The 228,330-nt window shown below is 72.2% G+C and carries 197 protein-coding genes, 1 tRNA gene, 1 pseudogene and 1 riboswitch (2 of these 200 running past the window's edge); of the genes and pseudogenes, 117 read left to right on the top strand and 82 right to left on the bottom strand.

Translation table 11 applies throughout. The features are described 5' to 3' along the window. The 7 genes in view from ACFC0G_RS10255 to ACFC0G_RS10225 are tightly spaced (at most 56 nt apart) and all read right to left on the bottom strand, a layout consistent with a single transcriptional unit that may run on beyond the window. Positions 1-532 carry the 5' portion of a hypothetical protein gene (locus tag ACFC0G_RS10255; protein ID WP_376400170.1) on the bottom strand. Its footprint begins 83 nt before the window's first position, so the window shows 532 of its 615 coding nt (coding positions 1-532); it begins with the start codon at positions 530-532; its stop codon lies beyond the left edge, outside the window. After that, a complete protein-coding gene (locus ACFC0G_RS10250) occupies positions 529-1,854 on the bottom strand; it encodes a hypothetical protein (protein ID WP_376400167.1) in 1,326 nt (441 codons plus the stop codon). The genes ACFC0G_RS10255 and ACFC0G_RS10250 overlap by 4 nt, the downstream gene beginning before the upstream one ends. After that, on the bottom strand, positions 1,851-2,660 hold the full coding sequence (locus ACFC0G_RS10245; RefSeq protein WP_376400164.1) for an ABC transporter ATP-binding protein: 810 nt from the start codon (positions 2,658-2,660) through the stop codon (positions 1,851-1,853). The genes ACFC0G_RS10250 and ACFC0G_RS10245 overlap by 4 nt, the downstream gene beginning before the upstream one ends. Further along, complete coding sequence (locus ACFC0G_RS10240) at positions 2,657-3,541, bottom strand: zf-HC2 domain-containing protein (RefSeq protein ID WP_376400161.1); 885 nt, start codon at positions 3,539-3,541, stop codon at positions 2,657-2,659. Before ACFC0G_RS10240 ends, ACFC0G_RS10245 begins: the two co-directional genes overlap by 4 nt. After that, a complete protein-coding gene (locus ACFC0G_RS10235) occupies positions 3,538-4,155 on the bottom strand; it encodes an RNA polymerase sigma factor (RefSeq protein WP_376400157.1) in 618 nt (205 codons plus the stop codon). The genes ACFC0G_RS10240 and ACFC0G_RS10235 overlap by 4 nt, the downstream gene beginning before the upstream one ends. A 56-nt stretch (positions 4,156-4,211) precedes the next feature. Next, positions 4,212-4,847 carry a hypothetical protein gene (locus ACFC0G_RS10230; protein ID WP_376400154.1) on the bottom strand — a complete coding sequence of 212 codons (636 nt, stop codon included), beginning with the start codon at positions 4,845-4,847 and terminating at the stop codon, positions 4,212-4,214. A gap of 44 nt (positions 4,848-4,891) precedes the next feature. Next, positions 4,892-5,530, bottom strand: coding sequence for a GNAT family N-acetyltransferase (locus ACFC0G_RS10225; RefSeq protein ID WP_376400151.1), 639 nt, complete (start codon positions 5,528-5,530; stop codon positions 4,892-4,894). A gap of 131 nt (positions 5,531-5,661) precedes the next feature. On the opposite strand from ACFC0G_RS10225, the gene lon reads away from it, so the two are divergent. After that, positions 5,662-8,073: an endopeptidase La gene (gene lon, locus ACFC0G_RS10220; protein WP_376400148.1), complete on the top strand. Its 2,412-nt coding sequence runs from the start codon at positions 5,662-5,664 to the stop codon at positions 8,071-8,073. Positions 8,074-8,174: 101 nt separating this feature from the next. Beyond that, positions 8,175-8,768 (top strand): DUF4240 domain-containing protein, encoded by a 594-nt coding sequence (locus ACFC0G_RS10215; protein WP_376400145.1) that lies wholly within the window; start codon positions 8,175-8,177, stop codon positions 8,766-8,768. Here the strand turns inward: ACFC0G_RS10215 and ACFC0G_RS10210 are convergent. Continuing rightward, positions 8,765-9,649, bottom strand: coding sequence for a lytic polysaccharide monooxygenase (locus ACFC0G_RS10210; protein WP_376400142.1), 885 nt, complete (start codon positions 9,647-9,649; stop codon positions 8,765-8,767). The two genes, ACFC0G_RS10215 and ACFC0G_RS10210, sit on opposite strands and share 4 nt — an antisense overlap. A gap of 222 nt (positions 9,650-9,871) precedes the next feature. Beyond that, positions 9,872-10,702 (bottom strand): lysozyme, encoded by an 831-nt coding sequence (locus tag ACFC0G_RS10205; protein WP_376400139.1) that lies wholly within the window; start codon positions 10,700-10,702, stop codon positions 9,872-9,874. A 259-nt stretch (positions 10,703-10,961) separates the two neighbouring features. Here ACFC0G_RS10205 and ACFC0G_RS10200 point away from each other — a divergent pair, with 259 nt between their 5' ends. After that, positions 10,962-11,444 (top strand): MarR family winged helix-turn-helix transcriptional regulator, encoded by a 483-nt coding sequence (locus ACFC0G_RS10200; protein ID WP_376400136.1) that lies wholly within the window; start codon positions 10,962-10,964, stop codon positions 11,442-11,444. A gap of 75 nt (positions 11,445-11,519) precedes the next feature. On the opposite strand, the gene ACFC0G_RS10195 is transcribed toward ACFC0G_RS10200, so the two are convergent. Then, positions 11,520-12,305, bottom strand: a complete 786-nt coding sequence (locus ACFC0G_RS10195; RefSeq protein ID WP_376400133.1) for a hypothetical protein — start codon at positions 12,303-12,305, stop codon at positions 11,520-11,522. A 359-nt stretch (positions 12,306-12,664) separates the two neighbouring features. Between ACFC0G_RS10195 and ACFC0G_RS10190 the strand changes: the two genes are divergently transcribed. From ACFC0G_RS10190 to ACFC0G_RS10165, 6 genes are all read left to right on the top strand, one after another. Beyond that, positions 12,665-15,781: a nitrate- and nitrite sensing domain-containing protein gene (locus tag ACFC0G_RS10190; RefSeq protein ID WP_376400131.1), complete on the top strand. Its 3,117-nt coding sequence runs from the start codon at positions 12,665-12,667 to the stop codon at positions 15,779-15,781. After that, positions 15,778-16,269, top strand: coding sequence for a roadblock/LC7 domain-containing protein (locus tag ACFC0G_RS10185; protein ID WP_376400128.1), 492 nt, complete (start codon positions 15,778-15,780; stop codon positions 16,267-16,269). The genes ACFC0G_RS10190 and ACFC0G_RS10185 overlap by 4 nt, the downstream gene beginning before the upstream one ends. A gap of 13 nt (positions 16,270-16,282) precedes the next feature. Beyond that, positions 16,283-16,711, top strand: coding sequence for a DUF742 domain-containing protein (locus ACFC0G_RS10180; protein WP_376400125.1), 429 nt, complete (start codon positions 16,283-16,285; stop codon positions 16,709-16,711). Beyond that, entirely contained in the window at positions 16,692-17,375 is a 684-nt protein-coding gene (locus ACFC0G_RS10175) for an ATP/GTP-binding protein (RefSeq protein WP_376400123.1), read from the top strand. Before ACFC0G_RS10180 ends, ACFC0G_RS10175 begins: the two co-directional genes overlap by 20 nt. Positions 17,376-17,415: 40 nt before the next feature. Next, positions 17,416-18,651: a styrene monooxygenase/indole monooxygenase family protein gene (locus ACFC0G_RS10170; RefSeq protein ID WP_376400120.1), complete on the top strand. Its 1,236-nt coding sequence runs from the start codon at positions 17,416-17,418 to the stop codon at positions 18,649-18,651. A gap of 86 nt (positions 18,652-18,737) precedes the next feature. After that, the gene (locus ACFC0G_RS10165) at positions 18,738-19,262 is read left to right on the top strand and encodes a DUF6584 family protein (protein ID WP_376400117.1); all 525 of its coding nucleotides are present in this window, start codon (positions 18,738-18,740) and stop codon (positions 19,260-19,262) included. Between the two features lie 8 nt (positions 19,263-19,270). Here ACFC0G_RS10165 and ACFC0G_RS10160 read toward each other — a convergent pair. The 5 genes and pseudogenes from ACFC0G_RS10160 to ACFC0G_RS10140 form a co-directional block, all read right to left on the bottom strand. Continuing rightward, positions 19,271-20,461: pseudogene (locus ACFC0G_RS10160) on the bottom strand (MFS transporter); the annotation flags it as partial. A 95-nt stretch (positions 20,462-20,556) separates the two neighbouring features. Continuing rightward, complete coding sequence (locus tag ACFC0G_RS10155; RefSeq protein WP_376400114.1) at positions 20,557-22,011, bottom strand: NlpC/P60 family protein; 1,455 nt, start codon at positions 22,009-22,011, stop codon at positions 20,557-20,559. Between the two features lie 74 nt (positions 22,012-22,085). Then, a complete protein-coding gene (locus ACFC0G_RS10150) occupies positions 22,086-22,412 on the bottom strand; it encodes a hypothetical protein (protein WP_376400112.1) in 327 nt (108 codons plus the stop codon). A gap of 42 nt (positions 22,413-22,454) precedes the next feature. Beyond that, complete coding sequence (locus ACFC0G_RS10145; RefSeq protein ID WP_376400109.1) at positions 22,455-23,177, bottom strand: TetR/AcrR family transcriptional regulator; 723 nt, start codon at positions 23,175-23,177, stop codon at positions 22,455-22,457. Between the two features lie 145 nt (positions 23,178-23,322). Then, positions 23,323-24,258, bottom strand: a complete 936-nt coding sequence (locus ACFC0G_RS10140) for a diiron oxygenase (protein WP_376400106.1) — start codon at positions 24,256-24,258, stop codon at positions 23,323-23,325. Positions 24,259-24,448: 190 nt separating this feature from the next. Here ACFC0G_RS10140 and ACFC0G_RS10135 point away from each other — a divergent pair, with 190 nt between their 5' ends. Continuing rightward, positions 24,449-25,558 carry a ferritin-like domain-containing protein gene (locus ACFC0G_RS10135; RefSeq protein WP_376400103.1) on the top strand — a complete coding sequence of 370 codons (1,110 nt, stop codon included), beginning with the start codon at positions 24,449-24,451 and terminating at the stop codon, positions 25,556-25,558. Between the two features lie 139 nt (positions 25,559-25,697). Here ACFC0G_RS10135 and ACFC0G_RS10130 read toward each other — a convergent pair whose 3' ends face one another. The 4 genes from ACFC0G_RS10130 to ACFC0G_RS10115 form a co-directional block, all read right to left on the bottom strand. Further along, complete coding sequence (locus tag ACFC0G_RS10130; protein WP_376400100.1) at positions 25,698-27,173, bottom strand: penicillin-binding transpeptidase domain-containing protein; 1,476 nt, start codon at positions 27,171-27,173, stop codon at positions 25,698-25,700. Continuing rightward, positions 27,170-28,549 (bottom strand): FtsW/RodA/SpoVE family cell cycle protein, encoded by a 1,380-nt coding sequence (locus ACFC0G_RS10125; RefSeq protein ID WP_376400098.1) that lies wholly within the window; start codon positions 28,547-28,549, stop codon positions 27,170-27,172. The genes ACFC0G_RS10130 and ACFC0G_RS10125 overlap by 4 nt, the downstream gene beginning before the upstream one ends. A 67-nt stretch (positions 28,550-28,616) precedes the next feature. After that, entirely contained in the window at positions 28,617-29,960 is a 1,344-nt protein-coding gene (locus ACFC0G_RS10120; protein ID WP_376400095.1) for an ATP-binding protein, read from the bottom strand. Further along, the gene (locus tag ACFC0G_RS10115) at positions 29,957-30,748 is read right to left on the bottom strand and encodes a hypothetical protein (RefSeq protein WP_376400092.1); all 792 of its coding nucleotides are present in this window, start codon (positions 30,746-30,748) and stop codon (positions 29,957-29,959) included. The genes ACFC0G_RS10120 and ACFC0G_RS10115 overlap by 4 nt, the downstream gene beginning before the upstream one ends. Before the next feature lie 286 nt (positions 30,749-31,034). Here ACFC0G_RS10115 and ACFC0G_RS10110 point away from each other — a divergent pair, with 286 nt between their 5' ends. Then, complete coding sequence (locus tag ACFC0G_RS10110; protein ID WP_376400090.1) at positions 31,035-31,880, top strand: CPBP family intramembrane glutamic endopeptidase; 846 nt, start codon at positions 31,035-31,037, stop codon at positions 31,878-31,880. A gap of 158 nt (positions 31,881-32,038) precedes the next feature. Here ACFC0G_RS10110 and ACFC0G_RS10105 read toward each other — a convergent pair whose 3' ends face one another. The 3 genes from ACFC0G_RS10105 to ligD form a co-directional block, all read right to left on the bottom strand. Further along, positions 32,039-34,180: a PBS lyase gene (locus ACFC0G_RS10105; protein ID WP_376400087.1), complete on the bottom strand. Its 2,142-nt coding sequence runs from the start codon at positions 34,178-34,180 to the stop codon at positions 32,039-32,041. Positions 34,181-34,501: 321 nt separating this feature from the next. Next, entirely contained in the window at positions 34,502-35,413 is a 912-nt protein-coding gene (locus ACFC0G_RS10100; protein ID WP_376400084.1) for a DNA ligase, read from the bottom strand. After that, the gene (gene ligD, locus ACFC0G_RS10095) at positions 35,410-36,306 is read right to left on the bottom strand and encodes a non-homologous end-joining DNA ligase (protein WP_376400081.1); all 897 of its coding nucleotides are present in this window, start codon (positions 36,304-36,306) and stop codon (positions 35,410-35,412) included. The genes ACFC0G_RS10100 and ligD overlap by 4 nt, the downstream gene beginning before the upstream one ends. Positions 36,307-36,368: 62 nt before the next feature. Between ligD and ACFC0G_RS10090 the strand changes: the two genes are divergently transcribed. From ACFC0G_RS10090 to ACFC0G_RS10080, 3 genes are all read left to right on the top strand, one after another. Then, positions 36,369-37,295 carry a Ku protein gene (locus tag ACFC0G_RS10090; RefSeq protein WP_376400078.1) on the top strand — a complete coding sequence of 309 codons (927 nt, stop codon included), beginning with the start codon at positions 36,369-36,371 and terminating at the stop codon, positions 37,293-37,295. A 353-nt stretch (positions 37,296-37,648) separates the two neighbouring features. Beyond that, on the top strand, positions 37,649-39,148 hold the full coding sequence (locus tag ACFC0G_RS10085) for a M4 family metallopeptidase (protein WP_376400513.1): 1,500 nt from the start codon (positions 37,649-37,651) through the stop codon (positions 39,146-39,148). A 223-nt stretch (positions 39,149-39,371) separates the two neighbouring features. After that, positions 39,372-40,421 (top strand): beta family protein, encoded by a 1,050-nt coding sequence (locus tag ACFC0G_RS10080; protein ID WP_376400075.1) that lies wholly within the window; start codon positions 39,372-39,374, stop codon positions 40,419-40,421. Between the two features lie 335 nt (positions 40,422-40,756). Here the strand turns inward: ACFC0G_RS10080 and ACFC0G_RS10075 are convergent. Next, positions 40,757-40,828, bottom strand: a tRNA-Arg gene (locus ACFC0G_RS10075). Positions 40,829-40,988: 160 nt separating this feature from the next. Here ACFC0G_RS10075 and ACFC0G_RS10070 point away from each other — a divergent pair. The 25 genes from ACFC0G_RS10070 to ACFC0G_RS09950 all read left to right on the top strand — a co-directional run bounded on the left by ACFC0G_RS10070 (position 40,989) and on the right by ACFC0G_RS09950 (position 66,805). Continuing rightward, a complete protein-coding gene (locus tag ACFC0G_RS10070; RefSeq protein WP_376400072.1) occupies positions 40,989-41,483 on the top strand; it encodes a response regulator in 495 nt (164 codons plus the stop codon). Positions 41,484-41,563: 80 nt separating this feature from the next. Beyond that, entirely contained in the window at positions 41,564-42,535 is a 972-nt protein-coding gene (nrtL, locus tag ACFC0G_RS10065; RefSeq protein ID WP_376400069.1) for an ArgS-related anticodon-binding protein NrtL, read from the top strand. An 18-nt stretch (positions 42,536-42,553) separates the two neighbouring features. After that, entirely contained in the window at positions 42,554-43,945 is a 1,392-nt protein-coding gene (gene lysA, locus ACFC0G_RS10060; protein WP_376400066.1) for a diaminopimelate decarboxylase, read from the top strand. A gap of 150 nt (positions 43,946-44,095) precedes the next feature. Beyond that, positions 44,096-45,394, top strand: coding sequence for a homoserine dehydrogenase (locus ACFC0G_RS10055; protein ID WP_376400510.1), 1,299 nt, complete (start codon positions 44,096-44,098; stop codon positions 45,392-45,394). 7 nt (positions 45,395-45,401) lie between these two features. Further along, positions 45,402-46,472 (top strand): threonine synthase, encoded by a 1,071-nt coding sequence (gene thrC, locus ACFC0G_RS10050; RefSeq protein ID WP_376400063.1) that lies wholly within the window; start codon positions 45,402-45,404, stop codon positions 46,470-46,472. Between the two features lie 296 nt (positions 46,473-46,768). Next, a complete protein-coding gene (gene thrB, locus ACFC0G_RS10045) occupies positions 46,769-47,686 on the top strand; it encodes a homoserine kinase (RefSeq protein ID WP_376400060.1) in 918 nt (305 codons plus the stop codon). Between the two features lie 429 nt (positions 47,687-48,115). Beyond that, complete coding sequence (gene rho, locus ACFC0G_RS10040; RefSeq protein WP_376400057.1) at positions 48,116-50,194, top strand: transcription termination factor Rho; 2,079 nt, start codon at positions 48,116-48,118, stop codon at positions 50,192-50,194. A 206-nt stretch (positions 50,195-50,400) separates the two neighbouring features. After that, positions 50,401-51,498, top strand: a complete 1,098-nt coding sequence (locus tag ACFC0G_RS10035; protein ID WP_376400054.1) for an LCP family protein — start codon at positions 50,401-50,403, stop codon at positions 51,496-51,498. A gap of 222 nt (positions 51,499-51,720) precedes the next feature. After that, positions 51,721-51,939, top strand: coding sequence for a 50S ribosomal protein L31 (gene rpmE / locus ACFC0G_RS10030; RefSeq protein WP_376400051.1), 219 nt, complete (start codon positions 51,721-51,723; stop codon positions 51,937-51,939). Positions 51,940-52,032: 93 nt separating this feature from the next. Further along, the gene (prfA, locus tag ACFC0G_RS10025; protein WP_376400048.1) at positions 52,033-53,109 is read left to right on the top strand and encodes a peptide chain release factor 1; all 1,077 of its coding nucleotides are present in this window, start codon (positions 52,033-52,035) and stop codon (positions 53,107-53,109) included. Between the two features lie 37 nt (positions 53,110-53,146). Beyond that, positions 53,147-53,992 (top strand): peptide chain release factor N(5)-glutamine methyltransferase, encoded by an 846-nt coding sequence (gene prmC / locus ACFC0G_RS10020; RefSeq protein ID WP_024761922.1) that lies wholly within the window; start codon positions 53,147-53,149, stop codon positions 53,990-53,992. A gap of 49 nt (positions 53,993-54,041) precedes the next feature. Continuing rightward, positions 54,042-54,689 (top strand): L-threonylcarbamoyladenylate synthase, encoded by a 648-nt coding sequence (locus ACFC0G_RS10015; RefSeq protein WP_024761921.1) that lies wholly within the window; start codon positions 54,042-54,044, stop codon positions 54,687-54,689. Beyond that, entirely contained in the window at positions 54,686-55,333 is a 648-nt protein-coding gene (locus tag ACFC0G_RS10010) for a protein-tyrosine-phosphatase (protein WP_376400044.1), read from the top strand. Before ACFC0G_RS10015 ends, ACFC0G_RS10010 begins: the two co-directional genes overlap by 4 nt. Positions 55,334-55,451: 118 nt before the next feature. Next, positions 55,452-56,699, top strand: a complete 1,248-nt coding sequence (gene glyA, locus ACFC0G_RS10005) for a serine hydroxymethyltransferase (RefSeq protein WP_376400041.1) — start codon at positions 55,452-55,454, stop codon at positions 56,697-56,699. 107 nt (positions 56,700-56,806) lie between these two features. After that, positions 56,807-58,141 (top strand): MraY family glycosyltransferase, encoded by a 1,335-nt coding sequence (locus ACFC0G_RS10000; protein WP_376400038.1) that lies wholly within the window; start codon positions 56,807-56,809, stop codon positions 58,139-58,141. A 262-nt stretch (positions 58,142-58,403) separates the two neighbouring features. Continuing rightward, positions 58,404-58,817 (top strand): hypothetical protein, encoded by a 414-nt coding sequence (locus tag ACFC0G_RS09995; RefSeq protein WP_024761917.1) that lies wholly within the window; start codon positions 58,404-58,406, stop codon positions 58,815-58,817. A 222-nt stretch (positions 58,818-59,039) separates the two neighbouring features. Beyond that, positions 59,040-59,849 carry a F0F1 ATP synthase subunit A gene (atpB, locus tag ACFC0G_RS09990; RefSeq protein ID WP_055641315.1) on the top strand — a complete coding sequence of 270 codons (810 nt, stop codon included), beginning with the start codon at positions 59,040-59,042 and terminating at the stop codon, positions 59,847-59,849. Positions 59,850-59,940: 91 nt separating this feature from the next. Then, complete coding sequence (atpE, locus tag ACFC0G_RS09985) at positions 59,941-60,207, top strand: ATP synthase F0 subunit C (protein ID WP_024761915.1); 267 nt, start codon at positions 59,941-59,943, stop codon at positions 60,205-60,207. A gap of 40 nt (positions 60,208-60,247) precedes the next feature. After that, positions 60,248-60,793 (top strand): F0F1 ATP synthase subunit B, encoded by a 546-nt coding sequence (locus ACFC0G_RS09980; RefSeq protein ID WP_024761914.1) that lies wholly within the window; start codon positions 60,248-60,250, stop codon positions 60,791-60,793. After that, positions 60,790-61,605, top strand: coding sequence for a F0F1 ATP synthase subunit delta (locus ACFC0G_RS09975; RefSeq protein ID WP_376400032.1), 816 nt, complete (start codon positions 60,790-60,792; stop codon positions 61,603-61,605). The genes ACFC0G_RS09980 and ACFC0G_RS09975 overlap by 4 nt, the downstream gene beginning before the upstream one ends. A 143-nt stretch (positions 61,606-61,748) precedes the next feature. Next, positions 61,749-63,347, top strand: coding sequence for a F0F1 ATP synthase subunit alpha (gene atpA / locus ACFC0G_RS09970; RefSeq protein WP_376400029.1), 1,599 nt, complete (start codon positions 61,749-61,751; stop codon positions 63,345-63,347). A gap of 20 nt (positions 63,348-63,367) precedes the next feature. Continuing rightward, entirely contained in the window at positions 63,368-64,285 is a 918-nt protein-coding gene (locus ACFC0G_RS09965; RefSeq protein WP_024761911.1) for a F0F1 ATP synthase subunit gamma, read from the top strand. After that, complete coding sequence (gene atpD, locus ACFC0G_RS09960) at positions 64,285-65,727, top strand: F0F1 ATP synthase subunit beta (protein ID WP_376400026.1); 1,443 nt, start codon at positions 64,285-64,287, stop codon at positions 65,725-65,727. Before ACFC0G_RS09965 ends, atpD begins: the two co-directional genes overlap by 1 nt. A 110-nt stretch (positions 65,728-65,837) precedes the next feature. Next, positions 65,838-66,212 carry a F0F1 ATP synthase subunit epsilon gene (locus tag ACFC0G_RS09955; protein ID WP_024761909.1) on the top strand — a complete coding sequence of 125 codons (375 nt, stop codon included), beginning with the start codon at positions 65,838-65,840 and terminating at the stop codon, positions 66,210-66,212. 146 nt (positions 66,213-66,358) lie between these two features. After that, positions 66,359-66,805 (top strand): DUF2550 domain-containing protein, encoded by a 447-nt coding sequence (locus ACFC0G_RS09950; RefSeq protein ID WP_267045872.1) that lies wholly within the window; start codon positions 66,359-66,361, stop codon positions 66,803-66,805. A 74-nt stretch (positions 66,806-66,879) separates the two neighbouring features. Here the strand turns inward: ACFC0G_RS09950 and ACFC0G_RS09945 are convergent, their stop codons facing one another. The 3 genes from ACFC0G_RS09945 to ACFC0G_RS09935 form a co-directional block, all read right to left on the bottom strand. Next, the gene (locus ACFC0G_RS09945) at positions 66,880-68,724 is read right to left on the bottom strand and encodes a glycosyl hydrolase family 18 protein (protein WP_376400022.1); all 1,845 of its coding nucleotides are present in this window, start codon (positions 68,722-68,724) and stop codon (positions 66,880-66,882) included. A gap of 122 nt (positions 68,725-68,846) precedes the next feature. Then, a complete protein-coding gene (locus ACFC0G_RS09940) occupies positions 68,847-69,500 on the bottom strand; it encodes a response regulator (RefSeq protein WP_376400019.1) in 654 nt (217 codons plus the stop codon). Next, positions 69,497-70,693, bottom strand: a complete 1,197-nt coding sequence (locus tag ACFC0G_RS09935; RefSeq protein WP_376400507.1) for a sensor histidine kinase — start codon at positions 70,691-70,693, stop codon at positions 69,497-69,499. The genes ACFC0G_RS09940 and ACFC0G_RS09935 overlap by 4 nt, the downstream gene beginning before the upstream one ends. A gap of 188 nt (positions 70,694-70,881) precedes the next feature. On the opposite strand from ACFC0G_RS09935, the gene ACFC0G_RS09930 reads away from it, so the two are divergent. Further along, positions 70,882-71,511: a hypothetical protein gene (locus tag ACFC0G_RS09930; RefSeq protein WP_376400016.1), complete on the top strand. Its 630-nt coding sequence runs from the start codon at positions 70,882-70,884 to the stop codon at positions 71,509-71,511. Here the strand turns inward: ACFC0G_RS09930 and ACFC0G_RS09925 are convergent. Genes ACFC0G_RS09925 through ACFC0G_RS09915 form a run of 3 tightly spaced genes read right to left on the bottom strand, consistent with a single transcriptional unit; the run spans position 71,428 to position 73,546 of the window. After that, on the bottom strand, positions 71,428-72,000 hold the full coding sequence (locus ACFC0G_RS09925; RefSeq protein WP_376400013.1) for a cob(I)yrinic acid a,c-diamide adenosyltransferase: 573 nt from the start codon (positions 71,998-72,000) through the stop codon (positions 71,428-71,430). The two genes, ACFC0G_RS09930 and ACFC0G_RS09925, sit on opposite strands and share 84 nt — an antisense overlap. Positions 72,001-72,014: 14 nt before the next feature. Further along, a complete protein-coding gene (locus tag ACFC0G_RS09920; RefSeq protein WP_376400011.1) occupies positions 72,015-72,764 on the bottom strand; it encodes an ABC transporter permease in 750 nt (249 codons plus the stop codon). Between the two features lie 8 nt (positions 72,765-72,772). Next, complete coding sequence (locus tag ACFC0G_RS09915; RefSeq protein WP_376400007.1) at positions 72,773-73,546, bottom strand: ABC transporter ATP-binding protein; 774 nt, start codon at positions 73,544-73,546, stop codon at positions 72,773-72,775. An 88-nt stretch (positions 73,547-73,634) separates the two neighbouring features. Here ACFC0G_RS09915 and ACFC0G_RS09910 point away from each other — a divergent pair, with 88 nt between their 5' ends. Next, positions 73,635-74,273 (top strand): TetR/AcrR family transcriptional regulator, encoded by a 639-nt coding sequence (locus tag ACFC0G_RS09910; protein WP_376400004.1) that lies wholly within the window; start codon positions 73,635-73,637, stop codon positions 74,271-74,273. Between the two features lie 47 nt (positions 74,274-74,320). Here ACFC0G_RS09910 and ACFC0G_RS09905 read toward each other — a convergent pair whose 3' ends face one another. Genes ACFC0G_RS09905 through ACFC0G_RS09895 form a run of 3 tightly spaced genes read right to left on the bottom strand, consistent with a single transcriptional unit; the run spans position 74,321 to position 77,215 of the window. After that, entirely contained in the window at positions 74,321-75,469 is a 1,149-nt protein-coding gene (locus tag ACFC0G_RS09905; protein WP_376400001.1) for a cysteine desulfurase family protein, read from the bottom strand. A 31-nt stretch (positions 75,470-75,500) separates the two neighbouring features. After that, positions 75,501-76,301 (bottom strand): hypothetical protein, encoded by an 801-nt coding sequence (locus tag ACFC0G_RS09900; protein ID WP_376399998.1) that lies wholly within the window; start codon positions 76,299-76,301, stop codon positions 75,501-75,503. Beyond that, positions 76,298-77,215, bottom strand: coding sequence for a DMT family transporter (locus ACFC0G_RS09895; protein WP_376399995.1), 918 nt, complete (start codon positions 77,213-77,215; stop codon positions 76,298-76,300). Before ACFC0G_RS09895 ends, ACFC0G_RS09900 begins: the two co-directional genes overlap by 4 nt. A gap of 235 nt (positions 77,216-77,450) precedes the next feature. On the opposite strand from ACFC0G_RS09895, the gene ACFC0G_RS09890 reads away from it, so the two are divergent. The 3 genes from ACFC0G_RS09890 to ACFC0G_RS09880 all read left to right on the top strand — a co-directional run bounded on the left by ACFC0G_RS09890 (position 77,451) and on the right by ACFC0G_RS09880 (position 81,801). Next, positions 77,451-78,299, top strand: coding sequence for a 3-hydroxyacyl-CoA dehydrogenase family protein (locus ACFC0G_RS09890; RefSeq protein ID WP_376399992.1), 849 nt, complete (start codon positions 77,451-77,453; stop codon positions 78,297-78,299). Between the two features lie 127 nt (positions 78,300-78,426). Continuing rightward, positions 78,427-78,750 (top strand): STAS domain-containing protein, encoded by a 324-nt coding sequence (locus ACFC0G_RS09885; protein ID WP_376399989.1) that lies wholly within the window; start codon positions 78,427-78,429, stop codon positions 78,748-78,750. 357 nt (positions 78,751-79,107) lie between these two features. Next, entirely contained in the window at positions 79,108-81,801 is a 2,694-nt protein-coding gene (locus ACFC0G_RS09880) for an ATP-binding protein (RefSeq protein ID WP_376399986.1), read from the top strand. 123 nt (positions 81,802-81,924) lie between these two features. Here the strand turns inward: ACFC0G_RS09880 and nucS are convergent, their stop codons facing one another. Beyond that, positions 81,925-82,596: an endonuclease NucS gene (nucS, locus tag ACFC0G_RS09875; RefSeq protein WP_024759240.1), complete on the bottom strand. Its 672-nt coding sequence runs from the start codon at positions 82,594-82,596 to the stop codon at positions 81,925-81,927. Between the two features lie 228 nt (positions 82,597-82,824). Here nucS and ACFC0G_RS09870 point away from each other — a divergent pair, with 228 nt between their 5' ends. Next, the gene (locus ACFC0G_RS09870; RefSeq protein ID WP_359669716.1) at positions 82,825-83,217 is read left to right on the top strand and encodes an SCO5389 family protein; all 393 of its coding nucleotides are present in this window, start codon (positions 82,825-82,827) and stop codon (positions 83,215-83,217) included. Between the two features lie 115 nt (positions 83,218-83,332). Here ACFC0G_RS09870 and ACFC0G_RS09865 read toward each other — a convergent pair whose 3' ends face one another. Then, positions 83,333-84,367: an LLM class flavin-dependent oxidoreductase gene (locus tag ACFC0G_RS09865; protein WP_376399981.1), complete on the bottom strand. Its 1,035-nt coding sequence runs from the start codon at positions 84,365-84,367 to the stop codon at positions 83,333-83,335. Positions 84,368-84,565: 198 nt separating this feature from the next. Here ACFC0G_RS09865 and ACFC0G_RS09860 point away from each other — a divergent pair, with 198 nt between their 5' ends. Beyond that, positions 84,566-84,898 (top strand): ATP/GTP-binding protein, encoded by a 333-nt coding sequence (locus ACFC0G_RS09860; RefSeq protein WP_376399978.1) that lies wholly within the window; start codon positions 84,566-84,568, stop codon positions 84,896-84,898. A 43-nt stretch (positions 84,899-84,941) separates the two neighbouring features. On the opposite strand, the gene ACFC0G_RS09855 is transcribed toward ACFC0G_RS09860, so the two are convergent. From ACFC0G_RS09855 to mce, 7 genes are all read right to left on the bottom strand, one after another. Continuing rightward, on the bottom strand, positions 84,942-85,778 hold the full coding sequence (locus tag ACFC0G_RS09855) for an ABC transporter permease subunit (protein WP_376399975.1): 837 nt from the start codon (positions 85,776-85,778) through the stop codon (positions 84,942-84,944). Continuing rightward, the gene (locus tag ACFC0G_RS09850) at positions 85,775-86,980 is read right to left on the bottom strand and encodes an ABC transporter ATP-binding protein (protein WP_376399972.1); all 1,206 of its coding nucleotides are present in this window, start codon (positions 86,978-86,980) and stop codon (positions 85,775-85,777) included. The genes ACFC0G_RS09855 and ACFC0G_RS09850 overlap by 4 nt, the downstream gene beginning before the upstream one ends. Before the next feature lie 165 nt (positions 86,981-87,145). Next, positions 87,146-87,925: an ABC transporter permease gene (locus ACFC0G_RS09845; RefSeq protein ID WP_376399968.1), complete on the bottom strand. Its 780-nt coding sequence runs from the start codon at positions 87,923-87,925 to the stop codon at positions 87,146-87,148. Positions 87,926-87,928: 3 nt separating this feature from the next. Then, the gene (locus tag ACFC0G_RS09840; protein WP_376399965.1) at positions 87,929-88,897 is read right to left on the bottom strand and encodes an ATP-binding cassette domain-containing protein; all 969 of its coding nucleotides are present in this window, start codon (positions 88,895-88,897) and stop codon (positions 87,929-87,931) included. Positions 88,898-89,007: 110 nt separating this feature from the next. Continuing rightward, positions 89,008-89,943, bottom strand: a complete 936-nt coding sequence (locus ACFC0G_RS09835) for a cellulose-binding protein (protein ID WP_317599205.1) — start codon at positions 89,941-89,943, stop codon at positions 89,008-89,010. 114 nt (positions 89,944-90,057) lie between these two features. Then, on the bottom strand, positions 90,058-94,590 hold the full coding sequence (gene scy, locus ACFC0G_RS09830) for a polarized growth protein Scy (protein ID WP_376400505.1): 4,533 nt from the start codon (positions 94,588-94,590) through the stop codon (positions 90,058-90,060). A gap of 213 nt (positions 94,591-94,803) precedes the next feature. Further along, positions 94,804-95,256 (bottom strand): methylmalonyl-CoA epimerase, encoded by a 453-nt coding sequence (gene mce / locus ACFC0G_RS09825; protein WP_376399961.1) that lies wholly within the window; start codon positions 95,254-95,256, stop codon positions 94,804-94,806. Between the two features lie 138 nt (positions 95,257-95,394). Between mce and ACFC0G_RS09820 the strand changes: the two genes are divergently transcribed. Beyond that, positions 95,395-96,597 (top strand): acetyl-CoA C-acetyltransferase, encoded by a 1,203-nt coding sequence (locus tag ACFC0G_RS09820; protein ID WP_376399958.1) that lies wholly within the window; start codon positions 95,395-95,397, stop codon positions 96,595-96,597. Positions 96,598-96,633: 36 nt separating this feature from the next. Then, positions 96,634-97,590, top strand: coding sequence for a methylmalonyl Co-A mutase-associated GTPase MeaB (gene meaB / locus ACFC0G_RS09815; RefSeq protein WP_376399954.1), 957 nt, complete (start codon positions 96,634-96,636; stop codon positions 97,588-97,590). A gap of 61 nt (positions 97,591-97,651) precedes the next feature. Here meaB and ACFC0G_RS09810 read toward each other — a convergent pair whose 3' ends face one another. From ACFC0G_RS09810 to ACFC0G_RS09795, 4 genes are all read right to left on the bottom strand, one after another. Then, the gene (locus tag ACFC0G_RS09810; protein WP_376399951.1) at positions 97,652-98,128 is read right to left on the bottom strand and encodes a MarR family winged helix-turn-helix transcriptional regulator; all 477 of its coding nucleotides are present in this window, start codon (positions 98,126-98,128) and stop codon (positions 97,652-97,654) included. 174 nt (positions 98,129-98,302) lie between these two features. Then, positions 98,303-99,088: an AIM24 family protein gene (locus ACFC0G_RS09805; protein WP_376399948.1), complete on the bottom strand. Its 786-nt coding sequence runs from the start codon at positions 99,086-99,088 to the stop codon at positions 98,303-98,305. Then, the gene (locus ACFC0G_RS09800) at positions 99,085-99,735 is read right to left on the bottom strand and encodes an AIM24 family protein (protein ID WP_376399945.1); all 651 of its coding nucleotides are present in this window, start codon (positions 99,733-99,735) and stop codon (positions 99,085-99,087) included. Before ACFC0G_RS09800 ends, ACFC0G_RS09805 begins: the two co-directional genes overlap by 4 nt. After that, positions 99,735-100,373, bottom strand: a complete 639-nt coding sequence (locus tag ACFC0G_RS09795; protein ID WP_376399942.1) for an AIM24 family protein — start codon at positions 100,371-100,373, stop codon at positions 99,735-99,737. The genes ACFC0G_RS09800 and ACFC0G_RS09795 overlap by 1 nt, the downstream gene beginning before the upstream one ends. A gap of 107 nt (positions 100,374-100,480) precedes the next feature. Between ACFC0G_RS09795 and ACFC0G_RS09790 the strand changes: the two genes are divergently transcribed. The 7 genes from ACFC0G_RS09790 (at position 100,481) to ACFC0G_RS09760 (ending at position 107,308) form a co-directional block, all read left to right on the top strand. Then, positions 100,481-100,834: a DUF3817 domain-containing protein gene (locus tag ACFC0G_RS09790; protein WP_376399939.1), complete on the top strand. Its 354-nt coding sequence runs from the start codon at positions 100,481-100,483 to the stop codon at positions 100,832-100,834. Continuing rightward, entirely contained in the window at positions 100,831-101,124 is a 294-nt protein-coding gene (locus ACFC0G_RS09785; protein ID WP_376399936.1) for an MTH1187 family thiamine-binding protein, read from the top strand. The genes ACFC0G_RS09790 and ACFC0G_RS09785 overlap by 4 nt, the downstream gene beginning before the upstream one ends. A gap of 153 nt (positions 101,125-101,277) precedes the next feature. Then, positions 101,278-102,000, top strand: a complete 723-nt coding sequence (locus tag ACFC0G_RS09780; protein ID WP_376399933.1) for a hypothetical protein — start codon at positions 101,278-101,280, stop codon at positions 101,998-102,000. Positions 102,001-102,035: 35 nt separating this feature from the next. Beyond that, on the top strand, positions 102,036-102,695 hold the full coding sequence (locus ACFC0G_RS09775) for a DUF4166 domain-containing protein (RefSeq protein ID WP_376400502.1): 660 nt from the start codon (positions 102,036-102,038) through the stop codon (positions 102,693-102,695). A 29-nt stretch (positions 102,696-102,724) separates the two neighbouring features. Next, positions 102,725-103,402, top strand: coding sequence for a TetR/AcrR family transcriptional regulator (locus tag ACFC0G_RS09770; RefSeq protein WP_376400499.1), 678 nt, complete (start codon positions 102,725-102,727; stop codon positions 103,400-103,402). A gap of 90 nt (positions 103,403-103,492) precedes the next feature. After that, complete coding sequence (locus ACFC0G_RS09765) at positions 103,493-105,343, top strand: glycosyltransferase family 2 protein (protein ID WP_376399931.1); 1,851 nt, start codon at positions 103,493-103,495, stop codon at positions 105,341-105,343. A gap of 3 nt (positions 105,344-105,346) precedes the next feature. After that, positions 105,347-107,308: a galactose oxidase-like domain-containing protein gene (locus ACFC0G_RS09760; protein WP_376399928.1), complete on the top strand. Its 1,962-nt coding sequence runs from the start codon at positions 105,347-105,349 to the stop codon at positions 107,306-107,308. 58 nt (positions 107,309-107,366) lie between these two features. On the opposite strand, the gene ACFC0G_RS09755 is transcribed toward ACFC0G_RS09760, so the two are convergent. Together ACFC0G_RS09755 and ACFC0G_RS09750 are read right to left on the bottom strand one after the other, a co-directional pair. Further along, positions 107,367-108,398 (bottom strand): glycoside hydrolase family 6 protein, encoded by a 1,032-nt coding sequence (locus ACFC0G_RS09755; protein WP_376400496.1) that lies wholly within the window; start codon positions 108,396-108,398, stop codon positions 107,367-107,369. 82 nt (positions 108,399-108,480) lie between these two features. Further along, positions 108,481-109,473 carry a DUF5937 family protein gene (locus tag ACFC0G_RS09750; RefSeq protein ID WP_376399925.1) on the bottom strand — a complete coding sequence of 331 codons (993 nt, stop codon included), beginning with the start codon at positions 109,471-109,473 and terminating at the stop codon, positions 108,481-108,483. Positions 109,474-109,637: 164 nt separating this feature from the next. On the opposite strand from ACFC0G_RS09750, the gene ACFC0G_RS09745 reads away from it, so the two are divergent. From ACFC0G_RS09745 to ACFC0G_RS09730, 4 genes are all read left to right on the top strand, one after another. Continuing rightward, a complete protein-coding gene (locus ACFC0G_RS09745) occupies positions 109,638-110,888 on the top strand; it encodes an MFS transporter (RefSeq protein ID WP_376399922.1) in 1,251 nt (416 codons plus the stop codon). Between the two features lie 42 nt (positions 110,889-110,930). Continuing rightward, positions 110,931-111,440 carry a MarR family winged helix-turn-helix transcriptional regulator gene (locus tag ACFC0G_RS09740; protein ID WP_376399919.1) on the top strand — a complete coding sequence of 170 codons (510 nt, stop codon included), beginning with the start codon at positions 110,931-110,933 and terminating at the stop codon, positions 111,438-111,440. A 43-nt stretch (positions 111,441-111,483) separates the two neighbouring features. Further along, complete coding sequence (locus tag ACFC0G_RS09735; RefSeq protein ID WP_351815410.1) at positions 111,484-111,816, top strand: DUF3817 domain-containing protein; 333 nt, start codon at positions 111,484-111,486, stop codon at positions 111,814-111,816. Positions 111,817-111,888: 72 nt separating this feature from the next. Beyond that, positions 111,889-113,589, top strand: coding sequence for a methylmalonyl-CoA mutase (locus ACFC0G_RS09730; protein WP_376399915.1), 1,701 nt, complete (start codon positions 111,889-111,891; stop codon positions 113,587-113,589). Between the two features lie 86 nt (positions 113,590-113,675). On the opposite strand, the gene ACFC0G_RS09725 is transcribed toward ACFC0G_RS09730, so the two are convergent. Further along, entirely contained in the window at positions 113,676-114,305 is a 630-nt protein-coding gene (locus ACFC0G_RS09725; RefSeq protein ID WP_376399912.1) for a TetR/AcrR family transcriptional regulator, read from the bottom strand. Positions 114,306-114,625: 320 nt separating this feature from the next. On the opposite strand from ACFC0G_RS09725, the gene ACFC0G_RS09720 reads away from it, so the two are divergent. From ACFC0G_RS09720 to ACFC0G_RS09705, 4 genes are all read left to right on the top strand, one after another. Further along, entirely contained in the window at positions 114,626-115,600 is a 975-nt protein-coding gene (locus ACFC0G_RS09720) for a tetratricopeptide repeat protein (RefSeq protein WP_376399909.1), read from the top strand. Positions 115,601-116,226: 626 nt separating this feature from the next. Next, entirely contained in the window at positions 116,227-116,901 is a 675-nt protein-coding gene (locus ACFC0G_RS09715) for a DUF6230 family protein (RefSeq protein ID WP_376399906.1), read from the top strand. 104 nt (positions 116,902-117,005) lie between these two features. Further along, the gene (locus ACFC0G_RS09710) at positions 117,006-117,575 is read left to right on the top strand and encodes a DUF6114 domain-containing protein (RefSeq protein WP_376399904.1); all 570 of its coding nucleotides are present in this window, start codon (positions 117,006-117,008) and stop codon (positions 117,573-117,575) included. Then, the gene (locus tag ACFC0G_RS09705) at positions 117,565-118,935 is read left to right on the top strand and encodes a hypothetical protein (protein ID WP_376399901.1); all 1,371 of its coding nucleotides are present in this window, start codon (positions 117,565-117,567) and stop codon (positions 118,933-118,935) included. The genes ACFC0G_RS09710 and ACFC0G_RS09705 overlap by 11 nt, the downstream gene beginning before the upstream one ends. A gap of 87 nt (positions 118,936-119,022) precedes the next feature. Here ACFC0G_RS09705 and pyk read toward each other — a convergent pair whose 3' ends face one another. The 3 genes from pyk to pta all read right to left on the bottom strand — a co-directional run bounded on the left by pyk (position 119,023) and on the right by pta (position 123,858). Then, the gene (pyk, locus tag ACFC0G_RS09700) at positions 119,023-120,453 is read right to left on the bottom strand and encodes a pyruvate kinase (RefSeq protein WP_376399898.1); all 1,431 of its coding nucleotides are present in this window, start codon (positions 120,451-120,453) and stop codon (positions 119,023-119,025) included. A gap of 82 nt (positions 120,454-120,535) precedes the next feature. Beyond that, entirely contained in the window at positions 120,536-121,768 is a 1,233-nt protein-coding gene (locus tag ACFC0G_RS09695) for an acetate kinase (protein WP_376399895.1), read from the bottom strand. Beyond that, positions 121,765-123,858, bottom strand: a complete 2,094-nt coding sequence (pta, locus tag ACFC0G_RS09690; protein ID WP_376399892.1) for a phosphate acetyltransferase — start codon at positions 123,856-123,858, stop codon at positions 121,765-121,767. The genes ACFC0G_RS09695 and pta overlap by 4 nt, the downstream gene beginning before the upstream one ends. A 379-nt stretch (positions 123,859-124,237) precedes the next feature. Between pta and ACFC0G_RS09685 the strand changes: the two genes are divergently transcribed. Then, the gene (locus tag ACFC0G_RS09685) at positions 124,238-125,263 is read left to right on the top strand and encodes an ATP-dependent 6-phosphofructokinase (RefSeq protein WP_376399889.1); all 1,026 of its coding nucleotides are present in this window, start codon (positions 124,238-124,240) and stop codon (positions 125,261-125,263) included. Between the two features lie 346 nt (positions 125,264-125,609). After that, a complete protein-coding gene (locus ACFC0G_RS09680) occupies positions 125,610-126,701 on the top strand; it encodes a helix-turn-helix domain-containing protein (protein WP_376399886.1) in 1,092 nt (363 codons plus the stop codon). Here ACFC0G_RS09680 and ACFC0G_RS09675 read toward each other — a convergent pair. The 4 genes from ACFC0G_RS09675 to ACFC0G_RS09660 form a co-directional block, all read right to left on the bottom strand. Continuing rightward, positions 126,698-127,438, bottom strand: a complete 741-nt coding sequence (locus ACFC0G_RS09675; RefSeq protein ID WP_376399882.1) for a tyrosine-protein phosphatase — start codon at positions 127,436-127,438, stop codon at positions 126,698-126,700. The genes ACFC0G_RS09680 and ACFC0G_RS09675 overlap by 4 nt on opposite strands. Before the next feature lie 71 nt (positions 127,439-127,509). Further along, complete coding sequence (locus tag ACFC0G_RS09670; protein WP_376400493.1) at positions 127,510-128,118, bottom strand: helix-turn-helix transcriptional regulator; 609 nt, start codon at positions 128,116-128,118, stop codon at positions 127,510-127,512. Positions 128,119-128,331: 213 nt separating this feature from the next. Continuing rightward, entirely contained in the window at positions 128,332-129,027 is a 696-nt protein-coding gene (locus tag ACFC0G_RS09665; RefSeq protein WP_376399879.1) for a response regulator, read from the bottom strand. Further along, entirely contained in the window at positions 129,024-130,703 is a 1,680-nt protein-coding gene (locus ACFC0G_RS09660) for an ATP-binding protein (RefSeq protein WP_376399876.1), read from the bottom strand. Before ACFC0G_RS09660 ends, ACFC0G_RS09665 begins: the two co-directional genes overlap by 4 nt. A gap of 188 nt (positions 130,704-130,891) precedes the next feature. On the opposite strand from ACFC0G_RS09660, the gene ACFC0G_RS09655 reads away from it, so the two are divergent. Further along, a complete protein-coding gene (locus ACFC0G_RS09655; RefSeq protein WP_376399873.1) occupies positions 130,892-132,301 on the top strand; it encodes a cation:dicarboxylate symporter family transporter in 1,410 nt (469 codons plus the stop codon). A gap of 179 nt (positions 132,302-132,480) precedes the next feature. Here ACFC0G_RS09655 and ACFC0G_RS09650 read toward each other — a convergent pair whose 3' ends face one another. The 4 genes from ACFC0G_RS09650 to ACFC0G_RS09635 form a co-directional block, all read right to left on the bottom strand. Then, complete coding sequence (locus tag ACFC0G_RS09650; protein WP_376399870.1) at positions 132,481-133,425, bottom strand: DUF1996 domain-containing protein; 945 nt, start codon at positions 133,423-133,425, stop codon at positions 132,481-132,483. Between the two features lie 14 nt (positions 133,426-133,439). Beyond that, complete coding sequence (locus ACFC0G_RS09645; protein ID WP_376399867.1) at positions 133,440-134,948, bottom strand: glycoside hydrolase family 16 protein; 1,509 nt, start codon at positions 134,946-134,948, stop codon at positions 133,440-133,442. Between the two features lie 124 nt (positions 134,949-135,072). Beyond that, a complete protein-coding gene (locus ACFC0G_RS09640) occupies positions 135,073-135,954 on the bottom strand; it encodes an aldo/keto reductase (protein WP_376399864.1) in 882 nt (293 codons plus the stop codon). Then, complete coding sequence (locus tag ACFC0G_RS09635; RefSeq protein WP_376400490.1) at positions 135,954-136,931, bottom strand: NAD-dependent epimerase/dehydratase family protein; 978 nt, start codon at positions 136,929-136,931, stop codon at positions 135,954-135,956. Before ACFC0G_RS09635 ends, ACFC0G_RS09640 begins: the two co-directional genes overlap by 1 nt. A gap of 67 nt (positions 136,932-136,998) precedes the next feature. Between ACFC0G_RS09635 and ACFC0G_RS09630 the strand changes: the two genes are divergently transcribed. From ACFC0G_RS09630 to ACFC0G_RS09620, 3 genes are all read left to right on the top strand, one after another. Continuing rightward, the gene (locus tag ACFC0G_RS09630; RefSeq protein ID WP_376399861.1) at positions 136,999-137,529 is read left to right on the top strand and encodes an Lrp/AsnC family transcriptional regulator; all 531 of its coding nucleotides are present in this window, start codon (positions 136,999-137,001) and stop codon (positions 137,527-137,529) included. A gap of 193 nt (positions 137,530-137,722) precedes the next feature. Beyond that, entirely contained in the window at positions 137,723-138,157 is a 435-nt protein-coding gene (locus tag ACFC0G_RS09625) for a MerR family transcriptional regulator (RefSeq protein ID WP_376399858.1), read from the top strand. A 5-nt stretch (positions 138,158-138,162) separates the two neighbouring features. Next, positions 138,163-138,504, top strand: coding sequence for a thioredoxin family protein (locus tag ACFC0G_RS09620; protein WP_376399856.1), 342 nt, complete (start codon positions 138,163-138,165; stop codon positions 138,502-138,504). On the opposite strand, the gene ACFC0G_RS09615 is transcribed toward ACFC0G_RS09620, so the two are convergent. Continuing rightward, positions 138,501-139,202, bottom strand: a complete 702-nt coding sequence (locus tag ACFC0G_RS09615; protein WP_376399853.1) for a TetR/AcrR family transcriptional regulator — start codon at positions 139,200-139,202, stop codon at positions 138,501-138,503. The genes ACFC0G_RS09620 and ACFC0G_RS09615 overlap by 4 nt on opposite strands. An 84-nt stretch (positions 139,203-139,286) precedes the next feature. Here ACFC0G_RS09615 and ACFC0G_RS09610 point away from each other — a divergent pair, with 84 nt between their 5' ends. Together ACFC0G_RS09610 and ACFC0G_RS09605 are read left to right on the top strand one after the other, a co-directional pair. Further along, positions 139,287-139,964 (top strand): DUF4386 domain-containing protein, encoded by a 678-nt coding sequence (locus tag ACFC0G_RS09610; protein WP_376399851.1) that lies wholly within the window; start codon positions 139,287-139,289, stop codon positions 139,962-139,964. A gap of 108 nt (positions 139,965-140,072) precedes the next feature. Then, positions 140,073-142,328, top strand: a complete 2,256-nt coding sequence (locus ACFC0G_RS09605; RefSeq protein ID WP_376399848.1) for a HelD family protein — start codon at positions 140,073-140,075, stop codon at positions 142,326-142,328. Here ACFC0G_RS09605 and glgB read toward each other — a convergent pair. The 5 genes from glgB to ACFC0G_RS09580 all read right to left on the bottom strand — a co-directional run bounded on the left by glgB (position 142,315) and on the right by ACFC0G_RS09580 (position 151,692). Beyond that, a complete protein-coding gene (glgB, locus tag ACFC0G_RS09600; RefSeq protein ID WP_376399845.1) occupies positions 142,315-144,582 on the bottom strand; it encodes a 1,4-alpha-glucan branching enzyme in 2,268 nt (755 codons plus the stop codon). The genes ACFC0G_RS09605 and glgB overlap by 14 nt on opposite strands. Positions 144,583-145,020: 438 nt before the next feature. Next, on the bottom strand, positions 145,021-146,370 hold the full coding sequence (locus ACFC0G_RS09595; protein WP_376399842.1) for a maltokinase: 1,350 nt from the start codon (positions 146,368-146,370) through the stop codon (positions 145,021-145,023). 233 nt (positions 146,371-146,603) lie between these two features. Further along, positions 146,604-148,298, bottom strand: coding sequence for a maltose alpha-D-glucosyltransferase (gene treS, locus ACFC0G_RS09590; protein WP_376399839.1), 1,695 nt, complete (start codon positions 148,296-148,298; stop codon positions 146,604-146,606). Further along, a complete protein-coding gene (locus tag ACFC0G_RS09585) occupies positions 148,295-150,280 on the bottom strand; it encodes an alpha-1,4-glucan--maltose-1-phosphate maltosyltransferase (protein WP_376399837.1) in 1,986 nt (661 codons plus the stop codon). Before ACFC0G_RS09585 ends, treS begins: the two co-directional genes overlap by 4 nt. Before the next feature lie 470 nt (positions 150,281-150,750). Then, positions 150,751-151,692 carry an SDR family oxidoreductase gene (locus ACFC0G_RS09580; RefSeq protein ID WP_376399834.1) on the bottom strand — a complete coding sequence of 314 codons (942 nt, stop codon included), beginning with the start codon at positions 151,690-151,692 and terminating at the stop codon, positions 150,751-150,753. Positions 151,693-151,809: 117 nt separating this feature from the next. On the opposite strand from ACFC0G_RS09580, the gene ACFC0G_RS09575 reads away from it, so the two are divergent. The 6 genes from ACFC0G_RS09575 to glgP all read left to right on the top strand — a co-directional run bounded on the left by ACFC0G_RS09575 (position 151,810) and on the right by glgP (position 161,280). Beyond that, a complete protein-coding gene (locus tag ACFC0G_RS09575) occupies positions 151,810-152,775 on the top strand; it encodes an AraC family transcriptional regulator (RefSeq protein ID WP_376399832.1) in 966 nt (321 codons plus the stop codon). Positions 152,776-152,928: 153 nt separating this feature from the next. After that, on the top strand, positions 152,929-154,359 hold the full coding sequence (locus ACFC0G_RS09570; protein WP_376399829.1) for a 4-hydroxyphenylacetate 3-hydroxylase family protein: 1,431 nt from the start codon (positions 152,929-152,931) through the stop codon (positions 154,357-154,359). A 68-nt stretch (positions 154,360-154,427) separates the two neighbouring features. Further along, on the top strand, positions 154,428-155,843 hold the full coding sequence (locus ACFC0G_RS09565; RefSeq protein WP_376400487.1) for an MFS transporter: 1,416 nt from the start codon (positions 154,428-154,430) through the stop codon (positions 155,841-155,843). A gap of 182 nt (positions 155,844-156,025) precedes the next feature. Further along, positions 156,026-157,132, top strand: a complete 1,107-nt coding sequence (locus ACFC0G_RS09560; RefSeq protein WP_376399826.1) for a monodechloroaminopyrrolnitrin synthase PrnB family protein — start codon at positions 156,026-156,028, stop codon at positions 157,130-157,132. Positions 157,133-157,151: 19 nt separating this feature from the next. Continuing rightward, positions 157,152-158,585, top strand: a complete 1,434-nt coding sequence (locus ACFC0G_RS09555; protein ID WP_376399823.1) for an FAD-dependent monooxygenase — start codon at positions 157,152-157,154, stop codon at positions 158,583-158,585. Positions 158,586-158,724: 139 nt separating this feature from the next. After that, positions 158,725-161,280, top strand: a complete 2,556-nt coding sequence (gene glgP / locus ACFC0G_RS09550; protein ID WP_376399821.1) for an alpha-glucan family phosphorylase — start codon at positions 158,725-158,727, stop codon at positions 161,278-161,280. A 54-nt stretch (positions 161,281-161,334) separates the two neighbouring features. Here glgP and ACFC0G_RS09545 read toward each other — a convergent pair whose 3' ends face one another. From ACFC0G_RS09545 to ACFC0G_RS09530, 4 genes are all read right to left on the bottom strand, one after another. Then, positions 161,335-162,861 (bottom strand): sensor histidine kinase, encoded by a 1,527-nt coding sequence (locus ACFC0G_RS09545; RefSeq protein ID WP_376399818.1) that lies wholly within the window; start codon positions 162,859-162,861, stop codon positions 161,335-161,337. Next, entirely contained in the window at positions 162,854-163,510 is a 657-nt protein-coding gene (locus ACFC0G_RS09540; protein WP_376399815.1) for a response regulator, read from the bottom strand. The genes ACFC0G_RS09545 and ACFC0G_RS09540 overlap by 8 nt, the downstream gene beginning before the upstream one ends. 92 nt (positions 163,511-163,602) lie before the next feature. Then, positions 163,603-165,633, bottom strand: coding sequence for a M4 family metallopeptidase (locus ACFC0G_RS09535; protein ID WP_376399812.1), 2,031 nt, complete (start codon positions 165,631-165,633; stop codon positions 163,603-163,605). 220 nt (positions 165,634-165,853) lie between these two features. Then, positions 165,854-166,786 carry a TetR/AcrR family transcriptional regulator C-terminal domain-containing protein gene (locus ACFC0G_RS09530; protein ID WP_376399809.1) on the bottom strand — a complete coding sequence of 311 codons (933 nt, stop codon included), beginning with the start codon at positions 166,784-166,786 and terminating at the stop codon, positions 165,854-165,856. Positions 166,787-166,911: 125 nt separating this feature from the next. Between ACFC0G_RS09530 and ACFC0G_RS09525 the strand changes: the two genes are divergently transcribed. After that, complete coding sequence (locus ACFC0G_RS09525) at positions 166,912-168,402, top strand: MFS transporter (RefSeq protein ID WP_376399806.1); 1,491 nt, start codon at positions 166,912-166,914, stop codon at positions 168,400-168,402. Between the two features lie 13 nt (positions 168,403-168,415). Here ACFC0G_RS09525 and ACFC0G_RS09520 read toward each other — a convergent pair whose 3' ends face one another. Together ACFC0G_RS09520 and ACFC0G_RS09515 are read right to left on the bottom strand one after the other, a co-directional pair. After that, positions 168,416-170,269 carry an ABC transporter ATP-binding protein gene (locus ACFC0G_RS09520; protein ID WP_376399804.1) on the bottom strand — a complete coding sequence of 618 codons (1,854 nt, stop codon included), beginning with the start codon at positions 170,267-170,269 and terminating at the stop codon, positions 168,416-168,418. Then, positions 170,266-172,068, bottom strand: coding sequence for an ABC transporter ATP-binding protein (locus tag ACFC0G_RS09515; protein ID WP_376399800.1), 1,803 nt, complete (start codon positions 172,066-172,068; stop codon positions 170,266-170,268). Before ACFC0G_RS09515 ends, ACFC0G_RS09520 begins: the two co-directional genes overlap by 4 nt. 192 nt (positions 172,069-172,260) lie before the next feature. Between ACFC0G_RS09515 and ACFC0G_RS09510 the strand changes: the two genes are divergently transcribed. From ACFC0G_RS09510 to ACFC0G_RS09495, 4 genes are read left to right on the top strand one after another with little or no spacing between them, the layout of a single operon-like run. Continuing rightward, positions 172,261-173,166, top strand: a complete 906-nt coding sequence (locus ACFC0G_RS09510; RefSeq protein WP_376399797.1) for an ABC transporter ATP-binding protein — start codon at positions 172,261-172,263, stop codon at positions 173,164-173,166. Continuing rightward, complete coding sequence (locus ACFC0G_RS09505) at positions 173,163-173,912, top strand: ABC transporter permease (protein WP_376399795.1); 750 nt, start codon at positions 173,163-173,165, stop codon at positions 173,910-173,912. Before ACFC0G_RS09510 ends, ACFC0G_RS09505 begins: the two co-directional genes overlap by 4 nt. A 47-nt stretch (positions 173,913-173,959) precedes the next feature. Next, positions 173,960-175,264, top strand: coding sequence for a sensor histidine kinase (locus ACFC0G_RS09500; RefSeq protein WP_376399793.1), 1,305 nt, complete (start codon positions 173,960-173,962; stop codon positions 175,262-175,264). Beyond that, positions 175,261-175,908: a response regulator gene (locus ACFC0G_RS09495; protein WP_376399790.1), complete on the top strand. Its 648-nt coding sequence runs from the start codon at positions 175,261-175,263 to the stop codon at positions 175,906-175,908. The genes ACFC0G_RS09500 and ACFC0G_RS09495 overlap by 4 nt, the downstream gene beginning before the upstream one ends. A 10-nt stretch (positions 175,909-175,918) precedes the next feature. On the opposite strand, the gene glgX is transcribed toward ACFC0G_RS09495, so the two are convergent. Next, positions 175,919-178,120, bottom strand: a complete 2,202-nt coding sequence (gene glgX / locus ACFC0G_RS09490; RefSeq protein WP_376399787.1) for a glycogen debranching protein GlgX — start codon at positions 178,118-178,120, stop codon at positions 175,919-175,921. A 234-nt stretch (positions 178,121-178,354) separates the two neighbouring features. Between glgX and ACFC0G_RS09485 the strand changes: the two genes are divergently transcribed. From ACFC0G_RS09485 to ACFC0G_RS09460, 6 genes are all read left to right on the top strand, one after another. Beyond that, positions 178,355-179,521, top strand: coding sequence for an Ig-like domain-containing protein (locus ACFC0G_RS09485; protein ID WP_376399785.1), 1,167 nt, complete (start codon positions 178,355-178,357; stop codon positions 179,519-179,521). Between the two features lie 250 nt (positions 179,522-179,771). Next, positions 179,772-181,040 carry an Ig-like domain-containing protein gene (locus tag ACFC0G_RS09480; RefSeq protein ID WP_376399782.1) on the top strand — a complete coding sequence of 423 codons (1,269 nt, stop codon included), beginning with the start codon at positions 179,772-179,774 and terminating at the stop codon, positions 181,038-181,040. 87 nt (positions 181,041-181,127) lie between these two features. After that, a complete protein-coding gene (locus ACFC0G_RS09475) occupies positions 181,128-181,895 on the top strand; it encodes an enoyl-CoA hydratase/isomerase family protein (protein ID WP_024755207.1) in 768 nt (255 codons plus the stop codon). 70 nt (positions 181,896-181,965) lie between these two features. Next, positions 181,966-182,472, top strand: coding sequence for an ATP-binding protein (locus ACFC0G_RS09470; RefSeq protein WP_376399779.1), 507 nt, complete (start codon positions 181,966-181,968; stop codon positions 182,470-182,472). 439 nt (positions 182,473-182,911) lie between these two features. Beyond that, the gene (locus ACFC0G_RS09465; protein WP_376399776.1) at positions 182,912-183,688 is read left to right on the top strand and encodes a polysaccharide deacetylase family protein; all 777 of its coding nucleotides are present in this window, start codon (positions 182,912-182,914) and stop codon (positions 183,686-183,688) included. After that, on the top strand, positions 183,688-184,872 hold the full coding sequence (locus ACFC0G_RS09460; RefSeq protein ID WP_376399772.1) for a YncE family protein: 1,185 nt from the start codon (positions 183,688-183,690) through the stop codon (positions 184,870-184,872). The genes ACFC0G_RS09465 and ACFC0G_RS09460 overlap by 1 nt, the downstream gene beginning before the upstream one ends. 45 nt (positions 184,873-184,917) lie before the next feature. Here ACFC0G_RS09460 and ACFC0G_RS09455 read toward each other — a convergent pair whose 3' ends face one another. Then, on the bottom strand, positions 184,918-185,556 hold the full coding sequence (locus tag ACFC0G_RS09455) for a GNAT family N-acetyltransferase (RefSeq protein WP_376399769.1): 639 nt from the start codon (positions 185,554-185,556) through the stop codon (positions 184,918-184,920). A gap of 75 nt (positions 185,557-185,631) precedes the next feature. On the opposite strand from ACFC0G_RS09455, the gene ACFC0G_RS09450 reads away from it, so the two are divergent. Both ACFC0G_RS09450 and ACFC0G_RS09445 read left to right on the top strand, forming a co-directional pair. Then, positions 185,632-185,847, top strand: a complete 216-nt coding sequence (locus tag ACFC0G_RS09450) for an EF-hand domain-containing protein (protein WP_376399766.1) — start codon at positions 185,632-185,634, stop codon at positions 185,845-185,847. 95 nt (positions 185,848-185,942) lie between these two features. Continuing rightward, on the top strand, positions 185,943-186,833 hold the full coding sequence (locus ACFC0G_RS09445) for a CopD family protein (RefSeq protein WP_376399763.1): 891 nt from the start codon (positions 185,943-185,945) through the stop codon (positions 186,831-186,833). 218 nt (positions 186,834-187,051) lie between these two features. Here the strand turns inward: ACFC0G_RS09445 and ACFC0G_RS09440 are convergent, their stop codons facing one another. From ACFC0G_RS09440 to gcvT, 4 genes are all read right to left on the bottom strand, one after another. After that, complete coding sequence (locus ACFC0G_RS09440) at positions 187,052-188,437, bottom strand: L-serine ammonia-lyase (protein WP_376399760.1); 1,386 nt, start codon at positions 188,435-188,437, stop codon at positions 187,052-187,054. A 158-nt stretch (positions 188,438-188,595) separates the two neighbouring features. Continuing rightward, on the bottom strand, positions 188,596-189,864 hold the full coding sequence (glyA, locus tag ACFC0G_RS09435) for a serine hydroxymethyltransferase (protein ID WP_376399757.1): 1,269 nt from the start codon (positions 189,862-189,864) through the stop codon (positions 188,596-188,598). 32 nt (positions 189,865-189,896) lie between these two features. Beyond that, positions 189,897-190,277, bottom strand: a complete 381-nt coding sequence (gcvH, locus tag ACFC0G_RS09430; protein ID WP_376399754.1) for a glycine cleavage system protein GcvH — start codon at positions 190,275-190,277, stop codon at positions 189,897-189,899. Positions 190,278-190,354: 77 nt separating this feature from the next. Continuing rightward, positions 190,355-191,479: a glycine cleavage system aminomethyltransferase GcvT gene (gcvT, locus tag ACFC0G_RS09425; protein ID WP_376399751.1), complete on the bottom strand. Its 1,125-nt coding sequence runs from the start codon at positions 191,477-191,479 to the stop codon at positions 190,355-190,357. Positions 191,480-191,665: 186 nt separating this feature from the next. Continuing rightward, positions 191,666-191,765, bottom strand: a riboswitch (glycine riboswitch). A 152-nt stretch (positions 191,766-191,917) separates the two neighbouring features. On the opposite strand from gcvT, the gene ACFC0G_RS09420 reads away from it, so the two are divergent. The 11 genes from ACFC0G_RS09420 to ACFC0G_RS09370 all read left to right on the top strand — a co-directional run bounded on the left by ACFC0G_RS09420 (position 191,918) and on the right by ACFC0G_RS09370 (position 204,346). After that, positions 191,918-192,598, top strand: a complete 681-nt coding sequence (locus ACFC0G_RS09420; RefSeq protein ID WP_376399748.1) for an AAA family ATPase — start codon at positions 191,918-191,920, stop codon at positions 192,596-192,598. A 115-nt stretch (positions 192,599-192,713) separates the two neighbouring features. Beyond that, positions 192,714-193,454, top strand: coding sequence for an enhanced serine sensitivity protein SseB (locus tag ACFC0G_RS09415; RefSeq protein ID WP_376399745.1), 741 nt, complete (start codon positions 192,714-192,716; stop codon positions 193,452-193,454). A gap of 89 nt (positions 193,455-193,543) precedes the next feature. Next, positions 193,544-194,335, top strand: a complete 792-nt coding sequence (locus ACFC0G_RS09410) for an enhanced serine sensitivity protein SseB C-terminal domain-containing protein (RefSeq protein ID WP_376399742.1) — start codon at positions 193,544-193,546, stop codon at positions 194,333-194,335. Between the two features lie 362 nt (positions 194,336-194,697). Next, positions 194,698-195,735 carry an ABC transporter permease gene (locus ACFC0G_RS09405; protein ID WP_376399739.1) on the top strand — a complete coding sequence of 346 codons (1,038 nt, stop codon included), beginning with the start codon at positions 194,698-194,700 and terminating at the stop codon, positions 195,733-195,735. A 113-nt stretch (positions 195,736-195,848) separates the two neighbouring features. Then, positions 195,849-197,621, top strand: a complete 1,773-nt coding sequence (locus ACFC0G_RS09400; RefSeq protein ID WP_376399736.1) for an ABC transporter substrate-binding protein — start codon at positions 195,849-195,851, stop codon at positions 197,619-197,621. Positions 197,622-197,735: 114 nt separating this feature from the next. Next, entirely contained in the window at positions 197,736-198,734 is a 999-nt protein-coding gene (locus tag ACFC0G_RS09395; protein ID WP_376399733.1) for an ABC transporter permease, read from the top strand. Beyond that, the gene (locus tag ACFC0G_RS09390) at positions 198,731-199,837 is read left to right on the top strand and encodes an ABC transporter ATP-binding protein (RefSeq protein ID WP_376399730.1); all 1,107 of its coding nucleotides are present in this window, start codon (positions 198,731-198,733) and stop codon (positions 199,835-199,837) included. Before ACFC0G_RS09395 ends, ACFC0G_RS09390 begins: the two co-directional genes overlap by 4 nt. An 8-nt stretch (positions 199,838-199,845) precedes the next feature. Then, complete coding sequence (locus ACFC0G_RS09385) at positions 199,846-201,099, top strand: ABC transporter ATP-binding protein (protein WP_376400485.1); 1,254 nt, start codon at positions 199,846-199,848, stop codon at positions 201,097-201,099. A 339-nt stretch (positions 201,100-201,438) separates the two neighbouring features. Continuing rightward, the gene (locus ACFC0G_RS09380) at positions 201,439-202,116 is read left to right on the top strand and encodes a trimeric intracellular cation channel family protein (protein ID WP_376399727.1); all 678 of its coding nucleotides are present in this window, start codon (positions 201,439-201,441) and stop codon (positions 202,114-202,116) included. Between the two features lie 23 nt (positions 202,117-202,139). Further along, the gene (locus ACFC0G_RS09375; RefSeq protein WP_376399724.1) at positions 202,140-203,009 is read left to right on the top strand and encodes a thioesterase family protein; all 870 of its coding nucleotides are present in this window, start codon (positions 202,140-202,142) and stop codon (positions 203,007-203,009) included. Positions 203,010-203,182: 173 nt separating this feature from the next. Beyond that, the gene (locus ACFC0G_RS09370; RefSeq protein WP_376399721.1) at positions 203,183-204,346 is read left to right on the top strand and encodes a cysteine desulfurase family protein; all 1,164 of its coding nucleotides are present in this window, start codon (positions 203,183-203,185) and stop codon (positions 204,344-204,346) included. An 80-nt stretch (positions 204,347-204,426) separates the two neighbouring features. Here ACFC0G_RS09370 and ACFC0G_RS09365 read toward each other — a convergent pair whose 3' ends face one another. Further along, positions 204,427-205,095, bottom strand: a complete 669-nt coding sequence (locus ACFC0G_RS09365; RefSeq protein ID WP_376399718.1) for an N-acetylmuramoyl-L-alanine amidase — start codon at positions 205,093-205,095, stop codon at positions 204,427-204,429. A gap of 60 nt (positions 205,096-205,155) precedes the next feature. Here ACFC0G_RS09365 and mnmA point away from each other — a divergent pair, with 60 nt between their 5' ends. Beyond that, complete coding sequence (mnmA, locus tag ACFC0G_RS09360) at positions 205,156-206,307, top strand: tRNA 2-thiouridine(34) synthase MnmA (protein ID WP_376399715.1); 1,152 nt, start codon at positions 205,156-205,158, stop codon at positions 206,305-206,307. Positions 206,308-206,326: 19 nt separating this feature from the next. Here the strand turns inward: mnmA and ACFC0G_RS09355 are convergent, their stop codons facing one another. Next, positions 206,327-207,121 (bottom strand): alpha/beta fold hydrolase, encoded by a 795-nt coding sequence (locus tag ACFC0G_RS09355; RefSeq protein ID WP_376399712.1) that lies wholly within the window; start codon positions 207,119-207,121, stop codon positions 206,327-206,329. Between the two features lie 108 nt (positions 207,122-207,229). On the opposite strand from ACFC0G_RS09355, the gene ACFC0G_RS09350 reads away from it, so the two are divergent. The 9 genes from ACFC0G_RS09350 (at position 207,230) to gatB (ending at position 217,884) form a co-directional block, all read left to right on the top strand. Next, the gene (locus tag ACFC0G_RS09350; protein ID WP_376399710.1) at positions 207,230-207,769 is read left to right on the top strand and encodes a TIGR00730 family Rossman fold protein; all 540 of its coding nucleotides are present in this window, start codon (positions 207,230-207,232) and stop codon (positions 207,767-207,769) included. Positions 207,770-207,776: 7 nt separating this feature from the next. Beyond that, positions 207,777-208,475 (top strand): SDR family oxidoreductase, encoded by a 699-nt coding sequence (locus tag ACFC0G_RS09345; protein ID WP_376399707.1) that lies wholly within the window; start codon positions 207,777-207,779, stop codon positions 208,473-208,475. Between the two features lie 10 nt (positions 208,476-208,485). Further along, positions 208,486-209,508: a methionine synthase gene (locus ACFC0G_RS09340; RefSeq protein ID WP_376399704.1), complete on the top strand. Its 1,023-nt coding sequence runs from the start codon at positions 208,486-208,488 to the stop codon at positions 209,506-209,508. A 32-nt stretch (positions 209,509-209,540) separates the two neighbouring features. Then, positions 209,541-211,760 (top strand): NAD-dependent DNA ligase LigA, encoded by a 2,220-nt coding sequence (gene ligA / locus ACFC0G_RS09335; RefSeq protein ID WP_376399702.1) that lies wholly within the window; start codon positions 209,541-209,543, stop codon positions 211,758-211,760. Positions 211,761-212,071: 311 nt separating this feature from the next. Continuing rightward, positions 212,072-214,198 (top strand): putative bifunctional diguanylate cyclase/phosphodiesterase, encoded by a 2,127-nt coding sequence (locus ACFC0G_RS09330; RefSeq protein ID WP_376399699.1) that lies wholly within the window; start codon positions 212,072-212,074, stop codon positions 214,196-214,198. 100 nt (positions 214,199-214,298) lie between these two features. Beyond that, on the top strand, positions 214,299-214,595 hold the full coding sequence (gene gatC / locus ACFC0G_RS09325; protein ID WP_015036350.1) for an Asp-tRNA(Asn)/Glu-tRNA(Gln) amidotransferase subunit GatC: 297 nt from the start codon (positions 214,299-214,301) through the stop codon (positions 214,593-214,595). 6 nt (positions 214,596-214,601) lie between these two features. Continuing rightward, positions 214,602-216,101, top strand: coding sequence for an Asp-tRNA(Asn)/Glu-tRNA(Gln) amidotransferase subunit GatA (gatA, locus tag ACFC0G_RS09320; protein ID WP_376399696.1), 1,500 nt, complete (start codon positions 214,602-214,604; stop codon positions 216,099-216,101). After that, positions 216,098-216,343, top strand: coding sequence for a hypothetical protein (locus ACFC0G_RS09315; protein WP_267045990.1), 246 nt, complete (start codon positions 216,098-216,100; stop codon positions 216,341-216,343). Before gatA ends, ACFC0G_RS09315 begins: the two co-directional genes overlap by 4 nt. Positions 216,344-216,372: 29 nt before the next feature. Then, positions 216,373-217,884, top strand: a complete 1,512-nt coding sequence (gene gatB, locus ACFC0G_RS09310; protein WP_376399693.1) for an Asp-tRNA(Asn)/Glu-tRNA(Gln) amidotransferase subunit GatB — start codon at positions 216,373-216,375, stop codon at positions 217,882-217,884. Positions 217,885-217,959: 75 nt separating this feature from the next. Here the strand turns inward: gatB and ACFC0G_RS09305 are convergent, their stop codons facing one another. Further along, positions 217,960-218,289 (bottom strand): hypothetical protein, encoded by a 330-nt coding sequence (locus ACFC0G_RS09305; RefSeq protein ID WP_376399691.1) that lies wholly within the window; start codon positions 218,287-218,289, stop codon positions 217,960-217,962. A gap of 282 nt (positions 218,290-218,571) precedes the next feature. Here ACFC0G_RS09305 and ACFC0G_RS09300 point away from each other — a divergent pair, with 282 nt between their 5' ends. From ACFC0G_RS09300 to ACFC0G_RS09275, 6 genes are all read left to right on the top strand, one after another. Then, positions 218,572-220,674, top strand: coding sequence for a phosphocholine-specific phospholipase C (locus ACFC0G_RS09300; protein ID WP_376399688.1), 2,103 nt, complete (start codon positions 218,572-218,574; stop codon positions 220,672-220,674). Positions 220,675-220,870: 196 nt separating this feature from the next. Further along, positions 220,871-223,135, top strand: a complete 2,265-nt coding sequence (locus ACFC0G_RS09295; protein WP_376399686.1) for an MMPL family transporter — start codon at positions 220,871-220,873, stop codon at positions 223,133-223,135. After that, entirely contained in the window at positions 223,113-223,718 is a 606-nt protein-coding gene (locus tag ACFC0G_RS09290; RefSeq protein ID WP_376399683.1) for a GNAT family N-acetyltransferase, read from the top strand. The genes ACFC0G_RS09295 and ACFC0G_RS09290 overlap by 23 nt, the downstream gene beginning before the upstream one ends. A 35-nt stretch (positions 223,719-223,753) precedes the next feature. Further along, a complete protein-coding gene (locus tag ACFC0G_RS09285; protein ID WP_376399680.1) occupies positions 223,754-224,317 on the top strand; it encodes a hypothetical protein in 564 nt (187 codons plus the stop codon). A gap of 160 nt (positions 224,318-224,477) precedes the next feature. Beyond that, complete coding sequence (locus ACFC0G_RS09280) at positions 224,478-224,675, top strand: hypothetical protein (protein ID WP_376399677.1); 198 nt, start codon at positions 224,478-224,480, stop codon at positions 224,673-224,675. A gap of 7 nt (positions 224,676-224,682) precedes the next feature. Beyond that, on the top strand, positions 224,683-227,739 hold the full coding sequence (locus ACFC0G_RS09275; RefSeq protein ID WP_376399675.1) for an AAA family ATPase: 3,057 nt from the start codon (positions 224,683-224,685) through the stop codon (positions 227,737-227,739). Here ACFC0G_RS09275 and ACFC0G_RS09270 read toward each other — a convergent pair. Together ACFC0G_RS09270 and ACFC0G_RS09265 are read right to left on the bottom strand one after the other, a co-directional pair. Next, a complete protein-coding gene (locus ACFC0G_RS09270; RefSeq protein WP_376400482.1) occupies positions 227,623-227,904 on the bottom strand; it encodes a DUF6191 domain-containing protein in 282 nt (93 codons plus the stop codon). The genes ACFC0G_RS09275 and ACFC0G_RS09270 overlap by 117 nt on opposite strands. Positions 227,905-227,918: 14 nt before the next feature. After that, a protein-coding gene (locus ACFC0G_RS09265; RefSeq protein ID WP_376399672.1) for a PQQ-dependent sugar dehydrogenase crosses the window boundary here: on the bottom strand, positions 227,919-228,330 show its 3' end. 734 nt of this gene lie beyond the right edge of the window; the window shows 412 of its 1,146 coding nt (coding positions 735-1,146); its start codon lies beyond the right edge, outside the window — the gene reads right to left on this strand; the stop codon is at positions 227,919-227,921.

Raw genomic sequence — 228,330 nt, 5'->3', positions numbered from 1 at the left:
AGGCCTCGCCCTCCGGGCCGGGGCGGGTCGCCCAGCCCCACCAGACCGCGCCGCCGGTCGCGTCCGAGGGGGCCGCGAGATAGGCCGCGCCCACGTAGAAGGTCGGCGGCAGCCAGCTCAGCCGGGCGCCGACGAGGGCCGCAGAAGCCGCCGTCATCCCCACCAGGCCCAGGGTGTTGCGTACGGCGGCGGGCGCGCCGAACACCTCCGCGTGACCCGGCACCGCGAGAGCGAGCAGGGCCACGGCCGGAGCGGTCGGGGCGAGGAGGTGCGCCAGGCGGCGCGGCCACCAGGCGCGTACCGCCGTGCGGTCCAGCTCGTCGCTCGGCGTGTGCAGACTGGTGCCGATCGCGCCCGCCGCGAGCAGCGGGCCGAGGAGCACGACCGGCAGCCGCGCGGTGTGGTCGAAGTCCGCCGCCGACACCAGCCGCTCGGCCGCCCAGGCAGCGGCCACCGCCGTGGCGAGCAGGGCGGCCAGCGCACCGGGCAGGCCGCGGGAGCGCAGATAGAGGCTCAGCGGGGGGAGCTTCACGGGATCGGCACCTCGTCCGGACGGCAGGTGTTCGCGGCCAGGTAGCGGGTCAGGTAATCGCGCTGTTCGGCCGGTGACTTGGCGTTCAGCCGGTCGATGTACGGCTGGGCGCCGGTGGTGGCGGGGCCGTAGTCGTCCGTTGTCGGCGCCAGCCATTCGATGACGGCGAGATTGACGAGGCTCGCCCGCTCGGCGTTCGGGCCCGTGCCGTCACCGGGGCGGCAGGTGTCCGAGAACAGCCAGGACACGGCCGAGTTGAGGTACAGCGCCGGTCGCGCGAGCCGGTCGCGCACCGCGTCCTGCCGGGCGTCCGGCAGCGCGACGTCCCCGGGGCCGGCGGGTCCGCCCGGGCCGCTCACCCAGCGGACCGGGGCGCCGGGCACCCCCTTGAGGCGCGCGTTCAGCGGGGCGAGCGCTGCCGAGACGTCGGGCAGCAGGTCCTCGTCCACCGCCGTCAGGCACACCTGCGGCGTGCCGGTGTCGCAGACCTGCCGGGACAGGGCCGGGTCAGGGCGCCACGGACCCTCGTCCGGCGGCAGGCGCAGGATCAGGGTCGCGGCGCCGATCGCGACCGCCAGCGGGACCAGGGCGAGCGGCCGGAGGCGCGCCGAGCGCAGCCCGTACGCGAGGACCGCGGCGAGTGCGAGACCCGCCGCCCAAGCCATCGCCGCCGGGCCGTACCACCACACCGGCCGGTCCCAGAAGAACTGGTGCTCGCCGGCCGGTCCGAGCCAGCGCGAGGGGCCCTGCCGGTACGCGGCGAGGCCCAGCACGACGTACCCGACGATCCCCAGGAGCGGGGCCGCCAGCCGCCACCGGACCGTTCGCCCGGCGAGATGGCCGAGCGCGCCGAGGGCGGCGACGGCCATCGCGTCGGCGGCGAGGAGTTCGAGGAAGGGGCGCCCGGCAGAGACGTACGGCCAGGTGGCGAGGGCACAGACGGCGTCGGCGAACAGCACGCCGGCGGCGGGCCAGAGCGCGGACGGGGCCACCGCGACCAGGAGGCGGCGCAGCGGGGAGCGCGGGACGGACTCCCACAGGTCGTTCGTCCCGCGCCGCCGGTCCCGGCCGCCCTGCCAGCAGCCCGCCGCGAGCGCGAGGGGCCCGCCGAGCAGACCGGCGGCGACGTGCAGCAGGTTCGTCACGTCGGCCCAACGGCCCTGCCACTCGGGCGCCTTGCCGTACATCGTCACCAGGACGGTGACGGCGACGGCGGCGCCGGTCCACGGCCCGAGGCCGCGGCGCAGCTCGGTGCGGAGGGGGGAGGGCGGGCGCGCGGGCGTCCGTTCCTCCGTGCCGGGCGGGGTGAGGGTCGCGGTCACCGCAGCGCCTCCTTCGTACGCACCGCGCCGGCTCCGGCGCTCGCGCGGTGGGCGCGCAGGGCGGCCGTGTAGCCGCGCTCGATCGCCTGCGTCGCCGAGTCGCCGGGTACGTCCGACTCGCCGCCGAGCGCGGCCAGTTCTGCGGTCGTCCCGCGAAACGCGAGCCGCCCCGACTCGATCAGGGTGACCTCCGTGCAGGCCGCGGCCACGTCCTCCACCAGATGCGTGGAGACCACCACCGTCGCTTCCGTGCCGAGCTCCCGCAGCAGCTCGCGGAAGTCGACCCGCTGCTCCGGGTCGAGGCCCGCCGTCGGCTCGTCGAGCAGCAGCAACTCCGGTTCGTTCACGATCGCCTGCGCGATGCCCGCCCGCCGGACCATGCCGCCCGACAGCGTCTTCATCCGCGCGTCGATCCGGCCGCCGAGCCCGACGCGCTCGACGGCCCGCTCCACGGCCGCCCCGGCCCGGTCCGCCGGCACCTCCTTCAGCCAGGCCACGTACGCGACGAACTCCCGGACCGTGAAGGCCGGGTAGAAGCCGAACTCCTGCGGCAGATAGCCGAGCCGGCGCCGGATCGCGGTGCGTTCACGGTGGCCCGCGACGTCCCCGCCGAGCAGCTCCACCCGCCCGGCGGCGGGCGCGGCGACCGTCGCGAGGACCCGGATGAGCGAGGTCTTCCCGGCGCCGTTGGGGCCGAGCAGGCCGTGGACGCCGGGGGAGAGGGACAGGTCGAGCGCGTCGAGGGCGACGGTGCGGCGGTGCCGGACGGTCAGTCCGGTCACCGCGACCGTGGCGGGCTGGTTCACCGGGTCTCCAGGTGGTCGAAGGAACGGCGCCGCAGCGCGAGGAGGGCCCCGCAGGCGAGTGCCGCCGCGGCCCAACTCCCTTGCGCTGCCGGGCCGGAGAAGTAGCGGGCGAGCGCGGCGGCACCGTCCGTGCCGGCCGCCGACGGCCCGAGGAGCGGGCCCGTCACGGCGAGCAGCCACCCGCAGGCGAGGGTCGCGGCCGCCGCCCGGCAGCCGACGAACGAGCCGAGCGCGAGGGCGGCCAGGGCCAGCGCGAGCCCCGGCAGCAGCCAGGCGGCCGCCCCCGGGAAGCCGGCCACCGGCGGCAGCAGCGCCCCGCCCGCCGTCAGCAGCGGCACGCAGACCGCGAGCACGGCGGCGGTACGGGTGAGGAGCAGCCGCAGCCCGCCGGAGGGGGTGGCGGCGGTGATCTCGTACAGGGGGTCGGCGTGGCGTCCGTACGAGACGGCGACCCCGCCCAGCGGGAGGACCGGGGAGAGCGCGAGCAGCCAGCTCCGCGCGCCCTGGAACCCGGCGCCGTAGGCCAGGGCGAAGGCCCCGCCCAGGACGAGCGCCACGGCCACGACCCAGGAACCGCGCAGGGCGGGCCCGGCGGCCCACCAGAGCCGCGCCCACCGCCCGAGGGGGCTCCCGGCGGCGACGGCGACGGCCGGAACGGGCCGGTGTCCCACGGACGTCAGGAGCTCCGCCCGTACGGCGGCCAGCGCCGGGCCCGCGGCTCCGGCGCGTACGGCGGCCGAGACGCGGCCCGCGCAGGGGGAGCAGGACTCGACGTGCTTCTCCAGGGACCAGGCGTCCGTCTCGGGGGCGGCGCCCTCCGCGTACCGGAGGGCCAGCGCGTCGGTGACGTGCCAGCCGGTGGCGTGCAGGGGGGACGTCATGCGGTGCCTCCCAAGGGGTACGGGCCGCCGCCGGCGCCGAGGGCGGCGCGCAGCTCGCGGCGGGCGCGCAGGGCGCGGGTCTTGACGGTGCCCTCGGGTATGCCGAGCAGCCGGGCGGTCTCGCGGGTCGTAAGACCGTCGACGACGGTCGCCCGCAGGACCTCGGCGAGCTCGGGCGAGATCCGGTCGAGGGCGGCGCCCACCTCGCCGTACTCCAGGCCCGCGAGGACCCGCTCCTCGGCGGAGGGCGCGGGCGCGGCGGGTTCCGGCGGCGCGGCCGCGGCCCGTTCGGTGCGTTCGGCGCGGGCCCGGGCGCGCTGGGCGTCGACGAGCCGCCGGGCGGCGATCACCCAGAGCCAGCCGCCGGCCTCGCCCCGGCCGCGGTGGCCGCCGGCCGAGCGCCAGACCGTGACGAAGGTGTCCTGGAGGACCTCCCGCACGGTCTCCTCGTCGGAACAGCGGCGGGCGAGCCGGGCGTGCAGCCAGCCCGCGTGCCGGTCGTAGAGGACGGCGAGCGCCTCGGTGTCCCCCCGGGCGACCGCGCGCAGCAGCGCCGCGTCGTCGTCCTCGTCTCCCCCTGCGGGGCCTCCCCCTGAGGGGCGCAACAGTCTCACGCCCTCTCTATCGCGCACGGACCCCTGTTCGGTTCACGGCGGGGGCCGTCCCCCGCTCAGGGGCTCGTCGGCGGGCCGCCCTCCGGGAGGGCGGCGAAGACGCGCTGGAGGGCCGGCGGGCGTTCGCCGTCGCCCGCGACGACGAGACGGCCGCGGTACGTGAGGGAGTACTGGAACCCGTCGGCGACCGGGCTGCCGGTGGGCCGGCTCGGGACCCGCGCGTACGCCGGGTCCTCCAGGGCGGCCCGCAGCTCGGCGACCTCGGCGGGCGTCTGCTGCCCGGTCCGGGGCGGCTTATGGCCGGAGCGGCTGGTCCAGCTGCCGTCGTCGTGGACGACGAGCTGATTGCGGACCCCGGCGAAGCCACCGCTGACGACGACCTCGACGAGGACCTCGGCGGGCCGTGGCTCGTCGCGAGGTGCGGTCGGCGTCGGGGTCGGGGTCGGAGCGGCTGTGCGGGTCGGCTCAGGCGTACCGCTCGGCCCCTGGGACTCCTGCGGCGCCTGGGACTGCTGCGGCTCCTGCGGCTCCGAGGACTGCTGCGGCTCCGGGGGCGCGCTCACCCCCGTCGCGGGCGGGCCGCCCGGTGTGGGCGGCACCCCGGGCCCGCAGGCGCTCGCGCCGCCGGCCAGGACCGCCGCAAGCAGCAGGGCCCCGCACCACTTCCCCCGTACGCCTCGGCCTCGCACCATGGATCGAGCATGCCCCGTACGGGGTCCCCCGCGCAGCCGGACGGTCAGGTTCCCGACCGGATGATCCCGGTGAGGGGCCCGCGGTAGCGCCAGTCGAGGGAGTCGTACAGCGCGAGGCCGTCCGTGGTCGCGGCCAGCACCCCGGTCTCGGCCCCGGCCTGCGCGGCGGCGGCCTCCAGGGTGCGCATGACGTTCGCGCCGAGGCCGCGCCGCCGGTGCGCGGGGTCGGTCTCGATCTGGTCGGCGACGGCGGTGGATCCCGTCGGGGCGATCTGGCCGCGCGCGGCGAGGGTGCCGTCCGGGGCGAGGACGCGGACCCGGATGACCCCGTCCCGGACCTCGGTGGTCCGCGCGTACCCCTCCGGCGGCGCGGGGCGGGCGCCCGGGTCCAGCGGCTTGACCATCATGAAGCCCGGGTCGTCGGGGACCGTCCACTCCGGGGTGATCCAGGGCGCCACCTCCTCAGGGGTGGCCATCACCTTGAGCCAGCTGTACGGCTCGGTGAGCGCCTCGCAGAGCGCGCCGACGGAGGCCGCGTCGGGGGCGGGCAGGACGTGCCGCACGACGTGCCGGGGCAGGCCGACGTCGATCCGGTAGCCCCAGGGCTCGACGACGGCGGGCGGGGTCTCCCGGGAGACGGTCCAGCCGGCCACCCAGGCGGAGGTAATAGCTGATATGTCCATAGGGTCATTACATCGGCAGTCGATGGTCCGGCGGAAGGGTGATCGCTCAGAGCGAACTGCCGCTGGGGAACATTCCTGGGCTCACGTGCATTGAGTCCGTACAGCTCAACTTGACTGCCGAAGGGGAGATCATGGCTTCTGCGTCCACGGCGTCCGCGCCGCTCACTCTGCCTGTGCTGCCGCTCGACGACGAGGTCGTGCTGCCCGGAATGGTGGTGCCGCTGGACCTGTCCGACACCGACGTACGGGCCGCCGTCGAGGCCGCCCAGGCCGCCGCCCGCCCGGAAAGCGGCAAACCGCGGGTGCTGCTCGTGCCCCGCGTCGACGGGACCTACGCCGGCACCGGCGTCCTCGGCACCGTCGAGCAGGTGGGACGCCTGTCCGACGGCGACCCCGGCGCGCTGATCCGCGCCCTCGGCCGCGTCCGCATCGGCGCCGGCACGACCGGACCCGGCGGCGCCCTCTGGGTCGAGGGCAGCGCCGTCGAGGAGACCCTGCCCGACCCGCTGCCCGGCTCCGTGACCGAGCTGGTCAGGGAGTACAAGGCGCTGGCCACCAGCTGGCTCAAGAAGCGCGGCGCCTGGCAGGTCGTCGACCGCGTCCAGCAGATCGACGGCGTCGGCGCCCTCGCCGACAACTCCGGCTACTCGCCCTTCCTCACCGTCGAGCAGAAGGTCGAGCTCCTGGAGACCGCCGACCCGGTCGCCCGCCTCAAGCTCGCCACCGCCCAGCTCCGCGAGCACCTCGCCGAGCAGGACGTCGCCGAGACCATCGCCAAGGACGTCCAGGAGGGCGTCGACAAGCAGCAGCGCGAGTTCCTCCTCCGCCGCCAGCTCGAAGCCGTCCGCAAGGAGCTCCGCGACCTCAACGGCGAGGCCGAGGGCGACGAGTCCGACGACTACCGCGCCCGCGTCGAGGCCGCCGACCTGCCCGAGAAGGTCCGCGAGGCGGCCCTCAAGGAGGTCGAGAAGCTGGAGCGGTCCAGCGACCAGTCCCCGGAGGGCTCCTGGATCCGCACCTGGCTCGACACCGTCCTCGAACTGCCCTGGAACGAGCGCACGGAGGATCAGTACGACATCCCCGGCGCCCAGGCGATCCTCGACGCCGAGCACGCGGGCCTGGAGGACGTGAAGGAGCGCATCACCGAGTACCTCGCCGTGCGCAAGCGCCGCGCCGAACGCGGCCTCGGCGTCGTCGGCGGCCGCCGCGGCGGAGCCGTCCTCGCCCTCGTCGGCCCGCCCGGCGTCGGCAAGACCTCGCTCGGCGAGTCCGTCGCCCACGCGATGGGCCGCAAGTTCGTCCGCGTCGCCCTCGGCGGCGTCCGCGACGAGGCCGAGATCCGCGGCCACCGGCGGACCTACGTCGGCGCCCTGCCCGGCCGGATCGTCCGGGCGATCAAGGAAGCCGGGTCCATGAACCCGGTGGTCCTGCTCGACGAGATCGACAAGGTCGGCTCCGACTTCCGGGGCGACCCGGCGGCAGCCCTCCTCGAAGTCCTGGACCCCGCCCAGAACCACACCTTCCGCGACCACTACCTGGAGGTCGAACTCGACCTCTCCGACGTCGTCTTCCTGGCCACGGCCAACGTGCTCGAAGCCATCCCTGAGGCCCTGCTCGACCGCATGGAGCTGGTCAGGCTCGACGGGTACACCGAGGACGAGAAGGTCGTCATCGCCCGCGACCACCTGCTCCCGCGCCAGCTGGAGCGGGCCGGCCTGGAGCCGGGCGAGGTCGTCCTGGAGGACGCCTCCCTGCGCAGGCTCGCCGGCGAGTACACCCGGGAGGCCGGCGTCCGCACCCTGGAGCGCGCCATCGCCCGGCTGCTCCGGAAGGTCACGGCCCAGCACGAACTGGGCGACCGCGAGCTGCCGTTCACGGTCACGCCGGACGACCTGCGGGACCTGATCGGCCGCCCGCACCACGTGCCCGAGTCCGCGCAGGACCCGGCGGAGCGCCGCACGGCGGTGCCGGGCGTCGCCACCGGACTCGCGGTGACCGGCGCGGGCGGTGACGTCCTCTTCGTGGAGGCGTCCCTCGCCGACCCGGAGACCGGTGCCGCCGGTCTGACCCTCACCGGCCAGCTGGGCGACGTGATGAAGGAGTCCGCGCAGATCGCGCTCTCCTTCCTCCGCTCGCACGGCGCGGAGCTGGAACTGCCCGTCACCGGCCTCAAGGACCGGGGCGTGCACATCCACTTCCCGGCGGGCGCGGTCCCCAAGGACGGGCCGAGCGCGGGCGTCACGATGACGACCGCCCTCGCGTCCCTGCTGAGCGGCCGCCAGGTCCGTACGGACGTGGCCATGACCGGCGAGGTCTCCCTCACCGGCCGGGTCCTCCCGATCGGCGGCGTGAAGCAGAAGCTGCTCGCGGCGCACCGCGCGGGCATCACGACGGTCGTGATCCCCAAGCGGAACGAGGCGGACCTGGACGACGTCCCCGCCGAGATCCTGGAGAAGCTGGAGGTCCACCCGGTGACGGACGTCCGGCAGGTCCTGGAGATCGCCCTCGCCCCGGCGGCGGTGCCGGTGGGCGTGGCCGCGTAACTCCCCGGCGGTGAGCGGGGTGTCCTGATCAGGGACACCCCGCTCCGGCGTCCCCGAATCCCCGTACCCGGATGTCAGTCGAGGCTGTCATGCTCGTACGCATGAACGACGACGCCTTCTGGGCTCTCATCGACGAGTTGAGCCGCCGTCCCGGTGACCGGGACGAGCGGCTGGAGTGGCTGCGGGCGGAGCTGGTGCGGCGCCCGGAGACCGAGAGCGTGGCGTTCCAGGTGCGGCTGGAGAGGGCGTGCGAGAGAGCCGACACCCGCGCGGTGTGGGCGGCGGCGAACCGCGTCGAGGGCGGCGGCTGCACGGACGACGGCTTCCACTACTTCACGCTCTGGCTCGTGGGGCAGGGGCGGAAGGTGTACGACTCGGTCGTCGCCGACCCGGACGCCCTGGCCGACGTGCCCGGGATCCGGGTCCTCGTCGGCCGGCACCGCGACGAGTGGGACGAGGACGAGTGGCCCGAGTGGGAGGAGCTCGACTACGTCGCCCAGGACGCGTACGACGAGCTGACCGGCCAGGAGGACGACGACGGCGAGGAGTTCCTCGACGCCGTCGAGGAGGCGGAGGACGCCGCCGAGGCGGCGGGAGAGTGGGAAGAGGGCGAGGACGTCCGGGGGGCTCGGCCGGAGGGGATGGCACTGCCCCGGCTCACCGCCCTCTTCCCGCTCGGTACCTCCGGCTCCTAGGAGGCGGAGGAGCTCCGGCGGCGGCCCAGGAGCAGGGTGCCTCCCGCGAAGGCGGCGAGGGCGCCCGCGCCCGCGAGGGCCAGGGGGAGCGGCGAGGCGGGGGCTCCGGCGGCCTCTGCGGAGAGCGCCGGGGCGTGCTCGTCGCCGCCGTGGCCGGCGTGGCTGACGGTGGAGAGGTCGGCGCCCGCCGCGATCTTCGCCTCGGTCGGGGCCTGCGCCTTCAGCTGGGTCTGCGCCGCCGCCGCACTGCCGAAGGTGACGTCCGAGCAGCTGTAGAAGGCCTCGGGGCTGTCGTTGCGCTGCCACACCTTGTAGACGATGTGGCGGCCGGTGCGGGCCGGGAGGTTGCCCGTGAAGTTGTAGTAGCCGTCCGTGGCCGTGCGGGTGGTGTTGTAGACGGCGACCGGGGTCGCGTCCAGGTCCGACCACTTCAGGGGCTGCGTCGGGTCGAAGCCCGCCTTGGTGATGTAGACCGTCATCGTGCCCGAGTGGGCGGCGGTCGCCCGGAACTTGAAGTCGAAGGAGCCCGCCTTGACGGCCGTCGCCGGCCAGTCGGTGCGCGCCCAGTCCAGCGCCCGGTACTTGGCGCGGTTCGCCGAGCAGAGCTTGCCGTCCGGGATGAGGGCCTGGTGCTGGCCGTCGGCGTTGGCGATGTTCACCTCGTTCCAGTCGTACAGCGGCTGGGTGCCGGAGTCGGCGACGAGGTCCTTGCACACCTGCGACTTGGGCGTCTCGGGGCCTTCGGCGTAACAGGCCGCCACGCGGCTCACGGGGTTGAAGACGGCGCCGTGGGCACCGGCCGTGGTGGGGGTGAGGCCGACGAGAGCGGCGGCGGACAGGGCGGAGACGGCGACGGCGGAGGTACGGCGGTAGGAGGCCATGCGGGGGCTCTCTCTCGTGCGTGGGGGAGAACGGGACGAGCAACGCGCGCTGGGTACGCAGAAGTTGAATTCCGGGCGACCGCCGTAGAGCGTCGCATTGGTCCATACCAATGGGCAAGGGGGCGGGCGGAAAAAGCCGAAGCGGCCCCCCGGGGTGCCGTGCACCCGGAGAGCCGCCGCGGAAGGGGGAGGGATCAGTCGCGAGGGATCGGCCGTGAGGGGTCAGCCGTTGGCGAGCGCCTGCACGCGCGAGTAGTCCCCGTTGAAGTGGTTGTGGTCGCCCACCGTGGGGCCGGAGGACGTGTACTGCCACATCGTGTAGTAGAGCCAGCCGGCCGGGAGTTCGCCGACCTCGGCGGCGTACCGCGCGATCCACAGCGGGTTGGTGGAGGCGAAGCCCCCGTAGTTGCCGGTGCACTGCTTCCACCAGCTCGTCGCCGTGTAGATGACGGCGTCCCGGCCGGTCCGGTACTTGTACCGGTTCACGAAGTCCTGGATCCAGGCGACCATCCCGGACGCGGTCTTGCCGTAGCAGGTCGCGCCGTACGGGTTCCACTCGATGTCGAGGACGCCCGGCAGGGTCCTGCCGTCCTTCGACCAGCCGCCGCCGTTGTTGACGAAGTAGTCGGCCTGGGCGGCGCCGGTCGTCGTGTCCGGGGTGGCGAAGTGGTACGTGCCCCGGATCATGCCGATGTTGTACGAGCCGTTGTACTGCTGCGCGAAGTACGTGTTCTTGTAGTACGTGCCTTCCGTGGCCTTGACGTAGGCCCACTTGACGCCGCTGTTCCACAGCGTGGACCAGGCGACGTTCCCCTGGTGCCCGGAGACGTCCACGCCTTCGGTCTGGACGGCCAGGGTCGAGCCGCCGCCGGGCGCGGCGCCGCGCCCGTCGTGCGCGAGGACGCCCATGCCCATGGAGGCGGAACCACGGGCGGGCACCTGCCGGGCACCCGGATCCTGGGCGGCGCCGGCGGGCCCGGCGAGGGGGAGGAGGAGGGCCAGGGCCGCGAGGGCGGCACCGGCGAGGGTCGTTCCGGATCTGTGCACACGCATGCGTGCCTCCGAAAGGCGGTGGGGGACCGATGTCGACACGTCCTGGTGTGGACATGTCATTGAGTCGGGAGAGACGCTACGCACGTAGACCCGCCCGGCGGAAGGGGGCCCGGATACCGCCGTTGGTCTACTCCTGCGAAATACTGAAGGAGCTGCGGCGATCGCCGTGACGGGAAGAAACTTTCAGCGGCCGGAAAACCATCGGGAAGCCGCAGAGGGCCGCCGGGAAGCCGCCGGAGAACGCGTGGGAGGTGCTGACGTGCACGGAAGCGGTACGGGAAGTGAAGGCCGGGCCGTCCCGCCCGCCGGGGTCGACCCGGAATTCCTCGCCCTCGAACGGGAACTGGCGGTCTTCCTGCGCCGCGCCCGCGCCCAGTCCGGCGAGATGGCCCGCGAGGTCCACCCCGAACTGGAGCCCGCCGCCTACGGACTCTTCGTACGGCTCGACGACGCCGGCCCCCAGCGGGCCACCGAACTCGCCGGGTACTTCGGGGTCGGCAAGGCGACCATGAGCCGCCAGCTGCGCGCGCTCGAAATGCTCGGGCTCGTCGTCCGCGACCCCGACCCCGCCGACGGGCGCGCCTCGCTGGTCCGCCTCACCGAGGAGGGCCGGGACCGCTTCCGGCACGTGCGGGACGCCCGGCGCGAGCGGTACGTCCGCAAGCTCGTCGACTGGGACCGCACCGAGGTCGCCGAACTGGCACGACTCCTCCACCACTTCAACGTCCGGTCCGAGGGCTGAGCCGAGGGGCTCGCTCGCCGGAGGGCCGGAGGGCCGGAGGGCCGGAGGGCCGGGGGCCGGATGGCCGGAGCGGCCTCAGGTCAGCTCCGCGTACACGGCCGTCGCGTCGTCGTGCGTCTTCCAGCGGCGCGCCCCGCCCGCCTCCGCGTCCGCCGTCTCCAGCGCCCGCACCCGCCGCAGCAGACCCGACGGGCCCTCCTCGCGCAGGACGCCGAAGCACTCCGCCCAGTCGCCCGCGCCGAACAGCTCCACCCAGCGGCTCGCCCCGTCGGTGAGCGCCGCCAGGGCCCGTACCTCCGCGCGCGGCGTCGTCCCCGTCACCGCCCGCTCCGCGACCGCCGGGTCGGCCGCCGCCGTGAAGAAGCCGCCCTCCCGGTTCCGCAGCCGGTCCGTCGCCTCCAGGGAGCGCAGGATCTCGTCCGGGACCCGGTCGAGCCGGTCGTCGAGCACCGCCCGGACCGATCCGTCCGGCGCCTCCAGGAGGAGAGCGGAGTCGGAGAGGACGAGATGTTCGACCGAGGACTCGTCCCAGCGGGCCAGCACCACGGTCGCCTGCGGCGTACGCACGTGAGAAAGGTCACAGGTGTCCCGGTGAGCGTCCGCGGTGCGCCGGATTGCCCGGGACAGGATCTCGGGCAAGGGCATGTCCGGGCGGGAAGCGGACAGTTCGGTCAAAGCCCCGCCAAGGCGAGCGGTGAACCACGGCACCGTGTGCACACAACCGTCATGACCGGCGGGTGGTGTGACGCCGTCGAGGACGACGACCGTCCCCCCGCCGCCCGAGGCGGGCAGAGCTGCGGCTGCCCAGTCCTCGTTGGGGCGTTCGGGGCTGCCGGGGAGGGTGGCGACGTCGCTGCGCATGATGTCCAGTGTGCCCGCCCCGCCACACTCCTTCACGGCACCTCCCAACGGCCGGAAAAGGCCTGTACCAAGCCGCCGGTGGCGCCGCGCGAGGCGGAACCGGGACCTCCGCGGAGCTGCGGGCGGGCATCCTGCCAAAGCCCGCGCGGAAGATCCAACCGGGGGCCCGTGGAGGCCCGTGGGACCCGCCCCGGGGAGTTGTTCGCCAACTCATGAGTGTTGTTCACTCGTTCGGGTGGCGGAGCGGCCGATGCGCGCCCCCTTCCCAGAAGCGCTGGAATGGTCGGAAGCCGTACCAGGGGTGGGGGCGCTCCACGTGACCGGTCGTCACCTCTGCTTTGTGGGCGGACGAGTCAAGAATGCGAGCACCGGTGGAGAAGAAGCGGCCTCGGAGCAAGAACGGCGCGCGGAGCCAGACCCCCGGTGTACCGCCGACCCCGGTCGGCACCGCCGCGGCGCCCGCCGGCGGCCACCCTTCGGAGCCCGCCGCGACGCTCCCCGCGCAGAAGCAGAAGCAGACGCCGACGCAGAAGCAGTCGCAGACGCAGCCCCCGGCCGGCCGCGCCAAGCGCGTCCGCAACCGCCTGGTCGCCGGTGTCGCCCTCGTGGGCGTGACCGTCCTCGCCGCCGGCGCCCCCGCGGTCCTCGCGGCCTCCGCCGACCTCAGCGACTCCCAGCGCCTGGTCACCCTCGCCGAGCTCGACCGGCAGGCCGTCACCCTCGCGCACTCCCTCGCCGACGAGCGCGACGAGGTCGTCGCCTACATCGCCGCGGGCCGCGACGCGCAGACCGGCGCCGCCAAGGACAAGCGCCAGGTCACCGACGTCCGGTCCGCCCGCGTCGACCGCCAGATCGACGAGATCAGGCCCGCGGCCGCCACCGAGCTCCGCCGCGACCTCGCCGGCGTCCCCTCCATCCGCCGCACCGCCCTCACCGGCAAGGGCACGGCCCTGGAGGCCCACAAGGCGTACTCGGACGTCATCACCAAACTCCAGGCCCTCTCCGACGAACTCGCCGAGAGGACCCCGCCCCGCGCCGCCGACACCGCGCTCACCGAGGCCACCCGCGCCCCCGCAGCCCTCGGCCGCGCCGTCGAACAGGCCTCCGCCGCCCGCGGCCTGCTCCTCGCCGCGCTCGCCGTGCCGCAGCCCGAGCCCACCGGGGACGTCCACTACGACGCCGAGACCGGCACCTACGTCCCCGACGTGCCCGAGGGCGCCGACGAGGCCGAGCGCGCCCGCGACGCCCTCACCGCCGCCGCCCAGCAGGCCCGCGTCCGGGAACTCGCCGCCCTCGGCGACTTCGACCAGGCCGCCGGCGCCACCGCCCGCGACGCGATCGCCGCGACCGTCGCCGGACCCGACGTCAAGAGCGCCGAACGCTCGCTCGCCACCCTCACCGACCAGCCCCGGCTGACCGAGTCCGAGCGCGAGACCGACCCGGCCGGCCTGGAGGCCGCGCTGTCCGCCCGTATCGAGCAGATGCGCGGCGTCGAGTCCCGTCTCGCCGCCGAGCGGGTCGAGTACCTCGCCGCGCTCCGGGACGACGACGTCACCGCCCTCGAACTGCGCATCGCCTTCCTCGGCGGCTGCCTCCTCGTCGCGATCGGCATTTCCACCTACGTCGCCCGCACCCTCACCCGGCCGCTCGCCGTGCTCCGCATCGGCGCCGCCCGGCTCGCCGGGGCTCCCGAGCCGCACGCGGAGGAGCCGGTCCGCTTCACCGGCCGCAACGACGAGTTCGCCCAGGTCGTCCGCTCCCTCAACACCCTGCACGGCAAGCTCTCCGGCCTCGCGGCCCACAGCGAGCGGCTCACCGGCGAGCACGCCGAACTCGCCGCCGCGAAGGAGACGCTCGGCGCGGAGATCGCCGCCCAGCGCGCCGACCTCCAGGGCCGGGTCGCCCTCCTCACCGCCGACCTGGAACGCCTCAAGGGCACCATCCACCACACCTTCGTCAACCTCTCGCTGCGCAGCCTCGGGCTCGTCGAGCGGCAGCTCGGCGTCATCGAGAAGCTGGAGGAGCGCGAGCAGGACCCGGACCGCCTCGCGACGCTCTTCAAGCTCGACCACCTGGCGACCGTCATGCGCCGCCACAGCGAGAACCTCCTCGTCCTCGCCGGCCACGAGCACGTCCACGGCCACGCCGGGCCCGTCCCGCTCGTCGACGTCCTGCGCGCCGCCGTCAGCGAGATCGAGCGGTACGAGCGGGTCACCATCCAGTCCCTGCCGCCGCACGCCCAGATCGCCGGCTTCGCCGCGGACGACCTGAGCCACCTGATCGCCGAGCTCCTGGAGAACGCCACGTCGTTCTCGCCGCCCGACGCCGAGGTCCAGCTCTCCGGCTGGCTCCTGGAGAGCGGCGAGGTCATGCTCTCCGTCCAGGACGCGGGCATCGGCATGACCGACTCCCGGCTCACCGAGCTCAACGCGCGCCTCGCCGAGGCCGACCCGGACCGCTTCGAGGGCGAGGGGCTCGGCATGCGGGTGACCGCCCTGCTCGCCGCCCGCCACGGCGTCCGCGTCCAGTTGCGCGAGCAGAAGCCCGGCGGCATCGCGGCCGTCGTGGTCCTGCCGCTGCCCCTGCTGCCCGCGGCCCTTCCCGCGGCCGTGTCGGAGCCGCCGGTACGGGTGGCGGGCGCGGCGCCCACGCTCCACCTGCCCGGCTCGGCGGCGGAGGCCAACTCCAACACCCTGCCGTCCCGGACCCGCGACCCGCTGGTGGAGGCCGCGGAGCGCGCGTTCCTGGCGGCGGAGGCGGCGGGCACGACCGAGCCCCGGACGCCGGACGGGGGCCAGGCGCCGGAACACGCGCAGGCCCAGGCCTCCGAGCCCCAGCAGCAGTACGCGCCCGAGCCGGAGCCGACGCAGGCGTACGAGCCCGCGCAGGCGTACGAGCCCGGGCCCGAGCAGGCATACGAGCCCGAGCAGGCTTACGAGCCCGCACCCGAGCCCGCCGGATACGTGGAGTCCGTCTCCGAGACCACGCTCCAGGTCCGGCTGCCCGACCCGCAGCCCGAGCCGGACGCCCACGAGCGCGCCGCCGACGGGGACGCCCCCGCCGCCGCCCGCGTCGAGCCCCCGGTCGCCCCGGTCGCCCCGGCCCCGCCTGTCACGGCCGCACCGACCGCCCCCTCGGCCCCCACCGCCCCGTCGGCCGCCCCGGCCCCCGAACCGGCCTCCGACCAGCCGATTCCGGGCCCCCGCGTCGCCCAGTGGGAGCGGGTCACCGACAAGGGCCTTCCCAAGCGCACCCCGCAGGTGGTCCGCAAGGCCGAAGCCCCCACCACCCCCCGTCAGGGAGGTGTGGACGCCGAGGCCCTGCGCCGCCGGCTCGGCGGCTTCCACCAGGGCGCCAACGCCGGACGCCGGGACGTCGAGGCGGAGATGGAGAGTGGCTCGGCGCGGATAGACGCCGCAAGGCCTGCACGTACAGAGGAGATGACGGGGGACACAGTCGAGGAGGCACGCAGTTGACTGCGACGGGAACGTTCGGACTGAGCACGGAGGCCCGCAACCTGCAATGGCTGCTGGGCAATCTCGTGGAGGAGGTACCGGGAGTCCGCTCGGTCACCGTCGTCTCCTCCGACGGGCTGATGCTGCTCTCGTCCGACCCGGCCACCCAGCAGGCCGCGACGGCCGCCGCCGAAGCCGGCCGTCCCGACGGGCCGCGCGGCTCCAGCGCCGACCTGGCCACGATCGTCTCGGGCATCGGCAGCCTCACCATCGGCGCGGCACGGCTGATGGACGGCGGCGGGGTCAAGCAGACCATGGTGGCGATGGAGGAGGGCAGCGTCTTCGTGATGTCGATCAGCGACGGCTCGCTGCTCGGCGTGCACGCCACCCCCGACTGCGACATGAGCGTCGTGGCGTACCACATGGCGCTCTTCGTGGGCCGCGCCGGACACGTACTCACCCCCGAAGTCCGCAGTGAGCTGCGCAAATCGATGGAGAGCACCCAGTGATGGAGAGCACCCAGTGACGTCTGCGTCCGCGTCCGCCGCCTTTCACGCCCACAAACTGCCGGTACGGGGAGACGGGCGGCGCCCCTCGCGCGTCCGCCCGTACTCGCTGACCGGCGGCCGGACCCGCTTCGGCCACGTCCTGCTCGTCGAGACCTTCGTGGCGGCGCTCGAAGCGGCCCCCGCGCGCAAGGTCCTGACGGACGGCGGGCCCGGCGCCCGCGGTCTGATGCCGGAGATGCGGGCCATCGTCGAGATCTGCCGTCGGATGCGTACGGTCGCGGAGATCTCGGCACTGCTGAAGATGCCGTTGGGGGTCGTCCGGGTGCTGCTCAGTGACCTGGCCGACCAGGGAAAGATCCGTGTGTACGGGACCGGTCACGGCACCGGCCAGCCCGACCGCGCGCTCCTCGAAAGGGTGCTGAGTGGACTCCGTCGTCTCTGACGCCACCGCCGTCTCCGAACCGCCGGCCGTCGCCGGCATCCCCGTCCAGCCGCGGGCCGGGGATCCCCTGCTCGATACCGAGGACGGCGCCCAGGACTGGCAGCTCGACCACACCAGGGCCCCGATCGCGACGAAGATCGTGGTCGCGGGCGGCTTCGGCGTGGGCAAGACCACTTTCGTCCGCGCGGTCTCGGAGATCACCCCGCTCCAGACCGAGGCGCTGATGACCCGGGCGAGCGAGGACACCGACGACCTCACGTCCACGCCGGACAAGCTCACCACCACGGTGGCGATGGACTTCGGCCGGATCACCCTCGACAACGACCTCGTGCTGTACGTCTTCGGTACGCCGGGACAGCAGCGCTTCTGGTTCATGTGGGACGACCTGGTGCGCGGGGCGATCGGGGCGATCGTGCTCGCCGACACGCGCCGGCTGACCGACTGCTTCCCGGCCCTGGACTACTTCGAGAGCTGCGGCCTCCCGTACATCGTGGCCGTCAACCACTTCGAGGGCACCGAGCGCTTCGAGCCGGAGGACGTCCGGGAGGCCCTGACGGTCTCCGCGGACGTGCCGGTGGTGATCATGGATGCGCGCAAGCGCTACAGCGTCGTCGAGACCCTGCTCTCCATGGTCGCGCACGCGCTCGAAGCCACCCCCGAATAGTTCTCACGAGCAGTTCTCACAGTCGCCAGGAGCACCACCCATGCGGAAGATACTCATAGTCGGCGCCGGCCAGTCCGGTCTGCAGCTCGCCCTCGGACTTCAGACGCAGGGGTACGAGGTCACCCTCATGTCGAACCGGACGGCGGACGAGATCCGCGCCGGGCGCGTCATGTCCACGCAGTGCATGTTCGACACGGCCCTCCAGCACGAGCGGGACCTCGGCCTCAACTTCTGGGAGTCGCAGGCCCCCAGGACCGAGGGCCTCGGCGTCTCCGTCGCCGCCCCCGACTCGGGCCGCGCGATCGACTGGGTCGGCAAGCTCGACGGTTACGCGCAATCCGTCGACCAGCGCGTGAAGATGGCCGGCTGGATGGAGACCTTCGCCCAGCGCGGCGGCCAGCTCGTCATACACGGCGCGGCCGTGAGCGACCTGGACTACTTCTCCCGCACCTACGACCTGGTGCTCGTCGCGGCGGGCAAGGGCGAGCTGGTCTCCATGTTCGGCCGGGACGAGTCCCGTTCCCCGTACGCGGAGCCGCAGCGGGCGCTGGCCGTGGCGTACGTCCACGGCCTCGGCCCGCGCCCCGAGCACCCGGACTTCGACGCGGTCCGCTGCAACCTGGTCCCGGGCGTCGGCGAGCTCTTCGTCATGCCGACCCTGACGACCGGCGGCCGCGCCGACATCCTCTTCTGGGAGGGCGTTCCCGGCGGCCCGATCGACGTCTTCCAGGGCGTCAAGGACCCCTCCGAGCACCTGGCGCTGACGCTGGAGCTGATGGAGAAGTTCACGCCCTGGGAGTACGCGCGGGCCACCAGGGTCGAGCTGACCGACGCGGGCGGCACCCTCGCCGGCCGGTACGCGCCGACCGTCCGGAACCCGATCGGCCGGCTGCCCGGCGGCGGCCTCGTCCTCGGTGTCGCCGACGTCGTCGTCGCCAACGACCCGATCACGGGCCAGGGCTCCAACTCGGCGTCCAAGTGCGCCGCCACGTACCTCGACGCGATCGTCGCGCACGGCGACAAGCCCTTCGACGAGACCTGGATGCAGGCCACGTTCGACCGCTACTGGGACACCGCGCGGCACGTCACCAAGTGGACGAACGCGATGCTGGGCGTCCCGCCGGAGCACGTCCTCAACCTGATCGGCGCGGCGGGCCGGCTCCAGCCGGTCGCCGACCGCTTCGCGAACGGCTTCAACGACCCGTCCGACTTCGAGAACTTCTTCTTCGACCCCGAGAAGACGAACGCGTACCTGGCCGAGGTCGCCGGCGCCTGACGGCGAGGGCCGGTCGGCGCTCCGGGCGGTGGTCCGGGCGGCGAAATCCGGTCGAGACGCGGTACCAGGGTGTTCGACAATGAGGCATGTCCCTTTCGAACACCCTGGCCCGTGTGGACGCGGACCTGGCCGCCGGCCGTGTGCCGATGGCGCGTCAGCGCCTGCGGGGCCTCGTCTCGTCCTTCCCGTACGACCTGACCCTCCGCCGGCGTCTGGCCGAGGTGTACCGGCTGTACGGCGACGCCGCGGAGGCGGGGCGCTGGATGTACCTCGAAGTGGACCGGGACGCGGACGAGACCGCCGCCTTCGAGGAGCGGTACGGGTCTCCCGGGTGGCGCATGAAGGCCCTCGCGTGGCGCGGCCCCGAAGCGCTGGCCGGTACCGCCTTCGCCGAGGAGCGGCTGGTGGCGGTGAGGACGGCCTGCGCCGAGGAGTTGGGGCACCCGGTCGACTGGGACGACCCCGACTCCTACGCGGAGCCCGACGAGGCGTACGAGGCCCCCGACGCGCCCTGGTCGGTCGGCGGGGTGCTCGCGGGCGCCGGGTGCGTCGTGGGGGCCGTCGCCTTCGCGACGGTCTGGGTGCTCGGCGTCATGTCCCTCTTCGACTGAGCCCCGGCACCGGCACGTGCGGCCTCCGCCCGGCGGACCGCGAGCGGGGTCAGGAGCCCGGCGACGGCGAAGAGCGCGCCGACGACGAACCAGCCGGGGCGCCCCCAGGTGATGCAGAGGGCGATCAGGAGCCCGGGGCCGAGAGCCTCGGAGAGGCCCGCGCCCAGCCCGAAGACGCCCAGGTACTGGCCGGTGGCGTGAGGCGGGGCGAGGGCGAAGGACACCTCGAAGCCGCCCGCCGCGTGCCAGAGTTCGCCGACCGTGTGGACGACCACGCCCGTCAGGAGCAGGGCGACGGCCGCCCACGCCGGGACGCCCGCGGAGAGCGAGACCAGGCCGCAGGAGGCGAGGAAGGCCGCTCCGGCGCGACGGTAGGCGCGGCCGCCGGCCCGGGGCGAGTCGATGCCGCGGCTCGCCCGGACCTGGAGTCCGACGACGAGGACGGTGTTGGCGAGCATCGCGCCCGACACCAGCCAGTGCGGGGCGGTCGTGGCCCCGACCAACCAGAGCGGGACGGCGACCGTGAGCACCTTGAACTGGATGGCCATGACGCCGTCGAGCGCGGTGAGCACGAGGTACGGCCGGTCCCGCAGGGCGATCCAGCGGGGCCCTTCGGCGGCGGGCGCGGGCGCGACGGGCGGCAGGAAGACGAGGACGGCCGCCGCCGCGGCGAACGCGAGGGCGTTGCCGGCGACCAGGATCCGGTACGCGTCGAGGGTGCCGACCTGGACGGCCCAGCCCGCGAGCAGCGCCCCGAGGGAGATGCCGACGTTGGTGACGGCCCGCAGATAGGAGCGGAACTCCTGGGGCCGGTCGCCGCCGTAGTGCCGGATCAGCGGCGCGCGGGCGGCGAGTCCGGCCGCCTTCGCCCCGGTGGCCGTCGAGACGGCGAGCACGAACGGCCAGAAGCCGTCCGCGAGGACGAAGCCCGCCGTGGCCACCGCCTGGACCAGCAGCGTCGCCGCGTAGACCGCGCGGGCGCCGTGCCGATCCGCGAGGTGGCCGACGGCGATGCCCACGGCCAGCGAGAGGAGCCCGGCGATGCCGAGCCCGAGTCCCACGGTGGCGGCGGGGAGGTGCACGGCCTGGGTGAAGTACAGGACCCCGGCGGTGAGGAAGAGGCCGCTGCCGACGGTGTAGACGAAGTTCGACGCGGCGAGGGTGCGTTGCGGTCCGGTGTCCGGCAGCAGCTTGGGCATGACGGGGCTCCCAGTCCGGGGCGGGCAACTGTAAGGACCCAGCAAGCTTGGCGCTTATTACCTGTGAGGGCAAGAGGCTTACGGCGAAGGGCAGTTCACGAGCGGTCGTACCCCTCGTCCCCGCCCTCCTCGGCCCCCGCCGGAAGCGTCGGCGGCGCATACGCCTCCAGGGCCTCCCCGCCCGGATCGGGGCGGACCGCGCCGAGCAGCGGGTTCGCCGCGACGGGGGAGACCTTCACCTTCCCGCCGGGCCGCGGCGCCTGCACCACCAGGCCCTCGCCCAGATAGAGCGCCACATGGGTGGCGCCCGGGAAGTAGACCACCAGGTCCCCCGGGCGGAGCTCGGACAGCGACACCCGGGGCAGCGTCGCCCACTGCTCCTGGCTCGTCCGCGGAATCTCCCGCCCCGCCGCCGCCCACGCCTGCTGCGTCAGCCCCGAGCAGTCGTACGACTCCGGGCCCTCGGCCCCCCACACGTACGGCTTGCCGATCTGGCCCACCGCGAAGCTCAGGGCCGCCGCGCCCGCCCGGGACGGGGTGCGGAGGCCGTCCAGGGCGCCTGAGTCGAGGAGTTCGCGCTGCGCGCCCGCGGTCTGGACGCGCTCCAGCTCGGTGAGCCGGGCGAGCTGCTCGGGTGAGAGGGAGGCGAGCAGCTTCTCGACCTCGCGCAGCTTCTTCGTCACCTCGTCGCGCCGGGTGCGCTGCGCGGCGGCGAGGGTCTGCTGCCGGTCGAGGGCCTTGCGGGAGGCGCTCGCGAGTGCGCCGGCCCGCCGCTCGGCCCCTTCGAGCCGCGAGACGGTGCCGGCCCGGTCGCGGGCCACGCGGGCCAGCAGGCGTCCCTGGTCCAGGGCGGACTGGGGGTCCCGCGCGAAGAGCGCCTGGAGGTACGAGGGGAACGCGTCGAACACGGCCCTGCCCTGGTACTGCTCCCTGGCGAGCCGTCCGGCCGCGGCCCGGCCCCGGGCGAGCTCGGTCCGGGCGGCGGTGAGCCGGGCCGTGACCTTCTTCGTGTCGGCGGCCTGGAGCTTGAGCGACTCCTCGGCGGCGTTGAACCGCTCGGTGGCCTCCTCGGCCTGCTGGTAGAGCGCCCGCAGACGGGTCAGGAGCCCGGTGGCGGAGTCCCCGCCGGGCGGCGGCAGCGCGGATGCGTCGTCGACGGGGGCGGGCGCGGGCGTGGGTGTGGGGGTGGGGGTGGCGGTGAGGTCGACGGGATCGGCGAGGGGGTCGACGGGATCGGCCTGCGCGGCCGAGTCGTCCGGCGCGTCCGGGGACACCGGAGGTACTTCCGCGGCAGGGTCCGCCGGGTCCACCCCGGGAGTCGGGCCCGCAGGGTCCACCCCGGTCGCGGGGTCCGCCGGGTGCACCCCGGCCGCCGGGTCCACCGGGTAGACCGGTTCCGCCGCCGGGTCCGCCCAGGCGATCGGGGCCTGCGCCGCCGGGTCCACGGGCGGGTCCGTCGGCCCCGCGCCCGCCGCCGGGACCACCCCAGTGAGGGCCGTCGCCGCGGCCAGCGCCCCCGTGCAGACCGTACGCAGCAGCCTTCGCGACACGTCACCACCTCCAGGGGGATGATGACGCGTCACTTCATCCGATTACCGTATGAATCGGGGCACGCTCGGCGTGCTCACCCGTTCGGCTCAGCATCCGTCGGCCGCGCGCCACCGCTCGCCCCGCCGCTCGCGCCGTCGCCCGGCTTGGACCACGGCCACTTCAGCTCGCGCCGCTCGCGGCCCTCGGGGGCGTACTCGTAGACCCAGCCGCGCTGGATCCCGAGCCGTTTGGTGTGCCCCGCGGGCTCGCGCCGGTACGCGTGCAGCATCGGCGGGCGTCCGTCATGGGCCGGGACCGGCACCTCGTACCACTTCGGCGGGTGGCCGGTCGGACCGACCAGGATCGGCAGGACCGTGCCGTCGAGGGGGCCGCCGCGGAAGGGCGTGTTCTCGCTTCTCACCCCTCCAGTCTCACCCCTCCGGGTCCTCCCGCCCCCACCGGCTCACAGCAGGTGGGCCGCCTCGCCCACCACCGGGATCACTTTGCGGGCGAGCGTCGCCACCGGCCCCTCGGGCGTCTCCTGCGCGAGGAGCCGCCCGACGACCGCCGCCGTCTCCTCGTCGCTCGCCGTGGTCGCCGCGAGGAGGGCGACGAGATGGTCGACCAGCCACTCCCGCAGCTCGCGCGCCGGGGGCTGCTTCTCCTCGTCGAGCCAGATGAGCGAGGCGGCCTCCACGGCCGCGATCCACGTCCGTACCAGCATGGAGAGCCGGGGGCCCGGCCGCTCCGCCCCGAGGTGGACGAGGATCTGCTCGGCGGCGGCCCGCCGCACCTCGTCCACGATCGCGGTGGTCCGGGAGGTCTCGGCGACGCTGCCGCCCCGCAGCAGGGCGCTGAACCCGGCGTCGTGCTCGTCGACGAAGGCCAGGTACCGGTCGAGCACCCGGCCGAGGCGCTCCGTCGGCGCCCCGACCGGCGGCTCGGTGAAGCAGCGGTTCAGGGCGTCGGCGGAGGAGCGCAGGGCGGCCTCGTACAGCTGCTGCTTGCCGCCGGGGAAGTAGCGGTAGACGAGGGGCCGCGAGACGCCGGCCGCCTCGGCGACGTCGTCGAGCGAGACGTCCTCGGGCGTCCGGTGGGCGAAGAGCCCCAGGGCGGCGTCGAGGAGCTGCCCGCGCCGCTCCTCGACAGTGAGCCTGCGGTACGCGGGTGTGGCGGCGCTCGTCATGCTCCGCAGCGTATCCGCGGAACGCCCCGCCCAGGCGTACGGTCCCGAACCGGCCCTGAACCGGACCCGAACCGCCCCGAAGCGCGCTCGTGCCGGGCGTACGGTTCCGGACCGGCCCCGGACCGGCCCCGGACCCGCTCTCCCGTCAGGCCAGCAGCCCCGAGGAGCGCCAGAGCCGGCGTCCCGCCCCGCGCAGCACGCCGATGTCGTCGAGGAAGTCCGTCAGCCGCTTGGCCCCGGACTGCATCACCTCGCGCCGGTGCCCGCTCGCCTTCACCTGGGCGACGGCCTCGCGCCGGTCCAGGCCGACGGCCTTGTACACCTGCGGGTTGACGAAGCAGGTGGAGAAGACGCGGGCCGCCTCGCCGCAGCTCAGCCGGGTGAACTCCTGCTCCCAGCGCGGGGCGGTCACCATCTGGCGGCGCAGTTCCTCGCGGGCGTACCGGACGTGACGGGCCTCCTCGACCACATGGATCCGGGTCACCCCGCGGACGAGGGTCTGCACCCGCTCGTCCGGGAAGGTCAGTCGCTGCATCCAGTCGAGGATCTCCTCCCCGAGCAGGGTGGAGGCGAAGGAGCCGGGGGTGGTGGAGACGGTCTTCAGGAGGCGCGCGAGGTTGTGGTAGAGCCGGGGGACCGGGTACGCGGGGGTGCCGCCCCGCTGGATGAGCCGGGCGAACATCATCGAGTGCCGGCACTCGTCGGCGATCTCGGTGAGGGCGTACCGGACGTGATGGCTGGTCAGGGACTTGTCGTAGATGTGCCGGACGAGCAGCTGCATCAGGATGATCTCGAACCAGATGCCGAGCGAGGCGAGCGAGGCCGCCTCGTGGCGCGAGAGCGCGATCCGCTGCTCCTCGGACATCCGGCGCCACAGCGGGGTGTCGTAGAGGGAGAGCAGCTCGGGCGGCCAGAACCACTTGCCGTCCTCGAAGGGGGCGTCCCAGTCGAGCTCGGTGTCCGGATCGTAGGAGTGCTTGCGGGAGGACTCCAGGAGCCGCTCGGCGACCTGCTCACGGTCGCGCAGCGGCCCCAGGGCGTCCCGGAGGAGACCGAAGTCGGGCTCGGTGAAGGGGGTCATGGGGGAGGCACCTCACTGCGCTCGCCGTCGCGTTGCCGGGGGCGTCACCGGAATCGTCGCCGGGGACGTTACCGGGGGTCACCTTTATGAGACTGCCCGTCAGTAACCCCGTCAATCCCTTGTGCGCGACTTGTTGACCATCCGTCTACCAACGTGTGAGCCTGCTGGAAACGGACGGAAGGAGTCGTCAGTGTCGACGCACGACCTTTACGTGAACACCCCCGCCGGACCCGTCTGGCAGGTACCGGCCGGTGGTGCGGCCCGCTTCTCGTGGGAGTACGAGGACGGCCGTGAGCGCCTCCTCGCCCTCTACCAGAAGGGCAAGGACAAGCAGTGGGACGGCGCCACCCGGATCGACTGGGACCTCGACGTCGACCCGTACGACCCGCTCGGCACCCCCGACGAGGTCCTCAACCTCTACGGCACCCGCCACTGGGCGAAGATGACCGAGAAGGACAAGGGCGACCTGCGCCGGCACTACTCCTCCTGGCAGTTCAGCCAGTTCCTCCACGGCGAGCAGGGCGCCATGATCTGCGCCGCCCGGATCGTCGAGTCCGTCCCCGACCTGGACGCCAAGTTCTACTCGGCCACCCAGACCATGGACGAGGCCCGGCACGCCGAGATCTACGCCCGCTTCCTCCACGACAAGATCGGCATGCTCTACCCGATCAACGACAATCTCCAGAGCCTGCTCGACGACACCCTGCGCGACTCCCGCTGGGACATGCCCTACCTCGGCATGCAGGTCCTCATCGAGGGGCTCGCCCTCGCCGCCTTCGGCATGATCCGCGACACCACCGACAAGCCGCTGCCCAAGCAGATCCTGGCGTACGTGATGCAGGACGAGGCCCGGCACGTGGCCTTCGGCCGGATGGCCCTGCGCGACTACTACCGGCAGCTGTCGGACGCGGAGCTCCGCGAGCGCGAGGAGTTCGTCATCGAGGGCTGCTACCTGATGCGCGACCGGCTGCGCGGCGTCGAGGTCCTGGAGAACTTCGGCATCCCGAAGGCGGAGGCCGAGGAGCTGAGCGAGCGCAGCGAGTTCCTCCAGCTCTTCCGGAAGCTCCTCTTCAGCCGGATCGTCCCCTGCGTGAAGGACATCGGCCTCTGGGGCGAGCGTCTCCAGAAGGCCTATCTGGACATGGGCGTCTTCGACCTAGGCGACTCCAACCTCGACCTGCTCATGACCCAGGACGAGGAGATCGCGGAGCGGCTCGACGCGGAGCGCTTCGCGGCGGAGGAGCGGGCACGGGTGGCGGAGGTGAAGGAGGCCATCGAGGAGGGGGCGGCCACGGAGTAGGGCCTGCCGCGGTTGGGCCTACCCTGCCGGTCCCGCGGCTCCCGCGGGTCTCACAGCTCCTGCCGGTTCCCGCTGGTCCTGCCGGTCCCGCAGCTCCCACCGGTCCCGCAGCCCCTGCCGGTCCCGCAGCCCGCGGGTCCTAGTCCCGGGCCTCCGCCTCCAGGCGCAGCGCCTCCTGCATCACGGCCCGGGCGATCGGGGCCGCGCTGCCGCCCCCGCTGATGTCGGTGCGGGCCGCCTCGGCGTCCTCGACGACGACCGCCACCGCGACGGCCGGCTGGGCCGTGCCCTCCGCCTGCGCCCAGGCGATGAACCAGGCGTACGGGGTGCCGGTGTTGCCGAGGCCGTGCTGCGCGGTGCCGGTCTTCCCGCCGACCCGGGCCCCCGGGATCGCCGCGTTCGTGCCCGTGCCCTCCTCGACCGCCCGCACCATCAGCCGCTGGAGCTGGATCGCCGTCGAGGGGTTCATGGCCTGCCGGTAGCTGCGGCGGCCCGTACGGTCCACCGTCGACCCTCCGGAGGTCGTGGTGCGGTCGACGAGGTACGGCTGGGCGATCTCCCCGTTGTTGGCCACGGCCGCCGCGACCATCGCCATCTGGAGCGGGGTCGCCGTCGTGTCGAACTGCCCGATCGAGGAGAGCGCCAGCTGGTCCGGGCTCATCGCCCGGTCGAAGTTGGACTTCGCGACCCAGGACGGCACCCGGAGGCCGGTGTCGTTGAAGCCGAAGCGTTCCACCGCGTCGACCATCCCGCCGAGCCCGACCTCCACCCCGATCCCGGCCATCACGGTGTTGCACGACCACTGGATCGCGTACGCGAGGGACGCGTCCCCGCATCCCCGCGCCTCGTTCGGCAGCACCTGCCGGGTGCCCGGCAGGACGAACGGGTCCGGGGTGTCGGTCGGCGCGTCCACGTCCCGCACCACCCCCGCGTCCAGGGCCGCCGCGGCCGTCACGATCTTGAAGGTGGAGCCGGGCGGGTACGTCTGGCGCAGCGCGCGGTTCAGCATCGGCTGGTTGGGCGAGGTGTTGAGCCGCTTCCACGCCGTCGCGACCTTCGCGCCCGTCCCCGAGAGGACCCCGGGGTCGTACGAGGGCGAGCTGACGAGCGCCAGGATCCGGCCGCTGGACGGCTCGACCGCGACGACCGCGCCCCGCTTCCCGTCGAGCCCCCGGTAGGCCGCCTCCTGCATCGGGGCGCGGATCGTCGTCACCACGTCGCCGCCCGGCTGCCGGCCCCGGGTGAGGTCGTTCCAGAGGGGCAGCGGCGCGAGCATCGGGTCCGTTCCGCCGAGGAGCGCGTCCTCGGCGTGCTCGACGAGCGTGGTGCCGTACGTCTGGGAGGCGTAGCCGGTGACCGGCGCGTACAACGGCCCCTGCCGGTAGGTCCGTTCCCAGCGGAGCTGCTGTCCACTGTCCCGGGAGCCGGTCACCGGCTTCCCGTCGACGACGATCTCGCCGCGCGGCTCCGCGTACCGGTCGATGGCGATCCGCCGGTTGGCCGGGTTGTCGTCGAGCTCCTCGGCCTCGAAGACCATCACGCGGGCCGCGTTGACGAGCAGCGCGACGAGGAGGACGAGGCAGAGGGCGGCGGCCCGCCGGATGTAACGGATCACGGGGCGTCCTCCCTGACCGGGGCGAGCGTCCCGGTGTCGGCGGAGTCCGGCTGGGGTGCGCGGGCCGAGTCGCTGACCCGGATGAGGAGCGCCACGATCACCCAGTTGGTGACCACCGACGAGCCTCCCTGGGCGAGGAAGGGCATCGCCATGCCGGTGAGCGGGATCAGCCCCATCACCCCGCCCGCGATGACGAAGACCTGGAGCGCCACGATCGACGCGAGCCCGATCGCGAGCAGCCGCCCGAAGGGGTCGCGCAGCGCGAGGCCGGCGCGGTAGCCGCGGGCGACGAGGAGCGCGTACAGGAGGAAGAGCGCGGTGAGGCCGACGAGTCCGAGCTCCTCGCCGGCCGTCGCCAGGATGAAGTCCGACTTCACGGCGAAGCCGATGAGGACCGAGTGTCCGAGCCCGAGTCCGGTCCCGAGCATGCCCCCGGCGGCGAACGCGAACAGCGACTGGGCCAGCTGCCCCGGCCCGTCGCCCGCCCGGATCGAGGCGAAGGGGTCGAGCCAGTCCGCCACCCTGCTGTGCACGTGCGGTTCGAGCGAGCCGACGAGGAAGGCCCCGGCGGAGGCCAGGACGAGTCCGACCGCGATCCAGCCGGTCCGGCCGGTCGCCACGTACAGCATGATCACGAAGAGGCCGAAGAAGAGCAGCGAGGTGCCGAGGTCCCGCTCCAGGACGAGGACGCCGACGCTCAGCAGCCAGATCGCCACGATGGGCCCGAGCACCCGGCCCGTGGGGAACTGGAACTTCCAGATCCGGCGGCCGGTGTACGCGAGGGCGTTGCGGTTCGCGGAGAGGTACGCGGCGAAGAAGACGGCGAGCAGGATCTTCGCGAACTCGCCGGGCTGGAAGGAGAGCCCGCCGATCCGGATCCAGATCTTGGCGCCGTTCACGGCGGGGAAGAAGATCGGCAGGATCATCAGGGCGAGCGCGGCGGCCACGGAGACGTACGCGTACCCCTGGAGCGTGCGGTGGTCGCGCAGCAGCAGGACGACCACGATGAAGAGCGCGACCCCGAGCGTCGACCAGACCAGCTGGGTCGCCGCCGCCTGGTCGTTCGGCGTCTCCAGGTCGAGGCGGTAGATCAGCACCAGGCCGAGGCCGTTGAGCAGCACCGCGATCGGCAGCAGCAGCGGATCGGCGTACGGGGCGCGGAAGCGGACCGCGAGATGGGCGACGAGCGCGAGCAGCCCGAGCCCGGCGCCGTAGCGGGCGGCGTCCGGCGGCACGGCGCCGCTGCGGGCGAGGCCGACGGCGGCGTAGCCGGAGACGGAGATGAAGACGGCGCAGACGAGGAGGGAGAGTTCCACGCCGCGGCGCTTCGGGATGCGGACCCCGGGAGGGGGAGCGTCCGTGCGCGGTGTGGTCATGGTCCGCAACGTAGCAAGCGGTATGCCCTATGTCCCTTTTGTGTGACGGTGTGCCGTGTGGTGCTGTTCAGTCCTCCGGTACGGGGCCGGGCTCGGGGTCCGGCTTGGGTCCGGGTCCGGGGTCCGGCTTGGGCTCGGGTGCCGGCTCGGGTTCGGGTTCGGCGAGGTGCACGTACTCGGGAAGGCGCAGTCGGGCGACGGCGCCGCGGCCCTCGGCGTTCGCGAACACGAGCTCGGCGCCGATCACCTCCGCCTGCCCCACGGCGATCGTCAGCCCGAGACCGTGCCCCTTGCCCCCGCTCTCGGTGCGGAACCGCTGCGGCCCCGACTCCAGCAGGTACCCGGGATAGCCGGGCCCGTGGTCCCGCACGGTCACCGCCGGGCCGTCCACCGTCAGCACCACCGGAGGGGCCCCGTGCTTGTGCGCGTTGGCGATCAGATTGCCCAGGACCCGCTCCAGACGCCGCCGGTCCGTCTCCACCGTGGCGTCCCGGACGATCCGCACCTCCGTCGGCGTGCCCGAGGCGCGGACCACCCGCGCGGCCAGCGGGCCGAGCTCGTGCACCGCCAGGTCCACGGTCTCGTTGCGGGCGTCGAGCCGCGAGATCTCCAGGAGGTCCTCGGTGAGGTCGCGCATCGCCCGCACCCGGTCCTGGACCAGCTCCGACGGCCGCCCTTCCGGCAGCAGCTCGGCGGCGGCCGACAGCCCGGTGAGCGGGGTCCGCAGCTCGTGCGCCACGTCGGCGGTGAACCGCTGCTCGCTCTGCAGCTTGCGCTGGAGCGAGGAGGCCATCGTGTCGAGCGCCCCGGAGACCGTCGCCACCTCGTCCTGGGGGCGCGAAGGGTCCGCGGTGCGGGGGTCGTTGACGCGCGCGTCCAGGTCACCGGCGCTGATCCGCCGGGCCACCTGGGCCGTGAGGTGCAGCCGGCGCGTGACCCGGGTGACGGCGAAGGCGCCGACGAGCAGCGTCGCCCCGATCGCGAGGACGGACGAGCCGACGATCGACCGGTCCAGCGCGTCGATCGTCTCGGCGCTCTGCGTGTAGTCGAAGCGGACGGCGAGCGCGCGGCCGTCCGCGGGGCCCGCCGCCCACATCGTCGGCCGGCCCTGGTGGTCCGCGACCATCGTGCCGTGCTCGCCCCGGGCCGCGAGCGCCCGCAGTGGGGCCGGGAGCCCCGGCGGGTCGATGCCGGAGAACCGGGGCAGCGGCTCGCCCGCCTCGTACAGGCGGCTGACCTCGGTGAGCCGCGTGAGCGCCTTCTCCCGGGCGTCGTGCGCGGTCTGGCCGGTCACCGAGACGTGGACGAGGATGCCGAGGAGCGCGGCGAGGGCGCAGCACATGACCGTGATGAAGACCGCGGCCTTCCAGGTGAGGGTCGCGGTCCAGCCGGGCAGCCGGGGCGCTCTCACGGGCCCGGCTCCACGGGCAGGGGGACGGGCACCGGGGTGGACGCGGGCGCCGGCAGCGCGGGGGTGGGCGTCGGGCTCACGAGCTGCGGCGCGGGCGGCACGGTCGACGCCCCGGCGCCCGGGGGCTTGACGCGGACGATCTCGTCCCGGGTGGGCAGCATGCTGCCCTGCTGCTCGTCCCAGGACCAGGCGGTGCGGTACTCGTACCCGGGGATGCCGGCCGAGCTCACCCGCATGATCAGGTCGCGGCCGGCCAGCTCCACGCTGATGACCTGGTCGACGGTGGACATGATCCGGGTGAGTCCGCCGTTCTCGGCGAGGTAGACCCGCACCCCGACCTGCTGGTCGGGCATCCGGATCCCGACGATCAGCTCGTCGCGGCCGTTGCCGGTGAGGTCGCGGTAGTACGGCCGCAGGACGGGGCACGCACCGGGCTTCGCGCCGCAGGCCTCGATGGCCCGGGCGGTCTCCTCGTACATGCCGTCCCCGCCGGAGTACGTGTCGGGGTGCGCGCGCACCTCGGCGAGGACGACCGCGACGGGAGCGACGTGGTGGACGTCGTTGTCCGGCACCTTCACGCCGGGGACGCGCTGGATGTCCGACTCGCCGTAGTCGATCGGGGGATCGGTGGCGGGCGGCAGATCGGGCCAGAGCCGTACGGGCCCGACGGCCGTCGGCGTGGGCCCGGCACTCCTCAGCCCGCCCTCCCCGCCGCCGCAGCCGGTCAGGGCGGCGAGGGCGCACAGGACCCCGGCGATGCCGAGGGCTGCTGTGCCGAGCGGTCTCATGCGTTCCTCTTCCTGGTTCTCCATTGCGGCGGCGGTCCGGTGTCCCGTCGACCTTCCGGTCGACCTTCCCGTCGACCTGCCTGTCGACCATCCAGTCGACCATATGCGGAGAGATATTCCTTTTGCTCCCCGATAGGGGAGTGCTGGCGTGATGTCCGTCCCGCGCCACGATTGGCCTATTGTGCGACTGGGCGGATTGACCGCCTTTGCTCGACAAACGACGGTCTTCCCGGTTCTGCGGGCAGGGACGGATGTACGGGCACGGATGGGCGGGGACCACATGAGCATGACGCAGCAGACCGGTGAGCGGCGGCCCGCATCCCGGGTGCGACGGTTCTTCGACCGGCCGACGACGGCGAAGGCGGTCCTGGTCGTCGCCGTCTACCTGGTCTTCTACCTGCTCGTCGGGCAGCTCGTCTCGGTGCTGTTCGGGGACGACATCGACACCGATGACGTGCTCGGGACGGGCGCGAGCATCTTCTTCGGGCTCGTCCTGCCGATCGCGATCGGCGCGGCGGCCCTGGTCGGCCTCACCGCCGCGGCTGGCTGGCTGCGGGACGTCTTCGGCCGTCAGCGCGTGCGCGGCCGGGGCTGGATGTGGATCGCGCCCGCACTCGTCCTCCTCGCCGTCGTCGGACACGTCGGCGCCACCGACTGGAGCACCTGGGACGCGGACCGGATCGCCCTGATCCTGCTGGTCGGCGTCTGCGTGGGCGTGGCGGAGGAGCTCGCGACGCGGGGCGTCGTGGTGCGGATGCTCCGGGGCGCGGGACACCCCGAGCGCTTCGTGATGGTGGTGTCGTCGGCGCTCTTCGCCCTGATGCACGTCGTCAACCTGCTGTCCGGCATGGCGGCGGCCACGGTACTGGCGACCGTCGTCTACACGTTCGCCTTCGGTACCTGCATGTACCTGTCGATGCGGGTGACCGGCACGATCTGGACCGCGATCGTGCTGCACGCGATCACCGACCCGACGACGTTCCTGGCGGCCGGCGGGGTCGGCGAGGGGGTCACGGGCGGGTCCGGCGGCTGGTCGCTCCTGACCGCGGCGGTCACCGTCCTCATGGTCGTCTTCGCGCTGGTCGCGGTCTTCCTGGTCCGCGACGACCGCCCGAAGGCACCCCGGGCCTGACGCCCGCCGAGCGGGCGCGGCAGGGTTCACGTGGCCGCTCGCTCCTCAGCGGGCTCGCCACTCCCCGCGCGGAACGCGCCCCGCCGGCTCCTCGTAACGCACCGCGCTCACTCCTCGTAACGCGCCCCGCGTGCCTCAGAACGCGCCGCGCTCGCTCCTCAGAACGCGCCCCGCTCCATCCGCGCCAGGGCCGCCCGGCACAAGGTCAGGAGCTTCTCGTCCTGGTGGATGTCGTGGCTGCCGGAGCCGCCCTCGCGGGCGTTGTGGCGACGTCTTCGGGTCAGCTCGGTGAGCATCGTGAGCTGGGCCTCCGACGCGGCCGGGCCCATCTCCGCCAGACACTCCGCGATGTCCACGCGCGCGTGCCGGTTCTCCTCCCAGGCCGCCAGCAGCACCGGAAGCGCCTCGTCGGCGCGCCCGGAGACCCGCCACAGGGCCGTCGCACTGCGTACCCGTACCCACAGGTCCCGCGAGGCGAGCCCGGGCCGGAGAGCGGCCGCCGAACCGGCCGCCGCCGGGCCGATCGCGGCCAGGGACAGGGCCGCGCAACACCAGTCGGGGGCCGAGGAACCGGGCCGCAGCCACCGCTCCAGGGTCGGCAGTACGTCCCCCCTGTCCCCCTCGGCGGCCCACAGGGCACGCGCGGCCATCGTGGAGACCGCGGCCGACTCCGCGGCCAGCAGGACGCGCAGCTCCGGTACGGCCTCCCGGGCCGCCGGGCCGAAGGCCGCCAGGGTCCGCAGGGCCGCCTCCCGCACCCAGTCGCGCCGGTGCTCCGGCGCACCGCGCAGCACCCGCAGCACCTCGGGGAGCGCCTGGCCGCCCCGTACGGCCGCCAGGGCGTACAGCAACGGCGCCGCCCGGTCGAACAGCCCCTCGTCGAGCTCGACCTCGGCGAGCCGGCGCCGCAGCAGCGGGGCGAGGCCCGCCGCGGCCGGCCCGAGACCGTCCATGGCGTACAGCAGCTCGCGCCGCACCTCGGGCTCCTCCAGGGCGCGCGCGAGCAGCGGGACCGCACGGGTGTCCCCGGCGCGGGCCAGCGCGAGGAGCGCCCCGTCCCGCCCGGACCGCCCGACGAGCCCGCCGGAGCCGTCCCGCAGGGCACCGGCCCCGCCCCGTCCGGCCGTCTCGGCCGTCAGCCGGATCACCAGCGCGTCCGCGGCGGGCCCGCCCAGCTCGAAGAGCCGTTCGAGGAACGAGGTGGCGGCCTCCCGGAGCCGCGGCTCCGGGTCGTGGAGCTGCGCGCCGACGAGCCGGACGATCTCCTCGTACCGCCCCCGCCACACCCGGATCAGCCCGCCGCACAGCCAGATCGCGTCCGACCGCTGCCACCGGTCGGGGCTGCGCAGCTGGGCGAGGATCAGCGCGATCCGGTCGTCGACGCGGTCGTCGAGCGCGGAGTGCAGGGTCCGGAGCAGCTCCTCTGTCCAGGGGGCGGGCCGTCCGGCCACCTGCTCCTCCAGGAGCTCCCGGACCTGTCCGATCAGCGTGGGCGTGGCGGGCCGCCCGCCGTCGGCCCCCGTACCGCCGCCACAGCCCTCGGCGCCCTGGGCGCCTTGGGCGACGGTCCTGATCTCCTCCAGGAGCTCCGTCACCCACCGCACGATGTCGTCCGGGATCTCGCTCGGCGCGCAGCGCGCGAGCTGGGCGAGGGCCGCGAGCCGGAGCCCGGGGTCCTGCGCGGCGCGCGCGAGCCAGTCGAGCCACTCGACGGTCTCGGCGCGCAGCGACGCGTGCCGCAGGGCGATCCGCCCGACCGCGGCCACCAGGGCGAGGCGCACCTCGGTGTCGCGCTCGACGGTGAGCCGCTCGCGCAGCAGGGTCAGGACGCGCGCGGGGTCGGGGTGCAGCGAGGCGAGCGCGCAGGGCGCGGCGAGCCGCACCTCGGGGTCGGGGTCCCCGACGAGCCCGAGGAACACGTCGGCCCCGGCGGCGATGGCGGCCGCGGCCATCGCGTAGTTGGCCGCCGGTATGAACTCCTCGTCTTCCGGGTCGAATTCGTCCAGTTCCTCGTCGTCGTCCAGCTCGATGCCGCCGATGCTGGTGAGCAACTCGACGATGCCGCCCCGGTCCTGGACGGCGGAGTCGGCGACGAGTTCGAGGAGGAAGGGGATGCAGGCGAGCGTCGAGTCGTAGACGTCGCCCTGGTGGTGCACCGCGCCGTACATGCCGTCGAGGGCGGTCTCCCGCTCGGCGGGATCGGCGGAGGCGAGTCCGCGGAGCAGTGCCGGCACGTCGTCCGCGGGGCCGTAGGCGTGCCCCAACGAGGCCCAGTCGACCTCCTCGATCCCCGTCAGCATTGCCAGGCCGCCTTCCCCGTGAGCGCTGTACCAGTGAGCAAGTGTGCACCACAGGAGGGGCAACAACGCCGTGCCGACGCCACCGGCCGCGCGCGGGAGCCCCGTTGCGCTCTGTTTGCGCCATGTACGGGGCGGAGCGGCCCGGTTGCTCTAGGTGTCCACACAGGCAGCTACGCCCACACGACACACGCCGCCCCCACCTCACCCCGCCACCGCACCCACCACCTCACCCCCTCACCTCACCCGCCCTTCACCTCGCCCACTCCCACCCCCACCCCACTCCCACTCCCTCACCCTCGTCCCCACCCGTCACCCCCCCGCTCATCCCTCGGACCGGACGCGGACGAACGCTGCGTTGTCGTGCCGCCCCGCGAGCCGGCGCAGCTCGACGGGAAGGGGTGGCTCCACCGACCGCACCGGCCCGTGCTCCGGGTCGGTGGCGAGGGCGCCGACGCGGTCGGCCACGAGGGCGCCGACCTGACGGGACTGCGCCGGGGTCAGCCGGGGCGAGGTCGTCACCGTACGGCCGTCGGGGAGCCGTACGAGCAGGTCCCGGGGCCGCTCGGGCGGGCCGATCACGCCGAGGAGGAGGCCGTCACTCGTATCGGCGTGCCGGATCTTGCGCCAGGCCCAGGTGCCGCCGGCCCGGTAGGCCGAGCTCAGGGACTTCGCGACGATGCCCTCGACGCCGGCGTCGCGCAGGTCGCGGAACCAGCCCCGGGCGGTCGCCTCGTCCTGGGTGGCGAGGACGCGCTGGAGGGGCGGTTCCGCCTCCCGCAGGGCCGCCCCGAGCAGCTCCCACCGGTCACGGAGGGGCAGCGCGCGCACGTCGCGCCCCGGTACGGCGAGCAGGTCGAAGGCGATGTACGAGACGGGGACCCCGGCCCGTACGCGGTCGCCGTGCGAGCGGAGCAGGTCGGTGAAGCTGAGCCGCCCGTCCCGGTAGGCGCACAGCTCGCCGTCGAGCACGATCCCGGGCGGCAGCTGCGCGCGCAGGTGGGCGGTGATCTCGGGGAACTCGGGCGCGAGGTCCCGGCCGGAGCGGGACTGGAGGACCACCTTCCGGTCGTCGAGGACGAAGGCGAGGGCGCGGAAGCCGTCCAGCTTGAGGGAGTACTGGAGCTCCCGCGGCGGCTCCGCCTGGGCGGGGATCTCGTCGGCGGACCGGGGCCGCATGACGTCGACGGGCGGCGGCAGCGCGACGGCCCCGGCCTCCCCGCGGTCCGCGTTCACGGCACGCTTCCGGCGCGCGCGGGCGCGAAAAGAGGCGCCAGGAGCTCTCCGTACCGCTCCAGACGTGGCGTGATGTCGTCCATCGACAGAACGAGCTCCTCCGGATCGGCGGCGGGCTCGGCACAGCCGGCGACCTCCTCCCAGGTGACGGGTGCCGAGACGGTGGGCCGGGCGCGGGCGCGCAGGGTGTAGGGGGTGGCGGTGGTCTTGGCGGCGGCGTTCTGGCTGTGGTCGACGAAGACCTTGCCGGGCCGCAGGGCGCGGGCCATCCGGTGCACGACGAGCCGGGGCAGCGCGGCCTCCGCCTCGACGGCGAGCTGCTTCGCGTACGCCGAGACCCGCTCGGAGGGCGTCGGTACGAGCGGGACCAGCAGGTGCAGCCCCTTGGCGCCGGAGGTCTTGGCGAAGGCCTCCAGGCCGTCCGCGGCGAGCCGCTCGCGCAGGTGGAGCGCGACCCGGCAGCAGTCGACGACGGTGGCGGGCGGCCCGGGGTCGAGGTCGAACACGAGCCGGTCGGCGACGGCGGGGGAGGAAGTCCGCCACTGGGGCGTGTGGAACTCGACGACGAGGTTCGCGGCCCACATCAGGGAGGCCAGGTCCTGGATCACGACCTGCCGGGCCCGGGGGTCCTCGGAGCGGGGGACGGGGGTGGTGTTCACCCAGGAGGGTGTGCCGGGCGGGGGGTTCTTGGTGAAGAAGAGCTGCCCGTCGGGACCGTCCGGATAGCGCAGGAAGGAGACGGGCCGATCGCGCAGATGCGGCAGGATCGCGGCCCCGACGGTGGCGTAGTAGTGCAGCACCTCGCCTTTCGTCGTGCCGGTGAGCGGGTGGAGCACCTTGTCCAGGTTGCTGAGCGCCAGGCGCCGCCCCTCCACCTCTGTGATGGGCGTCATACGATGAGAATCCCACGCGTACCGTACGTATCTGGCATTTCTGCGCGAAAGTGAATAGAACCGTGCGATCTATCTGGAACGGCGCCATTTCCTTCGGGCTGGTCAGCATCCCGATCAAGCTGGTGAACGCCACCGAGAGCCGGTCCGTCTCGTTCCGCCAGATCCACACCGAGGACGGCGGCCGGGTCCGCTACAAGAAGGTGTGCGAGCTCGACGGCGAGGAGGTCGCGGCGGCGGAGATCGGCAAGGCGTACGAGGAGGCCGACGGGACGATGATCCCGATCACCGACGAGGACCTGGCCGCACTGCCGCTCCCGACGGCGAAGACGATCGAGATCGTGGCCTTCGTGCCGGCCGGGGAGATCGACCCGCTCCAGATGGAGGCGGCGTACTACCTCTCGGCGAACGGCGTCCCCGCGGCGAAGCCGTACACCCTGCTCCGCGAAGCGCTGAAGCGCAGCGACAAGGTGGCGGTGGCGAAGTTCGCGCTACGGGGAAGGGAGCGGCTCGGCATGCTCCGGGTCGTGGACGACGTGATCGCGATGCACGGCCTGCTCTGGCCGGACGAGATCCGGGCGCCGGAGGGAGTGGCGCCGGAGACGCCGGTGACGGTCAGGGAGGCGGAACTCGACCTGGCGGACGCCCTGATGGCGACCCTCGGCGAGGTCGACCTCGGCACGCTGCACGACGACTACCGCACGGCGGTGGAGGAGATGATCGCGGCCAAGGCGGAGGGCGGCGAGGCGGTGGCGCCTCCGACACCGGGCGAGGAGGGCGGTGGCCAGGTCATCGACCTGATGGCGGCGCTGGAGAACAGCGTGCGGGCGGCGAAGGAGGCGCGGGGGGAGGACGCGGAGGTGACGGAGCTCAAGCCGAGGGCGAGGGCGGCGAAGAAGACGGCGGCGGCGGCCAAGAAGACACCGGCGAAGAAGACGACGTCGGCAAAGAAGACCCCGGCAAAGAAAACGACCCGCAAACGCCCGGCGTAGACGCCCCCGCCCACACCACTCCCCACCCCACCCCACCTGACCAAACCCCACCCCGCCCCGCCCCCCCACACAGAGGCCCCCGGACAAGAATCCGGGGGCCTCTGGGCTGCGCGCAGAGTGCCGGGGGACAGGTCAACTCCCCGCACACCGGACAGGAATGACCGAACTTCGGACAACAGATGGTCAAATCCTTGTCGTAGACCTGCCAAATATTCTCCTTCGCTGGCACGCTCACAGCCGCACCACCCCCCCCCACGATCCCCACGTGCTTCAGCGAAGGAGCCCGCGTGATCCGCCAGCAGTCCTCGTACCGTCGTACCGCCCTCTCGACCGCCCTCATCGCCTCGGCGGCCATGATCGTCGTCGGAGTCCAGACCGGTTCCGCCAGTGCCGACGCCCAGCGCGAGGCGGGCGCCACCGCGCTCGTCCTCACCGGCCCGCAGCGCGCCGCGGCCGTCCAGGAGGCGCAGGCGGGAGCCGCCGCCACCGCGAAGGCGATCGGCCTCGCCGACCGCGAGAAGCTGGTCGTCCGCGACGTCGTCAAGGACGCCGACGGCACGGTCCACACCCGCTACGAGCGCACGTACGAGGGCCTGCCGGTTCTGGGCGGCGACCTGGTGGTGCACCAGAAGAAGGACGGCGCCCGCGCGACGACGAAGGCGACCGGCGCCCGTATATCGGTCCCGACGACGGAGGCCAAGGCCCCGGCGGCGACGGCCAGGAGCACGGCCCGCAAGGTGATCTGGGCGGCCACGGGCAAGCCGGCGCTGGCGTGGGAGACGACCGTCACGGGCACGCAGCCGGACGGCACCCCGAGCGAGCGCCACGTGATCACCGACGCCGCCACGGGCAAGGAGCTCTACTCCTACGAGGCGATCGAGACGGGCACCGGCAACACCCAGTACAGCGGCCAGGTCACGCTCGGCACGGCGCCGTCGTTCACGCTCACGGACACGACGCGCGGCGGCCACAAGACGTACGACCTCGCCGGCGGTACGAACGGCACGGGCTCCCTGTTCACGAACAGCACGGACACCTGGGGCAACGGCCTGGCCACGAACCGGGAGACCGCGGCCGCGGACGCCCACTACGGCGCGGCCGTCACGTGGGACTTCTACAAGAACGAACTGGGCCGCAACGGCATCCGCGGTGACGGCGCTGCCGCCTACTCGCGGGTCCACTACGGCAACGCGTACGTCAACGCGTTCTGGTCGGACTCCTGCTTCTGCATGACGTACGGCGACGGCACCGGCAACACCAAGCCGCTCACCTCCCTCGACGTCGCGGGCCACGAGATGTCCCACGGCCTGACCGCCTCCACCGCGGGCCTCCGCTACAGCAAGGAGTCGGGCGGCCTGAACGAGGCCACCTCCGACATCCTGGGCACCTCGGTCGAGTTCTACGCGGCCAACGCCACCGACGTCGGCGACTACCTCATCGGCGAGAAGATCGACATCCGCGGCAACGGCACCCCGCTCCGCTACATGGACAAGCCCAGCAAGGACGGCAACTCCGCCGACTTCTGGTCCAACTCGGTCGGCCGCCTCGACGTCCACTACTCCTCGGGCCCGGCGAACCACTTCTTCTACCTGCTTTCCGAGGGCAGCGGCACGAAGACGATCAACGGCGTCACCTACAACTCCCCGACCAGCGACGGCTCCACCGTCACGGGCATCGGCCGCACGAAGGCCTACAAGATCTGGTACAAGGCCCTCTCCACCTACATGACCTCCTCCACCACCTACGCCGGCGCCCGCACGGCCACCCTCTCGGCGGCCACGGACCTCTACGGCGCGACGAGCCCGGAGTACGCCGCGGTGGCCAAGGCCTGGACCGCGATCAACGTGAAGTAACCCCGCACCGCCACGCACGCACACAAGAGACCCCGCCCCCAGCGTTTCCGCTGCGGACGGGGTCTCTTGGTTCCCGGCGCACGGCTCGAGCCGGCCCAGTGGGCCAAAAACAAGACTTGCGGCTGGTATGTGCCCCTATCGGAGATGACGGGTTCTCGTCACACTCTGGTGGGAGTGAGCGAGACATCCATGGGCTTGGTGCTGAGCGCGCTGGGGGAAGCCGTTGGCCTACGTTCCGATACTCAAGGGCAAGGCGGGGGAGTTCTCGGCCCTTGAGCACGTCACGCCGGCGGTCCGCTCAGGCATCCGCCCAGTCATGGAGCTGGTCCCCGACCCAGACGTCCGGGATGTTCTGGAGACCTTCTGCGACCGTGCGATGGACGCGGTGCCCCAGGGCACGGTCCTGACCGTCGACAGCGGAGCCTTGCCGACAGTCCGAGTCCTTGCGGGCGATGCCGGTGGCCCCATGGCCCGCCTCAGCGAGTCCCTCGGCCTCCGCGGGGTGGCCATGTGCCCGGTCGTTCGGCACACGGACGAAAAAGGCGTCCTGACCGAGGCGGTGCAGGCTGCGGCGGCGCATCGGCGTGGCGCCTGTTTACGGGTTTCTGTCGCTGTCGACTCGCCTCAGTGCCTTCCCGATCACGCACAGATCCGCGGGCTCCTCAAGGTGTTGCGCCTTGAACCAGAAGAGGTCGACCTCCTCATCGATGCCGGTCCTGTGGATTCGGAGATCGCAAGGGATCGGCTTGCTGATCGCGCTGTCGTCGCCTTGAAGGCCCTTGCCCCATGGCGTTGGCGTCATGAGTGCGTCGCTGCCGGTGCCTTCCCGGTCAACCTGACCGGCTTCCCTAGGGGCAGGGCAACGCCGGTCGCCCGACGAGACGCACAGCTCTGGCGACGCGTCCTGAACGGTTACGGGGGAAGGCCCCCGGACTTCGGAGACTTCGGCGTGACGCATCCACGGATGCCCGTGAGATCCCGGGGGACGCCTGACCCCAACATGCGCTATACGACACCGGATGCCTGGCAGGTATTCGTCTATCCGCGCGTCCGCTCCGGCAATGACGACTTCTTTGTCCTGAGCGCCGACTTGGTCGACTCTCCTCACTGGCCGGCCACAGGGGCGCGAACGTCGTGGGGTGATGCCCGGCTCAAGGAGTGCGCGCACCGCCAGAGGCCCAAGGCAGGAGGCGGAACGGAGTGGCGAGCCTGGGCGACCTCGCATCACCTGGCGGTGGTGTGGTCCAACCTCACCGCCTTTGGGCACCCTTGAGATCCCATGGCAGCGCAGACACTTCCGGTTCGACCCCTTCCCGAACGGATGCGGGCGAGGGCACCTTGAGGCGTTGCGCCGCAGGGGGGCTAGGGGGTCTAGGAGCGAGCCTCGCACGGCCGGCTGGGTGATGCGTCCGTAGGCCGCGCAGTCGGCCGTTGTCGCCTCACCGTTCGCCCGGCGCCCCTACGGCCTCCGGCACTCCGCGCTCCCCGCGTGGCTCAACGCGGGCGTGACATGCGGCTGCTCAGCGCGGCGTGCGCCCGCACATACAACAAGACCCCGTCCTCAGCGTTTCCGCTGTGGACAGGGTCTGTGTGGCACTTCTTGCGAAGTGCCCCCGGCAGGATTCGAACCTGCGCACACGGCTCCGGAGGCCGTTGCTCTATCCCCTGAGCTACGGGGGCGTCCGCCGCGTTCGGCGGCGACGGGTTGAACACTACCAGCTCGTTGGGCGTGCCTGTGAACAGGTATTTCCGTGGTGTCACCAGGGGCTGGGTCCCTCGCACGGGTCGGAAGTGGGCAAAACCCGGACGCAGCCCCTCGGGGCGTCCTACTCTCATTCGTGTGTCAGGCGTGTCCGGTCGGGTGCTCGTTGTCGACGACAACAAGGTGATCCGGCAGTTGATCAGGGTCAATCTCGAACTCGAGGGGTTCGAGGTCGTGACCGCGGCCGATGGTGCCGAGTGTCTGGATGTCGTACATCAGGTCTGTCCTGATGTCGTCACCCTGGATGTCGTCATGCCCCGCTTGGACGGGATCAAGACGGCCGAGCGGCTGCGGGCCGATCCGCGGACCAGACATCTGCCGGTGGCGATCATCAGTGCCTGCGGCGAGCACGACGTGGCCGGTGGGGGCGGTGCCGGTGTCGACGCCTTTCTTGCCAAGCCTTTCGAGCCCTCCGAGCTCGTCCGTGTCGTGCGTCAGTTGATGCACCACGAGCGCCGGGAGCGTCGGGAGGCCACCGGGCAGGACGGGGGAGAGGAGCCGCCCGCAGGGGAGGGGCGGGACGAAATCCGAGAGGAATCCCGGCGCGCCGGGAGTGCGCCCGGCGCTCTGTGAGGAGCGAGCGGGACGGGCCGGGTGCCCGCATGGCGAAACCGGTTCGCGCTCGTACCCCCCTCCTCCCCTAGGCTTGCCCCGTGACCCCCGCGGACCTCTCCCTCACCGTGCTGCACGCCGTGCGCCGTGCGGTCGACGACGGTGCGCTGCGGGTCGAGGTGCCCCCGCGGGTCAAGGTCGAGCGGGCCCGGCCCGGCGGCGCCGGGGAGTACGCCAGCAACGTCGCCCTCACCCTTGCCAGGTCCGCCGGACGCAGCGCCCGCGAGGTCGCCGGCATCATCGAGGAACGCCTCCGTGACGCACCCGGGCTCAGCGGTGTCGAGATCACCGGGCCCGGGTTTCTGAACTTCACCCTCCGGAGCGATGCGGGGAGTGATCTCGTCCGGACGGTTCTCCGTGAGGGGCTCGTGTACGGGCACGGCACCTCCCTCTCCGGCACCACCGTCCGCTTCGCCGAGGTGACGGAGTCGCGGGCCGTTCTCGTGACCGACGTCGTGGTGCGCCTGCTGCGTTCCCAGGGGGCCGAGGCCGGGGGCGGCGGCAGTGAGCGGGTGTACGTGCAGCCCGGGACGTACGAAGAGGACAGGCTCGGGCGCGACGCCGCTCGATGGGCCCTCCTGCGGGCCGCGCCGCACGACCGGCCCCTCGACGGGACGCCCTTCCTCGCCCAGCACGAGCGCAACTCCCTCTTCCGGGTCCGATACGCGTACTCCCGGGTGCGGAGGCTGCTCGTCAACGGGGAGCAGCTCGGTGTCAGTCCCGTGGCCGAGGTTCCCGTTGACGCTCCCGGAGGACCTGAGCTTCTCTCCGTCCTCGGCGACCATCCCGTCGTCCTCCTCGCCGCCGCCCGCCACCGCGCCCCCGACCGGCTCGCCCGGCACCTGGAAGCCGCCGCCGACGCGCTGCTCGCGTTCCAGCACACCGTCCTGCCGCTCGGCGACGAGAAACCCTCGGCCGCCCACCGCTCCCGGCTGGCGCTCGCCGAAGCCGCCGGGACGGTGCTCGCCGGTGGCCTCTCCGTGCTCGGCATCAGCGCACCCGACCGGATCTGAAAGAGCAGAAGAGCAGACATGAGCCGTTCCGCCCACCCCGCAGGCCCCCGCCACGCAGACGTCCTCACCGAGGGGCACTACTCCGCGCCGCCCGCCGACCTCAACGTCCTCGACCCGAAGGTGTGGGCCCGGACCGTCGCGAGGGACGAGCGGGGGGTCGCCACCGTCGGCGGGATCGGTGTCGACGCGCTCGCCGAGGAGTTCGGCACGCCCGCCTACTTCCTCGACGAGACCGACTTCCGCGCCCGCTGCCGCGCCTGGGCCGAGGCCTTCGGCAAGGACGCCGACGTGTTCTACGCCGGTAAGGCGTTCCTCTCCCGGGCCATCGTGCGGTGGCTGAAGGAGGAGGGGCTGAATCTCGACGTGTGTTCGGGGGGCGAGCTGACCACCGCGCTGTCCGCCGGCATGCCCGCCGAGCGCATCGCCTTCCACGGCAACAACAAGAGCGAGGACGAGATCCGCACGGCCGTCGAGGCCGGCGTCGGACGGATCGTGCTCGACTCCTTCCAGGAGATCGTCCGGGTCGCGCACATCGCCCAGTCGCTGGGCAAGCGGCAGCGCGTGCAGATCCGCGTCACCGTCGGCGTCGAGGCCCACACGCACGAGTTCATCGCCACCGCGCACGAGGACCAGAAGTTCGGCATCGCGCTCGCCGGCGGACAGGCCGCCGAGGCCGTGCGCCGCGCGCTGAAGCTCGACGGGCTCGAGCTCATCGGGATCCACTCGCACATCGGGTCGCAGATCTTCGACATGGCCGGCTTCGAGGTGTCCGCCCGCCGCGTCGTGCAGCTGCTCGCCGAGGTGCGGGACGAGCACGGGATCGAGCTGCCCGAGATCGACCTCGGCGGCGGCCTCGGCATCGCGTACACCTCCGACGACGACCCGCGCGAGCCGCACGAGATCGCCAAGGCGCTCGGCGAGATCGTGACGCGGGAGTGCGAGGCCGCCGGTCTCGCCACGCCCCGCATCTCCGTCGAGCCGGGGCGCGCCATCGTCGGGCCGACCGCCTTCACGCTCTACCAGGTCGGCACCGTCAAGCCCCTCGAAGGGCTGCGGACGTACGTGAGCGTCGACGGCGGCATGTCGGACAACATCCGCACCGCCCTGTACGACGCCGAGTACAGCGTCAGCCTCGTCTCGCGGACCAGCGACGCCGAGCCGATGCTCTCCCGCGTCGTCGGCAAGCACTGCGAGAGCGGTGACATCGTCGTACGGGACGCCTTCCTCCCCGCCGACCTGGCCCCCGGCGACCTCATCGCGGTGCCCGCCACCGGCGCGTACTGCCGCTCCATGGCCAGCAACTACAACCACGCCCTCCGGCCGCCCGTCGTCGCCGTCCGTGACGGCGAGGCGCGGGTGATCGTCCGGCGCGAGACGGAGGAAGATCTCCTGCGCCTCGACGTCGGGTGATGAAATAGTCGAGTCATAACCGAGTGATGAAATAGATGTCTCAGGATCCGGACAGGGGGCGGAAACCCCCGTCCGGTGAGTGAGACTGGTCCCACCGTAGAAATACGAACGTAGAAATACGAAGCAGAAGTACGAGAAAGAGGTCGGATGATGCGTACGCGTCCGCTGAAGGTGGCGCTGCTGGGCTGTGGAGTGGTCGGCTCAGAGGTGGCGCGCATCATGACGACGCACGCCGACGACCTCGCCGCGCGCATCGGCGCCCCGGTCGAGCTCGCCGGCGTGGCCGTCCGCCGCCCGGACAAGGTCCGCGGCGGCGTCCCGGCCGAGCTGATCACCACCGACGCGACCGCCCTCGTCAAACGGGGCGACATCGACGTCGTCGTCGAGGTCATCGGCGGGATCGAGCCGGCCCGCACCCTCATCACCACCGCCTTCGAGCACGGCGCCTCCGTGGTCTCCGCGAACAAGGCGCTCCTCGCGCAGGACGGCGCGACGCTCTACGCCGCCGCCCAGCAGCACGGCCAGGACCTGTACTACGAGGCCGCCGTCGCCGGCGCCATCCCGTTGATCCGGCCGCTCCGCGAGTCCCTCGCCGGCGACAAGATCAACCGCGTGATGGGCATCGTCAACGGCACGACGAACTTCATCCTCGACAAGATGGACAACTCCGGCGCCGGATACTCCGAGGCGCTCGACGAGGCCACCGCCCTCGGGTACGCCGAGGCCGACCCGACCGCCGACGTCGAGGGCTTCGACGCCGCCGCCAAGGCCGCCATCCTCGCCGGGATCGCCTTCCACACGCGCGTGCGCCTCGACGACGTCTACCGCGAGGGCATGACCGAGGTCACCGCCGCCGACTTCGCCTCGGCGAAGCAGATGGGCTGCACCATCAAGCTGCTCGCGATCTGCGAGCGGGCCGCCGACGGCGAGTCCGTCACCGCGCGCGTGCACCCCGCGATGATCCCGCTGAGCCACCCGCTCGCCTCCGTCCGCGAGGCGTACAACGCCGTCTTCGTCGAGGCCGACGCCGCCGGGCAGCTCATGTTCTACGGCCCCGGCGCCGGCGGCGCCCCGACGGCCTCGGCCGTCCTCGGCGACCTCGTCGCCGTGTGCCGCAACAAGATCAACGAGGCCAACGGCCCCGGCGAGTCCGCGTACACCCAGCTGCCCGTGAGCCCCATGGGCGACGTGGTGACGCGGTACCACATCAGCCTCGACGTGGCCGACAAGCCGGGCGTCCTCGCCCAGGTCGCGACGGTCTTCGCCGAGCACGGCGTATCCATCGATACGGTGCGCCAGCACGGTCGACAGGACGGAGACGGCGAGGCCTCTCTCGTCGTCGTCACCCACCGCGCGCCCGACGCCGCCCTCTCCGGGACCGTCGAGGCGCTGCGCAAGCTCGACACCGTACGCGGTGTCGCCAGCATCATGCGTGTTGAAGGGGAGTAAAGGACCCATGACCAGCAAGGGCACCCACCAGTGGCGCGGCATCATCGAGGAGTACCGGGACCGCCTTCCGGTCACGGACACGACGCCCGTCGTCACGCTCCGTGAGGGCGGCACGCCGCTCGTCCCCGCTCAGGTCCTCTCCGAGCGCACGGGCTGCGAGGTGCACCTCAAGGTCGAGGGCGCCAACCCCACCGGCTCCTTCAAGGACCGGGGCATGACCATGGCCATCACCAAGGCCAAGGAGGAGGGCGCGCAGGCCGTCATCTGCGCGTCCACCGGCAACACCTCCGCCTCGGCCGCCGCCTACGCGGTACGGGCCGGCATGGTGTCGGCCGTCCTCGTGCCCCAGGGCAAGATCGCGCTCGGCAAGATGGGCCAGGCGCTCATCCACGGCGCGAAGATCCTCCAGGTCGACGGCAACTTCGACGACTGCCTGACGCTGGCCCGCAGCCTCTCCGAGAACTACCCGGTGGCGCTGGTCAATTCGGTCAACCCGGTGCGCATCGAGGGCCAGAAGACCGCCGCGTTCGAGATCGTGGACATGCTGGGCGACGCCCCCGACATCCACGTCCTGCCCGTGGGCAACGCCGGCAACATCACGGCGTACTGGAAGGGGTACACCGAGTACGCCGCCGACGCCATGTCCACCCACCGGCCGCGCATGTGGGGCTTCCAGGCCTCCGGTTCCGCGCCGCTCGTGCGCGGCGAGATCGTCAAGGACCCGTCGACGATCGCCACCGCGATCCGCATCGGCAACCCGGCCTCGTGGGACTACGCGATCGCCGCGCGCGACGAGTCGGGCGGCTTCATCGACGAGGTGACGGACCGTGAGATCCTGCGCGCCTACCGCCTGTTGGCCGCCCAGGAGGGCGTCTTCGTCGAGCCCGCGTCGGCCGCCTCGGTCGCCGGTCTCCTGAAGGCCGCCGAGCAGGGCAAGGTCGACCCGGGCCAGACGATCGTCTGCACCGTCACGGGCAACGGCCTGAAGGACCCCGACTGGGCCGTGGCCGGCGCGCCGCAGCCCGTCACCGTCCCCGTCGACGCCGCGGCCGCCGCCGAGCGTCTCGGCCTGGCCTGATCCCACCGCTTCACCCCGCCCCTCGCGCGGGGTGAAGCGCTGATCGAAACCCGATCAGGAACGTACATAGGCGCACAGGTTGGCCCGCGACACGCATCGTGCGCCTCCTGTGCGCCCTATGTCGCCACAGAACCTTCCTTCGATAGGCTGTACCGAACCCGCCCCGACGCATATGCGCGGTGTTGTTGCCGTTGTCGCCTTCGTGGCCGAAACGGCCCCCGGGTCCCCGAGTACCTCTCAAGCCAAGCCTGTTGTGTGAACCACCTGTTGTCGCAATCAAGGAGAGTCATCGAGCGATGGCCGGTCCAGCGTTCCGCGCCGCCGCCGTACGGGTGCGCGTCCCCGCCACCAGCGCCAATCTCGGCCCGGGCTTCGATGCCTTCGGCCTGTCGCTGGGCCTCTACGACGACGTCGTCGTCCGGGTAGCCGACTCGGGGCTGCACGTCGACATCGCCGGCGAGGGTGCGGAGACCCTTCCGCGCGACGAGAGCCACCTGCTCGTACGTTCCCTGCGCACGGCCTTCGACCTGCTCGGCGGACAGCCGCGCGGCCTTGAGGTCGTCTGCGCCAACCGCATCCCGCACGGCCGCGGCCTCGGCTCCTCCTCCGCCGCCATCTGCGCCGGCATCGTCGCCGCCCGCGCCGTGACCATAGGCGGGGACGCCAAGCTCGACGAGGCGGCCCTGCTCGAACTGGCCACCGAGATCGAGGGGCACCCCGACAACGTCGCCGCCTGTCTGCTCGGCGGCTTCACGCTCGCCTGGACCGAGTCCGGCGCCGCGCGGGCGATCAGGATGGATCCCTCGGATTCCATCGTTCCGGTGGTTTTCGTCCCCGGGAAGGCGGTACTGACCGAGACCGCCCGCGGACTTCTGCCCCGCACCGTCCCGCACGTGGACGCCGCGGCCAACGCCGGGCGCGCCGCCCTCCTCGTCGAGGCCCTGACCCGTCGCCCCGAGCTGCTGCTCTCGGCCACCGAGGACCGGCTGCACCAGGAGTACCGGGCCCCCGCGATGCCGGAGAGCATCGCCCTTGTGAACCGACTGCGCGCGGACGGCGTCCCCGCGGTCATCTCCGGCGCGGGCCCCACGGTGCTCGCGCTGGCCGAACACGGGACGGCCGACAAGGTCGCCCGACTGGCGGGCGAGGGCTGGGCCGCGAACCGGCTCGACCTCGACGCGTCCGGAGCGAGCGTGCTGCCGCTGGCGCCCTAGGGGCACGGCGGCGCGGGGGCGCCGGGCAGCGTCCCCGCACTGCTCCGGACACGAGATTGCCGGTGAGGGAGAGGGGGAATGTTTGTCGGAGCCGGTAGTGTTAACCTCAAGTCAGCACCCGGCGCCTTTGTGGCGCGGTGCTGAGTGTCCCCATCAGGGACCACCGATTCTTCCGGGAGCCTCCCCAACTGCCTGAGCAGCCTGCCTGAGCAGTTTCGAGCACGCTCCGGAACCGGCACGACACCCCTCGCTCTTTCGCAGTGAGGGCCGAGCAGGGGGCGCTCGGGCCGGACCCACAGCACGTTTCTCTCTCCGCCGTACCCGGCGGGACCACCGCCCCGGACACGGTCCACAAGCCAGGACCCTGCCGGACAGCACAACCGGTCGCCGAGCCAGATGGCCGACGTCCGCTCCAGGGAAGGACCCTTCGTGAGCGACACCACCGATCTGATGGGCGTGACTGCCGACAACAGTGTCGACACCGCCGCGCCCGCCGCAGGTGCTGCCACCGGCGGCACCGCACGGCGCCGCCGCTCCGGCACCGGCCTCGACGGCATGGTCCTGGCCGAGCTGCAGCAGGTCGCGTCCGGCCTCGGCATCAGGGGCACTGCGCGGATGCGCAAGAGCCAGCTGATCGAGGTCATCAAGGAGGCGCAGGCCGGTGGCGGTTCCGCCGCCCCCGCCAAGACCGCCGAGGCCGTCGAGACCAAGCCGAAGCGCCGCGCCACCTCCAAGGCCCGTACGGGCGACACCGCTGCCGAGGCCGCCGCGCCCAAGGTCGAGAAGGCCGAGAAGGCCGTCGCCCAGCAGCAGATCGACATCCCGGGTCAGCCGGCCAGCGACGACCAGCCGGCCGGTGAGCGCCGTCGTCGTCGCGCCACCGCCCCCGCCGGTTCGCCGGAGGGCGAGGCCAAGGCCGAGGCCGCCCAGGTCGTCAAGACCGAGGCCCGCGCCGAGACCCGTACCGAGGTCAAGACCGACGCGCAGGCCGACGCCAAGGTCGAGGGTGCCGTCGACGGCGCCGAGGGCCGTGGCCGCCGTGACCGCGGCGAGCGCGGGGAGCGCGGCGAGCGCCGTGACCGCCGTGACCGTCAGCGCGAGCGCGGCAAGGGCGACGAGCAGCAGGGCGGTGGCCAGGGCGGTCAGCGTCAGCGCCAGGGCGGCCAGGGTCAGGGTCAGCAGGGCCAGGGTCAGGGCCAGAGCCAGGGTCAGGGTCAGGGTCAGCAGGGTGGCCAGCAGGCCGGCCCGCAGGACGACTACGACGACGAGGCGGGCGGCCGTCGTGGCCGTCGCGGTCGCTACCGCGACCGTCGTGGCCGTCGTGGCCGTGACGACTTCCAGGCCGGCGAGCCGCAGGTCTCCGACGACGACGTCCTGATCCCCGTCGCGGGCATCCTCGACATCCTCGACAACTACGCGTTCATCCGGACCTCCGGCTACCTGCCCGGCCCGAACGACGTGTACGTCTCCCTCGCCCAGGTCCGCAAGAACGGCCTGCGCAAGGGTGACCACGTCACCGGTGCCGTGCGTCAGCCGAAGGACGGCGAGCGCCGCGAGAAGTTCAACGCGCTGGTCCGCCTGGACTCCGCGAACGGCATGGCCGCCGACTCCGGCCGCGGCCGCCCGGAGTTCAACAAGCTGACCCCGCTCTACCCGCAGGACCGGCTCCGTCTGGAGACCGACCCGGGCGTGCTGACCACGCGGATCATCGACCTCGTGTCGCCGATCGGCAAGGGCCAGCGCGGTCTGATCGTGGCCCCGCCGAAGACCGGCAAGACCATGATCATGCAGGCGATCGCCAACGCGATCACGCACAACAACCCCGAGTGCCACCTGATGGTCGTCCTGGTCGACGAGCGTCCGGAAGAGGTCACCGACATGCAGCGGTCGGTCAAGGGCGAGGTCATCTCCTCGACCTTCGACCGTCCGGCCGAGGACCACACGACCGTCGCCGAGCTGGCCATCGAGCGCGCCAAGCGTCTCGTGGAGCTGGGTCACGACGTCGTCGTCCTGCTCGACTCGATCACCCGCCTGGGCCGCGCGTACAACCTCGCGGCGCCGGCCTCCGGCCGCATCCTGTCCGGTGGTGTCGACTCGACCGCGCTCTACCCGCCGAAGCGCTTCTTCGGTGCCGCGCGCAACATCGAGGACGGCGGCTCGCTGACCATCCTCGCCACCGCGCTGGTCGACACCGGTTCGCGCATGGACGAGGTGATCTTCGAGGAGTTCAAGGGCACCGGCAACATGGAGCTCAAGCTCGACCGGAAGCTCGCCGACAAGCGCATCTTCCCGGCGGTGGACGTCGACGCGTCCGGCACCCGTAAGGAAGAGATCCTGCTCGGCGCCGACGAGCTCGCCGTCACCTGGAAGCTGCGCCGTGTGCTGCACGCGCTCGACCAGCAGCAGGCGATCGAGCTGCTTCTCGACAAGATGAAGCAGACGAAGTCGAACGGCGAGTTCCTGCTCCAGATCCAGAAGACGACGCCTGGCGGCAAGAACGACGACTGACATGTGACCTGCGTCACACGACGGTCGCGCGACCGGAGCGGGGCTTCGGTCTCGTAACCCAGTCGTGACCTGCGTAAACCACTGCGCCCACCGTGCCCCGCACGGTGGGCGCAGTGCGTTGCTCAGCGAAACCTCACAGGTCCGCATGCAACCCTTTTGGGTGCTTCGCCGTCACACATGGTGAACCGAGGGCCTGAGGGAAGACGATGACCGAGCAGAACAACAGCGGCCGAATACCCGGCGCGGGAAGCGGCCGCCGCCGCAAGCCGCCCGCGAAGGGCCGACGCCGCCTCACGATCCTCCTGTCGGGGGCCGCAGCGGTCCTCGTCCTGGGCGGGGCCGGTCTGGGGTACGTGTACGTCAAGCTCGACGGCAACATCAAGGGCGTCGACATCAACGCCCAGCTCGGCGCCGAGCGCCCCGACGACGTCGACAACGGCTCGATGGACATCCTCGTCCTCGGCTCCGACTCCCGCTCCGGCGACAACGCCACGTACGGCAAGGACGAGGGCGGCGCCCGCTCCGACACCGCGATGGTCGTCCACGTCTCCGAGGGCCACAAGAAGGCCAGCGTGGTGTCCATCCCCCGCGACACCCTCGTCGACCGGCCGCGGTGCACCGACGGGAAGGGCACCTCCGTCCCCGGCGAGCAGCGCGCGATGTTCAACACGGCGTACGAGGTCGGCGGCCCGGCCTGCGCCGTCAAGACCGTCGAGGCGATGTCCGGCATCCGCATGGACCACTACATCGAGGTCGACTTCACCGGCTTCAAGAAGCTCATCGACGAACTCGGCGGCGTGGAGATCACCACCACCCAGCCGATCCGGGACTCCAAGAGCCACCTCGACCTCGCCCCGGGCACCCACACCCTCGACGGCGAGCAGTCCCTCGGCCTCGTCCGCACCCGCAAGAGCGTCGGCGACGGCAGTGACCTCGGCCGCATCCAGCTCCAGCAGGCCTTCATGAAGGCCTTCATCGACCAGGTCAAGGACGTCGGCGTCCTCACCAACCCGGCGAAGCTCCTCGACCTCGCCGACGCGGCCACCAAGGCCGTCACCCCGGACTCCGAGCTCGACTCGGTCCAGGAGCTGATGGGCTTCGCCAAGGGCCTCTCCGGCATCAGCCCCCAGAACGTCCACATGGTCACGCTGCCGGTCGAGTACGACCCCGCCGACCCCAACCGCGTCGTCCCGCTGGAGGCCCAGTCCCAGCAGGTCTGGACGGCCCTCAAGACCGACAGGCCGATCCCCGCGTCGGCGACGAAGGACGCCGCCACGGGCAAGGCCGACGGCGTCGTGAAGTAGCCCCTCCGGGCAGCCGACGACGACCGGGGACGGCCGGGGACGGTCGGGGGACGGCCGGGGGACGGCCGGGGGAGGGTCGGTGACAGGCCGGGGGAATACTTTCGGCCGGACCCCGGTTTGGGGAGATGCGGCCGGTCCTGGCAGACTGGTACGTCGGCCCCGGTTCACGTCTTCCGCAATCCGCGGAGGCGACCCGGAGCCCTCCCGAAACTAGGAGACACCTTGAAGCGCGAGATTCACCCCCAGTACGTCGAGACCCAGGTCAGCTGCACCTGTGGCGCGTCGTTCACCACCCGTAGCACCCTGACCGACGGCACCATCCGTGCCGAGGTCTGCTCCGAGTGCCACCCGTTCTACACGGGCAAGCAGAAGATCCTCGACACCGGCGGCCGCGTGGCCCGCTTCGAGGCCCGCTTCGGCAAGGCTGCTGCCGCCAAGTAGCGAGCCCCTGCGCCGGTCCACGGTCGCCCCGCGCGGGTGGCCGGGACCGGCGCTTTGCCGTCCCGTAGAACTGACGAAAACCAGGAGCCCCCGATGTTCGAGGCGGTCGAGGAACTGGTCGGCGAGCACGCCGACCTGGAGACCAAGCTCGCGGACCCTTCGGTCCACGCCGATCAGGCGAACGCGCGCAAGCTGAACAAGCGCTATGCCGAGCTGACCCCGATCATCGCCACCTACCGCTCCTGGAAGCAGACCGGTGACGACATCGAGACCGCCCGGGAGTTCGCACACGACGACCCCGACTTCGCCGCCGAGGTCAAGCTGCTGGAGAAGCAGCGGGAAGAGCTCACCGACAAGCTCCGCCTGCTCCTCGTCCCGCGCGACCCCAGCGACGACAAGGACGTCATCCTGGAGATCAAGGCGGGCGCGGGCGGCGACGAGTCCGCCCTCTTCGCCGGCGACCTGCTCCGCATGTACCTCCGGTACGCCGAGCGCGTCGGCTGGAAGACCGAGATCATCGACGCCACCGAGTCCGAGCTGGGCGGCTACAAGGACGTCCAGGTCGCCGTGAAGACCAAGGGCGGCAACGGCGCCACCGAGCCCGGCCAGGGCGTCTGGGCCCGCCTCAAGTACGAGGGCGGCGTCCACCGCGTGCAGCGCGTCCCCGCCACCGAGTCGGCCGGCCGCATCCACACCTCCGCCGCCGGCGTGCTCGTCACGCCCGAGGCCGAGGAGGTCGAGGTCGAGATCGTCGCCAACGACCTGCGCATCGACGTCTACCGCTCGTCGGGCCCCGGCGGCCAGTCGGTCAACACCACCGACTCCGCCGTCCGCATCACCCACCTGCCGACCGGCATCGTCGCCTCCTGCCAGAACGAGAAGAGCCAGCTCCAGAACAAGGAGCAGGCCATGCGCATCCTGCGCTCCCGGCTCCTCGCCGCCGCGCAGGAGGAGGCCGAGTCCAAGGCCGCCGACGCCCGTCGCAGCCAGGTCCGTACCGTCGACCGCTCCGAGAAGATCCGGACGTACAACTTCCCGGAGAACCGCATCTCGGACCACCGCGTCGGCTTCAAGGCGTACAACTTGGACCAGGTGCTCGACGGCGATCTGGACCCGATGATCCAGGCGTGCGTCGACGCCGACTCGGCCGCCAAGCTGGCCGCGGCGTAAGTTCCGTAAGCCCCACCCCGCACCACGGAGGACCAGCGTGAACCTGCTGCTTGCCGAGGTGGCCCAGGCCACCCAGCGGCTGGCCGACGCCGGCGTGCCCTCACCGCGTTTCGACGCGGAGGAGCTCGCCGCGTTCGTGCACGGCGTCAAGCGGGGGGAGCTGCACAACGTCAAGGACGCGGACTTCGACGCCCGCTACTGGGAGACGATCGCCCGCCGCGAGGCCCGCGAGCCGCTCCAGCACATCACCGGCCGGGCGTTCTTCCGCTACCTGGAGCTCCAGGTGGGGCCCGGCGTCTTCGTGCCCCGCCCCGAGACCGAGTCGGTCGTCGGCTGGGCCATAGACGCCGTACGCGCCATGGACGTCGTCGAACCGCTCATCGTCGACCTCTGTACCGGCTCCGGGGCCATCGCCCTCGCCATGGCGCAGGAGGTCCCGCGCTCGCGCGTGCACGCGGTGGAGCTCTCCGACGACGCCCTCGTCTGGACCCGGAAGAACGCCGAGGGCTCCCGCGTCACCGTCCACCAGGGCAACGCGCTGACCGCGCTCCCGGAGCTGGACGGCCAGGTCGACCTGGTCATCTCCAACCCGCCGTACATCCCGCTCACCGAGTGGGAGTACGTGGCACCCGAGGCCCGTGACCACGACCCGGAGATGGCCCTCTTCTCCGGCGAGGACGGCCTCGACACCATCCGCGGCATCGAGCGCACCGCCCACCGGCTGCTGCGCCCGGGCGGCCTCGTCGTCATCGAGCACGCGGACACCCAGGGCGGGCAGGTGCCGTGGATCTTCAACGAAGAGGCCGGCTGGGCCGACGCCGCCGACCACCCGGACCTGAACAACCGGCCGCGCTTCGCGACCGCCCGCAAGGCCATGCCATGACCGGCATGACCGCCATGACCAAGCACGTGTACGAGGAGGCCGGGAACTGATGGCACGGCGATACGACTGCAACGAGGCCACCGATCGTGTGACCGGTCTGCGCGAGGCCGCGTCCGCCGTCCGTCGGGGCGAGCTGGTCGTGCTGCCCACCGACACCGTGTACGGGATCGGGGCGGACGCCTTCAGCAGCGAGGCCGTCGCGGACCTGCTGGCCGCCAAGGGCCGGGGCCGCAACATGCCCACGCCCGTGCTCATCGGCTCCCCGAACACCCTCCACGGCCTGGTCACGGACTTCTCCGAGCACGCCTGGGAGCTCGTCGACGCCTTCTGGCCCGGTGCGCTGACCCTCGTCGCCAAGCACCAGCCGTCCCTCCAGTGGGACCTCGGCGACACCCGGGGCACCGTCGCCATCCGCATGCCGCTGCACCCGGTCGCCATCGAGCTGCTCACCGAGGTCGGCCCGATGGCCGTCTCCTCGGCCAACCTGACGGGCCACCCGTCCCCGGAGGACTGCGACGCGGCCCAGCAGATGCTGGGGGACTCCGTCTCCGTCTACCTCGACGGCGGCCCGACGCCCGGCATCGTCCCGTCCTCCATCGTCGACGTCACGGGCAAAGTGCCGGTGCTGCTGCGCGAGGGCGCGCTGTCCCCGGAGGAGCTCCGGAAGGTCGTACCCGACCTCGAGGTGGCACATTGACCGCCCCTGAGGGGCGTGGCATAGCGGGGTTCGACGACAGCAGCACCTTCCGCATCCTCCACGTCAGCACCGGCAACGTCTGCCGCTCGCCGATCACCGAGCGGCTGACCCGCCATGCCCTGTGCGACCGCCTCGGCGACCCTCTCGGCGGCGGCCTGATCGTGGAGAGCGCGGGCACCTGGGGCCACGAGGGCGCCCCCATGGAGGCCAACGCCGAACTGGTCCTCGCCGACTTCGGCGCGGACTACAGCGGCTTCGTGGGCCGCGAGCTCCTCGACGAGCACGTCATCCGCGCGGACCTGGTCCTCACGGCGACCCGCGACCACCGCGCGCAGGTCATCTCGATGGGCCACTCGGCGGGCCTGCGCACCTTCACCCTGAAGGAGTTCACCCGCCTCGTCCGCGCGATCGACCCCGCCACGCTCCCGGACCCGCGCGACGAGGGCATGGTCGAACGCGCCCGAGCCCTGGTCCGCGCGGCCGCCGCTCTACGCGGGTGGCTCCTCGCCCCCTCGGTGGACGCGGACGAGGTCAACGACCCGTACGGCGCCCCCATCACCTTCTTCCGCTCGATCGGCGACGAGATCAACCAGGCGCTCGAACCCGTGGTGACGGCGCTGACGGGCGTCTCGGCGCGCGACTGACGTCTGACGGCCTTGAGGTGCGGCTCGGCGCGCGACTGACGGAGTGCGTGCGGGGTGCCGCGGTCGTGTCGGGCGCTGCCGGCGCGCGGTGTCGGGGGTGCGTGCCTACATTGGTGGCATGCCGGTCACCGCGCCCCCCGATGAGGATCTCGACGTCCTGCGCCGGCAGGACCCGGAGATCGCCGACGTGCTGCTCGGCGAGGAGCGGCGGCAGAGCGACAGCCTGCAGCTGATCGCGGCCGAGAACTTCACCTCGTCCGCCGTCCTCGCCGCCCTCGGTTCCCCGCTCGCCAACAAGTACGCCGAGGGCTATCCCGGCGCCCGGCACCACGGCGGCTGCGAGTACGCCGACGCCGCCGAGCGGATCGCCGTGGAACGGGCCACCGCGCTCTTCGGAGCCGATCACGCGAACGTCCAGGCGCACTCCGGCTCCTCGGCCGTCCTGGCGGCCTACGCGGCCCTCCTGAGGCCCGGGGACACCGTCCTCGCCATGGGCCTGGAGCACGGCGGGCACCTCACGCACGGGTCACCCGCCAACTTCTCCGGCCGCTGGTTCGACTTCGTCCCGTACGGCGTCGACGCCGAGACCGGCCTCGTCGACTACGAGCAGGTCGCCGCCCTCGCCCGGCACCACCGCCCCAAGGCGATCGTCTGCGGCTCCATCTCGTACCCCCGCCACCTCGACTACGGCATCTTCCGCGAGATCGCCGACGAGGTCGGCGCGTATCTGATCGCCGACGCGGCCCATCCCATCGGTCTGGTCGCCGGGGGAGCGGCCCCCAGCCCCGTCCCGTACGCCGACGTCGTCTGCGCGACCACGCACAAGGTCCTGCGCGGACCGCGCGGCGGGATGGTGCTGTGCGGTGCCGAGCTCGCGGACCGGATCGACCGGGCGGTGTTCCCGTTCACCCAGGGCGGCGCCCAGATGCACACGATCGCGGCCAAGGCGGTGGCGTTCGGCGAGGCGTCCACTCCGGCGTTCGCCACGTACGCCCATCAGGTGGTGGAACACGCGCAGGTCCTCGCCGCCGCGCTCGCCGCCGAGGGCTTCGCGCTCACCACCGGCGGGACCGACACCCACCTCATCACCGCCGACCCCGCGCCCCTCGGCATCGACGGCCGCACGGCCCGCGCCCGTCTCGCCGCCGCCGGCATGGTGCTCGACACCTGCGCGCTGCCGTACGGGGAGGGGCGGGGCATCCGGCTCGGCACGGCCGCCGTCACCACCCAGGGCATGGGCGCCCCGGAGATGGCGAGAATTGCCGCACTGTTCACCGCCGCGCTGCGTGATGATCCGGCCGAGACCGCCCGCGTCAGGGCGGAAGTACGTGCTCTGACCGGGCGTTTTCCCCCGTATGGTCGCTGAGTAGGACCCGAGCGCAACCGTTCGGGGGGCCCGCGTGTCTCCAAGCACATGGATGGCACGGCTAGGGTGTGGGGCTGAGATGGCCAGCGATTCCTGTGGGGCAGCCCGTGCGTGATTACCTGCTGACGCTCTGTGTCACGGCCGCGGTGACTTACCTCCTCACCGGTCCGGTGCGGAAGTTCGCCATCGCGACCGGGGCGATGCCGGAGATCCGCGCCCGCGACGTACACCGAGAACCGACACCGCGGCTCGGTGGCATCGCCATGTTCTTCGGGCTGTGCACGGGCTTGCTCGTCGCCGACCACCTGCAGAACCTGAGCAGCGTCTTCGAACTGTCCAACGAGCCGCGCGCGCTGCTCTCCGGCGCCGCGCTGATCTGGCTGATCGGCGTCCTCGACGACAAGTTCGAGCTGGACGCGCTCATCAAGCTGGGCGCGCAGATGATCTCGGCGGGCGTGATGGTCGCGCAGGGTCTGACGATCCTGTGGCTGCCGATCCCCGGCGTCGGCGTGGTCTCCCTGACCCCGGGCCAGGGCACGCTCCTCACGGTCGCCCTGGTCGTGGTCACCATCAACGCCGTCAACTTCGTCGACGGTCTCGACGGCCTCGCCGCCGGCATGGTCTGCATCGCCGCCGCCGCCTTCTTCCTGTACGCCTACCGGCTCTGGTACGGCTACACGATCGAGGCCGCCGCCCCCGCGACGCTCTTCACCGCCATCCTCATGGGCATGTGCCTGGGCTTCCTGCCGCACAACATGCACCCGGCGCGGATCTTCATGGGCGACTCGGGCTCGATGCTGATCGGCCTGATCCTGGCCGCCTCGGCGATCTCGATCACCGGCCAGGTCGACCCGGACGCGCTGAAGATCTTCGAGGGCTCGACCCGGGAGGCCACCCACGCCGCCCTGCCCGTCTTCATCCCGCTGGTGCTGCCGCTGACGATCATCGCGATCCCGATGGCGGACCTGGTCCTCGCGATCGTGCGCCGTACGTGGAAGGGCCAGTCGCCGTTCGCGGCCGACCGCGGGCACCTGCACCACCGGCTCCTGGAGATCGGGCACTCGCACAGCCGCGCGGTGCTGATCATGTACTTCTGGTCGGCGCTGATCGCCTTCGGGACGCTGGCGTACTCGGTCCACTCGGCCTCGATGTGGATCGTCCTCGGCATCACCGTGCTCAGCGCGATCGGTCTGGTGCTGCTCCTGCTGCCGCGGTTCACGCCGCGGGCCCCGCGCTGGGCGCAGGCCGTCGTGCCGCCGCGCTACCGACGCCGCAAGCCGGCAAGGGTGTTGGAGACCGCGGCGAGCGTCGGCGTCGACGCCGATGAGGACGCGGTCGTCACGGAAGAGCTGGTTCCGGTGCCCGCGGGGCTCCACGGGTCCACCGCCATCGGCAACCGCGGGCGCTTCACCGATCGGCGGAAGGCCGGAACACCGAGTTGACGAAAGCCGCTTCGGCGGCCAATAGCAGACAACTCGCCCTCGTGTCGCGCACACACGCGCGGACTAACCCTCATGTGTGACAGTTGGCACACCTTACGGGTAAAGACCTCATCAAATAGTTTGTGATACCGTTCACGAGACCCGGCGACAGAGCCGAAAGACCGTAGTGCGACGGTCCGTTGGCCCCGAGACCCACCTCGGACCGGGCTTACGCTCGTCCATGACGACACCATCGCCCCCTCCAGCAAGCGGAGACACCGCCATGCCGTCCAACGACGCACGCATCCTTCTGCACACCATCGTTCCCACCGCTGTCGTCGGCGCTGTCGCCACGGTCATCAGCGGCGTGCTCGCGGGTGGCAAGGGGGCGATCGGCGCCGTCGTCGGCACTTTGGTCGTGATCCTCTTCATGGGGATCGGGCAGTTGGTTCTGCAGCGGACGGCGAAGTCGCTTCCGCACCTCTTCCAGGCCATGGGGCTGATGCTCTACACGGCCCAGTTGCTGGTGCTCTTCATCTTTCTCGCCTTGCTCAAGAACACGACGCTGTTCGACTTCAAGGCCTTCGCCTTCACGTTGCTCGCGACGACCGTGGTGTGGGTCGCCGCGCAGGCCCGTGCGTACATGAAGGCCAAGATCACGTACATCGACCCCGGAAACACGGGGTCGAAGTCGTGAAGGGTAGGGCCGGGATAAAGCCACGTTCGGCTTCCTGCTATCGTCCGGTGCCAACTGCGGCATTGCGGGCGCGGGCATCCGAGACGCCTGTCCCAGCGCGAGGCTCGATGCCGAACCGCCGCCCCCTTATCCGTAAGACCAGTCCAGTGCCGACCCGCGGCTGCGTGCCGCGCCGACACAACGAGGTTGCCGTACCTATGCGCCACGCTGAAGGAGCCCGCGGTGAGTGCTGACCAGACGCTTGCCTTCGACCCGGATTGCCACATCTTCAGTGGATGCGGCTTCCCGGCTCCGGGCCTGCACACGTTCATGTACGAGCCCATCGCCACGGTGGCCGGCATCGAGATCACGAAGCCGATGCTGCTCGCCGTGCTCGGGTCGATCGTGGTCGTCGGGTTCTTCTGGGCCGCCTTCAACAAGCCCAAGCTGATCCCCGGCAAGATGCAGATGGTCGGCGAGGCCGGTTACGACTTCGTGCGCCGCGGCATCGTCTACGAGATCATCGGCAAGAAGGACGGCGAGAAGTACGTCCCCTTCATGGTGTCGTTGTTCTTCTTCGTCTGGATCATGAACCTCTGGTCGATCATTCCGCTCGCCCAGTTCCCGGTCACCTCGCTGATCGCCTTCCCGGCCGGTCTCGCGCTGATCGTGTACGTCATGTGGATCTCGCTCACCTTCAAGAAGCACGGCTTCGTGGGCGGCTGGAAGAACATCGTCGGCTACGACAAGTCCCTCGGTGCCATCCTCCCGATGGTCGTCGTCCTCGAGTTCTTCTCGAACCTCCTGATCCGGCCCTTCACGCACGCGGTGCGACTGTTCGCGAACATGTTCGCCGGGCACCTGCTGATCGTGATGTTCTCGCTGGCCACCTGGTACCTCATGAACGGCCTGGGCTTCGTCTACGCCGGTGCCTCGTTCGTGATGGTCCTCGTGATGACCGCCTTCGAGCTCTTCATCCAGGCCGTCCAGGCGTACGTCTTCGTGCTCCTGGCCTGCAGCTACATCCAGGGCGCGCTCTCCGAGCACCACTGAGCCGTTCCGGCCCCGTAGCTCCACCCCCGAAACCATCAGTCGTCCGGTGGCCAACCCCCACCGGGTCATTGAAAGAGAAGGAAGTAACGGCATGTCCGCTGCTCTCGACATGATCAACCTTGCCGCCGAAGGTGGCAGCGCCAAGACCAACGTCGTCGGCAACGTCGCCTCGATCGGTTACGGCCTCGCCGCGATCGGCCCCGGCGTCGGCGTCGGCATCATCTTCGGTAACGGTACGCAGGCTCTCGCCCGCCAGCCCGAGGCTGCCGGCCTGATCCGCACCAACCAGATCATGGGCTTCGCCTTCTGTGAGGCGCTCGCCCTCATCGGCATCGTCATGGGCTTCGTCTACCAGTAAGCCGGACCGACTGCCCGATTCTTTTACGGAAGGCACTGATGTGAACGCGCTTCTTCTTGCGCAGGCGGAGGAGCCCCAGCCTCCTCTGATCCCGCATCTTGACGAGCTCGTCATCGGCCTGATCGCCTTCGTCATCGTCTTCGGCTTCCTCGCCAAGAAGCTCCTCCCGAACATCAACAAGGTTCTGGACGAGCGTCGCGAGGCCATCGAGGGCGGCATCGAGAAGGCCGAGTCGGCCCAGATCGAGGCCCAGAGCGTGCTGGAGCAGTACAAGGCCCAGCTCGCCGAGGCCCGCCACGAGGCCGCGCGTCTTCGCCAGGAGGCGACGGAGCAGGGCACCGCGATCATCCAGGAGATGAAGGCGGAAGGCCAGCGCCAGCGCGAGGAGATCATCGCGGCCGGCCACTCGCAGATCGAGGCCGACCGCAAGGCCGCGTCCGCGTCGCTGCGTCAGGACGTGGGCAAGCTCGCCACCGACCTGGCCGGCAAGCTGGTCGGCGAGTCCCTCGAGGACACCGCCCGCCAGAGCCGGACGATCGACCGCTTCCTCGATGAGCTCGAGGAGAAGGCGGAGGCCGTCCGATGAACGGAGCGAGCCGCGAGGCACTGTCCGCCGCCCGCGAGTCCCTCGACGCGCTGACCGACAACACGCCGGTCGACGCGACGAAGCTCTCGGACGAGCTGACCGCCGTCACCGCGCTCCTCGACCGCGAGGTGTCGCTGCGCCGGGTCCTGACCGACCCCGCTCAGTCGGGTGAGGCCAAGGCCGAGCTCGCGCAGCGACTCCTGAGCGGTCAGGTGGGCGGCGAGGCCGTCGACCTGGTCTCGGGCATGGTGCGCAACCGCTGGTCGCGTTCGCGTGACCTCGTCGACGCGGCGGAGGAGCTGGCGAACATCGCCGACCTCACCGCGGCGCAGAAGGCGGGCGCGCTCGACGGCGTCGAGGACGAGCTGTTCCGGTTCGGCCGGATCGTGTCCTCCAGCCCCGAGCTCCGCTCGGCGCTGACGGACAAGGCCGCCACGGCCACCGCCAAGGGCGCGCTGCTCCGCAGCCTGCTCGGCGGCAAGGCCCACGCGACCACCGAGCGCCTGGTCGTCCGTCTGGTGACCCAGCCCCGGGGACGTAGCCTGGAAGCGGGACTCGAGTCCCTCTCCAAGCTCGCCGCGGCGCGCCGGAACCGGATGGTCGCCGTCGTCACCACGGCGGTGCCGCTGTCCGACCAGCAGAAGCAGCGCCTCGGTGCCGTTCTGGCCAAGCTGTACGGCCGGGAGATGCACCTGAACCTCGACGTGGACCCGGCGGTCCTCGGTGGGATCACGGTGCAGGTCGGCGACGAGGTCATCAACGGGACCATCGCGGAGCGCCTCGGCGAGGCGACCCGGCGACTGGCCGGCTGACGGCTGCGGCCACCACAGCAACAAGCATCACAGCATCATTAGCGGCCCGGTTGGGCCGTGCAGAGATTGCAGAAGATTCCTGGGGGTCGGCCCCCAGACCCCTTAAGAAACTTCGGGCCCAACAAGGAGAGCAGGGAACCCAGATGGCGGAGCTCACGATCCGGCCGGAGGAGATCCGGGACGCACTGGAGAACTTTGTCCAGTCGTACCAGCCGGACGCGGCCTCGCGCGAGGAGGTCGGCACGGTCAGCCTGGCCGGCGACGGCATCGCGAAGGTCGAGGGTCTTCCCTCGGCCATGGCGAACGAGCTGCTGAAGTTCGAGGACGGCACCCTCGGCCTCGCGCTGAACCTCGAAGAGCGCGAGATCGGTGCGATCGTCCTCGGCGAATTCAGCGGCATCGAGGAGGGGCAGTCGGTGCAGCGCACCGGCGAGGTCCTCTCCGTCGGTGTCGGTGAGGGCTACCTCGGCCGCGTTGTCGACCCGCTCGGCAACCCGATCGACGGCCTCGGCGAGATCGCGACCGAGGGCCGCCGCGCCCTCGAGCTGCAGGCCCCGGGCGTTATGGCCCGTAAGTCGGTGCACGAGCCGATGGAGACCGGCTACAAGGCCGTCGACGCCATGACGCCGGTCGGCCGTGGTCAGCGTCAGCTGATCATCGGTGACCGTCAGACCGGCAAGACCGCTCTGTGTGTCGACACGATCATCAACCAGCGCGACAACTGGCGCTCGGGCGACGTGAACAAGCAGGTTCGCTGCATCTACGTCGCCGTCGGCCAGAAGGGCTCGACCATCGCGTCCGTTCGCGGCGCCCTGGAAGAGGCCGGTGCGCTCGAGTACACGACGATCGTCGCCGCCCCGGCGTCCGACCCGGCCGGCTTCAAGTACCTGGCGCCGTACACCGGTTCCGCCATCGGTCAGCACTGGATGTACCAGGGCAAGCACGTCCTGATCGTCTTCGACGACCTGTCGAAGCAGGCCGACGCCTACCGCGCCGTGTCGCTGCTGCTGCGCCGCCCGCCGGGCCGTGAGGCCTACCCGGGTGACGTCTTCTACCTGCACTCGCGTCTGCTCGAGCGCTGCGCGAAGCTCTCGGACGAGCTCGGTGCCGGTTCGATGACCGGTCTCCCGATCGTCGAGACCAAGGCGAACGACGTGTCGGCGTTCATCCCGACCAACGTCATCTCCATCACCGACGGCCAGTGCTTCCTGGAGTCCGACCTGTTCAACGCCGGCCAGCGCCCGGCCCTGAACGTCGGTATCTCGGTCTCCCGTGTCGGTGGCTCCGCCCAGCACAAGGCGATGAAGCAGATCTCCGGTCGCCTCCGTGTGGACCTGGCCCAGTTCCGTGAGCTGGAGGCGTTCGCCGCCTTCGGTTCGGACCTGGACGCCGCGTCGAAGGCGCAGCTGGAGCGTGGACAGCGCATGGTCGAGCTGCTCAAGCAGGCTCAGTACCAGCCGATGCCCACCGAGAACCAGGTCGTCTCCGTCTGGGCCGGCACCACCGGCAAGATGGACGACGTCCCGGTCGCCGACATCCGTCGCTTCGAGGCCGAGCTCCTGGCGTACCTCCGCCAGAACCACTCGGGTCTCATGACCTCCATCCGTGAGGGCGGCAAGATGTCCGACGACACCCTGCAGTCCGTCGGTGACGCCATCGCGGAGTTCAAGAAGCAGTTCGAGACCTCTGACGGCAAGCTGCTGGGCGAGGACGCTCCTGCCGCCGTCAACGTCTCGAAGTGACGACGGAAGGGACCTGACTCATGGGAGCGCAGCTCCGGGTCTACAAGCGTCGCATCAAATCCGTCACCGCGACGAAGAAGATCACCAAGGCGATGGAGATGATCGCCGCCTCGCGTGTCGTCAAGGCGCAGCGCAAGGTACAGGCGTCGACTCCGTACGCGACCGAGCTGACCCGCGCGGTCACGGCGGTGGCCACGGGTGCCAATGACCGGCACCCGCTGACCACCGAGGCGGAGAACCCGATCCGTGCCGCGGTCCTGCTCCTCTCGAGCGACCGCGGTCTGGCCGGCGCCTTCAACTCCAACGCCATCAAGGCGGCGGAAAAGCTGACGGCGAAGCTGGAGGGCGAGGGCCGCGAGGTCACCGTCTACGTCGTCGGCCGTCGAGGCATCGCGCACTACAACTTCCGCGAGCGGAAGCTGGCCGGTACGTGGACCGGGTTCACGGACCAGCCGTCGTACGGCGACGCCAAGACGATCGCGGCACCGCTGATCGAGGCGATCGAGAAGGACACGGCGGAAGGCGGCGTGGACGAGCTCCACATCGTCTACACCGAGTTCGTCTCGATGATGACGCAGACCGCGGTCGAGGCCCGGCTGCTGCCCCTCAGCCTCGACGAGGTGGCGAAGGAGGCCGGCGATTCGGACACGCTCCGTCCGCTGTACGACTTCGAGCCGTCGGCGGAGGACGTCCTCGACGCCCTGCTGCCCCGGTACGTCGAGAGCCGTATCTACAACGCGCTGCTCCAGTCGGCTGCTTCCAAGCACGCCGCCACGCGCCGCGCGATGAAGTCGGCCACCGACAACGCGGGAGACTTGATCAACAATCTCTCCCGACTTGCCAACGCGGCCCGCCAGGCCGAAATCACCCAGGAAATCAGCGAGATCGTCGGTGGCACCGCAGCCCTGGCCGACGCGACCGCGGGGAGTGACAAGTAATGACGACCACTGTTGAGACGGCCGCCGCCACGGGCCGCGTCGCCCGGGTCATCGGCCCGGTCGTCGACGTGGAGTTCCCCGTCGACGCGATGCCGGCGATCTACAACGCGCTGCACGTCGAGGTCATGGACCCGACCGAGGAGGGCGCGACCAAGACGCTGACCCTCGAGGTCGCCCAGCACCTCGGTGACGGCGTCGTCCGCGCCATCTCCATGCAGCCCACCGACGGCCTGGTCCGCCAGGCCCCGGTGACCGACACCGGCACGGGCATCACCGTTCCCGTCGGTGACGTCACCAAGGGCCGTGTGTTCAACACGCTGGGTGAGGTGCTGAACGCCGATGCCTCCACCGTGGCCGACGCGCCGCGCTGGACGATCCACCGCAAGGCCCCGGCCTTCGACCAGCTCGAGTCCAAGACCGAGATGTTCGAGACCGGCCTGAAGGTCGTCGACCTTCTCACCCCGTACGTCAAGGGTGGAAAGATCGGTCTGTTCGGTGGCGCCGGTGTCGGCAAGACCGTTCTGATCCAGGAAATGATCGTCCGTGTGGCCAAGCTGCACGACGGTGTTTCGGTCTTCGCGGGCGTCGGCGAGCGCACCCGTGAGGGCAACGACCTCATGGTCGAGATGGAAGAAGCGGGCGTTCTGGACAAGACCGCGCTTGTCTTCGGCCAGATGGACGAGCCGCCGGGCACGCGTCTCCGCGTCGCCCTGGCCGGTCTGACCATGGCGGAGTACTTCCGCGATGTGCAGAAGCAGGATGTTCTCTTCTTCATCGACAACATCTTCCGCTTCACCCAGGCCGGTTCCGAGGTCTCGACCCTGCTCGGCCGTATGCCCTCCGCGGTGGGTTACCAGCCGAACCTGGCCGACGAGATGGGTCTCCTCCAGGAGCGCATCACGTCGACCCGTGGTCACTCGATCACCTCGATGCAGGCGATCTACGTCCCCGCGGACGACCTGACCGACCCGGCTCCGGCCACCACCTTCGCCCACCTCGACGCGACGACGGTTCTTTCCCGTCCGATCTCCGAGAAGGGCATCTACCCGGCCGTGGACCCGCTGGACTCCACGTCCCGGATCCTGGACCCGCGCTACATCGCGCAGGACCACTACGACGCCGCCACGCGCGTCAAGGGAATCCTGCAGAAGTACAAGGACCTCCAGGACATCATCGCGATTCTCGGTATCGACGAGCTGAGCGAGGAGGACAAGCTCGTTGTCCACCGCGCCCGCCGTGTCGAGCGCTTCCTGTCCCAGAACACCCACGCGGCGAAGCAGTTCACCGGTGTGGACGGTTCGGACGTTCCGCTCGACGAGTCGATCGCCGCGTTCAACGCGATCTGCGACGGGGACTACGACCACTTCCCCGAGCAGGCCTTCTTCATGTGTGGTGGCGTCGAGGACCTCAAGAAGAACGCCAAGGAGCTTGGCGTCTCCTGAGCCCCGTGCTCCCGAGGGGGGCGGGATCCGTCCCGCCCCCCTCACCACGCCCATTAGAATTGACCCCAACACCCGGCACGACCGCCGGGTGGTGACCCGAGGAGCCACCCTTGGCTGCTGAGCTGCACGTCGAGCTGGTCGCCGCGGACCGGAGTGTCTGGTCCGGCGAGGCCACCCTGGTCATCGCGCGTACCACCTCCGGCGACATCGGCGTCATGCCCGGCCACCAGCCGCTGCTCGGTGTGCTGGAGTCGGGCCCGGTGACCATCCGTACCAGTGAGGGCGCGACCGTCGTCGCCGCCGTCCACGGCGGATTCATCTCCTTCGCCGACGACAAGCTGTCTCTGCTCGCGGAGATCTGCGAGCTGGCGGACGAGATCGACGCCCAGCGCGCCGAGCGCGCGCTGGAGCGTGCGAAGTCGGACTCCGACGCCGCCGCCGAGCGGCGCGCCGATGTCCGGCTGCGCGCGGTAGCGGTCCGCTGACGGACCGCGCCGAGTAGAAGTGCCCTCAGCCGCGGCACGGTCTGGAATTATCCGGACCGTGCCGCGGCTGAGGCGATGCAGATGCAGGTGTATTTCGGTTGGGTCGGCTGTGCCGGCCACGGGACGCAGCGAGGAGGTCGGTGAAGATGTTCCTCGCTCTGCTCGTGTGCGGCCTGGTCGTCGCACTGGTGGTGATCGGGCTCTTCGTCTTCGGCTTGCGCCGGAGGCTGATCCAGCGTGCCGGCGGCACCTTCGACTGCTCCCTGCGCTGGGACATCCCCGACGAGCCGGACCCGACCGGCAAGGGCTGGGTGTACGGCGTCGCCCGCTACAGCGGTGACGAGATCGCCTGGTTCCGTGTCTTCTCCTACGCGCCCCGCCCGCGCCGTGTCCTGGAGCGCTCGGTCATCGTGGCGCAGGAGCGCCGGATGCCGGAGGGCGAGGAGGAGCTCGCGCTGCTCTCCGACGCGGTGATCCAGGCCTGTACGTACGACGGCGTCCGGCTGGAGCTCGCGATGAGCGAGGACGCCCGGACCGGTTTCATGGCCTGGCTGGAGGCGGCGCCTCCCGGCCAGAGGGTGAACGTTGCCTGAGTTCCCGGTCGCTTGACGCGTGAGGAAGCGGGGGTCGGCGTGCTGCGCCGGCCCCCGCTTCGTCGTGCCGCTTGCTAGTTCAGGCCGGTGTTGATGGCGCCGACGAGCTCGCCGTTGGTGGTGTCACCGCTGAACTCCCAGAAGAACGCTCCGCCGAGGCCCTGGTTCTTGGCCCAGCTCATCTTCGAGTTCACGGTGGCCGGGGTGTCGTAGCTCCACCAGTTGGTGCCGCACTTGGCGTACGCCGTGCCCGCGACGGTGCCGGTGGACGGGCAGGAGGTCTTCAGGACCTTGTAGTCCTCGATCCCCGGCTCGTACGTGCCCGCCGCCGGGCCCGTCGCCGTGCCGCCGGGGGCGTCCTGGGTGACGCCGGTCCAGCCGCGGCCGTAGAAGCCGATGCCGAGGAGCAGCTTCGAGGCCGGGACGCCCTTCGCCTTGAACTTGGCGATCGCCTCGGCGGAGTTGAAGCCCGCCTGGGGGATGCCGGCGTAGGAGGTGAGCGGGGAGTGCGGGGCCGTCGGGCCCTGCGCCGCCCAGGCGCCGAAGAAGTCGTACGTCATGACGTTGAACCAGTTCATGTACTGCGCCGCACCCGCGTAGTCGGCGGCGTCGATCTTGCCGCCGGCGGAGGCGTCGGCCGTGACGGCCGCGGTGACCAGGTTGTTCGCACCGAACTTGGCGCGCATGGCCTGCATCATGTTCTTGAAGGAGGCCGCACCGCTGGTGTCGCAGGAGAGACCGCAGGCGTTCGGGTACTCCCAGTCCAGGTCGATGCCGTCGAAGACGTCGGCCCAGCGCGGGTCCTCGACCAGGTCGTAGCAGGACTGGGCGAAGGCGGTCGGGTTCTGCACGGCCTGGCCGAAGCCGCCGGACCAGGTCCAGCCGCCGAAGGACCAGAGGATCTTGATGTTCGGGTACGCCTTCTTCAGCTTGCGCAGCTGGTTGAAGTTGCCGCGCAGCGGCTGGTCCCAGGTGTCGGCGACGCCGTCGACGGACTGGTCGGCGGTGTAGGCCTTGTCGTAGTCGGCGTAGGCGTCACCGATGGTGCACTTGCCGCCCGTGACGTTGCCGAAGGCGTAGTTGATGTGGGTGATCTTGGACGCGGAGCCCGAGGTCACGATGTTCTTCACGTGGTAATTGCGGCCGTAGACGCCCCAGTTCGTGAAGTAGCCCATCTTCACCACGTTGGGGGGCGGGGTGCCGCCTCCGCCGGTGGTGCGGACGGGGACCGGGCCGGCGGCGGGGCCGGTCTGGTCGATGGTGTCGCGGGCGACGACCGTGTAGCTGTAGTCGGTGCCGGCGCTCAGGCCCTGGTCGGTGTAGGTCAGGCCGGTGAGCGTGGTGACCTTCGTGCCGTCGCGCAGGACGTCGTAGTTCTTGACGCCCTTGTCGTCGGTCGCGGCGGTCCAGGTCAGCTTCACCGAGGTGTCGGTGATGGCGGAGGCGACCGGGGTGCCGGGGGCCGAGGGCGGGTTGTCACCCGGCTGGGAGGTGCCGTCGCAGGCGGCGCCGTTGATCTTACAGCCGGTGGGCGCGCCCGAGCCGGAGCCGTTGTAGCCGAAGGAGACGGAGGCGCCGGGCGCGAGGGTCCCGTTCCAGCCGACGTTCTTGGCGGTCCAGTGGTTGCCGGAGCTGGTGACGGTGGCGTCCCAGGCGGAGGTGACGGCGGTGCCGGCGGGGTAGTCCCACTCGACGGTCCAAGAGCTGATGCTGGTGGTGCCGGTGTTCTTGATGGTCCAGTTGGCGCCGAAGCCGGTGCCCCAGTCGGACGACTTGGTGTACGTCGCCGTGGCCGAGGTGGCCGCTTCGGCGGGGGTCGCGAGGCCGACCATGGCGGCCAGCGGCAGGATCAGGGCGGTCAGACCGGCGGCGGCCCGGTGTCTGAACCCTGTTCTGCGCGTCGGTGCTTGAGTGCTCAACGGTGCTCCTCAAGTTGCGGACGGACAAGGTGGGGGTGGTCCGTGAAGATGCGCGCGCCCCGCGAGCGTAGGAAGGTCTGGACCAATCGTCAAGAGGTCCAGACCAACGTCGCCGACTTCGCCTACACGCCCAACTCCTGTGCCAGGACCGCCGCTTGGACCCTGCTCCGCAGCTCCAGCTTCCCCAGCACCTTGCTGACGTGCGTCTTCACCGTCGCCTCCGCCATGTCGAGACGTACCGCGATCTCCGCGTTCGACAGACCGCCGCCGAGCGCCGACAGCACCTCCCGCTCCCGGGGCGTCAGGGCGTCGAGCACCGCGGGGTCCCTCCCGGTCGTCGACCGCGCCGGGCGGCCCGTCGCCGCGAACTCGGCGATCAGCCGCCGGGTCACCGCCGGGGCGATGAGACCCTCGCCGCGCCCCACCGTCCGTACCGCCTCGATCAGCTCCCGCGCCTCCGCGTTCTTCAGCAGGAAGCCCGCGGCGCCCGCCCGCAGCGCACCGAACACATACGCGTCCAGGTCGAAGGTGGTCAGGACGAGGACGTCCGCGAGCCCCTCCGACACGACGATCCCGGTCGCCGTCACCCCGTCCATCCGCGGCATCTGCACGTCCATCAGGACCAGGTCGGGGCGGAGTTCGCGGGCCAGCTCCACCGCCCGCTCCCCGTCCGCCGCCTCCCCGACCACCTCGATGTCCGGGGCGCTGCCCAGGATCAGGACGAGCCCCGCCCGTACCGCGCTCTGGTCCTCGGCGACCACCACCCGCACCGTCATGCCCGCTCCTCGTCGTTCGCGCGCACGGGCAGTTCCGCCCGGACCCGCCACCGTTTCCGTCCCTCGTCGTCCGTGACCGGACCCGCCTCGAAGACCCCGTCGAGCAGGGCCACCCGCTCCCGCATCCCCACCAGGCCGGCCCCCGAACCGGGCGCGGTCGGGCCGGACCGTTCCCCGTACGGACTGGTCACCCGCACCCACAGCGCGCCCGGATCCTGCCCCAGGGTCACCCGCACCTCGCCGGGCGCCGCGTGCTTGAGCGCGTTGGTCAGGGACTCCTGCACGATCCGGTACGCGGCCAGCTCCACCGGCGCCGGGAGGCCCGCGGTGCTCCTCCGGGTGTCGTCGAGGACGAGGACGAGACCGCTCGGCTCGGCGTTGGCCGTGGACTGGGCCACCAGCGCGTCAAGACCCGCGAGCGTGGGCGCGGCGGCCGGCTCCGCGTCCCCGCTGCTGTCCCGCAGCAGCCCGATGAGCCGCCGCATCTCGGCGAGCCCCGCCACGCTGTTCTCCCGGATCACGGTCAGCGCCTGCCGGGTCGTGGCCGGCTCGTCGAGCGAGAGCGCGGCCGTCGAGTGGATCGCGATCGCGGAGAGGTTGTTCGCCACCATGTCGTGCAGCTCGCGCGCCATCCGCGACCGCTCGGCCACCACCGCCTGCGTCCGGTCCATCTCGGCGAGGAGCGCGGTCTGCTCGGCGCGCAGCCGGGCGGCGTCCGCCGCGTCCCGGTGGTTGCGGACGACCGCGCCGGTGATCGCGGGGAGGAAGGCGACCATGCCGGTGATCACGCCCACGAGGAGCGCGATCGCGTTCTGCCACCAGACGAGGAACGTCACCGTGGTCGCGACGGTGATGAGGGCCATGGTGTACGGGATGCGCCGGGCCCGCGCGGGCGTGCCGTAGACCACGGCCGCGTAGACCACGTCCGTGAACATCAGGACCGTGGCGAGATTGCCGTTGGTGAACTGGTCGCCGACGATCGCCAGCGTCCCGATGTTCAGGGCGGCCCGGGGAGCGGTACGGCGCAGGGCCTCCGTCCCGGCCATCACGGTCAGCGGGACCAGCGTCGCCCAGCGCTGGTCGAAGACGCGGTCGCCCGTCGTGTACAGCCCGAACGACCACAGGAGCAGGCCGCAGGCGAGACCCGAGGCGGCGATGAGCAGGTCGGTGCGGTGCGGGCGGGGCAGCGTCATCGGGTGGGGGAGCGTCTTCGGGCGGGGGAGCGTCACGTACCCATCCAACACGCCCCCACGTGCGGGGACCTCCTCGTCCGGGCCGATCCGTCCCTCCGTCGAACGATGTAGACGGACTTCGTCACCGGCGACGACGAACCGCGCCCGATCCCACGGGACGCTGAGGGGGAACCGAAAGGGGAACCGTCGTGATCGTCGCGCTGGTCGTCATCTGCGAGGTCGGCTTCTGGGTCCTGCTGGCCGCAGGCCTCGCCACCCGCTATCTCCTGAAGATGCCCCGGGCGGGAGCGGCGCTGCTGCTGTGCGAGCCGCTCCTGGAGGTCCTGCTCCTGGTCGTCACCGCGATCGACCTCAAGAACGGGGCCGAACCGAGCTGGCGGCACGGGCTCGCCGCCGTCTACATCGGCTACACCGTCGGCCACGGCCACCGGACCGTGCAGTGGCTCGACGGCCACGCCGCCCACCGCCTCGGCGGCGGCCCGCCGCCCCCGAAGCCGCCGCGGTACGGCATGGCGCGCGCCCGGCACGAGGGCCGGATCTGGCTCGGCTCGGTGATCGCCGCGTCCGTCGCCTCCGTGCTGCTGCTCCTGGCGGTCTGGTACGTAGGCGGCGACGGGAACACCGATTCGCTGCGGAGCTGGATCTTCTTCGCCTGGCGTGCGGTCGGCATCCACGGCCTGATCGCGCTCAGCTACGCGATCTGGCCGAAGAGGGCCCCGCAGGGTGTCGAAGGCTCAGCGGTCCCCGCCCGGGACCCAGAGCACGTCCCCGACCTCCTTGTTCGCCGACCGGGCAAGGATGAAGAGCAGATCCGATAGCCGGTTGAGGTACGTGGCGGTCAGGGCGTTCATCGACTCGCCGTGCACCTCAAGGGCCGCCCACGTGGAGCGCTCCGCCCGCCGGACCACCGTGCACGCCTGGTGCAGCAGTGCCGCACCGGGCGTGCCGCCCGGCAGGATGAAGGAGCGCAGCTTGTCGAGCTCCTCCAGGAAGCGGTCGCAGTCGGCCTCCAGCTTGTCGACGTACGCCTGCTCGACGCGCAGCGGCGGGTACTTGGGGTCCTCCACCACGGGCGTGCAGAGGTCCGCCCCCACGTCGAAGAGGTCGTTCTGGACGCGGACGAGGACCTTCACGACCTCCTCGTCCAGCTGCCCGAGGGCGACGGCCGTGCCGATGACGGCGTTGGCCTCGTTGGCGTCGGCGTAGGCCGAGATCCGCAGATCCGTCTTGGCGGTCCGGCTCATGTCACCGAGGGCGGTGGTGCCCTGGTCGCCGGTACGGGTGTAGATGCGCGTCAGATTGACCATGGGGTCCAGCCTAGTTAGGCGTGGGCGCTCCGGAACGTTCGTGTGCCGACCGTCACGGCGAGCGCCGTCAGGCCGAGGGCGACGAGCACCCCGTACAGCACGGCCGGTGTCGTGTAGTGGCCGATGTAGACCTCCCGGACCGCGTCCACCAGATAGCGGAACGGCATGAGGTGCGAGACGACGTCCAGCCAGCCGGGGGCGAGGGCCATCGGCAGCATCAGGCCGGACAGCAGCATCGACGGCATCGCGAGCGTGTTGATCGCGGGGCCGAACTCCTGCGGGCTCGGCAGTTTCAGCGCGAGCGCGTACGAGAGCGAGGCGAGCGCCGCCGAGAGCAGGGCGACGAAGCCGAAGCCGATCAGGATCCCGGCGAGCGGCGCCCTGAGGCCCATCGGCACGGCCACCACGACGAGCAGCAGCGCCTGGAAGACGAAGAGCGCGGCGTCCCGCAGCACCCGGCCGAGCAGCAGCGCGAGCCGGCTCACGGGCGTGACCCGCATCCGGTCGAACACGCCCCAGTTCTTCTCCATGATGATCGAGAAGCCGGCGAACGAGGCGCCGAAGAGGCCGAGTTGGAGCAGCAGGCCGGGCACGAGGATCTGCCAGGAGTCGCCCTCGCGGCCCAGCGGGAGGCCGGTGAGCAGGGGCCCGAAGAAGAACAGGTAGAGCAGGGGCATCAGGGCGCCGAAGAAGATCTGGAACGGGGAGCGCAGGGTCTGGCGGGCGTAGCGCCCGAAGAGCAGCGCGGTGTCGTGGAGAAGCATCAGAGGTCCTAGACGGCTACGGGAGTGGTGTCGACGGGGGCCGGGCCGCGCCCGGTGATGGAGAGGAAGGCGTCCTGGAGGGTGGCCGCGCCGTGCTCGGCCTTGAGGGCGGCGGGGCTGCCCTCGGCGACGACCGTGCCCTTGTCCACGATCACGAGCCGGTCGGCGAGCGCGTCGGCCTCGTCCAGGTAGTGGGTGGTGAGGACGACGGTCGTGCCGTACTCGTCGCGCAGCCGCCGCACCAGGGCCCACAGGTCGGCGCGGCTGCCGGGGTCGAGGCCGGTCGTCGGCTCGTCGAGGAAGAGGACCTCCGGCCGGTGGGTGAGCCCCATCGCGAGGTCGAGGCGGCGCCGCTGGCCGCCGGAGAGCGCCGGGGTCGGCCGGTCGAGCAGGTCCGTGAGGTCGAGCTCCGCCGCGAGTTCCTCGGCGCGGGCGGTCGCGCGGGTGCGGTCGAGGCCGTAGAGCCTGCCCTGGAGGACGAGCTCGGAGCGGACCGTCTCCTGGGGGTCCAGGCCGCCGGACTGGGCGACGTACCCGATGCGCCGCCGGACGGCCGCGGGGTCCTTGACGAGGTCGTGGCCGGCGATGGTGGCGGCGCCGCCGGTGGGCGGGAGCAGGGTCGTGAGCATGCGGAGGGTGGTCGTCTTGCCGGCGCCGTTGGGGCCGAGGAGTCCGAGGATCTCGCCTGGCCGGACGGTCAGGTCGATCCCGCGGACGGCCTCCACGGGGCCGTTCTTGGTGGGGAAGGTCCGGGCGAGCCCGGCCGTGCTGATGATGGGCATGGCGACTAGAAAAACAGAGTCACTGAAATTTTGCAATGCCACCAAGTTTTGAGAGGGCGCAAAATTTCAGGGAGCCTAGGATGTGGGCATGGCCGAGGGACTCAGGGAACGCAAGAAGCGCGAGACGAAGCAGCGGATCTCCGACATCGCGACCGGGCTCTTCCTGGAGCACGGCTTCGTGGCCGTGACCGTCGCCGACGTCGCCGAGGCGGCGGACGTCTCCGTCAACACCGTCTACAACTACTTCCCGGCCAAGGAGGACCTCTTCCTCGACCGGATGGACGGCGTCACCCAGCGCCTCGCCCGGATGATCCGCGGGCGCGACCGGGGCGAGTCCGCCGCCGCCGCCGTCCTGCGCGAACTGCGCCAGGACATCGGCGCCGTCTCGCCCGCGTACGGACTCATGGACGGCTTCGACGCCTTCATGAACGTCATCGAGCACGCCCCCACCCTCAAGGCCCGGCTCTTCCACCTCCAGCAGCAGGTCCACGACGCCGTCGTCACCACCCTGCGCGAGGAGACCGGGGCCGACGCGGACGACCCGCTGCCGCTGCTCGTCGGCGGCCAGCTCGCCTGGATCGAGACCACGGTCGTCGCCTACATCACCCGGGAGATGACCGCGGGACGCAAGGCGACGACCGTCTCCCGCGAGGCCCTCGTCCTCCTCGACGAGATCGAGGAGCTGCTGGGCGAGCGGGTCCTGACCTACGCCGTACGCGAGGGCTGAGGGGCCCGCCCGGTCCTCCGGTTCCGGTACGCGGGCGCCCCCCCGCGTCAGACGGCCCCGACCGCCGGGCGCGAGACCCCGGCCGCCAGCGCGCGGGCCGCACGGACGACCTCCTCCTCGGTCGTGAAGCGCCCGAAGCCCACCCGGATGCTGCCCCGGATCCGCTCCGGCGCGAGACCGGCGGCCGTGAGGACGTGCGAGGGCTCCTGAGCCGAGCTGTTGCAGGCCGAACCCGTCGACACCGCGATGTCCGTGACCTCCAGGAGGAGCTGCTGGGCGTCCGTGCCCTCGAAGGACAGGCTCACCGCGTGCGGCAGGAACCCCGGCCCCGTACCGCTGTTCAGCGTGTACGGGGCGAGCTCCGCGAGCGTGGAGAGGAACCGTTCCCGCAGCCCCGCCAGCCGTACCGCCTCCGCCTCCCGGCCGGCCGCGAGCACACCGACGGCCGCGCCCAGGCCGATGACGGCGGCCGTGTTGACCGTGCCCGCGCGCAGACCGCGCTCCTGCCCGCCGCCGTGCAGGAGGGGTGCCAGCGGCGCGCGGTCCGACAGGCGGTTGGCGACGTACAGCACGCCGATGCCCTTCGGGCCGTAGATCTTGTGCCCGGAGAAGGTGAGGAGATCGACCCCGAGCGCCCGGACGTCGACGGGCAGCGAACCCACGCCCTGGGTCGCGTCGCAGTGCAGCGGCACTCCGGCGGCCCGCGTGACCGCGCCGATCTCCGCCACCGGCTGGACGGTGGAGATCTCGTTGTTCGCGAGCATCACCGAGACCAGCGCGGTCTCCGGCCGGAGCGCCGCCGCCACCTGGCGCGCGGAGACCCTGCCCTCGGCGTCGACGGGCAGCACCGTCACGTCGTGCCCGTCGGCCCGCAGGGAACGGCAGCTGTCGAGCACGGACTTGTGCTCCACCGCCGTGGTCACCACATGGCGCCGCTCGTGGGACGTGACGACTCCCTTGATCGCCAGGTTGTTGCCCTCGGTCGCGCCCGAGGTGAAGTAGATCTCGCTGCGCGCCGCCCCGATGAGGCGGGCGACGGCCCCGCGCGCCCGTTCGACCTCGCGGAAGGCGCGGATGCCGGCCGCGTGCGGGCTGGACGGATTGGCGTAGCAGTGGGTGGCGGCGAAGGTCATCGCCTCGACGACCGCCGGGTCCGCCGGGGTGGTCGCCTGGTGGTCGAGATAGATCGTGGCCATGCCGGTACTCCCTGTCCTCGGTGGCGGTCCGTCAGAAGTCGTCGGCGGTGTAGGGCAGGGCGATCGGATCGGCGCAGGCCGCGTCGGCGAAGACCAGCACGATTTCCTCGCCGGGGACCGCCTGGGTGCGGAGGTAGATCTCGGCGCCCTTCGTCACCTTGTCCCGGTCGGCGAGCGAGCTGATGTCGACGACGTGGCGGCGGGCGCAGTCGGGGAAGGCGGCCCGCAGCCGGGCGAAGTAGCGCGCGAAGTACTCGGCGACGATCAACGGGCAGCGCGGGACGACGTGGTCGTCCTTGACGACCCCGGCGAGCACCTTCTCGTACTGGCGGGAACGGAAGACGATCTCGTCCCCGTCGAGGAGGAACAGCGGGTGTTCCGCCGGGTCGCGCAGCCGGCGCTTCATGGTGCGCGCGGCGCGATTGCGCAGGGTGCGCTCGCGGGTGACGGTGAAGGAGGTCCCGGCCGCGGCCGCCGCGGCGGCGAGCGGGCCGAGGTCGGTCTGCGCGGGGCCGGCGGCCGGCAGCGTACAGACGTCGTCGGAACAGGACAGGCCGAGGTCGTTGACGATGACGTCGTACACCACCTTGTTGCCCCGGTGCAGGCGGCGGGCGGCGGCGCCGGTCTCCTGGGCCAGGGCGAAGGAGCTCAGCGAGAACTCCCCGACGCCGGCGGTCGCTTCGACGTAGCCGCCCGCGACGAGGACCGCCGAGCGGTGGGCGGGGTCGACGGTCTCCAGGAGCGGGGCTACCCGCGGCGGGACGGTGCGGGTGCGGGTGCGGGTGTCGGCGTGGGTGTGGGTGTGGGTGTGAGAAGTGGTCAGGGTGTTCACGTGTGCACTCCGTTCTTCCGGGAAGGGGATCGATCGGACGGTGCGGGGCCGGGGGGTTCGTCGGGTGCGGACGGCCGGCGGGCGGTGCCGACGGCCGCCGTCACCACGCAGAGCACGGCGGCCCATTGGGCGGGGGAGAGCCGCTCGCCGAGGAGGGCGAGGCCCACCAGGGCCGCGATGACCGGCTCCACCGTGGACAGCACGGCGAAGACCCGCGGCGGCAGCCGGCGCAGCGCGGCGAACTCCAGCGAGAACGGGACGACGGTGGTGAGGACCGCCACCGCGAGGGCGGCCCCGAGCACCCGCGGTTCGAGCAGGACGCCGGGGGAGGGCAGGCCGAGCGCCGGAGCGGTGGGCAGCGCGAGGACGGCCGCCACGGCCAGGCCGAGCGCCAGTCCGGAGCCGCCGGGGACCGCGCGGCCCACCCGGCCGCCGAGCAGGATGTAGCCGGTCAGCGCCGCGCCGGTGAGCAGGCTCGCCGCGAGGCCGACCGGATCGTCCATGCCGCGCGTACCGCCGAGGACGAGCAGACCGGCGGCGGCGACCGCCACCCAGAGCCGGTCGAGCGCGCGCCGGGAGGTGAACGCGGCGAGCAGCAGCGGCCCGCTGAACTCCAGCGTCACGACGACGCCGAGGGGCAGCCGGGAGGTCGCCTCGTAGAAGGCGAACTGCATGACGGCGAAGACGGCCCCGTAGGGGAGCAGGAGCCGCCAGTGGGTGCGGAGGAGCCGGGGCGCGGGCCGGGACAGCAGGCAGAGCAGGGTGGCGGCGATGAGCAGGCGCAGCAGGGTCGCGCCGGTCGGCCCGGTCTCCTCGAAGAGCCGCTTCGCGAAGGCGGACCCGAACTGCAGGCTGACCATGCCGGTCAGGAGCAGCAGGGGCGCTGGGACGGCTCCCCGGGCGTACGGACGCATGACGGCACCTCCTCTCCGGGCCTCGGCCCCGAGCCCCGACCGGCGGGCGGATGCCGGAGACTCTATACCCCCTAGGGGTATGTCGCGACCGGAATGGGGCACGGAAGAGGTGTCGCGAGTGTGACGTCCGTCAAAGAGGGCGTGACGCGCATTACTTAGCGGTCACATGGCGCCCCGCGACCGCTAATCTCCGCCGGAGAGCCAGAAGTGAACAGGCGTTGAGGGGTGGAACATCGTGGCCAGGAAGCTCGCCGTCATCGGGGCCGGACTCATGGGATCCGGCATCGCGCAGGTCTCGGCACAGGCGGGCTGGGACGTCGTCCTGCGTGACGTCACCGACGCCGCCCTGACCCGCGGCACCGACGGCATCAAGGCGTCGTACGACCGGTTCGTCGCGAAGGGCCGGATGGACGCGGCCGACGCCGAGGCCGCCCTCGGCCGGATCACCGCCACCACCGAGCTCGACGCCGTCGCCGACGCCGACATCGTCGTCGAGGCCGTCTTCGAGAACCTCGACGTCAAGCACGAGATCTTCCGCTCGCTCGACAAGATCGCCAAGGACGGCGCCGTCCTCGCCTCCAACACCTCCGCGATCCCGATCACCAAGATCGCCGCGGTGACCGAGCGCCCGGAGGCCGTCGTCGGCGTCCACTTCTTCTCGCCGGTCCCGATGATGCAGCTCGTCGAGCTGGTCCGCGGCTACAAGACCAGCGACGCCACCCTGGCCACCGCCCGGGAGTTCGCCGAGTCCGTCGGCAAGACCTGCATCGTCGTCAACCGCGACGTCGCCGGCTTCGTCACCACCCGCCTCATCTCGGCCCTCGTCGTCGAGGCCGCCAAGCTCTACGAGTCGGGCGTCGCCACCGCCGAGGACATCGACATCGCCTGCAAGCTCGGCTTCGGCCACGCCATGGGCCCGCTCGCCACGGCCGACCTCACCGGCATCGACATCCTGGTGAACGCCGCCAACAACATCTACACCGAGTCCCAGGACGAGAAGTTCGCGCCGCCGGAGCTGATGCGCCGGATGGTGGACGCGGGTGACATCGGGCGCAAGAGCGGGCAGGGCTTCTACAAGCACTGAGTCCGGCCCGCCACCCCGCCCTCACTCCGTGGGGTGAATTTCGGTATCGGTTCGCTGACAAGGCGCAACGTATCTGCCGGTGCGGCAGTCAGTTGTTGCGAAGACGGAGCACACTCGGGGAGCGCATATGCACATCAGGGGCGACCACGTCGAGCTGGTCGTCGGGGGCCGCCTCGACGTCCGCAGCGCGGCGGACGCCCGTACGGTCCTGCACTCGGCCGTCGACGACGGAGTCGGCGATCTGGTACTCGACCTGACCGGCCTCGACTCCTGGGACGCGACCGGGCTCGGCGTGATCATGGGCGTTCACCGGAGAGCCGGCCGCTGCGGCCGGCGCCTCGTCCTGCGCGGGGTGCCGCCCCAGATGCAGCGGCTGCTCGTGGCCACCAAGCTCCACCGCATCCTCGCCATCGAGGGCGGCCTTGCCGCGGAGTCGCTGCCCCGGGTGTGACCTCGCGGGCGGATCCGGTACGGGTGTGAGCTTTCGGGCGGATCCGGTACGGGTGTGAGCTCGCGGGCGGATCCGGCGCGGCGGGACCCGGCGGGGCGTCTCCGGTACGGCGGTACCCGGCGGGGCGTCTCCGGTGCGGGTGGGACCCGGCGGGCGGAGGTGACAGGGGGGACACGGCCCTGTGAAGCAGCTGTGTGAACCAGGCGTCACGCTCAATCCTCACAAGACCGTGACGTCTTGGTCTCTGAAGCCCCCCGGCTGTTCCCGACCGCCTGACCACGGTCTAGGGTTCGGTCGCCTGCACATTGACGGACCCACCCGGCGGGCACCTGACACCGCTTCTTGGGGGCTTGGACCATGGACCCGATCAACCCTGGGTCGGAGCAGTACGGTCACGACACCGAGGGCGAGGACGCCCGCCCCGCGCTCGGCGCCGCCCTGCCCGAGCGCTCGCCCGCGGCCCCCGCACGCGCCCGCGTCGTCCGCCTCGTCTCCGGCGAGCTGCTCCTCACCGTCAACCCCGTCGACGGCAGCGAGATAGAGCCCTGCCCGCCGGGCCAGGAGCCCGAGGCCCCCCGCCGCCGCACCCCCGAGGAGCGCGCCGAGGCCGCCCGCGCCGCCGCCCCGCCCGTACCGCCCGGGCCCGCCGCCCCCGCACTGCCCCTCCTCGAACGCCAGGAACAGCGCGAGCGGCTCGCCGAGATCCTCGCCCGCGGCCGCTCCGCCCGCCTCACCGGCCCCGCCGGCTCCGGCCGCACCGCCCTCCTCGACGCGGTCGCCGCCGACTGCGCGGAGCTCGCCCCCGACGGCGTCGTCCGCCTCTCCGGCCACCACCGCACCCCCACCGAGCTCCTCCACGAGCTCTTCAGCACCGTCCGGTACGCCCCGAACCACCGGCCCGACCGGACCACGCTCCCCGACCGGCTCCGCGACATCGGCGCCGTCGTCGTCGTCGACGACCTGGAGTTCGGCGGCGCCGCCCTCGACGAACTCCTCGCCGCCGCCCCCGAGTGCGCCTTCCTCCTCGCCGCCGCCCCCGACGCGCCCGCCCCCTCGGCCGGCGCCCACGTCGAGGAGGTCGCCCTCGCCGGCCTCGGCCGCGGTGCCTCCCTCAAGCTCCTGGAGAGCGCCGTCGGCCGCACCCTCACCGACGAGGAGGCCAACTGGGCCGGCGACCTGTGGTTCGAGTCCGAGGGCCTGCCCCTCCGCTTCGTCCAGGCCGGGGCCCTGATGCGCCAGCGCGACCGGCTGCGCGTCACCCCGGCCGAGTTCGACGCCTTCGGCGCCCTCGAAGAGGCCTTCGGCCCGACCGACCCCGCGGCGGCCGCCGCTGCCGCTGCCGCCGCCTTCGACGGCGTCGACGACCCCGACGTCGAACTCCGCGAGATACCCCTGCCCAGCCTCGGCGAGGGCGCCGCGCCCGCCGCCCTCCTCGCCTCCCGGCTCAGCCGCTCCGCCCAGGCCGCCCTGCGCTTCGCCGTGGCCCTCGGCGGCGAGGTCCCGCACCAGGCCCACCTGCCGGCCCTGGTCGGCGACACCCACGCCGACGCCGCCCTCGGCGAGCTCGTCGCCTGCGGACTGCTCTCCCCGGTCGGCACCCGCTACCGGCTCGCCGCCGGGGTCCTCACCCAGCTCCTCGCCCACGGGTACGAGCACGACGCCGCCGACCGCGTCCACACCACCGCCCAGCACTACGCCTGGTGGGCCGGCCACCCCTCCGTCACGCCCGAGCGCGCCGCCGCCGAGTCCGACGCCCTCCTCGCCGCCCTGACCGCACTCGTCGCCGGCGCCGAAGCCGGCACCGACGGAGAGCGCCGGACCACCGCCGTCCTCCTCGCCCGCGCCGCCGCGCCCGCCTTCGCCGCCGGACTGCACTGGGGCGCCTGGGAGCGGGTCCTGCGCGCCGGACAGGAGGCCGCCCGGCTCACCGGGGACGTCGCCGAGGAGGCGTACTTCCACCACGAGCTCGGCGTCCTCGCGATCTGCGCCGGAAACCTGGAGCGGGCCCGCGCCGAGCTGGAAGCCTCCATCGGCATGCGCGGGGTGCTCGCCGACAAGCGCGGCACCGTCGCCGGCCGCCGGGCGCTCGCGCTCGTCGCCGACCTCTCGGGAGAGCACGGCACGTCGGCCGCGGCCCGTGCCGAGGAGCCCGTCTCCCCGCCGCGCGGCACCCCGGCCCTGCGCCGCACCACCCCCCGTCCCGCGCCCCCGGTCCCGGAGCCGCTGACGGCCCCGCTGCCCGGTGGCCCCGTGCGCGGCCCGGCGACCTCCCCGGTGCCCGCCTTCCCGGACTTCGCCGACGAGGGCCCCACGCTCATCACCCGCCCGGACACCGTCCAGGGCAGCCGCCGCCCGGGCCTCAAGGGCGGCATCCTCACCGGCGCCCGCCGCAACCTGGCCGCCGTCGGCGCCGGTGCGCTCCTCGTGGCCGTCCTCGGCACCGTCGTCACCCTCGGCGCGACCTCCGGCAACGGCGAGGACCCCGCCACGAACCGCGTCACCTCCGACAGCACGGCGACCGACGACGGCACCGACGACGGTCTCGACGGCGCCGAAGCGCCGGCCGACGGCGACGCGGGGGAGGGCGACGAGCCGGGTGACACCGGCGAGTCGGGCAAGCCCACGGACTCCGGCTCCCCGAGCCCCTCCGGCTCCGACGGCACCTCGCCGTCGAACGGGCCGACGAGCCCCGGCGCCACCGGCTCCCCGAGCTCGACGGACGCGTCCGAGTCCTCGTCCCCGTCGTCCTCGGCGCCGTCCCCGTCGGACAGTCCTACGGGCACCACCGCCCCCACCACGACCCGGCCGCCGTCGAGCCCGTCGGCCAGCACCGGCGGGCCGCGTCCGACCTCGTCGAGCCCGGTTCCGTCGACCACCCCGCCGTCGCCGTCGACCACCCCGCCGACGACCCCGCCCCCGACGACCACCGCGCCGCCGACGACCAGCGCTCCGCCGCCGGGGGAGAACTCCCCGAGCAACTCCGCCTCGGCGTCCCTCGGCGGCCCGTCCGCCTCCGACACCCCCGCCGCCTCGGAGACGCCGATCGCCTGACCCGGGTCCGGAAGCGGAAGCGGAAACGGATACGGATACGGAAGACGAAATACGGGGACGGCCCCGGGCGCGCTCACCGCACCCGGGGCCGTCCCCGTACTCGTACCGCTTCGTCCGTCGGCTCTAGAAGAGCCGGAGCTTGTCGTCCTCGATGCCGCGCAGCGCGTTGTAGTCGAGGACCACGCAGCCGATGCCGCGGTCCGTCGCGAGCACCTTCGCCTGCGGCTTGATCTCCTGCGCCGCGAAGACGCCCTTCACGGGGGCCAGGTGCGGATCGCGGTTGAGCAGCTCCAGGTAGCGGGTCAGCTGCTCGACGCCGTCGATCTCGCCGCGCCGCTTGATCTCCACCGCGACCGTCCCGCCGTCCGCGTCGCGGCAGAGGATGTCGACCGGGCCGATCGCCGTCGGGTACTCGCGGCGGATCAGGGTGTACCCCTCGCCGAGGGTCTCGATGCGGTCGGCGAGGAGCTCCTGGAGGTGGGCCTCCACGCCGTCCTTGATGAGACCGGGGTCCACACCGAGCTCGTGCGAGGAATCGTGGAGGATTTCCTCCATCGTGATGATCAGTTTCTCGCCCGCTTTGTTGATCACGGTCCAGATGCCCGCCTCACCGTCCGCACCCTCCTTCAGGGTGCACGGCGGGGACATCCAATTGAGCGGTTTGTACGCCCGGTCGTCCGCGTGGATCGAGACGCTCCCGTCGGCCTTGATCAGGATCAGACGGGGTGCGGAGGGCAGGTGGGCGGTGAGCCGACCCGCGTAGTCCACGGAGCAACGGGCAATGACGAGACGCATGGTCCGCAACGCTACAAGACGGGCGCTCTTCCGCGCGATTCGGGCATCATCCTGAGCCGAACACCCGTCGGTTATCAGCCTGTTGTGTTCCCAATCTTCTGGTGCGACCAGGTCTGCGCGCTTACCGTGGAAGCTGGAGGTCGTCGTCCGTGCACGCTGCGTGGCGGGCGGCCCGGCCTTCGCCCCTGCCCGCAAGACCCCGTCCGCGGGGTCGCGAGAGGAGAACCCATGTCGCTCGACGTCTCACCGGCACTGTTGGAACAGGCCGAGCGAGGCGAGGTCGACGAAGCCGACTTCGTCGACTGCGTCCGGACCTCCCTGCCCTTCGCATGGGAGATGATCAGTTCTCTGGTGGCTCAGCTGAAGGTCGACGGCGGAGAATTCGCCGACAACCAGACGCCGCCGCCGAATGAGCAGGCACGTGGTCAGCTGCTGCGCGCGCTCGCGAGCGATGCCATTCGTGGCGCCCTGCAGCGGCACTTCGGGGTGCGTCTCGCCTTCCAGAACTGCCATCGCGTGGCGGTGTTCCCGCTGGACCCGGCGGTGGACGAGCGGCTCGCCCGCTTCACGTCCGTACGGGGGCAGCTGCTCAACCAGTCGCCGGAACTGCGCGACTGCTGAGACATGGTGCTGCCGCTCCGCATTGCGGGAGACGCGGTCGACGCGTGCCGACACGCGTCGACCGCGCGGAGATGCCGGAGCGGCAGCGCACTCTCTCCGCCGGGCCGCGGCCCGGTCAGACCAGCAGCGGAAGGACCTCGGCGCCGAGCCGCCGGACGTTCTCCTCGGTCGCCGCGAGGTCGCCCGAGCCCTCCGCGAGCAGAGCGAACCGCGTGATGCCCGTACGCTCCGCCGTCGCCGCGAGCCGGTCCGCCGCCAGCCGGGGCGTACCCACGGGGTGCAGTCGGCACAGCAGCTCCGTGTACGCCACGGGGTCCCGCATCGCCCGGTGCCGGCCGTCGACCGTCACATGCGCGTCGAGCCCCTGCTTCAGCCAGCCCGGCATCGCCTTCACCAGCGCCTCGGCCGCGTCCGGGCCGCGGTCCGCGAGCTGGGCCACCCCCGCCGAGACGTGCCCGGCGCCGATCCGCGCGATCTCGTCCGGGTCCCGCCCGGCCTCCCGCGCGCAGCGCGCCCAGGCCGCGACCATCTCGGCCTTGTCCTCGTCGCCGCAGTGCATCCCGAGCAGCATCGGAAGCCCCCGCTCCGCGGCGAGCCGCACGCTCTTCGGCGAGGTGCAGGCCACCACCACCTCGGGCCCCGCCCCGCCGCCGATCAGCTCGTCCGCGCGGGGCACCACCGCCACCTCGCGGAAAGCGAATCGTTCCCCCTCGGCGCCGACCCGGGGCTCGCCCAGCCACCGCAGCAGCAGATCGAGCGATTCGGGGAAGCCTCCTTCGTACGCCTCCAGGCCCGCGCCGAACACCTCCAGGTCGACCCAGGGACCGCCCCGCCCCACCCCGAGGGTGAACCTGCCGCCCGACGTGAGGTGCAGCAGCGCGGCCTGCTCTCCCAGGGCGACCGGGTGGACGGTCGGCAGCACACTCACCGCCGTGCCCACCCGCAGCCGCCGGGTGCGGCCGAGGAGCAGCGCGGCGAGCGTCACGGCCGAGGGGCAGACCCCGTACGGCACGAAGTGGTGCTCGGCGAGCCAGACGGAGTCGAGCCCCGCCTCTTCTGCGACCTCGGCGGTCCGCACCGCCCGGTGCAACGCCTCCCCTTGTCCCTGGCCCGGGAACTGGGCGGCCAGAACGAACGTACCCACGCGCATCGCCTTCTGCCTCCTTGCGGCCGACGCGTATCTCCCCTCGCACAGGCAACAACGTCTGACACGTGCCAAAGGCAACGGCCGTTCATGAAGTTCTTGCGATTTTCGGCTAAGCCGCCGTGGACGGGGCCCGGGGCACCGCATCGCGGCCCGTAGGCTGGAGAGAACGGTCCGTGTTCCCAGACCCCGTGAGGTGTGCCCGTGTCCCCGCGCCACAACCGTTCCCGAGGCGGCGATAAGCCCGAGCAGCCGCAGCCGGGCGAACCCGGCGACCGGTACGGCGGTGCGCAGCGCAGCGAGACCTGGCAGGGCGAGGAGTGGTACGTCCGCCTCGTCGCCGGAGCGAGCTCGCCCGGGAAGCGCTACCGCTGCCCCGGCTGCGACCAGGAGATCCCGCCCGGGGCCCCGCACGTCGTCGCCTGGCCCGAGTACGGGGGAGTGGACGACCGGCGCCACTGGCACAAGGCCTGCTGGAACGCGAAGGACCGCCGCACCAGCAGGGTGCAGCGGTCCCGTAACGCGCCGAAGTACTAGCCGACGTACCGGGGACTGTCCGCCCCGGTCCTCGCCGGCGTCCTCACACGTCCTTGCTGTTCAGCAGGGCGTAGGCGCCGGCCAGCGCCGCGGCCGTGACGCCGGTCACGATCAGCAGCGGCTCCCAGCCCGCCGGGCCGCTGTCGCCGAACGGCGGACGCTCGCTGTACAGCGCGATCATCTGCGAGGGGATCGCGTAGGTGAAGAGGGCCTCCTGCACCGACCGGAGCGCCTCCGAGAACATGAACAGCGCCGCCACCAGCGGAAGCAGCAGCAGGCCGATCATCACGGTGATCGCGCCGGCCGAGTGCCGGATGAGCGTCCCGAGCGCCAGCGACAGCAGACCCAGCATCGCCAGGTAGGCGCCCGCGCCGACCGTCGCCCGCAGCCATTCGCCGCCCGTGGGTTCCCGCGCGTCCACCATGGCGACCTGGGCCACCGCCACCAGCGTCGCGAAGACGGTCGTGACCGTGAAGACCAGCAGGAAGAAGACGAGCGCCTTCGCCGTCAGCACCCGCGCCCGGCTCGGGCAGGCGGTCAGGGTCGTACGGATCATGCCCGTGCCGTACTCGGAGGCGATCGTCAGGACCCCGAGCGTGATCACGCAGATCGATGCGGGAAGCATCCCGAAGAAGCCGAAGCCGAGCGCGGACTCCTCGCCCATCGGCGCCTCGGAGGTCGCGGCGATCGCCGCGACACCCAGGCCGATGCCCAGCATCAGCAGGATCATGACGCCGAGCGTCCACAACGTCGACCGGACCGAGCGGATCTTCGTCCACTCGGAGGCGAGCGCGTCCCCGAGGTGCGCCCGGCGGACCGGGATGGGGGAGACGTAGGCGGCGTGCGGCGCCGGAGCGTGGTGGTGGGTGGGGGCGGTCATCGGGCGTCCTTGGTGGTGTCGCTCGGCTGCGGGGTGCCCGGCTGCGGAGCGGCCGGAGCGGTCGGAGGGGCCGCCGGCGCGCTCGGGGCGGCCTGGTGCGGCGCGGCGTACGGGCTCGGCGCCGCGGGGGCCTGCGGAGCCCCGGCGTACGGGTTCTGTCCGGGCGGCGGCGGGGCGTACCAGCCCTGCTGCGGCACCTCGGGGGACATCGGCTGCTGCTGCGGCGGCATCCCGTACCCCGGCTGCCCGGGCTGCTGCGGCGCCTGGAGGTGGGCGAGCCGGTCGTCGGTGGAACGGTAGTCCACCGCGCCCTGCGTCATCCGCATGTACGCCTCCTCCAGGGAGGCCTGGTGCGGGGAGAGCTCCCAGAGCCGTACGTCCGCGCCGTGCGCCAGGTCGCTGATCCGCGGCAGGGGCAGGCCCGTCACGCGCAGCGCGCCGTCCGGCTCGGACAGCACCTGGCCGCCGGCCTCCATGAGCGCCGCCGTCAGCTTCTCCCGCTGCGCCGGCTCGGTCTGCGGCGTCCGCACCCGGGCGAAGTCGGCGGAGTTCGCCGAGATGAAGTCCGTGACGCTCATGTCCGCGAGCAGCTGCCCCCGGCCGATCACGATCAGGTGGTCCGCCGTCAGCGCCATCTCGCTCATGAGGTGGCTGGAGACGAAGACGGTCCGGCCCTCGGCGGCCAGCTTCTTCATCAGGTTCCGGACCCAGAGGATGCCCTCCGGGTCCAGGCCGTTCACCGGCTCGTCGAAGAGCAGCACCTGCGGGTCGCCGAGGAGCGCCGCCGCGATGCCGAGCCGCTGGCCCATGCCGAGCGAGAAGCCCTTCGAACGCCGCTTGGCCACGTCCTGGAGGCCGACGACGCCGAGGACCTCGTCGACGCGCTGCGCCGGGATGCCCGCCAGCTGGGCGAGCGACAGCAGGTGGCTGCGCGCGCTCCGGCCGCCGTGCACGGCCTTGGCGTCAAGGAGCGCGCCGACCTGCCGGGGCGCGTTCGGGAGCTGCCGGAAGGGGTGGCCGCCGATCGTCACCTGACCCGCGCTGGGCCGGTCGAGCCCGAGGATCATGCGCATCGTCGTCGACTTCCCGGACCCGTTCGGGCCCAGGAAGCCGGTGACCACACCGGGCCTCACCTGGAAGGAAAGGTTGTACACGGCCGTCTTGGCGCCGTAGCGCTTCGTCAGGCCGACTGCCTCGATCATTCTCCAGCCCCATCGACAGGTCGTCGCATCCGTGTCGGGGCGTGGCGGCCGACGGCCGGAGCCCCCCGTATGAATGAGGAGCTTATCCAGCCGTTGACGGTTCCAGCGAAGCGGAAGGGAAGCGGAAGGGAATCTCCGGGAGATTCCCAGGTGGACCCCTACGGGTCAGGCGTCGCGCTTCTTCATCACCAGGTAGCCGCCGAGGACCGCCGCCACCACCCAGACGAGCATGATCCCGAGCCCGCCCCACGGCCCGTACGGCGCCTCCTCCGTGCCCATCGCGTCCGGCACCACCTGCATGATCTTGGAGCCGGCCTGGTCGGGGAAGTAGAGGGCGACCTCCTTGGCCTTCGGGACCGCCGAGAGGATCTGCGAGATCAGGAAGAAGAACGGCACCAGGATGCCCAGCGACAGCATCGAGGAGCGCAGCATCGCCGCCACGCCCATCGAGAAGATCGCGATCAGCCCCATGTAGAGGCCTCCGCCGACCACCGCGCGCAGCACGTTGTCCGCGCCGAGGGTGGTGCGGTGCTCGCCGAGGAGCGCCTGGCCGAGGGAGAAGGAGAGGAAGCTGGTCGCCAGGCCCACGAGCAGGGCGAGCCCGCCGGCTACTGCGATCTTCGAGAAGAGGAAGGTGGCGCGCTGCGGGACCGCCGCGAGCGAGGTGCGGATCATGCCCGAGGAGTACTCGGTGCCGACCACCAGGACGCCGAAGACCACCATCGCCAGCTGGCCGAGGATCATCCCGGAGAAGCTGGCGAACGTCGGGTCGAAGGTGGCCCGCTCCACTTCGCTGAGATCGTCGAAGGTCGACTTGAACAGGGCGCAGAGCGCCGCGCTCATCACCACCGTGACGAGGAGGGCGCTCGCCAGCGTCCAGACGGTCGACGACACCGTCCGGATCTTGGTCCACTCGGACTGGAGAACCGCGGATGCCGCTGCCATCGTTCAGGCTCCCTTGGAGGTCGAGCCCCACTGGGGGCCGGGCGCCGGTGCGGCGCCGTGTACGTCGGTGCCGTGCGCGTGGTACTCCACCGCACCGGCCGTCATCTGCATGAACGCTTCTTCGAGGGAGGCGCGCTGCGAGCTCAGCTCGTGCAGTACGAGCCCGTGCTCCGCCGCCAGCTCGCCCAGCTTCTCGGTCGTCGCCCCGTCCACTTCGAGGTGTCCGTCGCCCACCTCGATGGCCGTGAATCCGTTGGTGTGGAGCACGTCCCGCAGCCGTTCCTGCTGCGGAGAACGCATCCGCACATAACTCCTGGAATTCTGCTGGATGAAATCCGCCATCGACGTGTCGGCCAGCAGCTTTCCCTGCCCGATCACGATCAGATGATCGGCCGTCAGCGCCATTTCGCTCATCAGATGGCTGGAGACGAAGATCGTCCGGCCCTCGCCGGCCAAGGCCTTCATCAGATTGCGGATCCAGTGAATTCCCTCGGGGTCCAGACCATTGACGGGTTCGTCGAACATCAGGATCTCGGGATCACCGAGCAGTGCCGAGGCGATGCCGAGCCGCTGGCCCATGCCGAGGGAGAAACCCTTCGACTTCTTCTTCGCGACCGGCGTCAGACCCACCAGGTCGAGCACCTCGCCCACCCGGCTCTGCGGGATCCGGTTGGACTGCGCGAGACACAGCAGGTTGTTGTACGCGGAGCGGCCGCCGTTCATCGCCTTGGCGTCGAGCAGCGCGCCGATGTACTTGAGCGGTTCCGCGAGGTCCCGGTAGTGCTTGCCGTCGATCCGGACCGTACCGCTGGTCGGGTTGTCCAGGTCGAGCATCATCCGCATCGTCGTCGACTTGCCCGCCCCGTTCGGCCCGAGGAAACCGGTGACGACGCCCGGCCGGACCTGGAAGGAGAGATGGTCGACCGCTGTCTTCGTTCCGTAGCGCTTGGTCAGGCCCTCAAGCTCGATCATGCGTACCAAGTTAAGGGCGCGCAAAACCCCCCGCCACCGGAGTGACGGGGGGTTTTGCGAGCTGTCGCCTACGCGTTACCGCGACGTGCTGCTCCTGGGGCCGCGGGGCCTCAGCGGGACTGCTGGGCCGGGACGCCGGCCGCGCGCTCGTCGTCGATCGGGGAGCCGGCCGCCGCGACGGCGGCACCCGTCAGGGTCGCCAGCATCTCGCGGACGTTGGTCAGCTGGGCGTTGATCGAGTCGCGGCGGTTCGTCAGCGCCGCGAGCTCGCGCTCCGACTCGCTGCGGATCCGGTCGGCCTTCGCGTTCGCGTCGGCCACGATGTCCTCGGCCTGGCGCTGCGCGGTCTCCACCGTCTGACGGGCCCGGCGCTCCGCGTCCGTACGCAGCTTCTCGGCCTCCAGGCGGAGCTGCTCGGCGCGGTGCTCGATCTCCGCGAGGCGCTTCTCGGCCTTGGCCTGACGCGAGGCCAGGTCGCGCTCCGACTGCTCGCGGCGCTTCGCCAGGTTGGTCTCGAAGTCCGCGGCGGCCTGGGCGGCCTTGGCGCGGGTCTCCTCGAAGAGGGCGTCCGCCTCCTCGCGCTTCGACTGCGCGTCCTTCTGCGCCTCGCCACGCAGCGAGTTGGCCTCGCCCTGCGCCTTCTCGACGATCCGGACGCCCTCGTCCTCGGCCTTCGACTTCCGCTCGGCCGCGAAGGACTCCGCGTCGTTGCGCACCTGCTGGGCGGCCGACTCGGCGAGCTCGCGGTGCTGCTCGGCGGCGCGACGGGCCTCCTCGCGCAGGTCCTTCGCCTCCTCCTCGGCGAGTCGGAGGATCTTCTCGACACGGGCACCGAGGCCGGCGTACGACGGCTCCGCGTCGGTGACCTGCGCCTGGGCGTTCTGCGTTTCGAGGTGGAGTTCCTCGATGCGCTTCTCCAGCGAGGTGATGCGGGACAGCGCGCTGTCGCGGTCGGAAACGAGCTTGGTAATGCGGTCGTCCACCTGACCGCGGTCGTAACCGCGCCGCACGAGCTCGAAGCCGAAGGGGGAGGAAGTGTCGCTCATGGGTTTCCTGTCGAATGAGACCGGTGAGGTGTTAGAGGGAATCCTAGGGGCCGAAGCGGCGTGTCATCGAGCGTATGCCCGTTTGATCTGGAGAATGTCCAGCCTTTTGAGTGGCTAGCCGTCCTGGGACTTGCCACTCGAACGAGTGGCCCCCGTCGACACACCCGCCTTGAGCCCGTCCTTCGCCCCCGCCGACGGCGTCTCGAAAGACTCCAACGCCTCCAGCACGTCCTGGACACGGGAGATCTCGGCATTGATGTCCTCGCGCCTGCGCACGAGCACCTCCAGCTCCCGCTTGCCCTCGGCGACGGTCCGCTCGGCCTCGGCCTCCGCGTCGGCCCGCAGCCGCTCGGCCTCCGCCTTGATGCCCTCGGCCTCCGCGACGAGCGACGCCTTCTTCTGCTCGGCCTCCTTGAGGAGCGCCTCCGCCTTCCGCACCGCAGCGATGCGGACCTTGCTCGCCTCGGAACTCGCCTCGGAGACCAGCTCCTTGGCCTTCTCCTCGGCCTCGGTGCGCTGCTCCGTGGCGGCCTTGACCAGCTTGTCGACGCGCTCGCCGGCCGTCTTCATCTGCTCGGCGTTCTCGCGCCGCGCCCGCTCGTGCAGTTCCTCGATCTCGCCCTCGACGCGGCCCCGCAGCTCCTCGGACCGGTCCCTTATGGCCGTCGCGTCGCTGCGTGCCCCGACGAGCAGTTCGTCGGCGTCCGTACGGGCCTTCTCCACCAGCGAGTTGCCCTCGACGGTCGCCTCGGCGACGATCCGCTCGGCCTCCTTGCGGGCCGCGCCGACCATCGTGTCCGCCTGCGTCTCGGCCTCGGTGGTGGCGCGCAGCGCCTCCTCCTGGGCCTTGGCGATGAGCTGGTCCGCCTGCTCGGCCGCGTCCGAACGCTTCCGCGCGCCGGCGTCCCGGGCCTCGTCGAGCGTCCGGTCCGCCTCCGCGCGGGCCTCCGACCGCATCTGCTCGGCCGCCGCCTCGGCGTCCGCCCTGAGCCGCTCCGACTCGCTGCGGATCCGCTCGTCGTCCTGCTGCGCGGCGGCCACCGTCGCGGCCGCCGCTGCCTCCGCGTCGGCCTTGGCCCGCTCGCCTTCGGCGATGGTCCGCGCGGCCTGCTCGGCGGCCTCCGCCGCGACCCGCTCGGCGTCGGCGCGCGCGTCCGCCGTGACCGCGTCGGACAGCTCGCCCGCCTCGCGGGTGAGCCGCTCGGCCTCGCTCGTCGCCTCGGCGATGAGCGCGTCGGCCTGCTCGGCGGCGTCGCTGCGGCGCTTGTCGGCGGCCTTGCGGGCCTCGTCGAGGACCTGCTCGCCGTCGGCGAGGGCGGCCGTCCGCAGCGCCTGGGCGTGCGCCTCCCCATCGGTCTTGACCTGCTCGGCCTCGGCACGGAGCCGCCGGGCGTCCTGCTCGGTCGTCTCCATGAGCTCGACCGCCTCGGCGGTGAGCCGCTCGGCCTCGCTCGTCGCCTCCGCCATGAGCGCGTCGGCCTGCTCGGCGGCGTCGCTGCGCCGCTTGTCGGCGGCCTTGCGGGCCTCGTCGAGGACCTGCTCGCCGTCCGTGATCGCCGCGGTCCGCAGCGCCTCCGCGTGCGCCTCGCCGTCGGCCTTGACCTGTTCGGCCTCGGTACGGAGCCGGCGCGCGTCCTGCTCGGTGCTCTCCAGGAGCTCGGCGGCCTCGGCCGTGAGCCGCTCGGCCTCCGCGGTCGCCTCGGCGGTGACCCGCTCGGCCTCCGCGAGCGCCTCCGTCGTGACCCGCTCGGCCTCGCTCGTCGCCTCGCCCACGAGGGTGTCGGCCTGCTCGGCGGCGTCGGAGCGCCGCTTGTCGGCGGCCTTGCGGGCCTCGTCGAGGACCCGCTCGGCCTCGGTGCCGATCCGGTCCGCCTCCGCCCGTGCCTCGCCGACCACCGTCTCGGCGCGCTCGGCGGCCTCCGAACGGATCCGGTTCGCGTCGTCCCGGGCGTCCGCCCGCGTACGGGCGGCGTCCTGCTCCGCCGAGGCGAGCGAGTCCGTCACCTCGGTCCGTACCCGCTGCGCGTACTCCGCGGTGTCCGCCCGCAGCTTCTCCGACTCGGCGATCGCGTCCCCGACCGTCCGCTCGGCCAGCGCCTTCGCGGCCTCCGACTCCTCCTGGGCGCGCGCCCGGGTGCGGGAGGCGTCCTCGGACGCCCGCTCCCGCTCCTCGTACGCGTCGGCCCGGACCCGGTCCGCCTCCTCCTGCGCCTCCGTACGCGTCCGCTCGGCCGCGTGCTCGGCGGCGCTGCGCAGCCCGGCGATCTCCTCCTCGGCCTGCTCGCGCAGCCCGGCCACCGAGTCCCGCACCTCCTGGGCGGTCTGCTCGGCCGCGGTGACCATCTCGGTCGCCCGCGCGTCCGCCTCCTCGACCAGGCGCTGGGCCTCGGCCTGGGCGTCCTCGACCCGCTTGCGGGCGGCGGCGAGGAGCTCCTCGGACTGCTCGCGGGCGTGCTCGCGCTCCCGGCCGGCCTCGGAGCGGGCCGACTCCAGGGTCGACTCGGCCTCGCGGCGGCGCCGGTTGGCCTCGTCCTGCGCGGCGGCCAGCGCCTCGGCGGCCTCGGCGGCCACCCGCTCGGCGGCGGCCCCGGCCTCCGCCCGGACGCGGTCGGCGGTCTCCTGCGCCTCCGACTTCAGGCGCTCGGCCTCCTCGCCGGCCTCCGTGCGGAGCCGTACGGCGGCGGTCTCGGCCTCGGTGCGCGTGGTGGACGCGTCGGCCGAGGCCTCGGCCCGCAGCCGCTCGGCCTCCTGCTCGGCCTGCTCCTGGAGCGTACGGATGCGCTCGGCGGCCTCCGTGCGGAGCCGCTCCGTCTCCTCGGCGGTCTCGCGCCGGATCCGCTCGCTCTCGGCGCGGGCGTCGGTCAGCTCCCGGCCGGCCGCCGCCACCTTCGTCTCGGCGTCGGTGTGCAGCCGGGTCAGTTCCTCGGCGGCCTCGGCGCGACGGGCCTCGGCGGCCCGCTCGGCGTCCGCGCGCAGCCCGGCGGCGGCCTCCTCGGCCGTCTCCCTGACCGACTCCGCCTGCTCCTCGGCCTCGGCGCGCAGCCGCTCGGCCTCGGCGCGGGTGCGCTCCAGGGTCTCCTCGGCCTGGGCGCGGAGCGTCTGGGCGCGCTCCACGGCCTCGGACTTGACCCGCTCGCCCTCGGCGCCGGCCTTGGTGCGGAGCTCCTCGGCGTCCGTACGGGCCTTGGTGAGCAGCTCCTCGGCGGTGCCGGCCGCCTCCTCGATCTGCTGGAGGGCCTCGCGCCGGGCCTCGCCGCGGATCCGCTCGCCCTCCGCGACGGCCTCGGCGCGCAGCTGCTCGGCCTCGCCGCGCAGCCGGCGGGCCTCCTCCTGGAGCTCGACCGTCTTGGCGCGGTACTCCTTGGTGTCGTCCTTCGCCGAGCCGAGCAGTTCGTCGGCCTGCTCCTCGACCCGGGCCCGCAGCCGGTCCATCTCGGCCTCGGCCTCGCGGCGGACCCGCTCGGCCTCCTCGGCGGCCTTGCGGGTGGTCTCGCGGGCGTCGTCGGACGCCTTGGTGAGGATCTCCTCGGCGCTGCGCGCGGCCTTGGCGAGCGCGGCGGCGGAGTCCTCGGCGACGGCCGTACGGGCCTTCTCCGAGGCCTCCGAGAGCAGCTTCTCGGCCTCGGCGGTCGCCTCGCGGAGCTTCTCCTCGGCCTCGGCCTTGAGGGCCTCGGCGTCCTTGGTGGCCTCGCCGACGAGCCGGGCGATCTCCGTCTTGGCCGTGCGGGTGCGCTGCTCGTTGACGGACTCCGCGGAGGCGAGCTGCCTGGCGGCGGCGTCCTTGGCCTCCGTGAGGGCCTTCTCGGCCTCGGCGCGGGCCAGCCGGAGCTTCTCCTCGGCCTCCTGCATGCGCTGCTCGGCGGCGCGGGACAGCTCGGTGGCCTGGCGGCGGGCCTGGTCCGTCTCGGCGGTGGTCGTCGAGCGGAGCTGCTCGGCGTGGCTCGTGGCCTCCTGCGCCTGGCTGGAGGCGGCGCCCAGGAGCCGCTCGGCGTCCTTGCGGGCGCGCAGCAGGATCGCCTCGGCCTCGGCGCGGGCCGCCTCGGCCTCGGCGCCGACGCGGCGGCTGGTCTCCTCCGCGAGCCGGGTGGCCTCGGCGCGGGCGGTGGCGAGCGACTGCTCGGCCTCCGCGCGGGACTCCTCCATCAGGCGGCGGGCCTGGGACTCCGTACGGGCGCGCAGCTGCTCGGCCCAGGCGACGTTCTCGTTGACGTGCGCCTCGACGGTCTGCCGGCGCTCGTTGAGCTCCTGGTCCAGCTGCTGGCGGCGCTGGACCGCCTCGTTGTGCAGCTCGGCCTGGAGCCGCGACTGGTGCTCGGCGTGCTCCTGGAGGATGCGCTGCGTCTGGGCGCGGGCCTCGCGCAGCTCGCGCTCGGCGTCCTGCCGGAGCTGTTCGGCCTGCGCCTGCGCGTTGCGCAGCAACTGCTCGGCCTGGTAGCCGATGTCCGCGCTGTCGTACGCGGGCCTGGACGCGATGGTGCGGCGCGCCTCGTGGAGCTTGGCACGCAAGACCTCGACCTGGTAACCGAGGTCCTCGGCGTGCTGGACGGCCTTTTCCCGCTCGGTCTTCAGCCGGTCCATCTCGGCTTCGAACCGTGCGAGATGGTCGTCTTCAGCTCGGTGGCTCTCCTGGCGTTCGTAGCCCCGCACTGCGCGGTCCATCCTTCCCCGAGCTCTCCGAGCAGGGGAGACCCCAACCCTGTCCGCAACTCCAACGAGCACCGTCTTCACCGACGAGGACGGACCCCCGGGGAATCGTGGCAGATCGGACGACCCCGACATCCCGACTTCGGTGCCACGCGGAGCAGCCCCGACCGGCCCCGGCCCGGAGCCGCCCACTCTACCGGGCCAGGAATCCGGAGGTCAGTGCTCCGCTGAGGAGTGGTCAGCGGAGGGCTTCGCCGAGGTGACCAGTTCCGTGAGCACGCCGTGGCAGTCCTTGGGGTGCAGGAAGGTGATGCGGGAGCCCATCGAGCCGATCCGCGGCTGGTCGTAGAGGACCCGGACGCCCTTCTCGCGGATGTCCGCGGCATCGCCGTCGACGTCCGCCGTACCGAAGGCGATGTGGTGCACGCCCTCGCCGTTCTTGGCGAGCCACTTGCCCACCGCCGAGTCCTCCCGGGTCGGCTCCAGGAGCTGGAGGTAGGAGGCCCCGCCGTCGGAGGTCTCGTTGATCTTGAGCATGGCCTCGCGGACGCCCTGCTCCTCGTTGACCTCGGTGTGGAAGACCTCGAAGCCGTATGTCGCACGGTAGAACTCGACAGTCTTGTCGAGGTCGAAACAGGCGATCCCGATGTGGTCGATTCGCGTCAGCATGCCCCCTAGTCCATCGCCAGGAAGGCGGTTACGCAACGTGCGCGCGATCACACCGGCTGCCCGGTGACCTCGCAGCGCGCCCCTCAGTACATTGGCGGTAAACCCTCGTTCACTCCTCATCCCTAGGGGCCGTGCCTCATGTCTGGAACGACCGGTACCACCTCAGTGATCGTCGCGGGCGCCCGCACGCCCATGGGTCGCCTGCTCGGCTCGCTCAAGTCCTTCTCGGGCGCGGACCTCGGCGGCTTCGCGATCAAGGCCGCCCTCGACCGTGCGGGCATCGGCGGCGACCAGGTCCAGTACGTGATCATGGGCCAGGTGCTCCAGGCGGGCGCCGGGCAGATCCCCGCGCGTCAGGCGGCCGTCAAGGCCGGCATCCCGATGAGCGTCCCGGCCCTCACCATCAACAAGGTGTGTCTGTCCGGCCTCGACGCGATCGCGCTCGCCGACCAGCTGATCCGCGCGGGCGAGTTCGACGTGGTCGTCGCCGGCGGCCAGGAGTCGATGACCAACGCCCCGCACCTGCTGCCGAACTCCCGCGAGGGCTACAAGTACGGCGCGATCGAGATGCTCGACGCGATGGCGTACGACGGCCTCACCGACGCCTTCGAGAACATCGCCATGGGCGAGTCCACGGAGAAGCACAACACCCGCCTGGGCATCCAGCGCCCCGAGCAGGACGAGATCGCCGCCCTCTCGCACCAGCGCGCCGCCACCGCGCAGAAGAACGGCATCTTCGAGGCCGAGATCACCCCGGTCGAGATCCCGCAGCGCAAGGGCGAGCCGGTCGTCTTCTCCAAGGACGAGGGCATCCGCGCCGAGACCACCGTCGAGTCCCTCGGCAAGCTCCGCCCGGCCTTCGCCAAGGACGGCACCATCACCGCCGGCACCTCCTCGCAGATCTCGGACGGCGCCGCCGCCGTCGTCGTGATGAGCAAGGCCAAGGCCGAGGAGCTGGGCCTGGACTGGATCGCCGAGATCGGCGCCCACGGCAACGTGGCCGGCCCGGACAACTCGCTCCAGTCGCAGCCGTCCAACGCGATCCTGCACGCCCTCAAGAAGGAGGGCCTGACCGTCGACGACCTCGACCTGATCGAGATCAACGAGGCCTTCGCCGCGGTCGCCGTCCAGTCAATGAAGGACCTCGGCGTTACCCCCGAGAAGGTGAACGTCAACGGTGGCGCGATCGCCCTGGGCCACCCGATCGGCATGTCCGGCGCCCGTGTGGTGCTGCACCTCGCCCTGGAGCTCAAGCGGCGCGGCGGCGGCATCGGCGCCGCGGCCCTCTGCGGCGGCGGCGGGCAGGGCGACGCGCTGATCGTCCGCGTCGCCGGCAAGTAACCGGCAAGTAATTCCGGCACCTAAGGAGCAGTGCAGATGGTGGACGTCCCCGCACTCGTCGCCCAGGCGCGCGAGGGCAGGCCGCGGGCCGTGGCCCGGCTGATCTCGCTCGTGGAGGGGGCGTCCCCGCAGCTGCGCGAGGTGATGGCGGCGCTCGCGCCGCTGACCGGCAACGCCTACGTGGTGGGCCTGACGGGCTCGCCCGGCGTCGGCAAGTCCACGTCGACCTCCGCGCTCGTCTCCGCGTACCGGCGGGCGGGCAAGCGGGTCGGCGTCCTGGCCGTCGACCCGTCCTCCCCCTTCAGCGGGGGAGCGCTGCTCGGCGACCGGGTCCGGATGTCGGAGCACGCCTCCGACCCGGGCGTCTACATCCGCTCGATGGCCACCCGCGGCCATCTGGGCGGTCTCGCCTGGTCCGCCCCGCAGGCCATCCGCGTCCTGGACGCGGCCGGCTGCGAGGTGATCCTCGTGGAGACGGTCGGCGTCGGGCAGTCCGAGGTGGAGATCGCCTCCCAGGCCGACACCTCGGTCGTGCTCCTCGCGCCGGGCATGGGCGACGGGATCCAGGCCGCGAAGGCGGGCATCCTGGAGATCGGCGACCTGTACGTGGTCAACAAGGCCGACCGGGACGGCGCGGACGCCACCGCCCGCGAGCTCAACCACATGCTGGGCCTCGGCGAGGCGCGGTCCGCCGGTGACTGGCGGCCGCCGATCGTCAAGACGGTCGCGGCGCGCGGCGAGGGCATCGACGAGGTCGTGGAGGCCCTGGAGAAGCACCGCGCGTGGATGGAGGAGCACGGGGTGCTCGCGGACCGCCGGCGGTCCCGTGCCGCGCGCGAGGTGGAGACGATCACCATCACGGCCCTGCGCGAGCGCATCGGCGACCTGCACGGCGACCGGCGCCTGGACGCGCTCGCGGAGCGGATCGTCGCGGGCGACCTCGACCCGTACGCGGCCTCCGACGAGCTGGTCGCGAGCCTGACGGGCAACTGAGCGGTACGCGAAAGGGCCTCCCCGGATCGCCGGGGAGGCCCTTTTCGTACGCGCTCGGCGGCTACGGCTTGCCGCGCCGCCCGCGGAGCTGCTCCGCGATGGGCTTCAGGGACTCGTGGAGGTCGCCGAGGGCGTCGGCGCCGATCTGGTCGATGAAGTGCCTGCGCACCGACTCGACGTGGTGCGGGGCGACCTTGCGCATGGTCTCCATGCCGTCGTCCGTCAGGACGGCGTACAGGCCGCGCCGGTCCGACTCGCAGTTCTCGCGGCGGACGAGTCCGGCGTTCTCCATCCGGGTGATCTGGTGGGAGAGCCGGCTCTTCGACTGGAGGGTGGCCGTGGCGAGGTCGCTCATGCGCAGCCGCCGCTCCGCCGACTCCGAGAGGTTCACCAGGATCTCGTAGTCGTTCATCGTCAGGCCGAAGGGCTGGAGGTCCTTCTCCAGCTGGTGCGCCAGCATCCTCTGGACGTCCAGGAACGTGCGCCAGGCGCACTGCTCGCCGTCGGTGAGCCACGGGGTGGCCGTCTCGGTCTCCATGTATGGATTCTACCTAAGAAGTTGAATTCTTGACGAAGTCTGGGAGTGTGACGCCGGGCACCGGGCGCCGGGCGCCGGGCGCCCCGGTCCTCGACCCGGGCCGTACACCCCGGTCCTCGACCCGCTCGGCGCGGGCGCAGACGTTCGAGGGCGTCACACTCCGCAGACTACCGCTCACAGGCCGAAGCGCCGCTGGAGGTCGCCCAGCTGGCCGGGAAGGCGCGGTACCGAACCGGGCACGGCCTGGCCGGAACCGTGCGCCCCGTGACCGCCCGGCACTCCCGCCTGCGCGGGCGGACCGCCGATCGCCCGCTCGGCCATGAGCAGCTCCGTCGACTGGAGCAGGACCGTACCCGCGCCCACGAACTCGAACTGGTGCTCCTCGCCCGAGGTGCCGCCGATCCCCGTCAGGGCCCGTACGCCGCCCATCACGCCCGTCATGTAGCCGTGGTCGTAGTGGTGGCACGGCGAGGGGCAGTCCGCCCAGCCGACCAGCGCCTGCGGGTCCACCCGCATCGGCGGCTCCATGAAGACCACCGGACCGTTCGACGCGGCGACGAACTTGCCCGTGCCGATCAGCGTCACGAAGCCCGGCACGATCGACTGCTTCAGCGCGAGCGTGGGCTGATAGGCGAGGAGGTTGCCCGAACGGATCGTCAGGTTGCCCTTGTCCAGGTCGAACGAGTTCACGTCGAAGGCCCGGTCCGCGAGCAGCATCTTGCCGCTGCCCTCGGCCACCACCCAGTCGCTCGCGTGCAGCGGTGAGTGGAACGACGTCCGGACCAGCCGGTCGAGCCGCCCGTGACCGATGCCGTTGAACTCGATCCGCCCGTAGTAGGCGATCATCTTGCCCTTCTGCAGGAACCACTGGGAGCCCTTGAGCTCCACGCAGAAGGTGTACGGATTCACGTTGTCGTCCGACGGGAGCGTCGTCGGGTCGTGGATCACCGGGGTGCTCACAGCTTCTCCTCCGAGGCCTGGACGTACACCGCGCCGCTGCCGCTCAGCTCCAGCTGGAAGGCCTCGCCGGAGCCGCGCCCCACCATGTCGCGCCAGCCCAGCGCGGTGGAGAGCTTGTTCCGTACGTCGCCGTGGTGGGCCACGTACGCCTGCGGGTCCACGTGGACCGGGCGGCCCGGGGCGATCGGCAGCTCGACGACCCCGCCGTGCGCCATGACGGCCACCGCGCCGTGTCCCTTGAGGGTGGTGGTGAAGAGGCCCTGGCCGGTCACCTGGCCGCGGACCATGCCCATGACCCCGCCCTGCGAGCCCATGAACATCGTGCCCTGCTCCAGGGTGCCGTCGAAGGCCAGGAGCCGGTCGGCCTCCACGTACAGGGTGTCGCCCGTCAGGCCGATCACCTGGATGTGGTGGCCGCCGTGCCCGAACATCACCGTGCCGTTGCCCTCGACCGTCATCAGCGGCGTCGCCTCGCCGGCCACGCGACGGCCGATCATCGACATCACGCCGCCCTGACCGCCCGCCATGTTCGGCGTGAAAGTGACGTCGCCGCGGTACGCGAGCATCGCCCCGCGCTGACTGAACATCCGCTGCCCGGGAACGACGGTCGCCTCGACCATCTTCGAGTTGATCTCGCGGAACGGCATCAGACGTCGCCCCCGATCGTGTTCCGCTCGCTCGGCTGGACGTACACGAGGCCGTCCCCCTCGAAGCGGATCTGGAACGCCTCGCCGCCGCCCTCGCCCATGAGGGTGCGGAAGGTCACACCGGACTGGAACTGCTGCTGGAGGTTTCCCTGGTGCGCGATGTACGCGCCCGGGTCGACCTGGAGCGGGTACTGCGGAGTCACCCGCAGCACGACCGCCGGACCGTCGGACATGATCGCCGCCTGCCCGGTGCCCTCGACGGTGGTCGTGAAGAGGCCGTTGCCGGTCGCGCCGCCGCGCAGGCCCGTGAAGGTCGTGCCGGTGCGCAGCCCCGCGTCGGTGCAGAGCAGATTGCTCGCCTCGACCCAGAGCTTCTCGCCGTGCAGGGACACGAGGTTGATCTCGGAGGCCCGGTCGGCGAACCAGCAGGTCCCCTGGCCGCGTACCTCCATCACCTCCATCTGCTCACCGGTGAGCCGGCGGGTCACCATGCCGCGCAGACCCTCACCGCCACCGCTCATCTTCTTGAACGCCATCTGGCCGTCGTAGGCGACCATCGAGCCGTTCTTCGCCTTGACGGAGTCGCCGGTCATGGAGACGGCGAGCACTTTGCTGCCTTGGAGTCGGAACGTTGCCACCCGAGGAAGGTACTGGGGACCCGGATAAAGAGACAGCAAAGTCGGCGTGCACAATGGACGGGCCCTTGTGCATCCGTTCACAAGATCGAACGAAGGTGACCCCCTCCGTGGACATCAAGACCGCTTCCTCCCTCCACCGGCTCCGGCTCGTCTCCGCGCCGGAGGCCGTCTCGTTCCTGCTTCTGCTCGTCTGCTCGGTGCTCAAGCGGACGACGGACTTCAACGCGGTGCCGGTCATGGGCGCGGTCCACGGCGTGCTGTTCATCCTGTACGTCCTCTTCTGGCTGGACGCCTGGAACCGCACCAAGTGGAGCTTCGGGACCGCGGCGCTCTACTTCGTCCTCTCGGTGCTGCCGTTCGGCGGCTTCTACGCCGAGCGGAAGCTGAAGCGCGAGGCCGCCGACGCGGTCATCGCCTCCCGCGCCCGCGCGGAGAGCGCCGAGGGTGCGGTGAAGGCGTGATCGTCGCGTTCTCGGTCACCCCGCTGGGCGTGGGGGAGGAGGTCGGCGAGTACGTCGCCGACGCCGTCCGGATCGTCCGCGAGTCCGGCCTCCCGAACCGTACCGACGCCATGTTCACGTCCATCGAGGGCGAGTGGGACGAGGTCATGGAAGTCGTGAAGCGTGCCGTCGCCGCCGTCGAGGCCCGCGCGCCGCGCGTCTCGGTCGTCATGAAGGCCGACATCCGTCCCGGCGTGACGGACGGTCTGACCTCGAAGGTCGAGACGGTGGAGCGCCACCTCGGCGCCTGACGGCACATCGCAGCTGCGGAGACCCCCGGTCCTGATCAGGGCCGGGGGTCTCTTCGTATCCGTTGGTTGAGCGAGTGCTCAAAATCGGCTACCTTCACTCGCGGGCAGTTTTGAGCAGTCGCTCAAGATGCTGGATGAGCTGGGGGGACACCCATGGGTCTCTACATCGAGACACGTGTGCACGCGGACCTGGACACGCTCTGGGAGCGGACGCAGGAACCCGGCCGCCACCAGCGCTGGGACCTGAGGTTCACGGAGATCTCCTACCTCCCGAAGGCCGGGGACGAGCCCCAGCGCTTCCGGTACGCGACCCGCGTCCTGCCCTTCCTGGCCGTCGCCGGCACCGGTGTCTCCGCGGGGGAGCGCCACCGGGCCGGCGGCGACCGGGTCTCCGCCCTCCGCTTCTCCTCGTCCCACCCGCTGTCGCTCCTCGCCGAGGGCAGCGGCTACTGGCGGTACGTCCCCACCTCCGACGGCATCCGCTTCCTCACCGGCTACGACTACCGGCCCCGCTGGGGCCTCCTCGGCCGCGCCGCCGACCGGCTCCTCTTCCGGCCCCTCATGGGCTGGGCCACGGCCTGGTCCTTCGACCGGCTGCGGCTCTGGTGCGAGCGGGGCATCACCCCGGAACACTCACGGAACCGCTGGCTCCTCGAAGCCGCCGTCCGGGTGCTGCTCGTGGCCGTGCCGATCGCCCTGACCCGGCTGCCCCTCGGGCTCGTGTCCCTCTACGCCGTGCCGCTCACCGTCCTCGGGCTCGCCGCCGCCGTCCTCGTACCGCCCTCGTCGCGCGCCCCCGCGGCCCGCCGCTGTCTGCGCACCCCGCCCGCCCGCAGCCGGGAGCCCCGGCTCCTCGCCACCCTGGAGCAGCCGTGACGACCCGGAGCGCGCCCTCGATCTTCCGTACCGCCATGGGGGACGCCGAGTTCGAGCGGCTGCACCCGGAACTCCGGCGGCGCTTCTCGGTGGGGCTCGCGAGCGGGGAGCTGTGCGTCGGACGCGGCGTCATGGACCGCATCTGGCACGGCCGGGCCTTCGTGAAGCCCTTCCTCGCGGTCGGCGGGCTGCGGAACATCCTGCTGCCCCGCACCGGCCGGGACGTCCCCTTCAGCATCGAGAACGTGCCGTACGCCGACTCGTACGGACGGGAGACCGTCACCTTCGTCCGCACCTTCGCCCTGCCCGGCGGCCCCCGGCGCTTCGACGCCACCATGGTCCACAGCCCCGAGCGGGGGTGCGTCCTCGACTACCTCGGAACCCACCAGCACCTCGCCAGCGATCTGCACCTGTCCGCCGAACCCGACGGCTCGCTCCTCATCACCTCCGGCGAACACCGCTTCCGCGAAGGCCCGTTGGACGTGCGCGTCCCCGAACTCGTCGGCGGCCGGGCCGAGGTCCGCGAGTCCTTCGACGAGCGCACCGGCCGCTTCCGCATCGACGTCCGGGTGGTGAACCGGCACTTCGGTCCGCTCTTCGGCTACGAGGGGTCGTTCACCGCCACATACGCCGACGTAGGCTCCCACGGGGTGCGCGCGGGGCTGCGCCCGGTGCGCGAGGAGGTACGGGCGTGAGTGCGGAGACCGCGATCGGGAAGGCCGCGATCGGGAAGGCCGCCGGCGGCGCGAGGGGTCAGGACGCGCGGAGCCAGGAGACCCGGGACAAGCTGCTCGACGGCGCCCTGCGCACCCTCGTCGAGCAGGGCATCGCCAAGGCCTCCGCACGCGCGATCGCAACCACCGCCGGGGTCAACCAGGCCCTGGTCTTCTACCACTTCGGCTCCGTCGACGAGCTGCTCGCCGCCGCCTGCCGGCACGGCGCCGAACTGCGCGTCGCCCGCCACCGCGAGCGGCTCCGCTCCGTCGGCAGCCTCTCCGAGCTCCTCGCCTTCGGGCGCGAGATGCACGCGGAGGAGCGGGACGCCGGACACGTCGCCGTCCTCGGGCAGCTGCTCGCCGGGGCCCAGACCCACCCCCGGCTCGCCCCGGCCACCGCCGCCGGGCTCGACCTGTGGATCGCCGAGATCGAGCAGGTCCTCGTCCGGGTCCTCGCCGGGACCCCGCTCGACGGGTTCGCCGACCCTGCGGGGCTCGCCCGCGCCGTCGCCGCCTCCTTCGTCGGCCTCGAACTGTACGAGGGCGTCGACCCGGCCGGCGCGGAGGCCGCGCTCACCGCGCTCGAACAGCTGGGCTTCCTGATGGCCGCGATCGAGGAGCTGAACCCGGTCGCCCGGAAGGCCGTCACGTACACGCTGCGTCGACACAGTGATCGCAACAGGTAAGGACGCCCACTCGGACTACTCCAGTCGACACGCCGAACGAAGTCCCCTTTTGTTGGGGTATCGACCCGTTCGACGACAGCTGGAGGCACCGTGCGGCCGGAAGGCTACGACTACGACACCTACAGCCGACTCGCCGGTCCGCTCACGGACCCGGACACGGACCCCGCGGCCTACACGGTGCAGTACCGGAGTCTGCTCTCGAAGGAGCCGCACCGAATAAGGGCCGTCCTGCTCATGTGCCTGGCGCCGGTCCTGTCGGCGGTGCTCCTGGCCTATCTCGTCTGGCCGAGCCACTGGACCGTCCGGGAGGGCGGCGAACCCTGGCTCGTCCACCTCGACACCGTCATGCTCGTGTCGATCGGCCTCATCTGCCTCTTCATGCTGGTGAACGTCACGTCGATCGCCCACGCCACGATGGTCGCCCGCGACCCGATACCCGTCCACGAGGAGCCCGGCACCCGCGTCGCCTTCCTCACCACGTACGTCCCGGGCAAGGAACCGCTCTCCATGGTCCGCGCCACCCTCGAAGGCGCCGTCCGGCTGCGCCACGACGGGCCGCTGGACGTCTGGCTCCTCGACGAGGGCGACTCCGCCGAGGCCAAGGAGCTCTGCGCCGAGCTCGGAGTCCGCCACTTCACCCGCGCCGGCGTCCCCGAGTGGAACCGCAGGAAGGGCGTGCACAAGGCGAGGACCAAGCACGGCAACTACAACGCCTGGCTCGCCATGCACGGGAACGCGTACGACTTCTTCGCCTCCGTCGACACCGACCACGTCCCGCTCCCCAACTTCCTGGAGCGGATGCTCGGCTACTTCCGCGACCCCGACATCGCCTTCGTCGTCGGACCGCAGGTCTACGGCAACTACACCAACATCGTCACCAAGGCCGCCGAGTCGCAGCAGTTCCTCTTCCACGCCCTCATCCAGCGGGCCGGAAACCGCTACCGCGCGCCCATGTTCGTCGGCACGAACAACATCGTCCGGATCTCCGCCCTCCAGCAGATCGGCGGCCTGTACGACTCCGTCACCGAGGACATGGCCACCGGCTTCGAACTGCACCGCAGGAAGAACCCGCGCACCGGCCGCTTCTGGCGCTCCGTCTACACCCCCGACGTGCTCGCGGTAGGCGAGGGCCCGGCCTCCTGGACCGACTTCTTCACCCAGCAGCTCCGCTGGTCCCGGGGCACGTACGAGACGATCGTCAAGCAGTTCTGGAAGGCACCCTTCCGCACCCCGCCGGGCCGCCTCCTCAACTACACGCTGATGCTCGTCTACTACCCGATGACGGCCGTCAACTGGTTCGTGGGCATCCTCAGCTGCGTCCTCTACCTCTGGTTCGGCGCCTCCGGCACCCAGGTCTCCACCCAGGTGTGGCTGATGATCTACAGCGACGCCGTCGCCCTCCAGATCGGGCTCTACCTCTGGAACCGGCGGCACAACGTCTCGCCCCACGAACCCGAGGGCTCCGGCGGCCTCGCCGGCATGGCGATGTCCGCGCTCTCCGCGCCCATCTACCTCAAGTCCCTCGGCTCGGCGGCCCTCCGCACCCGCGGCCGCTTCGTCGTCACCCCCAAGGGCGGCGAGGCCAGCCCCGACCGGGTCGCCACCTTCCGCATCCACCTCTACTGGGCGGTGATCCTCATCGCCTCGCTCGCCGCCTCCGTCCACTACGGCCACACCCACGCGGCCATGCGCACCTGGGCGTCCCTCGCCCTGGTCATCGCCCTGGCCCCGGCCCTCCTCTGGGTGTGGACATCGGTACGGGCCCGGCGCGTGCGGCGCGTCCGGGACCGCGCGAGGGCCCGCGCCCGCAGCCGCGGCCTCGCGGACGCCCGCGAAGGGGTCGCCCGCGAAGGAGTCGCCCGCGAAGGGGTCGCCGTCCTCCCGGCCGCCATCCCGCCCACGCCTGCCGCCCCGGCCCCGACGACGACCGGAGGGAACTGAGCCATGGCCTACCGGCCGTCGAAGAAGTTCAAGAAGACGCTGCTCGGCAGCGGGGCCGTCGTGGTCCTCGCCGCGCTCAACGCCCCCGCCGCCGTCTCCTTCGCGGAGGAGAAGTACCACGCGTACAAGATCGCCCAGCCCGGCTACCAGCAGGAGTTCGGCTCCTGGGCGGAGGTGGACGTCCCCGAGCAGTACCGCATCAACGCCATCCACGCGGCGCTCCTGCACACCGGCAAGGTGCTCCTGATCGCCGGCTCGGGCAACGACCAGAAGAACTTCGACGCGGGGACCTTCGAGACCATCCTCTGGGACCCGGTGAAGAACACCTTCAAGAAGATCCCCACCCCCGTGGACTTCTTCTGCTCCGGCCACACCCAGCTCCCCGACGGGCGGCTGCTCGTCGCCGGCGGCACCGCCCGCTACGAGGTCCTCGGGGACGGCGTGAAGAAGGCCGGCGGCGGCATGCGGGTCAAGAACGAGAGCCCCGACAAGGCGGTCACCCTCAAGAAGGGCACCGTCTTCCGCTCCCCGTCCGGGGTCGAGTACGTCTCCAAGTTCGACGTCACCGTCCCCAAGGCCAAGCGCGAGTTCGAGATCTCGTACTTCAAGAGCGGCCAGATGAAGCCCTGGGAGACCAAGGTCACCGCCGCCGAGTCACGGGTCTTCGTCGAGGCGAGGAAGGCGGGCCCGCAGGCCCTCACCACCGAGGCAGCGCAGTACGAGGTCGTCGGCCTCAAGGGCGACGAGGCCGACGACGTCTACGGCCTCGCGCAGAAGCTCACCACCGAGAAGCAGGACTTCCAGGGCATCAAGGGCGCCTACGAGTTCGACCCCCGGGCCGAGAAGTACATTCCCGTGGCCCCGATGAAGGACGCCCGCTGGTACCCGACCCTCCTCACCCTCGACGACGGCAAGGTCCTCGCCGTCTCCGGGCTCAACGACGTCGGCGACGTCGTCCCCGGCGACAACGAGATCTACGACCCCGAGACCAAGAAGTGGTCCAAGGGACCCTTCCGCTACTTCCCCACCTACCCCTCCCTCTTCCTCACCCAGGGCGGCAAGGTCCTCTACACCGGCTCCAACGCCGGCTACGGCCCCGCCGAGAAGGGCCGCGAACCCGGCCTGTGGGACCTGGAGAAGAACTCCTTCACCAAGCTCGGCGGGCTCACCGACCCCGACCAGCTGGAGACCTCCGCCTCCCTGCTGCTGCCGCCCGTCCAGGACCAGAAGGTCATGGTCCTCGGCGGCGGCGGGGTCGGCGAGTCCCCGAAGTCCACCGCCCGCACCTCGATCGTCGACCTCTCCAAGGACAGCCCCGTCTTCACCGACGGGCCCGCCCTCCCGCAGGGCACCCGCTACCTCAGCAGCGTCCTGCTGCCCGACGACACCGTCTTCACCAGCGGCGGGTCCGAGGAGTACCGGGGCCGCAGCGGCAGCGACATCCTCAAGGCGCAGTTCTACGACCCGAAGACCAACGCCTTCACCGAGGCCGCCGAACCCACCGTCGGCCGCAACTACCACTCCGAGGCACTGCTGCTCCCCGACGGCCGGGTGGCCACCTTCGGCTCCGACCCGCTCTTCGACGACAAGGACAACACCAAGCTCGGCACGTTCGAGCAGCGCATCGAGGTCTTCACCCCGCCCTACCTCCACCAGGCCGGCGCCGACCGGCCCGCCCTGGGGGAGGGGCCGCGGGAGCTCGACCAGAACGGCCGCGCCACCTTCAGGACCGCCGACGCCGGGCGGATCGCCGGGGCCCGGCTGATGCGGCCCAGCGCCGTCACCCACACGACGGACGTCGAACAGCGCTCGGTGGAGCTCGGCCTGATGAAGGGGCAGGACGGGAGGACGGTCACCGTCGACGTACCGCAGGACCGCACGCTCGTGCCGCCCGGCTGGTACATGCTCTTCGTGACGGACGCGAAGGGCATCCCGAGCGAGGCGAAGTGGATCCAGGTGGGGTGAGCGCTTGCCCCGGCGCTCGGGTCCCGGGCTTCAGGTCCCTGCGCTCAGGTCCCGGACCTCAGGCCTTCGCCCGCCGGGCGAGGCCCAGGGCGTACTCCGGCCACCACGTCCCGGCGGCCGGGCCGCCCCGGCACTGACCGTCCGAGTCGCCGGGGCGCTTGATCCACAGATAGGCGTCGACCAGCTCGTCCCCGGTCCGGTCCGTCGGCGGTACGCCGAGGGCCCGGCCCGGCGGATTGCACCAGGCCTCCGCCCGGTCGCCCGGGAGGGGGCCGTCGCCGTTCCGGCTGGTGTCCACCGTGAAGTGGGTGCCGCCGAGCAGCCCCGAGAGCATCGAGCCGAAGCCCTTCACCGTGTCGTTCGTCTGGAAGTTGGAGACGTTCAGCGAGAAGCCGTCCGCGCGGGCGATGCCCGCCCGGCGCAGCGGCTCCACCAGCTTGCCCGGGTCGTCGATCCACGCCGGATTGCCCGCGTCCAGGTAGACCCGGGTGCGCGGCTGCCGCTTGAGCCGCTCGATCGCCTCGGCGAGCAGCCCGTACCGCTCGTCGTGGTACTGCGACGGGGTGCAGCCGTCCACGATGTGCGGCACCGCGTCCGGCTCCAGGACGACGATCGCGGAGGAGTCCCCGATCGCGGACGCGAAGGAGTCGACCCAGGTCCGGTAGGCCCGCGCGTCGTGCGAGCCGCCCGCCGAGTACATCCCGCAGTCCCGGTGCGGGATGTTGTACGCGACGAAGACCGGGGTCCGGCCCTCGGCCGCCGCGCCCCGGACCGCGCGCGTGACCTCGGGGACGGGGTCGTCCCCGGCCGGCCAGTCCGCGACCGGCCGCTCCGCGATCCGCTTCAGGACCTCGGCGTCCTCGGTCCTGCCCTGCGCCTCGTACTGCCGGACCTGCTTCGCCGCGTCGCTCTCCGGGTCGACCCAGAAGGGGGAGCCCGCGGAGGGGGCCGGTGCCTCTCCCGCCGAGCCCTCGCCGGCCGCGGACGGCGGGCCGACGGGCGTCCGCGCGGAGTCGTCGCCGGAGCATCCGGTCAGGAGCAGCGCGGAGACGAGAGTCAGGGCGGCGGCGATGACGGTGCGGCGGGACATCCGGCCCCCAGGGTCGGGTACGGCGGGTGCGGCGGGCATACGCGGGAGGTGCGGGACAATCGGGGCCATCGTGGCATGACGGTCATTCCGTTCCGGGCTGCGACACCGCGATGCCCAGCGGCGTCCGCTCGTACAGCACCTGGTGGCCGTACCGCCGCGACGCGAGCAGCCCCGCGTCCCGCAGCACCGCCAGATGCGCGGAGACGGAGGAGGGCGCGAGGCCGAGACGGTGCGCGAGCGCCGTCGTCCCCGTCGGCTCGTCCAGGGCGCACAGGACGTCCGCCCGGGCGCGGCCCAGCAGCCGGGCGAGCACCTCCGGCGTGCGGTCCCGGGGCTCGGCCCACAGCCCGCCGATCCCGCGCGCCGGATAGGCCACGGTCGGCTGCCACGGCGGATCGAAGCCGCTCACCACGTCGGGCCAGGTGAAGACCGAGGGCATGAGGACGAGCCCCTGCCCGTCCAGCGGGCGGTCGTGCTCCCCGGCGTAGGCGACCTGGAGGGTCGCGGTCTCGGCGGCCCAGGCGAAGGCCGGGTGCAGCTCGCTCAGGAGCCGTTCGAGCCCGCCCTCCGCGAGCCGGCGCGAGTGGTACGCCACGTCCGCCTCCAGGAGCGCCCGCAGCCGGGGCCACTCGGGAGCGATCAGCGCCTCCCAGGCCGCCTCCAGGAGCACGGTCAGCCGCCGCACCCCGTCGGCCGGATCGGCCAGCAGCCGCCGCCCCTCCTCCGTGGCGGCCGCCCCCGGCGTCTCGGCGAGCGCCCGCTCGAAGTCGACGAGCGCGAGGGCCGGGTCGGTGTCCCGTACGGCGGCGATCTCCTCGTCGAAGGTGGCGGCGGGCCCGAGCGGCGGCGGATAGAGGAAGTCCGGGCTGTGTCCGCGGAGCGGCATGAGGAGCTGGAGCGGCCCGAGGTCGAGCCCCCGCGCGGCGCCCGCGATCCGCCGCATCCACGGCAGGTGGTAGCTCTGCTTCCCGGGCCGCGCGAGGACCCGCACGGCGGAGTGCGTCTCCCAGAGCGGCGAGATCGCGAACCGGATCCGCAGCGGATCGGCCTCGCCGAAGCGCAGGTGGTACGGCACGGGGCACCCTCTCCAGGACGCGGAGGATCGGAACGGCGGAACGGCGGAACAGCGGAACGGCCGAGCAGCGGAAACAGCGGAACGGCGGAACAGTGGAGCATCGGAACATTCGTGTGGAGCCGAAAGTCTAGGGCGCGGGCGCCACCCGACGGCACGCTGCCGTCATGCCGAACACCGCCTCTCCCGCCACCTCCCTGCCCGCTGCCGCTCCGGAGCCACCGCCCGGCCCCGGGTACCGGGCCGTGTTCCGGGTGCGGGAGTTCCGGTTCGTCTTCGTGGCGCACCTCTTCTCCCTGCTCGGGGTCGTCGTCAGCGAGCTCGCCCTCACCGTGCTCGTCTACGACCTCACCCGCTCCCCGCTCCTCTCCTCCCTCACCTTCGCCCTCGGCTTCCTCCCCTACCTCATCGGCGGCACCCTCCTCGCCGGCCTCACCGACCGCCTCCCGCCCCGCCGGATCCTCGTCGTCTGCGACCTCGTCTGCTCCGCCTGCGTCGCCGCGATGGTCGTCCCCGCGACCCCCGTCGCCGTCCTGCTCGTCCTGCGCTGCGCCATCGCCGTCGTCTCGCCCGTCTTCAACGGCACCCGCATGGCGACCCTCGCCGACATCCTGGGCGAGGGCGACCTCTTCGTCCTCGGCCGCTCCCTCCTGCGGATCGTCTCGCAGAGCGCCCTCCTCACCGGCTTCGCCGTCGGCGGCGTCCTCCTCACCGTCGTCCCGCCGCGCGGCGCCCTCGCCGTCACCACCGTGACCTTCCTCGTCTCGGCGCTGCTGCTGCGCCTCGGCACCGCCCGCCGCCCCGCCCGCGCCGCCGGGAAGTCGGCCGCGAGCGGCCTCGCCGGCACCTGGGCCGTCCTGCGGAACCGGCGCGTGCGCGCCCTGATGCTGATGTTCTGGGTGCCGCCGCTGTTCGCCGTCGTGCCGGAGGCGCTCGCCGCCCCGTACGCCGACGAGATCGGCGTCTCCACCGCCGCACTCGGTCTCCTCATGTGCGCGCTGCCCGTCGGCACCATCGCGGGCGAGCTCTTCGCCGGGTCCTTCCTCGACGCGGCGACCCGCTCCCGGATCGTGCTCCCGCTCGCGGTGACCGGCGTCCTCCCCTACCTCCTGTACGCCCCCGAGCCCGGCGTCGCCCTCGCGGTCGTCGCGCTCTTCCTGGCGGGCGCCACCGGCGCGTACACCCTCGGCCTCGACGCCTGGTTCGTCGCCGCCGTCCCCGAGGACCAGCGGGGGAGGGCCATGACCCTGATGACGGCGGGCATGATGACCGTCCAGGGGATCGGCATGGCGGGAGCCGGGATCGCGGCCGAGTTCGCCCCCGTCCACACGGTCGTCGCCGGCACGGGCGTCGTCGGGACGCTCTGCCTGCTCGCCGCCGCGGCGGAGCTGAGGGCCTCCGGGGCGACCGAGAAATGAGACGGGGCTGACCGCCAAGTTCCCCATGGGTAAGGTCGACGCGTGCCGAAGCCGCTCAGTCTCCCCTTCGACCCCATCGCCCGCGCCGACGAACTCTGGCAGAAGCGCTGGGGCCCGGTCCCCTCGATGGCCGCGATCACCTCGATCATGCGCGCCCACCAGATCCTCCTCGCGGAGGTCGACGCCGTCGTCAAGCCGTACGGGCTGACCTTCGCGCGGTACGAGGCCCTGGTCCTGCTCACCTTCTCCAAGGCGGGCGAGCTGCCGATGTCCAAGATCGGCGAGCGGCTGATGGTGCACCCCACCTCGGTGACGAACACCGTGGACCGGCTCGTGAAGTCCGGCCTGGTCGCCAAGCGCCCGAACCCCAACGACGGCCGCGGCACCCTCGCGACCATCACCGAGAAGGGGCGCGAGGTGGTCGAGTCCGCGACCCGCGACCTGATGGACATGGAGTTCGGTCTCGGCGCGTACGACGCGGAGGAGTGCGGCGAGATCTTCGCGATGCTGCGCCCGCTGCGGGTGAGCGCGCACGATTTCGACGAGAGCTGACCCGCGCGAAGATCGCCCGGAACGTGCCGTTACGCTCGACGGCATGAAATCCAGCGTGCTGACCCGTTACCGCGTCATGGCCTACGTGACCGCCGTCATGCTGCTCGTGCTCTGCACGTGCATGGTCTTCAAGTACGGGTTCGACATGGGTGAGGACGTGACCTTCGCGGTCTCCCAGGCCCACGGCGTCCTCTACATCATCTACCTGGTCTTCGCCTTCGACCTGGGCTCCAAGGCCAAGTGGCCGTTCGGCAAGCTCCTGTGGGTGCTGCTGTCCGGGACGATTCCCTTCGCCGCCTTCTTCGTCGAGCGCAAGGTCGTCCGCGAGACGTTGCCGCTGGTCAGCGGCGTGCAGCCGGAGCCGGTGAAGGCCTGACCCCCACCTCCGCACGTATGTGCGGAGGTTTGCCATCGACATTTACTAGGACGTCCTAGTAAATTCGAGGGTATGGACGCTGACGCCATCGAGGAAGGCCGCCGTCGCTGGCAGGCCCGTTACGACAAGGCCCGCAAGCGGGACGCCGACTTCACCACGCTCTCCGGCGACGCCGTGGAGCCTGTCTACGGGCCCCGGCCCGGCGACACCTACGAGGGGTTCGAGCGCATCGGCTGGCCCGGTGAGTACCCCTACACCCGGGGACTCCACGCGACCGGCTACCGGGGCCGGACCTGGACCATCCGCCAGTTCGCCGGCTTCGGCAACGCCGAGCAGACCAACGAGCGCTACAAGATGATCCTGGAGGCCGGCGGCGGCGGCCTCTCCGTCGCCTTCGACATGCCCACCCTCATGGGCCGCGACTCCGACGACCCGAAGGCGCTCGGCGAGGTCGGCCACTGCGGTGTCGCCATCGACTCCGCCGCCGACATGGAGGTCCTCTTCAAGGACATCCCGCTCGGCGACGTCACCACCTCGATGACGATCTCCGGGCCGGCCGTGCCCGTCTTCTGCATGTACCTGGTCGCCGCCGAGCGGCAGGGCGTCGACCCGGCCGTGCTCAACGGCACGCTCCAGACCGACATCTTCAAGGAGTACATCGCGCAGAAGGAGTGGCTCTTCGAGCCCGAGCCCCATCTGCGTCTCATCGGCGACCTGATGGAGCACTGCGCGCAGGGCATCCCCGCGTACAAGCCGCTCTCCGTCTCCGGCTACCACATCCGCGAGGCCGGGGCGACGGCCGCGCAGGAGCTCGCGTACACCCTCGCCGACGGCTTCGGCTACGTGGAGCTGGGCCTCTCCCGCGGCCTCGACGTCGACGTCTTCGCCCCCGGCCTCTCCTTCTTCTTCGACGCGCACCTCGACTTCTTCGAGGAGATCGCCAAGTTCCGCGCGGCCCGCCGGATCTGGGCGCGCTGGATGAAGGAGGTCTACGGCGCCAAGACCGACAAGGCGCAGTGGCTCCGCTTCCACACCCAGACCGCCGGTGTCTCCCTCACCGCCCAGCAGCCGTACAACAACGTCGTCCGTACGGCGGTCGAGGCCCTCTCCGCCGTCCTCGGCGGCACCAACTCCCTCCACACCAACGCCCTCGACGAGACCCTCGCGCTGCCCAGCGCGCAGGCCGCCGAGATCGCCCTCCGCACGCAGCAGGTGCTGATGGAGGAGACCGGCGTGGCCAACGTGGCCGACCCGCTGGGCGGCTCCTGGTACGTCGAGCAGCTCACCGACCGCATCGAGGCCGACGCCGAGAAGATCTTCGACCAGATCAAGGAGCGCGGCCGCCGCGCCCACCCGGACGGGCAGCACCCGATCGGGCCGATCACCTCGGGCATCCTGCGCGGCATCGAGGACGGCTGGTTCACCGGCGAGATCGCCGAGTCCGCCTTCCAGTACCAGCAGTCCCTGGAGAAGGGCGACAAGCGGGTCGTCGGCGTCAACTGCGCCCACGGCTCCGTCACCGGCGACCTGGAGATCCTGCGGGTCAGCCACGAGGTCGAGTGGGAGCAGGTCCGGGTCCTCGGCGAGCGCAAGGAGCGCCGTGACGACGCCAAGGTCCGCGCCTCGCTGGACGCGATGCTCGCGGCGGCCCGGGACGGCTCGAACATGATCGCCCCGATGCTGGAGGCCGTCCGCGCCGAGGCCACCCTCGGCGAGATCTGCAACGTCCTGCGCGACGAGTGGGGCGTCTACACCGAGCCGCCGGGCTTCTGACCGTCGGCCATCGCTACGCCGGCAGGGGCGGTACGGGGACTCCCGTACCGCCCCTGCCGGCGTGCGAGGTGACGTACTTCCGGCACCTAACCGAGGGCCGCCACCGCGCCCAGGCCACCCACGAGGAGGGCCGAGAGGCGGGCCACCCACTCCCCGTCGACCGGCTCGGCGCTCACCAGGGCGCGGTGGACGACCGCGCCCGCGATGACGTCGAAGATCAGGTCGTCCGTGGCGTCCACGGCGACCGGATCGCGGTCGGCGGGGAGTTCGCCGCGCTGCTGGGCCCGTCGGCGGCCCGCCAGGACGAGCCGCTTCTGGCGGTCGACGATCGAGGCGCGGATGCGCTCGCGCAGCGGTGCGTCGCGGGTCGACTCGGCCACCACCGCCATCAGGGCCGTCTTGGTCTCCGGGCGTTCGAGGAGCGCCGCGAACTGGATCACGACGTGCTCGATGTCGGCCTGGAGGGAACCCAGGTCGGGCAGTTCGAGTTCATCGAAGAGGACGGCGACGGCGTCCACCACGAGCTCGTTCTTGTTGGCCCAGCGGCGGTAGAGGGTCGTCTTCGCAACCCCGGCGCGGCCGGCGACGTCCCCCATCGTGAGCTTGGACCAGCCGAGGTCGACCAGGGCGGCGCGGGTCGCCTCCAGGATGGCCGCGTCGGCCTCGGTGGAGCGAGGGCGACCGGTACGGCTGTTGCGGGGGGTACTGCTGCACATGGGGATCGACCATACCCGCCGGTAGGTACGGCGCCAGAGGTGCGCGATGTGAGGCAGTTCACCGAGCGGATCGCTCCCGCGCCCTCCCCGCCGATCCTCCCGGAGAGTTACGCTACGACCTGTAGCGAAAGGCTTTGAGCGGCCCGAGCGACAACCAACTGCCGGGTGGGGATCCGGCAAGCACCGGGTGGGGACCCGGTGCGGATCGAAGACGAAGAACCGTGTTGCCCACGCGTCTCGCACACCGGCGGGAGACGTACGGGCGGCACGGTTCAGCCATGACTTACCGGTTACACGCGCGGAAGGGGGAGGATGTACGCATGCAGCCCCGAAACATGTCCATGAGCGGCGTCGTCGACCTTGCCGCGGTGAAGGCGGCCGGAGAGGCCAAGGCCAAGGCGGAGCAGGTCCGCGCCGAGGCCGCCCGGCAGGGTGGTTCCGCCGCGGTGCCCCCCTCCGCCCTGGTGATCGACGTCGACGAGGCCGGCTTCGAGCGCGATGTCATCCAGCGCTCCGCCGAGGTCCCGGTCGTCCTCGACTTCTGGGCCGAGTGGTGCGAGCCGTGCAAGCAGCTCGGCCCCCTCCTGGAGCGGCTGGCCGTCGAGTACAACGGCCGCTTCCTGCTCGCGAAGATCGACGTCGACGCCAACCAGATGCTGATGCAGCAGTTCGGCATCCAGGGAATTCCGGCCGTTTTCGCGGTGGTCGCCGGTCAGGCGCTGCCGCTCTTCCAGGGCGCGGTGCCCGAGGCCCAGATCCGGGAGACCCTCGACCAGCTGATCCAGGTCGGCGAGGAGCGCTTCGGTCTCACGGGCATCGCCGTGGACGTGGACGCGGACGCCGAGGGATCGGCCGCCCCCGCCGCGCGCCCCGCCGGCCCGTACGACGCCCTCCTCGAAGCGGCCATGTCCGCGCTCGACGCGGGTGACCTGGCCGGCGCCGTCCAGGCGTACAAGAACGTGCTCGCCGACGACCCGGCCCACCCGGAGGCCAAGCTGGGCCTGGCCCAGGCCGAGCTCCTCACCCGGGTCCAGGACCTCGACCCCGCCGCCGTCCGCAAGAACGCGGCGGACAACCAGGCCGACGTCGCCGCGCAGATCGCCGCCGCCGACCTCGACCTGGTGGGCGGTCACGTGGAGGACGCCTTCGGGCGCCTCGTGGAGACCGTGCGCCGCACGTTCGGCGAGGACAGGGACGCGGCGCGGCTGCGGCTCCTGGAGCTCTTCGAGGTGATCGGCGTCGACGACCCGCGGGTGACGACGGCCCGCCAGGCGCTCGCCCGGGTCCTTTTCTGAGACGCCTTCCGGGACGTCTTCCCAGGCGCCTTCCGAGGCGTTCCTGACCCGCCGGATCGTCCGACGATTTGGCGACACAGCGACAAACAGCGGCCGCGCTTTACCAAAACTTGGTAATCGCGGCCGCTGTTACTTGCAGTAAATCAAACCGAGGATTCTGTCCGCATTCATACGGCTATCTGCTGATATTGGGCATCACTCGACCGCACCCTGCGTGCCCGTTCGGCGTCACCCCGCCATGCCCCGGTTATCCACCCGTTACTAGCGAGTAACGAACCCCCTTGTGCGACGGCCCGGAATCGACCACGATCGGCGACGCTCGGTCCGAACCGCACACCCCGGCAACCAACCGGGACACGGCAAGGGTCCCCACCGGGCGGTCGGTGCCCCAGGCGCCGGCCATGGACAGGGGGGTTCCCGCTCGCACCGAACGGGGCCTGTCCAATCCGGTCACGCGCAAAGCGTGGCTCATGGTTGTCGCTCGGGGGTGATCGCCGGTGATTCGGACGCGCATCGCGCCGCCTGATGCCTCGGTGCTCCCCTTCCCGAGGACGTAGCTCTTCTCCCATCCCGGGACGGGCCCCCCGGCCCTTCCGGCGATGTACGTCCGAGAAGGAGGAATTCTCATGAAGTCCCAGGTTCGTGGCGGCACCAGATGGAAGCGGTTCGCCGTCGTCATGGTCCCGAGCGTGGCCGCGACGGCTGCGATCGGTGTCGGCCTGGCCCAGGGCGCGCTGGCCGCGTCCTTCAGCATCTCCGGCCAGGAGTTCAAGGTTAAGGCCGACAGCCTTGTCGGCAAGGACTTCGTCCAGTACGGCAGCGTCGACGGCGGCAAGGACCTGGAGGGCAAGCCCTTCGCCGAGCCCGTCGCCGTCTCGGGCTTCTCCGAGGCCTGGATCACCAACATGTGCCAGTCGGTGGTCACGCCGAAGGTGCCGTTCATCGGTGACTCCGTCACGCTCCGGCTCGAGGCCGGAACGGAGCCGAACAAGCCGGTCTACGCGAAGGGCATCTACCTCGATGTCTCCGAGCTGAAGGCCGATGCCGAGTTCGGCAAGATGGACCTCGGCATCGCGGCCGGTGCGCTCAACACCGGGCCCGACGGCAAGCCCGTCGACGGCAAGCCGGGCATCCAGCCGAACACGCAGGCCAACCCCTTCGGCTTCGGTCAGCGTGCCCAGGACGCGACGCTCAACAACGTCAGGCAGAAGGCGTGGGCCACGACGGCCGCCACCTTCAAGCTCCCCAACCTGAGCCTGTCCCTGCACCGGGGCACGTCGGAGGAGTGCTACAAGGGCTGATTCGGTCCGGCGGGTGCGGGCCGTCCCGTACGGCCCCGCCCGCTCCGGCCTCAGCACCACCTTCTTCACCTTCTCAGCAACACCGCTTCCAGGGAGCTGTATCCATGAGCGCCGAGATCCCCGCCTCCCGTGAAGTCCCCAAGGACAACCGGTTCAAGGTCTGGCGGCAGACCCGGCCCTTCTGGGCGGGAATCTTCACCATGATCGGCGGAGTGCCGATCGCCTACCTGCCGTACGGGGACATGCGGCTCGGCAACGCCACGCTCGCCATGCAGACGACCGCCGGGGCCGGTGCGCTGATCATCGGTGTCCTGCTCATCACGCTCGGCTTCACGATGTGGTTCCAGCCCATCGTCCGGGTGTTCGCGGGCGTCGCGACGATCATCCTGGCGCTCGTCTCCATCCCGGTGTCGAACTTCGGCGGCCTCGTCATCGGGTTCCTGTTCTCCCTCATCGGCGGCGGCATGTCCGTCGCGTGGGCGCCCGCGCCCCCGGTCGAGGAGAGCGCCGACGACGCAGAGCACGACGGCCGGCCGGAGGCCTCCGAAGAGGCCGGAGCAGAACTCGAGACCGCGGTCGTGCCGGCGGCCGACATCCCGCAGCAGTACGAGGCGGAGCACCAGGCGACCGAAACGACGATCGACGCCAACGGCGGGAGGAACAGTGCGGGGTGACGAGACTCAGTCGGCGCTCGCGAAGGAGGGCCCGCGGCACGCGGCCCCGCGCAAGTCGCTGCTGAACAGGATCCAGGGCCCTGCGGGCAAGGCCATGGCGCTGGCCGCCATGCCGACCGCGGTGCTCGTGGGCATGGGCCTCACGCCCAAGCTCGCCCTCGCCGACGACAAGGACATCCCCTTCGCACCGGGACCTTGCGTGACCCGCTCGGACGAGCCGACTCCGGAGGAGACGGCGACGCCCACGGCCAAGCCCACGGAGAGCGCGAAGCCGACGGCGACCCCCTCGGCGACCTCGACCGCGTCCGCGAGCCCGAGCTCCACGGCGACGACCGGCCCGACGGCCACGGCCACCGCCTCGGCGAGCGCCACCGCTACCCCGACCCCGACGCCGACCGCGACGGAGACCGGGCAGGCGACCACGCAGCAGAACAGGGAGCCGGCGCCGACCGCGACCCCCTCGGCCACGGCCACCCCGACCCCCACCCCCACGAAGTCGACGAACCCGCTCGACCCGCTGGGCGTGGGCGACGCGCTCAAGGACCTCTTCGACGGCCCGGACCCGAAGCCGACGGCCACCACGGCCGCGCCCACGACGGCGGCTCCGACGACGACGGCCCCGGTCCAGAAGCCCGCGACCGCCGACGATCCGACCGCGCCCGCGGACGAGCCGACCGCGACGGCTTCGGCCACCGCCACCGCGCCCGCCGAGCCGAAGCCGAAGGCGACCGTCGACCCGGCCGCCGACGCGACCAAGAAGGCGATCGAGGAGGCGGCCGACAAGGCCGGTGCCACGGTCAAGGAGCTCCCGAAGAGCGCCCAGGGCCTCGACCCCAAGAAGGACGAGTCCATACCCGACGGCGCCAAGCCCCGCTTCCCGTGCCCCGAGCTCGACGCCGAGGCACTCGCCGCGGCCGACCTGGAGCCGGGCATCCCGCTGCTCCCGGACGAGCCGTGGCGGCTGGAGAGCACGCTCCTCACCCTCAAGGGCCTCAAGTACCACGGCATCGTCGAGGTGAAGACCGGCAGCGGCAAGATCAAGAAGGTCCTGAAGTTCACCGCGACCGGCATCGACATCAAGGACCTTCACCAGCTGACGGTCCACTCCGAGGGCTTCACCGGCCACGTCCGCTCCGACAAGGGCTCGACGTCGACCATCACCGACGGCACGGTGACCATGTACACCGAGGAGCTGAAGGGCAACCTCTTCGGCCTCATCCCGATCACCTTCGGTCCGGAGTCCCCGCCCCCGCTGGACGTCCCCTTCGCCTTCTTCACCCAGGTGAAGCTCAAGCAGGCGGGCCAGTTCGGCGGCACCCTCAAGGTCCAGGGCCTCCACAACACGATCGAGCCCAGCTGATCCCCGTACGCGTACGCGCATACGGCTGTGGGCCGCATCCCTTCTCCAGGGGTGCGGCCCACAGCCGTGTACGGATCAGGCGGGACGTCAGGCGTGCTCGCCGCCGCCGAGGTGGTGGACGCGGACCATGTTCGTCGTGCCCGGGACGCCGGGGGGCGAGCCGGCCGTGATGACCATGGTGTCGCCCTCGCTGTAGCGCTGGAGCTTCAGGAGCTCGGCGTCCACGAGGTCGACCATCGCGTCCGTGGTCTCCACGAACGGGACGAGGAAGGACTCGACGCCCCAGCTCAGGGTGAGCTGGTTGCGGGTGTTCTCGTCCGTCGTGAACGCGAGGATCGGCTGCTGCACCCGGTAGCGGGAGAGACGGCGGGCCGTGTCGCCGGACTGGGTGAAGGCGATCAGCGCCTTGCCGCCCAGGAAGTCGGCGATCTCGCAGGCCGCGCGGGCGACGGAGCCGCCCTGGGTGCGCGGCTTCTTGCCCGGGACCAGGGGCTGGAGGCCCTTGGAGAGCAGCTCCTGCTCGGCCGCGGTGACGATCTTCGACATCGTCTTGACGGTCTCGATCGGGTACGCGCCGACCGAGGACTCGGCCGACAGCATGACCGCGTCCGCCCCGTCCAGGATCGCGTTGGCGACGTCGCTCGCCTCGGCGCGGGTCGGACGGGAGTTGGTGATCATCGACTCCATCATCTGGGTCGCGACGATGACCGGCTTGGCGTTGCGGCGGCACATCTCGACGAGACGCTTCTGCACCATCGGGACCCGCTCCAGCGGGTACTCGACGGCGAGGTCGCCACGGGCCACCATGACCGCGTCGAAGGCCGCGACGACGGCCTCCATGTTCTCGACGGCCTGCGGCTTCTCGACCTTGGCGATGACGGGGACCCGGCGGCCCTCCTCGTCCATGACCTTGTGGACGTCCTTGACGTCGTCGGCGTCGCGGACGAAGGAGAGGGCGACCATGTCGCAGCCCATGCGGAGGGCGAAGCGGAGGTCGTCGACGTCCTTCTCCGACAGGGCGGGGACGTTGACGGCCGCGCCGGGCAGGTTGATGCCCTTGTGGTCGGAGATGACACCGCCCTCGATGACCACGGTCTTGACCCGGGGGCCGTCGATCTCGACGACCCGCAGCTCGACGTTGCCGTCGTTGATGAGGACCTGGTCGCCCTTGGAGACGTCGCCGGGCAGACCCTTGTAGGTGGTGCCGCAGATGGACTTGTCGCCGGGGACGTCGTCGGTGGTGATGGTGAACTCGTCACCGCGCACCAGCTCGACCGGGCCCTCGGCGAAGGTCTCGAGGCGGATCTTGGGGCCCTGGAGGTCGGCGAGGACGCCGACGGCGTGCCCGGTGTCCGCGGAGACCTGCCGGACGCGGTCGTACCGCTCCTGGTGTTCTGCCTGGGATCCGTGGCTGAAGTTGAATCGGGCCACGTTCATGCCGGCCTCGATGAGAGCCTTCAGCTGCTCATACGAGTCGACGGCGGGGCCCAGCGTACAGACGATTTTGGAACGGCGCATGAGGCGGATCCTATCGGTTTGTTTCACTGCGGAATATTCCGACTGGCGGAAAGTACAAATGGGCGCGGGCCCGCTCAAGCGTTCACTCGTTCGAGCTCGCCGAGCTCTGAACGAGCGCGAAACTCTGCCGTGCGATCTCCAGTTCCTCGTCCGTCGGCACCACGGCCACCGCCACCCGCGCGTAGTCCGGAGAGATCAGCCGCGCCTCGTCGGAACGGACGGAGTTGAGGTCCGCGTCCACGGCGAGACCCAGCTCCTCCAGGCCCGCGATCGCAGCCTCCCGCACCGGGGCGGCGTTCTCGCCGACCCCCGCCGTGAACACCACCGCGTCCACCCGGCCGAGCACCGCGTAGTACGCGCCGATGTACTTCTTCAGACGGTGGACGTAGATCTCGAAGGCGAGCGTCGCCGCCGGGTCCCCCTCGTCCACGCGCCGGCGGATCTCCCGCATGTCGTTGTCGCCGCAGAGCCCGACCAGGCCGGACTTCTTGTTGAGGAGGACGTCGATCTCGTCGGCCGACATGCCCGCCACCCGCTTGAGGTGGAAGGTGACCGCCGGGTCGATGTCGCCCGAGCGGGTGCCCATGACCAGGCCTTCGAGGGGCGTCAGACCCATCGAGGTGTCCACGCACCGGCCGCCCCGCACCGCCGAGGCGGAGGCGCCGTTGCCCAGGTGCAGCACGATCACGTTCACCTCCTCGGGCGCCCGGCCGAGCAGCTTCGCCGTCTCGCGCGAGACGTACGCGTGCGAGGTGCCGTGGAAGCCGTACCGCCGGATGCGGTGCGCGTCCGCCGTCGCCACGTCGATCGCGTACCGCGCCGCGGACTCCGGCATCGTCGTGTGGAAGGCCGTGTCGAAGACCGCCACCTGCGGCAGGTCCGGGCGCAGCGACATCGCCGTACGGATGCCGGTGAGGTTCGCCGGGTTGTGCAGCGGCGCCACCGGCACCAGCCGCTCGATCTCCGCGAGCACCTCGTCGTCGACGACCGTCGGAGCGCTGAACCGCAGCCCGCCGTGCACCACCCGGTGGCCGATCGCGGCCAGCTCGGGGGAGTCCAGACCGAGGCCGTCCGCCGCCAGTTCCTCGGCGACCGCCTTCAGCGCCGCCGCGTGGTCGGCGATCGGGCCGTTCTTCTCGCGCCTCTCCCCGCCGCCGCCCTGGAGCGGGGTGTGCACCAGACGGGAGGTCTCCTCGCCGATCCGCTCCACCAGGCCGGCCGCGAGCCGACTGCCGTCCGCCATGTCGAGCAGCTGGTACTTGACGGAGGACGAACCGGAGTTGAGGACGAGGACGCGGGTGGGGGTGCCGGTCATGCGGGGAGCTCCTGACCCTGGGAGGGGACCTGGGACTGGATCGCCGTGATGGCGACCGTGTTGACGATGTCGCTGACGAGCGCGCCGCGTGAGAGGTCGTTCACGGGCTTGCGCAGACCCTGGAGCACCGGGCCGACGGCCACGGCGCCGGCCGAACGCTGCACGGCCTTGTAGGTGTTGTTGCCGGTGTTGAGGTCCGGGAAGATCAGCACGGTCGCCTGCCCGGCCACCTCCGAGCCCGGCAGCTTCGTGGCGGCGACGGACGGCTCCACCGCCGCGTCGTACTGGATCGGGCCCTCGATCCGCAGCTCCGGATGCGCCTCGCGGACCAGCTTCGTCGCCTCGCGCACCTTGTCGACGTCCGCGCCGGAGCCCGACGTCCCGGTCGAGTACGAGAGCATCGCGATCCGCGGCTCCACGCCGAAGCGCGCCGCCGTGGCCGCCGACTGGGCGGCGATGTCCGCGAGCTGCTCGGCGTTCGGGTCGGGGTTGACCGCGCAGTCGCCGTACACGAGCACCTTGTCGGCGAGGCACATGAAGAAGACCGAGGAGACGATCGACGCCTCCGGCTTCGTCTTGATGATCTCGAAGGCCGGGCGGATCGTCGCGGCCGTGGAGTGCACGGAGCCGGAGACCATGCCGTCGGCCAGGCCCTCCTGCACCATCAGGGTGCCGAAGTAGTTCACGTCCGCGACGACGTCGTACGCGAGCTCGACGGTGACGCCCTTGTGGGCGCGGAGCGCCGCGTACTTCTCGGCGAACGCGTCGCGCAGCTCCGAGGTCTGCGGGTCGATCAGCTGCGTGTCACCGAGGTCCACGCTCAGTTCGGCGGCCTTCTTGCGGATGACCTCGACGTCGCCGAGCAGCGTCAGGTCGCACACGTCGCGGCGGATCAGCACGTCGGCGGCGCGCAGCACGCGCTCCTCGGCGCCCTCGGGGAGCACCACCCGGCGCCGGTCGGTGCGCGCCTGTTCGAGGAGCTCGTGCTCGAACATCATCGGGGTGACCCGGCCGCTGCGGGCGACCGAGACCCGCTTCAGGAGGTCGGAGGTGTCCACGTGCCGCTCGAAGAGGCCGAGGGCGGTCTCCGCCTTGCGCGGGGTGGCGGCGTTCAGCTTCCCTTCCAGGGAGAAGAGTTCGGCCGCGGTGGGGAAGCTGTTGTCGGCTACGGAGATGACCGGGGTGCCGGGCGCGAGCCGGGCCGCCAGGGTCAGGATCTCCTCGCCGGGCCGCTCGTCGAGGGTGAGCAGCATGCCGGCGATGGGCGGGGTTCCGGCCGAGTGCGCGGCGAGCACGCCGACGACCACGTCGGCCCGGTCCCCGGGGGTGACGACGAGACAGCCGGGGGTCAGCGCCTTGAGGACGTTCGGCAGCATCGCGCCGCCGAAGACGAAGTCGAGGGCGTCCCGCGCGAGGCCCTGGTCGTCGCCGAGGACCACGGAGGCGCCGAGCGCCTGGGTGATCTGGGAGACGGTGGGCGCGGCGAGCGCCGGCTCGTCCGGCAGGACGTAACAGGGCACGGGCAGCCGGGCGGAGAGACGCTCGGCGATGACCTCCCGGTCCTCGGCCGCCACCCGGTTGACGATCATCGCGAGCACGTCGCAGCCGAGCCCGTCGTACGCGCGGAAGGCGTTGCGGGCCTCGGCCCGTACGGACTCCGAGGGCTGGCCCTTGCCGCCGACCACCGGGATGACGGAGGCGCCGAACTCGTTGGCGAGGCGGGCGTTGAGCGCGAGCTCGTCGGGGAGCTGCGTGGCGGCGAAGTCGGTGCCGAGGACGAGGACGACCTCGTAGTCGCGCGCGACGGCGTGGAACCGGTCGACGAGCTGCGAGACCAGTTCGTCCGTGCCCCGCTCGGCCTGGAGGTCCGAGGCCTCGTGGTAGTCCATGCCGTAGACCGTCGAGGGGTCCTGCGAGAGCCGGTAGCGGGCCCGCAGCAGGTCGAAGAGGCGGTCGGGGCCGTCGTGCACCAGCGGCCGGAACACCCCCACCCGGTCCACCTGGCGGGTGAGGAGCTCCATGACTCCCAGCTCGACGACCTGGCGGCCGTCACCGCGGTCGATCCCGGTCACGTACACGCTGCGCGTCACGCCGTGGTCTCCTGTCCAGTCCTGCGGATCGGGGCGGTCCTGGGGAACGGGCCGGGTGGATGCCTCGCGGCACCCTCGCGGCCCGTGCGTCGATCGCCCGCTCGTGCGTCGATTGCTCGTGCCTCGCTCGCTCGTGCGTCAACCGGCGGCCCTCGGAAAGCCCCTATAGGGCGGCATTACCCCCTTGACAATACCCCCGCCAGTGGTTACGTCGCCCGCCGGACGAAGGGCCCGGAACCCCGGGACGAAAGGCCTCCGCGGGAGCCCGACGGGGCCCCGGGAGGGACGCGCGGAGCGGCGACGAGCGTCCCCGTCAGGCCGGGCGTGTGAGAATTGCCGTGGCTCATCTGGACCGCGACCGAGCAGGAGACACAGCACGATGCGCATCGGAGTTCTCACCGCAGGCGGCGACTGCCCCGGCCTGAACGCAGTGATCCGGTCGGTCGTGCACCGGGCGCTGACCGGCCACGACGACGAAGTCATCGGCTTCGAGGACGGGTTCAAGGGCCTCCTCGACGGCCACTACCGCCCCCTCGACCTCAACAACGTCAGCGGCATCCTCGCCCGCGGCGGCACGATCCTCGGCTCCGCGCGCCTGGAGCGCAACCGGCTGGCCGAGGCCGCCGAGTCGGCCCCCGACCTGGCCCGGCAGTACGGCATCGACGTCCTCATCCCGATCGGCGGCGAGGGCACCCTGACCGCCGCCCAGATGCTCTCCGACGCGGGCATGCCCGTCGTCGGCGTCCCGAAGACGATCGACAACGACATCTCCTCCACGGACCGCACCTTCGGCTTCGACACCGCCGTCGGCGTCGCCACCGAGGCCATGGACCGGCTGAAGACCACCGCCGAGTCCCACCAGCGCGTGATGGTCGTCGAGGTGATGGGCCGCCACGCCGGCTGGATCGCGCTGGAGTCCGGCATGGCCGGCGGCGCGCACGGCATCTGCCTCCCCGAGCGCCCCTTCCAGGTCGACGACCTCGTCAAGATGGTCGAGGAGCGCTTCGCGCGCGGCAAGAAGTTCGCGGTCATCTGCGTCGCCGAGGGCGCGCATCCGGCCGAGGGCTCGATGGAGTACAAGAAGGGCGAGATCGACCAGTTCGGTCACGAGCGCTTCCAGGGCATCGGCAACCAGCTCGCCGTCGAGCTGGAGCGGCGCCTCGGCAAGGAGGCCCGCCCGGTCATCCTCGGCCACGTCCAGCGCGGCGGCACGCCGACCGCGTACGACCGGGTGCTCGCCACCCGCTTCGGCTGGCACGCGGTGGAGGCGGCGCACCGCGGCGAGTTCGGCCGGATGACGGCGCTGCGCGGCACGGACATCGAGATGGTGCCGCTCGCCGAGGCCGTGACGCAGCTCAAGACGGTTCCCGGGGACCGGATCCGCGAGGCCGAGTCCGTCTTCTGACCGTGCCCTGACCGGTCTTCCGGCCGTGCTCTGACCGGCCTGCTGGCCACGCCCTGACCGGTCTGCTGGCCACGCCCTGGCCGGTCTTCTGGCCGTGCCTGACCGGTCTTCCGAAGGTCCTTCCGGTCGGGACCTCCGTCCCGACCTGTCCCGGATCCTCTCCGGGACCCGGACACGCCCGAGTGGCCCCGACCCTCCCCCCGTGGAGGGTCGGGGCCACTCGTCGTGACCGGCATCACCACCGGAATTGCCGGGTTCCACTCTTGAGCCGGAGCGTGAGATCAACAAGGCTTGAGGCTTGTCCCGGACATGTCCCAACCCTGTCCGGCGGAAGGGGGAGGCGCGGATGATGCCGGGGGAGAAGGCACCCGACCCGCGGGAGACACGGAACGCCGCGGAGTTCGTCGCGTGCCTCCAGGCGCTCAAGGAATGGTCCGGCCTGACCTACCGCGAGCTCTCGGCCCGGGCCGAGGCGCGCGGCGACGTCCTGCCCCGGTCCACCGTCGCCAACATGCTGGCCCGCGCCACCGTCCCCCGCGAGGAGCTCCTGCTCTCGTTCGTCCGCGCGTGCGGGGTGGGTCCGGGTGGCCTTGAGGAGTGGCAGGCGGTACGGAAGGGGCTCGCGGTACGGGGGGTGTACGAGCCCGAGGGCGAGGGCGAGGGCGCTGATGAGGCCGAGGGCGCGGGCGAGGACGCTGGTGAGGGCGCGGGCGAAGGCCCGGTCGGGGGAGCCGACCCTGGCGACGGCCCGCACGCGGAGACCGACCCCGTGCCGGCCGTCGGGCCCGCGGTCGTCTGGCCCGGGGAGCCGGTGGAGCCGCAGGACGGCGCCCCCGCGGCCCGGCGGCCGGGGCCCCGGTCCCGGATACGCCGCGCCCTCGTCGCGACGGTCGCGCTGGCCGGTCTCGTACTCGCCGGGTTCAGCGTCGTCGCCGTCCTGCGGGACGGGCACGGCGCCCACCCGCCCCGTACCCTCACCGCGCCCGCCGCCGGGGACGTCCGCATCCGGGTGATCGGCGCGGACCTGTGCCTCGGCGAGCGGCGCGGCTCCCGCACCGGGCAGATCCACCAGGTGCCGTGCGCCGACGCGAAGGCGCCGCTGTACTCGCTGACGGAGCGCGGCGGGGGCCGGTGGAGGATCGTTTCGGACCACCCGGACTACGGCCCCGGCTGCTCCGGCATACCCTCCGGCGGCCGGATACCCGACGCCGCGTACGAGGACTCCGAGTGCGGAGACCCGAGCCGGGTCGAGGAGTTCGTCCTGGAGCCGTACGGCGCCCCCGTCGAGGGCTACCGGATCGTTCCGGCGGACTCCGCGACGCCCGGCAGCTGCGTCACCGTCGTCGGCGACCGCTCGGCGGACTGGGCGCGACTGGCCCAGGCCCCCTGCGCGCCGGACGCGGCCGGTCAGCTCTTCAGCTTCGACCGCCGGAGTTAGGCCGGGTCGACCAGCCGGGTCCTGAGCGCCGTCACCACCGCCGGGTCGAGCCCGACGTGGCCGGTGACGTACCCGTACACCGAGCCGTACCGCTCGCGCAGGTCCGCGAGGAACAGCCGAAGGATCTCGGCCGGCGCCCTGCCGTAGCCCGGCCAGCGGAGCTCACGGCCCGGGTGCGACGCCTGCCAGTCGGCGATCAGCCGCTCCGTGGCCAGCTCGGTGAGCGCGAAGTCCGCGAGGATCTCCTCGTCGGGGACGTCGAGGAGCGCGAGGACGAGGGCCGCGATCAGCCCCGTGCGGTCCTTGCCGGAGGCGCAGTGGAAGACGAGCGGTCCGTCGGCCGCGGCGATGACCTCCAGGGCCGTACGGATCTCTTCCGCGCCGTCCTCGGCGACCTCGGCGAACCGGTCGGCGAGGTAGCGCCACGGGTCGAGGTCCGGGTCGATCTCCGCCTGGTCGTACGGCCGGTGCTCGATGGACAGGTTGTGCCAGGCGACCTCCTCGGTCTCCGGCAGGCGGCCCTTGGCGTCGATCTCCCACGGGTAGCGCAGGTCGATCACGGTGGCCACGCGCAGCGCGCGGAAGCGGGCGAGGTCGTCGGTGCCGGCTCCCGCGAGCTTGGCCAGGGAGTCGGAGCGGTAGAGGGTCTCCCACCGCACGGTCCCGCCGTCGGCGGTCCGATAGCCGCCCAGGTCACGGAAGTTGTGGAGTCGTTCGAAGGGTATGTGTCGAATCACGGTCGCCAATGTACGGCCTCCCCTGTACGGCCTCCCCCAGGCCGATGGTCGGACGTCCGCCGGTCCGGCCGCTACAGACCCACCGCCGCCCAGAAGTGATCGGTGATCCCCTCCAGGTACGCGCGCCCCTCGTCGCCCGTCGCCCCCGAGGCGCCCCAGCTGCTGGTCGCCGCCATCCGCGCGTGGTACTCCGAGTGCAGCCGCTGGAGGGCCGACTCCACGGTCCGCTTGGGCAGCGGCACCATCTTCACGGCCGGTTTCACGTAGGCCTGCCAGCGGGTGGTGGCCGCGTCGCGCAGCACCTCGGCGAGGCTCTCGTCGCCGCCGGTGGCGGTGATCAGCGCGCGCGGGCCGAGGCCGAGGACCTCCGCGAGGGTGGCCGTCTGGCGTTCGGTGCCGCGCCAGCGGCCTTCGTCCTCCATCTGCTGGTACGCGTGGGCCGCGACACCGATCCGGCGGGCCAGCTCCTCCGCGGAGAGTGCGCGGGCCAGCCGGTGCTCGCGCAGGGTCGTCGCGGCGGCGATGAGTTCGGAAGGGTCGCACCAGAGGACGCCCGCGAGGGCGGTGAGTTCCTGCTCGGTCGGAAGGAGGCGGCCGCGTTCCCAGGCGGCGACGGTATCGGGGGTGACGAACAAGCCGTACTGGGCGCGGAGGCCGTACGCGACATGTCCCGGGGCCATGCCGAGTCCTTCGCGCAGACGGCGCGCGGCCAGGGCGTTGAAGGGGGGAGAGGGTTGGTGCACCCGGCCACGGTAGGTGCGGACCGTGACGGCTGGCTACGGTGCGTTCCCCCAACGTGCGACGTCGTAGGAACATGGGAACCGATCGGTAACCGCCGGCCGAGCCGCGGAACGGAAACCGCAGGTCAGGCCCCGCACATCAGCCCCCGAACCTTAGTGGCCGCGAGCCCGGCCGTCGAGCCAGCGGTACTGGAGCTCGGGGCGCCCGATCTGCCCGTACTGCGGGGCGCGCACGGCCCGGCCCTCGGTCACGAGGTGCTCCAGATAGCGGCGGGCGGTGATCCGGGAGATCCCGACCGCCGCGCCGGCCTCGGCGGCGGTGACCCCGGCCGGGGTGTCCCGGAGGGTACGGGTGACGGCCTCCAGGGTCGGGGCGCTGAGCCCCTTCGGCAGCGTGGCGGGGTGCGGGGCCCGGAGCGTGGCGAGCGCCCGGTCCACCTCGTCCTGCCCGGATGCCTCCCCGGCGGACGCCCGGAACTCCGCGTACCGCGCGAGCCGGTCCCGGAGCGTGGCGAAGGCGAAGGGCTTCAGGACGTACTGGACGACGCCGAGGGACACGCCCTCGCGGACGACCGCCAGGTCGCGGGCGGAGGTCACGGCGATCACGTCGGCGGAGTGCCCGGCGGCGCGGAGCGCGCGCAGCAGCTGGAGGCCGTGGCCGTCGGGCAGGTAGAGGTCGAGCAGGATCAGATCGACCGGCGTCCGGTCGAGCAGCCGCACGGCGGCGGCCCGGGAGTGGGCGACCCCGACGACGGTGAAGCCCTCGACCCGCCCGGCGTACAGCGCGTGGGCGTCGGCGGCGACGGGGTCGTCCTCGACGACGAGGACACGGAGGGGGTGCGTGCTCACGGGGTCACCTCGGATCCGGTGGGAGTGGTGCCGGGCGCCGCCGGACGACCCGGCGCGGGGGCGGCACCCGCCGCCCCGGGCCCGCCGTCCCGCGGCAGCGGCAGTCGTACGGTGAACTCCGCGCCGCCCTCCGGCGCGTCCGCCAGCTCCAGGGTGCCGGCGGCGCGGGAGACCGCCTGGCCCACCAGGGCCAGGCCGAGGCCGCGGCCCGGCCCCCGGGTCGACCAGCCGCGGCCCAGGACCGCGTCCCGGTCGGCCGGGCGGACGCCGGGGCCGCTGTCCCCGACCCGCAGCAGCAGCTCGCCGTCGCCCGCCCGGGCCGCGACCGTGACCCTCACCCGCGCGTGCGGGGTCCCGCCCACCGCCTCCACGGCGTTGTCGATGAGGTTGCCCAGGATCGTGACCAGGTCACGGGAGGGCAGGGCCGCCGGCACCCGGCCGTCGTCGATCCGGCTGTCCTCGGTCAGCACCAGCTCCACGCCCCGCTCGTTGGCCTGCGCCGCCTTGCCGAGCAGCAGCGCCGCGAGGACCGGTTCGCCGACCGCGTCGACGACCCGGTCGGTGAGCGCCTGCGCGAGCTCCAGCTCCGCCGTCGCGAACTCCACCGCCTCGGCCACCCGGCCCAGTTCGATGAGCGAGACGACGGTGTGCAGCCGGTTCGCCGCCTCGTGGGCCTGCGAGCGCAGCGCCTCGGTGAACCCGCGCTCGGAGTCCAACTCCCCGGCCAGCGACTGGAGTTCCGTACGGTCCCGGAGCGTGACGACCGTGCCGCGCCGCTCCCCGCCCACCACCGGGCGGGTGCTGACCACGAGCACCCGGTCGGCCGTCAGATGGGTCTCGTCCACCCGCGGCTCGGAGGAGAGCAGCGCTCCCGTCAGCGGTGCGGGCAGGCCGAGTTCGGCGGCCGGGCGGCCGACGACCCCTTCGTCCAGGCCGAGCAACTCCCGTGCCCCGTCGTTGATGAGGGCGATCCGCCGCCGCCCGTCGAGCATCACGAGCCCTTCGCGCACGGCGTGCAGCGCGGCCTCGTGGTAGTCGTGCATCCGGCTCAGCTCCGCCGCGTTCATGCCGTGCGTGTGGCGGCGCAGCCGGGCGTTGACGACGTACGTCCCCGCGCCGCCGAGCGCGAGCGCCGCGCCCGCCATGAAGAGCAGGGCGGTGACCTGCTCCCGCATCTGCTCGCTGATCCTCTCGATCGTGATGCCCGCGCTGACGAGGGCGACGATCCGGCCGTCGTCGTAGACGGGCGCCACGGTCCGTACGGAGGGGCCGAGGATCCCCAGGTGCGTCTCGGAGAAGGTCCGTCCCCGCAGGGCCTCCTCGATGTGACCGAGGTACGTCCGGCCGATCTGGGCCGGCTCCGGATGCGTCCAGCGGGTCCCGTCGGGAGCCATGATCACCACGAAGGCGACGTCCGCGTGCCGGCGCAGCGCCTCCGTGTACGGCTGGAGCGCCGCCGACGGGTCGGCCGAGCGGGCCGCGGCGACCACGGAGGGGGAGTCGGCGACGGCCGCGGCGGTCGCCGTCGACTGGCGGCGCGCGGTCTCCTCGGCCTGGGCCCGGTCCGTGACGTACGCGAAGACCGCGCAGCCCGCCACGACGACGGCCACGAGCACGACCTGCATCGCGAAGAGCTGACCGGCCAGGCTGCGGGGGCGGGTACGGGGGAAACGCATGCGGGTAAGTGTGCACGGCGGAATTTGCGCCAAGGCATTGCGTTCCCGAATCGTTCTCTTCCGCTCGTTCGCTTCCGCCCGTCCTCTTCCGCCTCTTCCGCGGGCCCCGGGCAGGCGGCCCGTCGACCCCCGCCGGACGTTTCGGTCGTGAACGAAACGTACGCAACCGTGACCCCGGTCACAGGCTGATGGATAGTCGCGGAGTCCACCGGGACGTGGACACCCATCAGCGCGAGGAGGACCCCGTGGCCGCACGACGGGACCGTACCCACTATCTGTATCTGGCCGTCATCGGCGCCGTACTGCTCGGCATCGCGGTCGGCTTCCTGGCGCCGGGCGTCGCCGTCGAGCTCAAGCCCCTGGGCACCGGCTTCGTCAATCTGATCAAGATGATGATCTCGCCGATCATCTTCTGCACGATCGTGCTCGGCGTCGGATCGGTCCGGAAGGCCGCGAAGGTCGGCGCCGTCGGCGGACTCGCCCTCGGCTACTTCCTCGTGATGTCGACCGTCGCACTCGCGATCGGCCTGCTCGTCGGCAACCTCCTGGAGCCCGGTTCCGGCCTCCACCTCACCAAGGAGATCGCCGAGGCCGGCGCCAAGCAGGCCGAGGGCGCGAGCGAGTCCACGCCGGACTTCCTGCTCGGGATCATCCCCACCACCCTCGTTTCCGCCTTCACCGAGGGCGAGGTCCTCCAGACGCTCCTCGTCGCCCTGCTCGCGGGCTTCGCGCTCCAGGCGATGGGCGCCGCGGGGGAGCCGGTGCTGCGCGGGATCGGCCACATCCAGCGGCTCGTCTTCCGCATCCTCGCCATGATCATGTGGGTCGCCCCGATCGGCGCGTTCGGCGCGATCGCCGCCGTCGTCGGCGCGACCGGCGTCGACGCCCTGAAGTCCCTCGCCGTCATCATGATCGGCTTCTATCTGACCTGCGGACTCTTCGTCTTCGTCGTGCTCGGCACGATCCTGCGCCTGGTCGCCGGGATCAACATCTGGACGCTGCTGAGGTACCTGGGCCGCGAGTTCCTGCTGATCCTCTCCACCTCCTCCTCGGAGTCCGCGCTGCCGCGGCTCATCGCGAAGATGGAGCACCTGGGCGTCAGCAAGCCGGTCGTCGGCATCACCGTCCCGACGGGCTACTCCTTCAACCTCGACGGCACCGCGATCTACCTCACGATGGCCTCGCTCTTCGTCGCCGAGGCGATGGGCGACCCGCTCTCGCTCGGCGAGCAGGTCTCGCTCCTCGTCTTCATGATCATCGCCTCGAAGGGCGCGGCGGGCGTCACCGGCGCCGGCCTCGCGACCCTCGCGGGCGGCCTCCAGTCCCACCGGCCCGAACTGGTCGACGGGGTGGGCCTGATCGTCGGCATCGACCGCTTCATGAGCGAGGCCCGCGCCCTCACCAACTTCGCGGGCAACGCCGTCGCGACCGTCCTCGTCGGCACCTGGACGAAGGAGATCGACAAGGCGAGGGTGGCGGAGGTCCTCGCCGGGCACATTCCCTTCGACGAGAAGACCCTCGTCGACGACCACGCCCCCGCTCCGGTCCCCGACCAGCGGACCGAGGAGGGCGAGGAGAAGGCCCGCGCGGGCGTCTGACGAGCCCCGGGTCCCGGGCCTTGAGCCGGATCCGGGCCCCGGGAGAAGGACGGTACCGGCCGCCGCCGCGGCCGGTACCGTCCTTCTCGTGCTGTCGGTCCCGGGACCGGCCTTCTCGTGCGCTCGGTCCTTCTCGTGCGCTCGGTCCCGGGACCGTCCTCCTCGTGGCCCCGGACCCGCTACTGCTGGATCGGGTGTCCGTCCGTGCCGCAGACGTAGCCCGCGTTGACGCAGTCGGCGACCCGGCGCCTCAGCTCGCCCTCGTCCCAGGCGTTGAAGAAGTCGCCGTGGAAGGTGTAGCCGGGTGCGTCGATCACGTTGGTCCCGTTCCGGGTGCCCGCCAGGCTCAGTCCTCCGCCGTTCACCGGCCAGGTGATCAGCAGTTCCAGGCGCGGCACCGGGACGGGGTGACTGGCCGGGCAGGTCGGCCCCGCCGCGTACGCCATGTGGTCGCGGTGGTTGGGGCTGTCCAGGTTCTTCCCGTCCCAACAGGTCGGGAAGTCCAGGTAGTTCTCCAGTTTGGTGCCCGGCGGGCAGTTCAGGAAGTCCCGCCCGGACTCGGTCCGGCCCACGCAGGACCAGCGCGCGGCCGGGTTCTGCTCGGGTCCGGTGGCCAGGGCGTTGCCGACGACGTAGCGCAGTCCGCGCGGGTGCGCGACGGCGCGGGTGGGGTCGGTGATGCCCTGGTAGTAGACGGTGACGCGCTCGGGGGCGACGGGCACGCCGTTCTGGTAGAGGGTCGGGGTCCAGTAGGAGGAGAGGTCCGTCTGCGGGCTGCAGTTGGTGGTCCCGGCCGCCAGCGACTGGAGCGTCGAGGAGGCGTTCGCCGTCCTGTTCCCGTAGAACTCGTGGATGTGCGAGCGGCCCGCCTGCCCGGGGAAGACGATCGGGTCGTCGCCCCGGCGGTGGCTGGAGAAGCAGTCCGCGCGGAACTCCGAGCCGCGGACGGGTGCCGCGGCCTGGGCGACGATCGCCGCCTGCTGGGCCTTCGTGTACGTGTACTGGTGGGCCGCGTGGCCCGAGGAGCGGTCCGAGGTGTGGTCAGGCCGGGCGGTCGTGCAGCCGGCGGTGGCCAGGACCAGGACGGCGCCCGCGCCCGCGAGCAGCCTGCGGATCAGATTCATCCCGTCGCCCCCGCTCAGCCGAAGGGGATGCGGACGACGGACTGGTTGCCGATGCCGAGCGTGCTCGGCCCGTTCCCGATGGCGTTCCACACCTCGACACGGACCTTGCCGTTCACCAGGTTGCCGTGGCTGCCGGTGGCGGACCGGAGACCGCGCGCCTGGGTGTAGTGCTCGTAGCCCGGTACGGGATCGGTCGCGAAGTACTGGTACGTCTCCGTCCGTTCCCAGCTCCCGTCGCCGGTGCGGTCGTAACTGACCCGAACCTGCTGCCCGTTGGCGACGGCCGTGCCGGCGTCCACGAACAGGTCGAACTGGGTCGCGCCGCCGTTGTACGTCCGGGTGACCGGCCCCGAGGTGAAGACCTGGGGGTCGGCCGGGGTCCCGTCGTGGTTGGCGCCGCCCGCCGAGGCGAGCGCGACCGTCGAAGCCGTGGTCGCGTCCCCGGCACCGCCGCCCGCGCGCAGGTACAGCTGCGCGGAGCCGGACGGCGGGGGAGTGGTCGGCGGCGTCGTGGGCGGAGTGGTCGGCGGGGTCGTGGGCGGGGTGGTCGGCGGCGTCGTCGAGCCGCCGCCCTTCGTCCACACCGCCACGTAGTCGACCACCATCGGCCGCCCGGGAACGGTCGCGGCGGTCGGGGTCTTCCCCGCGAGCGCGTCCGGGAACGCCCCGCCCATCGCCACGTTGAGCAGCAGGAAGTACCCGGCGTGGCCGGTCATGTCGGCCCAGGTCTGCGCGCCGACCCTGGCCTCGTTCACGCTGTGGAAGAGCTGGTCGTCCACGTACCAGCGCAGCTCGTTCGGGGAGGTCGAGCGGTCCCACTCGAAGCGGTACGTGTGGAAGGCCGACTGGCAGCTCGCGCCGGGGCAGGCGCGGCTGGAGCCGATGCCCGTCGTCTCGCCGCAGGGGCCGCCCGGGTTGACGCCGCAGTGCAGCACGCCCCAGACGGAGTTGAGGCCGTTGACGTTCTCCATGATGTCGAACTCGCCGATGGCGGGCCAGTTCCAGTAGTTGCCCCGGTACGGCGAGCCGAGCGCCCAGAACGCGGGCCAGTAGCCGAGGGCCGCGTCACCCGTGACGTTCGGCATCTGGATGCGGCCCTCGATGCGCAGGGTGCCGCCCGCGGGGGCCTTGAAGTCGGCGCGCCGGGACTCGATCCGGCCGGAGGTCCAGTTTCCGGCGCCGTCGCGGAGCGGGGTGATCCGCAGGTTGCCGGTGCCGTCGAGGCGCAGGTTGTCGGGGCTCGCGGTGTAGTTCTGGATCTCTCCGGTGCCCCAGTTGCCGGGCCCGCCGGGGTAGGCGTGGCCGGTGTCGATCTGCCAGTCGGCGCCGTTCGGCAGGGCGCGGTCGGGGCCGTTGAAGTCGTCGCTCCACTGGAGCGACCAGCCGGGGGCGGGCGGGACGGCGCCGTTGGCGCTGCCCGCTCCGCCCAGGCCGAGAAGGGCGCCGGCGGCGAGGGCGCCGGCGAGGAGCGAGGCGAGCAGAGGGGTGCGGGATGTGCGTCTGGCGCGGCTCGGGGAACGCAAGGGGAACACCTCCGGGGGGACGGTACGCGGGGTGTGCACAGGATCTGAGAGCGCTCTCAGAGCGCTCTCAGGAAGCTTTTGTAGTTGGAGACACCGGCCCCGTCAATGGGTCCGGTGCCTTCGGTTACTGAACGACCAGTCGGGACAACTCCTCGGGAGAGATCATGAGTTCGGCCGCCGCCGCCGAGTCCCGTACCGTCTCCGGACGGCTCGCCCCCGGGATCGGCAGCACCGTCTCCGACCGGCTGAGCAGCCACGCGAGCGCCACCCGCTGCGGACTGACCCCCCGCTCCCGCGCCACCCGGTGGAACCCTCCGAACTCCGGGTCCTCCTCCAGGGCGGACGTCCCGTCGAGCGAGCTGCGCGAGATCCCGCCCAGCGGACTCCAGGGCATGAACGCGATCCCGAGCTCCGCGCAGAGCCGCAGCTCCGCCTCGCTCTCCCGGACCGCAGGCGAGTAGCGGTTCTGTACGGAGACCAGCCGGTCGCCCAGGATCTCGCGGGCCAGCAGGATCCGCTCCCCGTCCACGTTCGAGATCCCGGCCAGCCGGACCGTACCGGCGTCGAGCAACTCCCGTATCGCGCCCAGTGATTCGGCGTACGGGACGGCCGGGTCCGGCTTGTGCAGCTGGTACAGGCCGATCGGCGTCCCGCCGAGCCGCCGGGCCGAGTCCTCCGCCGCCTGCCGCAGGTGCGCGGGCCGCCCGTCCACGGTCCAGCCGCCGTCCGCAGTCCGGCCGCGCCCGCCCTTCGTCGCCACGAGGACGCCGTCCGTGCGACCTCCGTACGAGGCCAGGGCCCGCGCCACGAGCAGCTCGCCCTCGCCGGGCGCACCGCCCGGCGGGTGGTAGGAGTCGGCGGTGTCGAGGAGCGTCACGCCCGCGTCCAGGGCCGCGTGCACGGTCGCCACGGCCCGGGCCTCGTCGGGGCGGCCCTCGATCGAGAGCGGCATCGTGCCGAAGCCGACCGCCCCGACCCGTACGTCCCCCAGCGTTCTCGTACGCATCAGGCCGTCGCCCCGATGCCTGTCGCCTCGGTGCCTGTCGCCCCGATGTCCGTCGCCCCGATGTCCGTCGCCCCGGAGTCCCTCGCGCCGACCGTCTCGGACACCGCGAGCGAAAGCCACTCGGCCGAATGCCGGAAGGAATAACCGAGAGCGAGAGCACGGGAGTTGTCCATCCCGTACGCGCGGGCGAACGAGAACGGCGATACCTCGCCGACCTCCACCTCCCGGAACACCGTCCGGCCGCCCACCTGCCTCTCGATCTCCGCGCAGATGTCGGCCGTGGTGAGCGGACCGTGGGAATGCGCGTTGACCGGGCCGGTGAATTCCGCCTCGACCGCCCAGGCGAGGAACGCGGCGATCTCCTCCACGTACACATAGGTCGCCGGACGGTTCACCACGGGGACGGCGATCGGTTCGCCGGCCCGGATGCGCCGCGCGTAGTGGTCGAGCCGGCCCGTGAAGTCGTCCGCGCCGCCCAGCACGTGGGCGACCCGCACCGACGTCCAGGCGAACGGCGACCCGGCCGCGAACACCGCCTCCGCCTGCCGCTTCCCCTCCCCGTAGTGCGCCTCGCGGAACTCCGGGTCCTCCCAGGCCAGGCCCGTGTCGACGGTCACCGCCGCCAGGTCGAGGGCGGACTCGGCGACGGGCACGCCCGCGGCGGAGTCCTCGTACTCGTACACCTCCACCGTCGACGTCATCACATAGCGCCGGGTGCGCTCCCGGAACACCCGCCGGGCGATCTCCGCCTGGCGCGGGGTGTAGCAGACCTGGTCCACGACGACATCGAAGGAACGGCCCGCCAGAACGGATTCCAGGGCGGCCTCGTCGTCGCGGTCCGCCACGAGCTGTTCCATTCCCTCGGGGGCGGCGGAAGAGCCCCGATTGAGCACGGTGATCCGGTGTCCGGATTCCCTCAGCAGGGCGATGAGCCGCTTTCCGAAATAGCGGTTCCCGCCGATGACCAGAATGTCCATCATTCCCAACTCCCTTGTGTCGCACGACAAGTGTTACGTTGTGCGCTCGCCGTCTGAAGGGGTATTCATGGGATTTCCGGCCGCCGCACCGAAGGAACCTCGGCCTTCGCGCCCCGCCGCCGACGATTCCTCGGCAGCCGCTTTCGACGCCATCGACCGGCAGATCCTGGACCTGCTGCAGACCGACGGCCGGATCAAGCTCAGCGAGCTCGGGCGCCGCGTCCGGCTCAGTCCCGCGGCCGTCACCGAACGGGTCCGCCGCCTGGAGGCGAGCGGGGCGGTCACCGGCTACGGCGCCCATGTCTCCCCGGCCCGGCTCGGCTACGGCATCCAGGCCTTCATCCGGGTGAATCCGCACGGCGGCTACACCCTGAAGCACCCGCGGACCCTGGAACTGACCGCGCGCCCCGAGGTCCTGGAGGTCCACCACGTGGTGGGCGAGGACTGCTGGATCCTCAAGGTCGCCGTCACCGACACCGTCCACCTGGAAGACGTCCTGGAACAGACCTCGGCGCTCGGCCGGACCACGACCTCGGTCGTCCTGTCCTCGCCGGTGGAGCGGAAGCCGCTGCTGCCGCCCGGCGGGCAGCGCGCTTGACAGCCCCGCGGCCGCGCGGCTGAGATGAGGGAACTCGCGTCGCGTGCCGGTCCGCGCTGGAAAGCGGAGGCATGGAGGCAAGAGGACAACAGGGACGGCTTTGCCTCTCCACTCCCCTTCACAGATCGTCAATGAACCTCCCCTTCGCTCCCTTCTTGCCTTGACGTCGGCGTCAAGGCTTACGTTCGGGGACATGCGCATCGGAGAGCTGGCCGAGCGGGCGGGAACCACCACGCGGACTCTGCGGTACTACGAGTCCCGGGGCCTCCTGACCGCGCGGCGCACGGAACAGGGCTACCGCACGTACGACGAGGACGACCTGCGGCTCCTCCAGCAGATCAGGACCTTGCAGGACTTCGGGTTCGAGCTGGAGGAGACGCGGCCGTTCGTCGACTGCCTGCGCGAGGGGCACCCGACGGGTGACGCCTGCCCCGCGTCGATCGCCGTCTACCGGCGGAAGGTCGCCGAACTGGACGGCCTGATCGAACAGCTCCAGGCGGTACGCGCCCAGGTGGGCGCCCAGCTGCTGCGGGCCGAGGCGGAACTGCCGCACGGCCCGGAACCCCGGTGCGAGCTCGGCACGGAGTGGGACGCGGACACGGACGCGGCCCCGGAGACGGAGGGGTGACGGAGATGACGACGTACACGGAGGGCGTGGCCGAGGTCACGGACGCGGACTTCGGCACGGAGGTGCTGGAGGCCGAGCTGCCGGTCCTGGTGAAGTTCACCGCGGAGTGGTGCGGACCGTGCCGGCAGCTGAAGCCGGTGCTCGGCGCGATCGCCGCGGAGGAGGCGGCGCGGCTGCGGATCGTCGAGATCGACGTCGACCGGAACCCGGAGACCACGGTGAAGTACGGGGTCCTCGCGACCCCGACGCTCATGGTCTTCCGGGCGGGCGAGCCGGTGAAATCGATCGTCGGGGCCCGCCCGAAGCGCCGCCTCCTGGCGGAGCTGGAGGACGTCCTGGCCCCCTAGACCTGTCGGGCGGAGGTCCAGCCCTGCTCGTGGAGGCGTTCGATGCCGTCCAGGAGGAGGTCGAGGGCGAACGCGAACTCGAACTGGTCGTCGCAGCCTCCGCCGACCGTCGAGCCCGCGTCGTGGGCGGCGGCCGCGGCGATCTCCGCGACCCGGGGATAGGCCGCGGCCGCCTGCGCGGCGGCCTCGTCAGGCACGCCGGACGCGTCCTCCGCCCCGCCGCCGGTGGCGAACAGCTCGGGGGAGAAGCCCAGCAGTCGGGTGCCCAGCGCGTGCATCGCGTGGTGCGTGAGGTCCGCGGAGAGACCGCCGTCCCGGAACGTGCCGATCACCGAGTCGAGGTGGGCGAGGACGGCGGGCGTCGGGCCGGGGCGCGACTCGATGACGGAAGCGGCCCAGCGGTGGCGCAGCAGGACCTGCCGGGCGGCGAGGATCTGCTGCCGTACGGCCGGCTTCCAGGGCGCTCCGGGGACCGGCGGGGCGATGTCGCCGACGACGACGTCCACCATGCCGTCGAGCAGCTCGTCCTTGTTGGCCACGTGCTTGTAGAGCGCCATCGGGACCACGCCGAGCTCCTGGGCGAGGCGGCGCATGCTGAACGCCTCGGCCCCGGTCCCGTCGGCCAGCGCGACGGCGGCGCGCAGGATCCGCTGCCTGCTCAGGGGGGCGCGATCGGCCGCTCCGCGGTGCTGAGTCATGTTGACGAGTGTACGCCGTACACCTACCGTGTCCTCCGACAGGCAGGTGTACGCCGTACACCCCTGGAAGGGAAGGGGAGACTCGTGGACGCGACACGAAGGACCGCGGTGGTGACCGGGGCACTGTTCCTGGTCACCGAGGTCGCGGCGGTGGCGGGACTCGCGCTGTACGGCCCCGTGCTCGACGGCGCCGCCCATGTCGTCGGACCGGGCACGGACGCCCGCGTCCGGGCCGGGGCGCTGTGCGAGATGGTGCTGCTCGTCGCCGTGATCGGCACGGGGGTCGCGCTGTACCCCGTCATCAGGCGTCGCCACGAGGCCCTGGCGGTCGGCTATGTGTGCGGCCGGCTGCTCGAAGCGGCCGTGATCGCCGTCGGCATCGTCGCCGTCCTCGCGGTGGTGACTCTGCGGCAGGACCTGGCCGGCGGTGCGGGCCAGGCCGGCGAGGTGGCCGCGAGCGCGCTGGTCGCGGTGCACGACTGGGCGTTCCTGCTCGGCCCCAACGTCGTCCTCGGGGCGAACACCCTGGTCCTGGCGTACGTGATGCTCCGCACGGGGCTCGTGCCGCGGTGGATCGCCCTGCTCGGCCTGGTGGGCGGCGGGCTCATCTGCGCCTCGGCGGTCGCCGTGCTCTTCGGTCTCTACGAGCAGGTGTCCGCCCCGGGAACTCTCGCGGCCCTCCCGGTCTTCGCCTGGGAGGTGACCCTCGCCGTCCGGCTCCTCGCCCGTGGATTCCGGGTGACACAGAAATACCCCGACTAGAATTGACAGTCGGGGTATTGCATCGCGTATATTAATGGATTCCGTGTCCAGAAAAACAAAAGGCACGGAGACGTTCAATAAACGCACTGTATCGCGCCGGGAGTCGAATTGTCAACCGAGGAATTTCGGAATGAGCAGCAATTCATCACCGATCTGTACGCACGCCTCGACGACCTGAGGGACCGTGCCGAGGCCGCCGTCGCCCAGGCCCTGCGCACCCCCGGGGTCGGCAGCAACCAGGGCCGTCTCGAACGGGACGTGACCGTCGCCGAACAGTCCGGGCTGCTCGCCGCCTTCGACGCGGGGGAGAGCGGCCTCTGCTTCGGCCGGCTCGTCTTCCGCGACGGCCGCGACCACCACATCGGGCGGCTGGGCATCCGCAGGGACGACCCGAACCGCACGCCCCTCGTCGTCGACTGGCGCGCCGAGATCGCCCGACCCTTCTACCTCGCCACCGGGTACGAGCCCATGGGCCTCTCCCGCCGACGGCACATCACCACCCGGGGCCGCGAGGTCACCGCCCTCCACGACGAGGTCCTCGACCTCGGCGACGCCACCCGCACCGGCCACGAGAGCCGCGACGCCGACGAGGTGCTGCTCGCCGCGCTCGACGCCGCCCGCACCGGCCGCATGCACGACATCGTGCAGACCATCCAGGCCGAGCAGGACGGCATCATCCGCTCCCCGCACCAGGGCGTCCTCGTCGTCGAGGGCGGCCCCGGCACCGGCAAGACAGCCGTCGCCCTGCACCGGGCCGCGTACCTCCTCTACGCCCACCGCGAGCAGCTCGCCAAGCGGGCCGTGCTCATCGTCGGCCCCAACCCCGCCTTCCTCGGCTACATCGGGAACGTCCTGCCGTCCCTCGGCGAGACCGGCGTCCTGCTCGCCACCCCCGCCGAACTCTTCCCCGGCGTCCGCGCCACCGGCACCGACACCCCCCGCGCCGCCGCCGTCAAGGGCTCCGCCGCCATGGCCGAGGCGCTCGCCGCGGCCGTACGGGACCGCCAGCAGGTCCCCGAGCGCGGCGCGCCCCTCGTCGTCCCGCACGAGGACGGGGACCTGGTCATCGACTGGGACATGGCCCTGGAGGCCCGCCACAAGGCCCGCGAGACCGTCCTCCCGCACAACCTCGCCCGCCCCTACTTCGTCTTCCGGATCCTGGACTCGCTCGCCGAGCAGCTCGCCGACCGCATCGGCGCCGACCCCTACGGCGGCCCCAACTTCCTCGGCCCCGACGACCGCGCGCTGCTCGCCAAGGGCATCGCCGCCAACCCCGACGTGCACGCCGCCGTCGACACCCTCTGGCCGTCGCTCACGCCCCAGGAGTTCCTGGCCGACTACCTCGTCGAGCCCACCCACCTCGACGACGCGGACGCCGCGGCGATCCGGCGCGAGACGGGTGACTGGACCCCCGCCGACGTGCCGCTCCTCGACGAGGCCGCGGAGCTCCTCGGCGAGGACGACTCGGCCGCCCGGGCCGCCCAGGAGGCGGAGCGGCAGCGCCAGATCCAGTACGCGCAGGGCGTCCTCGACGTCTCGTACGCCTCGCGCACCTACGAGTTCGAGGACAAGGAGGAGCTGGACGAGGACGCCTCCGAGGTGCTCTCGGCCCACGACATCATCGACGCCGAGCGGTTCGCCGAGCGGCACGAGGAGGCCGACCACCGCACCGCCGCCGAACGGGCCGCCGCCGACCGCACCTGGGCCTTCGGCCACATCATCGTGGACGAGGCCCAGGAGCTCTCCGCGATGGCCTGGCGGCTCCTCATGCGCCGCAGCCCGACCCGCTCCATGACCCTGGTCGGCGACCCCGCCCAGACCGGCGACCCGGCCGGCGTCGGCGCCTGGGAGCGGATCCTCTCCCCGTACGTGCAGGACCGCTGGGAGCACGTCCGCCTCGGGGTCAACTACCGCACGCCCGCCGAGATCATGGAGGTCGCCGCCGAGGTGCGGCGGGCCGCCGACCCCGGCTTCGAACCGCCCCGGTCCGTCCGCTCCACCGGCGTGGCGCCCTGGGACCGGACCGTCGACGACCCGGTGAAGGAGGCCGCCGACGCGGTCGCCGCCGAGCTGCGGACGGAGGGCCGGCTCGCGGTGATCGCCCCGGAGCACCTGCTCCCCGGCCTGGTCGCCGCCCTGCCGGACGCCGCCCACGGAGCCGCCCCGGACCTCACCCTGCCGGTGGTCCTCCTCGACCCCCGGCAGGCGAAGGGCCTGGAGTTCGACACGGTCCTGGTCGTCGACCCGGAGGGCATCGTGGCCGGCGCCCCGCACGGGATCAACGACCTGTACGTGGCGCTGACCCGGGCGACCCAGCGCCTGGGCGTGATCAGGAGCGCCACGCGGGAGGTCACGCCGGCCTGAGCCAGACCGTCGCGAGCGGCGGCAGCGTCATCCGCACGCTCGCCGAACGGCCGTGCCACGGCACCGACTCGGTCTTCACCGGGTCGGTGCCGACCACGTCCCCGCCGCCGTACCGGGCGGCGTCCGTGTTCAGGACCTCCGCCCAGGCGGCGAAGGTGTCCGGCACGCCGATCCGGTAGTCGTGCCGGACGACCGGCGAGAAGTTGCAGACGGCGAGCAGCGGGGAGCCGAAGCCGTCGAAGCGCAGGAACGCGAAGACGTTGTCCTCGGCGGCGTCCCCGACGACCCACTGGAAGCCGTCCGGGACGGTGTCCCGCTCCCAGAGCGACGGGTTCGCCGCGTACACCGTGTTCAGGTCCCGCACCAGGTCCCGCACGCCCCGGTGGTCGGGCTCCGCCCCGTACGCCGGGTCGAGCAGCCACCAGTCGGGCCCGTGCTCCGCCGACCACTCCCCGCCCTGCGCGAACTCCTGCCCCATGAAGAGGAGTTGCTTGCCGGGGTGGGCCCACATGAAGCCCAGGTAGGCCCGGTGGTTGGCCCGCTGCTGCCACCAGTCGCCCGGCATCTTCGAGACCAGCGACCGCTTGCCGTGCACGACCTCGTCGTGGGAGATCGGCAGGATGTAGTTCTCGCTGTACGCGTACACCATCGAGAAGGTCATCTCGTGGTGGTGGTACTTGCGGTGTACCGGCTCCTTCGCCGCGTAGCCCAGCGAGTCGTGCATCCAGCCCATGTTCCACTTCATGCCGAAGCCCAGGCCGCCGAAGCCGCCCGGGCCCACCTGGTCGGTCGCCCGCGTCACGCCGTCCCAGGCGGTGGACTCCTCCGCGAAGGTCACGATCCCCGGGCAGCGCCGGTACACCGTGGCGTTCATCTCCTGGAGGAAGGCCACCGCGTCCAGGTTCTCCCGGCCGCCGAACTCGTTCGGCAGCCACTCGCCGTGCTCGCGCGAGTAGTCGAGGTAGAGCATCGAGGCGACCGCGTCCACCCGGAGCCCGTCGAGGTGGAACTCCTGGCACCAGTAGACGGCGTTGGCGACGAGGAAGTTCCGCACCTCCTTGCGGCCGTAGTCGAACTCCAGGGTCCCCCAGTCGGGATGGTGCGAGCGGCGCGGGTCCTCGTGCTCGTACAGCGGACGCCCGTCGAACTCGGCGAGCGCCCAGTCGTCCTTCGGGAAGTGCGCGGGGACCCAGTCCATGAGGACGCCGATGCCCGCCCGGTGCAGGGCGTCGACCAGGTACTTGAAGTCGTCGGGGCTGCCCATCCGGGACGTCGGCGCGTAGAAGCCGGTGACCTGGTAGCCCCAGGAGCCGCTGAACGGGTGCTCGGCGACGGCCATGAACTCGACGTGCGTGAAGCCGAGGTCGAGGACGTAGGCGGGCAGCTGCTCGGCCAGCTCCCGGTACGTCAGCCCGGGCCGCCACGACGGCAGGTGCAGCTCGTACACGGACAGCGGCGCCTCGTGGTGCGGGCGGGTGCCGCGCCGCGCCAGCCACTCGGCGTCGTCCCAGGTGTAGTGCGAGGCGGTGACGATCGACGCGGTGTTCGGCGGGCACTCGGTGCGGCGGGCCATGGGGTCCGCGCGCACGGTGTGCGAACCGTCCGGCCGGGTGATGTCGTACTTGTACACGGCGCCCTCGCCGACGCCCGGCACGAACAGCTCCCACACGCCCGTCGAACCGAGCGAACGCATCGGCAGCGCGGTGCCGTCCCAGTGCGTGAAGTCGCCGGTGACGCGGACCCCCCGCGCGTTCGGCGCCCAGACGGCGAAGCGGGTGCCGGCCACGCCCTCGTGGACCAGGGTGTGAGAGCCGAGCGCCGTCCACAGCTCCTCGTGCCGCCCCTCACCGATGAGATGGAGGTCGAGCTCGCCGAGGGAGGGCAGGAACCGGTAGGGGTCGACCACGGCCAGCTCCTCGCCCCCCTCCTCGTACCGGACCCGCAGCTCGTACGCGGGCACCTTGCGCAGCAGGGGCAGCAGACCGGAGAAGAGCCCGTCGCCGTCGTCGTGCAGCACGACGCGGCGCCCCTTGGTGAGGACGGCCACCTCCTTCGCCCACGGGCGCAGCACACGCACCACGACGCCACCGCGCACCGGATGCGCGCCGAGCACGCCGTGCGGGTCGTGGTGCTCGCCCGCGAGCAGCCGCCCCCGGTCACCCGGACCGAGGGGTGGCGCCTTCCGCACGGCGGTCCGGTCCGGTGCGGGCGTCTTCCTTGCGCGGGACGTCTTGCCTGCGGATCGGGCGGTCACGGGGGTGCCTCCTGAGGGGCGAGGGGAACAGGGGTACGGGGTAGGAAACGGCATCCCGCGGGCGCGGGACACTCGGCCGAACGGGGCGCGTGGGGGTCGCCGCAGGCGAGAGCGGTACGGTCCCGCCTGCGGCTGGGCCGAACGGGTCTGGGCGCCCCCTGCGCGGGCAGGGCGCCCGCCCCCCCCGTGTGGGCATTCGTCCCGCTGGGGCGGGACGGGTGGGCACACGGGACGGCGCCCTTGGCGGCGCCTCCGCCCCCTGCACCGACCCGCACCACCAGGACCCGCGCCGTCCAGCGCCCCGCCCGTCGGGGGGGCACAGGGAGCGGATGCGCCCGGACAGGGCGCCGTCCCGTTGTGCCCACCCGTTCCGCCCCAGCGGAACGACTGCCCACAACGGGGGTGGGGTGTCAGCCCGGTGGGGCGGCTGGGTGCGGGTCACCGTGAGGCTGCGAGGCGTTCGATGGCGGACATCGGGACCGGGAGCCAGTCCGGGCGGTGGCGGGCCTCGTAGACGACCTCGTAGACCGCCTTGTCGGTCTCGTAGGCGCGGAGCAGGGCGGGGTCGGCGCGCGGGTCCGCGCCCGCCACCTCGGCGTAGCCCGTGCAGTACGCGGCCCGGCAGCGCGCCGCCCAGTCCGCGTTCCACGGGCGGTGGGTGCGGGCCGCGTAGTCGAAGGAGCGGAGCATGCCTGCGACGTCGCGGACCGTGGGCTGGGGGCTGCGCCGTTCGTCGAGGGGCTTCGCGGGTTCGCCCTCGAAGTCGATGACGGCCCAGCCGCCGTCGGAGCCCCGCAGGGTCTGCCCCAGGTGCAGGTCGCCGTGGATGCGCTGGAGCGCCCCCGCGCCGGGCGCCTCGCCGGCCGCGGCGAAGACGGCCCGCAGCCCCGGCACGTACGGCAGGAGCGCCGGCACCGCCTGCGCCGCCGCGTGCAGCCGCCGGTCCATCGCGGCGGCGAGGTGCTCGGTCTCGGACCGCCGCAGCCGCCGGGTCGGCAGCGCGTCGGCGAGGGCGAGGTGGACCTCGGCCGTGGCCCGGCCGAGGGCCCGCGCCTCGGCCGCGAACTCCCGTCCGTCGGCCAGCGCGTCGAGCGCGAGCCGCCAGCCGTCCCGGGAGTCCCGGAGGTAGGGCTGGAGGACGCCGAGGGTCGCGGCCCCGGACTCGAACCAGGCGACCGGTGCCGGGACCCGGGCGCAGCCGGCCCGGCTCAGGGCGAGGGGGAGTTCCAGGTCGGGGTTGGCACCCGGACTGACCCGCCGGAAGATCTTCAGGATGTAGGAATCGCCGTACACGAGCGAGGAGTTGGACTGTTCGGCGTCGAGCATGCGGGGGGCCAGGGCCGGCGGGAGCGCCGTCGTGGCGTGGAAGCGCAGCGGGCCGGTCCGGCCCGGGGTGCGCAGCCGCTCGTAGAGGAGTCCTGCGAGCCGCGGGTCGCGCAGCCCTTCGTAGACCGCGCGTCCGGCGAGCGGGCCCTGCCGGATCCGCCCGATCAGGGCGGGGGCGAGGCGGGGCGGGAGCTGGGTCCGTACGCCCAGGAGCAGTTGGTAGCAGTCGGCGGGCGTGCCGGCCGGGCGGCCGGGCTGGTCGACCCGTACGAGGAGATGGAGCAGACCGGGTCCCGCGCCGTCCAGGGGCAGCAGCTCGGTGGCCGCGTCCAGCGTGAATCCGATGACCCGGCGGCCCTTGCCCGCGAACCAGCGCTGCCGGGGCAGCCATTCGTGGAGCAGGGGGGCGAGGGACGGAAGGAGGGCGTCCGGGGCCCGGGTGGTGGATGCGGTCTCCGGCATGGCATCGCGTCCTTTCCCCGGGGCGCGCAGTTGGGCGTCGTATGCGTTCAAATGCGCAGAGTGTCCCGGATGGCGGCTTGGACTGTCCGGAAGTGCGGGACGTGTCGGAAGGGGAAGATCCGTATGGGTCCGGCAAGAAGGCCCGTATGGACCTGAATCGTGTGTGGGTCACAGTGCCCAGAGGGGGACGGGGGAAACCGTCCCACCCCGGACGAATCCGAACTGACCGTCGGTCAGCCCTTCTTGAGACGGAACCAGTAGAAGCCGTGTCCCGCAAGGGTCAGGAGGTAGGGCAGCTCGCCGATGGCCGGGAACGTCACCCCGCCGATCAGCTCCACCGGCTGGGTGCCGGCGAAGCGCCGTAGATCGAGCTCGGTCGGCTGCGCGAACCGCGAGAAGTTGTTCACGCAGAGGACGAGGTCGTCGCCATCCTCGCGGAGGAAGGCGAGCACCGCCGGGTTGGACGCCGGGAGTTCCGTGTACGTGCCCGTGCCGAAGGCCCGGTTCTGCTTACGGATCTCGATCATCCGCTTCGTCCAGTGCAGCAGCGAGGACGGCGAGGCCATGCCCGCCTCGACGTTGGTCACCTGGTAGCCGTGGACCGGGTCCATGATGGTCGGCAGATAGAGCCGCCCCGGGTCGCAGGAGGAGAAGCCCGCGTTCCGGTCGGGCGTCCACTGCATCGGGGTCCGCACCCCGTCCCGGTCGCCCAGCCAGATGTTGTCGCCCATGCCGATCTCGTCGCCGTAGTAGAGCACCGGCGAACCGGGCAGCGAGAAGAGCAGCGCGGTGAAGAGCTCCATCTGCTTGCGGTCGTTGTCGAGGAGCGGGGCGAGACGCCGCCGGATGCCGATGTTGGCCCGCATCCGCGGATCCTTGGCGTACTCGGCGTACATGTAGTCGCGCTCTTCGTCCGTGACCATTTCGAGGGTGAGCTCGTCGTGGTTGCGCAGGAAGATGCCCCACTGGCAGCCGGAGGGGATCTCCGGGGTCTTCGCGAGGATTTCCGAGACCGGGTAGCGGGACTCGCGCCGCACGGCCATGAAGATCCGCGGCATGACCGGGAAGTGGAAGGCCATGTGGCACTCGTCGCCGCCCGAGCGGAAGTCGCCGAAGTAGTCGACGACGTCCTCCGGCCACTGGTTCGCCTCGGCGAGCAGCACCGTGTCCGGGTAGTGGTCGTCGATCTCCTTGCGGACCCGCTTGAGGAAGCCGTGGGTCGCCGGGAGGTTCTCGCAGTTGGTGCCCTCCTGCTGGTACAGGTACGGCACCGCGTCGAGCCGGAACCCGTCGATCCCCAGGTCCAGCCAGAACTTCAGCGCGGAGAGGATCTCCTCCTGCACCGCCGGGTTCTCGTAGTTGAGGTCCGGCTGGTGCGAGAAGAACCGGTGCCAGTAGTACTGCTTGCGGACCGGGTCGAAGGTCCAGTTCGAGGACTCGGTGTCGACGAAGATGATCCGCGCGTCCGCGTACTGCTTGTCGTCGTCGGCCCAGACGTAGTAGTCGCCGTACGGCCCTTCGGGGTCGCGCCGCGACTCCTGGAACCACTCGTGCTGGTCGCTCGTGTGGTTCATGACGAAGTCGATGACCACGCGCATTCCGCGCTGGTGGGCCGAGTCGACGAACTCGACGAAGTCGGCCAGGTCGCCGAACTCGGGGAGTACCGATGTGTAGTCGGCGACGTCGTATCCGCCGTCCCGCAAGGGGGACTTGAAGAACGGCGGAAGCCAGAGGCAGTCCACGCCCAGCCACTGGAGGTAGTCCAGCTTGGCCGTGATGCCCTTCAGGTCGCCGACGCCGTCGCCGTTGCTGTCCTGGAAGGAGCGGACGAGGACCTCGTAGAAGACGGCCCGTTTGAACCAGTCGGGATCGCGGTCCTTGGCGGGGGTGTCCTCGAAGGTGTCGGGGACGGGCTCGTTGACAGTCATGATGTGGGTGACCCTCCGGTCTGCGGGGACGGTCGCAGGACGAGGACGTGCGCGGGTGTGACACCCGGCTCTAGGCGCACGTAGTCGGTCCTGCCCCAGTGATAGGTCTCGCCGGTGAGCTCGTCGCGCACCGGCACGGTCTCGTGCCAGTCGAGGCCGAGTTCCGGCATGTCCAACGAGACCGTCGCCTCCTGGGTGTGGTGCGGGTCGAGGTTGACGACCACCAGAACGGTGTTCGAACCCGAACGCTTGCTGTACGCGATCACCTGCGGGTTGTCGGTCTCATGGAAGGTGATGTTCCGCAGCCGGCGGAGCGCCGGGTGACGGCGCCTGATCCGGTTCAGGGCGGTGATGAGCGGAGTGATCGTCCTCCCGGCCCGCTCCGCCGACTCCCAGTCCCTGGGCCTGAGTTCGTACTTCTCCGAGTCCAGGTACTCCTCGCTGCCGTCCCGCAGCGCGGTCCCCTCGCACAGCTCGTAGCCGGCGTACATGCCCCAGGACGGGGAGAGCGTCGCCGCGAGCACCGCCCGCGCCTCGAACGCGGGCCGGCCGCCCTCCTGGAGGTAGGCGTGCAGGATGTCGGGGGTGTTCACGAAGAAGTTCGGCCGCATCTGCGCGGCCGTCTCCCCGGACAGCTCGGTGAGGTACTCCGTCAGCTCCTCCTTGGTGTTGCGCCAGGTGAAGTACGTGTACGACTGCTGGAAGCCGATCGCGCCGAGGGTCCGCATCATCGCCGGCCGCGTGAACGCCTCCGCCAGGAAGATCACGTCCGGGTCCGCGCCGTTGATCTCGCCGATCACCCGCTCCCAGAACACCACCGGCTTCGTGTGCGGATTGTCGACGCGGAAGATCCGCACCCCGTGGTCCATCCAGTGCCGCAGCACCCGGACCGTCTCCGCGACGATCCCGTCCATGTCGGCGTCGAACGCGACGGGGTAGATGTCCTGGTACTTCTTCGGCGGGTTCTCCGCGTACGCGATCGAACCGTCCGGACGGTGGTGGAACCACTCCGGGTGCTTCTCCACCCACGGGTGGTCCGGCGAGCACTGGAGCGCGAAGTCCAGGGCGATCTCCAGCCGCAGCTCCCGGGCCCGCGCCACGAACGCGTCGAAGTCCTCGAAGGTGCCCAGGTCCGGGTGGAGCGCGTCGTGCCCGCCCTCCGGGGAACCGATCGCCCACGGCACGCCCACGTCGTTCGGCGACGCCGACAGGGAGTTGTTCGGGCCCTTGCGGTGGGTCTCGCCGATCGGGTGCACCGGCGGCAGGTACACCACGTCGAAGCCCATCGCCGCGACCGCCGGGAGGCGCTCGGCCGCGGTACGGAAGTTCCCCGGGACCGTACGGCCCTTGACCTTCCGCACGCCCTCCGAGCGCGGGAAGAACTCGTACCAGGAACCGAACAGGGCGCGCTCCCGCTCCACCTGGAGCGGCAACGCGGGGGAGGAGGAGAGGAGTTCGCGCAGCGGGTACCGGTCGAGGGAGTCGACGACCCGCGGGGCGAGCGCCGCCGCCAGCCGGACCGCGGCCGGGCGGGAGACGTCGCGCAGCGCGTCCGCCGCGGCGAGCACGGCCTCCCGGCCGCCGCCCTTCTTCGGGACGCCCTTCGCGGCCCGCTCGTGCAGCTCGGCCCCCTCGGCGAGGACCAGTTCGGAGTCGATCCCGGCCGGGATCTTGATCTTCGCCGTGTGGCGCCAGGTGGCCACCGGGTCGCTCCACGCCTCGACGGTGTACGTCCACGGGCCCTCGGCGTCCGGGGTGACCTCGGCGCCCCACCGGTCGGTACCGGGGGCCAGTTCGCGCATCGGGGTCCACGGGCCGGGGCGGCCGGACGGGCCGCGCAGCACGACATTGGCGGCGACCGCGTCGTGGCCTTCGCGGAAGACGGTCGCCGTCACCTCGAAGGTCTCTCCGGCCACCGCTTTCGCGGGGCGCCGGCCACAGTCGACCAGCGGGCGTACGTCCAGTACGGGAATGCGTCCCATGAGCGGATTCACAGCATCACCTGACGGGTTACGGGGGTGCGGGTGGTGGTGCGCTCTTTCTAGCTCCGTCGACGGCCGGCGGGTTGCGGGCATGGCCGCTCCTGTCCGCGTTCACTCGGATGGCGGGTCCACAGGGAGTACGCGTTGCACGGGTCCGGGGGTGTGTACCGGAGGAGCCTTCCCACCGTTCTCGGGTGGGCAATCCGGCGCTTTGTTAACTACTAGGACGTAGCCACCCCGGCAAGGACCCCGACGACCAAAAAAGCCCCGCCCCTCCCTTTTCGGGGCTCGGTTCACCTCCGGGGCGCCGGAGCCGGGCTCACAGGGGCGGCCGTGCTCGAATCGCTCGTTCCTCACGATCCTCCGCGCGCCCGCCCCTGTTCCCCCGGCGCGCCCCTTCGGCTCACTCGCCGGGCGCACGCGAAGCGGCCCCGTCCGGGAGGGGGACGGGGCCGGTTCCTGTGCGGCTGTCAGCGGCGCGGGGAGGTGTCCGGCTCCTCCGCGTCCGTCGACCAGACCTGCCACGGCTGGCGGGACACCCACTCCTCCACCGGGGCCGGTTCGAGCGCGAGCACCTCCGCCGACACCCCGTCGTCGCCCGCCATGAGCAGCGGGTCCGCGCCGGTCGCCATGTAGTGGTAGACCCCGGCCACCCCGGCCGCCGCCGCCGGGCCGACGAGACCGGCGAGACCGTGCTCGAAGTCGACCGGATCCAGCTCCTGGTACCGCACCGCCCGGCCGAGGCCCCGCCCGAAGGCCGCCGCGAGTTCGCCGCCCGTCAGCGCCGCCGCGCCGCCGATGTCGAACGTCCGCCCCTCCAGGCCCTCCCGGGTCAGCGCCGCCAGCGCCGCCTCCGCCAGGCCCCGGTGCGAGAGCCACGCCGTCCGCGCCGACTCCGGCAGCGGATAGGCGAGCACGCCGTCGTCGACGAGAGCGGGGCCGTTCCACGGCGAGAACAGGTTGTCGAGGTAGACCGGCGGCCGGATCACCACCAGCGGCACCCCGCTGTCCCGCAGCACCCGCTCCGCGAGACGCCGCGTCTCGAAGGCGGCGAACTCCGTCGGACCGTGCGGGATGCGCGTGTTGGCGTTGAACACCAGCCGGATCGTGCCCGCCCCGAGCGCCGCCTCCGCGATGTTCCGCGCGTACGCCTCCACCCGCTCCGGCTCGTACACCAGCGGCATCGTGACGAACGCGTGCGTCGTCCCCTCGAAGAGCCGCCGCACGTCGCCCGGCCGCCCCAGGTCGCCGGCGAGGAAGAACGCGCCGGGAAGCGGCGGCCGGTCGGCCTCGGGCCGCCGCGTCAGGGCACGGACCCGGTGGTGCCGCTCGGCCAGCAGGCGGGCCACCGCGCCGCCCTGGAATCCGGTCGCGCCCACGACCGCCACCCGCATCGGAATCTCACTGGACATGTGTTTCTGAGGCCCTTCGATAGGCTGTCGCTGCTGTCGTGTCGGCTGCTTCCAGGCTCGCCGCGACGGCTTCGGCCGTTCAATTAACAAACCGGGGCGGAAGTTGAAGGATCGTCCATGGAAACCGTGGGAACCGACCGTCACGACCAGCGCGAGGACCTCCTCAGTGAACTGCTGAAACCCCTCCGGCTCACCGGAGTCTTCGACAGCCGCTGGCACGTCCGCGCCCCCTGGGCCATCGAGGGCGACGCCGAGCGCAGCTGCGCCGTCCTCCACTACGTCGTCGAGGGCGACTGCTGGATCACCACCGACGGGGAGGCCTCCGTCGAGCTGCACGCCGGCGACCTCGTCGTCTTCCCCACCGGCACCGCGCACCGCCTCTCCGACCGCCCCGAGCGTCAGGGCGTCCCCCTCAAGGCCGTCCTGCCCGAACGGCAGCCCGGCACCTCCGGCGAGATCGTCATCGAGGGCACGGGACCCGAGGCCCGGCTGCTCTGCGCCGGACTGCACTACGACGCCAGCGCCGCCACCGGCCTCTACACCTCGCTGCCCTGGGCCCTCGTCCTCGACGGAGCCCAGGTCGACCGGGAGCCGCTGCTGCGCGACACCCTCCGGCTGCTCGCCGCACCCGACCGGCCCGTGGGCCCCGGCGACCGGCTCATCACCCTGCGCGCCTTCGAGATGGCCCTCGTCCTCGCGCTCCGCCCCCTCCTGCGCGAACTCGCGGGAAACCCCGCCTCGCTGCCCCTGCTGCGGCACCCCGGCATCAGCCGGGCCGTGGTCATGATGGCGACCCGGTTCGCCGAGTCCTGGACGATCGACTCCCTCGCCCGGGAGGTCGGCATGTCCCGCTCCGCGTTCACCGCCGCCTTCCGCGAACTCGTCGGCGAGTCCCCGGCCCGCTACCTCGCCGCCCGCCGCATGCAGGAGGCCGTACGGCTCCTCTCCGAGACGTCGCTCCCGCAGTCGGCCCTGCCCGCCCGCATCGGCTACCAGAGCGCCGTCGGCTTCCACCTCGCCTTCCGCAAGTGGTTCGGGGTGACGCCGGGCGAGTACCGCGCGGGGGTCGCCAGGGCCGCCTGAGCCGGACCGGGCCGTTCACGGCGTGTCCAGGCGGCACGCCGGGGCTGGCCGGTTCATAAGGACACCTGGACGGACGTTCATTGCCCGGACGCTCCTCGCCGGACAGGCTCGGGACGGCAGAGCCGTGACACCCCGAGGAGAGGCGAGCGACCGGTGACGAGGTCCGGGCAGGAGTATCTGGAGGCGCTGCGGGACGGGCGCGAGATCTGGCTCGACGGGGAGCGCGTCAAGGACGTCACCGCGCACCCCGCCTTCCGGGCCACGGCGGCCTCCTTCGCCGGTCTGTACGACCTCGCCGACGACCCCGTGCACCACCCCGTCCTCGTCCAGGGCGGGGTGCGGCGCGCCTACGCCGTGCCCCGCGCCTACGAGGACCTCGTGGCCCGGCGCCGGGCCTTCCGGACGACGGCCCGGGCGAGCTACGGATTCCTCGGCCGCACCCCCGACTACATGGCCGCCGGCGCGGCCGGGTTCGCCGCCCTGCCCGGCGTCTTCACCGGCGAGACCTTCGACGGCGCCGAGCACGCCCTCGGCTTCCACCGCCGGCTCGCCGAGGGCGACCTGCACGCCGCCTTCACCCTCACCAACCCGGCCTCCGGCCCCGGCGAGGACGACCTCACGCTCCGGATCGTCGGCGAACGGGACGGCGGGATCGTCGTCCGCGGCGCCAAGACCATCGGCACCGGGGCCGTCTTCGCCGACGAGATCCTCGTCGGCACCATCGAACCGCTGGCCGCCGACGACACCGAGCACGCCGTCACCTTCTCCTTACGGCTCGACACCCCCGGCCTCAAGCTGATCTCCCGCACCTCCTACGAGGGACGCTCCCGGTCCGTCTTCGACCACCCGCTCTCCTCCCGGTACGACGAGAACGACGCGATGCTCGTCTGCGAGGACGTGTTCGTGCCCTGGGAGCGGGTCCTCACCTACCGGGACCCGGCCACCACCGGCGCCATCTGGTGGCAGACCCCCGCCTATCTCAACTTCGTCCACCAGTCCGCCACCCGCTTCTGGACGAAGCTGGAGTTCCTCACCGGCCTCGCGATCCTCGTCGCCCGCTCGCACGGCACCGAGAAGCTGCCGCCCGTCACCCAGGCCCTCGGCCGGCTCCTCGGCATGGTCGCCCAGGCCAAGGCCTTCGTCCTCGCCGCCGAGGCCTCCTTCGAAGAGGTCGACGAGGGCCGCGGCGGGGTCCGCCCGGGCCAGGAGATCTCCTTCGCCCAGCGGATCATGGCCGGCGAGCTCTACCCGCGCGCCGTCCAGGACGTCAAACTCCTCGCGGGCGGCGCCCTCGTCCAGCTCCCCGCGAGCGGCCGGGACCTCCTCCACCCCGAACTCGGCCCGCTCGTCCGGCAGTACTTCCGCACCCCCGGCCATCCCGCAGAGGACCGCCTCAAACTCCTCAAGCTCGCCTGGGACGCGCTCGGTTCCGAGTTCGCCGGCCGCCACGAGCAGTACGAGCGCTTCTACCACGGAGCCCCGCACGTCTACCTGACCATGCAGACCTGGGCCGGCTCCGCGGGGGAGTGCGAGGGGCTCGCCCAGGACTGCCTCGACGGCTACGGCCTGGGGACGACCCGGTGACGACGCCGCCACCGGGGCCGCGGCGCGGGGCGCTCGCGCTGCTCGCCTCCACCCAGCTGCTCCTGATCATGGACACCGCGATCGTCAACGTCGCCCTGCCCTCCGTCGGCGCGGACCTCGGCTCCGGCTCCGCCGGCCTCTCCTGGGTCGCCAACGCCTACCTGATCACCTTCGGCGGACTGCTCCTCCTCGGCGGACGCGTCGCCGACCTCCTCGGCCACCGGCGGGTCTTCCTCGCCGGACTCGCCCTCCTCGCCGCCGCCTCCGCCGCCGGCGGGCTCGCCCCCGGCGCCGCCTCGCTCGTCGCCGCCCGCGCCGCCCAGGGCGTCGGCGCCGCCCTCGCGGCGGCCGCCGCCTTCGCCCTGCTGCTCCTGCTCTTCCCCGACGGCCCCGCCCGGCACAAGGCGCTCGGCGCCTTCGCCGCGATGGGCGGCCTCGGCGGCGTCCTCGGCACGGTCCTCGGCGGCGCCCTCACCGACCTCCTCGGCTGGCGCTCCACGTTCTGGCTGAACGTCCTGCTCGCGGCCGCCCTCGCCGCCCTCGCACTCCGACTCCTGGACGACCGCGGGGGAGCGGACGCGCGCGGCGGAGCGGACGCGCCGGGTGGAGCGGACGCGACCGGGGGAGCGGTCGCGACCGGCGGCTTCGACCTCGCAGGGGCGCTCACCGCGACCGCCGGACTCGGACTCGTCGCCTACGCCCTCGTCGGCGGGGCCGAGGCCGGCTGGACCTCCGCCCGTACCCTCGGCGCCGGCGGAGCCGGAGTCGCGCTGCTCCTCGCCTTCGCCGCCGTCGAGACCCGCGCCGCCGCCCCGCTCGTCCCGCCCCCGGTGCTCAGGCGCCCCGCGCTCCGCCTCGCCAACGTCCTCGCCGCGCTCGCCCAGACCACCCTGTTCCCGATGTTCTTCCTGGTCAGCCTCTACCTCCAGAGCGTCCTCGGGTACGCGCCCCTGGGCGGCGGCCTCGGCCTGCTGCCCCTCTCGCTCGTCGTCGTCGCGGTCGCCCCGCAGACCGGCCGGATCCTCTTCCGCATCGGCCTGCACCGGACCATGACCCTCGGCTTCGCCCTGCTCTGCGCCGGTACCCTCTGGCTGGCCCTCGCGCTCACCGCCGACGGCACCTTCGCGACCACCGTCCTCGCACCCAGCCTGCTCCTGGGCGCCGCGCTGCCGCTCGTCATGGTCACCACCAACGTCGCCGCCACCGCCGAGGCCGCGCCCGAGGAGACCGGACTCGCCTCCGGACTCGTCAACACCAGCCAGCAGTTCGGCTCCGTCCTCGGCCTCGCCGTCCTGGTGGCCGTCGCCACCTCCCGTACCGAGGCCCACGACGCCGCCCGCGCCGTCGCCGAGACGGCCGGCTTCCGCGCCGCGCTGCTCACCGGCGCCGCGTTCGCCGCCCTGGCCGCCCTGCTCTCCGTACGCCTCCACCTCCCGGAACGGGACCCGTCATCGGAGGAGGACCGGGTACCGGACCCTCTCTGACCACCCGTACGCCACGTGAACGATGCCCACGACCACCGGCGAGTGAGCCGAAGGGGCGCGCGGCTGTCGAAAGGGAGAGCGCGCAGAGGTCCCGAGGAACGAGGGACCGAGCACGGTCGACCGTCGACAGCCGCACCAGCGCCCCGGAGGCGAACCGAGCCCTGAAGAAGAGGAGCGTTTTCTTGTTCGGCGATCCGCGCCATCGCACCGAGGACATACGTGCCGCCGACCCGCTCGGCGCCGACGCCCTGCTCGCCGCGGTGCCCGCGATGAACGACCGGGCCGACACCGCCGCCCTGACCGTCGCCCTGCGCGCCCTGGTCCCCGATCAGGACCGGGCCGCCCAGTGGAGCGTCGGGGCCGCGCTGGCGGCGATGCGGGACCTCGGCATCCTGCTCGGCTCGCTGAAACGCCACGGCGTGCAGCCCCTCGCCGCCGTCCCCGAGGCGCTGCCGGTGCTCGAACTCCTCGGCCGCCGGACGGACATGGTGCCCCGGGACACCGTCCACCACTACACGACCTGGAACCCGCCCGGCCCGCGCCGCCGCTCGTACACCGGCCATCCGACCGAGGCCCGGCTCCAGGAGGCGGTCCGCATGGTCTTCCCTGGGCTCGTCGCGGCGCTCGACGACTGCTCCCGGGTCGCCCGGCTCGAACCGTACGACCCCTGCTTCGCCGCCGCCCTGGACCGGATCGCCCGCCACGTACGGGCGATGGTGGACTCCATCGACCTCACGGTCGCGCAGGTCTCGCCGGAGTACTTCGCGGTGACCCTGCGGCCGTACTTCGAGGAGGTCGAAGTGGCGGGCCGCGACTACCTGGGGCCGGCCGCCGCGCAGGTCCCGCTCTGGCTCGTCGACCTGACGCTGTGGCAGTGCGACCGCTCCGACACCGCCTACGACGCCTTCCTGGCCGAGTCCCTGCCGTACGCCCTGCCGGCCTGGCGGGAGTTCCACGCCCGGCACCGGGGCGGGGTGTCGGCCGTGAGCAAGCTGTCGGCGGCGGTGAGCTGGGAGGAGGTCGACCGGCTGCCGCCCGAGCTCGTGGCCTCGGCGGCCGCGCTCGGCCGGGTGCTACGGATCCTCAAGACGTTCCGGGCCCGGCACATCGGCATCGCCCGCAAGGCGTACAGCGACGACGTGCGCCTGTACGAGGAGGGCAGCGGCGGCGCCCCGATCGCGCTGCTGCGCTCGATCCTGGACCTGACCAGGGAGAACGAGACCATGGTGCGCCGCGCGACCGTGCGACGCCGTCCCGCAGGGGCCCCTGTCGGGCCCGCCGCCGCGTAGCGGCCCGAAGGAGCAGTCGATGTCCCTCCACGCTTCCTCCCCCGCTTCCGTCCCCGTGTCCTCCCTCTACGGACGGAGCCCGCACATCGTGATCGCCGGCGGCGGCATCGCCGGGCTCACCACCGCGCTCTCCCTGCACGCCGCCGGATTCGAGCGGGTCACGGTCGTCGAGGCGGCGGCCGCGATCCGCCCGGTGGGCGCCGGACTCAACCTGATGCCGAACGCCGTCCGCGAACTGGACGCCCTCGGCCTGCTCGACGCGCTGGAGGCCGGCGCCCTGCGCACCCGCGAACTGCGCTACTACCACCGCTCGGGCGGCCTGATATCCCGCGAGCCGCGCGGCCTCGGCGCGGGCTACCGCTGGCCGCAGCTCTCGGTGCACCGCGCACACCTCCAGCAGGTCCTCGCGGGGGCGGTCCGGGCCCGGCTCGGCGCGGCGGCGCTGGTGACCGGGGTCCGGGTGAGCGGGGTGGAGCCGCTGCCCGACGGCCGGCCCCGGCTGCGCCTGGAGCACCGGTCGGGGGCCGTGCGGGGCCGGGCCTCGCTCGAAGCGGACGTGCTGGTGGGCGCGGACGGCATCCGGTCGGCGGTCCGGGCGGCCCTGTACCCGGGCGAGGGCGGGCCGCCGTGGAACGGGATGCTGGTGTGGCGGGGGGTGTCCCGGATGCCGGCGCGGGCGGTGGGCTCGTTCATGCTGATCGCCGGCGACGACCGGCAGAAGGCCGTCGTGTACCCGATGGGCCGGCCGACGGGGCCGGGCCGTGAGGTCCTGGTGAACTGGGCGCTGGCCCGCCCGGCGGAGACCGGCAACGGGTCCGGGAGCGGGGCCGGCTCCGGCTCCGGCTCCGGGTCCGGCTCCGGCATCGGCTCCGGCATCGGCTCCGGCATCGGCTCCGGCGAGGAGCGGCTGCGCGGCGACTGGGATCGTTCCGTGCCCGTGGAAACGTTCCTCCGCTTCTACGAGGGCTGGGAGTTCGACGGCGTCAGCGTCCCCGACGTCCTGCGCGCCGCCGACTCCGCGCACGAGTACCCGATGGTCGACCGCGAACCCCTCGACCGCTGGACCCACGGCCGGACGACCCTCGTCGGCGACGCCGCCCACGCCATGTACCCGACCGGGTCCAACGGGGCCACCCAGTCGATCGTCGACGCCCGCGCCCTCGCCCACGCGCTGGCCCGGCACGACGACCCGGCCGAGGGCCTCGCCGCGTACGAGTCCGAACGCCGGCCCGCCATGACCGCGCTCCAGCGCGCCAACCGGCGGCTCGGCCCCGAGGTCGTCATCAACCTCGCCCACGAGCGCGCCCCGCACGGCTTCACCGACATCCACGACGTCCTCCCGGCCGAGGAACTCGCCACCGTCGCCGGGCGGTACGCCGCCGCCGGGGCCTTCGACCCCGACACGGTCAACCAGGGCTCCCCGTACGAGGTGCGGCTCCCCGCCATCGGCTGAAACCCACCGGGCCGACACGCCGCGCTCCCCGACGCGCCGTGGCCCCACGAGGCGAGGTGACCTAACGTCGGAGCGGAACGACGGACGCACAGCGTGGTGCGTCCACTCCGCTCCGTACTCGCCTGCGAAGGTGGAACACGTGAAGGCAATCCGTCGATTCACCGTGCGTCCCGTCCTCCCCGACACCCTTCGACCCCTCGCCGACCTCGCGCACAACCTGCGCTGGTCCTGGCACGAACCCACCTGCGCGCTCTTCTCGTCCCTCGCCTCCGAGGACGTGGCCGGCGCCGATCCCGTCCGGATCCTCGGCAGCCTCGAAGCCCCCCGGCTCGCCGCGCTCGCCGCCGACCGGGACTTCCTGGCCCGGCTCGCCGCCGCCGCAGAGGACCTCGACACCTATCTCCACGCCCCCCGCTGGTACCAGGGGCAACCCGGGCAGCCGCCCGCCGCCGTCGCCTACTTCTCGCCCGAGTTCGGCGTCGCCGCTGCCCTGCCCCAGTACTCCGGCGGCCTCGGCATCCTCGCCGGCGACCACCTCAAGTCCGCCAGCGACCTCGGCGTCCCGCTGATCGGCGTCGGCCTGCTCTACCGCCACGGCTACTTCCGGCAGTCCCTCGGCCGCGACGGCTGGCAGCAGGAGCAGTACCCCGTCCTCGACCCCGGCGAGCTGCCGGTCACCCTGCTCCGCGAGGCCGACGGCACCCCCGCCCGGATCACCCTCGCCCTGCCCGGCGGGCGCAGCCTGCACGCCCACATCTGGATCGCGCAGGTCGGCCGCGTCCCGCTCCTCATGCTCGACTCCGACGTCGAGGAGAACGCCCCCGGCGAACGGAGCGTCACCGACCGGCTGTACGGCGGCGGCAGCGAGCACCGGCTCCTCCAGGAGATGCTGCTCGGCATCGGCGGCGTCCGTGCCGTCCGCACGTACACCCGGCTCACCGGCACCCCCGCACCCGAGGTCTTCCACACCAACGAGGGCCACGCCGGACTCCTCGGCCTCGAACGCATCCGCGAACTCCAGGGGGAGGGGCTCGACTTCGACGCCGCCCTGGAGACCGTCAGGGCCGGAACCGTCTTCACCACCCACACCCCCGTCCCGGCCGGCATCGACCGCTTCGACCGCAGCCTGGTCGCCCGCCACCTCGGCCAGGACGGCGCCCTCCCCGGCGTCGACACCGGCCGCGTCCTCGCCCTCGGCGACGAGACCCCGCTCGGCGGCGACCCCGGCGTCTTCAACATGGCCGCCATGGGCCTGCGCCTCGCGCAGCGCGCCAACGGCGTCTCCACCCTCCACGGCGCCGTCAGCCGGTCCATGTTCGCCGGGCTCTGGCCGGGCTTCGACGCCGACGAGGTGCCCATCACCTCGATCACCAACGGCGTCCACGCCCCCACCTGGGTCGCCCCCGAGGTCGGACGGCTCGGCCCCGACGCCTCCGACCGGGAGCTGTGGGAGCTGCGCCGCACCCTCCGCGAACGGCTCGTGACCGACGTACGGGACCGGCTCCGGGCCTCCTGGCGGCACCGCGGCGCCGCCGCCGCCGAACTCGGCTGGACCGACTCCGTCCTCGACCCCGACGTCCTCACCATCGGCTTCGCCCGCCGCGTCCCCTCGTACAAGCGGCTCACGCTCATGCTGCGGGACAAGGACCGGCTGCGCGCCCTGCTGCTCCACCCCGAGAGGCCCGTGCAGCTCGTCGTCGCGGGCAAGGCACACCCCGCCGACGACGGCGGGAAGCGGCTCGTGCAGGAGCTGGTCCGCTTCGCCGACGACCCCCGGGTCCGGCACCGGATCGTCTTCCTGCCCGACTACGGCATGGCGATGGCCCGCGGCCTCTACCCCGGCTGCGACGTCTGGCTCAACAACCCCCTCCGCCCCCTGGAGGCCTGCGGCACCAGCGGCATGAAGGCCGCCCTCAACGGCTGCCTCAACCTCTCCGTCCTCGACGGCTGGTGGGACGAGTGGTTCGAGTCCGACTTCGGCTGGGCCATCCCCACCGCCGACGGCGCGGCCGCCGCCGACGAGGAGCGCCGCGACGACCTGGAGGCCGCCGCCCTCTACGAGCTGATCGAGCGCCGGGTCGCCCCCCGCTTCTACGACCGGGGCCCCGACGGCGTGCCGGCCGCCTGGACGGCGATGGTCCGGCGCACCCTCGCCGACCTCGGCCCGAAGGTGCTCGCCGACCGGATGGTCCGCGAGTACGTCGAGCGGTTGTACGTCCCCGCCGGCGCCGCCCGCCGGGCGCTCACCCCGGACCGGGCGCGGGAACTCGCGGCCTGGAAGGCCCGGGTCCGGGAAGGCTGGCCCAAGGTGTCCGTCGACCACGTCGAGGTCGGCGACGAGCTCGCGGACGACCTGGCGGACGCGGAGCTCGGCTCGACCCCGGTCGTCCGGGTCCGGGTCGCCCTGGGCGAACTCGGCCCCGACGACGTCGAGGTGCAGGCCGTCACCGGCCGGGTCGACGCCGACGACACCCTCGCGGACACCCGCACCGCCACCCTGAAGCCGGCGGGCGGCCCGGACCTGGAGGGGCGCCTGCCCTACGCGGGCACCCTGGAGCTCGACCGGACCGGGCCCTTCGGCTGCACGGTCCGCGTCCTGCCCGCGCACCCGCTCCTCGCCCACCCGTCGGAGCCGGGCCTCCTGGCCCTGCCGGAGGAGACGACGGGGGAGGGCGCGGGCGTCCTGCTGCGGTAGACGGCGCCGGCGCTCCTCGGCGCCGGCGCACTCCGGCGCCGGCGCACTCCGGCGTCAGCGCACCTCGGCCTTGTCGGCGAGGTGCCCGCCGGTGAAGCAGAGCCGGTACACCGGGACCGCGGCGAACAGCGTGGACCGGTAGTACCGGCACTCGTCCACACCGGGCGGCTCCGCCGGAACACCCTTCGGCGGGCCGTCCAGCGGCCGGTCGGGCAGGTCCTCGGCCTCGGTGATGTCGTGGAGGGACTGCCCGATCCGCATCCGCTCGTAGTCGTCCGGCTCCAGGTACGACTGGTGCTGGGTCCACAGCGCCACCCCGGCCATGAGCAGACCGAGCGCGGCGAGCAGCGCGAGCGGGATCCAGATGGCCTGCGCGAGGCCCTTGCGGACCTGGCGGCGGACCCGGTCCAGCTCCCGGGCCGACATGGGCGCGGTGGGGGAGGGCGTGGCGGTCGGGGCGCCGGTGGGCGTCCGGCGCGGCAGGGTCGCCCGGACCGCGAAGCCCCCGTCGGGCGTGGGCCCGTGCGACAGGACCCCGCCCGCCAGTCGTACGCGCTCGTCGAGGCCGACGAGCCCCGTGCCGCCCGAGGCGAGCGGCGACCCGGCCGTACCCGGACCGCTCACGACGTCCACGGCGACGCGCTCGGCGCCGGAGTCGACCCGGACGTCGACGCCGCCGCCCGGCGCGTGCTTCGCCGCGTTGGTGAGCGCCTCCTGCACGACCCGGTGCAGCGCCCAGCCGGCCATCCCGTCCGGCTCCCGCCCCGACCCGGTCACCGTCAGGGTCACCGCGAGGCCCGAGGCTCGGGCGCGGGAGACGAGCTCCTCGACCGGTTCGCCGCCCGGGGCCGTGGGCGCCGGGTCCTCGTCGGGCTGGCGCAGGACGCCGATCACGTCCCGGAGGCGGGCCGTCGCGTCGGCCGCCGCCCGGCGCAGCTCACCGGCCGCGTGCTGCTGGTCCGGGCCGAGCGCCGGGTCGACCTCCAGGGCGCCCGCCCGCACGGCGATCAGGGCCAGGTCGTGGCCCAGGGAGTCGTGCATGTCGCCCGCGATCCTGGACCGCTCCCGCAGCCTCTCCCGGTCGGCGACGGCCGCCTGTTCGCGCTCCATCCGGTCGGCGAGCTCCCAGCCGCTGTGCACGAGCCGGTCGTACTGGCGGACGTACCGGCCGATCAGCCAGGGCGCGACGATCGCCAGGGCCAGCGCGAGGAGCAGCGTGAACCACTGGCCGAGCGAGGTGGCGGTGATACGGGTGAGGAGCAGGCCGACCGCGGCCACCGCGCCGAACAGCCACAGTGCGCCCCGGGTGTGCTCCTGGCGGCGCCCCGCGAGATAGCCGAAGGCGATGAGCGCCAGGCTGTACGAGGGGGTGAACAGCTCCAGGGTGGCGGGCAGGCTCGCCGCGACCGTGACCGCGATCGGCGCCAGCGGCCACCTCCGGCTGACCGCGACGCAGCCGCCGAGCACCACGACGCCGATCGCGACCTGCGCCCAGCTCCCGCCGTCGTTGGGGTCCGACCTCAGCAGCACCGGGACGCACAGCAGCAGCCAGAGACCCAGGTCGAAGAGGCGCTCACGCATCGGGGACCATGCCCGCCTCGTACGCGAGGATCGCGAGCTGCACGCGGTTGCGCAGCCCCAGCCGGCCCAGGACGGCGCTCACGTGCGCCTTGACGGTGCCCTCGACGACGTACATGCGGTCCGCGATCTCCTGGTTGGAGAGACCCGCGCCGAGGAGGGCGACGACCTCCCGCTCGCGGCCGGTGAGCGGCTCCAGCCGGGCCCGCGCCTCGGCGGCCCGGCCCAGGCGTTCGCCGCCGAGCGTGTCGATGACCCGGCGGGCGACGGCGGGGGAGAGCGCGGCGCCGCCGGCGGCCACGGCCCGGACCCCGGCGATGAGTTCGCGCGGGTCCCCGGACTTGAGCAGGAAGCCGCTGACGCCGAGGGCCAGCGCCCGCGCGATGTAGGCGTCCTCGGAGAAGGTGGTGAGCATGACGGCGGCCGTGTCCGGGACGGTCCTGCGGAGCTCCTCCGCGGCGCCGAGCCCGTCGAGCCGGGGCATCCGGATGTCGAGCAGGGCGACGTCGGGGCGGTGCAGCCGGGCGAGTTCGACCGCCTCGTGGCCGTCGCCGGCCTCGGCGACCACCTCGATCCCGGGGTCGGTGGTGAGGATCGCCCGGACCCCTGCCCTGATCATCGTCTCGTCGTCGGCCAGCAGCACCCTGATCATGCGCCCAAGAGTATGCAGACGCGCGGACGCCCGGAGGGAACGATCCCTCCGGGCGTCCGCCCTGTCACTTCAGGCCGAGTGGGCCTTCCCGCTTACGGGAAGGTGAGCTTGAAGTTGTTGATGTAGCCGGTGTCGATCGAGGCCTTGTCCTGGACGCGGAGCTTCCAGGCACCGTTGGCGACCTCGGTGGAGGCGTTCACGGTGAAGGTCTGGACGATGTTGTCGGCGCTGCCGCCGGAGCGGTTGCTGAGGCTGTAGACCGAGCCGTCGGGGGCGACGAGGTCGACGACGAGGTCACCGCGGTAGGTGTGGACGATGTCCACGCCGACCGAGAGGTTGCTCGGGGCGTTGCCGGTGACACCGGTGACGTTGACCGTCGAGGTGACCGCGGCGCCGTTGTCCGGGACGGACACGTCGGCCGAGTTCTCGAAGACCTTGCCGGTGGGCGGGGTGCCGCCGCCGGAGCGCGGGCCCACGTTGATGGCGGCCCAGGCGTCCTCGACGGCCGCGACCTCGGGGCTGGTGGCGCCGTAGAGCGCCTTGGCGACGTCGACCGTTCCGGTGCGGGCACCGGCGTAGTCCGTCGTCGTGCCCCACTTGGTGGTGAGCGCCTTGAACCAGATCAGCTCGGCCTTGGCCCGGCCGATGCCGGTGACGGGCAGGCCGTCGGAGGTCGGCGAGTCGTAGGTGACGCCGTTGACGGTCTTGACGCCGCTGCCCTCGGAGAGCAGGTAGAAGAAGTGGTTCGCCGGGCCCGAGGAGTAGTGGACGTCGATGCCGCCGAGGCCCGAGTACCACGCGTCCTTGGACGAGCCGTCCTTGCTCGGCTTGTCCATGTAGCGGAGCGGGGTGCCGTTGCCGCGGATGTCGATCTTCTCGCCGACCAGGTAGTCGCCCGGGTCGTTGGCGTTGTTGGCGTAGAACTCGACGGCCGCCGCGAAGATGTCCGAGGTGGCCTCGTTGAGGCCGCCGGACTCGCCGCTGTACTGCAGGCCGGCCGTGTTGGAGGTGACGCCGTGCGTCATCTCGTGCGCGGCCACGTCGATGGACGTCAGCGGCTTGGTGTTGCCCGAGCCGTCGCCGTACGTCATGCAGAAGCAGGAGTCCGACCAGAACGCGTTGACGTACGCGTTGCCGTAGTGGACCCGCGAGTACGCGCCGACGCCGTCACCCTTGATGCCGGTGCGGCCGTGCACGTTCTTGTAGTAGTCCCAGGTGAGCGCGGCGCCGTAGTGCGCGTCGGCGCCGGCCGTCTCCTTGTTGGACGGGCTGCCGTTGCCCCACACGTCGGTGGTGTTGCTGAACAGCGTCCCGGTGCCCGACGAACCACCGTTGAGGTTGTACGTCTTGTGGTTGCCGCGGCCGGTGTCGGTCAGCGTGTACGAGGGCGCGGTGCCGAGGGTCACCTGGCCGCTGTACTGCGTGTTGCCGGTGCCGGTCTCGATGGCCTGCCACTCGTACAGCTTCGCGCCGGTCTTGGCGTCCGTGACGACGTGCAGCTCGTTCGGGGTGCCGTCGTGCTGGAGGCCGCCGACGACGGTCTCGTACGCGAGGACGGGGGCGCCCTTGGCCATCCAGACGACCTTGCGCGGGGCGCGGTTCGTCTCGGCCTTGTCGGAGCCCTCCGCCTTCGCGGCGCCCAGAGCCTGCTTCGACGCGGCGGCCGGGGTGACGGTGGCGCTGGTGTCGACGTTCTTCAGCTCCGCGCGGGAAGCCTTGGAGACGCTCTGACGGGCGCCGGCCTTCGACTCCTCGACGATCAGGTCACCGCCGAGGACGGGCAGTCCGGCGTAGGTGCGCTCGTAGCGCGTGTGGGTCGTGCCGTCGCGGTCCTGCACGACGTCGCGGACGACCAGCTTCTCCTGGGCGCCGAGGCCGAGGGACTTGGCCGTGGCGGCCTTGTCGGCGTCGGCCGCCTTGATGAGCGCGACGCGCTCGGCGGGGGTGAGGTCGGCCGGGAGCTTGCCGGGGTTCGCCGAGGTGCCCTTCTGGGCCTGGGGGGCGATGTTCCAGGGGGTGTTCGCCGCGGTGGCGGAACCCGTCTGGACGCCAACGGCGATCATGGCGGCGGCAGCGATCAGAGCGCCGGTCGCGGTGGCGCGACGGCTGGGCGTGGATCTCACGCAGACTCCTTATGCGAGGGGGGTACCGGCGGCCTTGGGTGAGTCCGTCCGGGCAGAGCAAGGAGAGCTGTGGAGCACGTTCGGGGTGGAACTCGTTCGGGTGAAGCGCTGAACAGTGATGCGAAGAACCGGGGAGAGAGTGACAGGAATGACGGGGACCTGTCATGAGTGCGTCAGCAAGTTGGCCGGAATTCGTCCGCTGCCCGTACGTCCGTGTTCGTTAACCGGACGTTTCGTCGATCATGGACGCGATGCCGTCCAACGTTCGCTGAAGCCCGAATTCGAAGAGCGCGTCCAGGTCCAGACCGAACTCGCCGCCGCTGGTCACCGAGTTCAGCTCGGGGTACGAACCGCCCGCCTGGATCGCGTCGAAGCGTGGCTCATTCTGTTCCATCCACTCGCCGTCGGAGATCCCCGTGTCCTGCCGCGCCTGCTCCTCCAGATCGGCCGCCATCGACAGGCCCTGCACGTAGGCGAAGATCAGCAGATGCGCGTGGAGCTTCTCCGTGTGCGTCAGCGGAGTGCCCCGCAACGACTGCAACACCCACTCCAGGTACGCCATCGCGTTCCGCGTCGCGACCGGCCGCGTGAACGAGGCCATCGCGTGCGCCATCCACCGGTGCCGCGCGTACACCCCGCGCAGCCAGCGCGCCCCCTGCTCCAGACCCCCCCGCCACTCCGGCGGCACCGGCCCCAACGGCACCTCGCCGCAGGCCGCGTCCGCCATCAGCCGCACCAGCTCCGCCTTGCCCGGCACATGGCGGTACAGCGTCATCGTCGACACCCCGAGCGCCGTCGCCACCCGGCGCATCGTCAGCGCGTTCAGGCCCTCGGCGTCGGCCAGTTCCAGCGCGGCGTCGACCAGGCGCTGCCGCGTGAGGGGCTCCGTGTCCGGTCCCGCGCCCGGTCCTGTGTCCCGTCCCGCGCCCCGGTCCGTCCGTGCGACGACCACCGTGCCCACCCCCGGCTCGGGGCGCACCAGGCCCTCCTGGCGCAGCACCCCCAGCGCCTTCGTGGCCGTCGCCATCGCCACGCCCCACTCGCGCGTGACGGCCCGCGTCGACGGCACCCGGTCGCCCGGGGACAGTTCGCCCGACCGGATGCGGCGGCGGAGTTCGGCGGCGATGGCGAGGTAGGGCGGCTCGTTCGTCATCCGGTGGAGTGTACTAGTGCGGTCGGGACGGTGTACGCCCATGTGAGCTGGGGGTTTTGGGGTTCGCTGTGCGGTGCACTAGGGCGGGAGTGGCACCGTACGCGCCGCGCTGCTTTCTTCCTCCCATGACACTCACCGCACACCCCGGACACACCGCCGGACCAGGGCCCGCCCGTGCCGGGCGCCGCGAATGGACCGCCCTCGGCGTCCTCATGCTGCCCCTGCTCCTCGTCTCCATGGACGTCTCCGTCCTCTACTTCGCCATCCCCTCCATCAGCGCCGACCTGCGCCCCGGAGCCACCGAACAACTCTGGATCCTCGACACGTACGGGTTCGTCCTCGCCGGACTCCTCGTCACCATGGGCGCCCTCGGCGACCGCGTCGGGCGCCGCAGAGTGCTCCTCGGCGGCGCCGCCCTCTTCGGCGTCGCCTCCGTCGCCGCCGCCTACGCCCACAGCCCCGGCGCCCTCATCGGCGCCCGCGCCCTCCTCGGCCTCGCCGGCGCCTGCCTCATGCCCGCCACCCTCGCCCTGATCCGCAACCTCTTCCAGGACCCGGCCCAGCGCGCCACGGCCGTCACCGCGTGGACCTCCGTCATGGCGAGCGGCATCTCCCTCGGACCCGTCGTCAGCGGCGCGCTCGTCGAACACTTCTGGTGGGGGTCCGTCTTCCTCGTCAACCTGCCCGCGATGGCCCTGCTTCTCGTCCTCGGGCCCCTGCTGCTTCCCGAGTCCAAGGGCGCGGCCCGTGGCGGGCCGTTCGATCTGCTGAGCGCCGCGCTGTCGCTCGCCGCCCTGCTGCCCCTGGTGTACGGGATCAAGGAGATCGCCAAGGAGGGCTGGGCTGTCCTGCCCGCGGTCGGTGTGGCCGGTGGGTTGCTTCTTGCCCTCGTGTTCGTTCGGCGGCAGCGTCGGCTCGACCAGCCCATGATCGACCTCGGGCTGATCCGCACCCGGGCCTACGGCGGCTCCCTCCTCGTCAACCTGCTCGCCATGGTCGCGACCGTCGGCTTCGCCGTCTTCCTCACCCAGTACCTCCAGTCCGTCCTCGGCCAGAGCCCGTTCGAAGCGGCCCTGTGGAGCCTCGTCCCCACCGGTGGCGTTCTTGTCGCCGCCCCGGTGGCCGCGGTGCTCGCCCGGCGGGTCGACCGGGCGTACGTCATGGGTGGCGGGTTCCTCGTCGCCGCCGGCGGCTTCGCCTGGCTCGCCGCGATCGACCGCGCCACGCCCCTCTGGGTGGTCCTGGTGGCCAGTGCCCTCTACGCCGCCGGGCTCGTCTCCGCCATGACCCTCGCCAACGAACTCGCCCTCGGCGCCGCCCCGCCCGAGCGCGCCGGCTCGGCCGCCGCCGTCCTCGAATCGGGGCAGGAGCTGGGCGGGGCGCTCGGCATGGCGGTCCTCGGGTCGATCGGCGCGGCCGTCTACACCGCGGCGATGCCCGCCTCCGCGCCCGCCGCCGCCCGGGAGACGCTGGGAGGTGCGCTGGAGGGCTCGGCGTCCGTCCTCGACGCGGCCCGGGGGGCCTTCACCGAGGCCATGGCCGGTGCTGCCCTGGGCGCCTCCCTGTTGATGGTGGTTGCGGCCGGAGTGGCCTTCGTGGTGCTGCGGCGGACCTGAGCGTGGGGGGCGTTCAGCCCACCAGGCTGTCCCGCCACGCCTGGTGCAGGCTCGCGTAGTGGCCGTCGCCCGAGACCAGGGCCTTGGGCGTGCCGTCCTCGACGATCCTGCCCTGCTCCATGACGAGGACCCGGTCCGCGACCTCGACCGTGGAGAGGCGGTGGGCGATGACCACCGCCGTACGGCCCGCCAGGACCGTGTCCATCGCCCGCTGCACCGCCCGCTCGCCCGGTACGTCCAGCGAGCTCGTCGCCTCGTCCAGGATCAGCACCGCCGGGTCCGCGAGGAGCGCCCGTGCGAAGGCCACCAGTTGGCGCTGGCCCGCCGAGATCCGGCCGCCGCGCTTGCGTACGTCCGTGTCGTAGCCGTCCGGGAGGCTCGCGATGAACTCGTGGGCACCGATGGCCCTGGCCGCCTCCTCGATCTCGTCGCGGGTCGCGTCCGGGCGGCCGATCGCGATGTTCTCCGCCACGGTGCCGGAGAAGAGGAACGCCTCCTGGGTGACCATGACCACGCCCTGGCGGAGGGAGGGGGTGGTGAGGTCCTTGAGGTCGATGCCGTCGAGGAGGACCCTGCCGTCCGTGGGGTCGTAGAAGCGGGAGAGGAGCTTGGCGAGGGTCGATTTGCCCGCGCCTGTCGCTCCGACTACCGCGACCGTCTGGCCTGCGGGGATCGTGAGGTCGAAGGCGGGCAGGACTTCGCCGCCCGTCCGGTACGCGAAGCGGACCTTCTCGAAGACCACCTCGCGGCCCGGTGTGCCCGGGCGTTCCGGCAGTCGGGTGGGGGCCGTCGTCTCCGGGACGCCCGGTTCCTGTGCCAGGAGGCCCGCGATCTTGCCGAGGCTGGCCGCCGCCGACTCGTACGAGTTGAGGAACATGCCGAGGCGGTCGATCGGGTCGTACAGGCGTCGCATGTACAGCACCGCCGCTGCCAGGACGCCCAGTTCCAGCGTGCCGTCCGCGACCCGGTACGCGCCCCACAGGCACATGCCCGCCACCGCCGTGTTCGCGACCAGGCGCGAACCGACCACGTAGCGGGCCATTTCGAGGAGCACGTCGCCGTTGCTGCGCTCGTGGCGGTGGTTGAGGGCCGCGAACTCGGTGTCGTTGGTCCGCTCGCGGCGGAACGCCCGGACCGGGCGGATCCCGTTCATCGTCTCCGCGAACTTCACGATCACGCCCGCGATCGCCGTGGACCGCTCGGCGTACACCTCGCCCGCGCGGCGCTGGTAGATCCGTACGAGCAGGTAGAGGGGGAGGAAGGAGGCCACGGCCACCGCTCCGATGCCGAGGTCCAGCCAGAGGAGGATGGCGGCGATGGAGACGAAGGAGAGGACGACCCCGATCAGTTCCTGGAGGCCCTCCGAGAGCAGCTCGCGGAGCGACTCGACGTCCGTCGTCGAGCGGGAGATCAGCCGGCCCGAGGTGTACCGCTCGTGGAAGTCGACGCTCAGGAGCTGCGCGTGGCGGAAGATCCGGCCCCGGATGTCCAACAGGACGTCCTGGTTGACGCGGGCCGCCACCCGTACGAAGGCGTACTGGAGGAGTCCCGAGAGCGTGGCGCAGAGCAGGTAGCCGAGCGCGACCGCCACCACCGGGCCGTGGTCTCCCGCGCGGAACGCCGGGACGCCCCGGTCGATGGCGTACGCGACGAGCAGCGGGCCCGCCTGGATCGCCGCCTCCTTGAGGAGGAGGACGAGCGCGGCCGTCGTGACCCGCAGGCGGTGGCCGGCGAGGAGGGAGCGCAGCAGCGCGCCCGTCGCGCCGGGGGGTGTCGGCAGGTCGTCGCGGTCGAAGGGGTCCGCGGGTGGTGTCCGGGGGAGTGTCGCCGGGGGTTCGTTCTTGGTGGCGACGGTCGTCTCCGTCATCGGTTCTCGATCCCCTCGTTGTCCTCGCCGGACATCAGCCAGGCGTACTCCTCGCTGCTCCGCAGCAGTTCCTGGTGCGTGCCGACCGCCGTGATGCGGCCCTCGGAGAGCAGCGCGACCCGGTCGGCGAGCATCACCGTCGACGGGCGGTGCGCCACGACCAGCGCCGTCGTCTCGCGCAGCACCTCCCGCAGCGCCGCCTCCACGCGTGCCTCCGTGTGCACGTCGAGCGCCGAGAGGGGGTCGTCGAGGACCAGGAAGCGGGGTTTGCCGACCACCGCGCGTGCCAGCGCGAGGCGCTGGCGCTGGCCGCCCGACAGGCTCAGGCCCTGCTCGCCGACCTGGGTCGCCGAGCCCTCCGGCAGCCGGTCGACGAAGCCGTCGGCCTGCGCCACGCCGAGGGCGCGCCGCAGTTCCGGCTCGCCGGCGCCGGTCGCGGCGCCCATGAGGACGTTCTCCCCGACGCTCGCCGAGAACAGCGTCGGCTCCTCGAAGGCCACCGACACGAGGGTCCGCAGCCGTTCCCGCTCCATCAGGGCGATGTCCTCGCCGTCCAGGAGGATCCGGCCGCCGGTCGCCTCGTGCAGGCGCGGTACGAGCGCGGTGAGCGTCGTCTTGCCGGAGCCGGTGCCGCCGACCAGGGCCAGCGTCTCGCCGGGGCGGATGTGCAGGTCGATCCCGTCCAGGACGGGCGGCGTGCCGTCCGGTGCGTCCGGGTAGCGGAACGACACGCCCTCGAAGCGGACCCCGTCGGGGCCGTCCGCCGCGGTGGGCGAGGCGGTGGCCGTCTCCGGTTCCTCCTCCGCGTCCATCACCTCGAAGTACCGTTCCGTCGCGGTCGCGGCCTCCTGGCTCATCGCGAGGAGGAAGCCGATCGACTCGACCGGCCAGCGCAGCGCGAGCGCCGTCGAAAGGAACGCGACGAGGGTGCCCGCCGACAGGTCGCCGTCCGCGACCTGCACGGTGCCGAGGACCAGGGCCGCCCCGATGGCCAGCTCGGGGACGACGGTGATGACCGCCCAGATCATGGCGAGCAGCCGGGCCTTGGTCAGCTCGGTGCCCCGCAGGAGTTCGGCGAGCGAGCGGAAGGCCCGGGCCTGGCTGCGGTGCCGGCCGAAGCCCTTGATGATCCGGATGCCCAGGACGCTCTCCTCGACGACCGTCGTCAGGTCGCCGACCTGGTCCTGGGCGCGGCGGGCCACGACCCCGTACCGGCTCTCGAAGAGCGAGCAGACGATGACGAGCGGTACGACGGGCGTGAGCAGCACCAGGCCGAGGGACCAGTCCTGGGCGAGCAGCAGCACGTAACCGGCGAGGATCGTCACGCCGTTGACCAGCAGGAAGGTCAGGGGGAAGGCGAGGAACATCCGGACCAGCATGAGGTCGGTCGTGCCGCGCGAAAGCAGCTGCCCCGACGCCCACCGGTCGTGGAAGGCGATCGGCAGCCGCTGGAGCCTGCGGTACAGATCGGCCCGCATCCGTGCCTCGACCCCGGCGAGCGGCCGCGCCACCAGCCAGCGCCGGTACCCGAAGAGGACGGCCTCGGCGATGCCGAGCAGGAGGAGGTAGAGCGCCCCCAGCCAGACGCCGCTCGGATCGTGGTCGGTGATGGGTCCGTCGACCATCCATTTCAGGACGAGCGGGATGACGAGGGACAGACAGGAGGCGACGATCGCGACGATCGCCGCCGTGACCAACCGCCCCCGCACGGGCCGCACGTACGGCCACAGCCGCAACAGCACGCGCACCGCGGAGCGGTCGGGGGACGGATTCTCTGGGGGCAAGGGTTTCTCGGGCATCAGGGCCGACCCTACGGTTCACCACTGACACGTCTCATCCGGTTTTCCCGCCGCCCTGCCGCGCGGGGGGTTCCCGGAGTCGCGGGCCGACCGTCGGACCCGGAGTCGTACCCGGCATCCACCGATCGGCTGATGCCGTTTCGAGCGCGATGGCCGATGCCCGGGATCTGCCGCGCTCGGCAGTCTGGGGACATGACAGCGATCGAAGTGCGGGGACTGCACAAGGCTTACGGCGGCCGGAAGGTCGTCGACGGGGTTTCCTTCGAGGTCGGCGAGGGGGAGATCTTCGGGATCCTCGGCCCCAACGGCGCCGGGAAGACCACGACCGTGGAGTGCGTCGAAGGGCTGCGGACCCCCGACGAGGGGCAGGTGCGCGTCTGCGGGTACGACCCTGCGACACAGCGGGACGACGTCACCCGGGTCCTCGGGGTCCAGCTCCAGGAGAGCGAGCTCCAGGCCAAGCTGACCGTCCGTGAGGCGCTCGACCTGTACGCCTCCTTCTACGAGCGGCCCGCCGACCGGCAGGCGCTCGCCGAGCGGCTCGGGCTGCTTCCGTACCTGCGGACCCGGTTCGGGAAGCTGTCCGGGGGCCAGAAGCAGCGGCTGTTCATCGCCCTCGCGCTCCTCGGCGACCCCCGGGTCGTCGTCCTCGACGAACTCACCGCGGGTCTCGACCCGCGCGCCCGCCGCGAGGTGTGGACGCTTGTCGAGTCCCTCCGCGACGCTGGGGTGACGGTGCTGCTCGTCACCCACTTCATGGAGGAGGCCCAGCGGCTCTGCGACCGGATCGCCGTCCTCGACCAGGGCCGGATCACCGCGCTCGACACCCCCCACGGCCTGATCGGCCGGGCCTCGGCCGCCAAGGAGATCTCCTTCGCCGCCGGCACCCCGCTCGACCCGGAGGCGCTGCGGGCCCTGCCCGGTGCCGTGTCCGTCGGGACGGCGGACGGGCGGACGGTCGTCGCCGGCACGGACGAGACCGTCGCCGCCTTCGTCTCGCTCCTCGCCCGCCAGGGCGTCACGGCCGGTCAGCTCCGGGTCGCCGACGCCACCCTCGACGACGCCTACCTCGACCTGACGGGAACCGATCTCCGATGAGCACTCCCAGCCCCGCCGTGGCCGTCCTGCGCACCGAGGCCCGGCTCTTCACCCGCGAACCGGGTTCCCTGTTCTGGGTGATGCTCTCGCCGACGGTGCTGCTCGTGATCCTCGGACTGATCCCCTCCTTCCGGGAGGCCTCCGAGGACCTCGGCGGGCGCCGCGTCATCGACGTCTACGTCCCTGTCTCCGTCCTGTTCGCCCTCATCATGTCCGGGCTCCAGGCCATGCCCCCGGTCCTCGCCGGCTACCGCGAACGCGGCATCCTGCGCCGGATGTCCACCACTCCCGTACGCCCCGGGGCGCTGCTCACCGCCCAGATCGCGCTGCACGGCGCCGCGGCGCTAGTCTCGTCGCTGCTGGTGATCGCGGTGGGCCGGATCGCCTTCGGCGTCGCCCTGCCGGGGAACCCCGCCGGCTACCTCCTCGCCCTGCTCCTCGCCGTCGCGGGCGGTCTCGCCCTCGGCTCGGCCGTGTGCGCGGTCTCCCGGACACAGAAGATCGCCACCGCCGTCGGTTCGTTCGTCTTCTTCCCCACCATGTTCACGGCCGGGGTCTGGGTGCCCGTCCAGGCCATGCCGGATACGCTGCAGCGGTTCGTCGGGCTCACCCCGTTCGGCGCCGCCTCCGAGGCCCTCGACGCCGCCGCCTCGGGAGGATGGCCCGGCTGGGCCGCGCTCGGTGTGATGGCCCTGTGGACGGCCGCGCTGACCGGCGCCGCGGCGCGCTGGTTCCGCTGGGAATGAGCCGGGAGCGGCCGGGGAACGAGCCGGGAACGAGAGGGGGCGGCGGGATGCCCGTCACCGTCGAGGAGCGCTGGCGCCAGTTCTTCCGCTGGGGGCCGTACGGACTGCTCGGCATCGCCGCCGTGATCGCCGGGGTGTCGGTGGACGTGTTCATGGACCGTACGGAGCGGGTGGCGGCCGGTGTTCTGCTGGCGGCGGTGATCCTCCTCCACGTGGTGTGGGACCTCCGCTGCCGCCGGGTGGTCGCGGCCACCGGGTGGGGGCCCGAGCTGCCCGGGTGCGGACCCGTTCTCGTGCCGGGGGCACCCGGACCCGCCTCCGCTGCCTACTTCCTCGTCCGTACCGCCCTCGCCTTCGCGCTGACCTGGCTCAGCCCCTTCTTCTCGATCTACGCCTGCATCGGCTACTTCGACGCCACCCATCTGCTGCCCCGCCGCCTCTCCCGGGCCGGGCTCCTCGTCACCGCCGTCATCATGGCCGGCTCCCAGTCCGGCAGCCTGCCGCCCGTCTCCCTCGTGCAATGGTTCGCCTTCGGCGGCCTGTTCGCCCTGAACGCCTGCCTCGCCGTGGGCTTCTCCCACCTCGGTACGAAGGAGGCGGAGAAGGCCGCCGAGCGAGCCGCCACCATCGCCGAACTCGGCCGCGCCAACAGCCGTCTCGAACAGGCCCTCGCCGAGAACGCGGCCCTCCAGGCGCAGCTCCTCCTCCAGGCCCGGGAGGCCGGGGTCGCCGACGAGCGGCGCCGGCTCGCCGCCGAGATCCACGACACGATCGCCCAGGGCCTCACCGGTGTCGTCACCCAGCTCCAGGCCGCGTCCGCCGCTGCCCCCGACGCCGGTCGCGCCGAGGCGCACCTCCGGCGGGCCGCCGACCTCGCCCGGCACAGCCTCGGCGAGGCCCGCCGCTCCGTGCGGAACCTCAGCCCGGTCGCCCTGGAGCACGACTCCCTCCCGGAGGCCCTCCGCAAGACGGTCGCCGACTGGGCCGACCGCACCGGCGTCGACACCCGGTTCACCGTGACCGGCGTCGAGGAGCCGCTCCACGACGAGGTGGCCGCCACGCTCCTGCGGATCGCCCAGGAGGCCCTGTCCAACGCCGCACGCCACTCCGGGGCCGACCGGGCCGGCGTCACCCTCTCCTACATGGGCGACGAGATCACCCTGGACGTACGGGACGACGGACGCGGCTTCGACCCGCTCGCCCTTCCCGCTCGGAGCGGCGGCGACGGCGGCGGGTTCGGGCTCGGCGGGATGCGGGCCCGCGCCGCGCGCCTCGCCGGTTCCGTCGTCGTGGAGACCGCACCGGGCGAGGGGACGGCGATCTCCGCTCGCGTACCGTTGGGCGCGCCATGACTGACATCACCCTTCTGATCGTCGACGACCACCCCGTCGTGCGGGACGGCCTGCGCGGCATGTTCGCCGCCGAAGGCTCCGGCTTCCGTGTCCTCGGCGAGGCCCCCGACGGCGTACGGGGCGTCGAACTCGCCCGGGAACTCGACCCCGACGTCGTCCTCATGGACCTGCGCATGCCGGGTGGCGGCGGCGTCGACGCCATCGCCGAGCTCACCCGGCGCGGCGCCCGCTCCCGTGTCCTCGTCCTCACCACGTACGACACGGACACCGACACCCTTCCGGCGATCGAGGCCGGTGCCACCGGCTATCTCCTCAAGGACGCGCCCCGGGAGGAGCTGTTCGCGGCCGTGCGGGCCGCCGCCGAGGGCCGTACCGTCCTCTCCCCGGCCGTCGCCTCGCGACTGGTCACGGCCGTCCGCGCCCCCGCCGCCGCGGCCGCGGGCACCGCGCTCTCCGCCCGCGAGGGCGAGATCCTCGCCCTCGTCGCGAAGGGCACCGCCAACCGGGCCATCGCCGCCGAGCTCTTCATCAGCGAGGCCACCGTGAAGACCCACCTCACGCACATCTACGGCAAGCTGGGGGTCAAGGACCGGGCGGCCGCCGTCGCCGCCGGCTACGACCGGGGGATTCTGGGCCGCTCCTGAGGTCCGGGCCTCACCCCCGGACCCGCAGCAGCACCGTCGAGCGGGCGCCCACCGTGATCGTCTCGCCGCCCCGGTGGAGTGTTCCCGGGGGCGCCGACTGGTCCTCGTGGGCCGTGTCGACGACCAGTTCGTACGACTCCGCCCACGGCGGGCCCGGAAGGCGGAACTCCAGCGGGCGGGGCCCGGCGTGCAGGACGGCGAGGAAGCTGTCGTCGGTGATCTGCTCGCCGCGTTCGTCGCGGCCCGGGATGTCGCGGCCCGAGAGGTAGAGGCCGAGCGTCGCCGTCGGCGCGTACCAGTCCCGTTCCGTCATCTCGCCGCCGTCCGCGCCGAACCAGGCCAGGTCCCGCAGCCCGTCCGCGCCCTGCGGACGCCCCGAGAAGAAGGCCCGGCGGCGCAGCACCGGGTGGTGGTGGCGCAGGGCGAGCAGCCGGCGGGTGAGGGCGAGGAGCTGGGCCCGGCCCGGGTCCTCCGGCAGGGACCAGTCGAGCCAGCCGATCTCGTTGTCCTGGCAGTACGCGTTGTTGTTGCCGCCCTGGGTGCGGCCCATCTCGTCGCCGGCGACGAGCATCGGGACCCCGGTGGACAGGAGGAGGGTGGTGAGGAGGTTGCGGAGCTGGCGGAGACGGAGGGACCGGATCTCCGGGTCGTCGGTCTCGCCCTCCGTCCCGCAGTTCCAGGAGCGGTTGTCGTGGGTGCCGTCCCGGTTGCCCTCGCCGTTGGCCTCGTTGTGCTTCCGCTCGTACGTGACGAGGTCCCGGAGGGTGAAGCCGTCGTGCGCGGTGACGAAGTTGACGGAGGCGTACGGCCGGCGCCCGCCCCAGGCGTACAGGTCGCTGGAGCCGGAGAGCCGGTAGCCGAGGTCCCGTACGTCGGGCAGCGCGCCCCGCCAGAAGTCCCGGACGGCGTCCCGGTAGCGGTCGTTCCACTCGGTCCAGAGCGGCGGGAAGGCGCCCACCTGGTAGCCGCCGTTGCCCACGTCCCAGGGTTCGGCGATGAGTTTGACCCGGCGCAGGACGGGGTCTTGTGCGATGACCGCGAGGAAGGGGGAGAGCATGTCGACGTCGTGCATCGAGCGGGCCAGGGCCGCCGCCAGGTCGAAGCGGAAGCCGTCGACGCCCATCTCCGTGACCCAGTAGCGGAGGCTGTCGGTGATGAGCCGCAGCACCTGCGGCTGCACGACGTGCAGGGTGTTGCCGCAGCCCGTGTAGTCGGCGTACCGGCGGGCGTCGGACTGGAGCCGGTAGTAGCCGCGGTTGTCGATGCCCTTGAGGGAGAGGGTGGGGCCCAGCTCGCCCGCCTCCGCCGTGTGGTTGTAGACGACGTCGAGGATGACCTCGATGCCGGCCGCGTGCAGCGCCCGCACCATCCTCTTGAACTCGCCGACCTGCTGCCCGGTCGTCCCGGAGGAGGAGTAGGCGGCGTGCGGGGCGAAGTAGCCGAGGGAGTTGTAGCCCCAGTAGTTGCGCAGGCCGCGCCGCAGGAGGTGGTCCTCGTGCGCGAACTGATGGACCGGCAGGAGTTCGACCGCCGTCACCCCCAGCTGTACGAGGTGCTCGATCGCCGCCGGGTGCGCGAGCCCCGCGTACGTGCCGCGCAGCCGCTCCGGGATGCCGGGGTGCTGTTGGGTGAAGCCCTTCACGTGCAGCTCGTAGATGACCGAGTCCTGCCAGGGCGTCTTGGGCCTGCGGTCGTCCGACCAGTCGTCGTCGTCATGGACGACGATCCCCTTCGGGACGTACGGGGCGGAGTCCCGGTCGTCGCGGACGGTGTCGGCGACGTGCTGCTGCGGCCAGTCCCGTACGTGCCCGTACACCTCCGGAGGGAGGGAGAAGTCGCCTTCGACGGCCCGCGCGTACGGGTCGAGGAGCAGCTTCGCCGGGTTCCAGCGGGCCCCCGTCCACGGGTCCCACCGGCCGTGCACCCGGTAGCCGTACCGCTGCCCGGCGCCGATCCCGGGCACGAAGCCGTGCCAGATCTCGTGGGTCAGCTCGGTCAGCGGAAGCCGCCGCTCCGTCCCGTCCCCGTCGAACAGGCACAGCTCCACGGCCTCCGCGCCCCCCGCCCACAGGGCGAAGTTGGTGCCGGTCACCCCACCGGGCCCGATCCGGCAGCGGGCCCCGAGGGGCGTCGGCGCCCCCGGCCATACCGGCGGCCCGGCCCGCTCCAGGGCACGTTCCTGTACCGCCTCCTGCTCGGCTGCGCTCGACACCGTCCCGGCCTCCCGCGGCTCGTGGGGCTCGTGGGGCCCGCACCGGGGGAGTGGCGGCGTCCCGGCCACCGCTCCCCCGCGTCGTTCTTTCGCGTCGTCCTCCCTGTTCTGCCCGCACGGCCGTGCTCCCAACATGGCCCGCACGCACGTTTCCCCTGGAGGGGGCCTGTCGTTGGGCCGAGCGTGAATCGTGTATGGAAGCGGGCGAGGTACGCCCTGGCGGTGGCGGGACTGATGGCGGGCCTTGCGGGCTGCACAGCAGCGGGCGGCGAAGGGGGCATCGACATCTCCCTGCCGGGCAAGGCGCGGGCCCCCGGAGATGTCATCCGGGTGAGTCCGGAGGACGGCAGCCGGGGGGTGCCGGCCGCGGGCCCCGTCGAGGTACGGGTGGACAGCGGGCGGCTCGAACGGGTGACGGTCGTCCAAGTGGAGGACGCCCAACGGACCCGGGTCGCCGGCGAGATCTCCGCGGACGGGCTGCGCTGGCGGCCCCGGGCCGACGCCCGGCTCGCGCTGGCCGCCAAGTACAGCGTGGACGCCGTCGCGCTCGACGCCCACGGCCGCCGCTCCGCCCGGCACACCACCTTCACGACCGTGGTGCCGGAGAGCCGGTTCATCGGCTATTTCAAACCGGAGAACCGTTCCACTGTCGGCACCGGCATGATCGTCTCCTTCTCCTTCAACCGGCCCATCGAGAACCGGGACGACGTCGAGCGGGCCGTCCGGATCACCTCGGACCCGCCGGTCGAGGTGGTCGGCCACTGGTTCGGCAAGGAGCGGCTCGACTTCCGCCCCGCCGCGTACTGGCAGCCGGGCACGAAGGTCACCGTCGAGCTCGCCCTGCGCGACGTCGAGGGCGCGCCGGGCGTGTACGGCATCCAGCGCAAGAAGGTCGGCTTCACCGTCGGCCGCTCCCAGGTCTCCCTGGTCGACGCCGCCGCGCACACCATGGAGGTCCGCAGGAACGGCGAGGTCCTGACGACCGTGCCGATCACCGCGGGCGCGCCGAAGACCACCACGTACAACGGGAAGATGGTCGTCACGGAGCTGTACGACGTGACGCGGATGGACGGGCGGACGGTCGGCTTCGGCGGCGAGTACGACATCAAGGACGTCCCGCACGCGATGCGGCTCACCGAGTCGGGGACCTTCCTGCACGGCAACTACTGGGCCTCGGACGACACGTTCGGCACCGCCAACGTCAGTCACGGCTGCGTGGGGCTGCGGGACGACAAGGGCGGCAGCGCGGATTCGCCGGCGGGCTGGTTCTTCGACCGGACGCTCATCGGCGACGTGGTGGAGGTGGTCAACTCCCAGGACCGAACGGTCGCTCCCGACAACGGGCTCGGCGGATGGAACCTGGACTGGACCCGGTGGAAGGCCGGTTCGGCGCTGCGCTGAGCCGAGCCCCTGGCGCGTCCCCTAGCGCGTCCCCGCCCGTGTCCTTCCCGCGTCCCCCGTGCCCTCCCGCGTCCCTTTTGCCACCGGGTCATCACCCTGCCGCCCTAGCACGCCGATCGGGACGGAACGGTGACATTCGCGAGGATCTTTCGTGTCCTGCGGTGTGATTATCTAGCGCCGTGTGCGCGAGCGGATGCGCACGGGGGTGGGGCCGTGGCGTTGCCAGGCCGCGTGAGGGGAGAAGACCACAGTGAACGGGTTGCCGATATCGGGGGCATCGGTACGAGCGACGGGCCGGCGCGGCCGACGACGCGGGGGCGTCCGTCTGCAGGCGCTGGCCGCGGGGGCGCTGCTCATCGTCCTCACCGCCTGCGGCGGTGGCGAGACGGCCACCGGCGGTGGCAAGGGGGCCCAGGATCCGGCGTCGCAGGGGAGCGGCAAGCCGGAGAACGCCGCCTCGCAGGCGGTCGTGACGGTCCTTCCGAAGGACGGCGCCGACTCGGTGGCCACCAGCGGGGCCCTCAAGGTCACCGCCGAGCAGGGCAAGCTGACGACGGTCGAGGTCGCCGACTCCAAGGGCACCGCGATCGAGGGCAGGATCGCGGCCGACGGTGCCAGCTGGGCGCCCTCCGCGCACCTGTCCGCGGGGACCCAGTACAAGGTCCACGCGATCGCGAAGGACGCAGAGGGCCGCGAGTCGGCGAAGGACACCACCTTCACGACCCTGGTCCCGAAGAACACCTTCATCGGCCACTACACGCCGGAGGACGGTGCGACCGTCGGCGTCGGCATGCCGGTCTCCATCAACTTCACCCGGGGCATCACCGACCCCGAGGCGGTCGAGAAGGCCGTCAAGGTGACGGCCGAGCCGGCCGTGGAGATCGAGGGGCACTGGTTCGGCAACGACCGCCTCGACTTCCGCCCGGAGAAGTACTGGGCCGCGGGCACCAAGGTCACCGTGCACCTCAACCTGGACGGCGTCGAGGGCCGCCCGGGCGTCTACGGCAAGCAGAAGAAGACGGTCACCTTCACCATCGGCCGCCGTCAGGTCTCCACCGTCGACGCGAGCGCCAAGACGATGAAGATCGAGCGGGACGGCGCGATCATCAAGACGCTGCCGATCACCGCGGGCGCCCCGTCGACGACCACGTACAACGGCGAGATGGTCATCAGCGAGAAGTACAAGGTGACCCGCATGAACGGGGCCACGGTCGGCTTCGGCGGCGAGTACGACATCAAGGACGTCCCGCACGCGATGCGTCTGTCCACCTCGGGCACCTTCGTGCACGGCAACTACTGGGCCCCGAAGAGCACCTTCGGCTCCTCGAACGTCAGCCACGGCTGCGTCGGCCTGTCGGACACGCGCGGCGCGGGCGACAGCACGACCCCGGCGGCCTGGTTCTTCGACCGCTCGATCATCGGTGACGTGATCGTCGTGAAGAACTCCAAGGACAAGCAGATCCAGCCGGAGAACGGCCTCAACGGCTGGAACATGCCGTGGGCGGAGTGGACCGCCTAGTCCGCCTCCGCAGGTCACGCGAGGGGCCCGGTGCTGTGAGCAACAGCACCGGGCCCCTTCGCGTTAACGCCTACTAACCTTCCTCCCATGACTGTGAACCTCGAAGTCGCCGATGGCGTCGGCACGATCCGCCTCGACCGCCCCCCGATGAACGCCCTCGACATCGCCACGCAGGACCGGCTGCGCGAGCTGGCCCAGGAGGCGACCGACCGCGACGACGTGCGGGCCGTGATCCTCTACGGCGGCGAGAAGGTGTTCGCGGCCGGCGCGGACATCAAGGAGATGCAGGTCATGGACCACGTGGCCATGGTCAAGCGCTCGCGCGCCCTCCAGGACTCCTTCACCGCGATCGCCCGCATCCCCAAGCCGGTCGTCGCCGCCGTCACCGGCTACGCCCTCGGGGGCGGCTGCGAGCTGGCGCTCTGCGCCGACTACCGGATCGCCGCCGACAACGCGAAGCTGGGCCAGCCGGAGATCCTGCTCGGCCTGATCCCCGGCGCGGGCGGCACCCAGCGGCTTTCCCGGCTCATCGGCCCCTCCCGCGCCAAGGACCTCATCTTCACCGGCCGCATGGTGAAGGCGGACGAGGCCCTCACCCTCGGCCTGGTCGACCGGGTCGTCCCGGCCGCCGAGGTGTACGAGCAGGCGCACGCCTGGGCCGCGAAGCTGGCGCAGGGCCCGGCGGTCGCCCTGCGGGCCGCGAAGGAGGCGGTCGACCAGGGTCTGGAGGCCGACATCGACACCGGTCTCGCCATCGAACGCACCTGGTTCGCGGGGCTGTTCGCCACCGCCGACCGGGAGAACGGGATGCGCAGCTTCGTCGAGGAGGGCCCGGGCAAGGCGAAGTTCGCCTGAGCCGCTTCCGCAGGGGCCGATTCCGTCGGAACGGCCCCCGCGGACGGCTCCGTGCGGCCATGATGGGGGCATGGCGGGCCTGGAGGGTACGGAACAACCGTGGCAGCGCGGCAGCGCCGCCGCCGCACGGTGGTCACCGGCCGTGGATGACGAACAGGTCGCCGACGTACTGGAGTTGTACGGCAACCCGGCCGAGGAGGACGTGCGGCTGCCGTCCCGGCCCGAGTCCGCGTGGGTGGCCCGCCGGCTCACACAGGGCGTGGTCCTGCGCCAGTGGGGGCTCGGCCCGCAGATCGCCGAGCACGCGGTGCTGCTCGTCTCGGAGCTCGTCGGGAACGCCGTCCGGCACACCGGCGCCCGCTCCTTCGCGCTGCGGCTGCACCGGCGGCGCGGCTGGATCCGGATCGAGGTCCGCGACCCCTCGCGCGGGCTGCCCTGCCTGATGCCCGTGAGCGAGCTCGACACGAGCGGCCGCGGGCTCTTCCTCGTCGACAAGCTCTCCGACCGCTGGGGCGTGGACCTCGCGCCGCGCGGCAAGACGACCTGGTTCGAGATGCGCGTCGCCGACCGCGCCTGAGCCGACCGCGACTGAACCGACCGCGCCTGAGTCGTCCGCACCTGAACCGTCCTCCGAGGCGCTCCGGGTGCACGAAAGCCCCCGTCCGCCGTAGTGGGGCGCCTGGGGGCTCTCGTGTGGTGCGCCGTGGACGGGGGGGGTGTATCCACGGCTGCTATGTCGACCTGGCCCGGGTCAATGGGGGTCGTGTCTCCGACTATGGCAGACGGGTGGCCTCGTCGCCAAAAGTCCCTACCGGTAGAAAATCGGGCAAATGGGGATTGATCGTCTATGAATCATTGGTGACCTGCGGCACTCGCCTTGCAAACATTGAATGGCTATGCGGTTCATCGATTGTTTCCCCGGCCCGTCCGTATGGTGGACGCCCCGGAGTGGCCCGCAAACGTCCTGAATCGGCCTAATCATCACGATTCGGTCGACATCCTTCTTTACTGGACAGGTGAAGCCGACCGACCGCCGCGGCGCCCTCCGGACGGGCGCGGCCGCCGCCCTCGCGGGAACCCTCGCCACCGCCTGCGGTACGGAGCCCCGCCCCGCCCCCGCCGTCTCCCGCCGCCCCGGCACCGCGCCCGCCGCCGCCCCGGTCGCCGCGCCCGCCCCACGCCGCTTCCCCGGCCGGCCCGCCGAGATCGACCACGGCCCCCGCGACCGGCCCCGGGTCGCCCTCACCTTCCACGGCCAGGGCGACCCCGCCCTCGCCCGCACCCTCCTCGGCCAGGCGGAGAAGGCCGGCGCCCGCGTCACCGTCCTCGCCGTCGGCTCCTGGCTCGACGAACACCCCGGCATGGCCCGCCGCGTCCTCGACGGCGGACACGACCTCGGCAACCACACCCAGCACCACATCGACATCAACGCCATGACCGAGGCCGAGGCCCACGCGGAGATCGAGGCCTGCGCCACCCGCCTGCGCCGCCTCACCGGCTCCGTCGGCACCTGGTTCCGCCCCTCCAGGACCCAGCACGCCGCCCCCGCCGTCCTGCGCGCCGCCCACCGCGCCGGATACCCGCACACCCTCTCGTACGACGTCGACTCCCTCGACTTCACCTCACCGGGCGCCGCCGCGATCGTCCGCAACGTCACCGGCTCCGTCCGGCCCGGATCGGTCGTCAGCCTCCACTTCGGCTACCCGGACACCGCCGCCGCGCTGCCCCTCCTCCTCGCCGACCTCGACCGCCGCGGACTGCGCGCGGTCACCACCACGGAGCTGCTGACCTGATGGCACATCACACCGGGCGCACCGGGGCCCTCCTCGCCGCCGCCCTCCTCGTCACCCTCGCGGGCTGCGGCGGCGGGAACGACACCAAGGACGGCGCCGCCGGGGTCAAGAAGGCCGCCGCCCCCGCCGTACCCAAGCCGGCCGCGGCCCCCGCCGGCCTCCCCGGCATGCCGCCGCTCCTCGACCCGAACGACGTCTACGCCGCCGACCGGCCGAACAAGCTCTCCCCGGTGGTCCGGAACTTCCCCTCCCGGGTCTACGTCCCCAACACCACCTCCAACACCGTCTCGGTCATCGACCCCGCCACCTACCGGGTCGTCGAGACGATCCCCGTCGGCAACCAGCCCCAGCACGTCGTGCCCTCCTGGGACATGAAGACCCTCTGGGTCAACAACAACCGGGGCCACACCCTCACCCCCATCGACCCCGCCACCGGGATCGCGGGCAAGCCGGTCGAGGTCCACGATCCGTACAACCTCTACTTCACGCCCGACGGCAAGTACGCCGTCGTCATGGCCTCCCTCGACCGCGAACTCGTCTTCCGCGACCCGCACACCATGGAACGGAGGAAGACCGTCCCGGTGAGCTGCTACGGCGTCAACCACGCCGACTTCTCCGCCGACGGACGGTACTTCGTCGTCTCCTGCGAGTTCTCCGGCGAACTCCTCAAGGTCGACACCGAGAAGATGGAGGTGATCGGACAGCAGAAACTGCCCTTCCAGGGCGCCATGCCGCAGGACGTGAAGATCTCCCCGGACGGCAAGACGTTCTACGTCGCCGACATGATGGCCCACGGCATGTGGGTCCTCGACGGCGAGAAGTTCACCACCCCGACCCTCCTCCCCACCGGCAAGGGCGCCCACGGCCTCTACGTCAGCCGGGACTCGCGCGAGATGTACGTCCCCAACCGCGGCGAGGGCTCGATCTCCGTCTTCGACTTCGCGAAGAACAAGCTCACCAAGAAGTGGTGGCTCCCGGACGGCGGCTCCCCCGACATGGGCGGCGTCTCCGCCGACGGCAAGGTGCTGTGGCTGTCAGGGCGCTACAACTCCGAGGTGTACGCCATCGACACCACGAGCGGCAAACAGCTCGCCCGCATCCCCGTCGGCGGCGGCCCCCACGGCCTCGCCGTCTACCCCCAGCCCGGCCGCTACTCCCTCGGCCACACCGGCGTCTTTCGCTAGGGCTCGGTTCACCCTCAGGACCGCCGGTCCTGAGGGTGGCGGGAGTCATCCCGCCACCAGCAGCGCCTCCGACGCCACCGGGCGGAAGCCCGCCGCCTGGAAGACACGGACGCTGCGGGCGTTGCCCGGCGACTGCTGCGCCCACACCACCCCGCCCGGGGTGAGGTGCCGGGCCGCCGTCGCCAGGGCGCGCCCGAGACCCCGGTGGCGTACGTCCTCGTCGACCTCGATCGCGGCCTCCCAGCGGCCCGCGACGCCCCGGCCCAGGACCAGCAGCCCGCCGTCCGCCGCCCACACCCGGACCTCGTCGCGGAACTTCAGTGCCCGCGCCACCCGGGGATGGGACGGGTCCTCGATCGCGCGGAGCTCCAGCGGCGGAGGGCCCGGCAGGGCGTCGGCGACCGTGAGCAGATCGATCGTGTTCATGCCCCGGCCGGTGCGGGCCATCAGGGCCGCGAGGAAGCCCGGGTTCATGCTCGCCGCGAGCGGATCGCTCGCCGTGGCCGCCAGCTCGGCCCGTATCCACTCCGGATCGGCGTCCGTGAACACCACCGAATGGGCGGTGAAGGCGAGCACCCCCGCGTCCCGCGGGTTCGGCTGCGGCACCACCGTCGTCGAACCGTCCGGGGGCGGGAACTTCCCGCGTGCCGCGTTTGCCAGGATCCGTGCCACGTCGTCGTTCATCCCGCCATCATCCGGCAGGACGGGGGCCAGCTAATCTGACCCCCGTCAGAGAAGCACCGAGAAGGGGCGGAAGCAGTGGCGGACATCGACGCGGCACGCACGGCATTCAACAAGTTCGACGCCGACGGGGACGGTTTCATCACCGCCGCGGAGTACAAGAGCCTCATGGCGAAGTTCGGCGACTTCAACGTCACCGAGTCGGTCGCCGAGGTGCTCATCAAGCAGCGGGACGACAACGGCGACGGCGTCCTGTCCTGGGACGAGTTCTGGGCGCACTACAACAAGGCCTGATCCGCCCGCCCGGGCGGGCGGTGCAACGCTGAGTTGCCGCCCGTCCGGGGCTCGGTGACGATCGTCCGGTGACGCTTCCCGGACCCTTCGGCACCTTGAGCCGTCCGACCGCGGCGGTCCTCGCCGCGCTCGCCGCCCTCGCCGTCATCGGCCTCGCCCTGCTGGGCGCCGGCCTCGCCCGGACAGGTACCGGCGAGCTCCGGATACCCGCCGCCGGCACCACCGCGCTGCTGCGCTTCCTCGTCCTCACGGGCCTCGCCGTCCACATCGGCGAACTCGCCGGACGCCGCCTCGCCGGGGAAGGGCCCCGGCCCCGCGCCCTGTCCGTGCCCGCCGCGCTGCTCGGCGCGGCCGCCTCCGCCGGGCTCCTGCTGCTCCTCGCCGCCGTCAGCGGGCTGAGCCTGCCCGTCGTGTACGGGCTGTGGGAGGGCCGGCTGCTGCTCCTCACCGCCAACGCCTTCGCCCTCGCCGCCCTGTGCGCGGCCTCGCGGCGGCCGGGCCTCGCCGTCGTCCCGCTCGCCGTCGCGGTCGTGGCCGAGGCGGTGCGGGCCCACCCCGAGACGAACACCCCCGCCGTGGGCATCGGGCTCACCGTCGTCCACCTCACGGGCGCCTCGCTGTGGCTCGGCACGCTCCTGTACGTGCTGCGCACCATGCGGCTGCGGCGCGGGGGCCGCGAGGTCCTCGTCCGCTACGCCCGCATGGCCGCCGTCGCCTACGCCGCCCTCGCGGCCACCGGCACGGCCTCCACGCTGCGCCGACTGCCGCTGGACGCCGTCCTGACCACGGCGTACGGCCGGATCCTGCTGGTCAAGCTGCTGCTGTTCGGCGGGGTGAGCCTGCTGGCGCTCGCGGCCAGGAGCCGGATGCTGTCCGGCGGCGACGCCGAGGCCCCGGCCCGGATCGAGGTGGCCGCGCTGGCGGTGATCGTGGTCGTCTCGGCGCTCCTCACGGTGATGCCCGACCCGCACTGGATCGCACCCTGACACCGTGAAGGCACTCCGGCCCCGGGCCGCGTAGGCCCCGGGCCCCGTAGGCCCCGGGCCTCAGCCCCGCAGGGCGACGCGGAAGGACGAGGCCCACAGCACGACCGCCGTCCAGGTGTACTGCCGCTGGTCGAAGAGGCGGGCGCGGGGGGCGTCCCCTTCGGAGTACCGGGGCCGCGTACGGGTCGCGTACGGGGCCTACCGGGAGGGGGAACGGTTCAGCACTCGATGATGTTCACCGCGAGACCGCCGCGCGCGGTCTCCTTGTACTTGACGCTCATGTCCGCGCCCGTCTCCTTCATGGTCTTGATGACCTTGTCGAGAGAGACCAGGTGGCTGCCGTCGCCGCGCATCGCCATCTTCGCGGCCGTGACGGCCTTGACCGCCGCCATGCCGTTCCGTTCGATGCACGGGATCTGCACGAGCCCGCCGACCGGGTCGCAGGTCAGGCCCAGGTTGTGCTCCATGCCGATCTCGGCCGCATTCTCCACCTGCTCGGGGGAGCCGCCGAGGACCTCGGCGAGCGCGCCGGCCGCCATCGAGCAGGCCGAGCCGACCTCGCCCTGGCAGCCGACCTCGGCGCCGGAGATGGAGGCGTTCTCCTTGAAGAGCATGCCGATCGCGCCGGCCGCGAGCATGAAGCGGACGATGCCGTCTTCCTTCTCCTCCGGGGAGGCGCCGCCCGTCACGAAGTTCACGTAGTAGTGCAGGACCGCCGGGATGATGCCGGCCGCGCCGTTCGTCGGGGCGGTGACCACCCGGCCGCCCGCCGCGTTCTCCTCGTTCACGGCCATCGCGTAGAGGGTGATCCACTCCATCGCGAGCGCCGCCGGGTCGCCCTCGGAGCGCAGCTTGCGGGCCGTGTTCGCGGCGCGGCGGCGCACCTTCAGGCCGCCCGGCAGGATGCCCTCGCGGGACATGCCGCGCGAGACGCAGGCCTGCATGACCCGCCAGATCTCCAGGAGACCCGCGCGGATCTCCTCCTCGGTGCGCCAGGCCTTCTCGTTCTCCAGCATCATCGAGGAGATGGAGAGGCCGGTCTCCTTGGCGAGCCGCAGCAGCTCGTCACCGGTGCGGAAGGGGTACTTCAGGACGGTGTCGTCCGGGACGATCGGGTTCTCGCCGGCGACCGCGTCCTCGTCGACGACGAAGCCGCCGCCGACCGAGTAGTACGTCTTCTCCAGGACCAGGGCGCCCTCCGCGTCGTACGCGAAGATCGTCATCCCGTTGGCGTGGTACGGGAGCGCCTTGCGGCGGTGCAGGATCAGGTCGGCGTCGAAGTCGAAGGGGATCTCGTGCGCGCCGAGCAGGTTGATCCGGCCGCTCGTCTTGATCCGCTCGACCTCGTCGTCCGCCGTCTCGACGTTCACCGTGCGGGGCGAGCTGCCCTCCAGGCCGAGGAGCACCGCCTTGGGGGTGCCGTGGCCGTGGCCGGTCGCGCCCAGGGAGCCGTACAGCTCCGCACGTATGGCCGCCGTGTGGGCGAGCAGGCCCTCGTTCTTGAGCCGGCGGGCGAACATCCGGGCCGCGCGCATCGGGCCCACCGTGTGGGAGCTCGACGGGCCGATACCGATCGAGAACAGGTCGAAGACCGAGATGGCCACGGAGAGACTCCTTGTGGGGGCTAGACGCCGTTGTCTGCCGGGGTGGTGCAGAACGGAGCAGGAAGATCGAAACGGGGCACGACACGGGGTGGGGCACCGCACTCACCTTTCAGTGTGCGCGATGCCCCAAACGTTCGTACGAACAAAAGGGTACGAAATTACTTCAGGCCGGGGTACAGCGGGTGCTTGTCGGCCAGAGCGGTCACCCGGGCCTTGAGGGCCTCGGCCTTCTCGCCGTCGAAGCCCGGCTTCAGGGTCTCCGCGATGATGTCGGCGACCTCGGTGAAGTCCTCGGTGCCGAAGCCGCGGGTCGCGAGCGCCGGCGTACCGATGCGCAGACCCGAGGTGACCATCGGCGGCCGCGGGTCGTTCGGAACGGCGTTCCGGTTGACCGTGATGCCGACCTCGTGGAGACGGTCCTCGGCCTGCTGGCCGTCGAGCTCGGAGTTCCGCAGGTCGACCAGGACCAGGTGCACGTCCGTACCGCCGGACAGGACCGAGACACCGTGCGCGGTGACGTCGTCCTGGACCAGGCGCTCGGCGAGGATGCGGGCGCCGTCCAGGGTGCGCTGCTGGCGCTCCTTGAAGTCCTCCGAGGCCGCGACCTTGAAGGAGACGGCCTTGGCCGCGATCACGTGCTCCAGCGGGCCGCCCTGGAAACCGGGGAAGACCGAGGAGTTCAGCTTCTTCGCGAACTCCTTCTTCGCCAGGATGATGCCGCCGCGGGGGCCGCCGAGCGTCTTGTGCGTGGTGGAGGTCACCACGTCCGCGTACGGAACCGGGTTCGGGTGCAGACCGGCCGCGACCAGGCCCGCGAAGTGGGCCATGTCGACCCACAGGTACGCCTCGACCTCGTCGGCGATCCGGCGGAACTCCGCGAAGTCCAGCTGGCGCGGGTAGGCGGACCAGCCCGCGATGATGACCTTCGGGCGGTGCTCCTTGGCGAGGCGCTCGACCTCGGCCATGTCGACCAGACCGGCCTCGTCCACGTGGTACGCGACCACGTTGAACTGCTTGCCGGAGAAGTTCAGGCGCATGCCGTGGGTGAGGTGGCCGCCGTGCGCCAGGTCCAGACCCAGGATCGTGTCGCCGGGCTGGGCGATCGCGAAGAGGGCGGCCTGGTTCGCGGAGGCGCCGGAGTGCGGCTGGACGTTGGCGTACTCGGCGCCGAACAGGTCCTTGACCCGGTCGATCGCGATCTGCTCGGCCACGTCGACGTGCTCGCAGCCGCCGTAGTAGCGGCGGCCCGGGTAGCCCTCGGCGTACTTGTTGGTGAGGACGGAGCCCTGGGCCTCCATGACCGCGACCGGAGCGAAGTTCTCCGAGGCGATCATCTCGAGGGTGGACTGCTGACGAAGGAGCTCGGCGTCGACGGCGGCGGCGACGTCGGGGTCCAGCTCGTGGAGGGGAGTGTTCAGAAGCGACATGAATCGATCCCTAAGGGGTCTCGGGCCCGGTCTCAGTTCCCGGCGGAGAACGCGGTGTACTCGTCGACGGAGAGCAGGTCGTCCGGCTCGCCCGCGACACGTACCTTGAACAGCCAGCCACCCTCGAACGGAGCCGTGTTCACCAGCGACGGGTCGTCCACCACGTCCTGGTTGGCGGCGACGACCTCACCCGTGACGGGGGAGTACAGGTCGCTCACGGACTTCGTCGACTCCAGCTCGCCGCAGGTCTCGCCCGCGGTGACGGTGTCGCCGACAGCGGGGAGCTGGGCGTAGACGACGTCACCGAGCGCGTTGGCCGCGAACTCGGTGATGCCGATCGTCGAAACGCCGTCCACGGCGTCCGACAGCCACTCGTGCTCCTTGGTGTAGCGCAGCTGCTGGGGGTTGCTCATGACCTGATTCTCCTGGATCGGGGGAGTACTGATGAACGTGGGTCTCGCGGGGTGAGACCCGGGATGAGACGACTGCGTCACTTCTGGCGCTTGTAGAACGGCAGCGCGACGACCTCGTACGGCTCGTGGGTGCCGCGGATGTCCACACCTACACCCTCGGTACCGGGCGCGGCGTGCGCCGCGTCCACGTACGCGATCGCGATCGGCTTTCCGAGGGTCGGGGACGGGGCGCCCGAGGTGACCTCGCCGATCACCACGCCGTCCTTGACGACGGAGAAGCCGGCGCGCGGGACCCGGCGGCCCTCGGCGATCAGGCCGACGAGCTTGCGCGGCGGGGCGGTCTCGGCGCGCTCGGCGGCCTTCTCGAGCGACTCACGGCCGACGAAGCGGCCCTCGTTGGTCGTCTTCTCGAACTTGACGACCCGGCCGAGACCGGCGTCGAAGGGGGTGAGGGCCGTCGTCAGCTCGTGGCCGTACAGCGGCATGCCCGCCTCCAGGCGGAGCGTGTCACGGCAGGACAGGCCGCACGGGATGAGGCCGACCGGGGCGCCCGCCTCGGTCAGGGCCTTCCAGACGCCCTCGGCGTGCTCGGGCTTCAGGAACAGCTCGAAGCCGTCCTCGCCGGTGTAGCCGGTACGGGCGATCAGCGCGGGCACGCCCGCGACCGTGCCGGGCAGGCCGGCGTAGTACTTCAGCCCGTCCAGGTCGGCGTCGGTGAGCGACTTCAGGATGCCGGGGGACTCCGGGCCCTGGATCGCGAGCAGGGCGTACGCGTCGCGGTCGTCGCGGACCTCGGCGTCGAAGCCCTCCGCGCGCGCCACGAGCGCGTCCAGGACGATCTGGGCGTTGGAGGCGTTGGCGACGACCATGTACTCCGTCTCGCCGAGGCGGTAGACGATCAGGTCGTCGAGGATGCCGCCGTCCTCCTGACAGATCATCGTGTAGCGGGCACGGCCCACGCCCACCGTGGAGATGTTGCCGACGAGGGCGTGGTCGAGGAGCTCGACGGCCTGCGGGCCCGTGACCGTGATCTCACCCATGTGGGAGAGGTCGAACAGGCCCGCCCGGGTGCGGACGGCGTTGTGCTCGTCCCGCTCGCTGGCGTAGCGCAGCGGCATGTCCCAGCCCGCGAAGTCGGTCATGGTCGCGCCCAGCGAACGATGCAGCGCATCGAGGGCGGTCAGACGGGGGGCAGTGCTCATGGGGTGGCTCCCGGATCCCAAGGGCGGTTCGGTGACGAAACACATGACGGGCGAGGACGTCCTCCCCATCTGTCATGGAACCTGAGAGGTTCACCGAGAGCATCTCGTCACCGGAAGATCGGCACCGAGAGATCGGCTTGCACCTTGGGTGGGGACACGGCAGGGTGTCCCGCTTTTCAGATCTGCCTCATCCACGCGGTACGGGGCCTGAGAGATTCAAGGGAGGGTCTTGCTCCTTCGGCGTCCGGACGCCTGGGGCGGTCCGGAACTCTCCCGCGCGGATTCGAGCGGCCGGTATGCGGTTGTATTGGCGACTGAGCGCGCCTGGCGGGCACATCATTGCACGCGTGCTCCGCGCGGCACATCACTTGTATCTCATTACCGCTTCTTTACACTTTGTGGGCAAGGGTCTCCCGAGGCCCGGCAGGGGGAGCAGCGATGAGGATCCAGCACACCGGCGCATACGCGACGAGTACCGGTACCGGCATACCGTCCCAGCGTGCCCGGGCCCGGACCAGAGCCAGAACCCGCCGGCGCGGCCGGATCCTGCGCGACCTGCGCGAGCGCGGCGGCCGGGGGCCCCGGGCCCTCCTCTTCGCGGCCGGCGACCTCGTCGTCGTCTCCGGGCTGCCCGGCAGCGGCAAGTCCACCCTGATGAAGCGCGCCGCCGACGGCCGGGGCATCGACTCCCAGGACGTCCGCGAGCGCTGGGAGGCCCGCATGCCGCGCCTCCTGCCGTACGCGGTCTACCGCCCCCTGGTCCGGCTCGCGCACTACGCCGGGCTGCGCCGCGCCCTGCGCTCCGGCGCGAGCGTGATCGTGCACGACTGCGGCACCCAGTCCTGGGTGCGCGGCTGGCTCGCCCGCGAGGCGGGACGCCGCGGCGCCGCCCTGCACCTCGTCCTGCTCGACGTCGACCCGGGCACCGCGCGCGACGGCCAGCGCGACCGGGGCCGCGGCGTCTCCGCGTACGCCTTCGCCCGGCACCGGCGGGCCGTCGGCCGGCTCCTGCGGACCGCCGAGTCCGGCGGCCTGCCGCACGGATGCGCCTCGGCGACCCTCCTCGACCGGGACGCCGCGGACGCACTTCGGAAGATCGGCTTCCGCGACGTGGCCTGAGGCCGGCCCCGCATCCGTACCCGCTGCTTTTGGCCACGGCGGCGCCAGGGCGGCGTTAGGGTGCTGCGGGGCGGTGCGGGAGGACGCGCCCCCGCGAGATAGGGGAAAAGGGACCGTGGACGTGACGTGGCCGGGCAATGAGCTCGAAGAGGTGCTGTCCGCCTCGCTCGGCAACCCCGCCGCAGGGGGCCGACTGGTCGAGGTGCTGAGCCGCAGCGAGGTCTGGGTGCCCCTGCCCAACGGCGGCGGCCCCGACAGCCCCGACCTGGACCTCGCCACCCTGGAGATCGACGGCGCGGCCTTCGTCCCCGTCTTCAGCTCCGAACAGCAGTTCCTCGCCTGCGTCGGCACGCACATGTCCTACACCGTCGCCCCCGCCCGCGACTTCGCCCGCGGCCTGCCCCCGCAGCTGGGCATCGCCGTGAACCCCGGCGGCACGGTGGGCGTCCCGCTGCCCCCGCCCGCCGTCGCGGAACTCTGCCGCGCCGGCCGCACCCCGCTCGACGGCCCCGCCAGCGGCGGCCGCGTCCGACTCTTCGAGCCCGACTGGCAGGACGACCCCGTCGACTTCCTCGCCGCCGCCTCCGCCGAGTTCGAGGCCACCGGCGTCGTCGCCTCCGCCCGCCGCGCCCTCGCGAGCGTCGAGGGCACCGAACCGGCCCTCTTCATCGGCGTCCAGCTCGCCGCCTGGGACGGCGTCGACCGGAACGCGCCCCTGGACGCCCTCGGCCGCGCCCTCGGCCGCGTCGAGGTCGCCTGGCCGGTCAACCTCATCCTGCTCGACATGGCGCAGGACCCGGTCGGCGACTGGATGCTGGAGCGGGTACGCCCCTTCTACCAGCGCGCCGCCGGGTGAGCGGCACCCTGTTTAAGCTGAACTGAACCGAGCCGGACCGAATCGGCGGCCGGACAGACGTGGTGAACGGAAGAGGGGCGGGACACAGGGTGAGCGCGTCAGGCACCGCTGCGACCGGACAGGTCGAGCACATGCTGCGCCAGGTGGCACCCGGGCGCTACGACGCGTACGAGAGGCTGCTGCACGCCCTGGCCGACGGCGAGGTCTGGATGCTGCTGTGGCAGGGCTCGCCCGGCTCGTCCGACGCCCAGTACGGGAACATGGAGGTCGACGGATTCGGCTACGCGCCCTGCGTCACCTCCGCCCAGGAGCTCGCCGCCTCCGGCTGGAACCGCGCCCACGAGCTCGTCACCGGCCGCGAGATGGCCCGCGCCCTCTACCCCGACCGCTGGGGCATCTGGCTCAATCCGCACGCCCCCGGCGGCGGCGTCGGCATCCCCTGGGCCGACCTGCGCCGCATCGCCACCGGCCTCGACCGGATGCCCGCGGGACCGCTGCGCGTCAGCGAACCCGCCCTGGAGATCCCGCAGTTCTACGCCCTCCTCACGCAGAACGCGCACCGCACCCCGGCCGTCAGGTCGCTGCGCCGCGGCTGGGTGCAGCCCGCGCTCGGCTCCCCGTACCTCGCCGTCGGACTCGACCTGTACGACACCTCCCCGGCCGCCGTCGACGCCGTCCGCGCGATGATGCGCCAGTCGATCTCCGCCGTGCCCGACGGGCTGCCCGTCTCGACGGTCGCGCTCTCCGACGCGTACGACCCGGTGGCCCTCTGGCTGAGCGCCCACGCGCGCCCCTTCTACGACCGCGAGGCGCACGCCGGACGCGGATCCGCCGCCGTGCCGGGGTACGGCTACCCACCGCCGGCTCCGTCCGGATACTGAGACGTCACCTTTTCCCCCTCGTACCCCAACGGCCTCCGGAGTCCTCTCCCGAGGCCGTTGTTCGTACCAATACCGCACCTCGAACGCCCAGTTGGGCGACATGTCCGATTGCGGTGAAGAGGACCCGAGATGGTCCGCTCAGGTGATCACGACGTCCGGATAACGGAAGTCGCAGCACCGCATCACGTTTGAGCAAACATTCCTCGTCAGGGCTGGCGGGTGATCGCAAGCGCATTGAAGACTCCCCGGAACACCGGGCGTTCGGCTCCTTTCGAACCGATGCCCAGCAGGTTGTTCCACCGAGCCGCTACCCGCGGCGGGCAAGGGCCGGCTACCGGCGGCCGAGAGGGGTCCTCACCACGATGACGGCACCACTGCACGAGACGAGTGCGGGCGAGTCGACCGCCACCGTCGTCGGCGCGCCCGACGCTTCCGGCACTCCGGACAACTCCGGCACCTCCGAAGCCTCCGGCAAGGCGATCCAGGGCCGCTCGCCCTGGCAGATCGCCTGGACCCGGCTGAAGCGCGACAAACTCGCCCTCGCGGGCGCCTTCGTCGTCGTCTTCCTCATCCTCGTCGCGATCTTCGCCCCGGTCATCGTCGGCCTCCTCGGCCACCCGCCGAACGAGTTCCACGAGGACCAGATCGACCCGCTCTTCGGCACCCCGATCGGCTCCTGGGGCGGCATCAGCTCCGACTTCCTCCTGGGCGTCGAGCCGGTCAACGGCCGCGACGTCTTCAGCCGGATCGTCTACGGCGCCCGGATCTCGCTGCTCGTCGCCTTCCTCGCGGCGGTCTTCGCGGTCTTCCTCGGCACCGTCCTCGGCATCGTCGCGGGCTACTTCGGCGGCTGGATCGACGCCGCCCTCAGCCGCGTCATGGACGTCATGCTCGCCTTCCCGCAGCTGCTCTTCACGATCGCCCTGGTCTCGGTGCTGCCCACCGAGTTCCTCGGCCTCGAAGGCTCGGGCGTCCGCATCGCCGCGCTGGTGCTCGTCATCGGCTTCTTCGGCTGGCCGTACGTGGGCCGCATCGTCCGCGGCCAGACCCTCTCGCTTCGCAACCGCGAGTACGTCGAGGCCGCCCAGAGCCTGGGCGCCGGCCGCTTCTACATCCTGCGCCGGGAGCTGCTCCCCAACCTGATCGCCCCGATCATGGTCTACGCGACCCTCATGATCCCCACCAACATCCTCACCGAAGCGGCGCTCAGCTTCCTCGGTGCGGGCGTGAAGCCTCCCACCGCTTCCTGGGGCCAGATGCTGTCGACGGCCATCACCACGTACGAGGCGGACCCCGTCTTCATGGTGATCCCCGGCCTCGCGATCTTCATCACCGTCCTTGCGTTCAACCTCTTCGGCGACGGCGTGCGTGACGCGCTCGACCCGAAGGGCTCCCGCTGACCGCTCGCCGACGGCGACACCCACGACCCGCCCCTGCCGCTGGCGACAGGAGGCTCATCCCCCAACGGCGGACCGACATGACGGCCGCCACTACTCCGGAGGTTGCGAGACCCATGACTCTGATGAGCTCTCAGAGGCGCAGAATCGCCGCGGGCGCACTGCTGGCGGCGGCCGTGATGGTCGTCACCACCGCGTGCGGCGGCGACGGCGGCAAGTCGGGCGACAAGGACGGCAAGACGGGTGCGGCCGGCTTCAACGCCGCCGTGAACAAGGTCTCCAACGCCTCGGACAAGAAGGGCGGCGAGCTGAAGTTCATCGGCTCGCAGGAGGCCGACAACTGGGACCCGCAGCGCGGCTACTACGGCTTCGTGTGGGACTTCGCCCGCTACTACACCCGCCAGCTCGTCACCTTCAAGGCCGAGCCGGGCGCCGCCTCCACCGAGCTCGTCTCGGACCTCGCCACCGACACCGGCAAGGTCTCGGCCGACGGCCTGACCTACACCTTCACGCTGAAGGACGGGATCGCCTGGGAGGACGGCAAGCCGATCACCTCCAAGGACATCAAGTACGGCATCGAGCGCATCTGGGCCCAGGACGTCATCTCCGGCGGCCCGATCTACCTGCAGCAGGTCCTGGACCCCAAGGGCGACTACAAGGGCCCGTACAAGGACACCTCCGCGGACAAGCTCGGCCTGAAGGCGATCGAGACCCCGGACGACAAGACCATCATCTTCAAGCTGCCGGTCGCCAACGGTGACTTCCTGCAGATGCTGGCCATGCCCGCCGCCTCCCCGGTCCGCCAGGACAAGGACACCAAGGCCAAGTACGGCCTGAAGCCCTTCTCCTCCGGCCCGTACAAGTGGCAGTCGTACACCCCGAACAAGTCGATCAAGCTCGTCCGCAACGACAAGTGGGACGCGAAGACCGACACCGTCCGCAAGGCGCTGCCGGACAGCGTCAGCGTCACGTTCACCACGAACGCCGACGACATGGACAACCGTCTGGTCGAGGGCGAGTACGACCTCGACATCAACGCGACGGGTGTCGGCGCCGCCGCGCGCCAGAAGGTGCTCCAGCAGCACAAGGGCAACGTCGACAACCCGCAGACGGGCTTCATCCGCTACGCGGTCTTCCCGCAGACGGTCATCCCCAACATCGAGTGCCGCAAGGCCATCATCTACGCGGCGGACTCCAAGTCCCTCCAGACCGCCCGTGGTGGCCCGCAGGGCGGTGGCGACATCGCCACCAACATGCTGCCGCCGGCCCTCAAGGGTGCCGACCCGAAGGCCGACCCGTACGGCAAGCTCGCGGGCGCGCCGGACCTCGTCAAGGCCAAGGAGGCCCTGAAGAAGTGCGGTAAGCCGGGCGGCTTCAAGACCAAGATCGCGGTCCGCAACAACAAGAAGGTCGAGATCGCGACCGCCGAGTCCCTCCAGCAGTCGCTGCTGAAGGCCGGCATCGACGCCCAGATCGAGCAGTTCGACGGCGCCCAGACGTCCGGCATCATCGGTTCGCCGAAGGTCGTCAAGGACAAGGGCTACGGCATCATCATCATGGGCTGGGGCGCCGACTTCCCGACCGGGCAGGGCTTCCTCCAGCCGCTGGTCGACGGCCGCTTCATCCTCCAGAGCGGTAACAACAACTTCTCCGAGCTGAACGACAAGGCCGTCAACGGCCTGTTCGACCAGGCGCTGAAGGAGACCGACCCGGTCAAGGCCGGCGAGCTCTACAAGCAGATCAACACGAAGGTCTCGGAGGCCGCGGTCTACCTGCCCTTCACCCACGAGAAGAACATCATCTGGCGCAGCTCCCGGCTGACCAACGTCTACACGGCGGACGCCTACAACGGCCGCTACGACTACGCGTCGCTCGGCGTCGTCAAGTAATCCGACCCGCTTCACCGGCGCACCACCCGCCGCCAGGTCCGAAGGGCAGGTGATGGCCGAGGGCGGCGGCAGGGGAATCCGATCGGGTTTCCCTGCCGCCGACCGGCCGACCGCATGCTTGCATACATAGTCCGACGGCTCTTCGCAGTCGTCGTGATGCTGCTCGTCGTCACGCTCGTGACGCTCAGCATCTTCTTCCTCATCCCCAAGATGACCGGCAGCGACCCTGCCGCGATGTTCGTCGGCAAGCAGGCGGATCCGGCTTCCATTGAGGGCATCCGTCAGAAGCTGGGCCTGGACGAGCCGATCCTGGTTCAGTTCTGGCACTTCGTCTCCGGCATCTTCGTCGGCCGGGACTACACGGGCGGTGGCGACACCATCCACTGCGCGATGCCCTGTTTCGGCTACTCGTTCCGCACCGAGCAGGACGTGTGGACGATGCTGGTCGACGCCTTCCCCGTCACCCTGTCCATGGTCCTCGGCGCCGCGGTGCTGTGGCTGGTCCTGGGTGTGTCCACGGGCGTGATCTCCGCGCTCAAGCGCGGCACGATCATCGACCGCGCGGCCATGATCACCGCGCTCGCGGGCGTCTCGCTCCCCATCTTCTTCACCGCCATGCTGGCGATGCTCGTCTTCCGCACCCAGCTCAAGTGGGTCGACGCCTCGTACACGCCGATCACCGAGTCCTTCACCGGCTGGTTCGGCGGGCTCCTCCTGCCCTGGGTCACCCTCGCCTTCCTGTACGCGGCGATGTACGCGCGGCTCACCCGCGCCACCATGCTGGAGGTCCTCGGCGAGGACTACATCCGTACCGCCCGGGCCAAGGGTCTGCCGGAGCCGGTCGTGCTCGGCAAGCACGCGATGCGCTCCACCATGACCCCCATCCTGACCATCTTCGGCATGGACCTCGGCGCCCTCGTCGGCGGCGCGATCCTGACGGAGACCGCGTTCAGTCTCCACGGCCTCGGTGGCCTGGCCATCAAGGGCGTGAGCGAGCGTGACCTGCCGCTGATCCTGGCCGTCACCCTCATCACCGCCGCCTGCGTGGTCCTCGCCAACCTCGTCGTGGACCTTCTGTACGCGGTGATCGACCCCCGAGTGAGGCTCGCATGACGGACAAGCTGACGAAGACGGGCGCGGCGCTCGGAGAGCCCGTCGCGCCCGCGAAGGACGCCCCGTCGGACGCCTTCCTCGACGTACGCGACCTGAAGATCCACTTCCCGACCGACGACGGTCTGGTCAAGTCGGTCGACGGCCTCAGCTTCCAGCTGGAGAAGGGCAAGACCCTCGGCATCGTGGGCGAGTCCGGCTCCGGCAAGTCGGTCACCTCGCTCGGCATCATGGGCCTGCACACGGTCGGCCAGTACGGCCGGCAGAAGGCGAAGATCTCCGGCGAGATCTGGCTCAACGGCCGCGAACTGCTCTCCGCGGACCCCGACGAGGTCCGCAAGATGCGCGGCCGCGAGATGGCGATGATCTTCCAGGACCCGCTGTCCGCGATGCACCCGTACTACACGATCGGTCACCAGATCGTGGAGGCGTACCGCGTCCACAACAACGTGGACAAGAAGACGGCACGCCGGCGGGCCGTCGAACTCCTCGACCGGGTCGGCATCCCCGAGCCCGCCAAGCGGTTCGAGAACTACCCGCACGAGTTCTCCGGCGGCATGCGGCAGCGCGCGATGATCGCCATGGCGCTCGTCAACAACCCCGAACTGCTCATCGCGGACGAGCCGACCACCGCGCTCGACGTGACCGTGCAGGCGCAGATCCTCGACCTGATGCGGGACCTCCAGAAGGAGTTCGGCTCGGCGGTCGTCATCATCACCCACGACCTCGGCGTCGTCGCCGAGCTCGCCGACGACATCCTCGTGATGTACGGCGGGCGCTGCGTCGAGCGCGGGCCGGCCGAGTCCGTCTTCTACGAGCCGCAGCACCCCTACACCTGGGGCCTGCTCGGCTCGATGCCGAGGATCGACCGCGAGCAGACCGAGCGGCTCATCCCGGTCAAGGGCAACCCGCCCAGCCTCATCAACATCCCGAGCGGCTGCGCCTTCAACCCCCGCTGCCCGTACGCGGACGTCCCCAAGGGCGGCATCACGCGCACCCAGCGACCGGAGCTGGCCCTGGCCGGGGACCGCCACTTCTCGGCCTGCCACATGCCGCAGGAGGAGCGGACCCGTATCTGGACCGAAGAGATTGCGCCGAAACTGTGAGCGAGACCATGGAACCCCTCCTCAAGGTCACCGGCCTGAAGAAGCACTTCCCCATCAAGAAGGGGCTTCTCCAGCGGCAGACCGGTGCGGTCAAGGCGGTCGACGGGATCGACTTCGAGGTCCTGCCCGGTGAGACCCTCGGCGTCGTCGGCGAGTCCGGCTGCGGCAAGTCCACGATGGGCCGGCTCATCACCCGGCTCCTCGAACCGACCGACGGCACGGTCGAGTTCCAGGGCAAGGACATCTCCCACCTGGGAGTCGGCGGGATGCGCCCGCTCCGCCGCGACATCCAGATGATCTTCCAGGACCCGTACGGCTCGCTGAACCCGCGCCACACGGTCGGCACGATCGTCTCCGCGCCCTTCAAGCTCCAGGGCGTAGAGCCCGAGGGCGGTGTGCGCAAGGAGGTCCAGCGCCTCCTCGGCCTCGTGGGCCTCAACCCCGAGCACTACAACCGCTACCCGCACGAGTTCTCCGGCGGTCAGCGCCAGCGCATCGGCATCGCCCGCGCGCTGGCCCTGAAGCCGAAGCTGGTGGTGGCGGACGAGCCGGTGTCGGCCCTGGACGTCTCCATCCAGGCGCAGGTGGTCAACCTCCTGGACGACCTCCAGCAGGAAATGGGCCTCACGTACGTGATCATCGCCCACGACCTGTCGGTCATCCGGCACGTCTCGGACCGCATCGCGGTGATGTACCTGGGCAAGATCGTGGAACTCGCGGACCGCAAGTCCCTCTACGAGAACCCGATGCACCCGTACACCCGGGCCCTGATGTCCGCGGTCCCGATCCCGGACCCGCGCCGCCGGGGTGCCAAGAGCGACCGCATCCTGCTCACCGGCGACGTCCCGTCCCCGATCGCCCCGCCGCCCGGCTGCCGCTTCCACACGCGCTGCTGGAAGGCGACGGAGGTCTGCAAGACGCAGGAGCCCCCGCTCCTGGAACTCCGCCCGGGCCAGCGCGTGGCCTGCCACCACCCGGAGAACACGGACGCCCTGACGATCCCGGGAGCCCGGGAATCGGTAGAGATCACCAAGCCGGAGGAGAAGCCGACGGAGCCGGCGTCGACACCGAAGGCCACGGAGCCGCCGGCCGAGGCGGGTCCCAAGGCCGAGGCGGGATCCAAGGCCACGGCCAAGGCCGAGCCCGAGGTCGAGACGGACGCGGCCGAGGCAGACGCGGCCGAGCCCGATGTCGATGCGGCGGAGCCCGCCGCTGAGGCCGAGGCGCAGTCGTCGCCCGAGGGCGACGCGCCGAAGGCGTGACACCGAGAGGCCCCTGCCGCACCACTGCGGCAGGGGCCTCTGGCGTACGCGCCGTCCGGCTGCGGCGGGGTGCTGCCCGTGGTCTGTCGGCGGACGGCCTGCGGGCCGGGTGTGCGGGTTCGGGGCGGAGTCCCGGTTTTCGGTGCCGCTTGCTGCGGCGGGGGCCTCCGGTGTGCCGCCCGCAGGTGGGCGCGCGGGGCGGGGGCGGGTGTGTCGCGCCGTGCAGCGGGCGCGTGGGCGGGGGGTCGGGGGCGGAGCCCCCGGTCCCGTCAGGGTTTCGGGGAGGGGCGGGGTGGGGGAGTCACCGGCCCCGCCCCGAACACCCGGCACAATTGGGCGGTGCTCCACGATCTGTTCAGCCCCGATGTCCAGCACGCCTTGGACCTCGTCGGCATCTTCGTCTTCGCCATCTCCGGCGCCCTCCTCGCCGTCCGCAAGAACTTCGACGTCTTCGGCATAGCGGTCCTCGCCGAGGTCACCGCCCTCGGCGGCGGGCTCCTCCGCGACCTGATCATCGGCGCCGTACCCCCGGCCGCCTTCGCCGACCTCGGCTACTTCGTCATGCCGCTGGTCGCGACCGTCCTCGTCTTCTTCCTCCACCCGGAGGTCGAGCGGACCCAGACCGCCGTGAACGTCTTCGACGCCGCCGGCCTCGGGCTCTTCTGCGTGACCGGCACGACGAAGGCGTACGACTACGGCCTCGGTCTCACCTCCTCCGCCGCGCTCGGGCTCGCGACCGCCGTCGGCGGCGGTGTCCTGCGGGACGTGCTCGCCAACGAGGTGCCGTCGCTGCTCCGCTGGGACCGCGACCTGTACGCCGTCCCCGCGATCGTCGGCGCGACGATGGTCGTCCTCTGCATCCGCTTCGACATGCTCAACGCCTTCACCAGCGGCGCCGCCGTCCTCACGGCCTTCGTTCTCCGCCTCCTCGCGATGCGCTACCACTGGCGCGCGCCCCGCGCCTGGAACCGCCGCTCCTCCGCCCGTGAGGAACCAGAAAAAGCTACCGCTCAGTAATGGGCTGGGGTACCGTCGACGGTATGAGCACGAGCACCGAGACGACCGCCTCCGAGGCGACCGCCGTCGAGACCGCGAGCGAGTTCGACCGCGACACCGCCGTCACCCTCCGGGCCCCCGGCGTCTACGACGCCGACCTCTCCGCCGGCTGGACGATCATCCAGGCCGTCAACGGCGGCTACCTCCTCGCCCTGCTCGGCCGCGCCCTCGGCGACCACCTCCCGCACCCCGACCCGTTCACGATCTCGGCGCACTACCTCACGCCGTCCGTGCCCGGCCCCGCGGTGATCCGGACCGAGACCGTCCGTACCGGCCGGACCCTCTCCACCGGACAGGCCTCGCTCTTCCAGTACGCCGAGGACGGCACCGAGGTCGAGCGCATCCGCGTCCTCGCCTCGTACGGCGACCTCGACGCCCTCCCCGACGACGTCCGCACCACCGCGACGCCGCCCGCGATGGCCGCGATCGAGAACTGCTTCAGCGCCGCGGACAACCCGGCCCCGAGGATCCCCGGCTCCTCCGCCATCGCCGACCGGCTGGACCTCCGCCTCGACCCGGCCTGTGTCGGCTGGGCCGTCGGCGCCCCGTCCGGCAAGGGCGAGATGCGGGCCTGGTTCGGCCTCGCCGACGGCCGCGAGCCGGACGCGCTCTCCCTGCTGCTCACGGTCGACGCGCTCCCGCCGACCTCCTTCGAGCTCGGCCTCAAGGGCTGGACCCCGACCGTGGAGCTCACCACCCACATCCGCTGCCGCCCGGCCCCCGGCCCGCTGCGGGTCTCCATCACGACCCGCAACCTCGCCGGCGGCTTCCTGGAGGAGGACGCCGAGGTCTGGGACAGCGCCGACCGACTGGTGGCCCAGTCCCGCCAGCTGGCCCGCGCCCCGCGCGGCTGAGCCTCCGGGCGACCCGCGCGACGAGGCGGGCGGACGGGGGGCGGACAGGCGGGCGGACGGGGGGCGGACAGGGAGCGGACAGGCCGGCGGACAGGGCGGCGGACGGTGCGCGCAGGGGCGTAAACAGGCCAGACGCCGAGGCCGCCGCGGTGGACTCGTAGAATCGACCCACCATGGCTTACCTCGACCACGCCGCGACCACGCCCATGCTGCCCGAGGCGATCGAGGCGATGACCGCCCACCTCGCCGTCACGGGCAACGCCTCCTCCCTGCACGCCGCCGGACGGCGCGCCCGGCGGACCGTCGAGGAAGGGCGCGAGACGCTCGCCGCCGCGCTCGGTGCGCGGCCCAGCGAGGTCGTCCTCACCTCCGGCGGCACCGAGGCCGACAACCTCGCCGTGAAGGGCCTCTACTGGGCCCGCCGCGACGCCGACCCGCGCCGTACCCGCGTCCTCGCCAGCCCGGTCGAGCACCACGCCGTCCTCGACGCCGTGGACTGGCTCGCCACGCACGAGGGCGCCGAGGTCGAGTACCTGCCCGTCGACCGCTACGGCCGCGTCCACCCCGAGGCCCTGCGCGAGGCGATCGCCCGCGACCCCGATTCCGTCGCGCTCGCCACCGTCATGTGGGCGAACAACGAGATCGGCACCGTCATGCCGGTCCGTGAACTCGCCGACGTCGCCGCCGAGTTCGGTGTGCCTCTGCACGCCGACGCCGTACAGGCCGTCGGTCAGGTTCCGGTCGACTTCGCCGCCTCCGGCCTCGCGGCGATGACCGTCTCCGGCCACAAGATCGGCGGCCCGTACGGGATCGGCGCCCTGCTCCTCGGCCGCGAGTACACCCCCGTGCCCGTCCTGCACGGCGGCGGCCAGGAGCGGCACGTCCGCTCCGGCACCCTCGACGTGCCCGCCGTCGCCGCCTTCGCGGTCGCCGCCCGGCTCGCCACCGAGCGCCGCGAGGAGTTCGCCCGGGAGGTCGGCGCCCTGCGCGACGAGCTCGTCACCGCCGTCCGTACGGTCGTGCCCGACGCGATCCTCGGCGGCGACCCCGCCGAGCGGCTCCCCGCCAACGCCCACTTCACCTTCCCGGGCTGCGAGGGCGACTCCCTGCTCCTGCTGCTCGACGCCGCCGGCATCGCCTGCTCCACCGGCTCCGCCTGCACCGCCGGCATCGCCCAGCCCAGCCACGTCCTGCTCGCCACGGGCACCGATCCGGACCTGGCCCGGGGCACCCTGCGCTTCTCCCTGGGGCACACCTCCACGGAGGAGGACGTGGCGGCGGTCGCCGAGGCGATCGGCCCGGCCGTGGAACGGGCGAGGACCGCGGGCCTCAGCTGAGCCCCGCGGGCCTGAGACCCCAAGGGCCTGAGACCCGAGGGCCTGATGCCCAGGCCTGACGCCTCAGGCCCGTCACGGCCTCACACGGGCTTCTTCGACGCCTCGCGCACCAGCCGCAGATAGCGGTCCCAGTCCCAGTGCGGCCCGGGGTCGGTGTGGTCGGTGCCCTCGACCTCCACGTGCCCGATGATGTGCTCCCGGTCCACGGGTATCCCGTACCGGGAGCAGATGTCGGCCGTCAGCCGCGCCGACCCCGCGTACATCTCCGCCGTGAAGTCCTGCGGCCGGTCGACGAAGCCCTCGTGCTCGATGCCGACGCTCCGCTCGTTCATGTCGCGGTTCCCCGCGTGGAACGCGACGTCGAGCTCCCGGATCATCTGCGCCACATGACCGTCCTTGCGGACGACGTAGTGCGCGGCGGCCCCGTGCCCCGGGTTCTTGAAGACCTTCAGCGCCGTCGCGTAACTGCCCTGGACGACATGGATCACGACCCGGTCTATGACGTAGTCGTCCGGCCGGTCGGCCCGCCGCCAGTTCGCCCGCGCCGCCGACGTCCACTCCGCGCCCTTGTGGTCGAGCTCGCCGTCGACCCGCTTCTTCTCCATCCCCGGCAGCCGCCACCACGCGCGCGCCAGCTCGTCCCTGGCCAGCGCGGCCGTCCCCAGGACGGCGACCCCGCCGCCGAGCAGCACGGCCCGCCGCCCCACCCGCCTGTCCGACCCGCTTCCGCCGCTCCCCTTGCTCCCCATGCACCAGAGAACGCTTACTCCCGCGACCTTGGTTCCCGCGCCCCGTACCCTGGTAGGGCTATGACTCAGACTCCGCCCCCGCGCCCCCTTCGCGTCCTCGCCGCCATGTCGGGCGGCGTGGACTCCGCCGTCGCCGCCGCCCGTGCCGCCGAAGCAGGCCACGACGTCACCGGCGTGCACCTCGCGCTCTCCGCGAACCCGCAGTCGTTCCGTACCGGAGCACGCGGCTGCTGCACGATCGAGGACTCGCGCGACGCGCGCCGGGCCGCCGACGTCATCGGCATCCCGTTCTACGTGTGGGACCTCGCCGAGCGGTTCCGCGAGGACGTCGTCGACGACTTCGTCGCCGAGTACGAGGCCGGCCGCACGCCGAACCCGTGCCTCCGCTGCAACGAGAAGATCAAGTTCGCGGCGCTGCTCGACAAGGCCCTCGCCCTCGGCTTCGACGCGGTCTGCACCGGTCACTACGCCACGGTCGTCCTCAACGACGACGGCACGCGCGAGCTGCACCGCGCCTCCGACATGGCCAAGGACCAGTCGTACGTCCTCGGGGTGCTCGACGAGAAGCAGCTCGCGCACGCGATGTTCCCGCTCGGCGACACCCTCACCACCAAGGACGAGATCCGGGCGGAGGCCGAGCGGCGCGGGCTCGCGGTCGCGAAGAAGCCCGACAGCCACGACATCTGCTTCATCGCCGACGGCGACACGCAGGGCTTCCTCGCCTCCCGCCTGGGCAAGGCCGAGGGCGACATCGTCGACGAGGCCGGCGCGAAGGTCGGCACCCACGAGGGCGCGTACGGCTTCACCATCGGCCAGCGCAAGGGCCTGCGGATCGGCCACCCGGCCGCGGACGGCAAGCCCCGCTACGTCCTCGACATCTCGCCCGTGAACAACACGGTCACGGTCGGCCCGGTCGAGGCCCTGGACGTCACCGCCCTCACCGCGATCAAGCCCCGCTGGTGCGGCACCGCCCCGGAGGGCGAGGGCCGCTACACCGCCCAGCTCCGCGCCCACGGCGGCGAGACCGAGGTGACGGCCGCCCTCGTGGACGGCGAGCTCACGGTCGCCTTCGACGAGCCGGTCCGCGGCGTCGCCCCCGGCCAGGCGATCGTGCTGTACGACGGCACGCGCGTCGTCGGCTCGGCCACGATCGCCACGACGACCCGCCGCACGACGGAGCCCACGCCGACGCCCACGCCCACGCCCGCGTAACCCCAGGGCCGCACAGGTCCTAGCCAGCCCCGCTCGTCTCCCGCTCCTCCGCCAGGAACTCCTCCAGGACCGGAGCCAGGACGTGCGGGGCCACCTCGTACGTCTGGCCCGTCAGGGTGCGGTGGCGGGCCCGGGGGAGCGCCGCCGTCAGGGCGCGGGCCGCCCGGCGCGTCCACGCCGGGCTCGCGCCCCCGTCGACGACCAGCACGCGCGCGTGGACCCCGGCGAACCGCCGCTCCGGCACCGTCCCGTCACCGAGGACGGCGTGGTCGTACGCGAGCGTCGCCGCCAGCTCCTCCCGCCCGAGCCACGCCTCCGCCGGTACGGCCGACTCCGCCAGGAACAGGTCGAAGGCCGCGCCCCGCTGCCCCCGGTCGAGCAGCGCCGCCGCCCGGCCGTGCAGCGCGGCGGCCTCCGCCGAGTACGGCGGCTCGTACACCGACACCGGCCCGGCCGACAGACCGGCGGCCACCGCGGCGAGCACCAGGGCGCCCCCCGTGCCCACCCCGTGCAGGGCCGCGCCGCTCCCGGCCTCCCCGACGACCGCCGCCAGGTCCTCGATCTCCCGCTCCACCGCGTACGGCCCGGTGTCGCCGCTCCCGCCGCGCCCCCGCCGGTCGTACGTCACGACCGAGAAGCGCCCGGCCAGGAGCCCCGCGAGGGGCCGCTCGCTCGCGGCCGTGCACAGCGCCCCGCTCACCAGGACCAGCGGCGGTCCGTCCCCGTCCCCGTACCGCTCGTACGCGATCGTCGTCCCGTCCCGTGACGTGACCCGTCCCCGGACCCTGCTCAGCGTGGTGTCCACCTCGTCCATGGCAGTGCAGACCCGGCCCGGCACCGGAACTCATCGCCGCGCGCCGGGATTTCCCGAAGAATCTTGGAAGCCGCTGGTCAGGCCCGGACACCCTCTACCGTGGAGCGCATGAACATCTGCGTCTTCCTCTCCGCCGCCGACCTCGACGAGCACTACACCGCTCCGGCGCGCGAGTTCGCCGGCCTCCTCGGCAAGGCCGGCCACACCCTCGTCTGGGGCGGCTCCGACACGGGCCTGATGAAGGTCGTCGCGGACGGCGTCCAGGGGGCGGGCGGCCGGCTCGTCGGCGTCTCCGTCGAGTTCCTCCAGTCCAAGGCCCGCCCGGGCACGGACGAGATGGTCGTCGCCCGGGACCTGGCCGAGCGCAAGGCGCTCCTCCTCGCCAAGTCCGACGCGATCGTGGTCATGGTCGGCGGCATCGGCACGCTCGACGAGGCCACCGAGATCCTGGAACTGAAGAAGCACGGCAAGCACACCAAGCCGGTGGTCCTGCTCAACACGGCGGGCTTCTACGACGGTCTGAAGACCCAGCTCCGCCGCATGGAGGACGAGGGCTTCCTGCCGATGCCGCTCGCCGACCTCGTCCTTTTCGCGGAGGACGGCCCGACGGCCCTCGCGTACCTGGAGGGGAACATCGCCTCCCGCTGATGCGAGCATGGTGCCCATGGCTACACATGTGATCACCGGAGCCGGTTCCGGCATCGGCGCGGCCGTCGCGCGCCGCCTCCACGCGCGCGGGGACGAACTCGTGCTGCACGCGCGCGACGCGGGGCGGGCCAAGGAACTCGCCGCGCGGTTCCCCGGCGCGCGGACCCTCGTCGGGGACCTGGCCGACCCGGACCGGCTGTCCTGGGCCTTCTCGCACCAGAGCATGCCGGAGCAGGTGGACAGCCTGCTGCACATCGCGGGCGTCGTCGACCTCGGACCGGTCGGGGACCTCACCCCGAAGACCTGGCACCACCAGCTCAACGTCAACCTGATCGCCCCGGCCGAGCTGACCCGGCACCTCCTGCCCCAGCTGCGGGTCTCCCAGGGCCACGTCGTCTTCGTGAACTCGGGCGCCGGGCTCGCCGCGCACGCCGAGTGGAGCGCGTACGCCGCCTCCAAGCACGGCCTCAAGGCCCTCGCCGACTCCCTGCGCCACGAGGAGCACGCCAACGGCGTGCGGGTGACCTCGGTCTACCCGGGCCGCACCGCGAGCCCGATGCAGGCGAAGGTGCACCAGCAGGAGGGCAAGGAGTACGACGCGTCGAAGTGGATCGACCCGGAGTCGGTCGCGACGGCGATCCTCACCGCGATCGACCTGCCGCGCGACGCCGAGATCAACGACCTGACCGTCCGTCCGGGCCGGTAGGACGGTGGACATGAGCGACCCCGACACGAGCACCACGGGCGCCACGAGCGTCTTCGGCCCCGCCACCGGCGTCGGGTCCCTGCCCGGCGGCGACGCCCGGGAGGCCGCCAGGGCGGCCACCGGCTCCTTCGAGCACTTCCCGTTCCTGCCGGAGCTGCCGGCCCGCGGGCCCGGCGCCGACATGATCGGCCGGACCATCGGGATGCTCGTCGACCTGTACGCGCACGTCGAGCCGAGCGGCTGGCGGATCAGCGACCGGCCCGGCCGCGACACCAAGCGGGCCCGCTCCTGGCTCGGCGAGGACCTGGACGCCCTGGAGGAGTTCACTCAGGGGTACGAGGGCCCGCTCAAGGTCCAGGCCGTCGGCCCGTGGACGCTCGCCGCGGCCCTGGAGCTGCGCGGCGGCGAAGCGGCCCTCCGCGACGCGGGCGCCTGCCGCGACCTGGTGGGCTCCCTCGCCGAGGGGCTCCGCACCCACCTCGCGGAGCTGGCCAAGCGGATCCCCGGGGCCCGGATCGTCCTCCAGCTCGACGAGCCCTCGCTCACCGCCGTCCTGCGCGGGCAGGTCCGCACCGCCAGCGGCTACCGCACCTACCGGGCCGTCGACCGGCAGGTCGTGGAGAGCGCCCTGCGGGACGTCGCCACGGTCCACGACGGTCCGGTCGTCGTCCACTCCTGCGCCCCCGACGTCCCCTTCGCGCTGCTGCGCAGGGCCGGCGTCGCCGGGGTCTCGTTCGACTTCGGGCTCCTCACCGAACGTGACGAGGAGACGATCGGCGAGGCCGTGGAGGCCGGGACGAAGCTCTTCGCCGGTGTGGTGCCGTCCACCGACGGCCCGTTGTCGGACCCGGGCGGTAGCGTCATGGGTGTCAGGACGCTGTGGCGCAGGCTGGGGCTGAATCCGGGGACTCTCGCGGAGTCCGTGGTCATCACTCCCACGTGCGGGCTCGCGGGCGCTTCGCCCGCCTATGCCCGTGCGGCGCTCGCCCATTGCGCCAAGGCGGCGAGATCGCTCGCGGACAACCCAGAGTGACCGGGTTTCGAGGCACGGGAGGACGGACGAAGGTGGCAGTCGAACAGGGGGCCCTGCCCGCCGAGGCACGGGAGAAGCACGCCGAGCTCGCGGAGCGGGTCGAGGAGCACCGCTTCCGGTACTACGTGAAGGACCAGCCGGTCGTCAGCGACGGCGAGTTCGACACGCTCCTGCGCGAGCTCGAAGCGCTGGAGGAGGCGTACCCGGAGCTGCGGACGCCGGACTCGCCGACCCAGAAGGTCGCCGGGCAGTACGAGACCGACTTCACCTCCGTCGAGCACCGCGAGCGCATGCTCTCGCTGGACAACGCCTTCGACGACGAGGAACTCGCCGCCTGGGCCGAGCGGATCGCGCGGGACGTCGGCACCCCCGACTACCACTACCTGTGCGAGCTCAAGGTCGACGGCCTCGCCGTGAACCTGACGTACGAGCACGGGCGGCTGACCCGGGCCGCGACCCGCGGCGACGGCCGCACGGGCGAGGACATCACGCCCAACGTGCGGACGATCGCCGACATCCCGGACCGGCTGCACGGCGACCGCGTCCCGGACCTCGTCGAGATCCGCGGCGAGGTCTACTTCCCGATGGAGGCCTTCGAGGGGCTCAACGCCCGCCTGGTGGAGGCGGGGGACAAGCCCTTCGCCAACCCGCGCAACGCGGCCGCCGGTTCGCTGCGCCAGAAGGACCCCAAGGTCACGGCCTCCCGCCCGCTCCACATGGTGGTGCACGGCATCGGCGCCCGCGAGGGCTTCGAGATCTCCCGGCTCTCGGAGACGTACGAACTGCTCCACGAGTGGGGCCTGCCGACCGCCCGGCACAACCGCGTGGTCGACTCGCTCGACGGCGTGCGGGATTTCATCGCGTACTTCGGCGAGAACCGCCACTCCGTGGAGCACGAGATCGACGGGGTCGTCGTCAAGCTCGACGAGATCCCCCTCCAGGGCCGGCTCGGCTCCACGGCGCGCGCCCCCCGCTGGGCCATCGCCTGGAAGTACGCGCCGGAGGAGGTCAACACCAAGCTGGTCGACATCAAGGTCGGCGTCGGCCGCACCGGGCGCGTCACGCCGTACGCGCAGGTGGAGCCGGTGACGGTGGCCGGGTCCGAGGTCGAGTTCGCCACCCTCCACAACCAGGAGGTGGTGAAGGCCAAGGGCGTGCTGATCGGCGACACGGTCGTGCTGCGCAAGGCCGGTGACGTGATCCCCGAGATCCTCGGGCCCGTCGCCGACCTGCGGGACGGCAGCGAGCGGGAGTTCGTGATGCCCGCCGAGTGCCCCGAGTGCGGGACGCCGCTGAAGGCGATGAAGGAGGGCGACATCGACCTCCGCTGCCCGAACGCCCGGACCTGCCCGGCCCAGCTGCGCGAGCGGCTCTTCTTCCTGGCCGGGCGCCAGTGCCTGGACATCGAGAACTTCGGCGCGGTGGCCGCGGCGGCGCTGACCAACCCCCTTCCGCCGTCCCCCAAGCTCTCGGCTTCGCTCGAGCAGGGGGCACCCCCATCGCCGCCGCTCGTCGACGAGGGCGACCTCTTCGACCTCACCATCGAGCAGCTCCTTCCGATCAAGGCGTACGTCCTCGACCCGGACAGCGGGCTGCCCAAGCGCGACCCGAAGACCGGCGAGGAGAAGATCGTCACGATCTTCGCCAACCAGAAGGGCGAGCCGAAGAAGAACGCCCTGGCGATGCTGGAGAACATCGCGGCGGCCAAGGAGCGGCCGCTCGCCCGCTTCATCAACGGCCTGTCGATCCGGCACGTGGGTCCGGTCGCGGCCGAGGCGCTGGCCCGTGAGTTCCGCTCCCTGGAGCGGATCGAGCAGGCGAGCGAGGAGGAGCTGGCGGCCGTCGACGGCGTCGGCGGGATCATCGCGACCGCGGTGAAGCAGTGGTTCGCCGAGGAATGGCACCGCGAGATCGTGCGCAAGTGGCGCGCCGCCGGAGTGTCGCTTGAGGACGAGGGCGCCGGGGAGGACGTGGGACCGCGTCCGCTGGAAGGTCTCACGGTCGTCGTGACCGGCACCCTGGAGAAGTTCACCAGGGATGGCGCAAAAGAGTCCCTCCAGGCGCTCGGAGCGAAGGTGACCGGTTCCGTTTCGAAGAAGACCGCCTTCGTGGTGGTCGGCGAAAACCCTGGTTCGAAGTACGACAAGGCGATGCAGCTGAAGGTTCCGGTTCTGGACGAGGAAGGCTTCTCGGTCCTGCTCGAACAAGGTCCCGAAGCCGCTCGCGAGGCCGCGGTGCCGGTCGCCGAATAGCCGCTGCCGGCCCCGCCAGAGGTCACCCGTTCGGCGCATACCAGATCGTTACGGGTGGCCAGGCCGCATTCGGGCAAGAGAGGGAGAGCGCTGCCCGTCGGAGCCCTCGGCGGCCTACTGTGGTGACTGTGCGTCCTGTCCCGCACGTCCGCGCGAGGGCTGCCGGTCGTGCGCGCAAGGACGAACGGCCCAGTGGCATGAGGAACGGCCGCCCGGTGGCGGTCGCATGGCGGACGGCCGGACGACGGACCGGCCGCGCGAGCGCGGCCCATCGCACACCGACGGCACCGCCGCCTGTGAGAGGGACGGGAATGGAACCGACCGAGAGCGCCGCCCCGGCCCCACGGCCGTACGGCCGTGTGGTCCCCACGGGCCTGACCTCCCGGCTGCCCGCAGCCGTGGTGGGCATCGCCGCCGTCGTGCTCGTCGTCGGCCTCCAGCGGGCCCTGAGCACCGGCCATGGACTCTTCCCCGGCGGCGGCACCGGCTGGTCCCTCGCCGTCCTCACCGGCCTCATCGTCGGCCACCTGGTCGCGCTCGGCCGCGACCGCTGGTGGGGCGGCACGGGCTCCGGCGCCGCCCTCACCCTCGCCGTCCTCCTGCTGTACGGCTGGGTGCCCGCCGGACTCGTCTCGCTGACCGTCGTCGCCCTCGTCGGCGCCGCCCGCCGGCACCGCTGGCGACAGGGCCTGCTGCACGGCGCCGCCGACGTCCTCGGGGTCGGCGCCGCCGCCCTCGTCCTCGCCCTCTTCGGCGACGTACCGTCCGTCGAGCAGCCCTGGCAGCCCCTCGACTGGACGATCGGGGACGTCCCGGAGGTCGTCCTCGCCGCGGCCGCCTACCTCGTGGTGACCCGGGTCCTGCTGTGGTACACGCTCGCGCCCCAGGGCCGCGGACTGCCCACCATCGCCCGCACCGCCCTCCTCCGGCAGGGGCTCGTCGCCGTCGCCCTGCTCGGCATCGCCCCGCTCATCTGCGTCGTCGCCGCCACCCGGCCCGTCCTCCTGCCCCTCTTCGCCGTCCCCCTCATCGCCCTCGACTCCACCCTCTGGATCGCCCGCGCCCGCGCCGAGGAACAGCTGCGCGACCCGCTGACCGGGCTCCCCAACCGCCAGTGGCTCCTGGAGCGGGCCTGGACGGCCCTGGAGGAGGCCGAGGGAGAAGGCGCCCGCGCCGCCCTCGTCCTGATCGACCTCGACCGGTTCCGCTCGGTCAACGACACCCTCGGACACCTCGCGGGCGACCGGCTGCTCCTCCAGATCGCCGAGCGGCTCCGCCTCGCCCTGCCCCGCGGCGCCGAGGCCGCCCGGCTCGGCGGCGACGAGTTCGCCGTCCTGCTGCCCACCTGCGACTCCACCACCAGCGCCCAGCGCGTCGCCCGCCACCTCGTCGCCGAACTCTCCTCCCCGCTCGACCTCGACGGACTCACCCTCGTCCTGGAGGCCAGCGCCGGCGTCGCCGTCTTCCCCGACCACGCCCTCGACGCCGAGGGCCTGCTGCGCCGCGCCGACGTCGCCATGTACCAGGCCAAGCGCGACCGCACGGGCGTCGAGGTCTACGAGTCGAAGCGCGACTCCAACACCCCCGACCGGCTCGGACTCCTCGGCGACCTGCGCCGCGCCCTCGACGCCGGCGAGGTCGAACTCCACTACCAGCCCAAGGTCCGCTTCGACGGCCAGGTCGCGGGCCTGGAGGCGCTCGTCCGCTGGGTCCACCCGGAGCGCGGAAAGGTCCCGCCGGACGAGTTCATCGCCATCGCCGAGTCCTCCGGCCTGATGCCCCACCTCACCGAGTACGTCCTGGAGACCGCCCTCGCGCAGGTCGCCCGCTGGCGCGCGCAGGGCCTCAACGTCCCGGTCGCCGTCAACGTCTCGCCGCGCGACGTCCACACCCCCGGCTTCGCGGGCGCCGTCGCCGCCCGCCTCGCCCGCCACGGCGTCCCGGCCGGCGCCCTCCAGCTGGAGATAACGGAGCACGTGCTCCTGGAGGACCCCCAGCGGGCCGCCGACACGCTCAACGGCCTCACCGGCCACGGCGTCAAGATGTCCCTCGACGACTTCGGCACCGGCTACTCCTCGCTCGTCCACCTGCGCCGGCTGCCCGTCAGCGAACTGAAGATCGACCGCTCCTTCGTCGCCCGGCTCGCCGTCGACACCGAGGACGCCGAGATCGTCCGCTGCACCCTCGACCTCGCCCACTCCCTCGGCCTCCTCGTCGTCGCCGAGGGAGTGGAGGACGACGAGACCTGGGAGCGCCTCCGCGACCTGGGCTGCGACGCGGTCCAGGGCTGGCTGGTCGCCGCCGCGATGCCGCCCGCCGAGGCGACCGCCTGGCTCCTGGCCCGCGGCGAGCACGGCTGGCGCCGCCCCGTCGACATCGCCGCCGACCTCGCCGCCGAGGTCGACCTCGACCACCCCTCGGGCCAGGTCGTGCAGTAGGGGCGACCCGGCCGGGGGCGGAGAGGGGTAACGGCACGGGGAGCGGCACCGGCCCCATAGGATGGGCCAACACCATCAAGCTCACCCCGTGAGGATCCGCATGCCTGGCATCACGCGCGAGGAGGTCGCCCACCTCGCACGGCTGGCGCGTCTGGAGCTGAAGGGCGAAGAACTCGATCACTTCGCCGGCCAGCTCGACGACATCATCGGCGCGGTCGCCCGCGTCTCCGAGGTCGCCGACCAAGACGTACCGCCGACCTCTCACCCGCTGCCGCTGACCAATGTCATGCGCGCGGACGAGGTCCGTCCGTCGCTCACCCCCGAGCAGGCGCTCTCCGGCGCCCCGGCCCAGGAGCAGCAGCGTTTCAAGGTGCCGCAGATCCTGGGGGAGGACTAAGAAGTCATGACGGACAACATCATCATCAAGCTCACGGCCGCCGAGATCGCCGGGAAGATCGCCGCGGGCGAGCTCACCGCCGTCGAGGTCACCGAGGCCCACCTCGCCCGTATCGAGGCCGTCGACGAGAAGGTCCACGCCTTCCTGCACGTCGACCGCGAGGGCGCCCTCGCGCAGGCGCGCGCCGTCGACGAGAAGCGTGCCCGCGGCGAGAAGCTCGGCCCGCTCGCCGGCGTCCCGCTCGCGCTCAAGGACATCTTCACCACGGTCGGCATTCCGACGACCGTCGGTTCGAAGATGCTGGAGGGCTGGATCCCGCCGTACGACGCGACCCTGGTCAAGAACCTCAAGGCCGCCGACGTCGTCATCCTCGGCAAGACCAACATGGACGAGTTCGCGATGGGCTCCTCCACGGAGAACAGCGCCTACGGCCCGACCGGCAACCCCTGGGACCTGACCCGGATCCCCGGCGGCTCCGGCGGTGGCTCCTCGGCCGCCCTCGCCGCGTACGAGGCCCCGCTCGCCATCGGCACGGACACCGGCGGCTCCATCCGCCAGCCCGCCGCCGTCACCGGCACCGTCGGCGTCAAGCCGACCTACGGCGCGGTCTCCCGCTACGGCATGGTGGCCTTCTCCTCCTCCCTCGACCAGGGCGGCCCCTGCGCCCGTACGGTCCTGGACGCGGCCCTCCTGCACGAGGCGATCGCCGGGCACGACCCGCTCGACTCGACGTCCATCGACGCCCCGGTCCCGCCGGTCGTCGAGGCCGCGCGCAACGGCACGGTCGCCGGCATGCGCGTCGGCGTCGTCAAGCAGTTCCGCGGCGAGGGCTACCAGGCCGGTGTCGTGCAGCGCTTCGACGAGTCCGTCGAGCTGCTCAAGTCGCTGGGCGCCGAGATCGTCGAGCTGGACTGCCCGACCTTCGACCTGGCCCTCTCGGCGTACTACCTGATCGCGCCGTCCGAGTGCTCCTCGAACCTGGCCCGCTTCGACGCCATGCGTTACGGCCTGCGGGTCGGCGACGACGGCACGCGGTCCGCCGAGGACGTCACCGCCCTCACCCGTGAGGCCGGCTTCGGCGACGAGGTCAAGCGCCGCATCATCCTCGGTACGTACGCGCTGAGCTCCGGCTACTACGACGCGTACTACGGCTCGGCCCAGAAGGTCCGCACCCTCATCACCCGCGAGTTCGAGAAGGCCTTCGAGGAGGTGGACGTGATCGTCTCCCCGACGACCCCCACCACGGCCTTCCCGATCGGCGAGCGCGCCGACGACCCGATGGCGATGTACCTCGCGGACCTGTGCACCATCCCGACCAACCTGGCCGGCAACGCCGCGATGTCGCTTCCCTGCGGCCTCGCGCCCGAGGACGGGCTGCCGGTCGGTCTGCAGATCATCGCTCCCGCCCTCAAGGACGACCGTCTGTACAAGGTCGGCGCCGCCGTCGAGGCCGCGTTCGTGGAAAAGTGGGGGCATCCGCTGCTCGAGGAGGCTCCGTCGCTGTGAGTACCAGTGCACTGCAGAAGGCCAAGGGCTTCAAGAAGTCCAAGACCGGCACGTACCTGTCCATCGGCACCACCGCGTTCGGCCTGCTGGGCGTGGTCAAGCGGGGCCGTGCGGCCCGCAGTGAGCACGACACGCTCAAGCTGCTCGACGCCGTCGTCTCCGCCGCCGCCATCGCCACCGGCGTCGCTCTCCTCGTGCGCGAGCTCAAGCGCATCGGTGACGACGACGTCCTGTTCGGCTGAGGCCGAAGGCATCAGAGGGAATTCTCACCGTGACTGTCACTGAACTGCTGTCGTACGACGCGGCCCTCGCGGCGTTCGACCCCGTCATGGGCCTGGAGGTCCATGTCGAGCTCGGCACCAAGACGAAGATGTTCTGCGGCTGCTCGACCGAGCTGGGCGCGGAGCCGAACTCGCAGACGTGCCCGACCTGCCTCGGCCTGCCCGGCTCGCTGCCGGTCGTCAACGCGATCGGCATCGAGTCCGCCATCAAGATCGGTCTCGCGCTGAACTGCGAGATCGCCGAGTGGTGCCGCTTCGCCCGGAAGAACTACTTCTATCCGGACATGCCGAAGAACTTCCAGACCTCCCAGTACGACGAGCCGATCGCCTTCAACGGCTATCTGGACGTCCAGCTGGAGGACGGCGAGATCTTCCGCGTGGAGATCGAGCGCGCCCACATGGAGGAGGACACCGGCAAGTCCACCCACATCGGTGGCGCGACCGGCCGCATCCACGGCGCCTCGCACTCCCTGCTCGACTACAACCGGGCCGGCATCCCGCTCATCGAGATCGTCACCAAGCCGATCGAGGGCGCGGGCGAGCGGGCCCCCGAGGTCGCCAAGGCGTACGTCGCCGAGCTGCGCGAGCTGATCCGCGCCCTCGGTGTCTCCGAGGCGCGCATGGACAAGGGCCAGATGCGCTGCGACGTGAACCTGTCGCTGCGCCCGCACGGCGTCGAGAAGTTCGGCACCCGCTCGGAGACGAAGAACGTCAACTCGCTCCGTTCGGTGGAGCGCGCGGCGCGCTTCGAGATCCAGCGCCACGCGGCCGTGCTCACCTCCGGTGGCACGATCGTGCAGGAGACCCGTCACTTCCACGAGGACGACGGCTCCACCACCTCCGGCCGCATCAAGGACAACGCCGAGGACTACCGGTACTTCCCGGAGCCCGACCTCGTGCCCGTCGCCCCGGCCCGCGCCTGGGTCGAGGAGCTGCGGGGCGGTCTGCCCGAGCTGCCGCGGGTTCGCCGCAACCGGCTGCGCGAGGAGTGGGGCGTGTCCGAGCTGGACATGCAGTCCATCCTCAACGCGGGCGCGGTCGACTCGATCGTCGCCACGATCGAGGCGGGCGCGGACGCGACCTCGGCCCGCAAGTGGTGGATGGGCGAGCTCGCCCGCTCCTCCAACGAGCAGGGCGTCTCCCTGGAGGAGCTGGCGATCACGCCGTCGGACGTGGCCCGGGTCTCCGCCCTGGTCGCCGCCGGCGATCTGAACGACAAGCTGGCCCGCCAGGTCATCGAGGGCGTTCTCGCGGGCGAGGGCACCCCGGACGAGGTCGTCGAGAAGCGCGGTCTGAAGGTCGTCTCCGACGACGGCGCGCTCGGCACGGCGGTCGACGAGGCCATCGCGGGCAACGCGGCCATCGCGGACAAGATCCGCGGCGGCAAGGTCGCGGCGGTCGGCGCTCTCGTGGGCGCGGTCATGAAGGCCACCCGCGGCCAGGCGGACGCGGCGAAGGTCAAGGACCTGATCCTGGAGAAGCTGGGCGTCAGCGAGGGCTGAGGCCCGAAGGACGCGTGACGAGGGGCGGTACGGCTGTCGTGAGACGGCCGTACCGCCCCTTCCTCATGGGGTGGTCTAGGCGAGCACCTCGTAGGTCAGGGTGTAGTCGGCGTCGTCCTCGGTGAACTTGTACTCCAGTTCGCCTTGGCCCAGTTGTGACCGGCCCGCGTAAAAGCGGCCGAGAAGGTCGTCGTCGTCCGGGGAATCGTCGTCGAAGAGTTCTACGCGGGCGCGGGTGCCGAAGTCGACCAGCGGGACGGCGGACAGGTCCGCGGTGTCTCCGTTGTTCAGGCCCGGCGATTCCGCACCCCACACCTGAACCCCGTTGACCAGCAGGCGCTGTTCGTCCTCCCCCCTGTCGTCCTCCGTCGTCGTGCAGTGGAGAGAAATCAGGCGAAGCCTCATTACCACCCCCAAGGAATTGTCGAGCAGGTGATTCGAGGGTAGAGGCGTATTCGGGTGCCGGGCAATGGAGCGCTGCCCGGCGCAATAGCGGCGCATTTCCCGGGAATTGATGCGCCCCCGGCGTTCCCGAATGGGCGGCCCATAAACTGGAATGTTTGTGCGTGGGCGTTCACCGCCGTGTCCCCGAGGGGTCTTCTCGGCGTCATCCCGCCTCACTACCGTCCCCGGCGTACCAACCAATGGCTCGAAGGCGAACCATTGGCCGTCGACTGGAGGTCGGTCTTGTCATCCGAGAAGTCACCCGAGCTGTCCCGCAGAAGGCTCCTCGCACTGGGCGGCGGCGCCCTCGGTGTCGCCGCGGCCGGCTCGCTGCTGCCGCCGTCCTTGCAGACCGCGATGGCCGCGGAGCCGCCGGCCGGCGGGCTGGGGGCGGTCCGGCACGTGGTGATCCTCATGCAGGAGAACCGTTCCTTCGACCACTACTTCGGCACCCTCCGCGGCGTCCGCGGATTCGGCGACCGCAACGCCATCGAACTGCCCTCCGGCAAGCCGGTGTTCGAGCAGCCGGCCGCGCTCGGCCGGACCGTGCTGCCGTTCCCGATCCGCGGCGCCGCCGAGACGCAGCAGAAGGACCTCCAGTACATCGGCGACCTCGACCACTCCTGGAGCGGCGGCGGCAAGGCCTGGCGCGGCGGCTGGATGGACGGCTGGGTCTCGGCCAAGACCGCCGCCACCATGGCGTACTACGACCGGCAGGACATCCCCCTGCACTACGAGCTCGCCGACACCTTCACCATCTGCGACGCCTACCACTCGTCGATCCACACCTCGACGAGCCCCAACCGCAACCACCTCTGGTCCGGCTGGACCGGCTTCGAGGCCGACGGCAGCCGGGCCGTCACCAACGCCGCCTACGCCGAGGGCACCCACCCCGGATACGGCTGGCCCACCTACGCCGAGCGGCTCGAAGCCGCCGGGCGGAGCTGGAAGACGTACACGGAGTGGGAGAACTTCACCGACAACAACATCGAGTTCTTCACCACCTTCAAGAACATCGCCCGCAAGGCGCTCGCCGGGACCGGCGGACACACCTTCATGGAGTCCTTCTACGCGGCCGTCCGCGACACCGACGACCCGACCGAGCGGACCCGCCTCCTCGGCCTCCTGGAGGAGGGCGTCGCCGGCCTCACCGAGGCCGAGCGCTCCCTCTTCGAGCGCGGACTGCGCCGCGTCGAGAGCGGCACCCTCGCCGACGCCTTCCGCGCCGACATCGCCGCCGGCACGCTCCCCGAGGTCTCCTACCTCGTGCCCTCCGCGATCGACTCCGAGCACCCCGGCTCCTCCTCGCCGGTCGCCTCCGCGAGCCTGGTCTACAAGGTGCTCGACGCCCTCGGCTCGCACCCGGACGTCTGGCGCCACACCGTCGTCCTGATCAACTACGACGAGAACGACGGCTTCTTCGACCACGTGCCGCCGCCCGTCCCGCCGGCCGACAACACGGACGAGCGCTGGAAGGGCCAGCCCACCGGCCTCGGCATCCGTGTCCCGCTGCTCGTCGTCTCCCCCTGGTCGGTCGGCGGCTACGTCTGCTCCGAGACCTTCGACCACACTTCCGTGATCCGCTTCCTGGAGAAGCTGACCGGGATCGCCGAGCCCAACATCACGCCCTGGCGCCGGGCCGTCACCGGCGACCTCACCTCCGCGTTCGACTTCAAGCGGGGCCGTCGGCAGCCGCCCGTCGAGCAGCCCGGCCCGATCCCGCCGTTCACCGGCCGCTGGCGGCCCCAGCCCCCGGCCGTCCAGCGGATGCCCGTCCAGGAGCCCGGAACCCGCCCGGCCCGCCCCCTGCCGTACCAGCCGGACGCCGCCGCGATCGTCGCGCCGGGTGCCGTGACCGTGGCCCTGCGGAACACCGGCAGGGCGAGCGCGCACTTCGCCCTCTATCCGTACGCGGGCGAGTTCGCCGTCCCGCAGCACCGGGACGTCAGGGGGGCGGGGGAGTGGACCGTCCCCGTTACGGGTGATCATTACCGCTTCACGATCACCGGCCCGAACGGCTTCCGCCGCGAGTTCGAGGGCCCCGCCGCCGGCGGCGCCGAGCTCGCCTCGCGCCTCGACCACCACGACCGTGACCTGCACCTCACCGTACGGAACACGGGCCCGGCCGCGCTCGCCTTCACCGTCCGGTCGCTCGGGTACGTCGACGAGCGCGACCTCGCCGACTGGACCCGCACGGTCACCGTGAAGCCCGGGAAGACCCGTACGGTCGTGCACTCGGCCGCCGACGCGCACGGCTGGTACGACGTCGAGGTCACCGCGCCCGGTGGCTTCCGCCGCCGCCTCATGGGCCACATCGAGAACGGGCGCCCCAGCGTCTCCGGCTGACCCCACCGTCTCCGGGCGACTCCCCTCCGTGTGCGGGGGCAGGGACTTCGGTCCCGAACCCCGCACACGGCTGTGAGCATCGACACGAAAGGGGCAAACGATCAGTTTTGGCTGCAAGAGTGGGCGCAATTAGGTCATGCGTTCTTCTCGGGCCGCTCCCGTGCAAGATCCACGAACCATCCAGGGAGCACGTCCTTTGGCAGCCATCGCCCGATGGTGCATCCGGCACCGTCTCGTCGTCGTTCTCCTCTGGCTCCTCGCCCTCGGCGGAGTCGGCACCGGTGCGGTCCTGGCCGGAAACGCGTACTCCAACGACTACGAGGTCCCCGGCACCGAATCCGGCCGGGCCACCGCCCTCCTCGACCGCGGCTTCCACGGCCTCGGCGGCGACAGCGACACCATCGTCTGGCACACCGAGCAGGGCAGCGTCCGCGCCGACGCCGTCGAGCAGCGCATGACCGCGATGCTCGACAAGGTCGCCGAGCTCCCCGGGATCGCCGCCGTGACCTCTCCTTACGGAGACACCGCGGCCGCCGCGGACACCGCGGGGCAGATCAGCGAGGACGGGCGCACCGCCTACGCCACCGTCACCTTCGACGCGCAGGCCGACGACATCCCCCCGGCCCAGGCCGAGGCCCTCGTCGACACCGCGAAGGCGGCCGAGGCGGGGAGCGAAGGCCTCCAGGTCGAGCTGGGCGGCACCGCCGTCGCCCTCACCGAGGCCCCCGGCGGCCACATCGCCGAGGTCGTCGGCGTCGCCGTCGCGGCCCTCGTCCTCTTCCTCGCCTTCGGCTCGCTCGCCGCCTCCGTGCTCCCCATCGCGACCGCGCTGGTCAGCGTCGGCATCGCGTACTCCGGGATCGTCCTGCTCGGCCACCTGATGACCGTCGCCGACTTCGCGCCCATGCTGGGCATGCTCGTCGGCCTCGGCGTCGGCATCGACTACGCGCTCTTCATCGTCACCCGGCACCGGAAGGGCCTCAAACGCGGTCTCCCCGTCCCCGAGGCCGCCGAGATCGCCGTCGCCACCACCGGCCGCGCCGTCGTCTTCGCCGGGGCCACCGTCTGCATCGCCCTGCTCGGCATGCTGATCCTGCGGCTCAGCTTCCTCAACGGCGTCGCCATCGCCGCCTCCCTCACCGTCGTCCTCACGGTCGCCGCCTCCATCACCCTGCTGCCCGCGCTCCTCTCGCTCATCGGCATGCGCGCCCTGTCCCGGCGCGAGCGGCGGGCCCTCGCCGAGCGCGGGCCGCAGCCCGAGCTCCCCACCGGCTTCGCCGCCCGCTGGTCCGCCTTCGTCGAGCGCCACCCGAAGCTGCTCGGGGCCGTCGCCGCCGTCGTCATGACCGTCCTCGCGCTGCCCACCCTCTCGCTCCACCTCGGCACCTCCGACCAGGGCAACGGGCCGGCCACCGCGACCACCCGGCAGGCGTACGACCTGATCGCCGACGGCTTCGGGCCGGGCGTCAACGGGCCCCTCACCCTCGTCGCCGGGCTGGACGGCGCCGACGACCGGGTCGCCCTCGACCAGCTGCCGACCGCGCTCTCCGCCACCCACGGGGTCGCGTCCGTCTCCCCGGTCACGTACAACAGCGCCGGCGACACCGCCGTCCTCACCGTCGTCCCCGACTCCTCGCCCCAGTCCAAGGCGACCAGCGAGCTCGTCGACCGGCTCCGCCAGGACGTCCTCCCGAAGGCCGAGGCCGGCACCTCGCTGGACGTGCACGTCGGCGGCGTCACCGCCTCCTACGACGACTTCGCCGAGATCATCGTCGGCAAGCTGCCGCTCTTCGTCGGCGTCGTCATCGCCCTCGGCTGTCTGCTGCTCCTGCTGGCCTTCCGCTCGATCGGCATCCCGCTCAAGGCCGCCGCCATGAACGTCGCCGCCGTCGCCGCGGCCTTCGGCATCGTCGTGGCGATCTTCCAGTGGGGCTGGGGGAGCGAGCTCCTCGGTCTCGGCAGCGCCGGACCGATCGAACCCTTCCTCCCCGTGATCATGGTCTCCGTCCTCTTCGGGCTCTCCATGGACTACCAGGTCTTCCTGGTCAGCCGGATGTACGAGGAGTGGCTGGAGACCGGCGACAACCGGCGGGCGGTCCGGGTCGGCCTCGCCGAGACCAGCCGGGTGATCAACTCCGCCGCCGTCATCATGATCGCGGTCTTCCTCGCCTTCGTCCTCTCCGGCGACCGCGTCATCGCGATGTTCGGCATCGCGCTCGCCGCGGCCGTCGCCCTCGACGCCTTCGTCCTGCGCACCCTGCTCGTCCCCGCGCTCATGCACATGCTCGGCGGGGCGAACTGGTGGCTGCCGAAGCGGCTCGACCGGATCCTGCCCCGGATCAGCATCGAGCCGCCCGAGTGCCGCGCCGCGGCGGACGCCCGTGCGAAGATCCCGGGGCAACGCATGACGACGATTCCGACGGTCGAGGAGAACGACGATGTTCGCGATATCGCTGGGTGACGACGGCGCCGAGCTGCGGCCCCTGGAGCCCTGGCAGGCGGAGGAGTTCCTCGCCCACATGGACCGGGGCCGGGAGTTCGTCGGGCAGCACATCGGCCTCCCGGACGTCGTCGCGGACCTCGACTCCGCCCGCGCCTACCTCCAGTCGTACGCCGAGAAGGCCGCGAACGACGCCGGACGCATCTACGGCATCTGGACCGACGGCACGCTCGTCGGCGGCGTCCTCTTCCGGACCATGGACGTCGCGTACGGCATGGCCGAGGCGGGCTGCTGGCTGGAGCCCTCCGCCGCAGGGAAGGGCCTGATCACCCGGGCCTGCCGGGTCATCATCGACTGGGCGATCGAGGAGCGCGGCATCCACCGCGTCGAATGGCACGCCTCCTCCAAGAACGAGCCGAGCATCGCCGTCGCCCGCCGCCTCGGGATGACCCGGGAGGGCGTGCTGCGCGAGAACTACCCGTACCGCGGCACCCGCTCCGACACCGAGATCTGGGCCGTCCTCGCGCCCGAGTGGCGCGCGGCCAAGACCGCCGCCGAGACCGCTGCCGAGATCACCGCCGAGACGGCGGCCACGGCGTCTTAAGGCCGTTCTCATGTGGGCCGCCTAGCGTGCGCCGCATGGACATCACGAAGACCGACGAGAAGACCGAAGAGACGGCGACGGAGCCGAAGACCGAGGCCTCCCCGGAGGTCGAGGCGGCTGCGGAGGCCACCGCGGAGCCGGCCGCCCAGGACGCCCTTGACGAGGCCGACGAGGCGGACGACGCGGACGACGACGAGGTGCCGGCCGAGGTCTCCGCCGGCACGGGCGTCGGCGCCGGCGGCGCGGCCGTGGTCTCCGCCGCCCTCGGCGCCGTCGCGCTCACCGGCACCTGGACGGCCAAGGTCGTCTCCGAGCGCGAGACGCTCATCGGGCAGATCCACTCCCAGTCCGGCACCCCGGCCCAGCAGATCTCCGAGATCTACGGAGACGCCTGGCACAGCACCGCCCTGGTCAACGGCGTCTTCGCGCTGCTCGCGCTCGTCACCGCCGTCCTCGTCCTGGTCCTCGTCCGCCCCGAGCGCCCCGCCTGGGTCCGGGCGGTCGCCCTCGCCGGCGCCGTCCTGGGCGGCCTCGGGCTGCTCCTGTCGGTCGGTACCTACTTCGACCTCTTCCTGAGCCTGCCCACCACCGGGTCCTGAGTCGGGCACCGAGCCGCCTAAGGACCCCCCAGGGCCCGCCTAAGGCCCCCCGTACCCCGAACATGCGGCACTCGCCCGATGTGACCGCACCCCCTGGGAGCCGAGAGTAGAGGCATCGCAAGGAGCGATACCGAAACCCGAAGCCACCAGGGAGCACACGATGTTCGAGTACGAACTCCACCGCATGAACCACGCCCAGCTCGTCCGTGAGGCCGCCGCACAGCGACTGACCCACGAGGCCGCCGAGTCCACCGGCTCCGCCCGGGGCCTGCGCCGCTTCGGTCGCCGCAATGGGGGCCATGACACGGAGGGGCAGGTGAGCGGCGCCGGACGCGGTCACTTCGTCCGGGCCGCGTGACCCCCGTATGAGCGACCGTACGGATGGTTGTGCGATGCTCGGCGCCGTGGAGACCAGGTCAGTCAGTCCCGTCTTCGTCGGCCGAGCCGGCGAACTCACCGCCCTCACCGAGGCGCTCTCCCGCGCGACCGCGGGAGAGCCCCAGGCCCTGCTCGTCGGCGGGGAGGCGGGGGTCGGCAAGACCCGGCTCATCGAGGAGTTCCTCGACACCGCCTGCGACCGGGGAGCCGTCGTCGCCGTCGGCGGCTGCGTGGAGCTCGGCGCCGACGGACTGCCCTTCGCGCCCTTCGCCACCGCCCTGCGCTCGCTCCGCCGCAAGCTGCCCGACGAACTGACCGCCGCCGCCGACGGCCAGGAGGGCGAGCTCGCCCGACTGCTGCCCGAACTCGGCGACCCCGGCAGCCACGAGTCCTCCGAGGAGGACTCCACCGCACGCCTCTTCGAACTCACCGTACGGCTCCTGGAGCGGCTCGCCGCCGACCGTACGATCGTGCTCGTCCTGGAGGACCTGCACTGGGCCGACACCTCCACCCGGCACCTGCTCACCTACCTCCTCCGCACCCTCCGCCGCGGCCGGATCGTGGTCGTCGCCAGCTACCGCGCCGACGACATCCACCGCCGCCACCCCCTGCGCCCCCTCCTCGCCGAACTCGACCGGCTCCGCACCATCCGCCGCATCGAGCTCTCCCGCTTCACCCGCACCGAGGTGCACCGCCAGCTCACCGGCATCCTCGCCGCCGAACCCGCACCCGGGCTCGCCGAGGAGATCTTCGAACGCTCCGACGGCAACGCCTTCTTCGTCGAGGAGCTCGTCGTCTCCCACGAGGCCGGCTGCGCCCCCGGCCAGCTCAGCGACTCCCTGCGCGACCTCCTGCTCGTCCGGGTCGAGACGCTCTCCGAGGACGCCCAGCGGGTCGCCAGGATCGTCGCCGAGGGCGGCTCCACCGTCGAGTACGGCCTGCTCGCCGCCGTCTCCCGGCTCACCGAGGACGAGCTCATCGAGGCGCTGCGGGCCTGCGTCGGCGCCAACATCCTGCTCGCCGTCCCCGACGGCGACGGCTACCGCTTCCGCCACTCCCTCGTCCGCGAGGCCGTCAGCGACGACCTGCTCCCCGGTGAACGCTCCCGCCTCAACCGCCGCTACGCCGAGGCCCTGGAGGCCGACCCCGCGCTCGTCCGGCCCGACGAGCGGGCCACCCGGCTCGCCACGTACTGGTACCACGCGCACGACCCGGCCAAGGCCCTGCCGGCCGTCCTCCGCGCCTCCGTCGCCACCCGCAAGCGCCACGCGTACGCCGAGCAGCTCCGGCTCCTGGAGCGGGCCATGGAGCTCTGGGACGAGGCCCCCGCCGAGATCCGCCGCGGACTCCGGCCCATGGACTACGCCGAGGCCTACCCCGCGTGCGGCTGCGACCCCGAGACCACCCCGCTGAGCTACCTCGACCTCCTCGCCGAGGCCGCCGTCGCCGCCCGGTTCAGCGGCGAACACGAACGCGCCCTGAAGATCGGCCGGATGGCGCTGCGCCTCCTCGACGGCGAGGAGGTGAACGACCCCCTGCGCGCCGCCTGGTTCTGGACCGAGCGGGCCCGCTTCCAGTCCAACCTCGGCCGCGGCGACGGCTGGGAGGAGATCGCCCGCGCCCAAGAACTCGTCAAGGGCCTCCCGCCGTCCGCCGTCCACGCCGTCGTCCTCGTCGGCGCCGCCGGCTGGGGCATGCTCCGCAACCCCGGCCCCGAGGCCCTCACCGCCGCCGAACGCGCCGTCGAGTACGCCCGGCACGTCAAGGCCGAGTCGATCGAACTCAACGCCCGCCTCACCCTGGGCACCATCATGACCGCCGCGGGGGACGTCGAGGCCGGCCTCGCCGAGATGCACGAGGTACGGGAACGGACCACGTCCCTCGGCCAGTTCAGCGAGGCCGCGCGCGCCCACATCAACATCTCCTCCGCCCTGGAGTCCCTCGGCCGCTCCGGCGAGGCCGTCGAGATCGCCGACTCCGGCATCCGCCTCGCCCGCACGTACGGACTCGTCGGCAGCGTCGGCTGGATCGAGGCCAACCGCGCCGAGTCCCTCCTCTCCCTGGGCCGCTGGGACGAGGCCCGGGAGGCCGCCGAGCGGCTCCAGAGCTCGGCCTCCGGCACCAAGCCCCGGGGCTCGGCCTCCCTCCGCCTCGCCCAGCTCGCCGCCGCGCGGGGCGAGCTCGACGCGGCCACCCGCCACCTCGCCGCCGCCTGCGCCGTCTACGGCACCCGCGACCCGATCCCGCAGTACACCCTGCCCATGGCCCAGGTCGCGATCGCCGTGGCCGCCGCCGAGGGCCGCGTCCAGGACGTCCGGGCCCAGCTCGCCGCCGCCACGGAGGCAGGATTCCCGCCCGGCACCCACCGCTACGGCTGGCCGCTCCTCCTCACGGCCGCCGCCGCCGAGGCCGACAGCCGGGGCCTGCCCGCGGCCGACGAGGGCCGCGCCGAGGCGCTCGCCATGATCCGCCGCGGCCTCCGTGCCCTCGCCGCCCCCGCCCCGATCTGGGCCGCCCACTCCCTCCAGGTCTCCCAGGAGCTGGCCCGCGCCGAGGGCCGCGAGTCAGCCGCCCGCTGGACCGAGGCCGTCGCCGCCTACGAACCGCTGGACCGCCCCGCCCAGCTGGCCCGCGCCCGCCACCGCCTCGCCGACGCCCTGCTCGTCGAGGGCGGCCACCGGGAGGAGGCCACGGCCCTGCTCCGCGAGGCCCACGCCACCGCCGTCCGTCTCGGGGCCCGCCCGCTCCGCGAGGACGTGGAACTCCTCGCCGCCCGTGCCCGCCTCTCCCTGGCCCCCGACAAGCAGCCCGCGACGGCCGCGGAGCCCGGCGACGACAGCTTCGGCCTGACCCCGCGCGAGCAGGACGTCCTGCGCCTGGTCGCGGCCGGCCGCACCAACCGGCAGATCGCCGAGGAGCTCTTCATCTCACCGAAGACGGCGAGCGTCCACGTCTCCAACATCCTCGCCAAGCTCGGCGTCGCCGGCCGAGGCGAAGCCGCCGCCCTCGCCCACCGGCTCCACCTCCTCGGCACGACCCTCTGACCCCGGTCGGGGGATCCGTATCGTCACGCGGCCCGAGGTCAGGTCTATCGGGCCGCGCGACGGATCCGCGTCCCCCGGGTCCTCCCGGGTGAGGGCCTGCCGCCGCAGCTCCTCCTCGGCGTGCCGGCGTCCCGGCGCGAAGAGCTCCGCGATCGGATCGAACACGGTCACCACCTCCCTCACCTCACCTCCAGCCGGAGGATCCTGTCGTCCCCGGGCTCGGGCGTGCCCCGGGTGTCGGTCTCGCTGCTCACCAGCCAGAGCCGGCCGTCGCCCCCGGCGAGGACCGTGCGCAGGCGTCCGTACTCACCTGACAGGAACGCCTCGGGGTCCCCGGAGCGTTCCGCTCCGGAGAGCGGAACGCGCCACAGCCGCTCGCCCCTGAGCCCGGCCATCCAGATCGCGCCCCGTGCGTACGCGATGCCGCTCGGGGAGGCCTCCGAGGTCGGCCACTGGGCCACCGGGTCCACGAACCCCTCCCGGCCCGCCTGCCCCTCGGCCTCGGGCCAGCCGTAGTTCTTCCCCGGCTCGATCAGATTCAGCTCGTCCCAGGTGTTCTGCCCGAACTCGGCCGCCCACAGCCGCCCGGCC

The organism is Streptomyces sp. NPDC056169, from assembly GCF_042268445.1.
Lineage (GTDB): Bacteria > Actinomycetota > Actinomycetes > Streptomycetales > Streptomycetaceae > Streptomyces.
Note: the sequence above shows the minus strand (reverse complement) of the source record. Positions and strands in the feature narration are given on the sequence as shown.

What these genes read in the sequence shown, in the direction of transcription:
- ACFC0G_RS10240 (WP_376400161.1), bottom strand. Translation starts at nt 3,541, where the DNA reads ATGACGTCCCCCCTGCACGCCACCGGCTGGCACGTCACCGACGCGCTG.
- ACFC0G_RS10230 (WP_376400154.1), bottom strand. Translation starts at nt 4,847, where the DNA reads ATGGTGCGAGGCCGAGGCGTACGGGGGAAGTGGTGCGGGGCCCTGCTG.
- ACFC0G_RS10225 (WP_376400151.1), bottom strand. Translation starts at nt 5,530, where the DNA reads ATGGACATATCAGCTATTACCTCCGCCTGGGTGGCCGGCTGGACCGTC.
- lon (WP_376400148.1), top strand. Translation starts at nt 5,662, where the DNA reads ATGGCTTCTGCGTCCACGGCGTCCGCGCCGCTCACTCTGCCTGTGCTG.
- ACFC0G_RS10215 (WP_376400145.1), top strand. Translation starts at nt 8,175, where the DNA reads ATGAACGACGACGCCTTCTGGGCTCTCATCGACGAGTTGAGCCGCCGT.
- ACFC0G_RS10210 (WP_376400142.1), bottom strand. Translation starts at nt 9,649, where the DNA reads ATGGCCTCCTACCGCCGTACCTCCGCCGTCGCCGTCTCCGCCCTGTCC.
- ACFC0G_RS10205 (WP_376400139.1), bottom strand. Translation starts at nt 10,702, where the DNA reads ATGCGTGTGCACAGATCCGGAACGACCCTCGCCGGTGCCGCCCTCGCG.
- ACFC0G_RS10195 (WP_376400133.1), bottom strand. Translation starts at nt 12,305, where the DNA reads ATGCGCAGCGACGTCGCCACCCTCCCCGGCAGCCCCGAACGCCCCAAC.
- ACFC0G_RS10190 (WP_376400131.1), top strand. Translation starts at nt 12,665, where the DNA reads ATGCGAGCACCGGTGGAGAAGAAGCGGCCTCGGAGCAAGAACGGCGCG.
- ACFC0G_RS10170 (WP_376400120.1), top strand. Translation starts at nt 17,416, where the DNA reads ATGCGGAAGATACTCATAGTCGGCGCCGGCCAGTCCGGTCTGCAGCTC.
- ACFC0G_RS10165 (WP_376400117.1), top strand. Translation starts at nt 18,738, where the DNA reads ATGTCCCTTTCGAACACCCTGGCCCGTGTGGACGCGGACCTGGCCGCC.
- ACFC0G_RS10145 (WP_376400109.1), bottom strand. Translation starts at nt 23,177, where the DNA reads ATGACGAGCGCCGCCACACCCGCGTACCGCAGGCTCACTGTCGAGGAG.
- ACFC0G_RS10140 (WP_376400106.1), bottom strand. Translation starts at nt 24,258, where the DNA reads ATGACCCCCTTCACCGAGCCCGACTTCGGTCTCCTCCGGGACGCCCTG.
- ACFC0G_RS10125 (WP_376400098.1), bottom strand. Translation starts at nt 28,549, where the DNA reads ATGACCACACCGCGCACGGACGCTCCCCCTCCCGGGGTCCGCATCCCG.
- ACFC0G_RS10115 (WP_376400092.1), bottom strand. Translation starts at nt 30,748, where the DNA reads ATGAGACCGCTCGGCACAGCAGCCCTCGGCATCGCCGGGGTCCTGTGC.
- ACFC0G_RS10110 (WP_376400090.1), top strand. Translation starts at nt 31,035, where the DNA reads ATGACGCAGCAGACCGGTGAGCGGCGGCCCGCATCCCGGGTGCGACGG.
- ACFC0G_RS10105 (WP_376400087.1), bottom strand. Translation starts at nt 34,180, where the DNA reads ATGCTGACGGGGATCGAGGAGGTCGACTGGGCCTCGTTGGGGCACGCC.
- ligD (WP_376400081.1), bottom strand. Translation starts at nt 36,306, where the DNA reads ATGACGCCCATCACAGAGGTGGAGGGGCGGCGCCTGGCGCTCAGCAAC.
- ACFC0G_RS10085 (WP_376400513.1), top strand. Translation starts at nt 37,649, where the DNA reads ATGATCGTCGTCGGAGTCCAGACCGGTTCCGCCAGTGCCGACGCCCAG.
- lysA (WP_376400066.1), top strand. Translation starts at nt 42,554, where the DNA reads ATGAGCCGTTCCGCCCACCCCGCAGGCCCCCGCCACGCAGACGTCCTC.
- ACFC0G_RS10055 (WP_376400510.1), top strand. Translation starts at nt 44,096, where the DNA reads ATGCGTACGCGTCCGCTGAAGGTGGCGCTGCTGGGCTGTGGAGTGGTC.
- thrC (WP_376400063.1), top strand. Translation starts at nt 45,402, where the DNA reads ATGACCAGCAAGGGCACCCACCAGTGGCGCGGCATCATCGAGGAGTAC.
- thrB (WP_376400060.1), top strand. Translation starts at nt 46,769, where the DNA reads ATGGCCGGTCCAGCGTTCCGCGCCGCCGCCGTACGGGTGCGCGTCCCC.
- ACFC0G_RS10035 (WP_376400054.1), top strand. Translation starts at nt 50,401, where the DNA reads ATGACCGAGCAGAACAACAGCGGCCGAATACCCGGCGCGGGAAGCGGC.
- prfA (WP_376400048.1), top strand. Translation starts at nt 52,033, where the DNA reads ATGTTCGAGGCGGTCGAGGAACTGGTCGGCGAGCACGCCGACCTGGAG.
- ACFC0G_RS10015 (WP_024761921.1), top strand. Translation starts at nt 54,042, where the DNA reads ATGGCACGGCGATACGACTGCAACGAGGCCACCGATCGTGTGACCGGT.
- glyA (WP_376400041.1), top strand. Translation starts at nt 55,452, where the DNA reads ATGCCGGTCACCGCGCCCCCCGATGAGGATCTCGACGTCCTGCGCCGG.
- ACFC0G_RS09995 (WP_024761917.1), top strand. Translation starts at nt 58,404, where the DNA reads ATGCCGTCCAACGACGCACGCATCCTTCTGCACACCATCGTTCCCACC.
- atpE (WP_024761915.1), top strand. Translation starts at nt 59,941, where the DNA reads ATGTCCGCTGCTCTCGACATGATCAACCTTGCCGCCGAAGGTGGCAGC.
- ACFC0G_RS09975 (WP_376400032.1), top strand. Translation starts at nt 60,790, where the DNA reads ATGAACGGAGCGAGCCGCGAGGCACTGTCCGCCGCCCGCGAGTCCCTC.
- atpA (WP_376400029.1), top strand. Translation starts at nt 61,749, where the DNA reads ATGGCGGAGCTCACGATCCGGCCGGAGGAGATCCGGGACGCACTGGAG.
- ACFC0G_RS09965 (WP_024761911.1), top strand. Translation starts at nt 63,368, where the DNA reads ATGGGAGCGCAGCTCCGGGTCTACAAGCGTCGCATCAAATCCGTCACC.
- atpD (WP_376400026.1), top strand. Translation starts at nt 64,285, where the DNA reads ATGACGACCACTGTTGAGACGGCCGCCGCCACGGGCCGCGTCGCCCGG.
- ACFC0G_RS09950 (WP_267045872.1), top strand. Translation starts at nt 66,359, where the DNA reads ATGTTCCTCGCTCTGCTCGTGTGCGGCCTGGTCGTCGCACTGGTGGTG.
- ACFC0G_RS09940 (WP_376400019.1), bottom strand. Translation starts at nt 69,500, where the DNA reads ATGACGGTGCGGGTGGTGGTCGCCGAGGACCAGAGCGCGGTACGGGCG.
- ACFC0G_RS09935 (WP_376400507.1), bottom strand. Translation starts at nt 70,693, where the DNA reads ATGACGCTGCCCCGCCCGCACCGCACCGACCTGCTCATCGCCGCCTCG.
- ACFC0G_RS09925 (WP_376400013.1), bottom strand. Translation starts at nt 72,000, where the DNA reads ATGGTCAATCTGACGCGCATCTACACCCGTACCGGCGACCAGGGCACC.
- ACFC0G_RS09920 (WP_376400011.1), bottom strand. Translation starts at nt 72,764, where the DNA reads ATGCTTCTCCACGACACCGCGCTGCTCTTCGGGCGCTACGCCCGCCAG.
- ACFC0G_RS09915 (WP_376400007.1), bottom strand. Translation starts at nt 73,546, where the DNA reads ATGCCCATCATCAGCACGGCCGGGCTCGCCCGGACCTTCCCCACCAAG.
- ACFC0G_RS09910 (WP_376400004.1), top strand. Translation starts at nt 73,635, where the DNA reads ATGGCCGAGGGACTCAGGGAACGCAAGAAGCGCGAGACGAAGCAGCGG.
- ACFC0G_RS09905 (WP_376400001.1), bottom strand. Translation starts at nt 75,469, where the DNA reads ATGGCCACGATCTATCTCGACCACCAGGCGACCACCCCGGCGGACCCG.
- ACFC0G_RS09895 (WP_376399995.1), bottom strand. Translation starts at nt 77,215, where the DNA reads ATGCGTCCGTACGCCCGGGGAGCCGTCCCAGCGCCCCTGCTGCTCCTG.
- ACFC0G_RS09885 (WP_376399989.1), top strand. Translation starts at nt 78,427, where the DNA reads ATGCACATCAGGGGCGACCACGTCGAGCTGGTCGTCGGGGGCCGCCTC.
- ACFC0G_RS09880 (WP_376399986.1), top strand. Translation starts at nt 79,108, where the DNA reads ATGGACCCGATCAACCCTGGGTCGGAGCAGTACGGTCACGACACCGAG.
- nucS (WP_024759240.1), bottom strand. Translation starts at nt 82,596, where the DNA reads ATGCGTCTCGTCATTGCCCGTTGCTCCGTGGACTACGCGGGTCGGCTC.
- ACFC0G_RS09870 (WP_359669716.1), top strand. Translation starts at nt 82,825, where the DNA reads ATGTCGCTCGACGTCTCACCGGCACTGTTGGAACAGGCCGAGCGAGGC.
- ACFC0G_RS09865 (WP_376399981.1), bottom strand. Translation starts at nt 84,367, where the DNA reads ATGCGCGTGGGTACGTTCGTTCTGGCCGCCCAGTTCCCGGGCCAGGGA.
- ACFC0G_RS09855 (WP_376399975.1), bottom strand. Translation starts at nt 85,778, where the DNA reads ATGACCGCCCCCACCCACCACCACGCTCCGGCGCCGCACGCCGCCTAC.
- ACFC0G_RS09850 (WP_376399972.1), bottom strand. Translation starts at nt 86,980, where the DNA reads ATGATCGAGGCAGTCGGCCTGACGAAGCGCTACGGCGCCAAGACGGCC.
- ACFC0G_RS09845 (WP_376399968.1), bottom strand. Translation starts at nt 87,925, where the DNA reads ATGGCAGCGGCATCCGCGGTTCTCCAGTCCGAGTGGACCAAGATCCGG.
- ACFC0G_RS09840 (WP_376399965.1), bottom strand. Translation starts at nt 88,897, where the DNA reads ATGATCGAGCTTGAGGGCCTGACCAAGCGCTACGGAACGAAGACAGCG.
- ACFC0G_RS09835 (WP_317599205.1), bottom strand. Translation starts at nt 89,943, where the DNA reads ATGAGCGACACTTCCTCCCCCTTCGGCTTCGAGCTCGTGCGGCGCGGT.
- mce (WP_376399961.1), bottom strand. Translation starts at nt 95,256, where the DNA reads ATGCTGACGCGAATCGACCACATCGGGATCGCCTGTTTCGACCTCGAC.
- ACFC0G_RS09820 (WP_376399958.1), top strand. Translation starts at nt 95,395, where the DNA reads ATGTCTGGAACGACCGGTACCACCTCAGTGATCGTCGCGGGCGCCCGC.
- meaB (WP_376399954.1), top strand. Translation starts at nt 96,634, where the DNA reads ATGGTGGACGTCCCCGCACTCGTCGCCCAGGCGCGCGAGGGCAGGCCG.
- ACFC0G_RS09810 (WP_376399951.1), bottom strand. Translation starts at nt 98,128, where the DNA reads ATGGAGACCGAGACGGCCACCCCGTGGCTCACCGACGGCGAGCAGTGC.
- ACFC0G_RS09800 (WP_376399945.1), bottom strand. Translation starts at nt 99,735, where the DNA reads ATGCCGTTCCGCGAGATCAACTCGAAGATGGTCGAGGCGACCGTCGTT.
- ACFC0G_RS09780 (WP_376399933.1), top strand. Translation starts at nt 101,278, where the DNA reads ATGGGTCTCTACATCGAGACACGTGTGCACGCGGACCTGGACACGCTC.
- ACFC0G_RS09775 (WP_376400502.1), top strand. Translation starts at nt 102,036, where the DNA reads ATGGGGGACGCCGAGTTCGAGCGGCTGCACCCGGAACTCCGGCGGCGC.
- ACFC0G_RS09760 (WP_376399928.1), top strand. Translation starts at nt 105,347, where the DNA reads ATGGCCTACCGGCCGTCGAAGAAGTTCAAGAAGACGCTGCTCGGCAGC.
- ACFC0G_RS09755 (WP_376400496.1), bottom strand. Translation starts at nt 108,398, where the DNA reads ATGTCCCGCCGCACCGTCATCGCCGCCGCCCTGACTCTCGTCTCCGCG.
- ACFC0G_RS09745 (WP_376399922.1), top strand. Translation starts at nt 109,638, where the DNA reads ATGCCGAACACCGCCTCTCCCGCCACCTCCCTGCCCGCTGCCGCTCCG.
- ACFC0G_RS09735 (WP_351815410.1), top strand. Translation starts at nt 111,484, where the DNA reads ATGAAATCCAGCGTGCTGACCCGTTACCGCGTCATGGCCTACGTGACC.
- ACFC0G_RS09730 (WP_376399915.1), top strand. Translation starts at nt 111,889, where the DNA reads ATGGACGCTGACGCCATCGAGGAAGGCCGCCGTCGCTGGCAGGCCCGT.
- ACFC0G_RS09725 (WP_376399912.1), bottom strand. Translation starts at nt 114,305, where the DNA reads ATGTGCAGCAGTACCCCCCGCAACAGCCGTACCGGTCGCCCTCGCTCC.
- ACFC0G_RS09720 (WP_376399909.1), top strand. Translation starts at nt 114,626, where the DNA reads ATGCAGCCCCGAAACATGTCCATGAGCGGCGTCGTCGACCTTGCCGCG.
- ACFC0G_RS09715 (WP_376399906.1), top strand. Translation starts at nt 116,227, where the DNA reads ATGAAGTCCCAGGTTCGTGGCGGCACCAGATGGAAGCGGTTCGCCGTC.
- ACFC0G_RS09710 (WP_376399904.1), top strand. Translation starts at nt 117,006, where the DNA reads ATGAGCGCCGAGATCCCCGCCTCCCGTGAAGTCCCCAAGGACAACCGG.
- pyk (WP_376399898.1), bottom strand. Translation starts at nt 120,453, where the DNA reads ATGCGCCGTTCCAAAATCGTCTGTACGCTGGGCCCCGCCGTCGACTCG.
- ACFC0G_RS09695 (WP_376399895.1), bottom strand. Translation starts at nt 121,768, where the DNA reads ATGACCGGCACCCCCACCCGCGTCCTCGTCCTCAACTCCGGTTCGTCC.
- ACFC0G_RS09685 (WP_376399889.1), top strand. Translation starts at nt 124,238, where the DNA reads ATGCGCATCGGAGTTCTCACCGCAGGCGGCGACTGCCCCGGCCTGAAC.
- ACFC0G_RS09680 (WP_376399886.1), top strand. Translation starts at nt 125,610, where the DNA reads ATGATGCCGGGGGAGAAGGCACCCGACCCGCGGGAGACACGGAACGCC.
- ACFC0G_RS09670 (WP_376400493.1), bottom strand. Translation starts at nt 128,118, where the DNA reads ATGGCCCCGGGACATGTCGCGTACGGCCTCCGCGCCCAGTACGGCTTG.
- ACFC0G_RS09660 (WP_376399876.1), bottom strand. Translation starts at nt 130,703, where the DNA reads ATGCGTTTCCCCCGTACCCGCCCCCGCAGCCTGGCCGGTCAGCTCTTC.
- ACFC0G_RS09655 (WP_376399873.1), top strand. Translation starts at nt 130,892, where the DNA reads ATGGATAGTCGCGGAGTCCACCGGGACGTGGACACCCATCAGCGCGAG.
- ACFC0G_RS09650 (WP_376399870.1), bottom strand. Translation starts at nt 133,425, where the DNA reads ATGAATCTGATCCGCAGGCTGCTCGCGGGCGCGGGCGCCGTCCTGGTC.
- ACFC0G_RS09640 (WP_376399864.1), bottom strand. Translation starts at nt 135,954, where the DNA reads ATGCGTACGAGAACGCTGGGGGACGTACGGGTCGGGGCGGTCGGCTTC.
- ACFC0G_RS09635 (WP_376400490.1), bottom strand. Translation starts at nt 136,931, where the DNA reads ATGGACATTCTGGTCATCGGCGGGAACCGCTATTTCGGAAAGCGGCTC.
- ACFC0G_RS09630 (WP_376399861.1), top strand. Translation starts at nt 136,999, where the DNA reads ATGGGATTTCCGGCCGCCGCACCGAAGGAACCTCGGCCTTCGCGCCCC.
- ACFC0G_RS09625 (WP_376399858.1), top strand. Translation starts at nt 137,723, where the DNA reads ATGCGCATCGGAGAGCTGGCCGAGCGGGCGGGAACCACCACGCGGACT.
- ACFC0G_RS09620 (WP_376399856.1), top strand. Translation starts at nt 138,163, where the DNA reads ATGACGACGTACACGGAGGGCGTGGCCGAGGTCACGGACGCGGACTTC.
- ACFC0G_RS09615 (WP_376399853.1), bottom strand. Translation starts at nt 139,202, where the DNA reads ATGACTCAGCACCGCGGAGCGGCCGATCGCGCCCCCCTGAGCAGGCAG.
- ACFC0G_RS09595 (WP_376399842.1), bottom strand. Translation starts at nt 146,370, where the DNA reads ATGCCGGAGACCGCATCCACCACCCGGGCCCCGGACGCCCTCCTTCCG.
- treS (WP_376399839.1), bottom strand. Translation starts at nt 148,298, where the DNA reads ATGACTGTCAACGAGCCCGTCCCCGACACCTTCGAGGACACCCCCGCC.
- ACFC0G_RS09585 (WP_376399837.1), bottom strand. Translation starts at nt 150,280, where the DNA reads ATGGGACGCATTCCCGTACTGGACGTACGCCCGCTGGTCGACTGTGGC.
- ACFC0G_RS09580 (WP_376399834.1), bottom strand. Translation starts at nt 151,692, where the DNA reads ATGTCCAGTGAGATTCCGATGCGGGTGGCGGTCGTGGGCGCGACCGGA.
- ACFC0G_RS09575 (WP_376399832.1), top strand. Translation starts at nt 151,810, where the DNA reads ATGGAAACCGTGGGAACCGACCGTCACGACCAGCGCGAGGACCTCCTC.
- ACFC0G_RS09565 (WP_376400487.1), top strand. Translation starts at nt 154,428, where the DNA reads ATGGACACCGCGATCGTCAACGTCGCCCTGCCCTCCGTCGGCGCGGAC.
- ACFC0G_RS09555 (WP_376399823.1), top strand. Translation starts at nt 157,152, where the DNA reads ATGTCCCTCCACGCTTCCTCCCCCGCTTCCGTCCCCGTGTCCTCCCTC.
- ACFC0G_RS09545 (WP_376399818.1), bottom strand. Translation starts at nt 162,861, where the DNA reads ATGCGTGAGCGCCTCTTCGACCTGGGTCTCTGGCTGCTGCTGTGCGTC.
- ACFC0G_RS09540 (WP_376399815.1), bottom strand. Translation starts at nt 163,510, where the DNA reads ATGATCAGGGTGCTGCTGGCCGACGACGAGACGATGATCAGGGCAGGG.
- ACFC0G_RS09530 (WP_376399809.1), bottom strand. Translation starts at nt 166,786, where the DNA reads ATGACGAACGAGCCGCCCTACCTCGCCATCGCCGCCGAACTCCGCCGC.
- ACFC0G_RS09525 (WP_376399806.1), top strand. Translation starts at nt 166,912, where the DNA reads ATGACACTCACCGCACACCCCGGACACACCGCCGGACCAGGGCCCGCC.
- ACFC0G_RS09520 (WP_376399804.1), bottom strand. Translation starts at nt 170,269, where the DNA reads ATGACGGAGACGACCGTCGCCACCAAGAACGAACCCCCGGCGACACTC.
- ACFC0G_RS09515 (WP_376399800.1), bottom strand. Translation starts at nt 172,068, where the DNA reads ATGCCCGAGAAACCCTTGCCCCCAGAGAATCCGTCCCCCGACCGCTCC.
- ACFC0G_RS09510 (WP_376399797.1), top strand. Translation starts at nt 172,261, where the DNA reads ATGACAGCGATCGAAGTGCGGGGACTGCACAAGGCTTACGGCGGCCGG.
- ACFC0G_RS09505 (WP_376399795.1), top strand. Translation starts at nt 173,163, where the DNA reads ATGAGCACTCCCAGCCCCGCCGTGGCCGTCCTGCGCACCGAGGCCCGG.
- ACFC0G_RS09500 (WP_376399793.1), top strand. Translation starts at nt 173,960, where the DNA reads ATGCCCGTCACCGTCGAGGAGCGCTGGCGCCAGTTCTTCCGCTGGGGG.
- ACFC0G_RS09495 (WP_376399790.1), top strand. Translation starts at nt 175,261, where the DNA reads ATGACTGACATCACCCTTCTGATCGTCGACGACCACCCCGTCGTGCGG.
- ACFC0G_RS09485 (WP_376399785.1), top strand. Translation starts at nt 178,355, where the DNA reads ATGGCGGGCCTTGCGGGCTGCACAGCAGCGGGCGGCGAAGGGGGCATC.
- ACFC0G_RS09475 (WP_024755207.1), top strand. Translation starts at nt 181,128, where the DNA reads ATGACTGTGAACCTCGAAGTCGCCGATGGCGTCGGCACGATCCGCCTC.
- ACFC0G_RS09470 (WP_376399779.1), top strand. Translation starts at nt 181,966, where the DNA reads ATGGCGGGCCTGGAGGGTACGGAACAACCGTGGCAGCGCGGCAGCGCC.
- ACFC0G_RS09460 (WP_376399772.1), top strand. Translation starts at nt 183,688, where the DNA reads ATGGCACATCACACCGGGCGCACCGGGGCCCTCCTCGCCGCCGCCCTC.
- ACFC0G_RS09455 (WP_376399769.1), bottom strand. Translation starts at nt 185,556, where the DNA reads ATGAACGACGACGTGGCACGGATCCTGGCAAACGCGGCACGCGGGAAG.
- glyA (WP_376399757.1), bottom strand. Translation starts at nt 189,864, where the DNA reads ATGTCGCTTCTGAACACTCCCCTCCACGAGCTGGACCCCGACGTCGCC.
- gcvH (WP_376399754.1), bottom strand. Translation starts at nt 190,277, where the DNA reads ATGAGCAACCCCCAGCAGCTGCGCTACACCAAGGAGCACGAGTGGCTG.
- gcvT (WP_376399751.1), bottom strand. Translation starts at nt 191,479, where the DNA reads ATGAGCACTGCCCCCCGTCTGACCGCCCTCGATGCGCTGCATCGTTCG.
- ACFC0G_RS09420 (WP_376399748.1), top strand. Translation starts at nt 191,918, where the DNA reads ATGAGGATCCAGCACACCGGCGCATACGCGACGAGTACCGGTACCGGC.
- ACFC0G_RS09405 (WP_376399739.1), top strand. Translation starts at nt 194,698, where the DNA reads ATGACGGCACCACTGCACGAGACGAGTGCGGGCGAGTCGACCGCCACC.
- ACFC0G_RS09400 (WP_376399736.1), top strand. Translation starts at nt 195,849, where the DNA reads ATGACTCTGATGAGCTCTCAGAGGCGCAGAATCGCCGCGGGCGCACTG.
- ACFC0G_RS09395 (WP_376399733.1), top strand. Translation starts at nt 197,736, where the DNA reads ATGCTTGCATACATAGTCCGACGGCTCTTCGCAGTCGTCGTGATGCTG.
- ACFC0G_RS09390 (WP_376399730.1), top strand. Translation starts at nt 198,731, where the DNA reads ATGACGGACAAGCTGACGAAGACGGGCGCGGCGCTCGGAGAGCCCGTC.
- ACFC0G_RS09385 (WP_376400485.1), top strand. Translation starts at nt 199,846, where the DNA reads ATGGAACCCCTCCTCAAGGTCACCGGCCTGAAGAAGCACTTCCCCATC.
- ACFC0G_RS09375 (WP_376399724.1), top strand. Translation starts at nt 202,140, where the DNA reads ATGAGCACGAGCACCGAGACGACCGCCTCCGAGGCGACCGCCGTCGAG.
- ACFC0G_RS09370 (WP_376399721.1), top strand. Translation starts at nt 203,183, where the DNA reads ATGGCTTACCTCGACCACGCCGCGACCACGCCCATGCTGCCCGAGGCG.
- ACFC0G_RS09365 (WP_376399718.1), bottom strand. Translation starts at nt 205,095, where the DNA reads ATGGGGAGCAAGGGGAGCGGCGGAAGCGGGTCGGACAGGCGGGTGGGG.
- mnmA (WP_376399715.1), top strand. Translation starts at nt 205,156, where the DNA reads ATGACTCAGACTCCGCCCCCGCGCCCCCTTCGCGTCCTCGCCGCCATG.
- ACFC0G_RS09355 (WP_376399712.1), bottom strand. Translation starts at nt 207,121, where the DNA reads ATGGACGAGGTGGACACCACGCTGAGCAGGGTCCGGGGACGGGTCACG.
- ACFC0G_RS09350 (WP_376399710.1), top strand. Translation starts at nt 207,230, where the DNA reads ATGAACATCTGCGTCTTCCTCTCCGCCGCCGACCTCGACGAGCACTAC.
- ACFC0G_RS09345 (WP_376399707.1), top strand. Translation starts at nt 207,777, where the DNA reads ATGGTGCCCATGGCTACACATGTGATCACCGGAGCCGGTTCCGGCATC.
- ACFC0G_RS09340 (WP_376399704.1), top strand. Translation starts at nt 208,486, where the DNA reads ATGAGCGACCCCGACACGAGCACCACGGGCGCCACGAGCGTCTTCGGC.
- ACFC0G_RS09330 (WP_376399699.1), top strand. Translation starts at nt 212,072, where the DNA reads ATGGAACCGACCGAGAGCGCCGCCCCGGCCCCACGGCCGTACGGCCGT.
- gatC (WP_015036350.1), top strand. Translation starts at nt 214,299, where the DNA reads ATGCCTGGCATCACGCGCGAGGAGGTCGCCCACCTCGCACGGCTGGCG.
- gatA (WP_376399696.1), top strand. Translation starts at nt 214,602, where the DNA reads ATGACGGACAACATCATCATCAAGCTCACGGCCGCCGAGATCGCCGGG.
- ACFC0G_RS09305 (WP_376399691.1), bottom strand. Translation starts at nt 218,289, where the DNA reads ATGAGGCTTCGCCTGATTTCTCTCCACTGCACGACGACGGAGGACGAC.
- ACFC0G_RS09290 (WP_376399683.1), top strand. Translation starts at nt 223,113, where the DNA reads ATGTTCGCGATATCGCTGGGTGACGACGGCGCCGAGCTGCGGCCCCTG.
- ACFC0G_RS09285 (WP_376399680.1), top strand. Translation starts at nt 223,754, where the DNA reads ATGGACATCACGAAGACCGACGAGAAGACCGAAGAGACGGCGACGGAG.
- ACFC0G_RS09280 (WP_376399677.1), top strand. Translation starts at nt 224,478, where the DNA reads ATGTTCGAGTACGAACTCCACCGCATGAACCACGCCCAGCTCGTCCGT.
- ACFC0G_RS09275 (WP_376399675.1), top strand. Translation starts at nt 224,683, where the DNA reads ATGAGCGACCGTACGGATGGTTGTGCGATGCTCGGCGCCGTGGAGACC.